The sequence below is a fragment of the Duganella sp. HH101 genome, assembly GCF_001758795.1.
GTDB lineage: Bacteria > Pseudomonadota > Gammaproteobacteria > Burkholderiales > Burkholderiaceae_D > Rugamonas > Rugamonas rivuli.
Genome location: NZ_LRON01000001.1, coordinates 343,980 through 574,665, shown reverse-complemented (window position 1 = coordinate 574,665; position 230,686 = coordinate 343,980). Strand labels below are relative to the sequence as shown.

The window sequence follows — 230,686 nt, the reverse complement described above, 5'->3', positions numbered from 1 at the left end:
GGGCCGATGTCTTCGTAGGCACGCGGATGCACCGTCAGTACCAGCGGCTGCCAGCCGTGCTGAGGCAGATAGCGCGTGAACGCCAGCGTGCGGTGGATGCCGCTGCCGCCGCACATCGGCGGATAGTGATAGGCGATCATCAGCACGCGTTTTACCATGATGCGATCCAGGCGAGGCAGGCAGCGGAAACGTCGGCACGCCAGTGCTTGCTGGAGAAGGTGTGGTTGGCGTGTGGAACGTGGCTCAGTTGCACGCGCGGGCCGTCGAGCAGCTTGCGCCAGTGCGGATGGTGGTCCGGCAGCGCCGAAAATTCCCTGGCGCCCAGGTCCGCGCCGCTGAGCACGATGAGAATGCGGCCCGGGAACTCGGACAGGGCGCGGTGCAGACGCTGCGGCAAGGACGGTGCGGACTTTGCGCCTTCGCCAGTGCTGGGCCGTTGTGTCGCCGCGGCCGCCAGTTCGATAACCGAATGCACCGTGCGGCCGATGTGTAGCGTGCCGCCGGCTAGCTTGCGCCAGAAACCGCGCTCCAGCAGGCGCTGCACGTAGTAGTGGCGCAGCGTCGCACGGGCGTGCCCCTGTTCGGTGCGCACCCAGGGATTGAGCATGACGAGGCCGGCGACGCGGGGATCGCGCGCCGCATGGCAGGCAGCGGCGGTGGCGCCGTCGCACAATCCCCACAGCACCAGCTCTTTCATGGCCGGCAGCAGCTTGAAAAATTCGGCGATGGCGGCGTCGAGATCGTCGTCCACGCGTTCGAAGTCGCGCGGGTCGCCTTCGCTGTCGCCCATGCCGCGATAGTCGAAACGCATCACGGGGATCCCGCACGCGGCCAGCTCCTGCGCCATCAGGACGAAATGGCGGTGGCTGCCGACGCGGTACTGCGGCCCGCCCGTGACGACCAGCACGCCGCGTGGTTTGGGCACGGCTGGAAAATCCACGACGCCGACCAGCCAGCAATCGCCGCAAGCGAAATACACGGCCCGACGTTGCCCGTTCATGCCGCTTGCACCGGCATAGCGGCCAGCGTGGCCTGGATCAGGCCGGGGACTTCGGCGATCTCCGGTGTGGACCAGAAGGGCAGGCCTGGCAGCGGGTAGGCGTCGACCTCGGCGCCGGCGCGTTCCCAGCGCTCCAGCAGCAGGGCCGAGGCCGGCTGCAAGGCGGCGTCTTGTTCCGGCGCCGACAGTTCCAGCCATTGCACGGCGCAGGGCGGCGCGCTGGATGCTTCGGCCTGCTGGATGGCGTCGGCCAGTTCGGCCGCCAGCATGTAGCCGGCCACTTCGCTCATCTTCGCCGGCAGCGATGGCGCCGGCTGGGACGTGCCCAGCATCCGGGCCGCGCTGTTCAGGCGCATGAATTGGTGCAGATGGGCGCGTCCGCTGACGACCGCTTGCCACATCACCAGTCCTGCCGGCGCCGGCCGCGCTTGTGCCGCGAACTGCAAGGCCAGCAGGGCGCCCAGGCGCAGGCCCCACAGGTAGGCGGGGGCCGGGCAATGCTGCGTCAGCCATCGCCAGCCCAGCGCGAGATCCGCCAGCCACAGATGCCAGCGGGCATCCGAGAAGTCGCCGCTGCTGTCGCCGCAGCCGTACAGGTCCAGTTGCAGCACGCCGTAGCCGGCACGGGCGTAGGCGCGCGCCTGCAGCGCCGCCATGCGCCGGCTTTTGTTGAGCTCTTCTGCGAACGGATGCACATACAGCACCGAACCGCGCAGCGGTACGTCCGGGTGCGGCGGGTGGTACAGGCAAAAGCGTTCGCCCACATCTGCCGGCAGAAAGAAGGGTTCCGCGTGGGGCCGCTGAAGACGAATGTTCACGTCAGTTTTCCTTCGACGAAAGAGGTCAGGGTGCGGACGGTGGCGAAGTGGACGGCGCTGATTTCGTCATCCTCGACGGTGAAGCCAAATTGTTCCTCCAGCGCCATGATCAGGTTGACGACCGCCATCGAATCAAGCTCGGGCATGCTGCCCAGCAAGAGGGTTTCCTGTTCCAGAGGCCTGGCGCCCAGGCCCAGTGTGGCGCGCAGAATCCGGCAAACTTGATCGAGGACGGGCATGTGGACTCCTAGGGGGCGATGTCTGGCAGCGAACTGGTATCGAACGTCAATTGCGGGCAATCGGATGGATGGCGCGAGAGATGGAAATAGGGCGCCAGCGTCGCCCACATCCATTGCCAGCGGCCGCAGCGCAGGAACAGCGCGCCGCCCAGGCGGACCATGCCGATGCGCGCGTGCGCCCGCATTGACGCGGGGTTGAAGGCGGAAATCCGGCTGCAGGTCCAGCGCACGCCGCGCTGCCGCAGCTGGCGCCGGGCGCTCTCCCACAGGCGCGGGAAGACCCAGCCCACGCGCTCCTCCGGCCGCACCCAGACATCGAAATCCCACGCCGCGCGCGACGACGCCAGCCGGTAGCGCACGCGCACTTCGTCTTCCAGATAGGTATCGGAAACCAGCCACAGAAACCCGGCCAGCCGGCCTTTGCGCCAGGCCGCCAGGCTGCTCGCACCCTGGGCGTAGCGCTGGCTCACCACATGGTCCGGACGGGGATAGTCGGGCGGCCTGGCGTCCGCAGCGGTTTGCGCGCGGATGTCGATATCCAGCCCGCGCGCGCCGCACAACGGGACGTCGCCGACGTACTGGGCCACAAAATGGTAGCGATGCAGCGCCCAGGAGCCGGCGCTGGCCGCCGCCAGCAACTGGCCGAGCCAATACAGGATGGCGTTGAGCCAGCCCAGTTGCGCATAGGTGTGACGCAGGCCGGTAGTCATGGAGGCGAGTCCGAATGTGGGCGGAATCCGCATTAGACTCCGCCGTCGACGCGGCGAGTTTGAGCCAGCACAAGCGAACGCCATGCTTGAGCGATATCAAGAACCGAGGGGCGATTTATCTCAATCATAGAGGGCAGTCCTTCTATGGGGTGTCGCCATGACGCAGTTAGTTCACCAATTAATTTTCCAGTCGGCGCAACGCGAGCCCAGGCGGCAGGCGCTGTCGTACCAGGGCGTCGGACTGAACTATGTCGCGCTGGCGCAGATGGTGCAGGTGGCCGCGGCTGCCTGGGTGCACAACGGACTGGGCCGCGGCGAGCGGTTGGCTGTCTTCATGGAAAAGCGTGAAGAGGCGGTGGTCGCCATGTTTGGCGCGGCTGCGGCCGGCTCGGTGTTCGTGCCGGTCAATCCGGTGCTGAAGCCGGACCAGGTCGCGCACATCCTGTCCGATTGCGATGTGCGGATACTGGTGACGACGCGCGAGCGCTACAATCTGCTGGCGGCAGCGTTGGCGACGTGTCCGGCACTGCGCAAGGTGATCGTCATCGGGCCGATGGAATCCCTGGCGCCGCCGGACGGGGTGCAGTTGCTGGCATGGCGCGATTGCATGCGCGATGCGCCACAGCCGGCGCCGCATGCGTGCATCGATACCGACGTCGCGGCGATACTGTACACCTCGGGCAGCACGGGCAGGCCGAAGGGCGTGGTGCTGTCGCACCGCAATCTGGTGGCCGGGGCGCTGAGCGTTTCTTCTTATCTGGGCAATACGCCGGAAGACCGCATCCTGTGCGTGTTGCCGCTGAGCTTTGACTACGGCTTGAGCCAGCTGACCACGGCCTTTGCCGTCGGCGCCTGCGCGGTGCTGCTGAACCACCTGCTGCAACGCGACATCCTCGACGCCGTCCAGCATGAGCGCATCACCGGGCTGGCCGCCGTGCCGCCGCTGTGGATGCAGCTGGCGGAGCTGGACTGGCGCCACGCGCAGCGGCTGCGCTACATCACCAATTCCGGCGGCGCCATGCAGCGGCATACGCTGGCGGCGCTGCGCAAAAGCTTGCCGTACACGCAGATCTACCTGATGTACGGTTTGACCGAGGCTTTCCGTTCCACGTTTCTGGCGCCGGAGCAGCTGGACCGGCGTCCCGATTCCATCGGCAAGGCGATTCCCAACGCCGAAATCCTGGTGCTGCGTGGCGACGGCTCGAACTGCGCGCCCAACGAGCCGGGCGAACTCGTGCATCGCGGCGCCATGGTGGCGATGGGCTACTGGAACGATGCGCAGCGCACCGCCGAGCGCTTCCGTCCGCTGCCTGACCGGCTGGGCGGCCTGCCGGTGCCCGAACTGGCGGTCTGGTCTGGCGACACCGTGCGCTGCGACGATGAAGGATATCTGTACTTTATTGGCCGCAGCGATGACATGATCAAGACCTCCGGCTACCGCGTCAGTCCGACCGAGGTGGAGGAAGTGGTGTACGCGACCGGTCTGGTTGCAGAGGCCGCCGCGCTGGGCGTACCGCACGCGACACTGGGACAGTCCATCGCGCTGATCGCGGCCGCCATGCCGCAAGGCGCCGTCGACAGCGCGGCGTTGTTGGCGGCCTGCCGTCAGGCCCTGCCGGCCTACATGGTGCCTGCGACGGTCGAGATCCGCCAGACACCGTTGCCGCGCAATCCAAACGGCAAGATCGACCGCAAGCTGCTGGCCGATCAACTGGCCGCCTCACGGTGCGAGCCGTGATGGCGCCGCTGGATGCGCCGCAGCACGTTGCGTTGTACCAGTTCCCGGTGCTGGAGGATGTGCTGCAGTTGGGCGGCATCCGGCTGACGCGGCTGGCGGAGCGCGTCGGCCGCACGCCGTTCTATGCCTATGAGCGCAGCCATATCGCCACCCGCGTCGCCACGCTGCGGCAGGCGCTGCCGGAAGGCGTGCATCTGCACTACGCCGTCAAGGCCAACCCCATGCCGGCGCTGGTGCAGATGATGGCCGGGCTGGTGGATGGCTTTGACGTGGCGTCCGGCGGCGAGATGAAGGTGGCGCTGGATGCGGGCATGCCGGCCGATCGCATCAGTCTTGCCGGACCGGGCAAGCGCGATGCGGAGTTGCGTTGTGCGGTGGCGGCGGGCGTGTTGCTGCATCTGGAGTCCGAGCCCGAAATGGAACGCGCCGCCCGCATGGGCGGCGAACTGGGCATGACGCCGCGCGTGGCGGTGCGCGTGAATCCGGATTTCGAACTGAAGCTGGCGGGCATGAAGATGGGCGGCGGCCCGCGCCAATTCGGCGTCGATGCGGCGCGGGTGCCGGCGATGCTGCGGCGGCTGGCGTCGCTGGGCCTGGATTTCCATGGCTTCCATCTGTTTTGCGGTGCGCAGAATCTTTCCGCCGAGGCGATCTGCGAGGCGCAGCGGCTGAGCGTACAACTAGCCTTGCGTCTGGCAGAGCATGCCCCCGCGCCCCTGCGCATGTTGAATATCGGCGGCGGCTTTGGCGTGCCGTACTTCCCAGGCGAGCGCCCACTCGACCTGCCTGCCGTCGCCGATGGCGTGCAGCAGTGCCAGCACCTGCTGCGGCAGGCCTCGCCGCAGGCCACCCTGATCCTCGAACTGGGCCGCTATCTGGTGGCCGAGGGCGGCATCTATGTCTGCCGCGTGCTGGAGCGCAAGCGTTCGCATGGACAGACCTTCCTGATCACCGATGGCGGCCTGCATCAGCATCTGGCCGCCTCAGGCAATTTCGGCCAGGTGATCCGCAAGAACTTTCCCGTCGTCATAGGCAATCGCGTCCATGGCGGGCCGCGTGAGACGGTGTCGGTGGTCGGCCCGCTGTGCACGCCGCTGGATCTGCTGGCCGATCGCATGGAGCTGGCGCGCGCCGAGGTCGGCGACCTGGTGGTGGTGCTGCAGTCCGGCGCCTATGGGTTGACGGCGAGCCCGACTGCGTTTCTTGGCCATCCCGCGCCCTTGGAGGTGTTGGTATGAGTGGTTTGTGCGGTTATCTGGGTACTGCGGAGGGCGCGGCGGTCCAGCACCTGCTGGCCGGCATGGCGGCGCCGCTGGTGCGGTTTGACGATAGCCCGATTCGCATTGCCGCCGCGCAGCGGGGCGGCATCGCCGTGGCGGCCGCGGCGGGCAGCGCCAGCGTGCACGGCAGTGGCGGCGTGCTGGTGGCGGTGTGGGGACGTCCTCTGTTGAATGGTTGCGCCGAGAATCTTGCCGAGCGTTTTGCCGCGCTGTGGCAGGTCCACGGCGCCAAGGCTTGCGCGGCCTTGTCCGGCCCGTTCGCGGTGTGCGCGATGGCGGAGCCGGGCGGCCAGCTGCTGCTGGCCATCGACCGCAGCGGCGTGCACACCATGCACTATCAACAGCTGACGCAGGGCGTGCTGTTCGGCTCATCGGCTGCCGCGTTGCAGGCCCACCCGATGGCAGTGAAGACGCTGGACCCGCAGTCCATCTACAACTATCTGTATTTCCACACGGTGCCGGCGCCGCGCACCGTGTTTCGCGGCCAGCGCCGTCTGCAGCCTGGCGAGTATGTGCAGTACCGGCACGGCCATCTGGAGACTGGCCAGTATTGGAAGATGGAGTACCAGGAAGAAAGCAATATGCCCTTTGGCGAACTCAAACGGCAATTCCTGAGCACGCTGGAGGGCTCGGTGCGGCGTGCGTCCGGCGGCGCCAGGACCGGCGCTTTCCTGAGCGGCGGGACGGACAGTTCCACGCTCGCGGGCATGTTGGCCCGCGTCAGCGGCACGGCGCCGCGTACCTACTCGATAGGTTTCGATGTCGCGGGCTATGACGAAATGCGCTACGCCCGCATTGCCGCCCGACATTTCGGCGCCGATCATCACGAACTGTACGTGACGGCCGGCGACGTCGCCAACGCGATACCCCGCATCGCGGCCGCGTCGGACCAGCCTTTCGGCAACTCGTCCGCCGTACCCGCCTATTATTGCGCCAACATGGCGCGCGCCGACGGTGTGACGCGCTTGCTGGGTGGCGATGGCGGCGACGAATTGTTCGGCGGCAACGAGCGCTATGCGCACCAGGCCGTGCTGTCGCGCTACGAACAGTTGCCGTCGGCATTGCGCCAGGTGGCGCTGGAGCCTTTGCTGTTCGGCCTGGCGGGCCAGCTGGACTTGACGATGTTGCGCAAGGCGCGCAGCTATATCGAGCAGGCGCTGATGCCCATGCCTGCGCGGCTGGAAACCTACAATCTGCTGCTGCGTTATGGGCCGGCGGAGGTGCTGCATGCCGACTTCCTGGCCGGCGTGGACGAGAGCGGCCCGATCGGCCAGCTGAACGACTGCTATTGGCAGGGCAAGGGGCTGAGCCAGATCAATCGCATGCAGACGCTGGATTTGCGCTACACGCTTGCCGACAACGATCTGCGCAAGGTCAGCCTTGCGTGCGAGCTGGGCGGCGTGGAGGTGGCGTTTCCCTTCCTGAGCGACGAGATGCTGGCGTTCTCGGGGCGGTTGTCGCCGAAGGACAAGTTGAACGGCACCCGGCTGCGCTATTTCTTCAAGCGGGCGCTGCGCGGTTATCTGCCGGCGGCGATACTGCGCAAGAAGAAGCATGGCTTCGGCTTGCCTTTCGGCTACTGGCTGCAGCGTGACGCGGGCTTGCAAGGGCTGGTGCTCGATAGTTTGAGCGATCTGAAGAAGCGGCAGATCATCCGCGCCGACTTCATCGACCGCCTGATGCGCACGCTGATCGCCGAGCATCCGGCCTATCACGGCACGATGGTGTGGGTGCTGATGATGTTGGAACAGTGGCTGGCCAGGTCAGACGCGCCGGTTCGCAAGTAGGCGCAGCAGGAAGCGCGGACGGTCCCGCTCCCACGGCGTGTAGCGCGGCAGTTGCAGCGGATCGCTGGCGGCGTCCGCGGCGCCGGACACGGTGCTGAATGCGGCGGTGAAACCGCTCGCCTTGACCATGGCGACATGGCGCTGGTCGTAATCCAGGCCAGGCTTGCCGTTTGGATAGGCGAACAGCGCGACCGGCGTCTGCGTGATGGCTTCCAGTGCGGTCTTGCCCCGGACGATGTCGGCCAAGGCGTCGGCATCCGGCAGCTTCGCCAGGATCGGATGCGATGCCGTATGCGCGCCGATTTCCATGCCGGCCGCCTGCAATTGCCGCAGCTGATGCGTGCGCATCATCAATTCTTCGGCCGGCGCCGGCGCCATGCCTTGCGCCAGCTGATGGCGTTGGCGCTGCGGCAGGTATTTCAACGCATCGAGCAGGCGGTCTACGGCCAGCTGCTTCTGGCGCAGCGTCTGCACCGGCAGCGCGGCGCAGCCTGGCGCCGCTGTCTCCAGCACTGCTTGTTGCGCATGGCGCACGCCGGCGATCACAGCGTCGTTCCACATGCGGCCGCCGTTCAGGTAGTCGCTGGCGATGAAGAAGGCGGCGGACAATCCGTGGCGTTGCAGCACCGGCAGCGCCCATTCGGCGTTGTCGGCGTAGCCGTCGTCGAAGGTGATGCAGGCGGCCCACGCCGGCAGCGTTCCCTGGCGCAAGCGGCTGACGGCCTCGCTGACCGGCAATACACGGAAGCAGCGCTTCAGCAAGGCCATGTGACGGTCGAACAGGCGGGCGTCCGGCAGTTCGGGCAGCAGCGGATCGGGTTGCGCGAGCACCCGGTGATAGACCAGGATAGACAGGCGCTGGTTCATGGCTGCCCGATGGCGGGGCGCCCGCCGCCGACGTGGCCCAGCGTGGCCGCAGTCGTTGCGGTTTGCCGGCCTGCGATCAGCAGGCGGGTGGAGACGATGACGCCCATCAGGTAATACGGGACGTCGAAATACAGCAAGCTCAGGAAAGCGCCACCGACGGCGAAGCCGACGAAACTGGCTTGTATCATCGTCGCCAGTTGCTGTGCCCATTCCAGTTCCGGCTGGTTCCGGCTGTGCCGTACGATCCAGGCCGCCGAACGCCAGGTCATGCCCAGCAGCAGCAGATACAGCCCCAGCCCGATGAATCCATGTTCGCCCAAAGCCTGGAAGTAGATGCTATGGGCGGCGTGGATGTCGGTGGGATTGGGCGCGTACAGGAAGAAGGCGCCCGGTTCGGCGATCTCGAAGCCGCCGCCGAAGAAGCGGTCCCTGGCCAGGTTCCAGGCCATGTACCAGGCGTTGATGCGGCCCATCGCGGATTCGTCTTCCTGGTAGGCGCCGATGCTGTCCATGCGTTCGCTCCAGCGCTCCGGCATGAACAGGAAGGCCAGCGGCGCCAGCAGGACGATCAGCGCGCCGCCGGCCAGCTTGTGGCGGCTCTTCAGCCACATGAAGACGATCATGGCGGCGATCGCCAGCAGGCCGCCGCGCGAGTAGGAGCCGATGGCCGCCAGCGCGCTCAGCAGCATCGTCGCGCTCAGGCCGTGCCGCAGCCAGCGCTGGTCGCTGCGCTGCTGCAGGTAGTGCATCAACGGGATGGTCATGATCAGGGCCAGCGCGATGGCGTTGTTGTCGCCGATAAAAGTACCTTCCGGCCCCCAGACGCGGTCGACGCCGCCGCTGCGTATCGTGAAGATGCCGCCTTTGACGCCGTAGTAGCCGATCGACATGGTCAGCACCCACATCAGGCGCTGGATATCCTCGCGGCTGCGTATCACCGTCATCGTTACCAGACTCATCAGCATGATCTTCATGACCTTGCTCCATTGCGTGTAGGCCGTTTCGGGATACAGGGCGAACAGGGTGGTGACGTTCATCCACAACGCCAGCGTGATCATCGTGAACGTGATGCCGGACATCGGCAGCGCCTTGGGCAGGCGCGAGATGGCGACGCTGAACAGCGTGGCGACGGCGACGATGAAGGCGAAGGGGAAGGTGGTGGCGAAGCCCCAGCCTTGGGTGTGCGGATTCATCACGCTGATCCACACCCACATCAGCACGCCGTTGACGGGATTGCGCAGGATCAGTGGCAGGCTGCCGAAGACGATGAGGGTGATCAGAATGTCGCGCATGGCCGGGAAACTCGTTGATGCGGCTCAACGATGCCATTGAGCCTGTCACTACACTGGATTGTCACGTGCTGCAATCATAGGATAGGGAGGATGCGCCCTTGTTGACCGTTCTCATGGCGACTTGTAATGGCGAGCAGACCTTGTCCAGGGTGCTGGAGGGATATTGCCGTTTGCAGGCGCCGCGCCAGGCCTGGCAGTTGCTGGTCGTCGAGAACGGCAGCAGCGACGGCACGGGCGCACTGGTCGCCAGCTATCAGGACCGGCTGCCGCTGCATCTGCTGCGCAGCCCGCATCCGGGCAAGAACGCGGCCCTGAACCTGGCGGTGGAATGGGCCTTGCGCCATGACGGCGGCGAGGGCCTCTATATTTTCAGCGACGACGATGCGACGCCCGCGCCGGATTGGCTGGTGCAGTGGGAAGACTGCGCCGACGCCCATCCCGGCTATGCCGTCTTCGGCGGCGCCATCGCGCCCGATTGGGCGGAGGCGCCGCCCGAGTGGCTGCCCCGGCTGGTGCCGACCGGCTTGACGTTCGGCCTGACCGCCCCCGACCTGCCGGACGGCCCGGTCTTTCCCGGGCTGGTGTGGGGAGCGAACATGGCGATGCGGCGGGCGGTGTTCGCGGCCGGCTATCGCTACGACACGGCGATAGGCCCCAACGGCGGCGCCTATGCCATGGGCGGCGAGACCGAACTGACCCGCAGGCTTGCGCTGGCCGGCTATCCGGCGTGGTTTTGTCCCAAGGCGCGGGTGGGGCACTACATCCGCAGGCATCAGCTGACCGCCGCCTACGTGCTCGACAAGGCGTGGCGCTTCGGACGGGGCAAGTATCGGCAAGACCGTCCCGGCACTTTCCCCGAATGGTGCGGCGTGCCGCGCTGGATGCTGATGCGCTACGCGCTGGAGTGCCTGGGCTATCTGCGGGCCCGGCTGACGGGAGCCGGCGACCGGCTGTTTCGGCGGCGCTGGGAGCTGGCCTATCTGCGCGGCTATTTTGCCGAGGCCCGGCTTGGGCGGCGCGCCACGGGGCGGCAGGTGCTGATCACCAGCTACTCGGGCGAACTGGGCGGGATGGAGATGCGCATGGCGCAGGAGGTCCGCTATCTGCGCCAGGCCGGCGCCGATGGCAGCCTGGCGCTGCGCCGCTTCGCCGGCATCGACGCCTGGTCGAGGCAGCTGGCGCGCGAACAGATCACGGTGGCGGAGTTCGATCCGCCCCGGTTCTTCGAGCAATGGGCCTGGCGGCGCTGGAATCTGCTGCGGGCGCGGCTGTGGGCTGCGCGGCGGCTGCGGGCTTTCCGCGCGGACCTGGTGCATGTGGCCTGGTGCTGGACCAACTATGGCGCTTCCGTGTTGTGGCTGGCGCGCTACTGCCGCCTGCCCGCGGTCGTCAGCGTGCACAACGCCTTCCCGGCGGCGGAGATCAGCGCCTGGCATCGCCCGTTGCTGCGGCAAGCCTTTGATGGCGTGCGCGGCGTGTACGCGGTATCGCAGTCGGCGCTGGACCACTTCATGGCGATTTATCGGCCGTATTTGCAGGCCTCCACGCGCGTGGCCGTGATACCGAATTGTGTCGATACCGACCGCTTCAAACCAGGCGAAGCCTTGCGCCGCGCCGCCCGGTCGGCGCTGGGCTTGCCGGAAGATGCGCTGGTGATCGGCGCCGCGGCCCGCCTTTCCGAGCAGAAGCGGCCGATGCTGCTGCTGGAGCTGTTCATATTGCTGCGCCAGCGCTACCCGCGCCTGCATCTGCTGATGGCCGGCAGCGGGCCGCTGGAGGCGGAGCTGAAGGAAACAGTTCGCCTGGCCGGATTGGCGCCGTACGTCGTCTTCACCGGCTTTGTCGCGGCGATAGAAACAGTGTTGCCGGCGCTGGACCTGCACATCCTGATGAGCCGGAACGAGGGCTTCGGCATCGCCACCATCGAAGCGATGGCCTGCGGCGTGCCCGTGGTGGCGACCGATGTGCCGGGCAGCGCGGACATCCTGCGCGACAGCCAGGGCGGCGTATTGGTGCCGGCGCACGATCTGGATGCGGCCTCGGCCATCGTCGCGGGCTTGCTCGACGACCCCGGGCGGCGGCGAAGCATGGGGCGGCTGGCGCGGGACGAGGCGGTCTCCCGCTACAGCTGCACGGTCGTGGGCAAGCAGGTGCTTGCCTTCTATGATCAGCTGATCTGAGGCGCGGCGATGCAGACGCGCTGGTCCTTCCTGATCTCGTTCGCCGAGAAATACACCTTGCTGGTGCTGAACACGGTTGGGACGATGATACTGGCGCGGCTGCTTACGCCGGCCGAGATCGGCGTCTACGCCATCGGCGCCGTGCTGGCCGGCCTGGCGCAGGCGGTGCGGGATTTCGGCGTGGGGCCTTACGTGATTCAGGAAAAACAGCTGACCGAGGAAAAGCTGCGGGCGGCGCTGGGCACCAGCTTGTGCGTCGCATGGTCGCTGGCGGTGGTGGTGCTGCTCAGCAGCGGCCTGGCCGCGCGCTTCTACCGCGATCCGCGCTTGAACATGGTGCTGCAACTGTTGTCCATCAATTTTCTGCTGATCCCTTTCAGCTCGCTGGCCTTGCCGTATCTGCGGCGGCAGATGCGGTTTTCGGCGATCTTTGGGATCAACATCACCAGCAGCTTGACGCAGTTGCTCGTTTCCGTTGGCTGCGCGTGGCTCGGGTATGGCTATTTGAGCCTGGTGTGGGGCGCCGTCGCCGGCACCGTCGGCGCGCTGATGGCGAGCATCTGCTGCTGGCCGCGCGGCTTGCCCTGGCTGCCGGCGCGGCGCGGGATGAAGGCGATATTGTCGTTTGGCTCCATCTCCACCGCAGGCAGCGTTATCGACGAGCTCGGCATCGCAGCGCCGGACCTGATCATCGGCAAGATGATGGGTGTGGCCGAGGTCGGTATTTTCGGCAAGGCGCAGGGGGTGGTGAATGTGTTCAACCAACTGGTGACGAGCGCCATCTCGCCGGTGATCTTTCCACTGTTTTCGGCGCAGGCGCGCGCGGACGGCGACTTGCGGCCGGTCTACCTGACCACGGCCAGCTACATGACGGTGCTGGCCTGGCCGTTCTTCGGTTTTGTGGCGATCATGGCGCCGGACGTGGTGCGGGTGCTGTACGGCGACCAGTGGGACGCATGCGTCCCATTGATACGCGTCATATGCCTGTCGAGTGCCTTGTATAGCATGTTCAGCATGGCGCGATATCTGTTCGTGGCGATGGGGGCTGTGCGTACACAGACCAAACTTGAAGCGTTGTCGGTGCCGGTGCGCGTGGTTGCCGTGCTGCTGGCGGCGCCATTCGGCCTGGAGTGGGTGGCCTGGGCCGTGGTGGCCGGCGCGGTGTTCAGAAGCTGCTGGACGTTTCTGTATCTGCGGCGGCTGGCGGGTTTGCAGCTGTGGGCTTTGCTTGCCGCGGTCAGGTGCAGCGCGCTGGTTGCGTCCGTCAGCCTGTGCGGGCCGTTGATGCTGGTCGCCTGGTATCCGATGCAAGCGGCGTACGCGGTGAACCAACTGATGATCGCGGCGCTGTCCGCCTTGCTGCCGTGGCTGGCGGCGGTACTGTGCTTCCGGCACGAACTGGCCGCCGAATGCACGCTGGCGGGACGCAAGGCGTGGGCAATGCTCGGCAAATAAGGGATCGTATATGCGCATAGGCGTCCTGTCATATCCCATGTTGTTCCAGCGCGAGGGCGGCCTGCAGGTGCAGGTGCGCTCGACGCTCGATGCCTTGCAGGCGCAGTCCGCGCCGGGGCTGGAGGTGGAATTGGTCGATCCCAATCGCCAGCGCCTGGATCAGTTCGATCTGATCCACGTGTTCTCTGCAATCAACGGCAATCACCGGCTGGTGGAGCTGGCTGCCGACCTCGGCGTGCCGGTCGTGCTGTCGGCCCTGCTGTCTCCGGGCTGGACGAGGATGGACGGCATGCGCGCCAGGCTGGCGGACCGCCTGACCGGTCGCCTGACGGGGTGGACCGTGCAGACCAGCTACGCGCAGACCAAGCGCGCCTTGCAGCTGGCGCAGTTGGTGATCGCGCTGGGGCCGGCGGAGCGTGACGCCATCGTCAGCGCGTTTCATACGCCGCAGGCCAAGATACGCGTGCTTCCCAACGGCATCAGCTCTCATTTCTTCGGTGCGCGGCAGGAGGAGTTCCGGCGCTGCACGGGATTGACCGGGCCGTTTGTACTGATGGTGGGGGCGATCTCTCCCTACAAGAATCAGCTGGGGCTGGTGCACGCGCTGGCATCGACGGAATTGCCGGTGGTATTGATCGGCAGGGCGCAACGCCAGCACCAGAATTATCTGCAGCAGCTGCTGGCGGCGCCACGGGTGCGCTGGCTGGGCCAGCTGGAACATGACGATCCCTTGTTGGCCAGTGCCTACGCCAGCGCTTCGGTGCTGGCCTTGCCCAGTCACGGCGAAGTATTCCCGCTGTCGGTACTGGAGGCCTTGGCGGCGGGCACGCCGGTGGTGATGACGAACGAGAGCGCGCTCAACCTTCCCGATAGCAGCTTCGCCTTGCGTCAGTTGCCTTGGGATGATGCGTCGGGCCTGCGGCAAGCCGTGCTGGAACTGCTGGGCAATCCGCCGGACCGGGTGGCCGTGCGGGCGCTGGTCGAACGCTATAGCTGGCAGCGCGTGGCCGAACAAATGGTCGCCTGCTACACCGAGCTGTATCACAGAACGCGGCGGGAACAGGGGACGCGCCGTGCTGTTTAATTCTTCGGGATTCTTGTTCCTGTACCTGCCGCTCGTGCTGGCCGGGTACGCCTTGCTGGCGCGCGCGCGGCCGCGCTGGGCTGCCGGGTGGCTGGCGCTGGTGTCGCTGTTTTTCTACGGCTATTGGAATGTGCGCTATCTGCCGCTGCTGATGGCGTCGATACTCTTCAACTACTGGGTCGCTGGACGCATGCTGGCGGCCGTCGCGGCGCGGCGCAGACGCTGGCTGGTGTTCGCGCTGGCGGCCAATCTGGCTTTGCTGGGGTATTACAAGTACGCGAATTTCTTTATCGGCAGCATCAATGCGCTGGCGGGCGCGCATCTGCAGGGCTGGGAGGTACTGCTGCCGATCGGTATCTCGTTCTTCACTTTTACGCAGATCGCCTTCCTGGTCGATTGCTATCGTGGGCTGGCCGGGGAGTATCGCCTGGTGCACTACACCTTGTTCGTCAGCTATTTCCCGCACCTGATCGCGGGGCCGGTGCTGCATCACAGGGAGATGATGCCGCAGTTCGAACGGCCGCCCGGCTTGAACGCGGCCGATGTGGCGGTGGGCTTGTCGATCTTTGTCGTCGGCCTGGCCAAGAAGGTGTTGCTGGCCGATCCCTTGTCGACGCTGGCCGGCCCGGTGTTCGCCGTGGATGCGCACCCGCAGCTGGTGGAGGCCTGGATAGGCGCGCTGGCCTACGCCTTTCAGCTGTATTTCGACTTTTCCGGCTACTCGGATATGGCGATAGGCTTGTCGCGGCTGTTCGGCGTCAAGCTGCCGCTCAACTTCAACTCCCCGTATCAAGCCGCGAACATCGCCGAATTCTGGCGTCGCTGGCACATGACCTTGTCCCGCTTCCTGCGCGACTATCTGTACGTGCCGCTGGGCGGCAATCGCCATGGCCGCTATCGCAACCTGATGTTGACCATGCTGCTGGGCGGCTTGTGGCATGGGGCAGGCTGGTCGTTCGTGGTGTGGGGCGGCTTGCATGGCGTGTATCTGATGGTGTATCACGGCTGGGTCGCGCTGGCGGGGCAGGGGCCGCCGCGCTGGTGGGGGCGGATGCTGACCTTTTTCACGGTGCTGGCCGCATGGGTGGTGTTCCGCGCGCCGGACCTGTCGACCGCCGGCGATATCCTGCTCGCCATGGTGGGAGGCAATGGTGTGGCCTTGCCGCACGGACTGGAAGCGTACGCATCCTATTTCCCGGCTGGCTGCAGTTTCGGGGGGATACGCTGGATCGACTTCAGCGGCGTCGCGGTGCCGGCGTTGCTGCTGGCCATGGTCCTGGCCTTTGCCGCGCCGAACACGCAGCAGATTTTTCGCCACTACGCGCCGTGCATCGAGCAACTGCTGGCTACGCCAAACCGCTTGCTGTGGAGCTGGCGCCCGCACAGTTACTGGAGCCTGGCGTTTTCCATGCTGTTTCTCGCCTGCGTGTTCAGCATGAACCGGGTCAGCGAATTCCTCTATTTCCAATTTTGATCATGGATCCGCGCAGTTACGTTACCGTCTTTTGTGGCAGCAGTGCGCTGGTGATCGGCACGGTGACGATGTTGAATTATCTGGTCGATCCCTACCTGACCCATCAATGGCAGACGCCGCAAGTGCTGCGCTTGCAGCCGGGCCGGGAAAAATTGAGCGCCTGGGGCAAGACCTACGCGCTGGCCAAGTTCAAGCCCGCCGTGCTGTATGTCGGCAATTCCCGTACCGAGCTGGGCCTGCCTCCGCGCGCGATGGCCTTTGCCGGCCAGGATGTGTTCAATGGCGCGCTGTCGGGCGCGTCGCTGGGCGATGCGATGGCGATGGTGCGCCACGCGGCGCAGGTCGGGCAGCTGAAAACCGTGGTCTGGGGCATCGATGCGCCATCGTTTTCCATGGAGATCGGCAACACGGACTTCGACCGCGAACTGGTGGCCGACGGCCCGCTGTACCTGTGGCGGCGCGGGCTGCTCAACGCCAGGCGGGCGTTGAGCTTCGATATGACGGCCGATTCCATCCGTTTGCTGCGCGGCACCTTTGGCAGTGCCTGCCATTCGAGTCTGGCGTTGTATGGCCAGCGCGACGGTGTCTGCGTGCGCGACCGTATCGACAGCCTGGGGGGAACCGGCGCGGCCGTGGCGCCCAGAGTCCGCGAATTCATCCGTGGCGCGGGGCCGACCGCCGAGGCGACCGCGGCATTGGACCGCAGCGTGGCCGCCCTGTGCAAGGCCGGGACCGTCATTCGGCTGTACATCAACCCCACGCACGCGATGACGATCGACGGCTTGTACTGGGCCGGAAAATGGCCGGCGATGGAAGCCTGGCAGACCGGCCTGGCGGAGCTGGCGCAGCGGCATCGTTCGGCGGGCTGCGATGTGCGCGTCCATGATTTTTCCGGCTTCAACAGCGTGACCACGGAGGCCGTTCCCCAGGTCAGCAAGCAGTCCGATATGCTGTACTACTGGGAAACGTCCCACTACCGCAGCAATGTCGGCGCCATGATCCTGGCGCGGATGTTCGGAGGCGGCGAGGCGCAGGCCGATTTCGGCGTCGAACTGCGGAGCGACAACGTGGCCGCCCATCTGGCCAGGATGCGCGCCGCGCGCGAGCGCTATCACAGCGCGCATCCCGAGGAGACCCGTATCGCGCGCGCCTTGGCGGCGGAGCGCTAGCCGACCCGCAGCACGGCGCAGCCTTTTTCGCAGCCCGGGGACGATTGCGCCAGTTTCGGAAACTCCTCGCGCCAGCGGCGCAGGATGGCTTGCTCGTCCGGCCGCGCGGCGTCGTCGAGGTAGACGGCGGCGCCGGCGGCCAGGCGGGGAAACAGCAGCGGACCGGCCGGATAGCGCGCCTGCGCGCGGGTGGCCTGCGGCGGCCCGTCGATCACCAGCAGATCGAAGCTTGGCAGCGCGGGCAACTGCGCCAGGTCGTACCACGGCCAGGATAGGCCGTCGAGGTCGTAGGGCGTCAGCGGCGCGTCGATGACGGTGGCGAAATCCTGCAGGCCGTGGCGGCGCAGTTGGGCGCGGGTCTGCGCGGCGAAATGCACGTCGTGCTCCAGGCTGTAGACCTTGCCGCCGCCGTTCAACTGCATGCAGCGCGCCAGCACCAGGGTGGAAACGCCGCTGCTGCACTCCAGCACAGTCGCCTGCCGCAGGGTGCGCGCATGGCGGGCCACTTCCAGCAGAAAGTCGGGCGACGCGGCCCAGCCCCGCGTCGGCGGCAGGCTGTGGCGGAGATCGAGTTCGATGTACAGACCTTGCAGGGCCTCCAGCTGCCGGAACAGGCCGGCCTGGTCGTGGTGCGCCTGGTCGCGCACGTCGTACATCATGATGTGCATGCTGCGTAGCTTGTGCAGCGCATAGAGCGAGATCGCCAACAGCAAGCTCAGCGCGGTGTAGGAAAGGATGGGCATGGGACCTCCGGCTTCAATGGGGCGAAACTTTGCTGATGACGTAGCGGTGCTTGCCCGACGCTTCCGCCGGGATGGCCTTCACCTCGTCGATCAGTATCTCGACGGACGCCCCCAGCCTGGCACGGAACTGGCTGATGATGCTCAGCCGAAGGGCCGGCGGCAGTCCGCTCACGCTGACCAGCAGCACGCGGGTGGTGTCCAGGCTTTCCTGGATGATCTTGAAGGCGCGCACTTCGGGCAGGTCGCGCAGCACGTAGATCAGCGCCAGGCCATGCATGACGGTGCCGTCGCGCGCCACGACGAAATCGGTGACGCGGCCTTCGACGCGCTTCAGCAGCGGCAGGCCGCGCCCGCAGGGACAGGGGCGGGTGTCGAGCGCGCCGACGTCGCCGGTGGCGTAGCGGATGAAGGGGAAGTCGCGGCTGGCCAGGTGCGTCACGAGGATGGCGCCGCTGTCGCCCGGCGCGACCGGAGCGCCCTGGCCATCGACGATTTCGATGATGACGTCTTCGGCGGTGATGTGCATGCCGCCTTCCGGACATTCGTGGGCGAGGAAACCCGCGTCCCGCCCGCCGTAGCCATTGGCGACCGGGGCGGCGAAGGCTCGCTCCAGCAGCGCGCGTTGTTCGTCGTACAGGCGTTCGGCAGTAACGAACACTACCTTGACGCCCAAGCCGTCCAGCGCAATCCGGCGGCTGTGTGCGTGCCGGACCAGCAGGCACATGGCCGACGGGTAGCCGAACAGCATGGCGGGGCGCAGGCGTTGCAGCCGGCCCAGGTAGTCGTCCAGGCGGGCGGCCGACAGGTCGAAGGCCGGCAGCAGCAGGCTGCGCAGCAGACGGTCGCGGCGCATGCGCCAGCGGTCCTGCGCGTTCAGTTCGATGGGAGAGCCCCACATCAACGCTTCGCGGTCGCCGATGTCGACGCCCCACCAGCGCGTGGCCCGCCACTTGGCGGCGACGTCGTGGCTGACGCGGTCCTTGCCCTGGAAGAAAATCAGCGGTTCGCCGCTGGAGCCGCCGGTGTTGAAACGTCGCAGCGGACCGGCGTTTTCGGCGACGAAGTCGTCGCGATGGCGGTTGATTTCAGCTTTGTTCAATATGGGCAGGCAGCGCAGGTCGCGCAGGTCGTGGACGCGGTTGGCGTCGAAGTCGAGGCGGGTGTAGAGCTGCCGGAAGTAAGGCACGTGCTCGGAGGCATGCAGCAATAGCGCGCGCAGGCGTTGCAGCTGCAACGCTTCCAGTTGCTGCGGCGACCACCATTGGCTGCGCTCCATGTTCCGCCGCAGGCCGACGCTGCGGTGCCGCTTGAGCATTTCGTGCACGGGGAACAGCAGGGTGGATACCAGCGCCGTGTAGCCGAAGGCGGGCGGGCGCTTCAACACGAGCCGGTATTGCGCCATCAGCAGCGGAGCGACCTGGGGCCAGGCGTAGCGCCGGGCCGCCTGTCTGCCCGCGCTGGCGAGCGACCACGCGCGGGACGGATGCTGGAGCACGGACAGCATGGCCTGCGCCATCGCCGCCGGGTCTTGCGGCGGAACGAGCACGGCGTTGATCTGGTCGCGCACCAGATGCGGAACGCCGCCGACGCCGGTGCTGACGACCGGCACGCCGCTGGCCCACGCTTCCAGGATGGAAATCGGCTGGTTGTCGGCCAGGCTGGGGTTGAGCGCCAGATCGCAGAGCCGGTATTGTCCGGCCATGGCGGCATTGTCCAGCTTGCCGGCGAAGTGCACCGCATCGCTGACGTCCAGTGTCTGCGCCAGTTGCTGCAGCCGCTGCAGCTCGGGACCTTCGCCGCAGATGGTCAAGTGGGCGTGCGGCAGGCTGCGACGGACGATGGCAAAGGCGCGCAAGGCCGTCGCATGGTCGTACAGCGGCTCCAGGTGGCGGGCGATCAGGATGGAAGCATGCGGCGCGGCGCAGTCCGACGGCCGGAACTGCGCCAGGTCGACGATGTTGGGGACGATGCGCGCGCTCACGCCATGGCGCGCGAAGACGTCGGCGAGGAAGGTGGACGGCACCACTACCTGGTGCGCGCGCCGCATGGTGAAGCGGACCAGTGCGGCCCGGCGGGCCAGGAAGGCTGCGGCCTCTCCACCGCGATAGTTGAGCAGTACGCCTTTGCCGCGCAGGCGGGCGATCCAGATGGCCGGCGCGGCGTGCAAGTGCCATGACCAGCCGGAGTTGGCCATCACGTGGACGACTTGCGCCCGGCCGGCTGCGCGCCACAAGCGCCACAAATACGGGGGAAGGCGCAGCGCGGCGCGCAGTCCGCGCAGGGATGCGGCCCAGGCCGGCCCCCACGGCGGGTTGACCTGCACCACATCGACCTGGGCGCCGGTGTCGCGCAACAGGCTGGCCAGCTGCGCGGTCTGGTTGGCCATGCCGCCGGCAGGGGGCGGCAGCGGTCCAACCAGCGCGATCCGCAGACCGGCGATACCGTCCGGCGTGGCGCCGGCGTCGCGCCCCGCTGGCGCGCTCATGGCGCCTGCGCGCACAGGCGCTGGTAGATGGGCGCGTAGCGCGCAACGCTGGCGGGCCAGTTGCGCTCGCGCTCGACGTAGGCGCGGGCTTGCCTGCGCAGCGCCGGCCAGGTTTCCGCATGGCGCAGCAATTGCAGCAATTGCAGCGTCAGCGACTGCGCGTCGCCGGCCTTGAACAGCAAGCCGGTCTTGCCGTGCTCGATCAGTTCGCGGTGGCCGCCGACGTCCGAGGCCAGCACCAGCCGCCCCTGGGCCATCGCTTCGAGCGGCTTGAGCGGCGTGACCAGCTCGGTCAGCCGCATCGGCAGGCGCGGGTAGACCAGGATGTCGGTGAGCTGGTAGTAGTCGGCGATGCGCTCGTGTGGGACACGGCCGGCGAACTTGACGGTGGCGCGCAGGTCCAGCCGGTCGACCAGCGCGCGCAGCTCGGCTTCCTGCGGCCCGCCGCCGACCAGCAGCAACTGCAGGCGCGGCGCGTCGTTCAGCAGCCGTGGCAGCGCGGCGATCAGCAGCGCCAGGCCTTCGTAGGCGTAGAAGGAGCCGATGAAACCCAGCACCGGTCCATCGCCCAGGCCCAGGCCAAACGCGGGCGCCAGCGGGTGCATGGCGGGCGGGGGCGGCAGTCGGCTGCTCTCGACCGCGTTCGGTATCACGGTCACTTTGGCGGCGGGGATGCCGCGGGCGACGATGTCGCTGCGCAAGCCTTCGCAGATGGTGGTGATGGCGTCGGCGCGGTGCAGCACGTAGTTTTCCAGCGCGCGCGTGAGCCGGTAGCGGACACCGCCGGCGCGGCTGGTGCCATGGTCGGCGGCGGCGTCCTCCCAGAAGGCGCGGATTTCGTAGACCACGGGGATGCCCAGCGCGCGCCCGGCGCGCAGCGCCGCCAGGGCGGTCAGCGCGGGCGAGTGCGCATGCAGGATGTGGGGGCGGATCCTGGGCGCGATCTGCAGCAGGCGCCGGTGCAGGCCGGCGACCACGCTCCATTGCCGCATGAGCGGCAGGCGCGACCACCAATTGCGCAGCGGCGGCGTGCGGTAGAAATGCCAGCCGTCGACTTCCTGCTCGCCCGGGCCGGCGCCTTGCTTGGCGCTGGTCAGGTGGGTGGTGTGCCAGCCCAGCGCGCGTTGCTGGCGCAGGATAGCCAGCGTGCGGAAAGTGTATCCGCTGTGCAGCGGCAGCGAATGGTCGAGGATGTGGAGCACGCGCATGGTCATGCCGCCTTTCGTGCGCAGTTGCGCGGCGCGGCGGCCGGCAGCTGCCGCAGGAACGATTCGAACATCAGCAGCGACCACAGAGGGGCGCTGTGGTCGGCGCGGCCGGACAGGTGCTGCGCGACCAGTCGCTGGACCTGGTCGGGATTGAACAGGCCGCAATCGGCCAGCACGGGACTGGCGAGGCTGCGCTCCAGGTGGCTGCGCAGCGGTCCGCGGAACCAGTCCGCCAGCGGCACGGAGAAGCCCATCTTGTTCCGGTACAGTAGTTCCTTCGGCAGATGCCGCTCCAGGCCGCGCTTGAACAGGTATTTGCCGGTGGCGCCGCGCAGCTTCAACTCCGGCGGCAGGCCGGACACCCATTCCACCAGCGTGTGGTCCAGCAGCGGTACGCGCACCTCCAGGCCGTGCGCCATGCTGGCGCGGTCGACCTTGGTGAGGATGTCGCCAGGCAGATAGGTTTTCAGGTCCAGATACTGCACCCGCGACAGCGCGTGCCCGGAGGGGCAGTTGCGCGCATGGCGGCGCAGCACTTCGGCCGCGTGGTAGTCGCCCAGCTCGCGCTTGAGGCGGTCGCTGAACAGGGCTTTGCGCGTGGCGTCGCTCATGATGCTGACGCTGTGGAAATAGGCCGATACCGCGTCGCGGGCCAGCGCCTCGAAGGTGGTCTTGGCGCGCAGTGGGCGTGGCGCCCAGTCGGCTTTCGGGTAGAGCCGGCCCAGCGTGCCGAACAGCGGTTTGCGCAGGCCGAGCGGCAGCATGGTGCGCCAGCGTTCCTCGTGCAGGTGCCAGCGGTAACGGCGATAGCCGGCGAGGTTTTCGTCGCCGCCGTCGCCGGACAGCGCGACCGTCACACGCCGGCGCGCCAGCTGGCAGACGCGGTAGGTCGGCAGGGCGGAACTGTCGGCGTAGGGTTCGTCGTACAGGCCCGCCAGCTGGTCGACCAGCTCGAAGTCGTGCTGCTCCACGGCCTGCGTGTGGTGGCGGGTGGCGTAGCGCTCGGACACCAGCTGCGCGTAGGCGGTCTCGTCGAAGCGGGGATCGCCGAAGGAAATCGAGCACGTGTTGACGGGCTGCCTGGATTGCTGCGCCATCATCGCCACCACGGCGCTGGAATCGACGCCGCCGGACAGGAAGGCGCCCAGCGGCACCTCGGCCACCAGACGGATGCGGACGGCCTCGCGCAAGCGTTCCAGCAATTCGTCGGCGGCCTGGGCTTCGCCGTACTGCGCCTGGGCCTGGGCGGCGAACGGGATATCCCAGTAGCGCCGTGGCTGGGCCAGCGGCTGGCCTTTGCGCAGCAGCAGCGTGTGGCCGGGCTCCAGCTTGCGCGCCTGGCGGAAGATGGTGCGCGGTTCGGGGATGTAGCCGTAGGCGAAATATTCTTCGACCGCCAGCGGGTCCAGCTCGCGCCGCAGGCCGTCGTGCGTCAGCAGGGCCTTGAGTTCGGAGGCGAACAGCAGTTGGCCATCGTCGAGCACGGCATAGTGCAGGGGCTTGACGCCGAGCCGGTCGCGCGCGAGGAACAGGCTTTGCTGCCGGCGGTCCCACAGCCCGAAGGCGAACATGCCGCGGAAGTGGTCGACGCAGCGTTCGCCCCATTGCTCCCAGGCGTGGACGATGACCTCGGTGTCGCACTGGGTGCGGAAGGCGTGGCCGTAGTGCTGCAGCTCGCGCATCAGCTCGCGGTAGTTGTAGATCTCGCCGTTGTAGACCACGGCCACGCTGTGGTCTTCGTTGAACAACGGCTGCTGGCCGCCGCTCAGGTCGATGATCGACAGGCGCCGGTGGCCGAGGGCGACGCCCGGTTCCAGGTGGACGCCGCCCTGGTCTGGGCCGCGGTGGAACTGGATGTCGGTCATGGCGCGCAGCAGGCCGGCGTCGATGTCGGTGTGGTGGTGGAGGTCGTAGATTCCGGCGATGGCGCACATGGCTATCCTTTCATCGATCGCGTTGCGGTGGGGCGGCGAGGGAATCGTAGACGGCCAGGTAGGCATCGGCCATCGCGATCAGGCTGTACTCGGCCAGCACGCGGCGGCGGCCGCGCTGGCCGTGGCTGGCGGCCAGCGCGGGCAGGCGGTAGTAGTCGTGGATGGCGTCGGCCAGCATGGCCGGCGATCGGGGCGGCACCAGCGTGCCGGTCCAGCCGCTGTGCACCAGGTCGGGATTGCCGCCGACGTCGGTGGCCACCACCGGCAAGCCGCTCGCCATCGCCTCCAGGATGGTGTTGGACGTGCCTTCGGCCAATGACGGCAGGACGAACACATCCATCGCCCGCATCAGTTGCGGCACGTCGTCGCGGGTGCCGGGCAACCAGGCCAGCTCTTCCATGCCGGCCTGGCGCAGCAGGTCCAGACAGGCCTGGCGGCAAGGGCCGTCGCCGGCGATGAGCAGGCGCAGGCGGTTGCGCGGCAATGCGTGCTCGGCGATCAAGAGGAGGAAGGCTTGCACCAGCGCCAGATGATCCTTGACCTCGGCCATGCGGCCGACGCTGCCGATGACGTAGGCGTCCTCGCACAGGAAGCCGGCGGGGCCGACGGCGGCGGTCGGGCCCAGCCTGGGATGGAACTGCAGGCTGTCGACACCGTTGCCGATGTGGGTGACGTGTTGCGGCCGCGCGCCGATGGTGCCGATCAGCCAGGCTTCCAGGTCTTTGCTGACGGCGATGAAATGCCCGATCAGCGGCCGCAGCAGTTTGCGCAGGCAGCGGTATTTGAGGCTCAGGCCGTGCAGGTCGTCGATGTCTCGGCCGTGCTCGCCGTGCACGCGCAGGCGCACGCCGGCGCAGGCCGCCAGCAGCTGGCCTTCGATGCCGGACAGGTTGCGGGTGTGGATCAGCAGCGGGCGCAGGCGTTTGAGCGTCTGGAACAGGCGCAGATAGTGGCCCCAGTCCTTGCCGTCGCGCTTGTTGATGCTGATGATTTCCACGCCAGGGCGCTCGATGCGCAGGTGGTAGTCGGTGTAGTCGCGCAGGCAGACGATGGCGTGCCGGTAGCGGCCCGGCGGCAGGTGGTTGATCAGGTTGATCAGGCCGTTTTCCAGGCCGCCCACGTCCAGGCGGTGGATCAGGTGCACGATCAGCGGCGCGGCGGCCATCTCAGTGTCGGGCAACATGGGCGAGTCCTTGATCGATGGCGGGCAGCATGTCCGACAGCAGGCGCTGCATGGGGATGGCGGCCTGGGCCGGTTGTTCGTCGTAGCGGGCGACCAGTGCGATCTCGGCGCCGTCGTCGTCCGCGCCCAGCAACTTGCTGCGGGCCAGCAGCAGCTTGACCAGCAGCGGGCTGGCGGTGTCGCGGCCGGCGGCGCGGTACCAGCGCCACACCAGCAATTTGACGTCGCCGGCCTGCACGATGGTTTGCCGGACGGTCACGCGGCGCCGGGCCAGGTCGATCTGGCGGGTGGAGTCGGCCAGTTCCTTCCAGTGCGGGCTTGCGGACGGCGGCGTTTTCCACACTGGCGTCAGTATTTCCCTGTCCTTGGACTGGTGGCGGTACCAGGTCAGTTGCAGCGCGACCTGGTGGACGCCGTCGCTGTAGTTGGCGCTCCAACGTTGCGGCTCGCCTGCATGGGGGATGAGCCAGTCGCCGGCCGACAGCTCGCCGGCCTGCCATGGCGCCGGCGGCGGCGCCAACGACAGCTGCGCTTGCTGCTGCGCCATCGGCGGCGCGCGCAGCGTGAAGTAGGCCAGCGGCGGCCAGACCGCGGCCACCGCCATGCCGGCCAGCGTCGCCCCGATCAGCGCTGCCGGACGGGCCACCTGAAGTTGGACTGGTGGATGCACGGCAGTCTGCGGCGGCGGCGTGACATCGTCCCGCCAGCGGGCGCCAACCCAGAACATCAGCGCCGAGACCAGGCCAAAGAACAGCCAGCCGTAAATCAAATGGTCGATGCCGACGGCCAGCGTCATGTTGCTGCAATGGCCGACCAGTACGATGAGGAAGGCGCGCAGGCCGTTGGCGACGATGGGCAATACCAGGGCCACCGCGACGAAGGCGGCTTGCCGGAGGCGGCTGCGGTAACTCAGGTGGGCGTACAGTGTGCCGAGCGCAACCGATGCGATCAGATAGCGCAGGCCGCTGCACGCTTCGACGACGGACCAGCTGCCGCTCGGCAGGGACAGGACGTTGTTGTCCTGGAAGACGGGTATGCCCACCAGCTGCAGCGCGCCTACCGTGAAGGCGGCGGTGAATTCGATCAAGGGCGGGATGAAGACTTCGCCGAAGGGCACGGCAAGCAGCAGGTAGGCCAGCGGAAAAGCGATGGCGCGCGCGTAGCGCCGGCCCTGCACCAGCACCACGGTCGCGACGACCATGAGGACCAGGCAGTATTGCTGCAACACCGGCACGTTGGCCACCGTGGCGAGGAACCAGAGCGCGCCCAGCATTGCGAGAGGCAGCAGCATGAGCGGCGAAGGATGGCGCGGGCAAGCGGCGAGCCCGGCGCGTTGGCGCCATACCAGCCAGACACAGACCGGCGACACCAGCAGGCCATGGGCGAAGGTTGGGGAATGCCACCACAGGTTGGCCATGGCGGCGGCCGTCGTCCAGTGGGTAGCGACCAGGCCGGTGAGCGCGAGCAGCAGGCAGGCGTGCGCCCGGTGCATATCGGGACGGGGCGGCGGGACGGGTACCGGCGCCGTGACGGGCGACAGCGCGGCGGTCATGGCGCCGGCTCCGCCTGGGATGGATGGGACTCGGTAACGCCCAGCACGACGCCCAGCCGTTGCAGGTTCTTCCCCCATTGGTAGTCGTTCAGCACCCGCTGGCGGGCGGCCGCGCCGAGCTCGTCGGGGTTGCGCAGCTGCCGGCCGACGTGGTGGATGAATTCGGCTGCGCCGGCGGCACAGATCAGGTCTCGTCCTGGCACGGCGGAAAGGCCTTCCAGCGCCTGCGGCGTAGCGATCACTGTTTTCCCCATCGCCATCGCTTCCAGCACTTTGTTCTGTATGCCGCGCGCGATCTGCAGCGGAGCCACCGCGAGCGCCGCATGATGCAGGTAGGGCCGGATATCGGCTACGGTGCCGCTGACGTGGATGCCCGGTTGGCGCGTCAAGGCTTGCACTGCCGGGCTGGGCCGGGAGCCGACGATGTGGAACTGCAGGTCGGGGAATTCTTGCCGCAGTGCCGGCATGACGTGTCCGGCCATCCAGACCACCGCTTCGACGTTCGGCGGGTAGTCCATGGCGCCGGTGAACACCAGCACGCGGGCGCTGTCGTAGGGATCGGCGAAGCCCGGTTGCGGGGAGAAATAGCTGCTGTCGACACCGTTGTTGAAGTAGCCGGTCTTGTGGGCCGATTCCGGCGCGCGCAGGCGGAACAAGGCGGCTTCGGCGCGGGAGACCAGCAGCACCTGGTCAAAGCTGCGGGCGGCGGCGCGTTCGAACTCCAGCAGGCGGCGGCCTTCGCGCCGGTACAGCGCGGACGACGGCCAGCGGCGATGGTCGGCGTAGTTCTGCCATTTTTCCGAGTCGACATCGACCAGATCCAGCACGCGGTGCAGCGGGCCATGTGGGGTGCGCGCGGGCAGGTATTGCGCCATGGGACCGGAGAAGGCCATGGCGATGTCGATGCGATGCCGGCTCAGCGTGCCTTTGACCCAGTCGCGCAGCTCGGGGTGGCGGTAGTAGGCGATGCTGAGCGCGTCGCCGCGCCACAAGGCCGGCAGGCTCGCGACGCGGGCAAGGCGCGGGTGCAGGCGGACGAAGCAGCTACTGGCGCAGTCGGTGGCCAGGTGGGCGGCGTGGGCCTGGTCGGCGGCGTCGTCGATGAAGCTGCCCAGGTGGACGCGGAAGTGGCGTTGCAGGTAGCGCAGGACGTGATAGGCGCGTATCTTGTCGCCCTTGTTGGGAGGGAATGGGATACGGTGGGTCAGATACAGCAAGTCGCGCATGACGCTACCCCAGCTGGCGCACGATGTGCGGCCCGAGTGCGTTCGCCACCGGCAGCGGCAACAGGCGCCAGGCCCGTATCAGCAGTTGCAGGCGCGGGTTCAGCGGCTGCACGTCGGCCAGTTTTTTGCCGCGATGCAGCTGATAGTCGTAGCGCAGCGGCTGCGGCGCGAAGCCCCAGTTCTTTTTGAACGCGAACGAGCCGGTGCCGTACTTGCTGCGGCCGAAGTCGAACAGCCGGCGGCCGCGCTCGACGGCGCGGCGCATCACTTCCCAGTACATGAAGTCGTTGCCGGCGAGCGCGCGGGCGGCGTCGCCGCCACCGCCGTAGTAGGGCAGGATTTCATCGCGAAAATGAAAGCTCATGACGGAGCAGATGGCTTTGCCGTTTTGCAGCACGCTGAGGATTTCGCAGTCGTCGCCAAAGGCTTGCTGCAGCGCGCGGAAGTAGCGGCGGCTGAACACCGGCGTCCCCAGCCTATGCACGCTGGCGGCGTAGTTATCGTAGAAACGGTCGGGCTCGGCGTCGATCACGCTGACCAGCCCGGCGGCCATGCCTTTGCGGACCATGGCGCGCTGTTTGCGCGGAATAGCGAGCAGGTTTTGTTCGTGGTCCGCGCTCAGCGGCTTGCGGAAGGTGGCGTACAAGTCCTTATGCAGCCAGTCCGCGTGGATGGACTGCTGGTGGCGGTATTCCAGGTGATCGACCCGCAGGCGGCGCGCAAGCTGCTGGGCGGCGTGGTCGAGCTCGGCTGCGGCGCCGTCGTCCAGCGCGGCGATGCCGCCGTAGACGCAGAAAGGCAGCGAGCACAAGGTGTTGCCGAACAGGCGGCTGTTGACCTGGGCCAGCGGCAGGACGGCCTGCATCCGGCCGGCCGACTCGGCGTACAGATACCAGGTGGGATGGCCGAAAACGTCCTCGATCACTTGCTGCCAGCCGGCGCGGTGGAAGAACGTGGCGCCGGGGCAGCGCTGAACGAAGTCGTCCCAGCGCGCGCGATCATGCGTTCCCAGCTGTGCGACGCTCCATTGCATCATGCGCTCCCCAGAAAGATGCGGTCGATCCGGTCCCACGAGAAATCGTGCAGCAGGCGGGCGATGCGGCCTTCCATCCTGTGCAGGTTCAGATAGTGCCGAAACCTGGTCTTGAGCGCGATGCCGCGCTGCCGGGGTTGACCGGGATCGAGTTCCCACGGATGAAAATAGAATATGCCAGCCTGGCCGTCGGCCGAATTGATGCGTCGCAAGGCCCAGCGCGAGGCGGCGTAGGGCAGCAGGCGGAAGTAGCCGCCGCCGCCGGCCGGCCAGTTGCGCCCCAGCATGCGCACGGTGCTGACCGGCAGTTCCAGCACGCCGTGCGCGCCGCGCGGCCGCCAGGCGAAGCGCGCGCCGTCGGGCATGCCGTAGTGGTCGTGGCGGATCGGATAGATGCTGGAACTGTAGCGGTAGCCCGCCGCCCGCAGGCTGTCCAAGGCCCACAGATTGTCGGCGCCGATGGAGAAACTGGGGGCGCGATAGCCGAGCACGGCTTGTCCGGTCAACTGTTCCAGCAGCTGTTTGCTGCGGCTGACGTCGTCCAGGAATTGCTCGGGCGTTTGCTCGCTGGCGCGCCGGTGGGCGTAGCCGTGGCTGGCGATTTCATGGCCGGCGTCGGCGATGCCGCGCACCAGGGCGGGATAGCGTTCGGCGATCCAGCCCAGCGTGAAGAAGGTGGCGTGGGTTTGCCGCTGGGCCAGCAGCGCGAGGATGCGTTCGACATTGGCTTCGACGCGGCAAGGCAGCGCGGCCCAGTCGGCAGGCCGGATATGGCCGGCGAAGGCGGATACCTGGAAGTAATCCTCGACGTCGATCGACAGGGCGTTGCGCATCAGCGATCATCCTGGTTGTCCAGCCACAGGCCGATGTGGTCCGCGATGCGTTCGGCGGCGCGGCCGTCCCATAGTTGCGGAATGCGGCCGGCCTTGCCGCCGTAGCGCAGGATGTCGCGGCTGAGCGCCAGGATGACGGACGGGTCGCGGCCGGCGATGGCGTTGCTGCCCTCGGTGACGGTGACGGGGCGCTCGGTGTTGTCGCGCAAGGTGAGGCAGGGCACGCCGAGGGCGGTGGTTTCCTCCTGCACGCCGCCGGAATCGGTCAGCACGACGCGGGCATGCTGCATCAGGCCCAGCATGTCGCGATAGGATTGCGGCGGCAGGCAGGCGACGCGCGGCGTGTCCAGCAGACCGCCGAGTTCATGGAGCTGCAGCATCGCGCGGGTGCGGGGATGCAAGGGGAACAGGACGGGCAGGTCGGCGCTGAGCTTGACGATGGTTTCGATCAGCGTGCGCAGGCGGCGCGGATCGTCGACATTGGACGGACGATGCAGCGTCAGCAGCGCATAGCTGCCGCCGTGGTCGACGAAGCCGGCCAGATGCGCCTGCCGCAGCACCTCCCGCAGCGGCGTGGCGTGGGGCAGTTCGTGCCGCAGCGTGTCGACCATCACGTTGCCGACGAAGTGGATGCGCGCCGGCGATATGCCCTCGCGCTGCAGATTGCTCGTGCCGCTGGCCTCGCTCGTAAACAGCAGCGTGGACAGCTGGTCGGTGAGCAGGCGGTTGATTTCTTCCGGCATCGCGCGATCGTAGCTGCGCAGGCCGGCCTCGACGTGGAAGACCGGTATCTGCTTCTTGGCGGCCGTCAGTGCGCAGGCCAGGGTCGAGTTGACATCGCCGACCACCAGCACGGCGGCCGGCGCGGCTTGCTCCAGCACCGGCTCGAAACGCTGCATGACCTGTGCGGTCTGCTGCGCGTGGCTGCCGGAGCCGACCTGCAGGCGGAAATCCGGCGCCCGCAGCGCCAGCGTGGTGAAGAATTCGCCATCCATGTTGTCGTCGTAGTGCTGGCCGGTGTGCACCAGCACGGTTTCCAGCTGCGGCAGGGTGCGCGCCAGTGCGCGCAGGATGGGCGCCATCTTCATCAGGTTGGGCCTGGCGGCGACGACGCAGACGATGCTTGGCATGGTGGACTCCTCTAGAACGCGACCATCAAGGCCGCGCCGATGCCGTTTTCGCGGTAGTTGCCGCCGGCATTGCTGGTGTGGCGGACATGCCGGAGATCGACGCTGGCGCTGACCTTGGGTTGCAGCTGATGGGTCAGGGTCAGCGTCAGTGCGGTGTTGCGGTCGCTGCGGCCGGTGGTCAGCGATTCCGCGCGGCTGTGGCTGGCGCCGACCGTGAGGTTGCTGCGGGGCGACATGCGCCAGTTCCAGCCGGCCTGGGCGGCGCTTTGGCGGGTGCGGTCTTCCAGCGCCAGTTCATCCGGGCCCAGCAAGGGGCTGTCGATGGCGCTGCTGGTTTGCGCCGTGCGCTGCGTGGTCGACAGGTTGAACGCCAGCGCGCTGCGCGGGCCGCTGTACACGGTCGCCAGCCGCCAGTCCTTTTGCAAATAATAGCGATGGCTGAAGAAGTTGACGTTGCCATCCGGCCCCAGCATCTGCGAGATCAGCAGGAAGACCTTGATGGTTTGCAAGCGCGTCTGCGGATCGGGAATGCGGGTGGCCCACAGCTGATACAGGAAATCGCTGAGGCCGGTGGGTGGAATGCTGAGAAATTCGCCGTGGGTGGTGGTGATGTTTTCGTTGTAGTTGAGCGTATAGGCCATGCTGCGCAGGCGGTATTCGGCGTCCAGGTTGTAGGTGTTGCCGAAGAAACGGCGGCCCACGCTGGCGGAAACCCGGGTGCGCGGCGACGGCGTCCAGTTGCCGCCCAGCGAGCCGTAGCGGCCCTGCGGTTGCTTGCCGGTGGAATGGTAGTCGTTTTTTTCATAGCCGCCGGTGACGAAGGTGGACAGGCGGCTGTTGACGGGATAGCTCAGTGTCAGCGCGGTGTCGCTCATGGTCACGGGCGGCAGCACGGCGTCGTCGATGTTTTTCCGGTCGGCGCGCAGATCCCAGTTCCAGCCCTGGCCGCCGTTGTCACCGGTCAGTTGCAGATTGAGGCCGTCGCTGCGCACGCCGAGCAGGCGGCCGCTGCTGACGCGCTGGTAGTCGTAGCGCAACTGGGCGGTCGCCAGTCCATGGAAGTAGTGGCGCAGGACCGGGCTGATGCTGGTGGTGCGCACGGTGCTGCTGTTGCCGGTGGTCTGGCTAGGGTCCAGCAATTGCGGGCCGAAGGCCGACATGTTTTGCTGGCTGATGCCGGCGCGGGCGTCGATCGACAGCCAGTCGCGCACGAGGTCGGCGTGGCCGCTGGCGTCGAGTTGCTGGGTGCTGCGGTCGGCCTGGCGGGTGTGGAGGATCTTCTGCACAGAATAGTCCATCCGCAGTGCGAGGCCGGGTCCGTTGGCGTCGACGGCAATGCCGGGCGACACTTCGGTGGTGAATTCGCCGCGGGCCTGGCCGGGCGGCGCCAGGTTCATATTGTCGGTATAGGACAGGCGCGTGCGCACCGACGGCACGAGGGTCCATTCGGCCGGTACGGCGCAGGCCGGCAGCGACAGCAACACCAGTATGCTCAAGCGATAGGGGGCGCCGTGCGGAGCCAGGTTAATCATAATAACCATAGTATTCGCCGCCCGGGAAGGCCTTGCTTTTGTTGTAGATCAGGCTGACGTGCGGGCACTGTTCGATGTGGCGCAGCGCTTCCTTGACGGCATGCTGGCTGGTGGTTTCGGACTCGACCACCATGACGATCTGCCCCATCTGCGCCGCCAGCACGCTGGCCTCCGTGGTCATCAGCAGGGGTGGCGAATCGAAGATGACGATGCGGTCGGCGTAGCGTTCGGCGATCTCGGTCAGCAGCCGGCTCATGCTGCGGCTGGCCAGCAGTTCCGTGGCGTGCTTGTTGGCGCGGCCGGCCGGCAGGATGCTCAGCGTGGCGACATTGGTGCGCAGGATGACGTCGGACAGTTCGGTTCGTTCGCGCAGCAGGATGTCCATCAGGCCGGGCTCGGCAGGCAGGCCCAGCACCTTGAGCACCGAAGGCCGTGCCACGTCGGCGTCGACCAGCAGCACGGTGATGTCCATTTCCATCGCGATGCTCATCGCCAGGTTGACGGCGCAGTAAGTCTTGCCTTCGCCGGGCAAGGCGCTGGTGACGACGATCAGGTTGCCGTGCCGCAGGGCCGCGACATCGTGGTCGCCGCGCGCGTTGCGCAGCAGCGGCCGCTTGATGATGCGGAAGTCCTCGGCCACGGCCGTGCGTCCGCCATCGTGCGTCACCATGCCCAGCTGGTGCAGGCGTTCGAGGTTGATCTCGATATGGCGCGGGGCGCCGCCCTGGTGCATCGCTTGCTCGCTTGATTGCTCCATACGCTACTCCTAGTATCGCAACGCGGCCACCGCCAGGACGGCGCCATAAGCCACAAACAGGCAGGACAGGGCGGTGCCGAAGGCATAGCGGCCGCGCCGGCGCTTGATTTTCTGATTCTCGGTCCAGTTCATCGACACCGTGCCCAGCACCGGCAGGCCGGTGCGCTCGCGCAATTCGCTGGGACTGAGGAAGGTGGGCCGCACCTGGCTGATCAGCAGGGCCGCGGCCACGCCCGTCAGCAGCGCGGCGCCGAGCACCAGACTGGACAGCAGAATCCGGTTGGGGCCGACCGGCGTCAGCGGAATGGTGGGGGGATCGATGATCTTGAAGGTCATCATGTCGGTGGCGGAGCTCAGTTCGCCGGACAGCTTGGCGGCCTCGCGCCGGCCGATCAGTTTTTCGTAGTTGTCCTTGTTGATCAGGTAGTCGCGGTTCAGCTGGGCCAGCTCGGACTCGACTTCCGGCACGGCGTTGGCCTGCGCCAGCAGGCGCTGATGGCGGGCCGCGTACTCCTGCACGCGGGCGCTGATGGCCGCGACCTTGGCGTCGGCCTCGGTCTGCGCCACCTTGAGCTGTTGCAACATGGGGCTGTAGTTCTTGCCCAGATCGCCGGCGGGCTTGAGTTTGCTTTCCTCGACCTTGCGCGCTTCCAGCTGGGCCACGAGCCGCTTGGCGGCGACGATGTCCGGATGCAGCTCGGTGTACTGCATGCGCAGGGTGTCGAGGTTTTTGTTCAGCGCGGAGATACGGCTGTCCAGCTCGGGGTTGTCGATGCTGGCCGGATTCAGGTCGGCGCCCAGCACCGGTTCGTCGCCGCTGACCTGGCTGCGGATGGCGTTGCGCGCCTGTTCGGCCTCAACCAGCTCCAGCTTGGCGGTATTGAGCGCGTCGGACGACTGCATCAGCTGATTGCTGTAGTCCACGCCCTGGCGGGGCAGCAGGCCGTTGTTCTTGAGCTTGAACTCCTTGACCGAGTTTTCCGCTGCGATCAGCTTGTCTTCGTAGGCCTTGATCTGGTCGTCGATGAATTGCACGGCTTTCTTGGTTTCACCGTTCTTGCCCTTGAAACTGCCTTCGACAAATATGGTCAGCAGCGATTGCACGACGTCGCGCACCAGTTTGGGATTGCGGTTGTTGTAGGTGATGGTGTAGATGTCGTAAGTGCCGGTGCCGCCGATCTTAATCTTGCTCATCAACTCGTCCAGTTGCTGCTCGTGATCGCGCGGGGTCTTGGCGTTCAAATCCAGGTCCACCATGCGCATCACGCGTTCGACGTTGGGACGGCTCAGCAGGGTGCGGCTCATGATGGAGACTTGCTGCTCGACGTTGGGCACGCTGGTCATGCCGGACAGCAGCGGCTTCAGGATGCTCTGGGTATCGACAAACACCCGCGCCGAGGTCTGGTAATCGTCGGGCAGCGTGGCGACCTTGGCCCAGCCGGCGACGGCAACCAGCCACATGACGGCGATCGCGTGCCATCGATATTTCCATATCCCCTGCATGCTGATTAACAACTGGCTAATCATCTGCTCCATGGCACGGTTTCTCCGCTGGTCTGGGGGTAAGTGAAGCTAAATTATATGGCTCGAACAATGCGGATTTTTCTTAACTGGGCAGTAGTTGAGACAGATCAAGCAGAGGCGGGCGGCTTTTCTGAATCATGGAAGCCAGACTATTCAAGCGGGAGACGACATGCATCCTATTCTGCGTATGGCCTTGTCGGCCGGGCTGGTGCTGCTGGCCGGATGTGCGCACCGCGCCGTGCTGCTGCCTGAAGAAGCGGTGGCTCCGCAGGGCGACTATCTGATCGGCGCCGGCGACGTCATCAGCATCAATGTCTGGCGCAATCCCGAGGTCTCGGCCAGCGTGCCCGTCAGGCCGGACGGGAAGATCACCACGCCGCTGGTCGAGGACCTGCAGGCGGCCGGCAAGACGTCCACGCAGTTGGCGCGCGATGTCGAGAAGGCGCTGGAAAAATACATACAGCAACCGATGGCGACGGTCATCGTCACCAGCTTCGTCGGCCCGTACAACCAGCAGATCCGGGTCATCGGCCAGGCGGCCAAGCCGCAGGCGCTGCCTTACCGGCAAGGCATGTCGCTGATGGATGTGCTGATCGCGGTGGGCGGCATCACGGATTTCGCCTCGGGCAACAAGGCCAACATCATCCGCACCGTGAACGGCGCGCGGCAAAGCATACCGGTGCGGCTGCAGGACCTGTTGCGCGATGGCGATATTTCTGCCAATGTTGCGGTGCTGCCGGGCGACGTGCTGGTGATCCCGGAAGGCTGGTTCTGAAACGAACAAAAATATTTTGATTGTTGGGGAACTTTTCATCCAAAAGGCAGGTCTGAAGAGCATGAGCCCAGTTTGTCCGTTTTCGGCAGCTGGCCGACAGACCTGACAGGATGCCAACCGTGCAATATGACGACGCAATAGTTTCTTTTGAAGCCGGTCCAGGCCTGCGCGACCTCGTGGTCGGCGAAGGCGTAGCCAATCAGGAATTGGACCATACCTTAGACCAACAGATCTTCCATATCCGCATGGCCAACTCGCAGGGCCGCCGCGAAGCGGCTAGCTTGTTGCTCAAGAAGATGTACGGATGGCGAGGTTACTCGGTCGATCCCAACGCCATTCATGCGCCGAACAAGATCACGCTGTTCGCCGAGACTGGCGGCCAGACGGTGGGAACGATGTCCCTGTGCCTGGACAACGACGAAATCGGCCTGCCGGCCGATGAAAATTTCCGCGACAAGCTGGACGAACTGCGCGAGCAGCAGCGCCGCCTGTGCGAGCCTTCGAAGCTGGCGATCGACAAGGGCGTGTCCAAGCGCGTGTTCGCCGCGCTGATCCACATCTCCTACATCTATGCGCGCAACATCCACGGCTACACCGATTACGTGATCGAGGTGAATCCGCGCCATGTGATGTTCTACAAGCGCATGCTCGGTTTCCGCGACTTCGGCGGCGAGCGTCCGTGCACGCGGGTGGGCGCACCGGCCGTGCTGTTGCGTCTGGAGCTGGAGTATATGGGGGAGCAGATCCGCCAGTTTGGCGGGCTGATGGAGCAGCAGACCACCGAGCGTTCCTTTTATCCGTACTTCTTCCCGACCTGGGACGAGCCCGGTATCACAGGGCGCCTGATCGCGGGTAAGTCCTGAGCCTACTTCTCTGTGGCCGGCGCAAGGAAGCTGGCGGGGATGGCGTAGGCGATGCCGCTGGGCGCGCTGATGGCCGTCTCCTTGACGCCCTTGACGAACACCATATTGACCACGCCGATGACTTCACCCGTGTCGGGGTCGAACAGCGGGCTGCCGCTGTTGCCAGGATACGCGGTGCCATCGAGCTGGAACACGACATAGGACGATTTCTGCAATTGGTTCAGCACTTTAGCGTCGAGCTTGCTTGAGCTGGACGAGGGCGTGGCCACCGGAGTGATCGCGGATACCGTGCACCGGTGCGTGACTTGGCGCAGCCCGAGGACCATGCCAAGCGGAAAGCCCATGAAGGCCAGGGACTTCCCCTCCTGGACTGTGGCCGAGTTGCCCAGCTTGAGGGCGGGAAGCGGCGTGCCGCGCACGCGCAGGCGGGCGAGGTCATGTTCCTTGTCGATCATCGCGACGGTGGCAGCGCGGAACTGTGCGCTGTCGCCGTCGCGCACCAGCACGCCCATCGCGTCGCCCAGGTCCGTTCGCAGCAGTTCGTTGACGACGTGGGCGGCAGTGACGATGGTCAAGCCGTCTTCGATGACGAAGCCGGAGCCGATGAAGGACAAGGCGGGGCTGCGGGTTTTCTGGAAGCTGCCGATGCCAACGACGGATGGTTTGACCAGGCCGATGGTGCGGCTGAGTTCGTCTGCGGATGCCGGCAGAAGCAGGCTCAGCGCTAACAGCAGGGAAAAGGGGCGCGGTCTTGGCATGGGGAGCTCACGATGGAAGAGGTTGGATGAGCCGGCCGCAAGGCGGCGGCGCACAGCAGCAGCATGAAAAGCAAGGTGATGCGGGGCACGTCGAACAGGCTGTCGAACAGGCCGACTGTCTGCAGCGCCACCAGCGCGGCAAGGAAGGCGGTGGCTTCGGCCCGCTCGGCGGTGTCTTGCGCCCGCCGCACTAGCTCGGCGCCGGCGCTGCAGAGCAGGCCGGCATACGCCAGCAAGCCCGGCCAGCCCATTTCGACATACAGGTTCAAGCCGAGGTTCTTGACGTGCCAAGGAAGGTGGTGACGATCGCTGCTGAAAAACCAGTAGTCATTGACGTCTGAAAAACCGCCATTGCGCACCAGCTCTTGCTGATCGATTGATACGCGCAGACTGACGTTGTCGATATCCAGGGCGGCATGTTCGCCCTCCACGGATATCTCCAGTTGCACGGGCCGTTCCGATGAGCCGAGCAGGCCGGACGACAGTGGAAACTGCAGCCGCTGCCAATTGGGAGCGCGCAAAATTTGACGCAATGGAAGGGCAATGCATCCCTGCGGGTACAGTAGTTGCCGCTCGCATAAATTCACGTGCAGAAAGGCCGGTGGGCCGCTGTTGCGCGCATCCAGGGCCAGTACATAGGCGGTCTCCGGCTGCAAGGGAACGATGTGCAGCATGCGCAGCATCTCACCGTAACCGGCCTGGTAGTCGCCGGCGGTCAGGCGCAGATAGCGGTTGTCGTCCTGGACCAGATAGCGGTAGCCGGGCGGCACCTCGTGCTGCTGGTTGCGCCAGTAATAGAGCGATGGAAACTTGCCGAATCCCGCACCCAGCATGGCGGTATCCAGCGTGTCGTCCATCAAGGCCAAGGTTCGGCTCCAATGGCTCATTCGTGCGGACAGGTCGCTGCCCACGTTGGCAAAGCGTTCGGCGACGAAATAGCCATGGTAGGTCGGTATGGCGACGGCCAGCACGGCCGAGACGGCCATGAGCACCGTCACATTGCGGCGGTTGGGGCGCCAGGCGGGGCGCCGCGTCAAGAGGTTGAGCGTGATCGGCGACATGGCCATCAGTATCAGTCCGGCGCTCGGCGCCAGCGTTGCCGCGCCCGCGTGGTGGTAGGCGATCCATACCGTGCTGACCATGAGCCCGGCCAGCGCGGGCACGGCCAGCAGCGACAGCGTGCGGGAATATTGCAAGCTCAGCGCGAAAGCCAGACCTGAACACAGGAACATCAGATACGGTGCTTTCATGACCGCGACGGCAGGTTCGCCAACCGGCAGCAACCAGGCCAGCATCCCGGCCAAGCCCAGGCTGCATATCAGGCCGCTGATCAGTAGCGCAGGATGCCAGCTGCGGGCCGACAGCACCAGGGCTACCGACAACAAGCCCAGCGCCGCGGCGTAGCCCCGATAACCGCTGCTCGCAAACACCAGGCCGAGGCCGTACACGATCGCCATGGCGGCCACCGACGCGGCCGCCATGGTCCGCCAACGACGCCTCAGCAGGCCGGTTCGCGACCAGGCCGCCAGCGGAAAGCCTGCCAGGACGAGGAGGGCGAGGGCATAGGCGAGGTAGAGTCCGCGTGAGAACGTGGCGAGGCCGGCATAGAGGGACAGGGGCAGCAGCGTCATCGCCACCGTCTGGCGGACGGCGGAACGCGCTCCGAACAGCCAGGCTGCCAGCAGCGGAACGCTCATCGCAAGATAGCCATCCAGCGCCGCGCCGCCGGTGTGCATGGCCGAGAACGGCGCGGTGATGCGGTAGTCGCTGGCGAAATTGAGCAGGCCAGGGAACTGCCAACGTTCGCGTATGGCGGCCGCGAGTACGCCCGACAGTCCGAGCAGCATGCCGGGCAAGAAGAATTTTCGCAAGCCATCGAGCGCCGGCCCCGCCGCCTGTTTCAACGGCGGCAAGAGCACGAAGCCCCAAAACCAGGCCTTGCCTACCCGTAACGCGTTGTAGGGACTGAGATAGTTGTTGAAGGAATTGGCATCGATGGCTGGCAATGGCTGCAGGCCGCGCCACAAGCCGATGCAGCAGGCGATGCCCAATCCCCACAAGCTCAGATGGAACAGCGGCGGAAACCGCGGCTGCAGGGCCGAGCGGTCGAGACGCCAGTAGCAGAAGCCCGCCGTCAGGCAGAGCAGCACGTCGATTTCCTCGACGAAGAACCAGCCGGTATGCGGCGCCAGGTCCAGCACGGGTAGCAAAGCCGGCAAGGCCAGCAACCACAGCGCAGGCCGCCGCCACAGCAGCGCGCCATAGCCCAGCACGATCGCCGGCAGCCAGCTGCCATGCAGGGGATAGACGCTCAGCACCGCAATCGCAGCGCCGAAAAACAGCAGCGACAGCAGGCGGCAGCACCACGGGGGCAAGCGCATGGACGCCCTTAGCGCGGGCGAGCCGCGCGTTGTTCGCCGGACTTCGCCAGCGCAGCGCTCAGATGGTCGCGGATGTCGTTGTTGGCGGGGGCGATGGCGGCGGCGGACTTCAGCAAGGGCAGCGCGCGATCCAGCCGGCCTTGTTCCGCCAGCAGCCAGCCCAGCGTGTCCATCACCGATGCGTCCGCCGGCGCCAACTGATAGGCTTGTTCGGCCAAGGCCAGCGCACGCGGATCTTTTTTCTGCTGATACAACCACGCCAGATTGTTGAGCGCCATCGCATGGCGCGGTGACTGCTTGAGGATCTGCTCCAGCTGGGTCTGACTGGCGGAGAAATCCTTCTCGGCCAACAGACTGCTGGAAAAATACAAGCGTGTCGTCTGGTCGTCCGGATGGGCGTCCAGCCACTGCAGCACGCGGCTGCGGGCCTCGCGCGACTGGCCCGCTTGCAGCATGGCGCTGTGCAGCGGGATCAACAGGGCGCCCGACGGCTGCATGTCGTATGCCTTGCGGTACAAGGCCAGCGCCGGTTGCAGATGCTTTTGCGCCATCTGCACATCGGCTTCCAGCTTGTAGGGCAGCGCGGCATTGCCGGCGGTCTTCTGGAAGCCGCGCACCGCCTGCATGGCTTTGCCGTAGGCGCGCTGATCGAGCAACAACGTGACCAGGCCCACTTGCGCGGGCGCATAGTTCGCCTGCAGCGACAACGCCTTGTTAAGCGCTTGCAGCGCGCCGTCGCTGTCGCCGACGGCGCTGCGCAGGACCGCGATGCGCACCTGCACCTGGGGCGAACTGGGCTGGACCACCGCCAGCTTGACCAGATGGTCCAGCGCCGCGTCGTTATTGCGGTTGCGCAGTTGCAGCTCAGCCATGAAGGACAGCGCATCCGCATTGGCCGGGTTGGTCGCCAGCAGTTTTTGCATCAGCACCAACGCCTTGGGCAATTCCTTGTTGCGCACATAGAACTGCGCCAGCATCAGGTTCAGATCCGGCACGTCCGGATGTTCCCGGACAGCACGCTCCAGCCAGCCGCCGGCTTGCGCAGCCTGACCCTGCGAGATCGCCAGGTTCGCCAGCGCCGTCATGATATCGGCATTCTTGCCGTCCTTGGCCAGCGCCGCCTCCAGGCGCAACCTGGCTGGCCCGGGCCGCTTGTCGAACAGGTCCATCTGCGTCAGGTTGTCCAGCGCCGGCAAATACACGGGGTCGAGCGCCAGCGCGCGCTCGAAGGCGGTCCGGGCGCCGGCGCGGTCGCGGTTCATCAGCAGCACGCCGCCTTTCAGGTTTTGCACCATGGGGTTGTCGCCATTCTGGCTTTCCAGTTGTTTGACGGCGGCGAGCGCCTTGGCGTAGTCCTTGTTGCGCAGGTGGGTCAGGGCGAGCAGCACGCCGGCGCGCGACGATTTTCCGTCCAGGCTGGTGGCCCGCTCCAGCTCGGTGACGGCGCGCGCGGTGTCGCCCATGCCGATGTGGCTGACGGCGATCGCCGCGTGCAGCATCGACGTCTGCGGCGCCAGCGCGCTGGCCTTCTCGAAATAGCTGGCGGACTGGGGATACCGCCTCAGCCGCATATAGATTTCGCCGGCCAGCGACATCATTTCCAGGTCCTGCTGGTTGCTGTCGAACAGCGGCTCGACGATGGCCAGCGCCTGTTCCGGATTACCGCTTGCCATCAGCACCGCCGCCAGCTGTTTGCTCGCATAGGCATGACCGGGCTGCGCGTCCAGGAATTTTCTCAGGTGCTGCTCGGCCTGCGGGTAGTTGGCGAGGCCGCGCAATACCGTTCCCATCAGCAGATTGCCGGGCAAGTGATCGGGGGCGGCGCGCAAGACCAGTTGCAGACGTTCCTGCGCGGCCGCCAGCTTGCCTTCCCTGAAGTCGAGCAGCGCCTGGGTATAGGCGGCCATCAGGCTGTTCGGTGAAATCTTGCGCGCAACGGCGAGTTCGGCCCTGGCTTCATTCAGCTTTCCGGTCTGAATGTACAGGCTGGCGATGTCGATATGGGGCTGCACAAGCTCGGGGCCCAGCTTGAGCATGTGCTGATATGCCGTCAGTGCCCCGGCGGTTTGCCCCAGCGTGCGCAGCAGGTCGCCTTGCAGGCGCAGCGCGTCGAGGTCGTCGGGCGTCCCCTGCAGGGCTTGGGTAATCAGGCGCAGCGCCGTCTCCCGGTCATGCGCCTCCAGCGCCAGCCTGGCCTGGCCCAGCAAAGCGCCCGGCTGGCCGGGATGCTCGGCCAGCACTTGCGCGAAGACTGCGCGCCCCTCGTCCACGCGGTCCAGGCCGACCAGGGCGTGGCCGCGCAGGACCTGCAGCTGCGGCCGCCGCGGATCGGCCTTGATGTCTTCCAGCACCCTGGCGTATTGCCCTTGCAGCAGCAAGCTCTTGCCCAGCAGCGGCAGCACGTCGGCGCCTGGCACGCCCAGGTCCAGTGCGCGGCGCAATTCCTTGTCCGCCGACAGAACGTCGCCGGCGCCCAGGTACAGTTGCCCCAGCATCACCCGCGCGGGGCCGCTGGAGGGGTTGCGTTGCAGGACATTCTTGAGCTGGATCACGGCGGCGCGCGTATCGCCCGCGGCCCAATATTGCCTGGCCTCCGACATCAGTTGCTCGTCGCTTTGCATGCGGCCGCAAGCGGCAAGCAGCAGCAATACCCACAAGACACGCAACATGAGACTCTCCCTGGCGAACGGTATGACTAGAGTAGGAAGTCTGATCGCGCCGCCCTTTGATCGGTCGCAAACGGACACGCCTTGCCCTGCAATCGGCAGCCGTTTGCGCCACCTCAACAGCACGGCGGACACGCTCCGTAGAATCGGCCGAGACGTGTGGCCAACGCTAGGATGCGAGGTGACTTATGGAAGTCGTAGCCGTGGTGGGACTGGGATATGTGGGCTTGTCGCTGGCGGTCGCTTTCGGCGCGCGTCGCCGCACCATCGGCGTGGACCTGTCGGCGCGCAAGGTGGCCAGCTACCGGCGCGGGATCGATCCGGGCGGCGAAGTCTCCGCCGCGCAGTTCGCCGCGGCGCGCTGGCTGGAGATGGGCGGCGACGCCGCTGCGCTGAGCGAAGCCGACTACATCGTGGTCGCCGTGCCGACGCCGGTCGACGCCGCGCACAATCCGGATTTCTCCGCGCTGATCGGCGCCAGCCAGTCGGTGGGCCGCTATATGAAGGCGGGGGCAGTCGTGATCTACGAGTCCACCGTCTACCCCGGCGCGACCGAGGAAATCTGCATCCCCGTGCTGGAGCAGTGCTCGGGCCTGCGATGGCAGCGCGATTTCCACGTCGGCTTCTCGCCCGAGCGCATCAACCCCGGCGACAGCGAACACACGCTGGCAACGGTGCGCAAGATCGTCGCGGGTGACGACCACGCCACGCTGCAACGCGTCGCCGCGCTGTATGAGGAAGTGGTGGGCGCGGGCGTGCATCGCGCCTCCAGCATCATGGTCGCGGAGGCGGCCAAGGTGATCGAGAACACCCAGCGCGACCTCAACATCGCGCTGATGAACGAGCTGGCGATCATCTTCGACCGGCTCGATATCGACACGTTGGAGGTGCTGCAGGCTGCCGGCACCAAGTGGAATTTCCTGCCGTTCCGGCCTGGGCTGGTGGGCGGGCATTGCATCGGCGTCGATCCCTACTACCTGACGCACAAGGCCGAGATGCTGGGCTACCATCCGCACGTGATCCTCGCCGGGCGCCGCATCAACGATGGCATGGCCAAGTTCGTGGCTGAAAAAACCGTCAAGGAAATGGTGCGTGCCGGGTTCAAGCTCAAGGGCTGCCACGTCAACGTGCTGGGGCTGACGTTCAAGGAGAACTGCCCGGACCTCCGCAACTCCAAGGTGGCCGACCTGATTGCCGAGCTGGAGTCCTACGGCTTGCAGGTACACGTCCACGACCCGGTGGCGGACCCGGACGAGGCCCACCACGAATACGGCGTGCAGTTGCAGTCCTGGGAGGCGCTACCTTGCGCCGAGGCCCTGATCAGCGCAGTCGCGCATCGAGAACTCAGCGAAAGGCCCTTGCACCAGATCCGCGCCAAGATAGTCCAGGACGGCTGCTTCATCGACCTCAAATCCCAGTTCGACGAACGGGCCCTGCGGGAGAGCGGGCTCAGCGTATGGAGGCTGTGATGGCCGACTATGAAAACGGCACGCCGGCCACCACCAGCTACCAGGACGCGCGCGAGCACCTGCAGCAGCGGCAGTACCGCTGGGTAGTGACCGGCGCGGCCGGTTTCATCGGCTCGAACCTGCTGCAGACGCTGCTGGAACTTGGCCAGCGCGTCGCCGGGGTGGACAATTTCCTGACCGGTTATCACCACAACCTGGACCAGGTCAGGGACGCGGTCGGCGCGGAAGCCTGGCGCCGTTTCGAACTGATCGAAGGCGACATCCGCGACATGGCGACCTGCACCCAGGCCTGCGACCATGCCGACTTCGTCCTGCACCAGGCCGCGCTGGGCTCGGTGACGCGCTCCCTGCGCGAGCCTTTGCTGTGCAACGACATCAATATCGGCGGCTGGCTCAACGTGCTGGAGGCCGCGCGGCTGGCCGGCGTGCGGCGCATCGTGTACGCCGCCTCCAGCGCCAGCTATGGCGACCACCCGGCCCTGCCCAAGCAGGAGGCCCATGTCGGCAAGGCCCTGTCGCCTTACGCCCTGACCAAATACGTGAACGAACTTTACGCGGATGTGTATGCGCGATGCTACGGCACCGAAACGATAGGCCTCAGATATTTCAACGTGTTCGGTCCGCGCCAGGATCCGTCCGGCGCCTACGCCGCGGTCATCCCCCAGTGGATCGCGGCGATGATAGGGCGGCGCCGGCTGGTCATCAACGGCGACGGCGAAAGCAGCCGGGATTTCTGCTACGTCGCCAACGCCGTGCAGGCCAACTTGCTGGCGGCGCTGACCGAGCGCAAGGACGCCGTCAACCAGGTCTACAACGTCGCGCTCAATTCCCGAACCAGCCTGAACGAGCTCTATCTGATGCTGCACGGTCTGCTGGTGGAGCGCTATCCCCACCTGCGCGACTTCCAGCCGGAGTACGGCGAGTTCCGCGCCGGCGATGTCCGGCATTCGCAGGCCGATATCGCCAAGGCCAGGGAGCTGCTGGGCTACATGCCGACCCACGACCTGCGGCGCGGGCTCAGGCAGGCTTTGCGCTGGTATGTCCACTATCTGGGTGGCTGACCGTCAGCACCCGCTGCGCGCCACGAAAATCCACGGTGTGCAGCGTCACCGGTTTGTGCCAGATGCGGGCCACGTAGTTGAGCACCTGTTCCGCCGCCGCCAGGTCCAGGCCGCGGCCGTCGCTCGCATGGTCGTGCCGTAGCACCAGGCTTTGATCGTCGTGCACGCGGTCGACGGCGATGCGCGGCGCCCCGTAGTTGTAGCGGGGGCGCAGGATGGCCTCGCGCACCGCCTGTATGTCGCGGCTGAGCACGCGTGTTTCGCCATCCTTGCGCACCTGATAGCTGAACAAATCCAGCCGTTCCGCCAACGGCGCGTCCAGGTAGTTGCGGATAAAGCCGAAATCGTCCTCTTCCGCGCAAATGCGGCGTGCCGCCTCGATGCCATGCCGCTCGACGATATGCTCCCACATGCAGGACCCCAGATGGTAGGGATTGATCGCCAGGGCCAGCTGATGTTCGCCCGCATACGGTCGCACGACGTCGGAATGCACCTTGAGCGCCTGCAGATAGAGGGCATGCGGCAGGAATTCGGCCTCGCGCAGCAGCCGTGCGTGCCAATAGCATGCCCAGCCTTCATTCATGATCTGGCAGGCATGGACCGGATAGAAATAGAACGATTCCTCACGCACCGCCAGCAGGATATCTCGTTCCCAGTCCCGCAGCTCCGGCGCGTGGCGGGCGATGAACCACAGCAGGTCGTACTCCGGATATGGCGGCTGGCGCGGCCGCTCCACCGGCGCCGCATCCGGCGGCTTTCCGCCGGGCAGGGCTTGGTAGCGTTGCTGGAAGAGGCCGGGCGGCGATGGTTTCGCCGGCGTGGCGGCGGGGTAGGGCGGGCGATACAGCTCCTGCTGGATGTCGATGTGCGGCTCCAGCGCCAGCGCCGCGTCCAGCACGGCTTCGACGGCGGGCCGGCCGTGGCGCGCCAATGCCTGCTCCAGCCGGTGGGCCCTGGCGGCGCTCTGTTCCAGGATGTGCCCGCCGGCCATCTTCATGAAACGCTCGAACAGGGCGTTGCGGCGGACAAAATCCGCGTGGCCGATGACATGGGCGGCCACCAGCGTATTCTCGGCCAGGCTGTTTTGATTCATCAGGTAGGCCCGGCAGGGATCGCCGGGGAACATCACCTCGAAGATGCGCGAGTGCCCCATGTTCTGATGCAGCAACTGATGGATGTAGCGCAGCCCGAACGACCAGTGATGCATGCGCACCGGCACGCCGTAGACCGCAATTTCCAGCATGAAGTTTTGCGGCACCAGCTCGAAATCCACCGGGTAGTATTCGAGCCCGAGTTCTGCGGCCAATTGCTCGATGCGTGCGGTGTAGTCCTCCAGCTTGCTCACGCGCGCTCCTCTGCGGCGGCCTGCCGCACCAGGAATTGCTTCAGCGCGGAGACCACGTCTTCAGCATCGGTCAGCACCACGCTGGACAGCGGCAAGCCCTGGCGCTCGCGCTCTTTCCAGAGGCGGCCCATCTCGGTCTCCAGCATGCGCGGCATGCCGGGCAGGGTTTCGACATAGCCGAGATAGTTCATGCGGCCGGCCAACTGCCCCAACGACTGGCTGGCCGCTATCCGGTCTTCCGAAAAATTGTCGCCGTCCGAGGCATAGAACAGGTAGCTGTTGTAGCTGGCCGCATCATACTGCTCGTCCAGCAGCGATTGCGCGAGGTGGAAGCCGGTGGAAGCCATGGTGCCGCCCATGCCGCTGACCTCGAAGAAATCGCGCTCGTTGAATTCCCAGGCGCGTGCCGCATGCGCAAGAAAGCGCAGCTCCACGTGACGGTAGCTGCGCCGCAAGCCTTGCAGCGCCAGAAAAAAGAAGGTCTTGGCCAGACGCCGTTCAGGCTGCGTCATGCTGGTCGACACGTCGAGCATGAAGAACACCACCGCGCTGCTGCTCGGACGCGGCCGCTCCACCAGTTGGCGGAAGCGCAGATCGTCATTGGTGAAGGGTGCCGGCGCGTTCTGCACGGCACGACGCTTGATCGCCTCCTTGACGGTGCGGCGCCGGTCCAGCCGCGAGCGGGCGCCGTGCTTGTCCCAGCCGCGCTGCACGACCTCGGGCTGCTCCAGCGTGGCCTGGCCGCGCGGCTGCAACAACGGCAACTGGAATTCCTCCCACAGCCAGTCCAGGATGTCATCGACGGCAAGCTCCATCATCAGCGTCACCTCGCCCGGTGCATTGCCCGCGCCGCTGCCATCGCCATGCACGTCGTCCGCCGGCAACAGCAGATCGCCAGGCTGTCCCGGTCCCTGGCCGGCGCCGGTATTGCTGTTTCCTTCGGCCAGACGGAAACGCGCGTGCTCAAGTAGCCGCAGCGGTACCTGCACGCTGCGCTGGCCCGCCTCGCTCATCAGGTCCGGCGAGGCGATGATGTCCGGCAGATGGTCGCGCACGGCGCCGCGGACCTTGTCGTTGTGCCGCAACCAGTCGCGCGCGCCGCGGGAGAACAATTCGTACCAGTCGCGTTGATGGGTCTGCATCGTCCGGCCTCATTCCTGCGCCAGCAGCGTGGTGACATAGTTCAGCGCCTCGCGCGCGCCATGGCTGTCGTAGCCGTACTCGTCGACCAAGCGGCCCTCCACGGCGGATATCTTGGCGCGCACATCGTCGTCGGGGCGCTTGCTGGAACTGACCAGCCGCAACACGTCGCGCCGCTGCTCGAACAGGTATTGCTGCAACGCGTCGCGCAGCTGCGCGTGGCTGCCCAGGCCGAAGGGCTGGCCGCGCTTGTAGGCGCTCATGGCCTTGCGCACCACCTCTTGCCGGAACGATTGCTTGCCCGAATCGGAGATCGAAATCTTTTCCTCGACCGCGCGCAGGAAGCGTTCGTCCGGACGCCGCTCCTCGCAGGTGATGGGGTCTTTCACCTGCCGGTTGTCCAGCATGGCTTCGACCTCGTCCAGGTACTTGCCCAGCAGTTCCTCCACCTCTTGTTCGAAGGAGACGAACAAGGCCTTGTGCACATCCTCCTTGACCCAGCGGTTGTAGAAATCCTTGCGCGTCAATACGAGGTAGTCCACCCATTTGCGCTTGCGCGCCGATTCGATGCGGGCGTCGCTCTCGATGCCGTCCTTCAGTGCCAGCAGCAGGTCCATCGTGGTCAGGCTGCTGCGGGACGACTGGATGATGGCATTCGACAGGGCATTGATCACGAAGCGCGGCGACACGCCGGAAAGACCTTCGTCCGGCGCCCGGTCCTTGCCGCGTATCCGCTGCGCCTCGGCCTGGTGCACGCCGTCCACATCCTCGCCCGCATGGATGCGCACCCGCTTGGACAGCTCGCCGTCGCGCTCCTCGCCCTCGTGCAGCCGGGTCAGCACGGCGAACACCGCCGCCGCGTGCAGCACATGCGGATCCAGATGCACGCTGCGGAAGGCGGGCGCGGCCGCCAGGATCAGCTTGCGATAGATGCGCGCCTCTTCGCGATAGTTCAGCGTGTAGGGCACTTGCACGATCACCATGCGGTCCAGCAAGCCCTCGTTCTCGCTCTCCTGCAGGAACTTGCGGAACTCGGCGAGGTTGGTGTGCGCAAGGATGGTCTCGTCGAGATAGATCAGCGGAAAGCGCGCCACCTTGACGTTTTTCTCCTGCGTCAGCGTCAGCAGCAGGTACAGGAACTCGCGCTTGACCTTGAGGATTTCGATCATTTCCAGCATGCCGCGGCTGGCGGCATACACGGCGCCGGACCAGGACCATGCGCGCGGATCGCCCTCGTCGCCGAACTCGGCCACCTTGGACAGGTCAACCGAGCCGACCAGGTCGGCGATGTCGGCGGTATTCGGGTCATGCGGCGCATAAGTGCCGACGCCGCTGCGCCCGGCTTCGGAAATGAATATGCGCTCGACCGGCATGCGCAGGAAGTCGCCGCTCAGTTCATGCTCAAGCCGGGTGCGGCAGTGCGGACACAATTCGCCCGCCACCTCCACGCCATAGCTTGCGCGGAAACCGGAGCGCATGGTGTGCGGCACCAGGTGCAGCGGCGATTCATGCACCGGACAGCCGGCGATGCCGAACAGGGCGCCGGCATCGGTGTAGCTGTATTCCTCGAGCCCGCGCTTGAGGCGTATCACCAGCGTGGACTTGCCGCCCGAAGGCGGCCCCAGCAACAGCAGCAGCCGCCGGCCGACCTCGGATCCGGCCGCGGCCGCCTTGAAGTAGTCGGCCACGCGCGCCAGCGCATCGTCGATGCCGAACAGCTCGTCCGCGAACAGCGTGCAGCGCAGCTTGCCGTCCTCGCCCTGCTGTCCGCTCCAGCACAACATGTCCCAGATGTATTGATGCGAGCTGCGCACGAACTGGCAGGGCGCCGCCGGCAGCACCTGTTCCATGAACTGCGCGAAGCTGCCGCTCCAATGTCCCGCCCGGTGCTGACGCGTGAAGGCGTGCAATTGCTCCCTGTATAGTTCGCGTTGATCCATCGCCCCATTCCCTCCCGTGTGGTCAGCACATTCAAGTATCTGCGCTGGGGCAGCGGGGGCGTATGATCCGCGTCAAACGGAACCGGGGATATTTATGGCTGAAAATCAGTCAACGCGGTCCCATGGCGGCGTGCCGGCGAATTCCTCGACCAGGAAATCGATCATCACCCGCACCTTGGCGCTCAGGTGGCGGCGGCTGGGGTAGACCGCCAGCACATCGATATCGGGCATGTGGAATTCGGGTAGCACCTGCACCAGGGCGCCGGCGCGCAAGTCGGCCCCGACCAGGAAGCTCGGTTGCCAGATCACGCCCATGCCGCCCAGGGCGGCGCTGCGCGCGGTGTCGCCATTGTTGGTGTGCATGGCGCACGCCACCCTGACCGCGTGCGGCTGGTTCTGGGCGTCGAGCATCTGCCACTCGTCGGCGGTGGCCGCGTAGCTGTAGCCGATGCAGCGGTGCTTCAGCAGATCGGACGGCTGCAGCGGCATGCCGTACTCGGCGATGTAGGAGGGCGCGGCGCACAGGATGTTGCGCGAGGTGGCAAGCTTGCGCGCCACGTTGGACGCCGACCCGGCGCGCGAGATGCGGATCGCCATGTCATAGCCTTCCTCGACAATATCGACCACGCGGTCGATCAGCGCCACATCCAGTTGCACGTCGGGATACTTCTTCATGAACTTGGCCCACAACGGCGCCAGGTGCAGCACGCCGAAACTGAGCGGCGCGTTGATGCGCAGCACACCCTGCGGCTGCATGGTGGCCGAGGAAACGATCGCTTCGGCCTCGGCCACATCGTCGAGGATGGACTTGGCGCGTTCGAACAGCGCCTCGCCGCTGGAGGTCAGCGACATCTTGCGCGAGCTGCGGTTCAGCAGCCGGGTTTGCAGATGGGCTTCCAGGTCGCTGATGTAGCGGGTGACGTTGGCGGGCGAGGTGTCGAGCGCATCGGCCGCGCGGGCGAAACCTTCGCGTCGCACCACTTCGACGAACACCTCCAGCGCACGCAACCTGTCCATACACGACTCCCATTCATGTTTTATAAAGTATAAATCAGCAAGAAAATAAAAAAGCCGCAGCACCCGGGTGGTGTTGCGGCTCTATGGCGGGGCAGACAAGTCGCTCAGCGCGGAATGTAATTCACGTTGGCGGCTTCTTTGATCACGCGGCTGGCGCTGATCGCGGTATTGCCGCTTTGCACAGCTGCGGTGTTACCGTGGTACATGCCGACCAAACCGACCGCGGCCTGGGCATCGCCGGCACTGGCGGCGCGTTCGAACAAGCGCATGGCTTCATTGCGTTTGGCGGGGTTGGACAGGTAACGCAGCGCCAGTTCGCGCTGGGCCACCGGGGAGCCCTGATCGGCCCATTCCTGCAGCCGGCGCTCGGCGGCTGCCTGGCCCTGCGGACCCAACTGCGTGGCCATGGCTTCAATCACGGTCGGCGAGGGCACCGCGTCTTCCTGCGCCTGGCAGGCGATCAACGCGCCCACCAGAACCAGTACCGACGATACCAGCACGCCAGACTTGTTGAATAATTCCATATTTTAGTTACCCTTGGTTAAAGCAGTACCACTGTCGGCGAGGAAAGCCTTCCTACAATTCTGTCCAAGGCTAAAACCCGAGGCCGTCTGCTGCGGCGCTTCAAGTCCGGCGGGCGCGTCTGCCGCGCTCCGTCGCATTGCACCATTATACTTGCACCGGGACAAATTATCAATTGCGCAAGATGCTCAAACGCAATAATTCCCTCTTTCTATTCTACAAAATTGCAGAAAAACACAGCGCACGCCAGGTATCGCCTTGCTAGTCTGCCGTCATTTGCTGATCCGGAGGGGATATTATCACGAAGCTTTTGCCGCTCCTGAACGCAAGCTGATATTCAGGGTAACAATTGTAACCATTCGTTAAGGGGCCGCGAAAAGCCGCGAGGCGACATCCTTGGTTGCAATGCAGCACAAGTAAAAATTCATATTTACTGAACAATATGCCCGAATTTAGTTGAGCGCAATCTCTGCGTCAGGATAAATCGTTGAGTGTGGCGCAGGAATCGACGGCGGCAGAGCAAACCCCGCAGTTACCGCCGGTGACAGTGGTATGGAGCCAGTCAGGCTAAGCCTGGGCCGTTTGTCCGCTTTGAGGCGGGTTGCGTTGCAGCCAGGCATCGGCTGACTGCAATACCAGCTGGTATTCGGATTCCAGTGCGGCAAACAGCGGGGGAATTTGATCCGGTTGGCGCTCGGCGATGGCCTGCTCCAGCTTGAGCGAGGCCGCCACCAGCCGCTTGGCGCCCAGCGTGCCGATCGAGCCGCGCAGGCTGTGCAGCGTCTTGCCGGCGTCGGTGTAGCGCTCTTCGCGCAGCGCGGCGGCGGCCTGCTGCACCGGCGCCATGCCGGGCGCGCAGGCGTCGCGCACGATCTTCGAGACGATGGTCAGCGCCTTGCCGTCATTACCCATGTACTTGAGCAAAGTATCGACCGAAAAGATGGTCTCCTCGGTTGCCGGCGGGGTGGCGTCAGACATGCATCGCTCCATGAAGGTGGGTTTTATTTATCATACTCTCTCCAGCCATGCGCTACGTGCTGGATTGTTGCAATTATGCAGTATTTCGGCCTGTTATTGCTGTCCATCATGGAATTGCTGCGCCAACGTCTGCAACGGCGTGTTGGACGGCGGCGGCAGCGCCACGCCGGCCGGCGGCGCCACGCGCACCGGTTTGCCGCCGCTGGCGGACGAGTGCAACACGTTGCCGGTGGCTTCAGGCGCGGCGTCCCAGACCGGCTTGTCCAGTCCTTCAAACACGCTCTTCAATTGATGGCCCCAGGTATTGCGTATCATCTGGAAGTACTGGTTGCGTTCGTCGATGGTGACGAAATGGGTCACGGCCAGCTGTTCGTTACCGTAGACCAGCAAATCCAGCGGCAGTCCTACCGACACATTGGAGCGCAAGGTGGAATCCATGGAGATCAGCGCGCACTTGGCGGCGTCGTCCAGGCTGGTGGCGGGCGTCACCACGCGGTCGATGATGGGCTTGCCGTATTTGGCCTCGCCGATCTGGAAATACGTGCTTTCGTCGTGCGATTCGATGAAGTTACCGGCCGAATAGATCTGGAACAGGCGACAGCGCTCGCCCTTGATCTGGCCGCCGAAAATGATGCTGACATTGAAGTCGATGCCGAACTCGGCCAGCGCCTTGGCTTCGCGCTCATGCACCTGGCGCACGGCGTCGCCCAGGATGCGGGCGGCTTCGTGCATGCTGGTGGCGCTCCAGATGCTGCGGCCGTCGGCGTTCTGCTGCTCGGCCACCAGCTGGCGTATCGATTGCGAGATCGACAGATTGCCGGCGGTCATCATCACCATCATGCGCTCGCCGGGTATCTCGAACACGCTCATCTTGCGGAAGGTGCCCACCTGGTCCACTCCGGCGTTGGTGCGCGAATCCGATAAAAACACCAGCCCGGCATCCAGGCGCATGCCCACACAATAGGTCATCGTTGCAAGTTATTGATTAGAAGAATAAATATTGTACACCCCTCATTGGGGCACGATCTGCACATCCACGCTCATCGACTCCATGCCGCCGCCGCGCCGCACGCCGCGCACCGGCGCCGCCGCATCGTAGTCGCGGCCGATGGCCAGGCGGCAATACGCATCCGTCATCAGGCGCGCGTGGGTCACGTCGATGCTGACCCAGCCGCTGTAGTCGCGGTCCTCGGCCCAGGCGTCGACCCAGGCGTGGCTGGCCGCGTGGTCGCTGGTTTCCGGGTCGATATAGCCGGACACATAGCGCGCCGGTATCCCGTGCGCATGGCAGCAGGCCAGGAACAGGTGGGCATGGTCCTGGCACACGCCCTGGCCCAGCGCCAGCGCGTCGCTGGCCGTGGTGGTGACGGCGGTCGCACCGCTTTGATACCGGACCGCACCAAAGATGTGCTCCGCCAGGCACATCAAGTCCCTGGTCTGCGCCTTGCCTTCCGGCAGGCAGGACGCGGCCAGCTCCAGGATGCCGGGCGTCTGCTCCGTCAGCCGCGTCGACACCGTGTAGATCAGCGGCGACAGGCTGTCGCCATTGGGTATGCGGCCCTGTTTCGGGCTGCTGGTCTCGACCACGCCGCCGGCCACGATGGCCAGCCCCTGGTGCGGCAGGTTCATCGTCATCATGTGCGACAGGTTGCCGTAGGCGTCAGTGTACCCATGCACATGGCCGGGCATGGCGATCTGCCAGGACAGCACGTGCTGCTGCGCCTCCACGCGCGGCGTCAGGTGCAGCTGCTGGATGGTGTAGGCCAGCGGCGTGCTGTAGGTGTAGCGGGTTTCATGGCGTATCGTCAGTTGCATAACATGGCCTCGTGTCGTCAAGCCGCCAGCGGCACCAGGAAATCGCGGCTGACGCGGTTGCCCAGTTGATAAATGTCCGACAAAAAGCCGGTCAGGGTGTCGTGCAGGCCAGCCGCGAGGATATCGTCGATCTTGCCGAACTGAAGCTCCGCGTGCAGCTTGCCGGCGCAGCGTTCGGTATCGGCCGACACATCGTTGCGCACCTCGCGCAGATTCTGCACCACCTCGTCCATGCAGGCCAGCAGCGAGCGCGGCATGTCGGCGCGCAGCATCAGCAGCTCGGCGATGCGCGCCGGGGTGATGACGTCGCGGTACACCTTGCGGTAGATCTCGAAGCCCGATACCGAACGCAGCAACGCGCCCCAGTAGTAAAAGTCGCGCTGGGTCATGGCCTCGCCGGTGTTGTCGGCGCCGCCGCCGTGGAACTTCACGTCCAGGATGCGGGCGGTGTTGTCGGCCCGCTCCAGGAAGGTGCCCAGCCGGATGAAATGCACGGCCTCGTCGCGCAACATGGTGCCGACCGTGACGCCGCGCGACAGGTGGGAACGGAACTTGACCCACTCGAAGAACTTGCTGGGATCGGTTTCCAGCAGATCGCTGTTCAAGCGCTTCTGCATGTCGAGCCAGGTCTGGTTCTGGATTTCCCACACTTCCGTGGTCAGCGTGCCGCGCACCGCGCGGGCATTCTCGCGCGCCTCGGTCAGGCAGGCCACGATGGAGGAGGGATTGTCCGGATCGCGCACCATGAAATCGATGACGGCGCGCGCTTCCAGCGTATCGTACTTGCGGTCGAAGGCGGACTGCAGCTCGGAGATGCCGAGCATGGCCCGCCAGCCCTGGAGGTTTTCCTCGTCGGACTGCGGCAGCATCGACGTTTGCACGTTGACGTCCAGCATGCGGGCGGTGTTTTCGGCGCGCTCGGTGTAGCGCGCCATCCAGAACAGATGATCGGCGGTGCGGCTTAACATGGGGTCTCCTTAGCGTTCCAAAATCCAGGTATCCTTGGTGCCGCCGCCTTGCGACGAGTTCACCACCAGCGAACCTTCCTGCAGCGCCACGCGGGTCAGGCCGCCCGGCACCATGGAAATGGTCTTGCCCGACAACACAAACGGGCGCAGGTCGATATGGCGCGGCGCGATGCCGTTCTCGACGTAGGTCGGGCAGGCCGACAAGGCCAGCGTCGGCTGGGCGATGTAGCCGTCCGGCCTGGCCAGCAGGCGCTGGCGGAAGTCCTCGATCTGCTGTTTGCTCGAGGCCGGCCCGACCAGCATGCCGTAGCCGCCCGCGCCGTGCACTTCCTTGACCACCAGCTCCGGCAGATGGGCCAGCGTGTAGGCCAGATCCTCTTTCTTGCGGCATTGGTAGGTCGGCACATTGTTCAGCACCGGCTCTTCCGACAGATAGAACTTGATCATGTCCGGCACAAACGGGTAGATGGACTTGTCGTCCGCCACGCCGGTGCCGATGGCGTTGGCCAGCGTCACGCGGCCGGCGCGATACACCGACAGCAGCCCCGGCACACCCAGCGAGGAATCCGAACGGAACGCCAGCGGATCGAGGAAATCGTCGTCCAGCCGGCGATAGATCACGTCCACCCGCCAGGGGCCGCGCGTGGTGCGCATGAACACGGTGTTGTCGCTGACAAACAAGTCCTTGCCCTCGACCAGTTCCACGCCCATCTGCTGCGCCAGGAAGGCGTGTTCGAAGTAGGCCGAGTTGTACATGCCCGGCGTCATCACCACCACCGTCGGGTCGTTGATGCCCATGGGCGCGACCGAACGCAGGTTGTCGAGCAGCAGATCGGGATAGTGGTCGACCGGGGCGATCTTGTTGCGCGCGAACAGCTCGGGGAACAGCCGCATCATCATCTTGCGGTCTTCCAGCATGTAGGAGACGCCGGACGGCACCCGCAGATTATCTTCCAGCACGTAGAACTCGCCCTGGCCGGCGCGCACGATGTCGACCCCGGCGATATGCGCATAGATGTCCGACACCACCTTGATGCCCTGCATCTCCGGCCGGTACTGCGCGTTGCGGTAGATCTGCTCGGCGGGGATGATGCCCGCCTTGATGATGTTCTGGTCGTGATAGATATCGTGGATGAACATGTTCAGCGCGCGGACGCGCTGCACCAGCCCGGTTTGCAGCTGCTTCCACTCGGCCGCCGGAATGATGCGCGGTATGGTGTCGAAGGGGATCAGGCGCTCGGTGCCCGCGTCGTCGCCATACACGGCGAAGGTGATGCCGACCCGGCGGAAGGTCAGGTCGGCCTCGGCGCGCTTGCGTTCGATGGTCTCGGCCGGCTGGCGCTGCAGCCAGCCGCAGAACTCGCGGTAGTGTTCGCGGACCTCGGCGCTGGCATGGTGGGCCAGGCCGTCGGCGGTCATTTCGTTGAAGAAGTTAGCCATGTCGGACATTCCCTGTTGAACACGTTTAACTTCTATCAAGAAACGTGCCAGACGAAATGCCCGGTTTTGGTGCGCCTATTTGGCCAGGTCGATCTGCCAGAAGCCGCTGCTGGTCTCGGTCTTGCGGGCTATCAGGGCCGGCGGCAGGCTGACGTTCAGCGCCGCCATCCGGGCAGGGTCGACCATCACTGTCGGCGTCTCCTGGCGCAGGATGGGCATCACGTCGGGCTTGGTGTGGCGCTGCAGGATCTTGGCGGCCTGGTTGCCGGCCAGCCGGCCGACCTGGGTGAAGTCCGCGCCCACGTACAGCGCCGCGCCGGGTACGCGCACCATCGCCAGCGTCACCACCGGCACCTTGTTCTCGATGCCGAACTCGCCCAGGTCGATGGCCGCCTCGTAGCGGTGCAGGCCGTAGTAGGTGTCCAGCGGCACGGCGAACATCTCGACGCCGCGGCCGGCGCCATACAGTTCCTTCAGCGATGGCGCGATATGGGCGGTCTTGTTCACCAGCCGGGAACTGACATCCAGGCCCAGCGGCTTGCCGTTGCGGGTCGCCGCCGCCACATTGGCCACGCCGTTCTCGTCGTCGGTGTGCACCATGCCGATGCGGCGCACATTGGGAAACACATCCTTGACCAGCTTCAGCGAGTCGGACATGTCGGTGTACAGGGTGGAGCCGGTCACGCCTTCGCCGGCGTCGACCAGCGACACGCAGCCCGCATCCTCGGGATTGGCTACTGCCGTGAACACCAGCGGGATATGCGCATCGGCCAGCATGCCGCGCGCGTACTTGGTGGCCGGCGTACCGATGGTCAGCACCAGGTCGGGCTTGGCGTTGACGATGCGGCCGGTCTCCTGGCGGATGCGCAGCAGCACGCCGAGCTTGCTCCAGAAGCCGCCTTTTTCGACGTCGAAATCGATCGCCACGCGGTGGATGCTGAGGTTTTTGCCGGCCACCAGGCCGCTTGTCTGCAGCGATTTGATGAAGCCGTTATAGGCTTCCTGATAGGGTTCGATATCCGTGACCTGCAGCACTTCGACCTTGAAGACACGGGTATCGTCCATGGTTTCCGGCGGCAGCGGTTCAAACGCGAGGGAGTTGCCGGCACAGAGGGCCAGCGCGAGCAGGGGGATGGCGAGGGATTTTTGCATGGTGGGTCTAATTGCTGTCAATGCAACAATTAGACCAGAGATGCCCGCCAGGCATGCTTGCTATCGCATGCCTTGACGAGCCAATGTGCGCGTTCTGTGGGCCAGTTGCTACAGGTTGCCGCTGCCGCTGCCGGGATTGGAGCTGCTGCCGCTGTAGCCCGGGTCGCTTTGCAGGCTGCCGCTGCTGCTGCCCATCACGCTGCCGCTGGCGGTGCGGGCGCCCGGCACGTTCTGCTGGGTGCCGTAGAAGTCGTGGATCTGGGTGCTGAATTCGGTGCTGGCCATGTCCGGCCAGTTATCCTTGTTGAAGCCAGGTGCGTTTTTCAGGTGGTCCTTCGAGACGTCCAGCAGGAAGCGCTTGTTGGCGGTGTCCAGCTGCAATGCCTGCCATGGCACGGCGAACAGCTTGTCGCCCATGCCCAGCCAGCCGCCGAAGGACAGCACCGCATAGGCAACCTGGCCGTGGCGCATGTCGAGCATGATTTCCTTGATGTCGCCCAGGTCTTCGTCCTGGTGGTTGTAGACGTCCTCGCCGATCAGCGTGTCGGCGCCCATCAGGCGGGGGCCGGGGCCGCTGTTGTCCGAGGTGTCGCTGTAAATGCCATACGTATCGCGGTCTAGGTAGCTCATGGTGGTCTCCAGATGGTGAGTAAGGTCCCGCATTCGGTAACGCGGTGACAGGACTCATCATGCTTGGAGCGCGACCGTACAGGTATAGGTGCGCGTGCGGTGTCGGTGTAGGACAGTGCTGAGTTCCTGGGGAACCAAACTCAGACGTTCACGGCTGCCGGCGACACCACCCGGTTGCGGCCTTCGCGCTTGGCCTGGTAGAGGGCGCTGTCGCTGCGCTCTATCCATGCGTCATGGCCGCTTTCCTCCGCGTCGAACAAGGCGATGCCCACGCTGACCGTGAAGTGGAAGGCCCCATGCTCGCTCGGCACGGGGATGGCCGCCACGCTGGTGCGCAACCGTTCGGCAAAGGTATGGGCGCCGTCGGCATCGGCCTGCGGCAGGATGATCAGGAACTCTTCGCCGCCATACCGGCAGGCGCTGTCGATCTCGCGCGACAGGGCGCGGATCTCCGACGCCAGGATACGGATCGCTTCGTCGCCGGTGGGATGGCCGTGGCGGTCATTGATCTGCTTGAAATGGTCGATGTCTATCATTACCAGCGCCGCCTGCAGGCCCAGCCGCTGGGCGCGCTGCCATTCGGCGGCGATGCGCTCGTCCGCCACGCGGCGGTTGTGCAGGCCGGTCAGGCTGTCGGTGCCGGCCAGCATGTACAGCCGCTGGTTGGCATGGCGCAGGTCGCTCAGCAGCTTGTTGGTCAGCGTCTGCCAGTGGATGAACATGTGGTAGCCGAAGACGGCGATGAACACGATGATCAGCGCAAACACCCAGTAGAAAGCCCAGGTGGTATCGCGCGCCACCTCCAGGGAGCGCGCCAGCGCCGCAGGAATGCCGGCCGCCTGTACCTGCAGCAGATTGTCGGCCAGTTTCAGCGTCACGAAACCGTAGATCAGCACGCCGATGGCGACGCAGCCCAGCAGCCGCAGCACCGAACCGCGCGGATCGGCGCCGGCATCGGCCAGCAATTGCGGCCGCGCCTGCTGCCACCGTTCCAGGCGCGGCCACAGCACGGCCATCGCCGGCGCGCAGAGGAACACGCTTTGCAGGAAGGCGCCCAGCCACCAGCCTTGCCAGATCGGCAGCAGGGCGGTCGAATCGATACGGTTGGTATAACACCAGACCAGCGCGCCGCTGGAGCTGAAGATGGAGGCGACGAACGACAGCTGCACGTAAAACAGCATCGCACCGATACTGGTCAGGTTGCGGCTGATGGCGATCGCGCGGTAGCCCAGGCCCATGACGGCGAAACCGAGCGGATTGGCGGCGCTGAACATCAGCGCCCACGGCCACGGCATGCCGCCGTACAGGGCCAGCGTCAACGTCGCAAGATAAGCGGGAATCGCGCCCCACCACCAGCCGCAGGTCAGCGTCCACAGCAGGCAGATCACCAGCGGCGGATAGACAGTAATGTAGAGCTCGGTCCCGCCCAGCTCCAGCGGCAGGCCGGACCATTTGTAGATCACGGAAGCCAGCCCCAGCCCAATACTGGCGGCCAGCGACGCCAGCCACAAGGCTGCGATGGTCAGTTGTTCGCGCCGATTACCGTGGCGGAACAGTCGCCGCACCGACACCGCGCGCGCCATCTGTGGAAGCTCAGTGGATGGCTGGGTATTTCTCATAGGTAAATCCTAGTTGCATACAGGATTGTACCGCGAGGCAATGTCCATTTGCTACGTTAGACGGGAGATAGCAGCTTTCTGTCGCAAAATGGAAGGAAAAGCGCGTTGTGGACAGTCATTGCGCTCGCAAACCTTACATCCGTTGCCGATCGGCGTGGCGACATCGGGATCGGCCAGGTCCAGGCCCTTGGCGTACACCATGCGGTGCGCCTGGCTGATATCGCAACCCAGGGCGATGGCGAAGGACTTGCCCGGCGTCATGAATCCGGCCGGGCCGCTGCTGACCTGGCGCGCGATCCACAGATGCGTGCTGCCGTCCGGCATGCGGGCGACCTGGCGCAGCACCCGTCCTGGCAGGCTGAACGCCTCATACACCACCCACAGCGGACAAGTGCCGCCCGCGCGGGAGAAGTGGAAGGCCGCCGCCGACTGCCGCTTGGAGATATTCCCGGCCCGGTCCACGCGCACGAAGAACACCGGCAAGCCGGCAAAGCCCGGCCGCTGCATCGTGCTGAGCCGATGGCAAATCGCCTCGAAACCCACGCCGAACTGTCCGGCCAGCAGCTCGATATCGTAGGCGCAGGCCTCGGCCGCCTGTAGAAAACGCCGGTAGGGCAGGCGCACCGCCCCGGCAAAATAGTTGGACAGGGCCAGCCGGGCGCCGTCGCGCGTGGCGTCGCTGGAAAACGACGCGACCTGCACCAGCGACTCGATCACGCCCGCAAGCTCAAGCAAGCCTAGTTGGGCCGCCATTTGAAACGCCCGCTGGCTGTCGCTGATCGTATCGGGCAGCCACAGCACTTTTTGGACGGCATCGTAGCGCCGCCGCGCCATCGGCGTGCCGGACGGGTGCGAGGACAGCACCGTCACGCCATGCCGCTCCGCCAGCCGCTGTTGCAAGGCGGCCGCGCCGGCGTCGACGATCAGCTCCGCAGCCTGGTCCAGCTCATCGATATAGTTTTGACGCTGGTTCAGATAATCGCGCACTTCCTCGTCGACCGAGGGCGGCGCCACGCTGATGCCGCGATTGCCGTCGTCAAACTGCGATTCCAGCGCCGCCGCCCGTTCGGCCGCCATGCGGTAGCGGCTTTGCAGCTGCACCACGGCGCGGGCCACGCCCGGCATGTTCTCCACCAGCGTCTTCAGTTCCGCTAGCGAGGTATCGGCGTCGGGCAGTTCGCTGAAGGCGTCGCGCAAGTCCGCCACCAGCCCGGCGCTGTCGTGCTCCGAGAAAATCTGCGGATCGACGCCCAGCACCGCGCCCACCCGCAACAGGATGGACACGGTCAACGGCCGCTGGTTGCGCTCGATCTGGTTCAGATAGCTCGGCGAGATGTCGAGCATCTTGGCCAACGCGGCCTGGGTCAGCTTGCGCTCCTCCCGCAGGCGCTGCAAGCGCACGCCCATGAATACCTTAGACATCTTCGCAACCTTCGCAATTTTGCGCCGTAAACTTCGCAATTCCTCGCATTTTTACGTCTTTACGCGCGTTTTTAATAAGCGAATAATGCAAATAATTAGCAAATAAAGCAAGCTTTCGATAAACCACGAGGAGACCGACGATGACCCAAGCTATTCCTACCGTACCCCTGCTGATCAATGGCGAATGGGTCGAATCCCGCACCACCGTCTGGCGCGACGTCGTCAACCCGGCCACCCAGGAAGTGCTGGCGCGCGTGCCTTTCGCCACCGCCGAGGAAGTCGCCCAAGCCGTCTCGGCCGGCCAGCGCGCCTTCAAAACCTGGCGCAAGACGCCGATCGGCGCGCGCGCCCGCATCTTCCTCAAATACCAGCAGCTGATCCGCGAAAACATGGCCGACCTGGCCGCCACGCTGACCGCCGAACAGGGCAAGACCCTGCTGGACGCCGAGGGCGACATCTTCCGCGGCCTGGAAGTGGTCGAACACGCCGCCAACATCGGCACCCTGCAAATGGGCGAGTTCGCGCAGAACGTGGCCGGCGGCGTCGACACCTACAGCGTGCTGCAACCGCTGGGCGTGTGCGCGGGCATCACCCCGTTCAACTTCCCGGCCATGATCCCGCTGTGGATGTTCCCGATGGCCATCGCATGCGGCAACACCTTCGTGCTGAAACCGTCGGAGCAGGATCCGCTGGTGACGGTCAAGCTGGTGAAGCTGGCGCTGGAAGCCGGCATCCCGGCCGGCGTGCTGAACGTGGTGCATGGCGGTGAAGACGTGGTCAACGCCCTGTGCGACCATCCCGACATCCGCGCCGTTTCCTTCGTCGGCTCCAGCCATGTGGGCAAGCACGTGTACCAGCGCGCCACGCTGGCCGGCAAGCGCGCCCAGTGCATGATGGGCGCCAAGAACCACGCCGTCGTGCTGCCGGACGCCAACAAGGAACAAACCCTGAACCAGCTGCTGGGCGCGGGCTTCGGCGCCGCCGGCCAGCGCTGCATGGCCGCCTCGGTCGCCGTGCTGGTGGGCGAGGCGCGCGCCTGGCTGCCCGAGCTGGTGGAAAAAGCCGCCGCGCTGTCGGTCGGCGCCGGCAAGGACAATCCGGACCTCGGCCCCGTCATCTCCTGCGCCGCCAAGGAACGCGTGCTGGCGCTGGTCGCCCAGGGCCTGGAGCAGGGCGCCACGCTGGCCCTGGACGGCCGCGACATCCGGGTGGACGGCTACCCGAAAGGCAACTTCATCGCGCCGACCATCCTGTCCGGCGTCAAGCCCGGCATGGCCGTGTACGACCAGGAGATCTTCGGCCCCGTGCTGATCGTGGTCGAGGCCGATACACTGGACGACGCCATCGCCCTGGTCAACGCCAACCCCAACGGCAACGGCACGGCGCTGTTCACGCAAAGCGGCGCCGCAGCCCGCAAGTTCCAGGAGGACATCGACGTCGGCCAGGTCGGCATCAACGTGCCGATTCCGGTGCCAGTGCCGCTGTTCAGCTTTACCGGCTCGCGCGGCTCCAAGCTGGGCGACCTGGGCCCGTACGGCAAGCAGGTCGTGCTGTTCTACACCCAGACCCAGACCATCACCCAGCGCTGGTTCGCGGACGCGGCGTCGGTCGGGCAAGTCAACACCACCATCAGCCTGAAGTAACGATCATGGACTTCGCGCTCAATGAAGAGCAGCGGGCATTCCAGCAGGCGGCGCGCGAGTTTGCCGAGGGCGAGCTCACCCCGAACGCCGCCCGCTGGGACGCCGACGGCTACTTCAGCCGCGACGCGCTCGCCAAGGCTGGCGAACTGGGCTTCTGCGGCCTGTACACGCCGCAGCACCTGGGCGGCCTGGGCTTGTCGCGGCTGGAGGCGGCCATCATCTTCGAGGAACTGGCGGCCGGCTGCACGTCGACCACCGCCTATCTGTCGATCCACAACATGGCGACGTGGATGGTGGCGCGCTGGGGCAGCCAGGCCCTGTGCGAGCAATGGGTGCCACAGCTGGCGAGCGGCCAGGCGCTGGCCAGCTACTGCCTGACCGAAGCCCAAGCCGGTTCGGACGCGGCCTCGCTGCGCACCCGCGCCGAACGCCAGGGCGAACGCTATGTGCTCAACGGCAGCAAGGCCTTCATCTCCGGCGCCGGCAGCACCGACCTGCTGGTGGTGATGGCGCGCACCGGCATCGATGGCGCCTCCGGCATCTCCGCCTTCGCGGTCCCGGCCGATACGCAGGGCATCAGCTTCGGCAAGAACGAAGAGAAGATGGGCTGGAAAAGCCAGCCCACCTGCGCCATCCACTTCGACAACGTCGTCGTTCCGGCCGCCAATTTGCTGGGCGACGAAGGCCAGGGCTTTGCGATCGCGATGAAGGGGCTCGATGGCGGCCGCATCAACATCGCCGCCTGCTCGGTCGGCACGGCGCAGGCGGCGCTGGCCCGGGCCTGCGGCTACATCAAGGAACGTATCCAGTTCGGCCGCGAGCTGGCGCAGTTCCAGGCCCTGCAGTTCAAACTGGCCGACATGGTGACGGAACTGGTGGCCGCGCGCCAGATGGTGCGGCTGGCCGCCTGGAAGCTGGACCATGAAAGCCCGGACGCCAGCGTCTACTGCGCCATGGCCAAGCGCTTCGCCACCGACGCCGGCTTCGCCGTCGCCAATGAAGCGCTGCAACTGCACGGCGGCTATGGCTACATCCGCGAGTATCCGCTGGAGCGCCATGTGCGCGACACGCGGGTGCATCAAATTCTTGAAGGTACCAACGAAATCATGCGCCTCATCATCAGCAGGGCCATCCTGCGCGAGGGCGCCACGGAGAATATCAATTGAATAAAACCTACGCAAACCTGCAAGTGGAACGGCGCCAGCACACGGCCGTGGTCACGCTCGACAATCCGCCGGCCCACACGTGGACGCTGGACAGCCTGGCGGCGCTGGCCGAACTGGTCGCCGACCTGAACAACGAACGCGACATCTACGCGCTGGTCATCACCGGCGGCGGCGCCAAGTTCTTCTCGGCCGGCGCCGACCTGAAACTGTTCGCCGACGGCGACAAGGCCGTGGCGCGCGCCATGGCGCAACGCTTCGGCGCCGCGTTCGAAGCGCTGTCCGGCTTCCGTGGCGTCAGCATTGCCGCCATCAACGGCTACGCCATGGGCGGCGGGTTGGAATGCGCGCTGGCCTGCGACATCCGCATCGCCGAAGAGCACGCGCAGATGGCGCTGCCGGAAGCGGCGGTCGGCCTGCTGCCTTGCGCCGGCGGCTCGCAACTGCTGTCGTGGCTGGTCGGCGAAGGCTGGGCCAAACGCATGATACTGTGCGGCGAGCGCATCGATGCGCAGCGCGCCCTGGCCATCGGCCTGGTGGAGGAAGTCGTCGCCAGCGGCGCCGCGCTGGACGCGGCGCTGGCCCTGGCCGAAAAATCCTGGCGCCAGAGCCCGAGCAGCGTCACGGCCTGCAAAGCGCTGATTCAAGGCGCGCGCAGCTTGCCGCCGCAGCACATGCTGCCGCAGGAGCGCGAGCGCTTTGTCGACCTGTTCGACACCCAGGACCAGAAAGAGGGCGTGCAAGCCTTCCTCGAAAAACGTGTCGCACGGTGGCGCAATGCGTGAATCGGCCAATCTCGACTACGCACCAGCCGTATTGCTGGAAACCCGTGGCGCCGTCGGCATCATCACGCTGAACTCGCCGGCCAACCTGCACGCGTTGACGCTGAACATCATCCGCATGGTCTACCAGGCCTTGCGGGACTGGTCCACGGACGACGCGATCGCCTGCGTGGTGCTGCAATCGAGCACCGACAAGGCCTTCTGCGCCGGCGGCGACGTGCGCACCTTGCGCAACGCCATCCTTGCCGAGCCCAGCGCCATGCCCAATCAGCTGGCGCAGTCCTTCTTCAGCGAAGAGTACCGGCTCGACTACCTGATCCACACCTACCCGAAACCATTGGTGGTGTGGGGCGGCGGCATCGTCATGGGCGGCGGACTGGGCTTGCTGGCGGGCGCCAGCCACCGCGTCGTCACTCCGACCACGCGCATCGCCATGCCGGAAATTACCATCGGCCTGTTCCCGGACGTGGGCGGCAGCTGGTTCCTGCCGCGCATGCCGGGCCGCAGCGGCCTGTTCCTCGGCCTGACCGGCGCCGCGTTGAACGCGCATGACGCGCTGTTCACCGGCCTCGGCGATTACTTCCTGCCGCAGGAACAACGCGAGGCCGTGATCGCGGCGCTGGTTGCCGCCGAGTGGCGGGGCGACGCGGCCGCCTCGGTGGACCGCGTGCTACGCTCGCTGAGCCTGGCGCCCGAATCGCTGCCGGTCTCGGAAGTGCGCCAGAACTGGGATACCATCGACACGCTGACCGCCGGCCGCGAACTCGGCGAGGTTGTGGCCGCCATCACCGCCTACCAGGGCGACGTGGCCTGGCTGCAGCGCGCTGCGGCATCGCTGGCGAAGGGCGCGCCGTCGTCGGTTGCGCTGGTGTGGGAGCTGCAGAAGCGCAGCCGCCACATGAGCCTGGCGGACGTGTTCAGGATGGAGCTGGTGGTCGCCCTGCAATGCTGCGCTCATCCGGACTTCCCCGAAGGCGTGCGCGCACTGCTGGTGGACAAGGACAACGCCCCGCAATGGTCGCCGCGCACGCTGGACGAAGCGCTCGCCGTCGTGGACGAATTTTTCCAGGCTCCCGGCCCGCAGCATCCGCTGGCCGACCTGAACTAAAACAAGGAGACACCATGCATATCGCTTTTATCGGACTGGGTAATATGGGCGCGCCGATGGCGCACAATCTGCTGCGCGCGGGGCGTACCGTGTCGGTCTTCGATCTGTCGGCGGCAGCCATGGAGAGCCTGCACAGCGCCGGCGCGCGCGCCGCATCGTCCGCGCTGGCTGCGGTGCGCGAGGCGGACGTGATCGTCACCATGCTGCCGGCGGATCGCCACGTCCGCGAACTGTACCTGGGCGAGCAGGGCATCCTGGCGCATGCCGCCGGCAATGCCCTGTTCATCGATTGCAGCACCATCGCCGCGGATGCCGCGCGCGAGGTTGCTGCCGCCGCAGCCGAGCGCGGCCTGGCGATGATCGATGCGCCGGTCTCGGGCGGCACGGCCGGTGCAGCCGCCGGCACGCTGACCTTCATCGTCGGCGGCGAGACGGCCGCGCTGGAGCGTGCCCGCCCGGTGCTGGAACAGATGGGCAAGAACATCTTCCACGCCGGCGGCCCCGGCGCCGGGCAAGTCGCCAAGATCTGCAACAACATGCTGCTGGGGATACTGATGGCGGGTACTGCGGAAGCGTTGAACCTGGGCGTCGCCCACGGCCTTGATCCGAAGGTGCTGTCTGAGATCATGGCCAAGAGCTCCGGCCGCAACTGGGCGTTGGAGCTGTACAACCCATGGCCTGGCGTGATGGACAACGTGCCGGCCTCGCGCGGCTATGCGGGCGGCTTCGGCAGCTCGCTGATGTTGAAGGACTTGGGTCTGGCACAGCAAGCCGCGCAATCGGCGCAGGCGGCCACGCCGCTGGGCAGCCTGGCGCGCCAGTTGTATCAACTGCACACGCAGCAGGGACACGGGCAGCAGGATTTCTCCAGCATCCTGCGCCTGTTCCAGCAGAAGTCCTGAGCGTCAGCGGCGCAGCGTCAACCCATCCAGCGCGATGGGCGCAGCGGTGCCGCGCAGCATCCCGGCCAGCAGGCTGGCGGTGCCGCAGGCGAAGGTAAAGCCCAGCGGCCCATGGCCGACGTTTAGCCACAGATTGTCGTAGCGGGTCGCGCCGATAATCGGTGCGCTGTTGGGCGTGGCCGGGCGCAGGCCTGCCCAGGCTTCGGCGCGGTCGTAATCGGCCGCGTTCGGCATGGCTTCCTTCGACAACCGCACCAGGCTTCGCACGCGACGCTGGTCGATGCTGTTGTCGGCGCCCACCATGTCCACCATCGCCGCCACCCGCAATTGCTTGCCGATGCGCGCATACAGCACCTTGCGTTCGAAGTCGGTCACGCTGATCGAGGGCGCCACATCATGCGCGCGGATGGGTGCGCTCAGGCTGTAGCCTTTGAGCGGATACAGCGGAAGATAGATGCCCGCCGTGGCCGCCAGGTCGCGGCTTTGTATGCCGGCCGCGAGCACGAACTGATCCGCCTGAAGCGGGCCGGACGAGGTGTCCAAGCCCGTCACCTTGCCGCCTTCGGTCCGTACCGCCGTCACATCGCGATGCAGGACGCCGGCGAAGTTGCGGTGCGTTTGCAAGCGCACCGCCAGCGCCACACAGAATGCATGGCAATCCGCCACCGCCTCGCCGGCATTGAAGATGCCGCCCGCCAGATCGCCTTGCAACGCCGACAGCGCCGGCTCGCGCAGGACTGTGCCTGCGGCCGTCAGCACCTCGGCATCGCTGGCGGCCAGCCTGGCAGCGCGATCGAGCAGGTGCGCGCTGCGGTACACCACCAGCTTGCCCGCATCGCGCCAGCCGAACTCGGACAACGGCAGCTGTAAGGACAGCTCGCGCATCGCATGCCGGCTGTGTTCGCCCAGTTGCAGCAGCGTGGCGGTGGTGCGGCGGTTGGCGCCCGTATTACAGTTGCGCAGAAACCGGGCCAACCAGCGCCACTGCCGCAGATCCGCCTCCGGCCGGAAACGCAGCGGCCCATCCGGCTGAAACAGCCAATGCAGCGCCTTCAGCGGCACGCCCACATCGGCCAGCGGCGCCACGTAGCGGTAGCTGAGCTGCCCGCCGTTGCGGAAGCTCGCCATGCTGCCGACTTCGGCCTCGCGTTCGACCAGCGTCACGCGATAGCCGGCTTCCGCCAGCCACCACGCCGAGGTCAGACCCACCACGCCGCCGCCGATGACGATAATCTCGCTCATGGTCTCACTGGCCGAGTATCGCGCGGCGATACAGCGCCGTCAGGATGCGTTCTTCGCTGCGCGTCATCGCCGAATAGCGGCCGGGATTCCGTTCCGGATCGGCACCGGTGCCGCCGATCAGCGACACCATGCCATTGCCGCGCTCCAGATCGACGACGAAGGTGGAGATCAACCCATAGGCCTCGCCCAGATGCCCGGCCGCGCTGAAGCCGCCGCCTTCGACCAGGCTGCCTTCGCCGAAACGCTGGCTGCCCAGGCCCCAGCTCTGATACAGGCCGCGATACGTATCGCCGTTGCCGCCGTCGTACTTCCACTGCTGGCTGAACATCAGCGCCACCGATTCCGCCTGCAGGATCTGCCGCCCCTGATGCTGGCCATGCTGAATCAGCATCAGCATGATCTTGCCCATGTCGGAGGCCGAGATGCGCAGGCCGCCCGTCGGGCTGAACAGCGTGCCGTTGCTGCCGATGACATAGTTGCCGATGTTTGCGGGCGCGACGGGAGGGCGCGCGCTGTAGTCGTCCACCTGTGCAATCCATGGCCCGTCGGGATTCCAGAGCTCGGTATCAACGGCGCGCTTGCGGTACAGCGTCGCCACATCGTCGATCTCGGCGGCGGAAAATTCGGCCGGGTTGTAGCCGCCGCGCAGGCCCATCGGCTCCAGCAGCAGCCGCTTCATCAGCCGGTCGAAACGCTCGCCGCTGACTTTTTCCATGATGGTGCCGATCACTCCCCAGTTCAGGTTGGTGTACGTGAAATACGCGCCCGGCCCGGCGTTGCTGGCCCACATGCCGGCCTCGCCGCCGGTCAGCTTGTCGCGAATGGCGACCTCGGCGCCCCAGAAATAGCCCGCTTCGTCACGCAGCGACGAGGTATGCGCGAGCAGCATGCGCAAGGTAATGACCTTGTCCGGGAAGTGCGGATTGCGCAGCGGATAGCCGAGATACTCACCCACATCCGTATCCAGCACCAGCCTGTGCTGCTCCACCAGCCGCATCACGCCGAAAGTGGTCATCATCTTCGAGATCGATGCGATGCGGTACAGCGTGTCCGCCCTGGCCGGCGCGGCATGTGCGCCGATGCGGCGCTGGCCGGCTTGATACTGATACTGCACCTTGCCGCCGCGCACAGCCAGCACCGACAGGCTGGCCAACGGCATCGCCGGATCGGTCGCGATGGCCGCCAGTTCCTGGTCCAGCGTCGCGGCCAGGCCGCCACCGCTGACGCCCGCCATCAGCAACATCCCCATCAAGGCCTGCATTTCACGTTTCATGTTGGCCCTCTTGTTTTCAATGGAAGCAAGAATACTGTGGGCAGCGGGTCGTCGCCAATGAAAACCGGCTCTTGCCGTATAACTTTTCGGAATGCCCTCCCGGCAAGCTTTCATGGCTGCGCGCCGGGCTTCAAGATTAAACTGGCCATATGCTCAACACCGAAACCCCCAGCCAGGAACATGCCGGCCTGGACCAGTATCCGGTTGCCGACCTGGTCGATACGCTGATCGCCGACCAGTTCAATGCCATCGCCGCGGTCCGGGCGGCGGCGCCGTCCATCACCGCAGCGGTGGACGCTGCCGCACCGCGCATCGCCGCCGGCGGCCGCCTGATCTACGTCGGCGCCGGCACGTCCGGCCGGCTTGGCGTGCTGGACGGCGTGGAGCTGCATCCGACCTTCTCCTGGCCGCATGAGCGGGCCTTATCCTTGCTGGCTGGCGGCAAGGGCGCCATGTTCCAGGCAGTGGAGGGCGCCGAAGATGACAGCAAACAAGGCTTCCTGGACCTGGCCGCCTTGCTGCCGCAAGCAACCGATGTAGTCCTGCTGTTGGCCGCCTCGGGCAGTACGCCCTATGTGCTGGGTGCGCTGGACGCGGCCCGCACCGCCGGTGCGCTGACCATCGGCATCGCCAACAACCCGGACGCGCCGGTCGCCACCCGGGCCGAAATCGGCATCACGCTGGACACCGGTCCTGAAGTTATCTCCGGCAGCACGCGCCTGAAGGCCGGCACCTCGCAGAAGATCGCGCTCAACACCATCTCCAGCGCCATCATGGTCCGGCTCAACAAGGTCTACGGCAATCTGATGGTCGACATGAAGGCCACCAACGCCAAGCTGGTGCGCCGGGCCGTGGCCTTGACCCGGCACGCCACCGGCGCCGACGAGGCCAGCGCCCATTTCGTGCTGGAGCAGTGCGACTTCCACGTCAAGGTGGCGATCGTGGTGCTGAAGCGCAAGGTGCCCGTCGCGCGGGCGCGCACCTTGCTCGCCCAAGCGGAAGGCAGCATTCGGGCGGCACTCCTGCTACAGTAGCGCATCGTCATAGCGAAAGAGGAAGATGCGGCTGCGTCACATAGAAGTTTTTCACGCGATCATGCAAGTCGGCACCATCAGCGGCGCAGCCCAGGTGCTGCACATCTCGCAACCGGCCGTCACCAAGGTGCTGCAGCACTGCGAACTGCAACTGGGCATGCCGCTGTTCGAACGTGTACGCGGCAAGCTGTACCCGAAGCCCGAGGCGCACCGCCTGTTCGCCGAAACCGAAAAACTCAACCGCGACCTGCAAGGCATACGCCGGCTGGCCGCCAGCCTCAAGGGCCGCACGGTGGAGACCATCCGCCTGGTCTCGACGCCGACCGTGGCCGCCAGCGTGCTGCCGCAAGCGATGAGCAACTGGCGCCGCGCCTTCGCCGATACCCGCTGCGAGCTCGCCACCCACCACACCAGCGAAATCGTCAACACGCTGCGTTTGGGCGAGGCCGACCTGGGCCTGTCGCTGCAAGACCCGCGCCATCCCGGCATCGTCGCCGAGCCCATCGCGCAGGGCGTGATGACGGTGATCGCGCCGCCCGGCCGCTGGTCCGCCTCTCAAGAAACCCAACCATTCTCCGCGCCACAGCTGGAAGGCGAACTGATAGGCTACGCCGACAACGACCCGCTCGGCGACCTGGTGCTGGCCGCCTGCGAAGCGCAAGGCATACAACCGCATTTCCACACCGTCGTGCAGACCTACCAGATCGCCCGTTCGCTGGTGGAAACTGGCGGCGGCATGGCGGTGGTCGATCCGTTCACGGCGGCGTCCGGACGCGGACGCCTGCAGAGCCGGCCGTGGGCGCCGGAAATTCCGATCCAGCTTTACCTCCTCACGCCGGCCCACGCGCCGCTGTCCCACGGCGCCAGCCAGCTGGCCCGCAGCATTGCCGACGCCGCCCGCGCCTTGCTCGGCTAGTCTTTATTCCAGGGAAATGTGGCACAAATGATACAAGTGCCATTCCTGAAACCCCGGGTCGCTGGCATGCTGCGGGTAAGACTGCCACTTCATTACCAAAAGTTATGGCCGCAAAAGCTATTTTCATTGGCTGGCGAATGAAGCAAGGCGCTAATCTGAACAGATAACTAGTCAGATTCACCACAGGGAGAGACCGTGAAGGTTAAAAAACTGGCGCATATGATTGCGCTGATGGGCGTGTTCGTCCCGGCTGCGGAGTCGGTATTCGCGCAGGAAGTCATGCAGCGCGTGGAAATTACCGGCAGTAGCATCAAGCGTCTGGCGAAAGAGGGCGCTTTGCCGGTCCAGGTGATCGGCTTCGACACCATCGAGAAATCCGGCATCACCAGTACCGAACAATTAATCCGCAGCCTGTCCGCCAACGGCACCGGCGCCGACAACATGACCTCGGGGAACAACGTCTTCGGCGCGGATGCCGACCGCGTCAGCGGCGGCGCATCGTATGCCTCGCTGCGCGGGCTGGGACCGAACAGCACACTGGTGCTGCTCAACGGCCGCCGCATCGCCACCTTCGGCGCCAGCGCCAAGGCGGTCGACCTGAACGCGATCCCGCTGGGCGCGATCCAGCGCGTGGAGATCCTCAAGGACGGCGCCTCGGCCATCTACGGCACCGACGCCATCGGCGGCGTCATCAACTTCATCCTGCGCACCGACTACCACGGCGTCGAAGCCTCGCTCAACGACAACTTCACCCAGCATGGCGGCGGTGCGGCGCGCCGGCTGTCGCTGCTGGCGGGCATAGGCTCTTTGGAGAGCGGGGGCTACAACGTCATGGGCAGCGTCACCTATGACAACAACGAAAAGCTCAGCTCGCGCGACCGTGCGTTCGCCAACGGCTTCCAGCCTGCACGCGGCCTGTCGCCGGACACCACCGGCACGCCGTACGCCACCCAATTGAGCGGCGCCGGAACGGCGCTGGGCGCCGGCTTCAAGGTGCCGGGCGACAACACCACCTATCTGCAGGCGAACGCCCTGAGCCTGCAGGGCAAGTGCGATTCCATTCCCGGCATGTCGCAGTACCAGACCGCGCTGTGGAAGGATGTCACCGCCGTCACGCGCAGCACCTATTCCTGCGCCTACGATTACGGCGCCGACTACATCATCAGCTTCCCCGTCGAACGCCTGAATGCGGTGTCGCGCGGCACGCTCAAGCTCAACGGCGACCACAAGCTGTTTGTCGAAGCGCTGTATGGGCACACCAAGGCCACCGCGCAATTGACCCCGGTGCAGATCCAGACTTCGCTGGCGGCCGGCAACGCCTATCCGGTGGGCGGCGCCTACTACCAGGACTTGTCGGCCCTCATTCCGAGCTTCGACAAGACCAAGCCCATCATTTACAAATGGCGGGCCAATCCCTGGGGCTACCGCACCCAGGAAAACGTCACCGACAATGCGCGCCTGCTGATGGGCGCCGAGGGCGTACTGTTCGGCAAATGGGACTACCGCACCGGACTGTCGCACGGCGAGAGCACGACCAAGACCGCGCTGCTCGACGGCTACGGCTACACCAGCAAGATCTACGCGGCGCTGGGCGGCGGCAAGATCAACCCGTGGCTGGCCGCCGGCCAGACACAGACGCCGGAAGCCATGGATCTGATCGAGTCGACCAAGTTCCGCGGCGCTTTCCAGCACGGTAAAACCAGCTTGACGCAACTGGATGGCAACCTGTCCGGCGAAGTCTGGCAACTGCCATCGGGCCCATTGTCGATGGCGGTGGGTTTCGATCTGCGCCGCGAAGGCTATGACTTCGGGCAGGACGTGGACGCAACGCAGATCCTGCTGTCGCCCGGGAATGCCGCGCTGAACAATGCCAGCCGCAACATCAAGGCGGTCTACACCGAATTCATCGTGCCCATCACCAAGGAGCTGGAGACCCAGCTGGCGGTGCGCCGCGATCACTACAGCGTGTTCGGTGCGACCACCAATCCCAAGATCTCGTTCCGCTACCAGCCGAACAACACGCTGCTGTTCCGTGGTTCGGCCAACAAGGGCTTCCTGGCGCCGAGCTTTACGCAACTGTATTCCGGCCGCTTGTCGCAAGAGCTGCCGAACGGCACCATCGACCCGATCTTCTGTCCGCAGCATCCCGGCGATCCGGCGTTCTGCGCGATTGCCCGCCTGCCGTACTTCAGCGGCGGCAATCCCGGCCTGAAGCCGGAAACCTCGAAGCAGGGCAGTCTGGGCATGGTGATTGAGCCGGTGCGCGGCTATTCGGCATCGATCGACTACTGGGCGATCAACTCGCAGAACCGCATCCTCAACCGCACACCGCAGATCGTGCTGGCCAACGCCGCGCTGCTGTCGCAGAACATCGTCCGCAACCCCGACAACACGATAGCGTATGTGGATGCAGGCTGGATCAACGCGGCCGGCACCAAGACGCGCGGCGCCGACCTCAGCTTGCGTGGCGAAGGCAAGATCGACAGCTACAAGTGGGCGGTCAACCTCGACGGCACCTACACGCAAAGCTTCAAGTTCGCGGAGATCGAAGGCCAGCCGTACAAGGAATACGTCGGCAACTTCTACACGCGCGACCTGTACCTGCGCTGGAAGCACAACGCCAGCATCAGCCTGTCGCGCGGCGACTGGAGCGGCATGCTGATCCAGAACTACAGCTCCGGCTACAAGGACCAGCTACCCAACGCCGGCAAGTCCGCACCGCCGCCAGGCTTCAATCCGGACGTGAAGGCCTACACCAAGTACGATCTGTCGGCCACGTACACCGGCTTCAAGAACGTCACGATCACGCTGGGCATCCAGAACCTGCTCGACACCGATCCGCCGTTCACTGCGCACAATGTGGACGAAGTGGTGGGTGCGGGCTGGGATCCGAGGGTGGCCGATCCACGCGGGCGTTCGCTGAATATCCTGCTCAAGTACAAGTTCCTCTAATGCCGGGAGCCTACAGCCGGCGGCAGTTCGGCAACGCGCTGGCCGCCGTGCTGGGGGCGGGCGCCTTGCCTGCCACCGCCGCCCCTGTGGGGAGAAAGAACATGCGATTGATTAAACCGGCGCGCTTGCGGGAAGGCGACCTGGTCGGCCTGATCGCGCCGGGCGGCCACACCAATGACGCGGCGCTGGCGCAGGCGGTCAGCAATATCGAATCGCTGGGTCTGCGCGTGCGGCTGGGCGAGAACATCAACTACGTCTACGGCAATTACGGCGGCACGGTCGAGCAGCGGATCGCGGACCTGCATGCGATGTTCCTCGATCCCGAGATCAAGGCGGTGTGGGCGGTGCGCGGGGGCTCCGGCTGCATCTCCTTGCTGGAGCATATCGATTACCGGCTGATACGCGCCCATCCGAAAGTGCTGATCGGCTATTCGGACATCACCTGCCTGCATCTGGCGCTGCTGAAGAAGGCGGGGCTGGTGACGTTCCACGGACCGGTAGGCTCGTCCACCTTTTCGGAATATTCGGTGGCGCAGATGCGCAGCGTGCTGATGACGCCGCAAGACAGCTACACCATCGCCATGTGCGCGGACAACCCGCCGCCGCGCACCGTGCATGGCGGTGTGGCGACCGGGCGGCTCATCGGCGGCAACCTGTCGCTGGTCAGCGCGCTGGCCGGAACGCCGTATGCGGCGGACTTCAAGGACTGCATCCTGTATCTGGAAGAAGTCAACGAAGAGCCATACCGCATCGACCGGATGATGACGCAGCTGCAGCTAAGCCAAGGCTACCGCAACGCCGCCGCCGTTGTGCTGGGAATCTTCGAAAACTGCGAAGGCGCCGACGGCGAGAGCGCGCTGTCGCTGGACGACACGGTCGACCAGCACCTGCTGCCGCTGACCCGTCCAGCGGTGGCGGGCTATTCCTTCGGCCATATCCGCAACCAGTTCACGATCCCCGTCGGCCTGCGCGCCAAGTTGGACACGCGACAGCAAACACTGACCTTGCTGGAATCCGCAATCATTTGAAGCCGCATCTATTGTCATTGAAGCCGGGTGACATTTAACGCATTTTCGCTCTATCTCTGCCTGTTATGCTGCGTGGTACTTTGTATCTTGGAACGGACCTACTGGTTAGTCCACACTGAAAAGCGATTGCACGGAAAAAAATCTGCTCATCAATAGTAACGCCATCCCCCGTCGGAGATCAAAATGTCCAAAACATATGTGGTTTGCATCGATGGCGCAGGCGCCCATACGATTTCCGTTTGGGCAACTTCGCAGGTACACTGAAGCCGAGAGAACCGGGGCATGAAGAAGAAACTTATCGCGGCGGTTTGGTCCGTCGACACGAAGCACATCCAGGACATCCCGCTCGCGACCCGCATGAACGAGTTGAGGGAAGCCGTCGGCAGGGCGGACGAAGCGGTCATGCGGATAGTGAGGGAAACCGGGGCGTCGCTCGGCGACACGCCGCTGGGCGTGTTCGTGGCGCCGGAATACATGTTCGCGCATCAGATCGGCCGCGGGGATCACAACACCGGTGACAGGCGGCATATCAGCGAAGCCGACAAAAGCGTCCTCCTGGGCGAGTTGACGGCACTCAGCACCGCCTATCCCAGGCTGCTGCTGATACCGGGTACGATCGCCTGGAGGAAGACGTTCAACAGGGTCGGGGCCAAGCAGACCAGCACCAAGACGGGCCTGCCCAAAGCCGTATCGCGCCAGGACAAGGCCGTCGCGGCGCTGCAAACATATGCGAACCAAATGCAGTTTGCGATGGACGGCCGGCTGGCCGGGCGGCGCAGATCCCTGGGCGGGACCGAATACAACGCGCCGACGACCGCGGAAAAAGTGGCCGAGGTCACGGCGGCCGCTGCCATCTACATGGCAAGGAATACCGCCTACGTTCTGTTGAACGGCGCTGTCATCCTGAAATATAACAAACGCGGCGATTATCACGAGGTCGTACAGGCCGACCATGCCACGATCCATATTCCCGGCTCCCAGATGGGGCGATTCGAGGTCCAGCCCGTGCAATCGGTGTCGCAGCCCGGCGCCCCGCAGCTGCGACCGATCACGTTCGGACTTGAAGTCTGCCTCGATCACGCATGCGGAACTGCAAGGCGGGATCTTGCGGCGCACGCCGGGGGGGAAGTGGACATCCATATCGTGAGTTCCGCGTTGGTGAGTATCGGCAATGAACGGCTGGTCTGCAAACCGGGCGGGTACCTGATTCATGCCTGCTCGCACCGGCCGTGGTCGAAGGTGATGCGCAAGAACGGCGGCGTCAAGGGATTCTTCAAAAGCTTTTCAACACCCGACGCCCAGGCCGCGACCGTTGGCCGGGGCACGTTGCTGACCTGGGAAATCGAGCTCGACCTGTAGTAGCCGGCGCGCCGGCGAAAAAAAGGCTGTGTTCGCGTTAGTTAAGCAATGGACGAAACATTACCTAATTTAGCTGATGCAGGTAAACGTCGTGCGCGACCGCATCTCATCGCACTGTCGGCGCTGCTCGGCCAGGACGATCTTACAAAAAACTCTGCCAAAACGCATTCGCAAGCAGCTGTGCAGGGCCATCGTGCGCCGGATTACTGCCCAAGAAAGGCTTGTACTCGTCTGCTACGTATGGGTAGGTATGGCCTGCCCCCCCACCAAGTACAACCTGGTAGTCCTTCGGCCCCCAACGCCATTGGCTCGGTGTGATATCCAAGGCCATGTCATGGATGGTGACATGCGGGAAATGCCCTAGTTCGTAAACAAGCCCTGGCCCCCCACCGCCCAGCGCCTTGAGGTTGAAGTTTGCGCCATTTAAATTAACGGTGGCGGGCCAACCGCGGTTCAGATATGCCATATGCCGGGCAGTTCGTAATACCCTGGCATGAGCCGCGCCTGCATAAGTGGCTGCCATATTCGCCCATGCTGCTGCTGTGGCGCCATGCTGGTTGGCGTTATATCCCTGTGCCAGCGCCGCCTCGTCGGCCGCATTCCATCCCGCAATATCAAGCATGGCCGTGGCTGTGGCCGTCGTGGCTCGCGCTGCAGTCAGGTTGGCCGCAAGTGCCGCCCACTGGGGAGCCGTACGGTGTCTCTGATTGGCAATGAATGCGGCCGCCAGCAAGGCACGCTCCGCCGCGGTCCATTGCGGTAAATTCAAAAAGTTCAAAGCGTTAGCCGATGTCCGATATATGCCATTCAGTGCCGCCGCGATGACCGCCCACTGTGCCGCGGTCATGCCGTATTGTTGCGCATTGAAGGCCTGCGCCAAGGCGAGTTTTTCCGCGTTGGGCCAGCCGGCGAGGGCGGCGAACGCCACGGCGTTATCGCGGGTGGCGCGACCGGCGGTAAGCGCTCCTGCCAACGTTCCCCATTCCGCCGCGCTCATCCCTTGTTGATTGGCTTCATACGCCGCACTCAGCAGCGCACGTTCCGCCGCCGACCACCCGGCAAGCGAGGCAAAACTCATGGCCGTCGCCGCAACCGCACGGACACCGGTAAGCGACGCCGCGATCGCCGCCCATTGCATTGCAGTCAGCCCCCGGGCGTTCGCACGAAATGCCGCAGCCAGCAGTGCTTTTTCGGCTGCGGCCCATAAAGGGATGGCAAGCAAGGTTGTGCATTTCGGCGATTGAACATGGTCAGGGGCCAGCGCCGTTGCAACAGCGGCCCACTCGATGGCGGACATGCCATACGTGTTGGCCTCAAAAGCGGCGGCCAGCATGCCCCGCTCTTGCCGCGTCCATGGCAGCGGCAGGCGGGCAAATGCTTCGGCGTTGGCGGCTGTTGCATTTACTCCCGTCAAGGGGGCGGCGACCAGTAGCCAATGATCGGAAGACAAGCCCGCCTGATCCGCTTCAAAGGAAGCTGCCATGGCTGCGCGCTGCGCTGCCGGGTAGTTCAGCATCGCTGCAAAGCGTTTTACATTGGTATCGCTGCCGCGTACACCTGTCAGCGCTGCGGCGATCGCCGCGTATTCCGCTGCGGTAAGGCCTTGCGCAGCCGTTTGAAATGCCAGGGCAACTGCGGCCCTCAATCCCGCCGTCCAGGGTGCAGCCGGCAGGCCGGCGAATTCAAGCGCTGTTGCCGCCGTACAGTTCGCCCCCTGCAAACGCGAGGCAATCGCTGCCCACTGCGTAGCGGTCATGTTGAGCTGGGCGCCATTAAAGCTTCGGGCAAGCAAGACAAGTTCGGCGGTGGCCCATTGTGGACAGCGAATAAACTGCGCGGCGATTTGATCCGTCGCCAGCAATGGGGCCTTCAGCTCTGCCGCGATAAGTCCCCACTCGCCCGGCAGGCGATTGGCGCCATTGCCGTTGCGGGCCGCAAGGAGCAGCTGCTGTATGTGGCCTGTCGTCCAATTGTCAATAATAGGTACGGCCAGATCGAAAGCCGCAGTCAAGGCTGCCAGGTTCTGGCTGGTTTGAACGAAGGCTGGCACCAAGGCACGGATTTTAAGCTGGTTCAGATGGGGGTGGGGCAATCGCTGCGCCTGTTGCAAAACATCGTTGACGGCGTAATTTTTGCCCTGAACGTGGAAAACCACGGCGTTATATGCGACAGAGCCTAATAATACCGAGAGCGGGTGCGGAGGGGGCTGGACCGGCGGTTGGGCGGCAACCACGGCAGGTTGGTTATTCATGCCTGCCCACCCGGCATACCTTGCGCTTCGACCCAGAAACAAATATTCATAAGCCCCTCCGTAACAATGAATATATTGCAAATTATATATCATAGTTATTTATCGAAACGCGGGGCATCATCGCTCAAGGAAAAATTCCAGCCCGCGTGACAGGGCAGGGAACAACGCCGAGCCATGGTTCTCGCGCGGCAGTTCGATGAAGCCGACGCGCGCCAATCCCAATGCCTGCTTCTGCGCTTCCAATTTCGCCGCGAGGTCACGTGCCTCTTCGACCATCTTCTTTTGCGCCAATGCGGCGTTACGCTCGTTGGGCCTGGCGGTCGGCGGGCCGGCAGACTGCTCCAACTCGCCGACGGTCAGCAGCACTTGCGGCTTGTGTTCGCGGCGGGCAGCCAGACCTGCTGCTTCGCTGAGCACAAAGCGCTCGCTGAACCAGATTGACGGACTGGCCGCGATGTAGGTCTGGAATGCGGCGGGCCGCGTGAACAGCGCATGCAAGGTGAACAGGCCGCCATACGAATGGCCGAACAGCGCCTGCCGCTGCGGATCGATAGACACGGCGGCTTGTATCAAAGGCTTCAGCTCCTGTTCAATGAAGTCGAGGAACAGCTCGGCGCCGCCTTCGCCCTTGGCTGCCTTGCCTGCTGCGGGTGGCGTGTAGTCGCGTGCGCGGGCCGCCATGTTGAAATCCTCGCCGCTGGCGTAGCCGATGCCGACCACCACCGGAGCGTGCAGCCCGGTCGCCTTGCTGCGCCGGGCCACCGTGCGCGCCATCAGGGCCGCGCTGGGGAAGGCGGCGTTGCCGTCCAGGACGTACATCACCGGATGGCCGCCAGCCGGCGCCGCCGTCTCCGGCACGCTGATGAAGATGCGGTAGCGCTGTCCGGTCCGTGTGGACGACAGATCCAGCTGCCGCGCCTGCGGCAAGCCGGCAGCCTGCCATGCCGGCTCCGGCGCGGAAGCCGGCTGCGCAGCCCAGCCAGGCACGAGGGCGCAAGCCAGCAACCCGGCCGCGCCACCGAGGAAGGCGCGGCGCATCAGAAGTCCACCGATGCCGACAATTTGTACACGCGGCCAGCGCCCTGCGTCACATAGCCGTCGTTGAACGAACCGGCCCAATAGCTCTTGTTGGCGACGTTCTCGACGTTGGCGCGCAGCAGCAGCGCATGGTCCAGCCAACGCACGCTGTGGCGTGCGCCCAGGTCGATGCGGGTCCAGCTGTCGATCCGCTGCGTGTTGGTGCTGTTGACGAACTGGCTGCCGGTGTAGACCAGGCGGGCATTCAGGCTCAGGCCGTTGGCGCCCGGCACGATCCAGTCTCCGCCCAGATTGGCTTTCCATTTCGGCGTGCCATAGATGGTCTTGCCGGTCAGTGCCGCAGTGGAGGCGCGCGTCATCTTGCCGTCCGTGTAGGCAGCGCCACCCAGGATGCGTACCGGGCCGATCTGGCCGAAGGTATTCCACTCCGCGCCGCGATTACGTTGCTTGCCGTCGGCATTGTAGCTGTTGCTGGCCGTGTCCTTGACCATGCTGGGGCGGTCGATCTGGAACACACTGACGGTGTTGCCGTACTCGCCCTGGTCCCACTTCACGCCAGCCTCGACCTGCTTGCTCTTGTACGGCGCGAACACGGTGCCGAAGTTGCTGGCGGTGGTGTCGGTAACGGTGCCACCCTGGCTCAAGCCTTCGATATAGTTGGCGTACAGCGAGATCGCCGGCGACCACGGCTTGACGACCATGCCCACCGCCGGCGTCAGCGCGCGCTTGTCGTAGTAAGTTGGAGTGGCGCCGAGCGTGCGGGTCTTGACCTGCTGTTGGCGCGCGCCGATGGTCAGCAGCACCTTGTCGTCGGCGAATGCCAAGGTATCGGCCAGCGCGAAGCTGCGCAGCGCGGTATCGCCGGTCTTCGGCGCCGGACCGGGATCGGCACCCAGCGCCGGCGTGGCGGGATTGTAGATATTGGACTTGTAGTCGGCGCTGGTGCGCGGCGTGGCGCGGCCGGTATCGAATTCCAGCGATGTCACGCTGGCCACCGCCTGGTGGCGCACTGGGCCGGTGACGAAGCGCCCACGCAGGCCTACTTCGCCGGAAGTCGTATCGACCGAGCCGCGCTGGTGGAAGGTGTTGCCGACATAATCGCCGGCGGCGTTGCGTATGGCCGCGCGCGTGCCGTTGATGTAGCCGGAATAGCGATAGCGCAGCTGGCCCAGCGCGGCATAAGCGGTGAGGTTGTCGTTGAAGTCGTAGCTGGCGCGTGCGGCGACGGCGTCGTTCTCCAGCTTGCCGTAGATGCCGCGCAGCAGATTGGTGCCGGTCTTCGGCGGTGCGATCACGCCGGTGGCCGGAAACGCAGCCATCCAGGAGCTGCCGTTGTCGATATTCTCGCGGTTGGTGTAGGCATCGAGCGCCAGGTTCAGCTGCGAGCCGCGATAGTCCAGCGCGATGGCGGCCAGGCTGCGTTTCTTCTTCTGGTCGTCCACGCCGACCTTGCCGTCGCGGTAGCCGCCGTTGAAGCGCACGCCGTAGCGGCCGCCTTCGCCGAAACGCCGGCCTGCATCCAGGTGCACGCCGTATTGCGCATCGGACGTGTAGTCGGTGGTCAGGCGCAGCAGCGGCTTGTCGGCGGCGCGTTTCGGTATCAGGTTGATGACGCCGCCCACGCCACCCTGCGGCGACATGCCGCCCAGCAGCGCGCCCGGTCCTTTCAGCACTTCGACCCGTTCGATGAATTCGGTCGGCGCATGGCCGTATGGCGACAGGCCGTACAGGCCGTTGAAAGCCAGGTCTTCGCCATTGATCTCAAACCCGCGAATGCTGAAGTTCTCGTAGATATGGCCTTCGGACGTGGTGAAACGCACCGATGGATCGTTCAGCAGCACAGCGGCCACCGTCGAGGCTTGCTGGTCTTCGATCAAGCCCGCGGTGTAGGCGGTCAGGTTGAAGGGCGCGTCCATGGTGCTGGTGCTCCCCAGGACGCCAAGCTGCGCGCCGCGCGCGACCTGGCCGCCGGCGTACACGCGCGGCAATTCATCGGCCAGCAGCGAGGAGTGAACCGTTACGGGCGCCAGCGCCTGGTCGTTGCGCTGGGGCGTCGCCGACGGCACGGCAGGCCTGGCTTGCAATACATAGCCCGCGCTGGTCTTGCCGATCACGTAGGGACTGTCGCGCAGCAGGGCGTTGAAACCGTCGCCCACGCTGTAGCTGCCTTTGAGGCCGGGGCTGGTCAACCCCTGCACCTTGCCGGCATCGAGCGCCATGGACACGCCTGCCTGCTGGGCGTAGCGGCTCAGGGCGTCTGCCAGGGGACCGGCGGGTATATTGTATTGCGCGTTGGCGTTCTGCGCGATGGCGGCGTTGCTGGCAGCGATGGCGAGCGCGCCGCTGAAGGCGAGTCGCAGGGCCAGCGTCAGCGGAGCCATTGCGGCGCGGAGCGGAGCTTGTTGGTGCTTGAACATGAGTTTCGGTTTCCTGTTGGTCTGAATGAACTTGCTTACACAGACCTTGACGTGCGAAAAACGCCAAGCGGAACCAGTTTTCTAAAAAATATTTTCAGGAGGCGGGCGCGTCCACCATCACCACGTACGGCGTGACGGTGCGGATGCGCAGCGCCGGGAAGCTGCTCAGCAGCAGATGCAGCGCACGGTCGGTGTCGTCCAGCGGCAGCACGGCGCTGACACGCATCGCGGCGATCTGCCGGCCGTCGTACTGGATGATGCCGCGGCGGTGGCGTGCCAGCTCGTCCAGCACTTCGGACAGCGGCCGATTCTGCACCACCAGCTGATGATGACGCCAGGCAGCTGCCACGCTGACGGGATCGACGGTCTGGACCAGGCCGACGCCGTGCGCGGTGACACGCACCTTCTCGCCGGCCGTCACCACGGTGGCTGGGGACAGCAGGTCTTTGCCGCGCACCTCGGTTTTCGATTCCAGCATCGCCAGGTCGGTGACGCCGCCGCCGCGTTCCACCACGAAGCGTGTGCCGAGTGCGCGGATGCTGCCTTCGGCGGTCTGCACCAGGAACGGCCGACCGGGATCGCGCGCCACATCGACCAGCACTTCGCCGCGCAACAAGCGCACCACGCGCTGGCCCTTGCTGAACCGCAGATCGACCGCGCTGCCGCTGTTAAGCGTGATGCGGCTGCCGTCCTCCAGGGTGCGGGTTTTCCACTCGCCGGTTCCGGTGCGGACCTCCGCCATCAACACGGCAAGCTCCAGCGACGGCACGCCGATTGCAGCGAGCCCCGCCAGCAAGGCGACGGCCAATGCCACACCGGTCGCTGCGGCCGTCTTCCTGCCGGCCCTGCGGCGCGTATCCGAAGCGGCCAGCGCGGCGCGGGCAGGGCGGCCGTTGAATGCGTCGATCTGGCCGAGCATCGCTTCCATGCGCAGCGCGGCGGCTGCATGGCGGGGATCGGCCTGTTTCCATGCGTCGAAGCCGGAGCGGGCTTTGGCACAGGCGGCGGGATCGTCGCCGGTCAGGGAGATGATCCAGTCGGCGGCCTGCGCGGCTATGCGGCCTTGTTCGGTAGTCAGAGGCACGGTTCTCCCACCGCCTCGTCGCAGCCGAGCAGCGCCTGCACCAGGTACTTGTGAACCATGCGGGTCGAAACGCCCAGCCGTTCGGCAATGACGGCGTGGGGCTCCCCATCCAGGTAGTGCATCAGGAACGCCTCACGTGCGCGCGGCGACAGTTGCTCCAGCGCGCAGGCGATGCGTTCCAGCGATTGCACCGCCTGCAGGATTTCCTCGGGCGACGGAAAGCAGGGCAGTTGCCCGGCCAGCGCTTCCAGCTCCAGCATGTAGGCCTGTTCGATGGCGCGACGGCGGCTGCGGTCGACCAGCAGGCGCTTGGCGGTGGTGGTCAGGAAGGCGCGCGGCTCGGCCAGCTGCGGCAAATTGTCGCTGGCGGAGATCAGCCGCAGGAAGGTATCCTGCGCCACATCCGCCGCATGATGGGCGCACCCCAGGCGCTTGCGCAGCCAGCCCAGCAGCCATGCATGGTGCTCGCCGTAAAGCGAAGCCATGTCTTGCCGGATCGGGTACTGAGCAATCGTCATGCAGAGTCAAATGTGAATAAGAATTATTCTCATTTTAAACCAATTCTTTGCGCCGATGCAATCGGCGGAACAAAGACCATCGACGGTTGAGCGTATATACTGCGTGCTTTTTCAGGTTCAAGGAAAGCCATGTCCACCCCCACCGAGTTGCGTGCCTACGCCTTGCATTGCCTGCTGGAGAGCGATCCCGGCGCCAAAGTCGCGGCGGTCGCGGCCATGGCGGCGGCGTCGCATGCGGGGCAGTGCGGACTGGACCCCGCCATCGCGATGCAGGCACACGGCGCCATCCCCGGCCGCCCGGACAAGCCGGATCTGGTGCCGCCACTATCGGTGGGGCGCCGCTCGATGGCCACGGTGGAAGGCCGCGCCATGCTGATCCACGCGCTGGCCCATATCGAATTCAACGCCGTCAACCTGGCGCTCGATGCGCTGTGGCGCTTCCCCGACCTGCCGATGGAGTACTACATCGACTGGCTGCGCGTGTCGGCCGAGGAGGCCACGCACTTCGCGATGCTGGCCGCCCACCTGCAAACGCTGGGCTACCGCTACGGCGACTTCCCGGCCCACGACAGCCTGTGGGAAATGGTCGGCAAGACCACGGAAGACGTGCTGGCCCGCATGGCGCTGGTGCCGCGCACGCTGGAGGCGCGCGGCCTGGATGCGATTCCGCCGCTGCGCGCCAAGCTGGCCCAGGCCGGCGACCGCGAGGCGGCGGCCATCCTGGACATCATCCTGCGCGACGAGGTCGGTCATGTGGAGATCGGCAACCGCTGGTACAACTACCTGTGCCAGCAACGCAACCTGGAACCGCGCGCCACCTACGCCGAGCTGGCTTTGCGCTACAAGGCCCCGACGCCGCGCGGCCCCTTCAACATCGAAGCGCGCCTGAAAGCCGGTTTCAGCGAGGCGGAAGTGCGCGCCTTGCACGGCGAAACGACCAATTAACCGCCGCCATCGGTGCTTTGTAGCCCTTGTGTGAACAAACGAACACTCTTGCACCGTAAAACGTTTACCATGAAGATCGCCGATACCAGCCAGAGGATGCGATCTCATGAACGACTTCAGCGACATCAACCACGCCAGGCGCGATCTGCTCATCGCAGGCGCCTTGTCCGCCACGGCCGCAGCAGTGCCGCCGCTGGCCGCCGCCCAGCAAGCCATGCCACCCAATCCGGACCCGATCACGGCCCGCTACGCCATCCAGATCAACGGCAAGACCGAGCACCTGAGCCTGGACACCCGCACCACGCTGCTGGACGCCCTGCGCGAGCATCTGCACCTCACCGGCACCAAGAAGGGCTGCGACCACGGCCAGTGCGGCGCCTGCACCGTCATCGTCGACGGCCGCCGCATCAATTCCTGCCTGACGCTGGCGGTGATGCATGAAGGCGCCAAAGTCACCACCATCGAGGGTCTGGGCAACCAGGACAAATTGCATCCCATGCAGGCGGCCTTCATCAAGCATGACGGCTACCAGTGCGGCTACTGCACGCCCGGACAGATCTGCTCCGCCATCTCCGCGCTTGACGAAATCAAGCAGGGCATACCCAGCCACGCCAGCGCCGACCTGAACGCCAAGCCGCTGCTCAGCGCGGACGAGCTGCGCGAGCGCATGAGCGGCAATATCTGCCGCTGCGGCGCCTATTCCAACATCATCGACGCCATCACCGAAGTCGCCGGGAGGACAGCATGAAGGTCTTCAGCTATCAACGCGCGCAATCGCCTGCTGAGGCGGCCGCAGCCGCGCTGCGCGTGCCCGGCGCCAAGTTCATCGCCGGCGGCACCAATCTGCTCGATCTGATGAAGCTGGAAATCGAAACACCGGCCCACCTCATCGACGTCAACGGCCTCGGGCTGGACAAGATCGAAGCCACAACGCAAGGCGGCCTGCGGATCGGCGCGCTGGTGCGCAACACCGACCTGGCCGCCGACCTGCGCGTGCGGCGCGATTTCGCCGTGCTGTCGCGGGCCTTGCTGGCCGGGGCCTCGGCCCAGTTGCGCAACAAGGCCACCACGGCGGGCAACCTGCTGCAGCGCACCCGCTGTCCGTACTTCTACGACACCAACCAGGCGTGCAACAAGCGGGTGGCGGGCAGCGGTTGCGCGGCCATCGGCGGCTACAGCCGCAACCACGCGGTGCTGGGCGTCAGCGATGCCTGCATCGCCACCCATCCCAGCGACATGGCGGTGGCCATGCACCTGCTGGACGCCACCGTGGAGACGGTGCGCCCGGATGGCTCGTCCAGGACGATACCGATAGCCGACTTCCACAAACTGCCCGGCAATACGCCGCATATCGAGCACGCGCTGCAAGCCGGCGAGCTGATTACCGCCGTCACGCTGCCCAAGCCCGCAGGTGGAACGCACATCTACCGCAAGGTGCGCGACCGCGCCTCGTATGCGTTCGCGCTGATCTCGGTGGCAGCCATCGTGCAGCCGGACGGCAGCGGCAAGGTCGCGCTGGGCGGGGTCGCCCACAAGCCGTGGCGCATGCCGGCGGCCGACGCCAGCATGCCGAAAGGCGGCAAGGCCGTGGCCGAACAGCTGCTGGCCGGCGCCAAGACCACGGCCGACAATGCGTTCAAGCTCACCCTGGTCCAGCGCACGCTCAACGCGGTGCTGGCGGAAGCCAAGAAAGGCTGAAACCATGAAATTCACCACACCCGCCACCACCAATCCCATCGACCAGCTGAAGATCATCGGCAAGCCGGTCAACCGCATCGACGGCCCGCTCAAGACCACCGGCGCAGCAATCTACGCGTACGAACAGCACGCCGCCGCGCCAAATGCGGCCTATGGCTACATCGTCGGCGCCGGCATCGCCAAGGGCCGCATCGCCTCGATTTCGCTGGACAAGGCCGCGCGCGCGCCCGGTGTGATCGCCATCGTCACGGCCGACAGCGCCGGCAAGCTGGGCAAGGGAAAATTTAACACCGCCAAGCTGCTGGCGGGGCCGGACATCCAGCACTACCACCAGGCCGTGGCGCTGGTGGTGGCCGAGACCTTCGAGCAAGCCCGCGCCGCAGCCCAACTGGTGCAGATCAAGTACACGCCGCAAAAGGGCGCCTACGACCTGGCGGCGGCCAAGGACCAGGCGGTCCAGCCCGAAGGCAAGGGCAACAAGGACAGCATCACCGGCGATTTCGACGGCGCCTACGCCGGCGCACCGGTGCGGCTCGATGCCAGCTACACCACGCCCGATCAGTCGCACGCGATGATGGAGCCGCACGCCACCATCGCGGCCTGGGACGCAAGCGGAAAGCTCACCGTCTGGACCGCGAACCAGATGATCGACTGGGGCAAAGGCGACCTGGCCAAAACGCTGGGCATCCCGAAGGAAAACGTGCGCCTGGTCTCGCCCTACATCGGCGGCGGCTTCGGCGGCAAGCTGTTCGTGCGGGCGGAGGCTTTGCTGGCGGCGTTGGGCGCGAGAGCGGCCAAGCGGCCGGTGAAGGTGGCGCTGCAACGGCCGCTGATGTTCAACAACACCACGCACCGGCCGGCGACCATGCAGCGCATCCGCCTCGGCGCCAGCCGCGAAGGCAAGCTCGTCGCCATCGGCCACGAGAGCTGGTCCGGCGACCTGCCGGGCGGCGGCCCCGAGACCGCCGTCCAGCAAACCCGGCTGCTGTACGCGGCCCCGCACCGCATGACGAAGATGCGGCTGGCCGTGCTCGATCTGCCCGAAGGCAACGCCATGCGCGCGCCGGGCGAGGCGCCGGGCCTGATGGCTTTGGAAATCGCCATGGATGAAATGGCCGAAAAACTCAAAATGGACCCCGTCACATTCCGCATCATCAACGACACCAGCTCCGATCCCGAGAAGAAGGAGCGCAAGTTCTCGCAGCGGCGGCTGGTCGAATGCCTGCGCACGGGCGCCGACAAATTCGGCTGGAGCCAGCGCAGCGCCCAGCCCGGCAAGCTGCGCGACGGCCGCTGGCTGATCGGCATGGGCGTGGCCGCCGCCTTCCGCAACAATCTGCTGATGAAGTCGGCCGCGCGCGTGCGGCTGGACCGCAACGGCGTCGTCACGGTGGAAACCGACATGACCGACATCGGCACCGGCAGCTACACCATCATCGCCCAGACCGCCGCCGAGATGATGGGCGTGCCGCTGGCCAAGGTGGTGGTGAAGCTGGGCGATTCCTCGTTCCCGGTGTCGGCAGGCTCGGGCGGGCAATGGGGCGCCAACAGTTCCACGGCCGGCGTGTACGCCGCCTGCGTCAAGCTGCGCGAAGCGACGGCGCAGAAGCTGGGCCTCGATCCCGCCGATGCCGCTTTCGCCGACGGCCGCGTCAGCGCGGGCGGGCGCTCGCTGCCGCTGGCCCAGGCCGCCGCCGATGGCGAGCTGGTCGCCGAAGACCAGATGGAATACGGCGACCTGGACAAGAAGTTCCAGCAATCGACCTTCGGCGCGCACTTTGTCGAGGTGGCCGTCGACGCCGCCACCGGCGAGACGCGCATCCGGCGCATGCTGGCGGTGTGCGCGGCCGGCCGCATCCTCAATCCCAAGTCGGCGCGCAGCCAGGTGATAGGCGCCATGACTATGGGTGCGGGCGCGGCGTTGATGGAAGACCTGGTGGTGGACCAGCGCGGCGGCTTCTTCGTCAACCACGACCTGGCCGGTTACGAGGTGCCGGTGCATGCCGACATCCCGCACCAGGAGGTGATCTTCCTCGACGAGACCGATCCCATCTCCTCGCCGATGAAGGCCAAGGGCGTCGGCGAGCTGGGTATTTGCGGCGTCGGCGCGGCGATCGCCAATGCCGTCTACAACGCCACCGGCGTGCGCGTGCGCGACTACCCGATCACGCTGGACAAGCTGATCGAAAAGCTGCCGGAGTCCGTCTAGAACGTCTTGCCCAGCCGTAGGCCGATGGTGCGCGGCCGGTTGACCGCGATGCGGCGCGTGCTGGGCAGATCGGCCGAGATCGCGACCGGCAGGCCGGTCTGGCCGATCTTGTCGAGCAGGTTGTCGACAAAAAAGGTGGCGCTCCAGCTCGGACTCTTGCCGGAAGGTTGCCAGCCCAGCTTGAAGTTCAGCTGCGAGAAACCGGCGCGGCGATAGAAGGGACTGCTGCGCTCATACAGGGAATTGGCGCCGCCGGTGTAGGTCGCATCCAGCCTGGCGAAGGCCGCATGGCGCTCGCCCATGTTCCAGCTGTACTCGGCCGCCGCGCTGCCGCTCCAGCGCGGCACATCCAGCAGTGCATCGCCTTGCTTGGCGCCTGTTCCGGGCACGTCATTGTTGAGCGTGGCGTTGACGTAGCCCGCCGTGGCGCGCAGCGCCAGCTGCGGCGTGGCCTGGAACGACGCCTCCAGTTCGCCGCCCTTGCTGCGCGCCGAGCCGAAATTGGCCGTGATATTGAAGCCGCATTGCAGCACGATCTGCTGCTGCACCTTGCTCCAGTCTATCGAGTAAACCGAGCCGTTGATGGTGAGCCGCCGGTTCAGCCACTGCGTCTTGGCGCCGACTTCGTAGTTCCACAAACTGTCGGGCGAGAAGGTGAGCAGGGCGCTGGCGCTCAGGCCCAGCCTGGCGACCTCGCTGGCGCACAGCGCGGCGGGCGCCGGGTTGTTGGGACCGCCGGGACGATAGCCCTTGGATGCGGTCGCATACAGCATCGCGTCCGGCGTCGCCTGCCAGGACAGGTTCAGTTTGGGATTGTAGCCATGATCGCGCGAACTGCCGGTGATGGCGGATGGTCCGCCGTTGAACAAGCCGTCGCCTTGCTGCGCGAAGCCCTGGCTGACGCGGAAGGCGCGCACGCCGAGCCGCGCCGTCCATGCCGGCGCCAGTTGATAGCCGCCTTCGGCGAACAGCGCGGTCTCGCGCACCGTCGCCTGCCGCCCGCCTTGGAAGAAGCTGCCGTAGCCGGTGCCGAACTTGCTGTTGTAACCATCCGGCACCGGTATCGCCGAGGCCAGCGGCGCATCGACGTGGTGGTAGTAGGCGCCGGCGATCATTTGCAGCGGCCCGCTGAAGTCGGACACCATGCGTACTTCCTGCGTGAACTCGCGGTTGATGTAATCGCCATGCATGCCGCCAGGATAGAGCGAGGTTTGCGGCGTCGGCGAGAAGAAGTAGTACAGCACCTTGGACGCATCCTCGTCGACCGACACGCGCCGGTTGTAGTAGGAGGTGGAAGACACCAGTTCGTAGCGTGCGAAGTTCTTGCGTATCGTCAGGTTGGACAGCGTGGAGTTCTGCACGCTGGGCTCGGGCACCAGCCGCGTCTGGATCAAATCATCCAGGCCGCCGGGCGGCATATCGATCTGGAACGGCGCACCCAGCACCATGTGCTGGTAGTACAGCGACGCATTCGCCACCAGGCCCGCCCCCAGGTTCAGGCGCAGCGCGAGCCGTGCACCCTTGGTCCGCTCGGTGTTGACGTTGGCCTGGCGCGCGCCGCCCGGTGCAATGGCCAGGATGTCGTCGAGCGCAACCGGGTAGCGGTCGATATACCCATCCTGGTTGCGGTAGTAGACGCCGATGCGCACCGCCGCCGCGCCGTCGCCCAGCGGCACGTTGACGCTGGCATTGCCTTCCTCGTTCCATCCGCCGCCCTGGGTATGGGACAGCACGGCGCTGGCCTTGCCGCCCAGGCGGTTCAGGTCCGGCTGGGTGCTGACATACTTGACGGTGCCGCCCATGGAGCTGGAACCGTACAGCGTACCCTGCGGGCCGCGCAGCACCTCGACGCGGGCGATATCGAAGATGGCCGGATCGATCAAGCCGCGCAGCGACAGCAGCGCCGCGTTGCTCGATGCTGCGATGGGCGTATCGTCCAGATAGTAGCCGACCGTGCCGGCAGTGCCCGCCACCGACGAAATACCGCGAATGATGAGGATGTTCTGGCCGGGCCCGGACGACACCACCGTCAGTCCGGGCGTCTGCCGCGCGATGTCCGACACGTGCTCGACGCCCATGTGTTCGAGATCCCGCTGGTCCAGCGCGGTCACGCTGAGCGGTACGCTTTGCAAGGCCTCCGATCGTTTCTGCGCCGTCACCAGCACCTGTTCGATGGGGCCGTTCTGGACCTGCGCCTGCGCCTGCGCCGGCGCCGCGGCCAGCGCAACGCAAGCCAGCGCCACTGTTGACGGTATGGTTCGTGTCGAAGGTGGACGCATCGTGCTTCTCCTTGGATCGGACGAAAAACAGCTAGGGTGAAGTGCGCTTCTGCGGCGTCGCCGCCAACATGGCCTTGCGGGTTTCGGTTTGAAGGCGCAGCAACTGGCCGCTGTCCTGCAGTTGCCGGTAGCCTTGCTCGAAACGATCGAGCAGCTCGCGCGCGTTCGGCAAGTCACGCCGCAACACCACATACGTGGGCACCGCCGAAATCGGCTTGGATTGATAGCTCAGGCGCGCCTGTTCGGCCTCCGTCAGCGAGGTCTGCATCAGCATCTTGCCGGCTTCTTCCTCCATCGGGAACAGGTCGATCCGGCCCAGCAACAGCTTGCGCATATTGTTCAAATCGCCCGCAGCCTCCTGCACCTTCAGCTTGCGTTGCGCATGCAGCGCCGAGAACTCTTCCGAGTAGTGGTCGCCGAGGGTGGTGCCGATCTGGTAGTTGCCCAGGTCGGCCAGCGAGTTCCAGTTCATCTGCATGTCGCGGCGCTGGAAAAACACCATGCGGAAGGTGTAGATCGAGGTGTCCGAATACAACAACTTGCGGTCGCGCTCCGGCGTGTGCGCCCAGCCGAAGCCGCCGTCGTATAAGCCCATCATCACCCCGGTGATGGCGCGGTTGCTGGATACGCGCTCGAACTTGACGGTGACGTTGCTGGCCTTGAACGCTTCCACCACCACACGCGTCAGCAGGCCGCCGTAGGGCAGGTCCATTCCAATGAAAGGCGGGTAGTCGTGAATGGTGAGCGTGACGGAGAGCGGGGCGTCGGCGCGGGTAGCCGGTGCGGCCATCGCCATCGGTAAGCCCGCGATCAGCAGCGTCAGCAGATACGCGCGGCGCCGCGGAAGGACCGGAGAACCGTAGCCAATTGCACGACACGGGAGGCGCATATGCATAAGTCGATACGGAAAATAATCTTTCCTTCATCTTACGACCAACCGGCAGCCGCGCGCATATTTTTTGTGCAGCATGTCCCTGCTCATGGCAGTGTTACTACGAATCGCCCTTGCAAATCGAAATGATAGTCATTATCATTCGTCGCGATTGGCTTATTGTCAATCTTGACCACTTCAAAACAGAAAGCTTCACCCGATGCCACAGCAGTTGAACCAGCAAGGCCCGACACCTTTAGCCCGCGCCGTCGCCAGCGCCGTCCTGCTGATGAGCGGGTATCACATGAATTCCGGCGCGAGCGAGGTGGAAACCGCTGCTCCTGCCGAGGCCACCATGGCCACGGTCGTCGTGCAAGGCCAGGCCGATGCCGTCGCGAAGCGCAGCAGCGTAGGCAGCAAAGGCGATACGTCCATCGTCGAGTTGCCGCAATCGATCTCTGTGCTGAACCGCGAACGGCTGGATGCGCAAAAGGCGCCCGGCATTCCGCAAGCGCTGCGCTACACGGCGGGCATGCAGACCGAGAGCTTTGGCGTCGATCCGCGTTTCGACCAGTACATGATACGCGGCTTCGAAACCGGCGCGAACGGCGTATTCCGCGACGGCCTGAATCTGCCCACGCGCGGCTTCACCGCCTTTACGATGGAGCCGTACGGCCTGGAAAGCCTGGAGGTGCTGCGCGGCCCAAGCTCGGTCATGTACGGGCAAGCCGAGGTGGGCGGCATGGTCAACGCCGTCAGCAAACGCCCGACTGCGGCCCGGCTGGGCGAAGTCGAAGTCACTTACGGCAGCTACGACCGCAAGCAGGTGGCCGCCGATGTCGGCGGACCGCTGGACGAGCAGGGCGTATGGCTGTACCGCCTGACGATGCTGGCGCGCGAAGCCAAAAGCGCCATCGACTACACCAAGGACAATCGCCAGTACTTCGCACCGTCGTTGACGTGGCATCCCGATGCGGATACCACGCTGACGCTGCTCGCCTATCTGCAAAACGACAACGTGCCGCCCAACTTCTATCTGCCTGCGGTGGGCACGCAGAAGCCAGGCCCGCATGGCCGGATTCCCGCCAACCGCTACGTCGGCGAGCCACGCCTGGACCACTTCAAGACGGAACAGCGCAGCGTGGGCTATGTGTTTGAAAAACGCTTTTCGCCGGCGTGGAAGGTCCGCCAGAACCTGCGCTACGCGACGGAGAAGGTCGATTACCACAGCCTGTACATGACCGCGCTGCACGACGACCAGCGCACTATAGACCGCGCCAATTTCTCGGCACAACAAAAGGCGCGCGTGTTCGCGGCCGACCAGAACGTCGAGTGGAACAGCCATTTCGGCGCCATCGACAACACCTTCGTGGCCGGCATCGACTACAGCCGCGCCGTGCAGGAAGGCCAGAACTACCTCGGCGAAGCACCGGCGCTGGACGTGATCGCGCCGGTCTACGGCCAAGCGGTGGGCGCCGCCGACAAGTACGAAGACAAGCGCAGCACGCTGACGCAAACCGGCGTCTATGCGCAAAACCAGATGAAGTTCGACGGCCAGTACCTGCTGACGGCAGGCCTGCGCCGCGACCGCAGCAACATCGATAACGACGACTACTTCAACGCTGCGAAAAACAGCCAGAAGGACAATGCCACCACCGGCCGCCTGGGCCTGACCTGGCTTGGCCCGAGCGGCGTGTCGCCCTACCTGAGCTATGCGACGTCGTTCCGACCGGTGATGGGCCAGACCTTCGACGGCCGCAACTTCGTGCCGGAGCAGGGCAAGCAGGTGGAACTGGGCGTCAAATGGGCGCCGCTGGATCGTCCGGCCCTGCTGACCGCGGCGGTGTTCGATCTGCGCAAGAGCAACGTGCTGACCGCCGACCCGGATCACCTGGGCGTCGGCGCCCAGATTCAGCGCGGCGAAGTGCGCGTGCGCGGCCTGGAGCTGGAGGCGGAAGCCAAGCTGGATAAACAATGGAAAGTCAACGCTTCCTTCACCGGGCTGGATGCGAAGATCATCCGCAACAACGACGGTAACGAAGGCAATCGCCCGTCGCTGGTTCCGCGCGTGAACCTGGCCGGCTGGGTGGAACGCAGCTTCACCGAAGGCTGGCGTGCCGGCATGGGTGTGCGCCGCATCGGCGCGAGCTTCGGCGACGACGCCAACACCTTCGAAAATCCCGGCGTGACGCTGGCCGATGCGGCATTAGGCTATCGCTACGGCCACTGGGACTTCGCGCTCAACGTCAACAACCTGACCGACAAGGTCTACCTGGGTAACTGCTCGACCGACGGCACCTGCAACTTCGCCGCCCGTCGTCAGGCCCAGGTCACAGCGCGCTACGTCTGGTGATGCGGCGCCTGGCTACATTGCTGCATCGCTGGGCAGGCTTGCTGATTGCAGGCTTCCTGTTCATCAGCGGCGTCACCGGTGCGGTGATCTCCTGGGATCACGAACTCGATGAGCTGCTTAACCCGCACCTGACCAAGGCGCCGGGCACCGGCCCGGCGCTGCCCGCGCTGCAACTGGCGAAGGCAGTGGAGACCCGGCATCCACACATGCAGGTGCTGTCCGTGCCGATGGCGGCCGAAGCGGGGCATGCGCTCGATTTCTACGTGGAGCCCCGCGTGAACCCGGCCACCGGCGAACTGTATCCGGCGCCGTATAACCAGGTGTTCGTCGATCCTGTCACCGGCGCGGAGCTGGGCACACGGAAGTGGGGCGCGGCCTGGCCGATCACGCGCGAGACGTTCGTGTCCTTCCTCTACCAGCTGCACTACACGCTGCATATCCCGCGGATGTGGGGCATCGAACAATGGGGGCTGTGGCTGATGGGCGGCATCGCGATGATCTGGACGGTGGACAGTTTCGTCGGCTTCTATCTGACGCTGCCGGTACGCCGGCGTGCGGCGAGGTTGGCGGCGGTAGCGCCGGCGGGCCCCAAGCCCAAGAGCTGGTGGCAACGCTGGCGGCCCGCATGGTTGATACGCTTCGGCGCGGGCAGCACCAAGTTCAATTTCGATCTGCATCGCGCACTCAGTTTGTGGACATGGCTGCTACTGTTCATTATCGCCTTCACCGCGTTCTCGCTGAACCTTTACCGCGAGGTGTTCTTCCCCGTGATGTCGCTGGTGTCGAACGTCACGCCGTCGCCGTTCGATGTGCGCAGCCCCAACGCGCCCAACCAGCCCTTGGCCGCCGGACTGACATTCGAACAGGTGCTGGCCGAGGCCGCGCCGGAAGCCGCGAGGCGCGGTTGGCGTGAACCGGCCGGGAATATGTTTTATTCGCGCGAGTACGGCATCTACACGGTGGCGTTCTTCCAGCCGCAGGACGAGCAGGGCGCCGGCGGCGCGGGCCACCGGCAGCTGTACTACGACGGCCGCAGCGGCGCGCTGCTGGGCGACCGCCAGCCTTGGAAAGGCACGGCGGCCGACATCTTCGTGCAGGCGCAGTTCCCGCTGCACTCCGGCCGCATCCTCGGCATACCGGGACGAGTGCTGATTTCGCTGATGGGCGTTATCGTGGCGACGCTGTCGGTGACGGGTGTGCTGGTTTGGTGGCGCAAACGCAGCGCGCGGATCGTCGCTGCGGCCAGGTCAGGGATGGGCGCCGGTGCGAAAATAGCGTCCCGGTGAGTCGCCGAAATGGCGCCGGAACATGACGATGAAGTTGCTGGTCGTGGCGTAGCCCAGCGCGTCGGACACCGCGTTCACCGACTCGCCCTGGGCTAGACGCTCCAGGGCAATGGACAGCAGCAGTTGCTGCCGCCATTGGCCGAAGCTGCATCCGGTCTCGCTGCGGAACAGGCGACTCATGCTGCGCGCGGACAGGCCCGCCCACGCCGCCCACTCCTGCAGATTGCGTTCATCCGCAGGCGCGGCGGCGAGGGCGGTCGTGATGCGCAGCAGGCGGCGGTCTTTCGGCATCGGCAGGTGCAGCGCGGCTTGCGGCTGCTGTTGCAATTCGTCCAGCAGCACCGCCATGATGCGTTCCTGCGGCGGGGTCAGTGCTTTCTGTCCGGCCCAGCCGACCGCCTGGCGCACCAATGCCCGCATGATCTCGGTGACGCCGATGACGGTGGGGTGCGACGGCAGCTCCACGCTGGCGGCGGGCGTCAGCAGCAGGCTCCATCCGCTCATCGCGCCGGTGATGCTGACCTGGTGCGGTTCGCCCGGCGGTATCCAGCCGGCGCGATGCGGCGGCAGCAGCCACGATCCGCTGGCGGTCCGCACCCGCACCAAGCCGCTCTCCACGCAAAATACCTGGCCGCGATGGTGGCGATGCCAGCCGTACTCCCGCGTGCCGAGCTGGAATTCCTTATCCTCGCTAGTGTCGCCCCACAGCGCAATCAGGGCCGGTCCATCGCGCCGTTCGCTCAAATTCCTCGGCATGGCTCAAATTCATTATTTATAGACCAAACAACGTTATCACTGCAGGGCTCGATTGTCCAATACTGGTGGCTGTCAAAACAGGAAAGGACATATCCATCATGCAGAACAATACGTTTCATGTCGCGATCATCGGCGGTGGGCTCGGCGGCTTGTGCCTGGCGCAAGGACTCAAGCGGCAAGGAATTGCCTTCGATGTGTTCGAGCGCGACTCGGCCTTGGACAGCCGCACGCAAGGCTTCCGCATCCGTATCAATGCGGACGGCCAGGCGGCGCTGCGGCATTGCCTTCCGCCGCAGCTGTTCGAACTGTTCGAAGCCACCTGCGCCGACGATCTGCCGAACGTCCACGCGCTGGATACGCAGCTGAACAGCGCCAGGCAGTGGCTTCCGGCGTGGAATGACGACGAGACCGCCGAGCTCAAGGTGCACCGCCAGACCCTGCGCGAGGTGCTGATGTGCGGTATCGCCGATCGGGTGCACTTCAACAAGGCGCTGCGCGAAGTGCGGCAGCTGGAAGACGACGTCGTGGCTTTCGATTTTACGGATGGCAGCAGCCACCGGAGCAATCTGCTGGTCGGCGCCGACGGCGGCGGCTCGCGCGTGGCGGCGCAATGCTTTCCGGAGGCGCAGGGCCGCGATACCGGCGCGGTATGCATCTACGGCAAAGTGCCGCTGGACGCCGCCGGCAAGCACCAGATCGCACCGGTGCTGTACGACGGGACCACGGTGATTTTCGCTGCCGGACTGGCGGTGGTGATCGATGCGATGCGGTTCTCGCAGGCCGCCGGTTTGTCGGAGCACGGCCTCACGCCCGCAAACGACTATCTGTACTGGGCCATGATCGGCATGCGCGAGCGCCTCGGCCTGGCCCCCGGTGCGAACCTGCCCGCCACCGACGCGCACATCCGCGAGTGCATGGCCGATGTCAGCGCCGATTGGGCGCCTGGGCTGCGCGCCTTGTTTGACGCGACGCCCACCGGCATGAGCGCGATGCTGCCGGTGCGCCAGGCTCCGCCGCCGCAGGCCTGGCTGCAGGACAGGGTAACGCTGCTGGGCGACGCCGCGCATGTGATGAGCCCAGCCAGCGGCCTCGGTTGCAATACCGCGCTGCTCGATGCGGACCTGTTGGTTCGCCAGCTATCCATGGCGGCCACCGGTGCGCAGACGCTGGACCAGTCCATCGCGCGCTACGAGCAGGGCATGCGCGTCCATGCTGGAGCAGCGCTGCGTTCGTCGGAACGCAGCGGTGTGCAGCTCTACGGCGGCACATCCGACGCGCAGTGACTGCGCAAGGGCGCTGCTACAAGACCGTTTCGATACCGTGGAAGTTCTCGTAAAAATCGGTAGCGAAACGCTGGCCCGGCGCCGGATCGAAATGGCTCTCCAGCCAGGCGCCGATGCGGGCGGCCTGCTGCACCGCACGGGATGGATGGTGGATCGTCCCTTGCCAGGTTTGAGGAAGCTCGTAGCTGACGGTGCCGGTGGGGCCGGTGATGAACAGGGTGTGGTCAGTCGGCGCGATGCAGGCCACCGTGCGCCGCAGCGTGGTCGAGGTATTTCCCCTTAAACCCAGAACATCAATAGATTATGTCTTTATCGCACGATACCGTGTCCTAAAGACAACATCGTGACAATTCGAGAGCATTCCCGTGATTTTGCTGTTAGAGAATGGCGATGCAAAACTATCTACTATGTTTATTAATTTAAAACATAGCCATAAAATAACATTCAAAACTTTAGGGAAACATCATGCGACGCTTTCTCGTTTTGCTCTTTGCATTCCTGGCTGGTTGCGCCAGCACACCAAGTGTTACCTACCACAAAATTACCAGCACGACGCAACCTGATACGCTAAAGAAAGTTTCCGATTCTTACTATCTCAATGCGTCTGTTGTCGTCATCACACCAGTAGAAAGTAAAGATCCCAAAAAAGACCCCTCCGTGACTTACACAATTGCGTCCGTGCCGCAGGAATATCCGGAATATAAAGTAGGAATTGAAGCAACCAATACCTGGCTTAGCACTACAAACATCAACATCACCAAGCCGGACAATACGGAACGTGTTGGGACTATCGGCACAGAGACCAAGGAAAATGCCCGAGAAATGGTTAAAGCTGTAGGAGGCATAGTGGCTAAGGTCGCCACGCTTGCTGCGCTCACAAATCCAAGCGATGGTTCTGGACCATCCTGTAGCAAGGAGCTTACTGAGGCGGTTACGATCGATTTGAGCGCTGCGCTGAAAAATATTGGCCAGGGTGACGTCAGCAAGCAGCTTTGGAGCGATCCGGTTACATTCATGTTCAAAAAAGAGGATGACAAGAGCGCTTGCGTCGAAATTCAATTCGCACCAATCCCGCTGGATGCTAGAGCATCAGGTACACATCCTTTCGACGAAAAAACCAGCGCGTACTACTATTCAGCGTGCAGAAATGTAATAGTTAAAGTTAAATACCCCAAGGGAAAAATATACCCAGAGGGAAAAGTTTTTAGCAAGAGTTTAAAAATTGCTGATCCAAACTTTATCCAATCGGTCCACTTTCCCTATAAAGGCGGAATAACTATGCACTCGGAATGCGGCGTTTCGGTCAAGACGGACGGAACGCCAGATCCACTGTATGGCGTTGGTGTACTAGCGGAGGTCTTGGATCAAATCCAAGCCGTGAAGAAAAGCGAGAAATGAACTAATCCGGAAGCGCCTCCCGGCAATATCATGGAGGCGCCATCGGCGGCAACTGCGGCATCACGGTGGAAAGCCAGCAGAGAACCTGCAGGCCTTTCACCTCCAGGGTGTTCTGGTTCAGCGTCGAATCGCGGATATCGAAGTAGCCCAGCGCGGTTGCCTGGCCCAGGTTCTGCCGGTCTTCGTTCGACCAGTTGGCGGTGATCTTGAGATCGCGGATCACGATGAACGATGTCGGCAGCAAGGGGAACATGCCCGGATTGTCGGTGGCGGAACCGTTCGAATATTCGCCCAGCTTGGTGCCGTACATATACCAGTTCTTCATCTTCAGCAGGGCCAGCTTGAACCAGCTCCGATCGATGTTGACGCGGCAGTACTTGAACGAGATGCTGAAGTTATCGCTGGTGCCGGCCGGCTTCGTGGGCAATTCCTCGTTGATCAGGTTCGTTAGATGATAGCGGTTGGCCAAATCGATCTTGCCTAGGTTGAGATCCTTCCTGGTCAGGTCCAGCGCCTGGACCTGGTTGACGAGCTTGTAGCGGCTGTAAGAGCTCTCCGGCACGATTTTATGGCCGAACAGGGTCTGCGCCTTGACGTTCGCAAGATTGGCGGCAAACACCGGAGTATTGATCAGCATGGGGCTGGCATGCAAGCCGCCCGCGAGGTGGGCCACGGCCGGCGTTGCCTTGAGCGCGGCGGCTGCTTGCAGGTTCAGCGGCTTGCGTATCACGGTCAACGGCACCGCCGGCTTGACCAGCGGGATCTGCTGCACCTTCGCCACCATCAGCTTCACACCCGATTTGATTGAATCCGCCTTGACGGTGTCGTTGGGACGCAGCTTCCACACGCCCCGGTTCACCAGCGACGGGCCGCCGGCCCTGACGAAGCGCGAATCCGGCGCGGCAGGCTTGACAGCGCCCGACTGCATATTGAAGGTCGGCCAGAACTGTGCCGCGGCTTCGTCATACCAGTTGGAGGGCGTGGCGACGCAGGGGTAGTAGAACGCGTTGGGATCGCCCACGCTCCCCATCCGGGCCTGCAGGAATTCGTACTGCGAATCGCCGAACAGCTTGAACATCGGATTGGTGCCGACGTCGGCAGGACCGGCTCCGCTCGGGATGGCGCCGGTGACGAGTATCTCGTACAGATCGTCCACCTCCAGGCCGGAGTTCTGGAAGTAGGCCTTGGTGAGCGTCGGCGCGATGTTGGCCAGATGCGAGAACGTCTCCCTGGCCACTTGCGGATCGTAGGGACCGTTCGGCGCATTGGCCGGCTTGAAGTCTTGCGGAGACAGGGAAAAACCCGGCCACGCCATCTGCATGGCGATGGACGGATTGGCGTCCGTGATGTTGAGCAGTTTGGACAGTTCGTCGTACACCGCTCCGATGAAGTCGCCGGTATTGGACATGGGGCCTCCCTTGCTCAAAGCATTGTGCATGGATGGCGGCTCCGCAGGGGAGCCGCCGTTGCTGGCTTCAGTTTGCGCGCGCGATCAGGCCGGTGGCGAGTACGGCACCACCTGGCTGATAAAGCCGATGATCTGCACGCCCGGCACCGTGATCGTTCCGGCCGCCATGGCCGACGTGAACTTCTGGTTGGTGCTCGAGTGCGCGTAGCTGCCGGAGATGGAGAACGGCCCGATGCCGAAGCCGCCGCCGCCGCTGGTCTTGGACGTCATCAGGTCCCAATCCGCCTTGGCCCAGTTGGCTGAAATCTTCAACTTGCGCACCACCACGAAGGAGGTGGGAATCAGCGGCATCAGCTCGCCGTCCTGGTGGGCCTTGGTGCCGTTGGACAGCACGCCTTTCTTGTACAGGTTGCCGAGATCCCAGCCCTTGGTGGACAGCAGGCTCGCTTCGAACCACGGACGCCGTATCGTCACCAGCGTGTACTCGAAGCTGATGCGCAGGCCGTTGGTTTCGGAGCTGGCATGCTGGTGCGAATCCGCATGGCCGGCCGAGCCGCCTATGCTGAACAAGCCCAGGCTGAAGCCGGCGGAGCCGCCATAGGACGTGAAGTCGGACGAGGAGCTGTTCGCCACGCTGCTGGAGGCCGAGTCGAAGGTGGTCCAGCCGCTGGATTTGCTGGAACTGCTGTACCAGTCCGACGGCAGCAGCGAAACACGATAGACCTTGGGCGACAGGCCGGTGCCGGTATCGTTCAGCACCACGCCATAGCCTTCGAACAGATCCTGCGCATGCTTCCATGCCAGCTGCAGCGCGTTCTGCACGGAGGTCGTCTTGATCGCCAGGTTCTGCTCGACCTTGCTGGCATCCTCGGCACGCCAGCGATCGTAGGATGTTTTCACCGGAATCTGCAGCGTGGACGCGACCATCGGCCAGGTGTTCTTGCCGGTCGCGGTCTTCTGCGCTTCCAGGAAGGCGCCGATGTAGGCGATGCGGGCGTTGTTGTAGGCCGCCTGGTTGTCCAGGTAGTCGCGATAGACCTGCGATTCGATTTTCTTCTGGGTCACATCGCCGGTATCCGGATCGGTCACGGAGACCATGCGGAACAGATAGTTCTCGGCATCCTGCAGTTGCTTTTCAATGGCGGGGTTGGGCGGTTGGGCAGGGATGTGCACGCCATCGAGCATCTGCTTGTACATGCCGCTGATCTTGCGGGTGCTGTCGGTGTAGATGGTGGACATCTTCGGCGCGACATCGACCAGCTCGGTGGTGTTGATGGCGGCATCCTGGCTGCCGCCGCTGTTGCCGGGGGTCCAGGGATTGCGGAAGTCGGCGGAGTTGATCGCCAGACCGGGTTTCATCATCGATAGCACGGTGCTCGATGCCTGGAGCACAGGCTTGCCGCCGGGCTCGGCCTGCGTGACGGAATTGAAGATGTTGTCGAAGATTCCCTGGATAAGTTTTGAGACTTCTGCCTGTGTCATGTTAACGCTCCTTTAGATGCAACAACAAGACTAGCCGCGTCTGCGCACATTCGCGATGCCCGATGGCGGCGAAGCTGCGGCTTGGGTTCATTTCTAAGTAGACCAGTTGGGATAAGGGTAAGTTCCAACTGAGACGGCGCAGACGATATACGAAATGACGAGGTGGTGTGAATAATATAGTCAGCAAAAACTGCCAGACATACACACTTTGTCACGGCGAAGGATGATCATTCATGTCCATGCGTGGGGAACGCAGGGGGCGCCGTAGTGCGTGAGATAATGTCATCTTGAAATCCTATGTTCGACCACGCGTATGCCGATGAATTCTTCCAGGCCTTAAATATGACTCATGTTTCGAAATCCACGTTAAGCGACGACGTACAGTTGTTGCGCCGCTTTCAAATGCTGGTGGAAAAGGTCGCCGACTACGCGATCTATATGCTTAATGTCGACGGCACCGTTGCAACCTGGAACACCGGCGCCCGGCGGTTCAAGGGGTATGCGGAAGATGAAATCATCGGCCAGCACTTTTCCCGGTTTTACACCGCTGAAGACCGGGCAGTAGGCCTTCCTGCCCGCGCCTTGCAGACGGCACGGGACACGGGCCGCTTCGAGGATGAAGGATGGCGCGTGCGGCAGGACGGCAGCCGTTTTTGGGCCTCCGTGGTGATTGACGCCCTGCGCGATGACGACGGCGAACTGCTGGGGTTCGCCAAGATCACACGGGATATCGACGAGAAGCGCGCCACGCAATCGGCCCTGGAGGCGAGCGAAAACCAATTCCGTATCCTGGTGCAGGGCGTGATTGATTATGCGATCTATATGCTGGCTCCGGATGGCAGCATCAGCAGCTGGAATGCCGGCGCCGAACGCATCAAGGGATACACTGCCGAGGAAGTAGTGGGTACGCATTTCAGCCGCTTCTACACCGATGAGGATCGTGCCGCAGGCGAACCGCAGCGCGCACTGGGTACCGCAACCCAGCAGGGGCGTTTCGAGGCCGAAGGCTGGCGCGTGCGCAAGGACGGCACGCGCTTCCGTGCACACGTCATTATCGACGCTATCCGCGACGCCCCGGGCCACCTGCTCGGCTTTGCCAAGGTGACGCGCGACATTACGCAGCGCATGGATCTGGAAAGCACCCAGGAAGCGCTGCAGCATTCGCGACGGCTGGAGTCCATCGGCAAACTGACCGGCGGTGTGGCACACGACTTCAACAATATTTTGCAAGTCATCGGCGGCAATCTGCAGTTGCTCGGCGCACACGTCAGTGGACAGCCGCAGTCCCAGCGCCACCTTGAGGCAGCGCTGCAAGCCGTTCAGCGCGGTGCGAAACTGTCGACGCAACTGCTGGCATTTGCGCGCCGCCAGCCCCTGCAGCCGATCGTGCTCAATGTGGAAAGGGTCCTGGCCGCCAGTGAAGAGTTGATGCAACGCACGCTGGGCGAAACTATCGAGATCGAAACCAAGATCGAGCGCGGTTTATGGCATGCGGTACTGGATCCGCACCAGCTGGAGAATGTGTTGTTGAACCTGGCGATCAACGCCCGCGACGCCATGCCCAACGGAGGCAAGCTGACTATCGAAGCCGGCAACGTGGAGCTGGACGACGCCTACGTCGACCGCATCCCGGACTTGCCGCCAGGGCAGTACGTGGTGATTGGCATTAGCGACACCGGCGGCGGCATGCCGAAGGAAGTACTGGAGCGCGCCATCGAACCGTTTTTCACCACAAAATCGGAAGGCAGGGGAACCGGACTGGGCCTGAGTATGGCTTTCGGTTTCGTCAAACAAAGCGGCGGCCATTTCCGCATGTACAGCGAACCAGGGAACGGCACCACCATCCGGATGTATTTCCCTCGCTCGCATGAGACGGAAACCGACATGCAAACGACGGTGAATGCGGAGATCAGCGGCGGCAATGAGACCATCCTGGTGGTCGAGGATGATTTGGCAGTGCAGGGCGTTGTTGTCGAAACGCTGCGCAGCTTTGGCTATAAAGTACTCAAAGCCGACAATCCAGACCAGGCCCTGTCCGTGTTGAACGCAGGTGTGCACTGCGACCTGCTTTTTACCGACGTCGTGATGCCGGGCACCATCAAGAGTACCGAATTGGCGCGTCAGGCAAAATCCTTGTTGCCAAATCTGGAAGTGCTGTTCACTTCCGGATACACGCAGAACGCGATTATTCATGGAGGGCGTCTGGATGCCGGCGTACATTTGCTGTCCAAGCCCTATCGCCGGGAAGACCTCGCGCGCAAGTTGCGCCAGATGTTGGGGCAGCCTAATGCACGCAAGCATACGCCCATGCCGGGAAAGCGCATCCTGCTGATCGAGGATGACCCGGATGCACTGCAAGTTACCACGGATTTGCTGGAGTTGATGGACTGGGAAGTGTGTGCGGTCAAGAGTGCGGAAGCCGCGCTGCCGTTATTTTCCTCCCGGTCTTTCGATATTCTCCTGACCGATATAAATCTACCTGGGGGAATGGACGGCTTGGCGCTGGCATATCAGCTTCGGCGCCAGTACCCGACGCTCAAGCTGGTATTTGCGTCGGGGGATGGCAGGGTTGGTGGCGAGGTGCGCAAGCTGGGCGGCACATTCCTGATCAAGCCATTTACTGCGGACGCACTGCGTGCGGCACTGCAGCCGTCAGCCAGTGGCACGCCCAAGGAACAGTAATAGTACGCAGACATCTCATTTAAACGGGTGCGCCAACTAAGGCAGCGCTCCAACATAATGTCGATGACTTTCGTTGAGGCATTAAGCTTATGCGTACGACAGAAACCCTGTTCTTGCTGAAAATTAAGGGGACAACATTACGTTGACATCGAAAAATGAGTCGTTCTGAATTCGACGTAATTTTGTGTACATGAAGAATCGCCTCTTTCGTTCGACGTCAATGTTATGACACCGGGAATAGCGACAAAAAAGTCTCCGCACGGCTTGGTAATTCCTCGCTTTTGGAAGAGTTGGTGCTAGATTGAGAAATCAGGCTGTTTACGTGTAACCGATCCCGCCACGCATATCGTGGCCGGGACCGTTTTTTTATTACGGAGCGATCGCTATGGGATAGCGAAGACGAGCAGCAGGTAGCTGTTGGCGCAGTTGCCAGCTGTGGCAAACACCGAAGTTGTCCATTTGATTTTCGTCCCGAATGAGGCGATAGTCAAGATGTTTTATTGCCTATCAATTTTATCCCGCAGCGTCCCTCTCATATCGAAGGAGGGATTTATGCCATCACCGTCCAAAGCCGCAGGGTTGGTCATAGCCGGGCGCACCCCATCGCCGGAATCTGTGCGGGAACTGGCCGGATCAAAGGCCGATATCTACTATTTCCAGTCTCCCAAAAACCATTGCCGATTTGTCTTCTGCAACCAACTGGTTTTTTACCTGGCCATTCTTTTGGAAGCTGAACTCAATGTCACGTCATATTTATCGACTGACCCTGATGATTTAGCTCCTGGATCGAAGTCATGTCTATCCGCAATTCGCTACGACGGCGAGCCGTTGACTTACTTCGCATGCTATGAGCATGACGCCAGTGATCCGCCTGGATTTACTGGAGACTTTATGGTCGCTAGTCTGGCCCGTCGATCGACGCGGTACGGATGGCGCTTGGGAACACGGGGTCGAAGACCACGATTCACAAGTAGTTGAAGGAGCTCGAAGAGGAAGAGGGTGGTTGCCGCGTTGTGTGTTGACTACGCCGTGGACCAGGAAATCGTTCCCCTATCGCTCATCGAGGCATTCGCTGGAAAGATTTTGTCATTGAGTTAGCATCCCTCGCATTTGACAGCGTCATAATTCAATTATGATCAAGAGTCCGGACTTTGGAATAATAATAATCGTTATTACGATGGAACTATTGGACGATACCTTCAATCCGACCCTGTCGGGTTGAAAGGGGGCTTAAATACGTACGCCTATGTAGAAGGGAACCCATTGTCATGGATAGACCCAACGGGTGAATTCGGGATTCCTGGTGCGATTGCAGGTGGTATCATAGGCGGAATAAGCGGTGCTTTCGGCGCCAATGCTACTGGCGGAAACGTGGTCAGAGGTGCGTTGTTGGGGGCAGTTGCAGGAGCGTTTGTCGGTGGATCTGGTGCTTGGTTGACTGGCTCTGTTCTCGGCAACGTTGCAGTACGGGTGGCGACAGGCCTTGGAACAAATTTAATTGGGCAAGGCCAGAACATCGGTGATCCTTGCTATACGGGAATTAATATTGGCTCTGCCGCTGGTGCAGGAATTGGCGGAGCGCTTGGTGGACTGCTGTCGCCAGGTGCGGCGGGTACCAGGTTTGCTGGAGGACTTGTTAGTCAGGTCAGCCAACGGGCGGCGGCTGGCATTCCCGGCTCCACAGTGTCCGGTGCGTCCAGCATAATAGGGACAGGAGCAGGAAAAACATCTCCTAAATGTGGTTGCAAATAATTGTAAAGAATTGGATTTAAGGAGGATTGTGTGAGTGACAAGATGAGGTGGAAAATTTATTTTATCTTTGGTTTGGGGGCGTGGTGGATATCTATATATTCACTAAGCTTGACGTTAAAAATCATCTCGCTGTATTCGGATTTAGTAAGCGTCATAGCTTACTCCTTGACTTCGCTATTGTTTTTAATTGTCGGATTCGTTAATATGTACACGGCATATGCGTTCAGGTATGGCCGAATAGATCAGGTAACAGGAACTCGCAGCTCCGCAAATTTAATCAAGGCTGGCGAGCTTGTGGTTAAGAATGGACGTTTGTTTTTAATAAACAAATGGAATTCCGGGGACTCGACTATTTTGGAAAGCGAAAAAATCGTTTTGTTTATATGTAATCGCAAGCCTTGGATTTGTTCTGCTAATGCATTTCAGCCGTGATATTTAAATTCAATTTGTCACCGTCCAATTTTTCGAAATTGGACGGTTTTTTTATTGTCAATAGTATTTGCTTCAAATCCGCCAATAGTCATCCCGTTCGTATTGGGTTTTCGCGACCGAAAACAAGTGGCAAGTAATTGTTTTACGGAGGATGCGCTGTTCGTTTGCTGGCCGGATTGTCCCTCTCAGTTTGACACGCCCTCGAGGTCCTCGCGAACGCCGCGACACTGTCGTAAGCCCCCTCGAACCACAATTCTTTTCGGTCCTCGTGGATCTGTTTCAGCGTGCGCCGCTGCTTGCGTGATTTCGCCGCCTCGGTCTTGAGGAGGGCGGAAAGCAGGAACGTGTATTTGTCGATGGCGCGGGTCGAGCACCGCTCAGCGTAGGCTGGCTCTGTGGTTTAGGACCGCAGGTAGCGTCGGACGGTGTTTCTGGAGATGCCCACACGCCTGGCTATCTCGCTGGGACCAGCGAGAACGAGTGGTGACATCGGTTTGATAAAGCAAAGCAGCTTGATCGCGGACCTACGCGCCAAGCAGCTGGTCGTGCTCGTCCCAGTTCACCTTTTGCATTGCTGGTTTCGTTGGGCGCGTATTCTGTGCGATCGCGTCCTTCAGCCATGGATATCCGATATCAGGTCGCTCATTGCCGACCTCTGCGAATCGCAACTGCCGGCTCTGCGCTGAAGGGATACTGCGCCCAGCTGCTGGAAAGATCGTCCCTAGCCGCCGAAAAATTAGTGGGCAATTATCTGCAATCGCTTAAGACCACGGAGTCTTGATTCTGACTGGCTAAGGATGGCGATTCGATGGCCGACACATATGCCAAATTTGCGGACTTCACGCATACGAGAAGTGAAAACGACTCAAAAGCTCCATCTATTCAGGTTTAGGTGAGAGCAGTAAGAGCGCTGCTGTTACTGCCAGATGGGAGAGCTAGACCGGAGAGTGATTTTACATAATATAAATTATGCGAAGTTATGGCATTGAGACTGCACTATGCAAACAGCAGGCCTTAGTGCTCTAACCTAAATATTTAGCCATAGCGAACCTATTAATTAGGCCATGTTGTGTTTCCGCGGGTTTTGATCTGTTGGCCTACCATTTCCGTAATCCAATCGACGAATTCATGTCGGCCGTAGAATTACGTGAATGCAGGTCTAATCATCAGATTTCTCGCCGTAATTCACGAGATCGTTGGGCTCGCTTGAAATCTCCACGGCAGAACGCCACCGCAGCCCGATGTTTAGGTGAAATCGTAATCCGCACGTTGGCTTAACTCTTCCTTCAAAACTAGCGACTTTTGCCGAGCCGTACCCGACTTTGAGCTCGTCCTTCAAGTATGTAAACGTTAAGCACTAACCACCATGTCGACGTCGGCCTCGTCTATAGCTCTTAAACACTAAATAACAGAATTCGCCCCACACCGCAGATCTGTAGCACCCATCAGCGCTGCGGGATCATCCCCGCCTAGTCAACAATTGTCCTAATAGTCAGGATGACTTGGTTGATGCCCGCCGCCTCTACAAAATGTTCCGTATTGTCTTTTGGTTCACCCAACATGTTTTTCACCCTCCGCCCAACCAGCCGAAGTCCCCGTAAAAGCTCACCTTTTTATTGATAGGTTGACTGCGTGGCCCGCTAGCGCCTTGTCGCGGCACCCTGGAACGGCGGTCAACGCCGCCCCGTAGAATGCCTGCGCGCTGTCGCGGGTCATCGTGACCATTTTGGCCGGTTCGCCGCTTCCGACAATAAGGAGTTTGCTCTTACAGTCCGACGACAAATTGACGTCGTCCCGACAGGACTTCAGCGCGCGCAGCGCCCTGCAGCCCTCCCACGTCCCCGCCCAGAGATCTATATTTTCGATTAGTAGTACCAAAGTGCTCCCGCCGAACATCGAAGAGCGCACGACTTCCGTTAGCGTGCAAGGCGCCTGGTCCTCATCGCCCGCAGTGGTTTGCGCCCGGATTTGGTCGCTGATATTCCTCAATACGTCAGCGCCACAACGGTCGCCGGTGTCAAAATGTACGACGCTGACCCCGGTGGATCGTAGGCACTTTGCCAAGCAGTTAAACAGCAAAGCGCCCGAGGACTTTGTCGGTGGCACCGCGACGAAGACGCCAGACGTGTAATGGTCGCTTAGCGGAAAATCGCCCAGCAATTCGCCACATAGCGCAATGGAAAATTGTCGCAGTTGGGCGGCGAGCGCGTGTCTAAACGAAGAAAGCCCGACATATCCGCTGATGATGTGGCAAGGGCCGTCCGGCGGGCTGGTCGAGCACTTGGACCGCGATGGCGCGCTATACCAACGCATCGAGCCGTCCGCCCCACCGCCCACGGCTTTGTTCAACCACCAATTCAATCCGGTTCGGGGCGAACTGGCCTGCGAGCGCGTCGGCGATCGCCACCCGAACGGCGTCCTCGCATTTTGCCCGATCCGACTTCTGGTCCCATGTATCCCCGAATTGAAGCAGATAGCGGGATTCAGCAGCCTTCACATGTGATCGCATCCAGATCGACACATGGGCGACATGGCCCAGAACCTCGACTTCGACGAGGCGTCTGTCGGCGGGCCCTATGGAAAAATTAAAGCGCACTTTCTCTCCTTATCTCGGCAAGCTCCTCGATTATGCCGTAGTTCGTGCTGATCGAACTGGGCAGGATAAACATGCCAATGTTCAGCGTTGAGCTTTGACAATGGCCGCGATCAACTGAGTAAGCATCGCACTGATATGCCCTGGCGCTTTAGACTTTTGCATTTTCAGCATAAGAACGAGGATTTCTAGTTGGGCCTCGTCCAGCTTCACATGGTCGGTTGTCCTGGCGACGATTGAGCCAAGTTCGGTGCCGACTTCTAGATAGTAGGCCCGCTCTTTGAGGAACGCATCGTCCGGTTCGTCGCTTGCTGTCGAGTTGTTCGTGATCACTATGCTCTCCTCCGAGAAGACCAATGATTTTGGCACGGGATTTTGCGCCGGCCGGTGACAAACCGACCTTCATTTGCGTTATATCTGATCAGCGAACGCCCTCCCGCGTGAGGCCGTTTGCGAGTCACAACGTTCGATGACTTCAGGGTGAACGCTATCTCGGCGGTGCTGTGGGCAGATTCACAGGACACCGCAATTGTCTGTGTTTGTGCGCAGGCACACTGATCTGCATCAGATTTCTGCTGAGGTGCGCCATCCGATCAGCGTTATCATCTAGAGTATTTCGGGGGCAAGAGATGTGGTTCGAACTGTATGAGGATAGCTGTCCTGTTACCGAGGAACGTTGGCGTTGGCGGCTTTGCGATAGCGACGGGGGGATCATCGCACTATCTGGCCCGGGATGCGCCAGTGAAGAAAAATGCGGCAAGCGGTCCAGATGATCGCATCGGATTCGCATCAAACGCCAATGCAGACAAGGAGTCGGTTGAGTCGGCTGCTAATGAAGGTGGCGCTCGGTGGTAAGTACCGTTGAGCTCCCGGATTTTTGCCGAGACACGACGTCCGCTAAGGCAGTCTACGTCCCTGTCCAGGAAATTTCGCCTATGCACCACCAACGCGCGTGCTGGCAGCGGAAGTTATCATCCTCCCAGCGCAATTGCAGCACTTGAGAGAGCGGTGCTCGGACGACTATGTCGACGGCCAGCAGGCCTTAGGCCTGTGCCGCCGAATTGGGAACTGCTCTGCGTGCCGGATGAGAGCTATGTTCCGCCCGTCTTGAAGGATTGCAAATAGCTACGCACGATGTTGTGTGCTGCCAGCGGGGATCTGTCGAGCAACTGAGCGCAATGTCCCTCGAGCTCAGAGGCCGACAACTGTGATTCACACAGGTTGCCGATCAGCGCTCGCGCATCCGATACCAGCACTTGCAGTTTGTCGAGGGTCAGGGCGCACGATAGCGTCGCTGCGGCCGCCTCCGTCGCATTTGCGTTTGGAACGATGCTCACGCGGACCGGCGCATGATCCGCATAGTGCTGCGTGAACCACTGTTCGGCCACCAGAAGCTGCCCGTGCTCCAGTTTGTTGAGCGGATTGTCTTCGCGCTTGCGGCTCTTGGCCTCAATGATCAGCCCTTGTTTGTTGGGCAGTAGCCACAGGACGTCCGGTCCAACGCCGGCGTCGTCGTGGCGCGAGGCGGCAAAGCCGAGCATTCGGCCGAGGTTCGCGAGCGCCTGCTCGAATTGGTTCGCCGACGCATCGGGGTGCAAGTTTGCCACCAGGCTGTCAAATTCGGCGAGATAACCCTTGCGGAAGCGGTATGCCAGGATGGACACCACGATCGCCTTCGCTTGTGCGCCTGGTGGAGGTAGTAAGCGGTGCGTCCCCATTTTCTTCGGCCGCTTGAGATTCGGATTATGGCCATACGCGTTGCGCTGCAAGTCCTCAGTACGGTCCTCGTTGCCCCAGTCATCAGCAATGCGCGCCGCCAGTTGCAATACCCAGCCTTTTTCCTGACTATCGATACTGCTCAAAGTAGACGCTTTTTCGAGGCGTGCGATGGCTTTTTCGTGATTGCCCGACGCCCAAAGGTCGACAGCTTTGCGTTCTACGGCGGCCAGTTCCAGGTGGTCCTGATCGATCTCGGTGTCTTCGACCAGTTCGTCAAGCAGTTCTGCGTGGTAGCTCTGCCAGATCGGGTCGCGGTCAATGCATCGCATGGCGGTGGCGAAGAACTCATCGCGCGCCTTGACGGCCTTGCTGATCTCCGTGCCTATCGTCAGTTGTGCCTGGGTTGCGCTGGTGAGGAAGTTGAAGTTTGCCTCCTTGCCCACCCATGAGGCAAGAGCGGTACCGACGATCAGGACGACACAATGGTCGCCGGCGCCCCTGGCGCCGCGACCGATACCCTGCTCTATCCGCTGTGCCAGCATGCGGTTGAAGCTAGCCCCTCCATAGACCGCTGCCGCCCGATATTTCTCGTATTCTGATGTGCCCGTCGGCAGTCCGCTCAGGACCAGCATGCGGCAGGAATCGCCCGGCAGGTCAATGCCGTCATATCGGTTGGCAAGAACATAGGGCCCGTAAGAGGTTCCCTCCTGCAAGCGCTTCACGATCTGCTGCACGTCAGCGGAGTTTTCGGCCACGACGCCAATACCCTTCCATTCTTCGGCAATCTTGCCCGACGGGGTCAGGAACACCACACCTTTTTTCGATCCGGATAACTTTGTCGCCAGCTCTTCGACGGCGGTGCGGGTGTTCATGGAAAACGGCATGATGTCGGGACATAGGATCAGACGTTCACTGATGCCGGCTAGGGAGCGCGATCGCAACGGCTTTCGGACAAGATCGTAGTCGGCCGCGAAAGTGCGCAACAAATCGCTGTCGTCGGCGATGGTCGCCGACATATAGATGTGCCGCGGGCAATGCGCGAAGGTGGGAAATGCGTTCGGGAACGGCAAAATAGGCGTGATGCTGAAATTTGCGGAGCTGATGAAAGCGTGGCACATCAACAGCCGGTCTCGCACCAATGGCCACTGGTAGTTGAATGGGCTCAGATCGCGGCGCAGCAGTTGCTCGACTGCTTGAATCCGCTCGCGCCAAGCGGTATAAGGCACTTCGACCACCGCCGTCTCTCCTCCGGAAACAATGTCTTCGAATGTGCCGGCTTTGCCGACGTCACGAAAAGCCTGGCGGAACAGATCGCATAGTTCGCGGTAGCGCTCTTTATCGCCGTAGGAAGAGACGTCCAAGGTGAATGAGTCGCGCACCAGGGGGAACGAAGAATGGGCATCGTCGAGGACTATAGCGCCGACCATGACAGGGTTGGCGCTCCCTTCCAGGCCAAATTTACTGCGCCCGTGGAACAGCGCTTTGTATGTGCCGACCATGATCGCCTTCGCGTTCGAAAAATCGTCGTTGAGCGGCCCCGCGCCTGTCTCGTAGCGAACTGCTGGGATCCCAAACTGCGCTGCGCGTTCTAGCGTCTGCTCCACAAGCTGCGTCGTGGGTGCAAGATAAAGCACCGGTTGCTTCAGTTCGTTCAGGGTGGACTGCGCCATTAACAATCCGACCAGTGTCTTACCGCCGCCGGTGTGAAGTTTCACAACCGTATCCTTGGCATTGCGGTTCTCGAACCATTGCTTTAACACCTCCGCCTGGCTGGAGTAAAGGTCGTTGAAGCCGGCTGGCTTGGGCAGCCGGCGAAGAATTTCGTGTGGATCGATCGGCAGGGGTTTGGCGCGCGTGGCACGCAAGGTATTGAGGTCAACCATAGTGTCAAAGAAGAATAATTGTGAGTAAGGTAGCCACAATATCTCATGCCTAGTAGCAATATTCTATCCATTTATCACTTGGGGAGCATTTTTTCCCGCATTCGTAAGAGGGGACGAGGGCCCTGCAGACGGCTCAGGCCGAACGGGCGGTACAAGCCGCTCGGGTCTGGCGGGACGCGCCCTATGCCCGAGCAGGCGCCCAAAGCCGGCCCGGCGACACAACAATCGACCTCCTTCTCGTTTGGAATTTAGTGCTTTGTGTTGTCCCCTCGGCGGCCAGCTGGCTAGACTACTTCCAGCTTGGATTGCGACGCGTACTTCGCCAATAAACAGCCCCTGAAGTTGGCGTCCAACTTCAGAGGGGCAGTTCACAAAGGCAGCTTTTGCTATCCGCAGAGGGATTAGACGCGAGGACGACGGCGAGCGACCAGGCCCATGATGCCCAATCCGGCGAGCAGCATGGCGTAGGTTTCAGGTTCTGGCACTGGCAGGGCCGACACCGCGCCCTGGTAGGTGGTACGGTCGGCATTGGTCAACCCCGTCACATGGACCGAATAGGTGCCGGCCCCCAGGATGCCTCCCCAGCTCAGAGTTTGCGACGTAGCGGTCCCAACGCCTGGGACAAAACTATTGCCCAGCAACTCCGCGCTGAAGTTCGAAATTGCACCGCTGGTAACGGCGAACGTCTGACTAGCCAGGAACGATGTAGTCGAGCTCTTCAGCAGAGCGAAAGTCCAGGTGTCATCGATCGTCGTCCCGGACGCAATACGGACCGAAGAGTCACCCCAGGAATCGAAGCCCAAGGGCGACAAAGTGCCCAGGTCATACGTAGCCGCAGAGGCGGCAAAGGAACTGGCGACGAGAGTGGCGGCGGCGACGAGCTTCAGTTTCATGGTGAACTCCATAGGATGAGGGGTTGAATAAGAAAATAATGACTCAATTGCATCTAAATAATAACAATAACAACTTTTTTAATTGTTAAATCGCAATTGTGCGCTGTTAAATCGGAGTCCCTGCAACCGAAAAGCCACGACTCGGCTCAACAGCATTTACGCTCTCTGCTGCGCCCTTGCAGTGGTCAGCAATTTAGGAAGGGCGGCAACATGCGCGTCTCGGCAGCCCAGGGGCGGCGCAACAGGCGCGTCGCCAAGGCGCGCCCTCGTCGAGCCCGTGTTCGCCGCGCTGGCGCAGATGGGCGGCACGGCGCTGCGCTCGGCCAGCCTGGCACGCGCCACGCTGCATTTGATCCGGAAGGTGGCGGCCTACAACCCGGGACGACGAGTCGGTCTGACGCCGGCGGTCCGTCCGGACAGCGCGTGTTGAGCCGGCAGCGACGAAACGGGGTGCGAGACGGACGCACCCCGAACACTTCGGCGTGCCTGGGCCATGGACGGTGCACCGCGGATCAGGACATCGCCGGCCATTCGGGGTGGCGGGAAGTCGCAGGCTCATACAGGTATTGAGTGTCCAATTCTATTGTTCGCGTACAACGGTTTCCATCAAAATCGGCCGAAAAACCGAGGCGTGGAACAATCCGACCTTCTGAGAAAGTTCTTACCTTAATGCGTGCTAAGGTAAGTTATGCAATTTGACGATACTAAATAACCCTGTTAATGTACCCGTATCTCTAACGCAAATTTTCATCATGGGCCGTCCTCCTTTCTCCCTGTCCGATTCGCAGGCGCGCATGTTGACCCAGCTCGTGGCCGAACTCGAGCTCGCCTGTCCGCTCGGCGGCAACTCCCACCGTCCCTTCGTGCGCGGGTTCGTTCTCGCCGTGCACGAGGCCACCGGCCAGTTGTTCAGCCCCACGATCTACCGGCGCCTGCTCGCGGCCTTCGCGCCGGCCCGCCGGCCCTCGACCGTAACGCTTGCCGACGAAAAGGTCCGTTTGGCCGCAGAACTCGCCCGCCAGCCGACATCGGCGCCGGCGCCCAGCAGCTCGGACGCGCCAAGCGTGGCGGTGCCCGATTTATACGCGCTGCAGGCTGGCATCGCCGAGGCCGTCGAGCAAGGCCTCCACCGGGCACGCCAGACGCTACGCGGCGACAGCGCCGAGTCGCGCTTCCTACTCAACCGCTTGCAGGAGTCGGAGCAACAGCTGGCGCAGCTGCGCGGCACCGCCGCATCCCTAGCAGCGGAGCTCGAGGTGGCCAGAAAGAGCGCCCGGCAGCATGCCGAGGAGGCGGCGCGGGCGAGCGCCGCCCTCGCCCGCCAATCTGACAGCATCGCCGCGCTCACCGCCGAGGTGACCGAGCTGCGCAAGTTCGCCCTGATGTCGATCGACGAGGCGCGCGGCGAAGGCCGGGCGTGGAAGGAACGGGCGATCGCCCTAGAGGCGCGGCGCCAAGCCGACGCCCGGCTGATGGAATCGTTCCGCCGGCTCGCGTATCAAAAAGGGGCCGAGATCCCCGATGAACTGACCAAGGAGCACCCGCGTTGAACGATTTGATCGAGACCCCGCTGTCACTCCCCTCCCCGATGCCGGCCGCCGCGCACGGCCTAGGCCCCGTCGCCGACGACTGGGAGGCCGCCGAGGTCTGGCTGCGGGCGATCGCCAGCCGCGGCCGGCGCAATTCGCCCGAGACGGTGGCCACCTACCGCTACCACATCGCCAAGCTGCGCTGGTTCTGCGAGCATGTCCACGGCGTGCCGCCGTCGCGCTGGAGCGTCCAGGACGTCGAGGCCTTCTACGAGTTTTTGACCGAGGTGCCCGATTGGGCGCTGTGCCCGCGTGACGAAATGAGCGGCGCATATGCCGGCGTCGACGACGAGGGATACTCTCCGTTTCGCAAGCAGCCCTCGGCCAGCAGCCGGTCCGACATCCAGCGCTGCATCCACGCGATGTTCCGGGTCTGGCGCGAGATGGGCTATATCGCCATCAACCCGATGGGACTGCACGGCGCCGGCACGACCCGCAAGATCAACGCCCATCGCGCGGTGACGTCCGACCTATACGACATGGTGCTCGATGCGATGGAGGTCACCGAAAAGATCACGTTCGCCAGCCGCCAGGCCTACACGCGCGACCGGTTCATTTTTATCGCGCTGCGCGAGCTCGGCCTGCGCGCGAGTGAACTGATCAAGGCCACCATGGGCGCGTTCCACAGCCTCACCGATCCGAAAGACGGCAAGACGTATTGGGTCATGGCCGTGCGCGAGGAAACGGCAAAGGGGCGCAAGGAAAGAACGCTGCCCGTCTCGAAGGCGGTGATGGCTGCGCTGGGCGCGTACCGGGAGGCGTTCGGGATGGATGCCCTGCCCGCTCCGTTGGAAACGGGGGCGCTAATCCTGTCGCCACGCACCGACCGCGGCGCCATCACGATCGGCGGCAAGCCGGTCCGCGACGTGGAGTCGCGCCGGTTCTTCCAGGCCTGGCTACCGGTGACGACCCGCCACGGCCTCTATTACATCGTCAAAGGCCGGTTGACCCGTGCCGCCGACGCCCTGGAACAAACGGGCGACGCCGCCGGCTGCGCGCAGCTGCGGCAAGCCTCGCCGCACTGGCTGCGCCACACCTTCGCGAAGTCGGCGCTGTTGACCGGCCAGGATGTCCGGCACGTCGCGGCCCTGCTCGGGCACCGGGATCTGGCCACGACCATGGTCTACACCGAGCAGGATGCATTGGACCTGATCCGTGCCACCAATGTGGCCAGCCCGGGTTTGCTTGCCGAACAGGTGACGGTGTCACCGACGTAGGCGTTCGGCACGCCACCACGGCACCCACTCATACGTCTTTGCCCATCGTTTGAAGCAGTGGTTGGCGCTGGGTAATTTCGTTTATGGCGCGCTCCCGCTTGCTGCCACCGTCATAGGACGTAGGATTGAAGCTCCACATCTGCTTTTGCGGACCTGAACAGCATCAAGGATGCTATAAATAGTGGATAAGTCTATCGTTTCTTCACCAAACCATGGGATAACCAAGCTTTACGTAAGAGCGTACAGGAGACATTTTCGTATCAGCGTCACCTACGTAGAGTGCGAAGCGAAGCATGTGTCGAGTACCTCAAGTAAAGGTATTGTCAACTTGTTGAACCGAGATAACGAGTTGTAGAATTCCAGACGAAATTGCCGCTGGTCGAGTAACAGGGTGTTGTTCGTTTGCGCGCCGATTTGACCCAGTATGATTGACCCGCCGTTTCGCGGACCGGCCTACAAGTGGATGGACTACGCGCCAGGTCGCACGGATCATCCGGCGATGCAAATCTGTGCCTTAGGCCTGAAGTTAAGCTCAAGGACGTGTAAGAAATTCTGTGTGTGCGGGGCCGGGTTTTAGTTAATCGCGTTGGTGAAGCGTTCGCCAAACATGATGGCAAACTGATTGGCAGCCAGCTTCCACGTCCGCTGCGGCATCTTCCAATCTTTTTCGATATTGCGCAAGGCCAGGAACAGCAGCTTGGTCGCCGCCTCGTCGCTGGGGAAGTGGCCGCGATTCTTGACGATCTTCCTGAGGCGCATATGCAGGCTCTCTATGGCGTTCGTGGTGTAGATGATGGTACGAACTTCAGGCGGATAGGCAAAGAATGGAATCACCTGCTGCCACTGGCGCCGCCACATGGCCGCAACGGTCGGGAATTTCTTCCCCCACGGCCCTGCCTCAAATTCGTCCAGCGCCGCTGCGGCCAGGTCGGCATTGGCGGCTTGGTAGACCGGCTTCAGAGCCGCCGCCAGTTCTTTGCGGTCCTTCCACGACGCCAACGTGGTCGAGTTGCGGATCAGGTGCACGATGCAGGTCTGGATCTGCGCCTGAGGATAGACGGCCTCAATGGCCTCAGGGAAGCCGCGCAGGCCGTCAACGACGGCGATCAGAATATCCTCCAGCCCACGGTTCTTGAGCTCGTTAAACACCTTCAACCAGAACTTGGCGCCCTCGGTCTGCTCGATCCACAGCCCCAGCACTTCCTTGCGGCCGTCAGCGCGTATGCCCAACGCCAGGTAGACGGCCTTGTTCTTGAGGGTGCCCTCGTCGCGGATCTTCAGACGCAAGGCGTCAAAGTAGACAATCGGGTACATCGCTTCCAGCGGACGCTGCTGCCACTGGGTGACTTCCTCGATCACCTCATCCGTGATGGTCGAGATCAGCATCGGCGACACTTCGGTACCGTACAGCTCCAGCAGGTGCCCCTGGATCTCGCGCACGCTCATGCCCCGCGCGTACATGCTGATCACATGGTCGTCAAAACCCGGCATGCGCCGCTGGCCTTTGGCCACCAGCTGCGGCTCAAAGCTGGACAGACGGTCACGTGGAATGTCGAGATGCAGTTCGCCGCCTGGCGCCAGCACCTTCTTGGGACTTGTGCCGTTTCGGTGATTTTTACTGGTCGTATCCTCGTTGGCCAAGTGATGCGTCAATTCGGCCGCCAGCATGCGCTCGGCCAGCATCTTCTTGAGCTGGCCGGCCAAGCCAGACTCACCGAGGATAGACTCGGCGTTCTTGTCCTGAACTTGGGCCAGCAGTTGGTCGATCAGCTCAACTGGGAATGGATACGGCTCTTTCTTTTTGCGAGGTTTCTTGGTGGTCATCGTGTCGGTCATGGAACATCCCTTTCGGTATTATTTCATGACCCCGTTTCACACAGAAATTCTTACAGGCTCAAGCTCAAGGGCGCAACACTATCTTGCGGCAGCCATCTTCTTTTTTATCGAACATTTTGTAGCCCTCCGCCGCGTGCTCCAGCGTCATGCGATGCGAGATGATCACCTCAGGGTTCAGCTTGCCTTCCTCGACAAACTTCAACAGTTCGGGCATGAAGCGTTGCACATGAGTTTGCCCGGCCTTGAAGCCGATGCCTTTTTCAAACGCGTCGCCAAACAGGAAGCCGTGGATAAAGCCGGCGTACACCCCCGGCACGCTGACGGTGCCGCCGCGCCGCACCGCTGCGATGCACTGGCGCAGAGCCTGACCGCTGCTTCCCTCAAGTTTCATTGCCGTCAACGCAGTTTCCAGCGCGCTGCCTTTTGCTTCGAACCCGACGGCGTCGACCACTGCGTCGACGCCTCGGTAATTGGTGTTTTCAATGATGAACTCGGCAGCGTCAACGTCATCGAAATTGATCGGAATTACGCCATAAGTGGCCCGCGCGAACTCCAGGCGGTAATTGTGATGGTCGACCATGAAGATTTTTTCCGCCCCCAGCATGCGCGCGCTAGCGGCCGCCATCTGTCCCACCGGCCCGGCGCCGAAGATGGCCAGACTCGAACCCGGTCCCACGCCCGCGTTTAGCACAGCTTGGTAGCCGGTCGGCAGGATATCGCTGAGGAACAGGACTTTTTCATCTTCCAATGTATCCGGAATCTTGATTGGCCCGACATTGGCCTTTGGAACGCGTACATATTCTGCCTGGCCGCCCGGCACGCCGCCATACATGTGGCTGAAGCCGAACAGCGCCGCGCCGGAGCGCAGCGATTTTTTGTTCATGATCGTGCCTCGATCGGGATTGGTGGTCTCGCAGGCAGAGTAGAGATCCATGTCGCAGAAAAAGCAACTGCCGCAGGCGATCACGAACGGCACCACTACCCGGTCGCCTTTTTTCAGGTGGGTGACGCCGGGACCAGTCTCAACCACCACGCCCATGAACTCATGGCCCATGATGTCGCCTTCCTTCATGCCGGGCACTTTGCCCCGGTACAAGTGCAGGTCGGAACCGCAGATGGCAGTCGCGGTGATCTTGAGGATGATATCGTCCGGCTGCTGGACCACTGGATCGGGGACGGTATCGACTTTGACATCGTGGGCGGAATGATAGACGAGTGCGCGCATGAAAGCTCCGGAAGGACATGAAAAAAGCCGCCCGGCCAGTGGCCGGACGGACGGGATAAAAGCGGGTCGAGATCAGCTCGCACCGGCGCCGCCAATGTGCGACACCGGCACCAGCTTATTTCGAACGCGAACCGGAACCACCTTGGGAGCCGCCATCGTTGTTCTGTTTTTGATCGCCGCTCTGATTGGAAGCATGGCTCCCGCTTTGCTTGCCGCCCTGCCCTGAGGCATGGCTGCCGCCCTGGCCACCCGAACGGGAGCCGGTGTCGGAGTCGCTCTGCCGGTTGCCGTCGTTCTTGTGGCTCATCGCCCCGGCCTCGCGCGCCTCTTCCGAGGTGAACTCATGTGCATTGCCCGAAGCGTGCGCTGCGCGGCCGCCTTCAGCGGCGATCTCGCGCTGACGCTCCGGGTCCATGGATCCGAAGCCGCGACCACCTTGATTATCGTCCTTACCGCCCGACTGATTGTTCCCGCCGCTATGCGATTGCTGATGCCCCGTCGAACGAGACTGGCTGCTTTGTGCAGAATGCGCGTCGGCTGCGCGGCCACCACTGTCGCCGCTCTGTTTGGACGCAGTCGATTGCGTTGCGTGGGATTTGCTGGTATCGCTCGATTTATTACCGCCTTGATTCGATGCAGTCATGGTGATCTCCTAGGTTTTCAGGGGTTGGTCCGCCGCGCAGTTTGCAGCAGCTCGGCGGTGAAACTATCTTATGGCTGACGGACGCCGCCGTCGTGGGCATCTTGCTGATAGCTGCGTAGGAGTACTACTCGTTAAGTTGCAACTTTTTTCCCAGCTCAAATTAACATTCCATGCGACCCCATCTGACGCGTTCCTATTCGCTCCGGCACGCGCGTTAAACTTCGGCACCTGGCCATGTAGCCGCTGCTATCCGCGCGGCGCAAGCCGACATTGGTGGATCTGGACCGCTGGTACGAGATGTCGGCCCACAAGCCTGCCCGGCTTGCGCCAGCGCCAGCCAGCCGCCCTGCCCGGCCTAGTTCCCCTTTTGTAGCGTGAACGTGAAGGTCGGCCGGGATTCGTGTTTTTGCAAAGCTTCACATAAACCGTAATCCCGGCCGACCCTCTTCAAGAAACACTGTCCGGCGCTACCTGCGCGCGGAAATCACCGAGCCGGCCTACGCCGTGGCGGCGCTCACGCAGCGCCATAGATAAATATGCGTTCCAACTCTCAGCCATGCTCAAGATCGAGGCATCTCGTTCCAGGAAGCAGCGACACACCTTAAAGCAGATCCACGAGGATCAAAGGGAACCGAGTTTTGAGGGGTCTTACGGCAGGGTTGCGACCTTCGCGAGGGTATGGCGGGAGGGGCAAACTGAGCGGGGCAATCCGCCAAGCAAGCGAACAGCTGGCCAGCTCGCTGGGCACAGAAGTGGCTTGGACGTACATGCAAACCTATCATGTACGGGTGGAGGCGATCCGTCGGGAGCTGGCGTATCCTCAGGCACGCCGGCGACGTCCCGACAACCGCATCCGCTAGGCAAACAATAAACAAGGTGCGCTGGCGACATTCGCGACCAAACAGTAGTTTTTCCCTGTCGTGAAAAATTGTAAAGTGGCACATCAATTTTTCAGCGAGGAAGATCATGCCCGTCGCCGCCCGCTATAGTCCCTACGCGTTGCTAGACCTGATCGCAGCCCGTCTGCCCGCACGCAACGATGCCCATCTGTGTCGCTTGCTCGACGTGCAGGCACCGGTGATCAGCAAGGTTCGCCATCATAAAATGCCGATCAGCAGCGGCCTATTGCTGCGCATGCACGAAATAACCAACCTTAGCGTGCGCAACCTGCGCGACCTGATGGGCGACCGCCGCAGCAAGTTGCGGATGTCGGCGGCGCGCGGGCGCAGCGCGGCGGATGCGCACACGGCTTGATCGCGCTGGAGATCGAACAATAATCATTCTTGCTACCACGTCTCACCCTAGGCTTGGTGTTATGCCACGCCGCTATATCGGCCGGCCCTAGCGACTTGGTATCACATTGCGCTACCAGCGCGGTGAGCGAATAGGAAAGCCGCGTCCTCTTCAGTAATACGCCATCTGGCTGCACATTGATGCTGAGTTTCTCACCAACCGCGACCTTAAGTACATTCAGCAATTCAATCGGCAAAGTACCGCAGCAGTGTTGCCCCTTTTTTGAATTGCCAATTCCATAAAGCCTCCAAATGTTTATGCATTGTAGATTCACGAAAAATGCCATGGCAAGCAGACTCTTATACAATGGATCGCTGTAACCGAGCCGTCATTTAAGCTCTCAGCCTCCTAAGCAGAGTCATTGGTCGCTTTCCCGCTATCGCTGTTAAGCAGCCCGCGTATGTTTGTCACCGCAAGACAGAACTGCAGTGCGATCAAGGCCAGCGCCCCGTCCTGCCATCCCCAGCCGATCCATAACGCATTACTGAGCAAGAAACTCCAGAAGCCCGCCCTTCGCCGGCCCCTGCGTGACGACGACACCAGCACCCCGGCGGCGACCGTCACCGCCATGCCGGGCATTGCAGCGCGTCGACCCAGTCAATCGTGAGCGGCTTTCGTGGTGGCGGCCTTGCGCGCGTGCGGTCGCTTGCTTACATTGGAATCCGGGGGCATCAACGCACGGCGCAGATACTGCGCCGTGCGGCTGACGGCGTTGCCGGCCACTTCCTCCGGCGGACCGCAAGCCACGATCATGCCGCCCTCCTCGCCCGCACCAGGTCCGACATCGATCACCCAGTCACTGGCGGCCAGCACCTGGACGTTATGCTCGACCACGATCACAGTATTACCCGAAGCGACCAGCCCATGCAACTGCTGCAGCAGCAGGTCGATGTCGGCCGGGTGCAGGGCGGTGGTCGGCTCGTCCAGCACATACAAGGTGCCCCCGTTGCTGGCGCGCTGCAGCTCGGTCGCCAGCTTGATGCGCTGCGCCTCGCCGCCGGACAGTTCGGTCGCCGGCTGGCCCAGCCGCAGATAGCCCAGCCCGACCGCGCGCAGCACATCGAGCGCATGCCGCAGCGGCGGCACGTCGTCGAAAAACTCCCACGCGGCGTCCACCGTCATCGCCAGCACTTCGGCGATATTGTGGTCGTGGTAGCGCACCGCCAGCGTCTGCGGATTGTAGCGGGCGCCGTCGCATTCCGGACAAGGCGCGTACACGCTCGGCAGGAACAGCAGCTCCACCATGACGAAGCCCTCGCCCGAGCAATGCGCACAGCGGCCCTTGGCCACGTTGAACGAAAACCGGCCAGCGTCGTAATGGCGCGAACGGGCCGCGCTAGTGGCGGCAAACAGTTTGCGCACGTGATCAAACAGTCCCGTATAAGTGGCCAGATTGGAGCGCGGCGTGCGGCCGATCGGCTTCTGGTCGACCTGCACCAGACGGCGGATCGCGTCCATGCCGGCCGTCACCTGTCCTTGCAGTGCGACGCCACCGTCGCTTTCCAGCTGCGCTTCACCGGCATCATCGGCCGTCTCGTCATCGACGTGCTGCCCGAGCCGGGCCTGCAACAGCCGCACCAGCGCCTGGCTGACCAGGCTCGATTTGCCCGAACCGGAAACGCCGCTGACGCTGGTCAGCACGCCCAGCGGAAAGTCGGCGTCCAGGCCTGTCAGGTTGTTGCGCACGACGCCGCGCAGGCGCAACCAGCCCTGTGGCTCGCGCAGGCTGCGCGTGGAGGCCGGCGTCGTCGCGAACAGGTATTGCGCGGTGCGCGACTCCTTCACGGCCGCCAGCCCGGCCGGTTCGCCGCTGTAAAGCACCTGACCACCGTGCTGGCCGGCGCGCGGCCCCACGTCGACGATCCAGTCGGCGCGGCGGATAACCTCCAGCGCGTGCTCGACGACGAACAGCGAATTGCCGGCCGCCTTCAAGCGGTCGAGCGCCCGCAGCAAGGCTTCGGTATCGGCCGGATGCAGGCCGGCAGACGGTTCATCCATCACATACACCACGCCGAACAGGCTCGAACGCACCTGCGTGGCCAGGCGCAATCGCTGCAGTTCGCCGGGGGACAGCGTCGGCGTGCCACGCTCCAGGCTGAGGTAGCCCAGCCCGAGGTCCAGCAGCACCTCCAGCCGCGCCAGCAGGTCGGCGGCGATGCGTTGCGTGACGATGGCTTTTTCCGGATGGCGCCGGGACTCCTTGCGGCCGCCCGCTCCGCCGTCCGCGAAAGGCTGCAGCAACTGCGCCAGCCGTTGCAACGGCAAGCGCCCGATTGCGGTGATATCGTGACCGGCGAAGGTGACCGATAGCGCTTCCGCCCGTAGGCGCTTGCCCTCGCACAGCGGGCAGTCCATGCTCACCAGGTATTGCGCCACGCGCTTCTTCATGATCGCGCTTTCGGTACCGGCAAAGGTCTGCAGCACGTATTTACGGGCGCCGGTGAAGGTGCCCTGGTAGCTCGGCGTCTCCTTGCGCTTGTGTGCGCGGCGCGCTTCGGCCGGTGTCAGGCCGGCGTAGACAGGCACGGTCGGTTGCTCGTCGGTGAACAAGATCCAGTCGCGCGTTTTTTTGGGCAGCTCGCGCCACGGTTTGTCGACGTCATGGCCCAGCGTGACCAGGATATCCCGCAGGTTCTGGCCGTGCCAGGCGGTCGGCCAGGCCGCCACCGCGCGTTCGCGTATCGTCAGGCTGTCGTCCGGGACCATCGAACGCTCGGTGGCTTCATACACTCGTCCCAGGCCATGGCATTGCGGGCAGGCGCCCTGCGGCGTGTTGGGCGAAAACGATTCCGCATACAGCAGCTCCTGGCCGACAGGATAGTCGCCCGCGCGCGAGTACAACATGCGCAGAGAATTGGACAAGGTACTGACGCTGCCCACTGACGACCGCGTGGTCGGCGTGCCGCGCTGCTGTTGCAGCGCCACCGCCGGCGGCAAGCCGTCGATCGCATCGACCTCGGGCACCGGCATCTGGTGGAACAACCGTCGGGCATAGGGCGACACTGACTCAAGATAGCGCCGCTGGGCCTCGGCATACAGCGTGCCAAACGCCAGCGACGACTTGCCCGAACCGGACACGCCGGTGAACACCACCAGCGCGTTGCGCGGGATGTCGACGTCGACGTTCCGCAGATTGTGTTCGCGCGCGCCGCGCACGCGCACGTAACCGTCGAGTGTGTGCACGGAGGGAGTGGAACGGGGCATGGAATTGTCCTTGATAAGCAGAGCGTTCAGCATGAGCCGATAACCTCCTTCTAGTATGTACGGCAACGCACCAGTGCCGCCAGTTGCGTTATGCGTGTGCCCTCTAACAGACGAACAGCTGCCGGAGACGCAAGATCGGCCATTCTGCCCATCCCGTTCAACCGGAAGTTTTTATGCCAGATCCGCACATGAAATTCGAAGCGCCGCCACGTTCGGCACAGTTGCGCCATGCGCTGGCGCAGCTGGACCCGCGTCACAGCCCCGGAGCACAGCTGGTGGAACTGATCGAAGCGGGTCTGGACCGTCTGCCGTCGCCCGGCGGCGGCGCGACGCTACAGCGCTGGCAAGCGCTCGCGCTGGTCGCCGGTCATGATCTCAGCCTGCTCAAACTCTACGAGGGCCACACCGACGCACTTGCCATACTGAGCGAATTGAGTGGCCCGTCCATAACGACCGCCTCATGGGGCGTCTGGTGCGCGGAGCCGCCGGGCGCGGTCGTCACGCTGATGGAATCGGGGTCGGGCAGCTTCCGTCTTTACGGCCGCAAGCAGTGGTGTTCCGGCGCGGCCAGTCTCAGTCACGCGCTGGTCAGCTGCCGTGACGCCGGCGGCCAGCCCTGGCTCGTGGCGGTTGCGCTGCGCCAGCCAGGTGTGGCCGTCACGGAAGACGGCTGGCACGCGGTCGGCATGGCGGCCAGCGGCAGCGTGGATGTGGTGTTCGACGGAGCAGAGGCCTGGCCCGTGGGCGAGGCAGGCTCCTACCTGCGACGGCCCGGCTTTTGGCACGGCGGCGCTGGCATCGCCGCATGTTGGTTCGGCGCCGCGCAGTCGCTGGCCGATTATCTCCACGCCGCAGTGCGGGACCAGTCTCACGCCGATGCCCACCGCCTCGCCCATCTCGGCGAGGTGGACATCGCGCTGAGCGCCGCTGCCGCCTTGTTGCGCGCAACCGCCGCAGCCATTGACGCCGATCCCGGCGCGGACGCGTCGCTCCTCGTCCTGCGCGCGCGGCTGGCGGTCGAATCGGCGGCCAGCTCGGTGCTGCGGCACGCCACGCGCGCACTGGGCGCCGGACCATTGTGCCGTGATCCCGCTTTCGCCCGAATGGCAGCCGACCTTCCGGTATTCCTGCGCCAGAGCCACGCCGAACGCGATCTGGCTACGCTGGGCGAACTCGTATCGGGACAGAAGGAGGCGCCATGGGCGCTATGACTGCCCTCGGCGCCAACGGCGCATCACCACCCATCGATGCCGGCAACCGCCGCATCGAAGGCGCGGGCACGCCGGACGCGGCGTGGCAAGCGTGGGGCGGACTGGCGGATCTGCCTTCGGTCAGCGTGGCGACGCTGGCGCCGCCCGGCCGCCGCGCGATCATCATCGCCCCGCACCCGGACGACGAGGTGCTCGCTTGCGGCGGGCTGCTGCAACTGCTGCACGCGCAAGGCACGCACACCGTGCTGGTTGCCGTCACCGACGGCGACGCCAGCCACCCTGGCTCCACGCTGCTGCCCCCAGCCCAGTTGGCCCGCACCCGCGCGCAAGAGACACAGGCCGCACTGCGGATGCTGGGCGTAGGCGAAGGTCCCCTGGCACCGCAGGTACTGCGCGCCCACCTGCCCGACGGCCAGGTCGGCGTCCACCTGGAACAGTTGCAGGCGCTGCTGCTGCAGCTACTGCGGCCGGATGACGTGGTGTTCGTCACCTGGCGCCAGGACGGCCACCCGGACCACGAGGCCTGCGGACTGGCGGCAACGCTGGCTATCCGCGTCTGCCGCGCGACCCTGGTCGAAATGCCGGTATGGAGCTGGCACTGGGCGGCTCCCGGAGACCACCGCCTGCCGTGGCGACGCGCGCGCCGGCTCGACCTGGAAGCGGACATGGCGCAGCGCAAGCGGCAGGCGGTGGACTGCTTCCAGTCCCAGTTGCACGGAGACCTCTCCAACGGCCAGGCCGCCGTTCTGGCGCCGCACGTACTGGCCCGTCTTCTTCACCCTTACGAGATCTACTTCACATGACCACCTCTTCCGCGGCGGGCGCCGACTATTTTCAAACACTGTACCAGCAGGATACCGATCCCTGGAAGGTGCGCCAGCGCTGGTACGAACAGCGCAAACGCAGCCTGCTGCTGGCCAACCTGCCGCAACAACGCTACCGCCGCGCGTTCGAACCCGCGTGCGGCAACGGCGAACTGACAGCCGAACTGGCGCATCGGGCGGAGCACGTGACCGCCAGCGACATGTCGGCGGAAGCGGTAAGGCTGGCCCGCCAGCGCATGCAGCGCGAAGACATCAGCGACGCCTCGCGCGTGACCTTGCTGTGCCAACGGATGCCGCAGGACTGGCCGGGGGAGGCGCGCTTCGACCTGATCGTCATCAGCGAAATGCTGTACTACCTGAACGCGGAGGAAGTGCTGCAGCTGCGCGAACGCTGTACCGGCGCATTGGCGGCGGGCGGCACGCTGCTGCTGTGCCATTGGCGTCCCGACTTCGCCGACCGCCTGCTCGGCACCGACGAGGCCCACGCGATCTTCGAGCAGGCGCCGGCGCTGCACAAGATCGTCCGCCATGTGGAAGATGACTTCCTGCTCGAAGTGTGGTCCGGCAACGCGGCGTCTGTGGCGCAGCGGGAAGGACTGCAGCGATGATCGGCATCGTCATCCCCGCCCACAATGAGCAGCTCTATCTGGACGATTGCCTGCACGCCGCGCGCATTGCCGCATCGTCCACCGCGCTGCAAGGCGAAGCCGTGCGCATCGCGGTGGTGCTGGACAGCTGCACCGACGGTTCGCAGGCCGTGGTCGAACGTCACATCGCTTTATGCGCAGGCACGACCTGCGCGATCGCTTATGTCAGCGTCTCAGCTCGCAACGTCGGCGTCGCGCGCGCGGCGGGTGTCGCGAACGTGCTGGGTGCGGGAGCGCGCTGGCTGGCCTTCACCGACGCCGACACCAGGGTATCGCCCGACTGGCTGGCCGCGCAGTTGCGCCTCGACGTCGACGTGGTATGCGGCACGGTCGGCGTCGACGACTGGACGCCGCACCGCGACAACGCCGAGGCGCTGCGTCTGCACTTCCGGCGCAGCTACACCGACGCCGACGGCCATCGTCACATCCATGGCGCCAACATGGGCGTATCGGCCGAAGCCTATCGCCGCGCCGGCGGTTTCGAACCGCTCGCCTGCAGCGAGGACGTGGCGCTGGTCGAAGCGCTGCAGCAAAGCGGCGCGCGCTTCGCCTGGAGCGCCGCGCCGCGCGTGACCACCAGCGCGCGTTGCGACGCCAAGGCGCGCGGCGGCTTCGGCGACACGCTGCTGCGCTATGCGGCCAGCGCGCGCGCCGCCATGACCGAATCCCACCCCGCCGTTCCCTGATCACTCATCCACGGACTATCATGACCAATCCAAACCAGACCATCCCCATCACGCTGCAGGTGAACGGCCATCCGCGCGCCGTGCAGATCGAACCCTGGGTCACTTTGCTGGACCTGCTGCGCGAACAACTGCGCCTGACCGGCGCCAAGAAAGGCTGCGACCACGGCCAATGCGGCGCCTGTACGGTGCTGGTGGACGGCAAGCGCATCAACAGCTGCCTGAAGCTAGCCGTCACGCTGGACGGCGCTGCCGTCACCACCATCGAAGGCCTGGGCACGAAAGATGCGCTCGACCCGCTGCAGCAAGCCTTCATCGACCGCGACGCTTTCCAGTGCGGTTACTGTACGCCGGGCCAGATCTGCTCCGCCAAGGCCTTGCTGGCCGAAGGGAACGCCAAAACGCGCGAGGAAGTGCGTGAATGGATGAGCGGGAACTTGTGCCGCTGCGGCGCCTACAGCAACATCGCCGACGCCGTCATGGACGTGCTGCAGGCGCAGGGAGCGCAGCGATGAAGCGCTTCGACTTCGCCCAGGCCGGCAGCACCGGCGACGCCGTGCGGATGGCTTCCGCTTCTTCCCGGTTCCTGGCGGGCGGCACCAACCTGATCGACCTGCTCAAGTCCGACGTCGAGCAACCCGATACCGTGATCGACATCAACCGCCTGCAGATGTCGGCCATCGAGAGCACCGAAGACGGCGGCCTGCGCCTGGGCGCCCTGGCCACCAATGCCGACACCGCGCGCGACCCGTTGGTGACGGCCCGCTATCCGCTGCTGGCGTCGGCGATCCTGGCCGGCGCCAGTCCGCAACTGCGCAACGCCGCCACCAACGGCGGCAACCTGAATCAGCGCACCCGCTGCTACTACTTCTACGACACGGCCGCGCCATGCAACAAGCGCGATCCGGGCAGCGGCTGCGGCGCCATCGGAGGCTTGACGCGCATCCACGCCATTCTCGGCGCCAGCAGCCTATGCATCGCCACCCATCCATCCGACATGTGCGTGGCGCTGGCCGCACTGGACGCCGTGGTGCGCGTCACCGGTCCGGCCGGCGAACGCAGCATCGCCTTCGCCGATTACCATCGGCTGCCGGGCGATGAGCCGTGGCGCGACAACACGCTGGCGCGCGACGAACTGGTGACGGCTATCGAACTGCCGCCCGGCGAATGGGGAACGCACTACAGCTACCTCAAGCTGCGCGACCGCTTGTCTTACGCGTTCGCGCTGGTCTCCGTGGCGGTGCAACTGCGACTGGAAGCGGACGGCCGCATCGCCGAGGCCCGCGTGGCGTTGGGTGGTGTCGCCCACAAACCGTGGCGCGTGCCGGCGGCGGAAGCTCTGCTGGCCGGCGCCGCGCCGTCCGATTCGTTGTTCCGCCAGGTGGCCGAACGCATCACCGAAGGCGCCGCCGGCCAGGGCGCCAACGATTTCAAGATCGAACTGGCGCGCCGCGCCATAGTGCGCGCGCTGCGCCAGGCCGTCGCCGGCCGGCCGCAATCGCAAACAGATAAACGCATCGCCTGAGGAGCATCATGAGCGCCATTCCCAAAATAGGCCAACCGGTCAGCCGTGTCGACGGTATTGAAAAAGTCACCGGCGCCGCGCGTTACGCCGCCGAACACTTCCCTCCTGATATGTTGTATGGCTGGATAGTCTCCAGCGCCATCGCCAAGGGCCGCGTGCTGCGCATCGACGACGACGCCGCCCGCGCGGTGCCCGGCGTGGTTGAGGTCATCACCCACCTGAACCGCCCTCACCTGCCGATGCTCGATCACGCCTACAACGATCAGGTGGCGCCGCCCGGTTCGCCCTTCCGCGCGCTGCGGGACGAGCATATCGCTTTCAGCGCCCAACCGCTGGCCGTGGTGGTGGCAGAAACGCTGGAAGCGGCGCGCGATGCCGCCAGCCTGGTCGTCATCGAATACGACAAGGCCCCGCACAACACCGACATCGCCGTCGCCCTGCCGGAAAAATTCAAGCCGATACGCAAGCGCCTCGGCTTCCAGGCGCCCAAATCGCGCGGCGACGCCGACAGCGCGCTAGCCGCCGCCCCGGTACGGCACCACGCCAGCTATGCGTTGTCCACCCATCACCACAACCCGATGGAGATGCATGCCGCCACCGTGCACTGGAACGGCGACGGCAGCATCACCGTGTTCGACAAGACGCAGGGCGCGCAAAACACACAGTCCTACCTGGCGTCGGTGTTCGGCTTCTCCAAGGACCAGGTCCGGGTGCGCAACGAATATGTCGGCGGCGCGTTCGGCTCCGGACTGAGGCCGCAGTATCACGTCTATCTGGCGACCTTGGCGGCCAAGATGCTGCAACGCTCGGTGCGCGTGGCGATGACGCGCCAGCAGATGTTCAGCCACGTGCATCGACCGCAGGCCGAGCAGCATATCTCGCTGGGCAGCGACACCTCCGGCAAGCTGCTGGCCATCGTCAACGACGCCACCACCGTCACCTCGCGCTTCGAGCATTACATGGAAGTGGTGTGCAACTGGGGCATGATGAACTACGCCTGCGACAACGCCAAGGCCGAGTACACGCTGGCCGAAGTCGATACCTACACGCCGGGCGACATGCGCGCCCCCGGCGCCGCCACCGGCATGACGCTGTTCGAGATCGCGATGGACGAACTGGCCTACGCGGCGGGCGTCTGCCCGTTGGCTCTGCGCGGCATAAACTACTCGGACAAGGACGCCATGTCCGACAAGCCGTTTACCTCCAAGGCGCTGCGCGAAGCCTACGCGCAGGCGGCCGAACGCTTCGGCTGGGCGCGGCGCACGCCGGCGCCACGCTCGATGCGCGACGGCCAGGAGCTGGTCGGCTGGGGCGTCGCCACCGGCATGTGGGATGCGATGTTCATGAAGACCTCGGCCAAGGCGCGCCTGACCATTGAAGGCGAGCTGGAAGTGTCCTGCGCCACCGCCGATATCGGCACCGGTACCTACACCGTCATGGCGCAGGTGGCCGGCGAAACGCTGGGCATAACTCTGGACCGCATCAAGGTCAAGCTGGGCGACAGCGATCTGCCGGCCGCGCCGGTGGAAGGCGGGTCTTGGGGCGCGGCGTCCACCGGCGCCGCCGTGCAGCTGGCCTGCCAGAGCCTCGCCGAAGAACTTTACAAGGCAGCGCAGAAAATGGAAGGCAGCCCTCTGGCGGGAACGAAGCGCGAGGATGTGGTGTTCGCCGACGGCGATTTGATCCTCGCCACCGAGCCGCACCGGCGCGTGCCGCTGATGGCGGCAATGCAGGCCACCGGCAAGCAGCTGCTGGAGGCCGAGGAAACCGCCAAGCCGGGCATAGGCGGCATGATCAGCGCCATGCAGAAGGCACGCAATACCCACAGCGCCATCTTCGCGGAGGTGAAGGTGGACGAGGAGCTGGGCGTGGTGCGCGTAACGCGCATCGTCATCGCCGTGGCGGCGGGCCGCATCATCAATCCCAAGACCGCGCGCAGCCAGATCCTCGGCGGCGTGGTGATGGGCATCGGCATGGCGCTGCATGAAGAGACGCTGACCGACCACCGGCTGGGGCGCTTCATGAACCACAGCTTCGCCGAATACCACATTCCCGTCAACGCCGACATCGACGATATCGAAGTCATTTTCGTCGACGAGCCGGATGCCGAGGTGACGCCATTGGGCGTCAAGGGCCTGGGCGAGATCGGCATCGTCGGCACGGCGGCGGCGGTGGCCAACGCGATCTTCCACGCCACCGGCACGCGGGTGCGTTCGCTGCCGGTCACCATCGACAAACTGCTGGCCGCGCCGCAAGGCAGCATGGCAACGACCACCCGCTCGCCTACGCTGCTATGAGGGCGGCTCCTACAGCAAAGATTGGCAGTTCAACTACTATGAATTACGGCAGCGCTTGCTGCCAAAACCGCGACTTAAACTTCTGGATATCATCATGAGCAAACCTACCCAAGGCGGCAAAAACGGCGGTAACAGCAAGGTGGAAGAAGCCAAAGGCGCGAAAAACGCCGGCAACAAGTCCACCGGTTCCGGCAACAGCCAATCTGCATCGTCGGGCAACAAGAGCACTTCCGCCAAGCCTGCATCCGGCTCGAAATCCAAGTAATCCCGCTGCGAGGAGGCTCGGCCTCCTCGCTGTAACATTGACGAGGCAATCGAAATGAAAACCACCGCTACCCAAGCTGCAAACCCAGGCAAGCAACCGGCCGCCGAGCCAGTCGACGCGATCAAGCTGCTGACCGCCGACCACCGCAAGGTGAAAGCACTGTTTGAAGAATATGAAAACCTCAGCGACCGCTCGACGGCAACCAAGAAAAAACTGGCCACCCAGATCTGCCTTGAGCTGACCAAGCACGCTACCGCCGAAGAAGAAATCTTCTATACCGCTGTGCGGGCGGCTGCCGGCGACAGCGAAGATTTGGTTGATGAAGCGACCGTCGAACACGCGTGCGCCAAAGAACTGATCGCGCAGATCCTGAACATGAATCCAGGCGACGACCTGTATGACGCCAAGGTCAAGGTGCTGTCCGAGCAGATCGACCACCACGTCAAGGAAGAAGAAACCGAGATGTTCCCCAAGGCCCGCAAGGCCAAGCTGGATCTGGTGGCCCTCGGCGAAGCGATCGACGCCCGCAAGGAAGAAATCGGCCTGCCGGTGAGCCACTAAGCGACTCAGCCAGCATGCCGTAGCTGCGCCCCCCGGTTTCAGCCGGCCGGCGCCGCTGTTACGTGGTGCGAAGATTCGATGCCCGCCGCTTCGGCCACCAGCCGGGCGCCGGCGGGATCGTAGCCTTGCAGAGCCTCTACCAGGTTATCGAGCGTCGACGGGCATGAATACACCAGCACATCCCCGGCTTCGCACAGGCCCAACGTGTGATCGAGCGCCTTTCGCACATCATCGATCTGACGCCATTGCACTCCACCCCTGCTGCCATGGGCGATGCCGCCGGTGATCAACACGCCAGCGGCTCCAGGTTCGCGTCCCCGGCGCGCCGATTCGTAGACTGTCAGCTGGTCGAAATGCGGCGCGCACGCCTCGCCCACCGCGCGCAGATCGATGTCGCGCCGGTCTCCCGGCGCCGTAATGACTCCCAGCGTGCGACCGCGCGTCATCGAGCGCGCGGTTTTGCCGAGCGCCGAGTAGGCGGCCGGATTGTGGGCGTAGTCGACGATCAAGGTCAAGCCGCTGTCAGGCAGGCTGAAAATGTTCGAGCGCAGCGGATTGGTTTGACTATCGGAGACAAAGCTGCGCAACGCCGAGGCGATGTGCGCAGGCCCGAAGCCGGATGCCATCAACGCAGCAGCAGCAGCCAGTCCGTTGGCGATGTTATAGCGCGCGTGTCCGCCCAGCGCCGCCGGCATGGCGCTAGCCTGCAACAGCGCGTGGCGACGCGCGCCATCGGCCAGCACCAGTTCACCATCCTGCAGGTAAGCCGCGCGTCCGCCGTGCTCCAGATGGCGCAGCAATACCGGATGATCGGGATCGAGCGAGAAATATAACTGCTCAACGCCGCCGGGCCTTCCCATCGCCATGGCGGCGCAATGTGGGTCTTCGGCATTCAGCACCACGGCTCGCGAAGCGGATTTCGCCACCAGTCCTTTCACGCGCGCCAGGTCGCGTACCGTCTCGATGCCGTCGAGGCCCAGGTGATCGGCCGTAACATTGAGCACAATGGCGACGTCGCAGCGGTCGAACGCCAGGCCGCGCTTGAGGATACCGCCGCGCGCGGTCTCCAGCACCGCGAAATCCACCTCCGGCGACGTCAGCACGCGGCGGGCCGACCAGTAGCCGGAGCAATCGCCCTTGAATGTGCGTTCGCCGTTGATGTAGACGCCTTCGGTGGTGGTCAGGCCGCAGCGCAAGCCGGCCTGCTGCACACCGTGGGCCAGCATCAGCGCGGTGGTGGTCTTGCCGTTGGTGCCGGTGACGGCGATCACCGGTATGCGGCCGTTGCCCTCGGGGTAAGCGTTATCGGTGGCGCAGAGCCCAGTACCGGTATCCTGTACGCGCTTCTGCAGCGCGCCCCATCCAAGCTGGAATTCGCTATCCTCGTCGCTCAGTCTCAACACCGGTATGCCGATCTGCCGCGCGGTGTCCAGCAGCTGCTCCATCGCCGGGCTCACCGCGTGGCGTGCGGCGGCGACACGCAGGTTGTCCAGCCGTGCGGGAAGGTCGAACGTACCCTCCTTCGCCAGCGTGGCGATCATCTCCACCGCCAGCGTCAGGGCTTCCGCCGCGAGTGACTCGGATTCATAGCCGGACACCAGCCGGAACTGCCCGGGCTTGCCGCGCACCGGACGTACCTCGTCGAAGCCGGCCGGTGCGCCGGCCAGCCGCTGCAACTCGCGCTGCACGAGCGCCAGCACATACACCAGGCCCACCGGCTGGCCGCCGCCCAGGCGCCGCAGCACTGCACCGGCCAGCGCATCGGTGGCGTAGGCTTCCAGGCCCGGAAGCATCTGGGCCAGCTGCGCGTGCACATGGCGCAATATGGAGGCCGGCAACGCACGCGGCATCCCGGGGTCCAGCACGGTCATCATGCACGGCACGCTGGCGTATAGATTGGGGCCGCGCAGAAAGCGCTGCTCGATGATATTCATGGTTGGTCTCCGCTTATTTTATGGATGTCTCAAGCCGCCGCGCCTGCGGTGGCAGTGGGCATGGCGCGGTTGCTCCGGCTGCCGCTTTCTTCTTTGGTGAGCGCGATCACGCCGATGGCGACCGCCGGGTCGAACAGATCCAACGCGCGCGCCAGCGCCGCCTCCATCGGCATGCCGGATGCCAGCCAGCCGTACACGGTGTGAGCCAGCAGGTGACGCACGATTTGTTCGCCGATGCCGGTGACGGCCACCGCGCCCTGCGGCCCGGCATAGAAACCGGCGCCCACGATGGGCGTATCGCCGACACGTCCCATCAGCGAAGGCGTGGCGCCGCCGGTGGAGCCGGCCACCGCGAAGTGGCCCTCTCCATCGAGCACCACGGCGCCGACGGTGTCGCACGGCGCATCCGGCCGGACCGGCGGTGGCGCGGCGAAGTTCCAGTGATCGATGAAATCGGCGTTGACGCTGCCGTGACGCAGCGTTTCGCCGGCCCGCAGTTGCTCCAGCATCTCTCGGTGGCGGGCCAGCGCCTGCGGCGTGGTCACGTCATGATCGGCGGCGCCGATGTCGCGCGCGAAGCGCTGGGCGCCGCTGCCGCACAGCAGCCAGTGCGGCGTGCGGGCGACGGCGGCGGCCACCAGCACCGGGTTGCGCACCCGCTGCAGACAAGCCACGGCGCCCAGCGTGCCGCGTGTATCCATCACCGCCGCGTCCATTTCGATGGTGCGGCCGTCCATGCGCAAGGCCGAGCCGGTGCCGGCGTTAAAACGCGGATCGTTCTCCAGCACGACGACGGCGGAGATGGCAGCGGCCAGCGCATCGCCGCCGCCCTCCAGCACCGCCATTCCCGCCTGAGCGGCGCTGACGCAGCCATCGCGGTCCTGCAGTCTTGCGCCGGCGCCGCCGTGGACCAGGACGGCGGCATGGTTGTGGGTAGATGTATTCATGGTCAATCGATCAGCCTGCAGAACATGCGGGTCGCCATCAGGCCAAGGGCGCTGTGGTGGCGGGAAGGCGTCATGTGCGATTGCAGCAGCGCCATCGCGGCTTGCTTGCTGCCCAGGCCAGCCACGCGCTGTTCAAGTTGTCGTAGTTCGCCACCGAAACCGGCGTCGTTCGCGCTGTCGTCGGCGTGCAGGTGATGGCGGATCACACCGCGCACGCCCCCCGCTTGCGGACGCGGACTATGATGCAGGCCCAGTGTGTCCAACGCGCGTTGACGCGCACGGTGACTCAACACGCGCGGTGCGCTATTCGCGTCGGTGACGTCCGGCGTGGCGGCGATCCAGTCGCTGAGCACCTGCTGTTCGTAGACGCTGAACACGCCGAACATTTCGGCCCGCTCGCTCTGGATCAGTTTCCAGAAGCGGCTGTTTTCGGCCGGTTCGCCGTGCTTGATCCAGCCGGCCGCCTCCAGCGCGGCCAGCATCGCGGGAATTTGCCGTGGGTCGGACAGCCAGTCGTTGATGCTCCGGCCGGCGACTCGGCAATAATCCGAGTGCATGTTCTGACCCACCACGCTCTTGGCGGCCAGGATGCGCACCAGTTCTTCCTGCAGGTCGAAATCGGCGATCACGGAACAGGTATTCGCACCCAGGTCGTTCAGGCGGTAACCGTCCCGCACACGGCGCAGGAAGGCCGCGTCATCGCCGCAGCGCGGCAGCAGCTGCTGCAGGCCCTGCACCGCCTTGTACGCATGGCCGGTGCCGCCGTTGTCGACCGTGATGTGCAGCGTGAAGTAGTATGGATCGATGCCCAACTCATTGAGCTCGTAGGCGGTAATCAGCAGGTGCAGCGGCAGTTGTTCGTAACCGAGGTTGTAGCCGATGATCTCCGGCAGGAAGCGCTCGGCGTCGTAGCCCAGCGCCAGCTGGATCGCGCCCTGGGTGAAATGATCGTCCGGCAGATCGTGCCACTGGTCGCAACCGTGCGTGGCCAGCAATTTCTTGTACAGCACCACGTGGTTCTTTTCCGGTACGCCGTCGCCCAGTTCTTCCAGGTAGGTCTGGATCAGCGGACGGAAATCCGGATCATCCCAGCGGGCCAGCAGGCCAAACAGCCAGGCGCCGTCCACCAGTTTGGTGGGCGCGACGTTGCGGACGAAGTAGAGCGCGTGAGCTTTGGTGCTGAAATAACGGCGCGGTTCCCCGGAGCGGCGTGCCTGCAGGTAGGCGCGATATTCGGCGCCAACCGATTCGGAACGTTCGGTGATCCAATCGGCCATCTGTCCGACATCAGCCGGAAGGTCGTCCGGCAGGCGGCAGGCCTGCTCCAGCTGCTGCGCCAGAAACGCGCGCGCGGCCGTTCCACTGGCGGTATCGCCCGCAGCGCGGTCTAGCAGTTGGTAGATATGTTGCGCCGTCACGGCGGATGCCTGATCGGGAGCCGTGATGGCCGGCAGGGAGTGGGCCAGGTTCGACATGGTGAATTCCTAAATAAAGTAAAGCGGCGCCGTGAAAGCTATGCTGATGATCCATTATCTGCCCGGCTCGAACATTGAACCATCAGCACGCCGCCTGTGTGGACGTAAGAGACCGCTTACGCTGGCACCGCCGTTTCGCTGGCGATGCGTTCCGCGACGGCCGGCAAGTCCGTCCGGATCGCGTCGATCAATTCGTTCAACGACGAACCGCATCCCAGCACCAGCGCGTCGCCGGGTTTGCACATGCCAAGTCCGAAGCGGATCGCGCGGTGCACGTCCAGCTTGCAGTGCAGGCGCCCATGATGGGACGTGGTGTTACGCGCGCCGCAGGTCAGCAAGCGCGCCGTTTCGCCGGGCTCGCGGCCACGCGTCTCCGATTCGTAGATCACCAGGTCGTCGAATCCGGCCGCGCAGATCTCGCCGACCTTCATCAAGTCCTCGTCGCGGCGGTCGCCCGGCACCGACACCACGCCGACGATATGGCCCGACGACAGGCCGCGCGCCATCTCGGCCAGCGCCGTGTAGGCGGCGCCGTTGTGGGCGAAATCGACGATGACCTTGACGCCGTTGACGTCGAAGATATTGGCGCGCAGCGGATTGCTGCGGCCGTCCGACACAAAGCTGGACAGGCCACGCACCACGGCCTCGGGGCCGAAACCTGACGCCGTCAGCGCGGCGGCGGCGGCCAGCGCGTTGGCGATGTTGTGGCGGGCCGCGCCATCCAGCGTCGCGGGGATGGCGCGCGCGTCCAGCAGCACCTGGTGGCGGGCGCCGTCGGCGAGTATCGCCACGTTGTCCTGCAGGTAGACGGCCCGGCCGCCCTGCTCCATATGGCGCAGCAGCTCGGGGTTCTCGGCATCCATCGAGAAGTACAGCAGCTCGACGCCGGTGCGCAGCTGCGCCGCCATGGCGACGCATCGTGGATCTTCGGCGTTGAGCACCACCGCGCGCGAGGCGGCGTTGGCCACCACCTGCTTGACGCGCGCCAGGTCATGCAGGTTGTCGACGCCCTCCATTCCCAGGTGATCCTCGGTTACGTTGAGCACCACGCTGACGTCGCAGCGGTCGAACGCCAGGCCGCGCTTGAGGATGCCGCCGCGCGCCGTCTCCAACACGGCGAAGTCGACTTCCGGTGCGCTCAGCAGCATGCGCGCCGAGTGATAGCCGGTGCAGTCGCCCTCGTCGGCCAGCACGCCGTCGATGTAGACGCCTTCGGTGGTGGTCATGCCGGTATGCAGGCCGGTCAATCCCACAGCGTGGGCGATCAGGCGCGTGGTGGTGGTCTTGCCGTTGGTGCCGGTGACGGCGATGATGGGAATGCGGCCGTCGCCGTCGCCGAACATCGATTCGACGATGGCGTCGCCGGCGTCGCGCGGAATGCCACGGCTTGGGTACTGGTGCATGCGGATGCCCGGCGCGGCGTTCACCTCGATGATGCCGCCGCCCTGTGCGGCCAACGGCTGCGAGATGTCGTCGCAGATGATGTCGATGCCGGCGATGTCCAGTCCGACCGTCTTGGCGGCGCGGATGCAGATGCGCGCGGTGGCGGCGGGCAGCAGGTCGGTCACGTCTTCGGCGGTGCCGCCGGTGGACAGGTTGGCGTTACCGCGCAATTCCACTTCCTCGCCGGCCGGCGGCACGGAATCGACCGTATATCCCTGCTTGGTCAGCGCAATCTGCGCGTGGTCGTCCAGCGCGATTTTGGTCAGAATGTTGGTGTGGCCGTCGCCGCGCGCGGGATTGCGGTTTTCCGCCGCCACCAGTTGCGCGATGGTGCTGGTGCCGTCGCCGGTCACCATCGGCGGACGGCGGCACGACGCGGCCGCGATCGCGCCGCCGGTCACCAGCACACGATAGTCCCGGCCTTTCAGGAAGCGTTCGACGATCACATGGCGGCTGTAGTGGCGCGCATGCTCGAAGGCGGCGGCGATTTCCTCGTCCGTCACGCAGACCGTGGTGACGCCCTTGCCCTGGTTGGCATCCAGCGGTTTGATGGTGACCGCACATTTCAACCGGCGCGCGACGCGGCACGCCTCTTCCAGCGTGGTCACGGTATCGCCGCTCGGCACCGGCAGGCCGGCCTGCTCCAGCAGCGCCTTGGTGAGGTGCTTGTCGCTGGCCAGGTCGACGGCGATATGGCTGGTGGCGCCGGTCATGGTCGCCTGCAGGCGTTTCTGCTTGCTGCCCCAGCCCAGCTGGAACAGGTTGGCGTCTTCCGTAATGCGCAGCGCGGGAATGCCGCGCCGCTGCGCCGCCGTCACCACGGCGCCGGTGCTGGTGCCGATGGCGCAGCGCCGCGCCAGGCTGCGCAGCTGTTCCAGCCGTTCCTCGTAATCGCATTCGCGGCCGGCGGCCAGCGCGTCCACCAGCTCCAACGCCAGGTTGACGGCGGCGTCCACCACGCGCTCGGATTGATAAGCGCATACCACGTTGTAGTGGCCCGGCCGCGAGCGCACCTCGCCGACATGGCTGAAGGCGACGTGGTGGCCGACCAGATGCTGCAGCTCCATCGTCACGTGCTTGACGATGTCGCCGAAATGGGCGCCCTGCAGCAGCCGTTCGACAAAGCCACCGGGGCGTCCGCTGGCGCGCTGCTGCTTTTGCAGCGTCGGCATCAGCGCCAGCAATCGCTCCGCAAAACCAGGAACGTCGAGCGAGGAGACATCCGCCAGCTGCCGCAGGTCGATCGCCGCCAGCAGGCAAGGATGGGCGCTGTACAGGTTGGCGCCGCGCAGGTAGCGTTGTTTAGTGATTTTCATGGTAATCAATCCGTTTCGTAACAAGGTGTAGAAAGTCCAGTAATGCGGCCGGTATCGCGTGTTCGGCGCCGGCGGCGGGAAGGTCGTAGGCCGAGCCGCCGGGCAGCAGGTGCAGGCGCACGTCGACCAGCTGCGGACAGCCGCCGCCGGGCACGTCGGCCATGTTCGAATGCATGGACCGGCCGTCGACGATGGTGACGGCGCCCTGCCCGACCACCTCGATGCCCCGTCCGCGTGAGATGACCAGCGCGGTATCCTCGTCGATGCCTATGCCTTGCAGGTAGGGGTTTTGTGCGACCACCGTCAGCAGGCGCGCCAACCGGTGCCGTTCCGAGAAGTGCTGGTCGATCACCACGCCTTGCACCAGTCCCAGCCCCGCGCCCATGTTGACGGCGCCCTTTTCCGGCTGCAGTCCGGCGTGGCCGGTGGCCAGCATGTGGCCCGACATCGCCGATGCGCCCGCGCTAGTGCCGCCGATGCAGGCGCCGCGTTGCTGGTAGGCCTGGTGCAGCGCGCGGTCCAGCGCCGTGCCGCCGATATTGGCCAGCAGCCGCTTCTGGTCGCCGCCGGTCATGAAGATGCCGTCCGCGTCGGACAGTTCGCGCAGCACATTGTCCGCGTTGGCGTCCTCGCGGGTATGCACCTCCAGGTGCACGCGCCGTGTGACGCCCAGATCGGCGAAAGCCGCGTCGTAGATCTTCCACATTTCGTCGGCGACGCTGCTGGCCGCTGATATCACGACGATTTTCTGTTCACTGCCGCCCGCCAGGTCGACAAAGCGCTTCAATACCGTTTTATCCTGGGTACGGTCTTCGTGACCGCCGATGATCACCAGGTGTCCATTGTCCTTGTCGCGTTCCATCAATGCCCTTAATTCCTGTTCCATTTGCCCCGATGGCAAGTGTGAATTGCATTATGCGAATTTCCGACACGTTGTTGCATCGGTTGCAATGCTGTGTTTGTGTAAGAAAACGCTTACGTCGAAGGGTGAGGCGGCGCACAGTCAAGCTCGGCGGGGCATGCGGAAATGGATGCATGCTAAAAACTAATATTCCTATTTCCTCGCCGCCGGACTTGCCGGCTCCCGATCAGCGCCGCCCGATACTGCTGCGGAGGCGCGACGCCAAGATGGCGCGCTCCCCGCATGCCTACGTGCGGGGCAACACAGCCCAGTACTATGACTGGCTGCACTCCCTGCCGGGACAGCGCCTGCCGCGCGGACCGGCCATCTGGATCTGCGGCGACTGCCACGTCGGCAACCTCGGCCCGGTGGCCGATTCGACCGGCAAAGTGCGGCTGCAGCTGCGCGACTTCGACCAGACCACGCTGGGCAATCCGACCCACGACCTGATACGGCTCGGGCTGTCGCTGGCCACCGCCGCGCGCGGTTCCTCGTTGCCGGGCGTGGTCACCGCCCACATGCTGCAGCACATGCTGCTGGGCTATCAGCGTGCCTTCTTTCCGGGCCACGACGGCCTGGTGGCCAAGCCGCGCGACGTCAAGCTGGCGCTGCGCGGGGCGCAAGGCCGGTCGTGGAAGGTGCTGGCGCGCGAGCGCGCGATCGACCTGGAGGCCACGATACCGCTGGGGCGCAATTTCTGGCCGCTGAGCGAAACGGAACGGCAAGCCATCGATGAACTGTTTGCCGGACCATGCCTGCGTCAGCTCGGCATCGGCAGCGACACCGAGGCCGTGGTGCTGGACGCGGCGTACTGGGTCAAGGGCTGCAGCTCGCTGGGGCTGCTGCGCTACGCGGTGCTGGTGGAATTCGGCGGCAGGCGCTGCCTGATGGACATCAAGGAGGCGGTGGCGGCGGCTTCTCCGCGTTATCCACGCGCCAGCATGCCGCGCGATAACGCCAAGCGCGTGCTGCAAGGCGCCAGCCACCTGTCGCCGGCGCTGGGAGAGCGGATGGCCGCGTGCCGCTTCATGGACCGCGGCGTGTTCGTGCGCGAGCTGATGCCGCAGGACCTGAAGCTGGAAATCGAACAGCTGAGCATGGCGCAAGCGGTGCGGACCGCCAGCTACCTGGCGTATGTGGTCGGCCAGGCGCACGCGGCGCAGCTCGACGCCAGCACCCGCGCCAACTGGTTGCAGGAACTAATGGCCAATCCCGGCAAGTACAACGGCACTCCGGAATGGCTGTGGAAAAGCGTGGTGCAGCTGGTGGCCAGCCACGAGGCGGGCTATCTGGAGCATTGCCGCAACTACGCGATGGCGGAAAAGTAATTCTAAAAAAAGAAACTTATCGTGGCTGCCGGAATGTGATATGTCTATCTTTACGACAAACAAATCCCTATTGTCGCAGTTGACCCAGTACCCAGAACCCGTGCTACGTATCGATGAGCTGGAGTCCCCTGACTTCAGACGTTTTTTACATGACGGAGCATGTCGATGGATGGCCAAAATCTAGCATACTCGCGGTCCATGCGCGTCGTCGTGGTCGACGACGATCCCGACACCCGGATGGTGTTGGTTCATGTGCTCAAGGCGCTGAACTAGGAGGTGGCCTCCTTTGGCAACGCGGAGTCGGTGTGGATGTACAACCGTCTCGACGAAGTCGATCTTTTTTTGCTGGATATCGGCCTGCCCGGGCTGGACGGCATCGCGCTGGGCCGGTCGATCCGGGTCGCGCCCAGTGGCCGGCGGGCGGTGGTGGTGGCGATCTCCGGCGGTTCTCTGCACGGAGAAACTGAAGCGCTGAACGCCGGTTTCGGCGACTATATCCTTAAGCCGCTGGACCTGGATCAGATCAAGAAATTGCTGGTGCTGGCCTCCGCGCGCAAGCAGCAGGCGGCGGTCTGATATGTGTTGACCTGTCAATCGCTATCGAGAATTTTGTCATACAGTGTGTTGGTAGCAGAACGGAGCGCGTTCCGACGGTTGATCAGTCTGATATACGCGGATTGGGTACCGCATGACAACCGATTCGTCGGGGAGCTGCCTCGCTCTAGTGTCGAGGGTCATGTCATTGCTGCATGCCTCATAGTCCGCCCGAGGATTCTCCCACCGTTGTCCATTCTGCTACCGACACACTGTATGTTCATTGCGTCCCCCTTCAAGCGCGGGCGCGGGCCGGCGCGTTGATCTGTTGGCCGATCGCCCAGATAAAGCCGACCAGTTCGCGTGCCACGGCCGTGCACACTTGCACCTTCAGCTTCCCGCGTTCGCTCAATTGGCGGTACCGGCCGCATAGACGCTTCTGCGCGCTCCATGCGATCTCCTGCGCCGCTTCGGGCGCAAGGCGCGCCCGTTGCTGCAGATGTCCCGTCTTCCTCGCTTGGAAGCGATAGGTCCATGCCGCTTCAACCAGAACGCGCCGGACGTGGCCATTGCCGGTTTTGGTGATGGCGCCGCGCACCTTGCGCGCCCCGCCGGAATGTTCGCTCGGCACCAGGCCCAAATAGGCCATCAGTTGCGGCGCGCCGGAGAAGCGCTTCAAATCGCCCAGTTCCGCCACGATGGTCGTCGCGGTCAGCAGCTTCACACCACGCAGCGCCATCAACGCCTCGATCACCGGCCAGAATACCGACGCGGCCGCTGCCTCGTCGATCTGGGCGTCGAGTGCGGCGACCCGCCGACCCAGCACCGCGACCGTGTCGACATATTCCTGGAAGACGATTTGCTGTGTGGGATGCGCGAACTTGAGCGATTCCAGCCAGCGGTGGTACAGCTGGGTCCAGGTGTCCTTGCCCGGATAGCGTCTGTCGTGCCGTAGCAGGAAGGCCGCCAGGCGCTGCTTGGCCTGCGTCTGCAAGTGCTTGAGGTCTTCGCGCGCCCGCGTGGCGTCGCGCAAGGCCTCCTGCGCGTCGTCGGGCACCCATACGGGCGTGAGCTCCCCGGCCCGGTGCAGCCGGGCCTGCGCGACGCTGTCGCGCCGGTCGGTCTTGACGCGGTCGCCTGCCTTCCTCGGGATCAGCGAGGGGGCAATCACTTGGCAATCCCAGCCCATATCGGTTAGCTGCCGATGCAAGCCGTAACCGCAGGGGCCGGCCTCGTAACAAAACGACAGGCTCGCCTCGCCCTTGCGCAATTGCTTGACCAGCTTCATTAATGCGTCGGCGTTGTTGGCGATTTCCCCGACATAGCGCACCTCGTCGCCCGACGAGTCCGCGACCGCCACGGCAATCGTCTCCTTGTGCACGTCAAGCCCCACCTATTTGCTAAACTTGTCCATGACCTGCCCTCCTCAATTGTGGCTCTGAGCCAGTGAGTATCCGAACCTCCAGCTTAATCCACGTCGCTTGAGGTCCGGCAGGTCAACACATGATGTCTAGCCCGGCGCGCGTTTCGGGTTCGCGATCGTCGCCGACTTCGCCAGGTCGGCCTGCGTGCATTGAGGGCGCGGCAGCACCTTCAAATTGACCAGCATTTCATCCGCATCCCCCGGCCGCGCCAAGTAATTGTCCGCGCCGCCTTCGAAGCTGCGGATCCTGTCGTCTCTTCCGCTCAGCGCGGCCGAGGTTTCCAGCACTAGCACCGGACGGTTCGATCCACGCCACAGGGACTCCTTTTCCCCAATCGCTGGTATCGGTTCGATCCCGCACAGAGAGTACCGGCCTGTCGCCTCCACACTGAATAACGTTAGCTTGTTAAAACGCGAAATCACTTTTACCTCACCCGGAGACTCAAATGAAACCTGCCCGTATCCTGACCATGATCACCCTCGGCCTCGCGGCGATGCACGGCGCTTCCGCGCAGACGCTGGCGAAGGCCGACGGCGACCGCCTCACAGCCATCGCCCAAGCCAATATCGCCGAAGTGGACGCTGGAAAAATGGCGCTTGAAAAAAGCTCCAATACCGCGGTCAAGCAATTTGCCCAGATGATGATCTACGATCACGGCAAGGGTCTGGACGAGACAAAAAAAGTCGCGGCGGCTAAGAACCTGACGCTGCCCACCGAGACGGATGCGGCCCATAAGAAAATGGTGGCGGATCTCAAGAAATTGTCGGGTGCGGATTTCGACAAGCAGTATGTCGCCAAGGCCGGCGTGGCGGATCACAACAAGGTCCATGCGGCGCTGAAGGATGATATCGCCAAGACTAAGGACGCCGACGTAAAAGAACTCGTCACCAAGCTCGAACCCGTGGTCGCCCACCACGGAGAAATGGCCAGCAAGCTGGACGCCGAGCTGAAATAAGCGCCGCGACGGCGGGAAACGCCTTAACATTTCATGAGCTCGTCACATTATAAATACTATAATTATGTGGCTCGATACCCGAGATAATTAACAATTTACAATAAAGGATGACTCATGAAAAAAGCAATTTCCGCCGGTTTGATTTAGGTACTCGCCTTGGCCGCCAGCCGCCCACGCGTCGACCAACGCCGCCTCCGGCCTTCCCTCACTCAGCTATTCCCTGAGCAGCACCTGGAGCGGCCACACGGCTGAAACGCTGTTCAACGGAGGCAACTGGAACGCTGGCGACTTCGGTACCCAGTGGGTGCAGGTGGACCTGCTGTCCAGCAAGGACATCGCGAGCGTCAGCTACATCCTGGACATGTTCCCGAATGGCCACGTGAATCAGCAGATTTACGTGTCGGACAGCGCCATCGGCGCCAATTGGAGCAGCCTGACCGCCGTATCGTCCTTCGACGGCGCCGGCGCGGTGGGCATGCCTATCGTCCAGAATTTCGCCGCGCACGGCCGCTACCTGGAGATCGTCGCCAACGGTGGCCCAAGCTGGACCGCGTTGTCCAGCGCGGCCGTGACTGCGGTGCCGGAACCAGGCAGCTACGCCATGTTGCTGGCCGGTTTGGGGCTGGTCGGCTTCGTGGCGCGTCGCCGCAAGAGAGCTTAAAACCTGCCAGGCTTCATCCGGCCTCTTGTTGCCCAGTTTCGCCACGGATTTGCGCCCCTTGACCGGGGCTATTTTTCAGCTCCATCAACTCGCTGCATTTGTATGCTCTAAAGCGGACGTTGACAATATATTACGGTGCGATCATTACGCCAAGGCGGCCTTGTTCATAAAGAGGGTAAGCCGGGATACGGCCAGAAATAGCACATAAGCCTAAAAGTAATTTGGAATAACACTCTTATGCTTCGGTGGAATGACGAAATGTTCAGTCTTCGGGCCTGAGTTTCTTTTGCGACTCCATCAGCTTGACGCGCCCCGCAAGATCGCCGCTTGCGTCTCCTGCGGTGTGATTGGGTACCACCATGCCTACTGCCAACAGGAAATTATTAGGAAAGACTCCCTGCTCTATGCGAGGTGTCTTCTCGTTACCGTCGGCCCCGCCGCTAAGCTCTGTCGATGGCTGCTGCGGATGTACCCTGGATTCACGAGACTTCGCAGCGGCGCCCCCTATTTTGACAGTATGGTACGCCCTCACTCGGCCTTGGGCGGCTTTTTAATTGGTACTCGGCGACCGGGGGAGCGTTTGCCATCGGCATTTGCATTCTGCAACAAGGAACGTAGCACTGCGCTCTGCTCGGCATCTTTTACCCTCAGTTGCTCCAGCGACCCACTGAGCTGAGCCTGCAAACGTTCGATTTGTGAAAGAAGCGCCGCCTCGTGCCGCGCCGCGACAATGCTCGACGCCTGAAAGGTCCTTTCCGCCGCGCTGAGCGCTTCCTTCACCTTGTCGACATCGATCTGCTGTCGTGTGGATCGCATTGTCGCTGCAGCCAGTTCGGCCTCCAGCCGATCACGCGTCGCGTTCCACGTGGCCAGGCGCTCCATGTGGGCCTTCTCGCTCTTGGCGATCTGGGACTGAGCCAGCTTGGCCGCCTCCCGCGAGCGGTCCACTTCCAGGCTCCAACGCTGCTCATTGGCCTCAGCCCGCTCCTCCATTTTAGTCCGTACGGCCTCGTGGTTCGCGCGTTCTTTTTCCAACTGCATACGCAAGGTCTCTTTGTCTTTTACGAGCGAGAGAGAATGCCCCTGAAGCTCGGTCATTTCGCATGTGGATTGCGCCAATTGCTGTCCCAGCGAGACAACGCGGTCGCTGGCTGTCTGTAGTTGCGCCGTCGTGGCACGCATGGCCGCCTCCATTCCTTCCCGGCGTGCCGACTGCCGATCTTCCTCTTGGGCAAGCTCCAGACGCGTCCCTTCAAGCTGCGCCTGGGCTTCGCCAAGTCGAGCCCGCTCCGCAGCCAGGTCCGAATCCACCTGGGCCCGCGCAGCCGCAAGCGCAACTTGCCAAAAATGGGCCGCGGCCTGATGGATGGGGTCGGGAATGGCCGTCGGCGCCGCGAACGCTTGCGGATCCTTGATCCGCGCACCCAGGCCGCGAAACCAGGTGTCGAGGTGGGGACTGACGGTGTTGGGGGAGCCGCGTCCGAGCTGCTGACGGACCCGCTCGATGGTCGGCCGGTCGCCGGCCAGCAACAATGCGTCGGCCGCCTGCCAGACATCGGTTTCGGTGATTCCGCGTGCCATATGCATCCCTTCCTTGCTTTTTTTCGACGGTGGTCGATAATTACCCACGATAATGAAACCTTATCGGGAATAGTTCTATTTAACTGTTATATATCGTACAGCGTACATAATGAAACAGCCTTTCTCAAGCCCAGTAGCGATCGCTGATATCCGCTCGGAGTTGCTTACCCCCGTCAATGTCGCGCCCTTGGACCCCGGCGTGGTCGGCACCTTCACCGAGCGCGCCGTCCGCCAACTCTTGCGCGAAGGCGACGCAGAGAACACATTGCGCAGTTACCGCAGTGCCTTGCGCTATTGGGCCGCCTGGTTCGCGCTGCGCTACCATGCCGCCCTTGAACTGCCGGTGCCGTCCGCAGTGGTTCTGCAGTTCATCGTGGACCACGTCCAGCGCTCCACGGCGGAAGGCCTGACAACCGATCTGCCCGCCGTGATCGACCGGGCCCTTGTGGAGCGCGGCTTTAAGGCCCAACTGGGGGCGCCCGCGCTCAGCACCGTGCTGCACCGGATCAGCGTGCTCTCGAAAGTGCATCAACTGCAGGGCCTGCCCAACCCGGCCCAGGAGCCGGTGGTGCGCGAATTGCTGGCCAAGACGCGCCGGGCCTACGCCAAACGTGGCGCCGTGGTCCAGAAGAAGCCGGCGCTGACCAAGGAACCGCTGGAAGCGTTGCTGGCCACCTGCGACGGGTCGTTGCGGGGGCTGCGTGACCGCGCGCTGCTGCTGTTCGCCTGGGCCAGCGGCGGCCGGCGGCGCTCGGAAGTCACGGCCGCGACGACCACCAACCTGGTGCGCCAGCTGGGCGGCGATTACGTCTATCTCATGGGGCATTCGAAGACCAGCCAGGACGGGGGTGGTCACGCCGCCAGCGCCAACCCAGTGGGCGGCCGCGCGGCGCAGGCGCTCGACGCCTGGCTCGCCGCCAGCAAGATCGTCGAGGGCGCCGCCTTCCGGAGAATTCGACGCGGTGACGTGCTAGGAGAAGCCTTGTCGCCAGCGGCCGTGCGCGACATCATTAAAACGCGTTGCGCGAGCGCGGGGCTGGCGCAGGACTTTTCAGCGCACTCCATCCGCAGCGGCTTCGTAACCGAGGCCGGCCGGCACAATGTGCCGCTGGCCGACGCGATGGCCATGACGGGGCATGCCAGCACCTCCGCGATCCTGGGATACTTTCGGCAAGGTCAGCTCAGCACTTCGCTCGCCGCGCGACTTCTGGATGGCCCGTCCACGACAGAGCCGCCGGTGAACAAATGAGCGATCCGTCGAGACCGCCTTTGTTGGTTCTGAGCGACCCCACGCCGACGCTCATTGTGGACTATGACGGCACGCCGAACTGGGGTCGCGCGCAGCTCGGTGAAAGAGGCGAGGTGTCGCTTGACTCCGGCAATATCCTTCTCGAATTCTCCTCACTGTTGGCCAACTTGTTGGTATCGCACCCGCAGGTGGGCATTCTCCTGACGACTCGTTCATGGCTGAGCGTGCAGAATTGACGATATCAGAGAGGTGACCGGAAAGCAGGCTGCGATCCCCACTTGCGTCCCCGCGCCGGCGTGACTTACGGGCATGCTCACGGTTACCCTTTCGGCGCAACCCCGGACACCGTCGCCAGGCAGTTCAGCGCTCGCTTCCATGTGGCCTGAAGTTCGTTCTCGTCATCCCCGAACAAGCGCGGCACCGCGGCACTATCACCTTTGACGGCGTTTTCCAGCGCAAGGTCGATGCGGTGAAGCGTTTGGCGCCAAGGCTACCGATCGATCCATGCACACCGTGCAGCACCCGCGCCGCCGCATCAGGCTGCTGGGTTTTCCAAAGCTAGGCGTGCGGCAGCTCCTGGCAGCTGGGCTGCCACGGAGGTGAGCAGCCGCACCGGCGACCGTGCTGAGCGGGATTGTTGGCAATGGGGCGAACAAGAAAAACGGAAGATCGACCGCTAAGGCAAGTTGCCATCCTTGAATTTTCCTAGGAGTCTGCGCGGCAGAAAAAATTGACGCTGGCGTGAAAATTTTCGACCTCTCAGATCGCGCCAGGTTCAACGATCTCGACATTGGGAGGGGGTAAAGCACCCCCGAAAATGTCGAAAATTCGTGCCAAATTGTTCTGCCGCGCAGCCTCCTAGCCGCCTGATTCTTAATAATTGTTCCTGTGTCGGCCTTTACCTGGTCAAACTGATTTTTCCCCAACGAACGATGACCAGAATCTCAGCACGTTGAGGGACGCCAGTCTGCAGTCTTGCGCAAGGCCCTCGTCGCCAGTTGAAATCGACTACTTTCCAACGTATCATTTATTGCGTTATCATATTGTCCAGATTTCAACAACCGTTAGTGTCTTCATTTCCACTCCCTTTGATGTCAGCGGGGCGAGCCCAGTACGAATCCGTCTGCTGGGGCCGCAATAGTTTAATAAAACGAGGACCGATTTCATGCCTAACGATAGCAACCACAGAACAGGCGTCTCCACTGGCAATATTCCGAAAACCCTGCTCGTATTGGACGACGCGACAAGCCTGCGTGAAGATTTGGCATTGATGCGCGCAATTAGCGATACGTCTAGCGATGTCATCTTTGCCAAGGACCGTTACGGCCGGATGCGTTTTGCTAACCCTGCCGCATTGGCCCTGATCGGCAAGCCGCTCGATGAGGTGTTAGGACGCACGGACGTAGAATTCCTGGAGGACAAAGAAGCGGCGCTACGTGTGATCGAAAACGATCGCCGCATCATGGACAGCGGGGTAGCAGAAGAACTGGAGGAGATCGTGCCTCTGCCCGACGGGAGTAGGCGTATCTGGCTTTCTCAGAAATGCCCCTATCGCAATGAACGCGGAGAGACTGTCGGCCTGCTGGGTATTTCGCGTGATATTACAGAGCGCAAGTCGCAGGAAGAAAGTGTAAGCATTGCGCATGCGGCACTGCAGCGTGTTCTCGACAGCATTACCGATGGCTTGGCAGTCCTGGATAGCAATTGGAATTACACTTATTTCAGCGACACCGGTGCCAAAATGCTTGGCTTAAATTGTGAAGACCTGATCGGAAAAAGTGTGTGGGAGCTATTTCCACATGCCGACGATCTGCTGTTCGGCAAACAATATCGTCAGGCTGTGGCCACCGGTATTGCTACACATTTTGAGGAATTCTATCCCGCGCCACTTAATGTTTGGCTAGAGTGTCACTGTTACCCCTCATCCGATGGATTGTCCGTTTATTTCAGAGATGTTACTTCCAGACGGCTCGCGCAAGAAGCAGCCGATGAAGTTGAGCGGCGCATAAATGCCGTGCTTGAAGCAACTCCTGTCGGCTTGGCCTACGCCGACGCAAATGGGGAACTGGTGTTAATGAATACGGAGTGCCGGCGTATCTGGGGGGATCCTCCTGCCTCGAAAACGGTAGACGAGTATGTGCAATGGAAGGGCTGGTGGGCAGATGGCTCGGAGCGTCATGGATTACAGGTGCATGCGCATGAATGGCCTATGGCGCGCGCCCTGGCAGGCGAGCACGTGGTTGACGCCCTCATCGAAGTTGAGCCATTTAATGCTCCGGGGACGATCCGCACGCTCCTGCTGCGCTCCGTTCCTAACCTGGATCGCGAAGGATGCATCAGGGGCGCAGTGACAGCCCAAATGGACATCACTGATGCCGTCAAAGCAAAGGCAGCTGTTGAAGAAAGTAGTCGTCAGTTGCGCCAGCTGGCCAACACCATCCCGCAATTGGCCTGGATGGCTGACGAAACGGGATTTATCCATTGGTACAACGAACGCTGGTATGAATATACGGGTACCAACGCAAGGGAAATGGAGGGCTGGGGCTGGCAAAGCGTACATCATCCGGACACGCTGCCGCTTGTCGAAAAAAACTGGAAGCACTCTCTGGAAACTGGCACGCCATTCGAGATGACCTTTCCGATGAAAGACAAGAGTGGCCACTTTCGTCAGTTTTACACACTTGTTGAGCCCATGCGCGATGCAAACGGTAAGGTCGTGCAGTGGTTTGGCACAAATACAGATGTGTCGGCGCTAGATAGCATCCAAGCTGAACTGCGAAAGACGCAGCACTGGCTGCAGGAGGGTCTGGAAGCGGGAAAGATGGTTGCGTGGGAATGGGATCTCGATGCGGATGTAGTGAGGTACTCTGAAAACATTACCGCAGTTATGGGCTATTCCGACAGCAACTCGTCCAAGGGTTTCAAAAACGTAAATATTGAAGATCGGACGTCATTCAACGCTGCAATCGAAACCGCAATTGCCAATCGATCCTCGTTCGACGTACTAACTCGGCGGACCAGGCCCGATAATGGAGAGTTGATCTGGGTCCAGACGAAGGGACATGTGCTTACTGACGACTACGGCAAGCCCAACTACCTTCGTGGAATTTTAGTCGACGTTACTGAGCAAATAGAACGTCAGGCCAAGCTTGAAGAGCAGGCTAAACGGAAGGACGAGTTTCTTGCCATGCTAGCGCATGAGTTGCGCAACCCGATGGCGCCAATTGCCACGGCCGCGCAGTTGTTGCGCATGCCCGACGTTGACGCCAAGCGGGTTAAGATGTGTGCCACCGTGATTGCGCGCCAGGTGAGTCACATGACGAGCCTGATAGACGATTTGTTGGACGTCTCGCGGGTCACTCGAGGCCTGATCGACCTCGAAAGAGAAAGCGTCGATATCAAGGAAATCGTCCAAGGGTCGATTGAGCAAGCGCGCACATTGATCGACGCGCGGGGACATGGCTTAGTGTGTCGTATGGAAGCAGGGCCAACCTATGTGACCGGAGACCGAGTTCGCTTAACCCAGGTATTGGTCAATCTGTTGAACAATGCCGCTAAGTACACTGCGCATGGCGGTGAGATTATTCTGGACGTGGCCGTAGACCAGCAGCATGTGCAGGTGACTGTAAGTGATAACGGGATCGGCATCGACGCCGCGCTCCTGCCTCACGTGTTTGAACTCTTTACGCAGGCTGCGCGTACATCAGACCGCGCCCAAGGTGGCTTGGGATTGGGCCTTGCCCTCGTGGAAAACCTAGTGAAAATGCACGGCGGGAAAGTCGCGGCCCACAGCGCAGGCATTGACCAAGGAAGTCAGTTTGTCGTGACGTTACCCAGGACTAACGACATATGCCAGATATCCTCGCATGACGGCAACGTCGCTTCAGTTTCCCAGTCACGGCGCTTAAAGATCCTAATCGTAGACGATAACGAGGATGCAGCAGACACCCTCGGGGCCATTCTGGAATGTGAGGGGCATGCCGTCACCATAGCCAACACCCCCTCTCTCGCAATTAGCCTGGCGCAAGCAGAGCCGTTCGATGCTATTGTTCTCGATATCGGGCTGCCTGACATGGACGGCTACGTCCTGGCGCGACATTTGCGTGCGATGCCGCAAACAGAATCGATACTATTGGTTGCGCTGACAGGCTACGGACAAGCTAACGACAAAATCCAGGCCAAGGACGCAGGCTTTGATTGCCATCTAGTCAAGCCGGTCAATATTGCAGACCTCAACGCTGCTCTTGAGGGCAATAGGGAAAACCAAAAAATCGGACTGTAAGGTTTGTTACTCCGTGTATGTGCAAGGGCCGAACTCACGATTTAATAAGTAATAGTGATCTCATGAGCCAACACAGCCTCTGCGTTATTTGTCGTCTACCACATGCCAGCAAGCAGTTTTTCGAGCACTTCGATTCTGTGTCGCCGGGGTGTCGTGATGGCGTAGAAACGCTCTTGCAATGCCGTGGAATGACCTACGACGACAAGTATTCCGTCCCGCAGTTCGTCTTGCACGACGACCTCAGGCAGCACGGCCAGCCAGCCACTGTCGCGTGCAATCAAGCGAAGCATAGCCATGTCGTCCACTTCTGCCCGCAATCTGGGATTCACGCCGGCTGTGGCACAAAGAGCATCGAATTGGGCGCGTAACACATGGCGTGGGCCGGGCAATGCAATGTCCACGCCATCCAGATCTTCCGGAATGCGCAGGCCCTTCGATGCCCATTTGCTAGCGGGACCCACCAACGAAATCGATTGACTGCCCAAGAACTGGCAGTGCAAAGAACGATTAGGATCGGCGGGCACCGTCTCATTAGCCAGTACTACGTCCAGCTGATGCTGAGCGAGCCTGACCAGCAGGCCCTCCAACAATCCGGATTCCAGTGTCAACACCACCGCTGGATCGGTGAGCGCAGGCCGAATCCAGTTTTCCTGATAATTGCGTGACATCGTCGCCACGCTGCCCACACGTAGGCGGGTAATCCCGGCCGAGCGGCCTTGCAAGCGTCCCAGCATCTCCTGGCCAAGACCGAAGATGTCGTCGGCATAGGCGAGCACGAGCTGGCCCGTGTCACTGAGGATTAGGCGACGGCCTTCGCGGATAAACAATTCTTCACCAATGCGCGCTTCCAACTGACGAATCTGAGCTGAAACCGCTGATTGCGAGGTGTGTAACTCCTCGGCTGCGCGAGTCAGGTGTCCGAGTTTAGCGACTTGGCGGAAATAAAAGAGGTGATGGAAATTTAACTGGTTTAACTTCATCGTTCTGTTCTATGTATCAATTTATTCTCAATAATCTATTTTACAGAACTTTCTGTTCCAGCGATCATCTTGCAACGAATTCAAATGAGGTTTTACGATGACACTGTCCCTCGGTCTTTCTCTAGCTTGCGCCTTGGCGCCCGCCGCTTTGATGGCGGTGTTGGCCGGACTAACGCGAATGAAGTGGGACTCGGCGCCGAGGCTGTGGCGCCTATTCCAGGTGATTTCCTTTGCAGCACTAGCCTTTACGGTACTGTCTGTTTTGGCGGGACCGAATGACACGTATTGTCCTGAATTAGTAACACAAACGTCTTTTGGTTTACTCGTGGCTTTGCTAGTTCAGCTGCTAGGTACGGTCATTGGCGTGTTTTCTGCCCGTTATCTGGAGGGCGAAGCAAATCAGCGACGTTATATCGGTGCGTTAGCCGCTGTACTGGCCAGTGTCAATCTGTTTTTACTGGCTGATCATTGGCTGTTGCTCATCGCCGCTTGGGCTGCGGTTGGTGTCGGGTTGGAGCAGCTGCTGTGCTTTTACCCGGAACGCCCTTTTGCCCTACTCGCAGCGCACAAAAAGCGCATTGCTGATCGATTCGCGGACGTGATCCTGCTGGGTGCCGCCGCGCTGGCGTGGAGTGAGGTCGGCAGCGGCTCGTTAACAGCGCTGTGGACGCACATTTCCCAGCAAGGGCTTTCCTCGCCCCTTCAAGCAAGTTCCGTTTTGCTCGTGTTGGCGGTCACGCTTCGCTCGGCTCTTTTGCCGGTGCATGGTTGGTTGATCCAGGTAATGGAAGCACCGACGCCGGTGTCCGCGCTGCTGCATGCAGGGGTCGTCAATCTGGGCGGCTTTGTGCTGATTCGATTCGCGCCACTGCTCGAACAGGCCGGCGCTGCACGTGTCTTGTTGCTGGTGCTTGGCTTGGCGACAGCTGTATTGGCTGGCATGGTCATGCTAACTCGCATTAGCATAAAGGTTCGGCTGGCTTGGTCAACCGTCGCGCAGATGGGCTTCATGCTGCTCGAATGCGCGCTTGGCCTTTACACCCTGGCCGCCCTGCATTTGATTGGCCACTCTCTTTACAAAGCGCACGCTTTCTTATCGGCATCCTCAGTCGTGCGCCAGACGCGGCTAAAAGCCCTGCGCGGGGATTACTCACCCACTAGCGCAAGCATGTTGTATGCGCCGATGCTGACGACATCGGCCGTGTTTCTGGTGCTGACGGCAGCTGGTGTAGGCGCCTGGCCTTGGTGGTGGAGCCTTGTGCTGGGTCTGGCCTGGGCACCGTTGCTGTGGCTGCCGGCGGTAAATGCTGACGGGGCTGTACGTGCGGCGCAACTGCTTTTCGGGACTTTGGCAGTCGTTGGTCTGACGATTGCCGCAATGTTCGCTCACATGCTGCCGCTCGGTCTTCGAGATGCTCCGGATGACTGGCTGGGCATGGTCGCGCTGATGGGTATGGCAGCTTTGTATCTCTTCCAAATTTTGCTGCAAAAGCAGCCACAGTCTCTGTCGCGCTGGCGTCGTTGGAGCTACGGTGGCTTTTATCTGGATGAGGCCTACACGCGCCTGGCTTTGTTCCTTTGGCCAACTCGCTGGGCGCCCGCGTCTTCTTCTTTCTACGCCCCCGAAGCCCTCGCAGCCCGGCTAACTGATGCACCTCGCTAAACTGATAACACGGAAAATTTCATAATGGACAAGATGACTACGGACCTGCCTCCAAATGCGCTAAATATGACCCTAGGCGACGGCGAACTGAAGGCAAGCCACGCCCAGATCGAGCGGGCTTGCACCCAAGCCTGTGAGGCGATTGCACCGTCGTGGCCGCTGGACCGCGCGATCGCCGTCAATCCCCATTGGTCTCGCATCGGCATGCCGGTGCGCCGGGTAGCTGCGCGAATGGCGGTGCTCGGCGGCATCCAGGTTTTCCCACCCCGAGACCAGCAACTGCGATCCTGGCGTGAGGGCCGTATCGCTCCCGTTGATCTGACTGAGGCGCTGCGCCAGTTGCCTGAGGCGCAGACGGCAGGTCTTACTCCTGGACAGTGTATCAATGCGTTGCAGACGGGCGCGTTGCAAGTGCAATTGCCGTTGCTAATCGATGTGCTCGACAGCGATACTAATCGCCATGCCAGGCTGGCTTGGAGGCAGGCCATCACGCATCAAGTGAGCCAGACCTGCGCTGCTTTCTTCGATGAGAATCAGGCAAACTGGCGCCCTGAACGTGGCAAGGGTTTGTATACGTTTTGGCGAGACACCTTGCAGCACGACCATGGCATTGGCTTGCTGATGGGTCTACCACGCCTCGGCCGAGCGACCAAGGGTTTGCCCGCTACGGCGTTGGACGCCGAGCGCTGGGTCATCGAACGGCTGGGGCTGCCGCCGACTGTGTGGGCAGATTATCTGGAGTCCGTGCTGCTGACCGTCAATGGTTGGGCTTCATGGTGTGCTTATCTCGGCTGGCAGGCCGGCCTAGCTGGCATCAAAGATTCGCATCTGCGCGAGTTGCTAGCTATTCGCTTGGCTTGGGGCGTACTGCTTTTGGAGTGCACGGACGATGAATTGAATCGGCAGGCGTTTGTCACGTTGCAGCAAGCTTGGTGCCGGGCCCCCGATATACTACACGCAGCTGAAAACGCCTTACTGGTTGATGAGGTGTGGCAGTTGGCGCTCGAGATCGGCTATCAGCGGTTGTTGGTCCAACAGCTGGCCTCAACGACCACCGTTGCCGTGGCGCCCGCGTGCATCGAAGTCCAAGCGGCATTTTGTATCGATGTGCGCAGCGAACCTTTGCGCCGCGCCCTGGAAACCGAATGGCCGGGTATTCAGACCCTGGGCTTTGCAGGTTTCTTTGGCTTGCCGGTGGCCTACACGCCTCTTGCTACTCAGGCACGCCGCCCTCAATTGCCCGGATTGCTCGCGCCGAACATGGAGGTGGGCGACTGCATCGTGAGCAGTGATGACGCAATACGCAAAGGCGATGCAGCGCAACAACGCGCCGCCAGCCGCGCGCGACAGACGCGTCTCGCAATGGCGGATCAGTGGCTATCAGCGAGCCGGTGGCCGGGCGCCTCTTTCTCCTTTGTGGAAGCGGCGGGACTGGGCTATATCGGAAAAATCGGAAATTGGCTGTTGCCGCGCAGGAAAGAACATGCCAAGGACGACATGTACGGCGTGCCTGCCCGTTACCGACCTATCTGTCGGCCACAGCTACTTGGATTGGATCTGGAAGCCAAAATCGCGCTGGCAGCGCGGGTCCTGCATGCAATGGGATTGACGCAATATTTAGCACCGCTGGTGATCCTCGTCGGGCATGGCAGCCAGTCCACCAACAATGCCCACGCTGCGGCACTTGACTGTGGCGCCTGCTGCGGCCAGACCGGCGAAGTTAATGCGCGCAGCCTGGCGCAATTGCTCAACGATTCCAACGTCCGCCAAGGCATGCAATCGCAGGGCCTTACCATTTCGGACGCCACCGTGTTCGTGGCTGCACTGCACAACACCACCACTGATGAAGTAGAGGGATTGGATCTGGATCTGCTACCGCTATCTGCACGTGCGCCCTGGGAGCGGCTGCAATTGGTGTTTTCCCGCGCCTGCGACCAGGTACGCCGTGAGCGAGCCACCGGCCTTCGTTTGAACCAACATTCACCTCAAGATGCGCTGTTAGGACAGCTGCGCCGTCGCGCCAACGATGGTGCACAGACACGACCCGAATGGGGCCTTGCGGGCAACGCCGCCTTTCTGATTGCGCCTCGACGCCGAAGCCGGGGCGTGGTGCTAAGTGGACGAAGCTTTCTGCACGACTACGACGCCAGCCAAGATGCTGACGGCAGCGTGTTGGAGCTGCTGATGACCGCGCCCATGCTGGTGACGCATTGGATCAATTGGCAGTACCATGCCTCTACGTGCGATCCACTGCGGATGGGAAGCGGTAACAAGGTGCTGCACAACGTGGTAGGGGGCAGTATTGGTGTCTTTGAGGGCAATGGTGGCGATCTGCGTATCGGTTTGTCCCATCAGTCACTTCATGACGGCGAGCGCTGGATGCACGAGCCCCTGCGGTTGACCGTGATCATCGACGCGTCGCGAGCTGCCATTGAAACGGTTATCGACCAACATGCGGGAGTCAGGCAGCTGCTAAACAATGGCTGGCTCCACCTGTGGCGCTTTGAGTTAACAGGCTTGGAACGTTATGCGCACGCGGTATGGTCCCCCGTGCGCTTAGAAATGGATTAATTCTCATAGTAGTTCGGATATGCGGGCAGGAACGTGGGGCTGCTGACCCATCGCGAAGGATGCTGCTATTGGATCAGCGCTCGAGCCAGGGCTGAACTTTGCGGTTAAACTTGTGACAGCTTTAGTCGCTAGCGCGTTGTTCGAAAAGGACGAAGGCCTGGATCACAGTTGCTCGCAGTGCCTCGCAATCCCATGGCTTGTCAATAAATTGTTCGATGGTCCCGTTCACAATGGCAGCAGAGACAGCCGCGACGTCCGCGTGGCCGCTCAGCAGCAAGCGCCTGGTGTCTGGTTTTATTTTACGAATACAACTTGCCAGTTCAAGTCCTGTCATGCCTGGCATGTTGTAATCCGACAATACAACACCAACATCATTATGCGATACGATGTCGATCGCGGATGCTCCATTGGGCGCGGTGAGCACCCGAATACCGGAGGGTCGGAACAGGCGCGTCAGGTGAGTATGTTCACTCAACCTGATGGGTTTTAGCCCGATTTTGATCACGTAGTGTGCTGGGCGGCGGGGTGACCCCCGCAAGGAACTTGAACAAACGCTCCTATTGAGGGAGTCTTCGGTTTCCTACGACTTCAGACTGCCCGCAGTGTGCCATGCCATCCTTAGCGACATCAAGTTTTTCCAGCAGTTGGTCCTGATGGACCAGGATCTGGCCAACCAGACCCGCCTTCTTGGCTGCCCGTGTGGCGGCCCACTTCATCAAGCCCACTTCCCGCGCAAACCCCGAAGTTGCCCAAGCGCTGTCCGGGATGATTTCACCGTGCGCTTCAGCTTCTGTTGCGGTCGCTGCCGCAGGCGTATTACAGCGGCGTCAGTACGTTTCCTCGGCCGGCGCGTTCACTTGGCCCTGGCAGTTGTGCTGGTGTCGGACCGCGGTCCGACACCAGCGGCGGCACGGCGCCTGGCACACCAGTTGTCCGTGTCGCCGCGTACACTGGAGCGCTGGCAGCGGTGGTGGCGGGAGCGCTTCCCCTGTACCGATCTATGGCAGACGATGTGCGCGCGCTTCATGCCGCCGCTCGACATGGCCGCGCTGCCGACCGCGCTGCTGGCGCGCTTTGCCGGCGCGGGCAATGAACCGATCCGGCGGCTGCTGGTGTTCCTGACGCCGCTGACCGGCACGCTGCCGATCACATTACGAGAGGGCCATTGATCGCACGCAGAAGATGCCGATAGCCTCCCTTTGCCACCCCTTGTAGTCTTCCTGACCTGCATGGCGCCGCCGGTGCCAGCACTTCAAGGAGACCTGTTTGAGTTCGATCCCCGCTACTCCCCAGCGCGATCGCTGGGCGCACTTGCGCTTCTCGATCGTCGGCCCGCTGCTGGCGGCACCGCCAGAGCCAGGCCAGTTGTACAGCGCACTGCGTGAACTGGAGAACAAGACGTGGCGCCATCCGTTCGCGGGCACCGATGTCCGGTTTGCGGCGGCGACCATCGAACGCTGGTTCTACGCGGCGCGCCGCGCTGGCGATCCCGTGAACGAGCTGCGCGACCGGCGGCGCGGTGACCGTGGCACCTTCCACAGCGTGGCGCCCGAAGTCATTGCGGCGTTGCGCGCGCAGTACCAAGCACATCCCGGCTGGACCGTGCAGCTGCTCTTGGACAATCTGAAGGTCGTCCTGCGTGGCATGACGCTGCCGTCGTATCCCACGCTGCGCCGCTACCTGCGGGCGCACGCGATGGTGCGCCAGGCCCGCCCGGCGAGTGCCAGCGCCGGCGCCTTGGCCGCCCGCGACCGGCGCGAACAACTGGAGGTACGCAGCTACGAAGTCGAGCATGTCAACGCGTTGTGGCACCTGGACTTCCATCACGGTTCGCGCAAGGTGCTCACCGCCGGCGGCGCATGGGTCAAGCCCATGCTGCTGGGCGTCATCGACGACCGTTCGCGTCTGGTTTGCCATCTGCAATGGTACTTGGACGAAACGGCCGCCAGCCTGGTGCACGGCCTATGCCAGGCCTTCATGAAACGTGGTCTGCCGCGTGCCCTGATGACCGATAACGGTGCGGCCATGTTGGCCGACGAAACCACCAGCGGCTTGGCTTCGATGAGTGTGCTGCACCAGACCACGCTGCCTTACTCCCCCTACCAGAACGCCAAGCAGGAGTCATTCTGGGGACGTGTCGAGGGACGCCTGATGGCGATGCTGGAAGGGGAAGAGACGCTCACGCTCGATCTGCTCAACCTGGCCACCCAGGCATGGGTCGAACAGGAATACCACCGCAGCGAACACAGCGAGCTGCGCGCCACACCACTTAAGCGCTACCTTGACGGACCGAACGTGAGCCGCGCATGTCCATCGGCGGCGGCGCTGTGCGCGGCCTTCCGGGTCGAGGTGGTACGGCGCCAGCGGCGCGCCGACGGCACCTTCAGCCTGGAGGGAATCCGCTTTGAGATCCCGGGACGCTACCGCAACCTGGTCAACGTCCATGTGCGCTATGCACGCTGGGACCTCTCCCGCGTCGACCTGGTCGATCCGCAGCATGGCAGCGTGCTGTGCGCGGTGCAACCGCTGGACAAGGCGGCCAACGCCAATGGTGTGCGGCGCCGGCTGGCCCCGGCCGCCACGGCGTCCGGCCCGATTGAACCGGTCGGCATGGCGCCGCTGCTGCGCGAGCAACTGGCCGACTACGCCGCCACCGGCCTGCCGCCGGCCTACCTGCCGGTCAACGATGAGGACACCCAATGACGCACCAGCTGCTGGCCCTGTACGGGCTCAAATTCAACCCCTTTACGCCCGACCTGCCCACCGATGCGCTCTACGTGCCGCCCAGGATCGAGGACTTCTGCTGGCGCATCGAACAGGTGCAGGTGCGCGAAGGCGGCTTCGCCATGATCCATGGCGATCCGGGCAGCGGCAAGAGCATTGCGCTGCGGGTGCTGGCCGAGCGCTTGACGCGACTGCCCGACATCACGGTGGGCGTCATCAATCACCCGCAGAGCAATATGGCCGACTTCTATCGGGAGCTGGGCGACGTGTTCGGCGTGCCGCTCAAGCCGCACAACCGTTGGGGTGGGTTCAAGGCGCTGCGCGAACAATGGCATGCGCATCTCGAATCGACGCGCCGCCGTCCCGTGCTCTTGATCGACGAGGCCCAGGAAATGGCGCCGCCGGTGCTGTCCGAACTGCGCCTGATGGCCAGCGCCCGCTTCGACTCGCAGTCGCTGCTGTGCGTGGTGCTGGCCGGTGACGCACGGTTACCAGAAAAGCTGCGGCGCGAAGACCTGGTGCCGCTTGGATCGCGTATCCGCGCACGGCTGGCGACCGAGTATGCAAGCCGGGACGAACTGCTGGCCTGCTTGAACCATCTGCTGGCCGGCGCCGGCAATGCCAGCTTGATGACGCCGGGGCTGCGTCAGACGCTATGCGACCATGCCGCCGGCAATTACCGGATCCTGATGACGCTCGCTGGCGAGATGCTGACCGTGGCGGCACGGCGGGACTTGGGCGTGCTCGATGAAAAGCTGTACCTGGACGTGTTAGCGCAACCGGACACCAAGCCGCAGCGCCGGACCGCAGCGAGGTGATGGCATGAAAAAGCTACCGCCACTGGTCATCGAACTGCCGCGCATGTCGGATAAATGCGTCGTCGAGATGCACCGCTGCCTTGGGATCTTGCTCGCCGCTTTAGAGACCAACTATGAAATGCAGTTGCGCCGCTACTACACCCGACACCCCCAGCACGAACGGCCTGAACGGTTCGGCGGCGAGCCATTCTGAATTTCCTCCACGGCAGCGCAACTACCCCAACGTTGCGCTGCCAGAACGGGCTAAACTGGCCCGACTATGGGCCATCGACCTACGTGAACATTGAACCATCAACTCGCGTGATCACACTCAGGGTGCAAACGAACTTGAATTTGATGGGGCTGACCTGCATTCCATCGGCGTGAGCCAGGAATAATTACAACTGAAAATTTTCCGATAATCATCGAACGGCATTGTTCATCGAGTAAGTTTGATCGAGTCAGGTCCTAGAAGCAAAGCGCCGCGTGTCTGGCCGACAGCCGTTGACGCGAGCGCCTGCCCAGAAAACCTAAGTTATTTGAACTCGACTGTGCCAAGCCTCCGCGAGTGGTGAATGTTTATTGCCTTTCAAGTAGTATCTTACTCATGAAATTTAAACAATTTACAGTCGCCAACTGCTTTTCATCCTTCATGCTGCCGCATGTCCTTTTCGTTAACGAGTTCGAGACGCGAAGGAAGGCCACCATGAGCTGCTGTCTTGCTTGGAACATCAGCCTATTTCCCGAGACCGAGCAGGAAGACCACATCGACCGAATTTGGAAAATGGTCGAGGCCGACAACGAGGAAGCACCGCCGCTCGGATTGGAACAGGGATTCAAGCAAAACCTGCGCATGCTGGTCGTACAGAAACAGGAGCTATTTCCGTGGACGCATACTAATATCCCGAAGGCAGACTTGATCGACGCGGGCGTCCACGATGTGTTGAGGGTTGTCACTGGCACCAGCACGGCGTCGGAAATTAATATCCTTGCGTGGCCGAATCCGACCGGACTGCCTCTCATCATTGAGCACTTGCGAGGCATCCAGAGCGATACGGCCGCCCAGGTCGACCTGCTGCAGCAAGCCAGCCGCATGCCCGGAGCATTTACCGACATCGAGGCCACTCAGATGACGATCGCGTATTGCGTGCAGAGGGCCGATCTTGTCGGCTACCGATGCATCCTAACGGTGTGGCGCGACACCCAGCCGGCAGCCAGCGTCAAGCGTGTCATTGGTCACTGGCTGGGCGTGCTGGCAGAAATCGAGGACGATACCAAGACGGTGTTGAACATCTTGATCAGTCGTAGATAATGCTTGTTCGTGGCGATGGAAGGCAGGTCGGCGAGGATAAATGGCGGTTCATTTGCAGCTAATGCTGGTTTGAAGGGGCCGTCAATTGCAGTTATTTATTCTTGGACGAGAATCGGCTGAAATGCTGGTGGAGCCCGTTGCAAATGCAGGTGATTCCACCTATCTCAAGGTGGCGTACTTGCTCCGCGACCTTGAAGTGTCGAAGTTGGCCAGTCCGGTAATCCCCGCCCGATAGCACTCTCCCAGGACTCGAGCTTACTAGATAGCCGATCGGATATCAGTACGTCTAGTTGATCAATCAACGGTTTGAGATGAGCCCATCGCTCACGTTCTTCATTCATCTCACTGACCGACAAAGTTTCGATCTTTTCATTCCGTTGACTGCTGACCTCACGGACCGAGCGCCAGAATTCACTTGCTGAGAATAATTCCTTAATTGTTGTAATTGGCAGGCGATATGTCGTCGTAAGGTAGTCCATGATGGTCAAGCCAAAGCCTTGGCGGCGGTAGGGAACATGAATGGTAATATCGAACAAGTAGAGTCTATCGAAGAGCGGCGATATCGCATAAATTACCCGCCCCACTTCCCTACGGTCAGAGGAATACACTGTCGCCTTAATGTCGGGATTCGGTGATGTGAATGATTTGTGGTGGTTCGCGGACGCCTCAATTTCAATGGGTGGAAGCGGCTTCATGCGGTTGCATCCAGGTTTAACTGGCGTCAGGCTCGATCCGTTATCCGTAACAGGCCTTGTCGGCGTCTGTGCCCCAACAGATCTAAAAAACGGCCACAATTTCCACATGCAATATTCCTCTCTTTTTGCGGGTACCTCTCCGATGGAGGTTTTGAGCGCAGAACAGATCTCGCGCTGCAGCGTGCAATTTTAGCGTCTACGGCCTCTGCCAGGGGCGAGCAGCGAAAACCAAAAATCGAGCACCACGCGAATTCAGGCCGACTTGACCGTCGATCGAAGCTAACTGCCACGCTCTCTTCGAACCACCCCACCTCGATGTAGCCCTGTACCGTGCCGTCGTGACCCGTGCGCCTTACCATGTGATGCCGCAGAAGTCGGCGCCGAACCGATATGCGCTAGTGGACATGCCCCGCCGCAGCGTCACATCTTCAATATGTGATTGAAGAAACCGGCGTACGGCGCACTGTGCGCCAGAACAAGGACAAGTGCCAGTTCAGCGTATAGGAGCGAAGCTGGATCACACCCGCACGGCCTGTTGGGGTCAGACCCAGTACGGGGTCTGACCTCTAAGTTGGGACACAGCTGTCGAGGCAAAAGCGTGCGGGGTTGTTGTTGCAACCAGCCCGGCTGGTTTTCAACCCTGAACAAGGGCGACAATCGGCTTGCTGCCCTTTTGCAACTTAGACCAATGGTGGATCAGTCTCGCGAACAAACGCACGGTGTCCGCTGAGCGCGGCAACGAATTTGTCGAACGCACCGGCCGTATCGGCTGCCGCTGCCAGAACCAGACCCGGATCATCACTGCCATCCGGCAGCGTGGACGGCAGGTTCGCCAGTTTCAGCAAATCCGCACCACCGCCCCACGCAAAGATGGGCTTGCAGTGACGATACTGATCCCGCAAAAATTCTTGGGTCTGGCCTATGACCGCGAGACGGCCCTGCTCCACACCATCTGGAACAATCACCGCATCATACAACACAGATGGACCAGCCTCTAGCGAAATCTCCACGTCGATGCGGCTGCCATCAGCCCCCTTGCGCGCCCCCAGTTGCACACCAACCAGTCGCGGCACGGCACCTGCTGCGCGCAATGCCGCATAGATACCTTGCACACCAGCGGCATCAACACCGTCCCCCACAAGAATGGCTACGCGACGCGTAGCGATACCGGTGGTACCAGGACGAGCCAGCAAGGACAACGCTGGCGACAAGGGATACGCAGGCTGCGGCAACGTCGAGGCCAGCGGCGTGGCGTCCGGCATGTCCATGCCCAGTCCATCGGCAACACCCGCAGCCAGCATCGGATCGACATTGGCAAGATTGGCAATCACGCGCGCACGCACTGCCGGCGTCTGTACGCGACTGAGTTCAAAGCGGAAAGCGTTGGCGATGTGAGCCTGCTCCACTGGCGTCTGACTTTCAAAGAACATGCGCGCCTGGGCATAGTGCTCGGCAAACTTTTCCGGCTTGCCGCGAACCTTGTCTTCGCTGATGCGCTCGGGAAATGACTTGAAGCCCATCTGGCCGGCCTGGAACGGACAGCCGCCGCCCAGGGAATTGGGCTCGTAGTTGACGCGGCCACGATTGATGGCCTGGCGGTGCATGCCGTCGCGCTGGTTGTTGTGCACCTGATTGACCGGCGCATTAATTGGAATCTCATGGAAGTTTGGACCACCAAGGCGCGATATCTGCGTATCGACATACGAGTGGATACGGCCTTGCAGCAAGGGATCATTGGTGAAATCTATGCCAGGCACAATGTGGGCGGTACAGAATGCAACCTGCTCGGTCTCGGCGAAGAAATTGTCAGGATTGCGATTCAAGGTAATGCGGCCAATGGCGCGCACTGGAATGATTTCTTCAGGGATCAGCTTGGTCGGGTCCAGCACGTCAAAGTCAAACTGGTCAGCCTGCTCTTCACTGAACACCTGCACGCCCAGCTCCCACTGTGGATACGCACCCGCCTCGATTGCTTCCCACAAATCACGACGGTGGAAATCGGGATCGGCGCCCATGATCTTGGCTGCCTCATCCCACACTAGCGAGTGCGTACCTGCCACAGGATTCCAATGGAATTTGCAGAACACCGATTCGCAGGCAGCATTCACCAGTCGGAAGGTGTGTACGCCAAAACCCTGCATGGTGCGGTAGCTGCGCGGGATGGCGCGGTCGGACATTTGCCACATCAACATGTGAGTCGATTCAGGCATCAGCGAGACAAAATCCCAGAACGTATCATGCGCGCTGGACGCTTGCGGAATCGCGTGGTGCGGTTCCGGTTTAACCGAATGCACCAGGTCAGGAAACTTCATCGCATCCTGGATGAAAAACACGGGAATGTTGTTACCTACCAAGTCCCAAATGCCTTCATCGGTATAGAACTTAACGGCAAAACCGCGCACGTCGCGTGCAGTATCTGCCGAGCCGCGTTCGCCGGCCACGGTGGAGAAGCGCACAAACACCGGCGTGATTTTTCCGGCCTGCTGGAATAGCGCAGCGCGTGTGAGCTCAGACAAATCGTCGTAAGCTTCAAAAAAGCCATGGGCGCCCGAGCCGCGCGCGTGCACCACGCGCTCAGGAATGCGCTCGTGGTCGAAGTGTGTGATTTTTTCACGCAGGATGAAATCTTCCAGCACAGTCGGGCCGCGTAGGCCGATTTTCAAGGAGTCCTGATTATTTGCAACAGCGACGCCCTGGTTGGTGGTCAGCGTCTGATTGCCGCTGTCCACGCGCACGCGGTCCAGCGGCGAGTTCAGGCGGTTAACGCCTGCAGCAGGCGTGTCGCCGAGTTTATCGGAAGCATTTTGCTCAGCCGCCGTGCTGGCGGTTGCAACCGGGCTGGCAGGTGCGGCCCTGGTGCCTTGATGCGGCTGACGTGCGGCCTCGCCATATTCAAGTGGTTTGTCGGCATTAAACGGCATTTGCTCAGCCAGAGCCTGATTGCCGGCCATCTTGCGCAACAACGTATCCTCCAGCTCCCCCGGGCCGCCAAGCTTTGCAGGTGGTGGTGCGTTGGAAGGTCCGGACACCGTGCTCAATATCGATCCTGCGCCGGCAACATCGCTGCCGGGCTTCATGCTTTTTGCCATATCTATCCTCATTGGAACGTTACGATGGAAATCTTGCGCGCTCTAAAAATAACTCTAGGTTATGTTTATTTATTGTGCGCTCCACTGTAGGGGAGCGAATGTGAGGGAACACACTTATCGGCCGAAGCAGGGCTGTACGGTGGAGAACGGCGAACATATAGGATAGGGGCCAGCCCTAGTCTAGCCGACCCTAGCACCTTAGCCTGTCGGCGCGTGCGTTCAACAAGGATTTGATGGCGGCGGTGATCCGTCATTTTCTTACTGGCGGCACTCTTCACGAGCGCGCCAGCAACATCCATTTAGGGAAATTGTGTAAACACCATCGCCAGCACGGCCGCTGTCATTACAGCCGTGCACAGCCAGCCCATCACTTTTAGGCGCCTGGAAATCACAAGCCGGCCCATGACGTCCGAGCGGGCCGCCATCAACATCATCACGGCCATGATGGGGATTGCAATGATCCCATTGATCACCGCACTCCAGTACAGGGCCCTGATCGGGTCGATAGGCGCGAAACCCATGCCGACTCCGGCTATGGTGGCGACTACGATGATGGCATAGAAACGGGGAGCTACCTTCGGCGTGTGCTCCAGGCTGTTTTTCCAGCGGAATGCGCCGGCGATGGCATAGGCTGCTGAGCCGGCCAGCACGGGCACTGCCAGTAAACCGGTACCAATGATGCCGAGAGCGAACAAAGTAAACGCGAAATTTCCGGCGATAGGACGCAGGGCGGTCGCCGCCTGTGCCGAGGTTTCGATGCTGGTGACGCCGTGAAGGTGTAGGGTAACGGCGGTGGTTAGCATGATGAAAAACGCGACCATGTTTGAGAAACCCATGCCAATGTAGGTATCGCGGTCGATGCGGGCGTAGCCGGCGCGCGCTTGTCTCGGCGCATTTTTGAGGGGGAAGGCGCGATCGTCGGCCCGTAAATCTTCCACTTCCTGTGAGGCTTGCCAGAAAAACAGGTAAGGGCTGATGGTGGTGCCGAACACGGCGACAAGGGTCGTGATGTACTCTTTTTTCCACGGCAGTGAGGGCGAGACCATGCCCTCGCTCAGCACCCGTCGCCAGGGAATATCGACGACAAACACGGTGGCGACGTAGGCCAGCAGGGCGAGGGTCAGCCATTTGAGCACCTTGACATAGCGGCTGTAGGGCACAAAGACCTGCAGCAGCACGCTGACCAGGCCAAACAGCACGGCATACCACTGCGCCTTGCCGCCCGCAACCAAGGTCATGGCGTCGCCCATAGCGGCGACGTCAGCGGCGATATTAATGGTATTAGCCAGCAAAAGGAAACCGACCAGCGGAAACAGCAGGGCCGCCGGGTAGTGGCGGCGGATGTTGGTGGCCAGGCCGTGACCCGTAACGCGGCCGATCCTGGCGCTGACATTCTGGATCGCCACCATCAGCGGATAGGTCAGCACTAGGGTCCATAGCATACCAAAACCGAACTGCGCGCCCGCTTGCGAGTAGGTGGCGATGCCGCTGGGATCGTCGTCGGCGGCGCCGGCGATCAGGCCAGGGCCCAGTTCGTCGATCCAGGAATTTGGCGCGGCAGCGTCTGATTTTACCGCAGCGGTGGTCGCGGCGTCGACCACGGTGGAATCGGGTGTTTGCATGGTTGTCAGTAAATGTTGAGTCTTACCAATAAACTACGCGACTGTTCGGGCAGCTACTGTGCGCGTTCTAACCAAGCCAGAGTATTGTGGGGGAGAAGCCTGGGCCGTCGGGCTAACAATGGGAAATGCGTGGTTTAAGTTTGGTGCGCATCCAAAGATCAGGAGTGCCAGCATCGCCAATTTGGTGGCCTTGGCCAATGTATTGCAACGTCTCCCGACGTGCCCCGCCAACCAGATCGATTCCTTGTTGCCATTCCCGAACTCTACCCAGTCTCAAGACCGCTGAATAGATGGACGCGCTGGCCGCATACACGCTTTCGTACCACGTCAGTGCCGCAGCCGCAGTTGGCATACCATGCCACGCGCGCGCTCGACGCCGCAGGTAAGATTGTGCGGTCCTCATCGCAGTCCAGCAAGAGGGTTAGTCAACCACAGGGAGGCTGGGATGACTGAACTTCTTCGCGGTCGAATGCGCGATCGCTAATGCAACCGCTGCCTCTAATTCCTCGATCCGAAATGGTTTGGTCATGTACCCGAAAAAGCCAGCCTTGATACCCATTTCGATTTGCTTCGGATAGGCGCCTGAGGACAAGGCCAGCACCGGTATGTGGGCCGTTTCAGGATCACCGAGAAGGACTTCGAGTACCGCAAGTCCGCCCATTACCGGCATGTTGATGTCCATGAGGATGACGTCGGGCCGGTGCTCGCGCGCGAGCTGTATTCCCGCTGTGCCATTGGTGGCCGCCAGAAATGTCAGTCTAGGATGGCGGGTAAGTATTCTCTCAACCAACTGCATATTGTCGGCGTTGTCCTCGACGTACAGGACCGTGCGCGGCTTGTCATAGACCAAGACAGTGGAAACTAGAGGGTATCTGTCGTCGTTGAGATGGAAAGCCATGATCCGTTCCGCTGAAGGTGATCTGGCAATCGATCGATTTCCATGTGTTCATTTTATCATGATCGATCACAGCCACCGAAATCGGAAATTGGGGCATTTGTCCGTACGGCATCCCACAGAGCCGGCGCTCACTGGGAGCCGCTATCCACGCGCCGCGGGCAACCGTCCGCTTACTTCTTGCATCGACCAGCTTGCTCGCCGTATGCCAGCCCACCGCCGACGTGGCGCCAACCGTCTATTTTATATGTCGCCGAAGGCCATGCGGGCGAAGTGCGCGCTGGTGCCTTCCCTTGCCGCAGGGATTGTCTTGGCAGTTCCTGCACGAATTCCACGCTCACCAGCGTGGCGCGCGTATTGAGCACCGGGTCGACGGAGGCAGCACCCATTCCCTCCCGGCGTGCCCCCTGCCCGTCTTCTTTTTGAGCAAGCTCCAGGCGCGCCCCGTCAAGCCGCGCTTGGGCTTCCCCAGTCGAGCCTGCTCCGCGGCCAGATCCGAATCCAGCTGGCCCCGCGCAGCCGCAAGTGCAACTTGCCAATGGTGGGCCGCAGCCAACTGGACGGGGTCGAGAACGGCCGCCGGCGCCGCGAGCGCCTGCGGGCCCTTGACCCGTGCGCAAGCCGCGAAACCATCTGTCGAGGTGGGGCTGACGATGTTTGAGGGAGCCGCGCCTAAGCGCGCCTCCGCACCACCCATGGCATCAAGGTCCCTTTTGGCTATCTACAGGATGGCTCCGCTCGCACCTACCGCATCCACTCATAGGTCTTTACCCATCGTTTGAAGCAGTGGCTCGCGCTGGATAATTCCGTCTATGGGGCATGCCCGCTTGGTCCCACCGTCACAGGACGTACGACAGCAGCTTCGTACTAATAGTCATGGCATCGTGCGCCGCCGCCTGGGAGTATGAAACATACTTGTACGTGAGTTCGTCGGTTTGGTTAGAGGCACCAGCGGTGGCGCTTGGCTAACCGTCGAACTCCCGCTCAGATCTTTCCAACGTGCCGATATGCGGCTGCGAGGGGCGAGTTTGCACTCGTGCCTGTTTGTTTAACGTTAAGCTTAAAAGGCCCTGGCGACGTCGCTCCCCCTGTCGTGTTGTGCGCACAATTCGATTCACTTGAGTTACCATTTAGTAATGGAAAACGCTACCAAAGAATCTCTTGGATTTGTCTATCGAGTCGAGGGCTATCGTCAGGCGGACGACCTCTATCGTGGATGGATTATTCTGATGCAGCGCAGTAGCGGGGAAGTAGTTTATGAGCCTCCGGTGATCATTGAAACGCCCGCTGCCTTCCGCACGGCGCATGCCGCCGAAATCGAGGCCGCGGTGTACATGCGTGAGTTGATAATGAGCGGCAGGATATATACAACCCTGCCGCCAGGGGAGCGCCGAAGTGTTCCTCGCTTCCAGCAGCGGCCTCAGGATTCAGTCGCGTGAGCGAAATTTATGCAGACCGCCCACGCTCGTGATGAAACTCCGCGGGTTTACCCCAAAAACCTATGCTGACCGAATCGAATTCGTTAAAGGATCAATTCCGCAATGTCGTCGAAGAGGCTCGCATGCTGCTTCCCGGGGTCCAGGCGCTGCTTGGCTTTCAGACCATAGCGGTGTTCAATCAGCGCTTTACAGAACTGGCGCCCCTGGAGCGCAACAGTCACATGGTTGCACTGACGCTGGTGGTAGTGTCCGTATCGTTGCTAATGACACCCGCTGCATACCACCGCATTGTCGAGCCCCACCATGTATCGGAGAAGACACTGGCGGTGACCACGCTGCTGATTTGCCTATCTTTGCTTCCCTTGGCTAGCGCCTTGTCCCTTGATTTCTTTGTGGTCCTATCTCTCGCCACGCACGAACGTGCATTGAGTCTGGGTGTAGGTGCCTCGGCGTTTTTCCTCCTGATAGCCCTCTGGTTTGCTTTCCCGCTGCGCGAGCGGCGCAAGCGCTTTGGGCACGATGCGGGGACCAACAATCCAACTGGGAGACAGACGTGAGCAAATCAATCAAATGGCTCAAGGAGCCACAAGAGAAGGACTATCCTGCCGCTGGTCGTTACTTGAAGCTGACGCTCGGGCCCAAGCTGGCCCGGCGCCTTGTCGCCCGACTCCATCGCGCGAAGATAAAAAAAATGGCTGCCAGAGATTTACTACGCGCCTCCCGAACACCTATGTCGGAAGTGCGCGCGTTCGACTGGAAGAGCCAGAATAAAGATATCAAAAAGGGTAAGCGGCTATCACCGATTTTGCTCGTGTGCGCAACTCGGGATGGGGAACTGCTTATCGCCGATGGCTTTCATCGATTGTGCGCGGCATTCGCGCACGATCAAGATGCGATCGTGCGGTTCAAGATCGCCTGACCAGGTCGGTTTTTTCGCATACGACATTCTGCACGCTGATCCACGAGCGCTTCCCCCTTGCGTCGGCCGCCAGATAAGTTCGGCACATAGTCGAGCTGTGCCAGCACGGCGCAGACTGCCAGAATCGTCTTGCCCCTTCGGAGCGCCAGAGCCGATTCGGTCACCGCTCCCCATTTGTTGATGGACTTGAATACGGGCCCGGCGGCGATGCCGGCCGCGTACAACCAGGCAAGCACCGCTTTGGCACTGCCGCCTGGCCCTGGCTATATGGAATAATCTCGACGATCCCTTTGTGCTGCTGATCTTTCTTCGATCGAGGTAACACGATCTCGATACCTTCAGACGTCCTCAACAGATGCGTCTCCTTTGATCGCCACTCATTCGCTGCGCCGGAAAGCACTGCCTTTCATAACTCGGCAGTGTCACCTCGCCTGCAGCAGGTGGGCGCTAGCGCGCCTTATCATGTCGCAGAAGTACTCGGCCGCAGGCGTCAGTGGCAGATCAGCCCGGCGCAAAATGCAGATGGGCGCTGCTGGCAAGGCTTCCTTCACGCGGATGATATCGAGCGCGTTGCGCGTGATTTCAAAATTTGCCCACTGCACCGGCAGCATCAGCAGCAGGTCTGAATACGCGATCGAGGTGATATAGGTCAGCGTGGAGTGGGCACGCATCACCAGCCTCGGCGGCGACAAACCGTGTTGCGCAAACAGTGGTCCCAGCTCTTCGTACGCCTTGTGCGTGACCGAGGTGGTGGCCCATTCGGCGTCCTTCAATTGTTTCAACGACGTCGCACCGCTGAGCGGGTGGCCGCGACGGCACATGACCACCCGCGTGTTATCGAACAGCTTTTCCACGATCAGGTCGGACCCGGCCGGCAGGTCGGGGGCGGGTCCGATGTAGCAATCGAGAGTGCCATTCTTCAGCATCGGCTCGGCGTTGGGAAACACGCCATCGCGTACGTCCATCACCACGTCCGGATACCGCAAGCGAAACTCTTTCAGCGCATACGGGAACAGGGCGATGTGCGGCACTGTGGACATGCACACTTGTAGCGAGCCGGCCGTGTCGCCCTGCAGTTGGGCGATCTCCTCGTGCGCGCGACGCACCTCGCTGTTGATGGTGCGAGCCCGCACCAGAAAGCGCTGGCCGGCGTCGGTGAGGACAACGCCGCGGGCGCCACGCTCAAACAACGTCACGCCCAGCTCATGTTCCAGCTCCTGCATGCTGCGCGTGAGCTGCGGCTGGCTGACGTCGAGGTGACGGGCGGCGGCGCGAACGCTGCCTTTGTCGGCGATGGCCAGTAAGTTGCGGATCTGATTAAGTTTCATAGTGATGCCATTGTAGTATCGCTGAGCGTATTTTGTCATCTTTCGTAATCGCTCGCCCGTCATTAGACTCGGTTCATAAGAGCTAGCAATGGAGACACACTATGCAACACGCAGTTGAACAATCGACCGAGGTGCTGATCGTCGGTGCCGGGCCGGCGGGCCTGGCGTTGGCGATCGAACTCGGCTCCCAAGCCATATCCTGCATCGTCATCGAACGCAATGAGCGCGTCGGTGCCGCTCCGCGCGCCAAGACCACCAACGTTCGCACCCGCGAGCACCTGCGCCGCTGGGGCATCGCGAACAAATTGGCGCAGGCTTCCCCGCTGGGCCTCGACTATCCCTCCGACGTGATGTTCGTCACCCGGCTCGCCGGCTATCCGCTGGCGCGTTTTGGCAACGCCTTCAACTGCGCGCCAGAGCGCAATGCGCTGTATTCCGAACATGCGCAATGGATCCCGCAGTACACGCTCGAAAAGGTGCTCAAGGAGCACGCCCAAAGCCTGCCGTCGGTGCAGTTCCGCTTCCTGACCGAGCTACGGTCCTTCGAACAGGACAAGCAAGGCGTGCGCGCGGCGGTGCGCACCGCCGGCAGCGACGCGGACGATATCATTACTAGCGACTACATCGTCGGCGCCGACGGTGCCCGCAGCACGGTACGCAGTGCCATCGGTGCAACAATGGAAGGCGCCTACGGTCTCTCGCGCAACTACAACATCGTGTTCCGCGCGCCAGGCCTGGCCGCCGCTCACCCGCACGGCAAAGCCATCATGTACTGGCAGATCAACACGGACACGCCCAGTCTCATCGGGCCGATGGATGTGGACGACACCTGGTTCTTCATGCCGACCGGGGTGCCTGTTGACTTCAAGGTGGGCGATACGGAAGCCGCATCGTTGATCCGCAAGGCCACCGGCATCGACCTGCCATATGAAATCAAGAGCACCGACGAATGGGTGGCTAGCCGCCTGATCGCCGACAAATACCAGCTCGGCCGCGCGATCCTGGTGGGCGATGCCTGCCATCTCCATCCGCCGTTCGGCGGCTACGGCATGAACATGGGTGTTGCCGACAGCGTGGACCTGGGCTGGAAACTGGCCGCGGTGTTGCGCGGCTGGGGCGGGCCGGACCTGATTGCCAGCTACGCGGCCGAACGCCGGCCCGTGCATCAGCGCGTGATGGATGAAGCGGTCGCCAATCACGCGGTGCTGGGCAAGGAACTGACGCAAGAAGGCAGCGAGGACGACGGCCCGGTCGGCGTCAAGCTGCGCGCACAGATCGGTGCCACCATCCGTGAGGCGAAGTCGCGCGAGTTCAACACGCTTGGCGTCGTGCTGGGCTGCCACTACCACGGCTCCCCCATCGTGGTGGCCGACGGCAGCACGCCCCCGCCTGCGGCGGTGCAAGAGGTAACGCCAACGGCGTGTCCTGGCTCGCTCGCGCCGCACGCCTGGCTGGCGGACGGCAGCTCCCTTTACGACGGCTTCGGTGCCGGTATCACGCTGCTGGCCAGCGGTGGCTGGACCGCCGCTGACAATCACCAGGCCTTGCGCGACGCCGCGGCCGTCGGCGTGCCGCTGACGGTATTGCAGCCGACGTGCGAAGCGCTGCCGGCGCTGTATCAGGCCCGCTTGGCCCTGATCCGTCCGGATCAACACGTTGCCTGGCGTGGCGACACCTGGCCGCATGACGGCAAGGCGTTGTTGCGCAAAATCTGCGGCTGGTAAGCCGTTCCTCCTTCTTCCATCAGAAAGTACATCATGAAATTGTTACGTGTAGGCGCGCTCGGCGCCGAAAAACCTGCGGCGCTGGATCCACAAGGCGCCATGCGCGACATTTCGGCGCTGGTGCCGGACCTGACGCCGGAATGGCTCTCGCCTGAACGCCTGCGCGCGCTGGCCGCTATCGACCTCACCAAGTTGCCGCTGGTGGACGCTGGCGTGCGCATCGGCGTGCCGGTGGCCGGCATACGCCAGTTCGTCGCTATCGGACTGAACTACCGCAAGCATGCCGAGGAGTCCGGCCTGCCGCTGCCGGCCGAACCGATCGTCTTCACCAAGGCCATCACTTCGCTCAGTGGCGCCAACGATGATATCGTGCTGCCCCCCGCATCGGAGCAAACCGACTGGGAGATCGAACTGGGCATCGTCATCGGCAGCACTGCGCGCCGGGTGAGCGAAGCCGACGCGTTGAAGTATGTGGCCGGCTACTGCGCCGCGAACGACGTCTCCGAACGTCATTGGCAGATCCACCGCAACGGCCAATGGGGCAAGGGCAAGAGCTTCGACACCTTCGGCCCGATCGGCCCATGGTTGGTCACCGCCGACGAGATTCCCGATCCGCAAACGCTGGACATGGAACTGCGCGTCAACGGCGTGACCAAACAGGCCAGCAATACCTCGGACATGATTTTCTCGGTGGCGCAGATCGTTTCCTACCTGAGCCAGTTCATGACGCTGCTACCGGGCGACGTAATCGTCACCGGTACCCCGGCTGGTGTCGGTCTGGGCATGAAGCCGCCGGAGTTCCTGCGCAAGGGCGACGTGGTCACGCTCAGCATCGCCCAGCTGGGCGCCCAGACCCAGCAAGTCGTGTGACGCCGATGAAAACCGATCTACAACGTGCGCGACAGGCTGGGCCGGCCGTCCATTCAGTGCACGAATTTGCCTTCAGCGTGCCGGACCTGGAAGCAGCCGCGCACTTCTATGCCAGTTTCGGCCTGGACGTGCGGCGCGAGGAAGGCGGCCTGGGGCTTTATACGGACGGCCATGTGCATCGGTGGGGCCGAGTACTCAAAGGCGGCCGCAAAAAGCTACTATGGCTTACGCTGGGTATCCACCAGCAGGATATGGAGGCCTTGTCCCAACGCTGCGCCGCGCACGGCGTGCGTACGATCGAGCATCCGCATCCGCATGCGCCCGACGGTGCTGGATCGAAGCGCCTGATGGCGTCGCGCTCTGCCTGCAGGTGGCCGCCAAGTGCTCACCCAGCGTCAAGTCGCCGCGCGATTTCGCCCCGGAGGGAGGCAACGCCGGGCGTGCGCCGTGCCGCAGCGCGATCCGCCAAGTGCGGCCCACACATCTGTCGCACCTGCTGCTGTTCACTCCGGATGTCAACGCGGCGGTCGATTTTTACTGTGACGTGCTGGGACTACGCCTGTCGGACCGCTCGGGCGACATCATCGCGTTCGTCCATAGCCCGCACGGCAGCGACCATCACCTGATTGCCTTCGCCAAATCGCCCGCGCCCGGCCTGCACCACACCAGCTGGAACGTCAACTCGCTCGATGCCGTTGGGCTTGGCGCGCAGCAGATGGCGCAAGCGGGCTATGTGGATGGCTGGGGGCTGGGCCGCCATGTCCTGGGCTCCAATTATTTCCGCTACGTGCGCGATCCCTGGGGCAGCTACGCAGAGTACTCGTTCGATATCGATTTCATCGCCGCCGGCGTCGACTGGCCTGCGGCGGACTACGCGCCGGAGGACTCGCTGTACGTGTGGGGACCGACCTTGCCGGCGGACTTTATTACCAATCATGAAGTTCCAATCATGTAACGCAGTGCCCTTAAAACGACAATTACGGAGACAAAAAAATGAACAACAAGTTCAACCTCACACTGCTTCTGGCCGCACTAGCGCCTGCGGCCGCGCTGGCCCAAAGCGGCAACATCACGTTCTACGGCAAGCTCGACGTGGCCCTCGACAGCGTGCGCTTCTCGTCGGCGCCAGGCAAGGCCGCGACGTCGGCACGCTACCTATCAAACGACATTTCTTATTGGGGCCTGCGCGGCAGCGAAGATCTGGGCGACGGCACGCGCGCCTACTTCAAGCTGGAGTCGGGCTTCAGCGCGGACACTGGCACGAGTTCCGGCGGCAATCAGCTGTTCGATCGCGAAGCGCTGGTCGGCTACGGTGGAAAGTGGGGCTCCCTGCAACTGGGCAGCCAGTATGCGCCGAGCCTGTTTGTGCAGGTGCGCAGCGATCCATTCGGCCGCAACCAGAACGGCAATGGCATCACGCTGACGCAACAGATCCCTGGCAATCTGCGCGGCTTCGTCGGCCAGTTGCCGTTGAATAACGCGGTACAGTACATTTCGCCGGCACTGGAGGGCGTCTCCGTTCGCGTGCTGTACAGCTTCAGCGAACGTGCCGCCGCGCCGAAAGACTTGGGCGAATTTACCGGCGGCAGCATTGACTATTTCAAGGGCGGTCCACTGTATGTGGGCGCCAGCTACGAGGTGCAGAAGTTGCCCGGCGCGTCGCCGTCCGAAGTGTGGTCCAATAAGACCGCCACGCTGGGGGCGACGTACGCATTCGCGCCGGTCAAACTCTTCGGCTATCTGATGCACAATACCCTGACCGGCAAGAGCCAAGTCAATGCGCAACTGATCGGCGCCACCATTCCCCTCGGGCTGGCGGACATCAAGGCCACTTATTCGCGCCGCAAGATCGACGATACGGCCGGCGGCAAGACCAATATTGTCGCTGTGGGATATTTTTACCACCTGTCCAAGCGCACGGACGTGTATACCTCCGTAGCGAGACTGGACAACGGCGCCGCCACGAACTTCGGTATCTGGCCTAGCGACAAGACCTACGCGCCCCCGGTGGTCGCTGGCGGATCCGGCCTGCCGGTCCTCGGCCAGGACATCACCAGTATCGAAGTCGGCTTCCGCCACTTCTTCTAAGGGGAATATGGATGGTTGCTCAAACGATGACACCCGGCGCGGCGACGAACGGCGCGAGGATTACAAGCCTGCAGATCCTGACGCTGGTGCTGTGCTTCCTGGTGGTGGCGACAGACGGCTTCGATGTCGCCGCCGCCGGCTATGTCGCGCCGCTGCTTAAACGGGAATGGGCGCTGACCGGGCCGCAGATCGGGCCTATCTTTGGCGCCGGCCTGTTCGGTCTAACCATCGGCAGCTTTGTGTTCGGGCCGCTGGCCGACCGCATTGGCCGCCGCCGCGTAATCGTGGTGTCGATGTTGCTGTTCGCACTGGGCAGCATCGCCTGCGGCTATGCGGACTCGGTCTCGACACTAGTGATACTACGCTTTCTGACCGGCTTGGGGCTCGGCGGCGCCATGCCGGCGGCGCTGACGCTGTCGTCGGAATTCGCCCCGGAGCGCAACCGCGCGTTGCTGGTCACGTTGATGTTCTGCGGCTTTACCCTGGGACTTGCTTTTGGCGGCGGCATCGCGGCACTGCTGATTCCACGCTTCGGCTGGCAGGGCGTGTTCTTCTTCGGCGGCATTGTGCCGCTGGTGCTAGCGCCAATGATCTGGTTCCTGTTGCCTGAGTCGCTGCGCTTCATGGCCGGCAAGCCGAAATATGAAGCCGAGGCGCGCGTCGTGATGCGCCGCCTGACGGGCCGGGACGGTGTGCGGCTTGAAGCGTTGTTGCCGGACGAACGAGGCGCTACCGCGAGCAAGGCCAGCATCGTCGCCACGCTCTTCAGCGACCACTACCGTGCCGGCACGCTGCTGCTCTGGCTGACCTTCTTCTGCACACTGTGGGTGTACTACCAGGTCAGTAGCTGGCTACCGACCGTCATCACCGACAGCGGCATCGCGGTGACCGAGGCGGCCACCATCGGCGCCATGATGCCGCTTGGTGGAACCATCGGTTCTTTGATCAATGCGCGGTTGATGGATCGCTTCAATCCGTTTTTCGTGCTGACCGCGTCGTATGTCGTGGCCGCGCTATCCATCGGGATGATCGGCGCAGCGATGGCGCACCCAGGCTGGTTGTATATGGCGGTTTTCTGCACCGGGCTGGGATTGTCTGGCGCCCAGACAGGGGCCAATGTGCTGGTGTCGGGCTTCTACACGACGGTGGCGCGCGCCACCGGTGTTAGCTGGGCGCTGGCGGTGGGACGGGTTGGCTCCATTATCGGTTCCGTCACCGGTGGCATGTTGCTGGCCGCGGTGGCCAGCAAGCAGACCGCGTTTATTTTGTTCGCCATTCCAGCTGTCATCGCGGGCTGCGCGATGCTGGTCACGGGACATCTTTACAAAGAAGGAAAATAGGTCATGCGTACTTTTATACACGCCATCGTGTTGTTGTTCTGCCTGGCTGCCGCTCCGCTGCGCGCCGCCGATCTCGGTACGTCCGAGGAGGCTGTGGCGATGGTGCACAAGGCGGTCGCGATGCTCAACGCCAGCGGCAAGGACAAAACCATCGCCGAGGCCAACAATCCCAAAGGGCCTTTTGTTGACCGCGATTTGTACGTGGTGATCCACGATCTCCAGGGCAAGGTACTGGCCAACCCGGTGTTGCCGCGCATGGTGGGCGTGAACCTGTCGAACGTGAAGGACGTCGATGGCAAGATGTTTATCCACGAGCGCCTGGAGATGCTCAAGACCGCAGGCAGCGGCTGGAACGATTTCAAATGGCCCAACTCCGTGACCAAAAATGTTGAAAAGCGATCCGCCTACTTCGAGCGTGTGGGCGAACTGGTGATTACGTGCGGTATCTTGAAACGTTAAAAGGAAACAACATGGAAGCGACACAATACACAGGCCCCGGCGGCATGCTGGTCGATGAGTTGGGCTCTGGCCGGCGCATCGTGTTCGTACACGGCGGTGGCGCCGGCGGATCGGCGGCGTGGCGCGCTCAGGCTCCGCTGGCGAACAATTGGCAACTGGTGATGCCCTGGCGGCCTGGCTACGGCGACAGCCCACGCAATCCGTCTGGCCGGGAAGACTTCGAATACGACGCCGCGCTCATCGCACAATTGATACAACCGGGCGATCACGTGGTCGCCCACTCGTACGGCGCCGCAGTGGCCATGCTCGCGGTGGCGCAGGTGGTGGTCAAGGTGGCTTCGTTCACCGTGATCGAGTCCGGCACCAGCGATATCGCCAAGGATGATGCGGCGGTGACCTCGCTGCACTACGCGACCCTGGGCCTTGCCGCCCATCCGCCGGCCGACAATCAGGAGTTCCTGCGTGCGCTGTTCCGCATCATCGAGCCAAGCCGCGCGCTGCCGCCAGTGCTGCCACCGCCTTTGCAGGCATTCGCACAGCATCTGCCGAGGTTTCGCTTTCCGGCCGAGGCGCGCGTGCCCGAGGAGGCACTGCGCAATGCCGGCATCCCGTTCCTGCATGTGTCCGGGGGCCATAATCCGGCATACGAAGGCATTACCGATCGGCTGGCACAACGGCTGGGCGGCGAACGGATCGTGATTCCGGGCGGCGGCCACTTGCCGCAGTCCACCGGCGAGCCGTTCAACGCGGCGCTGGAAGAGTTCGTGAACGGGCGGCCCGCATGAGGATCGTGTCGCAGTGCGCCTCGGCCCTGCTGGCCGCCGGCCTCCTGTCCTCCTGCGCCAGTAACGGTGTGGGCGGAGCAGTCACCGCTGTCAGCAGCGGTACTGTGATCCGCGATGTGACGGTCGTCGACACCCGCGACGGCGCGTTGCACCGTGGCCAGACGCTGATTCTGGATCGGGGCAAGATTGATCGCATCATCACCGGACCGGTGCGGGTGACGAGCACCGCCCGTCTGGTCGACGGCAGCGGCAAGTTCGTGGTTCCCGGCTATCTGGATATGCACACCCACGCAATATTGTCGGCAAACAACCCGGTGGCCCCATGGCCCGTGCTGGTCGCCTACGGCGTCACTGGCGTGCGCGAAATGGCCGGTTCGGCGCAACTGATCGAGGCTGCCCGCGCCATCAACGCCGCCAGCGCAGCAGGCCGGCTCGACGCACCCGAGATCTTAGCGATGCCCGGCGATATACTGGCCGCGCCGCTGACATCGGAGCAAGCGGTGCAGCGCGTACGCCAGCAAAAAGCGATGGGCGCCGATTTCATCAAAATCGCCGGCGGCAGTCATGACGGTACGCTGGCCGTCCTCGCGGAGGCGACGGCCCAGGGGTTGACGGTGTCTGGCCACATGCCGCTGGCACTGCCGGCTGGTGAAGCTGCCGACAATGGATGGCACGCGATCGAGCACCTTGGATCGGGCCTGGGCGTGGTGCTTGACTGTTCAACAGACGAGGCCGCTGTCCGCGCGGCTTTGCTACGTGGCGAAGGCGCGCGTCCGCCACCGCCGGCTTCCATGCCGCTGGCCATCACCAGCCCCATGTTGTTCCGCGCCGCGGACGCGCCGTTCTACCAGCGCGCGATGGAAGGTTACAGCGATGCCAAGTGCGAGGCTCTGGCGCGACGGTTCGTCCTGCGCCACACTTGGCAGGTTCCGACCCTGATACGCTTGCGCACTGCCGCCTACAGCACCGCGCCGCAATACCGGAACGATGAGGCGTTGCGCTACGTGGATGCGCAAACGCGCGCACTGTGGGAAAAGCTGGCGCTCCAGTATGAGGCGACCGTGCCGGAATCGGCGGCCGCTACCTTCCAGCACTATTACGCCGTGCAACAGCGGGTGGTGGGCATGATGGCGCGAGAAGGCGTGAAGATGCTGGCGGGGTCCGACCTAGGCGGGATCTGGGTGATCCCCGGCGTGGCGCTGCACCAGGAATTCCGCGAACTGTCCATGGCCGGCGTCTCTGCGTTGCAGATTTTGCAGATGACGACGCTCAACGGCGCCAAGTTCCTGCATCGTGAAACAAGCATGGGCACGGTGGAGGAAGGCAAGGTAGCGGATCTCGTATTGCTCGACGCCAATCCTCTGGAGGATGTGGGCAACCTGTCCCGCATAGCCGGTGTGGTGTTAAAAGGGCGATATTTTGACCAGGCAGCGCTGGCGCGGCTGAAAACATCCGCTTCGCCCGAACGGCCCTAATTCCTGTTGCCAGTCTCGATTGTCACTAGGCGCGACTACGAAGCAGGCGAGTCGAACGACCGGACCCGGGCCATGCTATCGATTTCTCGATGGAATCCGATTCGCCAGACCCCGTAGAAATTTCGCCACTGTGCGTGCGTCGGGAAGACGATGGTATTCTGGACCGCAAAGCACCCGTAACGCGGTGCCGCGATTGACGCCGCCACGCGTCATGTGGTTGATAGCGGGGCCCACGCCGTCGACCTTCGCCAGCACAACAGCTTCATCAATGACTTCTGCGGGACCGTCGATTCGGCGCTCGGCCTCGCCGAGTCTGATTTTGTCTCCAATTGTACTCATCGCAGGATCCTCCCCTAACGTCAAGTCTCCTCCCTGCCAACAAACCATACGGTTAGTTAGTGCACGAACGCGCACGATTTGAACAATGAACGTGGCAGCGCGCCCGGATTCGGCCTGGAAGCGAGCATCGCAAACGACTGAGCACTACAGGTCATTGACTTGGGTAACATCAAGCACCTGAGCGGCATGGCCTGCGACTGCGGGAGTATGCTTTGCAGGCGTCCCGGAAGTGGCTGAGAGCTCCGCATGGCATAGTTCATCAACAACGACGCGCGCCATGGATAACGTCAATTCACCTTCCGACGATTCGTAGACTGAATGCACGCGCCCATTCCGATCTTGGTATCGAATTCGCCATATTGACATTTTTGCCTCCACTGGTTGAGTCGCCAGTTTACCTCAACAATAAGACTAGCTCGCACACTGAGGTACGGTGCGCGGGCACCGCACCTTGCGTCAATTGGGCGCCGATCCTGAAGATGTCACCGCGCCATGTTAGTTTAGAGACGCTCCGGAGGGGCGCTAATTGGCGACTCCTCGGAAGCCGTTGAGAGCCACTTTGACGCCTGTTGCAACGTGGCGTGAAGTTCGTTCTCAACATCCTCGAACAGCAGTGGGACCTGGGGACTGTGGCCTTTGATGGCTTGCTCCAGCGCCAAGGTCGCCGCCGTGAACCGTTTGGCTCCTAGGCTGCCGATCGATCCTCGCAAACCGTGGAGCACACGCGCTGATGCCTCAGGCTGCTGAGTTTCCCAGAGTTGTGAGGCATGCCGCAGTTCCTCTGGGGACTTGACTGTCACGGCGGTGACAAGCCGCACCAGCGATGCGTGCTGGGCGGGATTGTTGACACTCATCGCCAGCAGCGCCGAAATATTGAACACGCCGGGTTGGTCGGGGTTGATGCCCGGCTCCGGCGCAGGCCTCGAAGGTCGGCCCATTTTCCAGTGCCGTGCGATGGTGGAAAGCATTTGCACCACGTCCACTGGCTTGGCGATAAAGTCGATCATGCCCGCCTCAACGCAGCTTTCGCGCTCACCGGCCATCACGCCGGCCGTCATGGCAATTACGGGCACCGGGTTTTTCAGCTCATCGCGTATGAGCCTGGTCGCCGCAAAACCATCGAGTACCGGCATTTGCACGTCCATCAGCACCAGATCGAATCTGGTTGGCGCCAGTCGCAGTCGTTCCACCGCCACCTGTCCATCGGGAGCGATTTCGATCTGAGCGCCGGCTTCTTCCAATATGCCTTTCGCCACCACTTGATTGAGTTCGTTATCCTCCACCAGCAGGATTCTGGCGCCATCGAGCCGGCAAACCTGTTCGACCTGGCGCTGAGCCTGCGGCGCCTGGCGGGGCCTCCCATCGTGGGTTAGCACCTCATGCAGTGTATCGAACAGACTCGAACTGGTGACTGGCTTGAGCAAAATAGCGTCCGCTCCTTCGTTGTCATTGTCCGCTTCAAGCGCACCACGTTTGAAGGCACTGACCATGATCACGATTGGAATCCGTTGACCGGGCATGTCCCTGCGAAGCGCGCGCATGGTTTGAATGCCGTCAAAACTTGGCATGTCCAAGTCGACAAGCACGGTGTCAAATGGGTCGTGCCCATTGACGGCTTCATATAGCCGCAGGCCTTCCTCTCCCGATGCAGCGGAAGAGGCATGCCACCCCCACAGCTGAACGCTCTTGCATAAGTAATCGCGACTGGTCGCATTGTCATCGATAACTAGCACGCGCAACGGTTTCACAAATCCCGCATCGACGCGTTCATCGGCCCCGGACGTGTCCAATTGAAGCGGAACCGCCACCCGGAAAACGCTGCCCACACCCGCTTCGCTTTCGGTCAATATGTCTCCGCCCATCATGCGCGCCAGACGTCGTGAGATCGCCAGGCCCAGGCCGGTGCCGCCGAAGCGCCGCGTCATGGACGAGTCCCCTTGCGAAAAGGCCGTAAAGATTTTCCCCAGATGCTCCGCGTTCATGCCGATGCCGGTGTCGCGGATGACAAACTGAATGTCTATTGTCGAACCTGTTTCCGAAAGTTTTTCAACCAGCAACGATACTTCGCCTGACGCCGTAAATTTGATGGCGTTGCCAACGATGTTGGTCAAGATTTGTTCGAGGCGGAGCTTGTCGCCGACCAGTGCCATCGGGACACCAGGCTCCACCCCGATGGCCAGCTCGATGTCCTTGTCGCCGGCGTTGACGGTCATGATCGTCGCGATCGCATTGAGCAGCTCACCCAGGACAAACCTGGCCGGAACAATCTCCATCTGCCCCGCCTCGATCTTGGAGAAGTCCAGCACATCGTTGATCAGGCTCAGCAAATAAATGCCGGACTTGCGGATCATTTCCAGATACTTGCGCTGGTCCGCCGCCAGCGGCGTCGTGCCCAGCAGGTGGGTGATGCCCAGCACCGCGTTCATCGGTGTTCGGATCTCGTGACTCATGTTGGCGACGAATTCGCTTTTCGCCCGATTGGCCTGGTCCGCCCGCCGTTCGCTCTCGGCCTGACGCAGCTCGGCATTCTTACGGACGCTGATATCCATCGCCAGGATATGGAACCCGGCCACGGCGCCTTCCTTCGTCAATTCGGGAATATAATCGAACATTAAATGTATCGGCTCACTGTCCCCAGGCAGTACCACAGGCATTTCAAAATGATCTTGCTGGCCCGACAGCGCGATATCGATGTGCTCCTTGAGCCCTGCGTAGGTGGCATCACTGACGATCTCGCGAATCGTTTTCCCGATGATCTCGGCCGGATTAAGCCCGCGCTTGGTTTTATACATCGCGTTCACAAAGCGATAGCGCTCTTCAGTGTCGACATAGGCCACAAAGGCAGGGATGTTATCCGTCACAGTGCGCAGGAACCTTTCGCTCTCGGCGATGCGCCTTTCCGCAGCCTTACGATTGCTGATGTCGCGAACAAAGGCATTGGACACATACCTGCTTCCGTCGAGATATCCTGTGACGGACAACTCCACCATCAACGTGCCCCCATCTTTACGCAGCGCTTCAACTTCAATCGTCTTATTGATGACGGGGCCGGTTCCTGTTGCCGCGAACCTGGCCAGGCCTGCCCGGTGCGCCGCGCGGGCCTGTTCAGGGATAATGAGTGTCGACAAGTCCTGGCCCATCGCTTCCGATTCCGTCCAGCCAAACAATTTGACAGCTTGCGCGTTCCAGTCCCGCACCAGGCCGCTCTCGTCGAGCGCAATAAAAGCGTCATTGGAGTTTTGCAGGATGATTCTGGTGCGGGTTTGCTCTCTGACCAGCCGCGATAGGATTGGCTGCACCTGGACACGGATCGCGATGGCTCCAAGAACGATCACCAGCACGACGGCACCCGCAAGCTCGGCGAACCGCTGCCGCATCGGGGCGTACACGGCTTCCTCATCAATCTTGACGACCATCCCGAGCATATAAGTGCCGATTGGAGCGTACGCGGCAAGCACCGGCACCCGCCGCAGATCGTACGCCCGCAGGGTACCGGTTTCATTGAGCAAGGCGTGATTGATCGGCAGGTTCGGCCGTCCGTTGCGGTCAAACATTGGAATCCGTTTGGAATCCGTGTAGAACCGACTGGGGGCGCATACCGCGACGTCCGCCTCCCTGCCGCAAATGAGCACGTCCGAGGATGAGCCACTTTTATGAATATCGGTCACCAACTTTTCGAAACCTGTTAAGCGTTCTTCGGTCAGAACCTTTCCCATCACCACGCCATCAACGATGACATCATTTTCGACAGCAAGCAAAAAACCGTCTTGCCAAAGGAGACGAGCGTGCTGGCCGTGCACCGCGAGCGCAATGGTGGCTGACGGATGCCTTGCGATCGGCCTCCCGCTCGACGCCAACAGCTCGCCGTCGACGCTCTCGAACCGGGCGTACCCCAGGCCGGCGGTCAGGAAGCTGTCGCCAACGGCGGCGAGAAATTTTCGTGCCTCTAGATCGGCTGGGTGGTCGTGAAGCTTGCGAAACGTGGTCACGACCGAGGGGCGCGTCACGATCGTTCTGGGGAACCATAGCCGGCCTTCCAGGGTGCTGGCGAGCGATGTCGCGTTGGTGGTCGCGGTCAGGCGGATGTTCTCCAGCACCGCCCGCTCCAATCCGCCACGCAAAATAGCGAAGCCGGCTGCCGCGGTGCAGGTAACGACCACCACCAGGATGGCCGCAACCCTGGCATTGATACTGCCGCTATGGGACCGGACCGATTCCTCGGCGATCTGCGTCGTGCTGTCCCGGTGGAACGCAAGCCAGGCGCCAACGGCCATCAAGCCGCCTGCAGTGGTCGGCAGCATGATGTTAATGCGGGAAATCTGGTAGAGCGGCGCCAAATCCAGGATATAGCCCCCCACCGCGGTAAAAGCGATCATCAAGACGGTCCACCCCATCCCGCGCCCCAGTTGCTGTATCGCGTAGCGCTCGCTTTTCAGCTGCGTGACCAGCAGGCCAAACCCGGCGATCAGGAAGCTCAAACAGGTGTTCGGCGCGGGGCGTCCAGGAAACGGCGACTCCGCTGTGGATGCGATCGGCACTTTGACAAAATCAATACCCAGATCAGTGTGGAAAAGGTATTGGCTACCACAGAGCGCGGCGAGACCGATCAACAGCCAGGCAAGCGCGGCGCCGGTTTTGAGCACGGTGCCGGAAGGATTTTCTTTGCCGGAAAGGTACATTGTCGTGCCGGCGAGCATGAACATGATGGGGTTGGTGAGGCCCATGCGCAAGAAAAATTCGATCAACGGCAAAACCGGGTCCGGCTGACAAACATAGGTGAGGATGCCTACGATGCCCATCGATAGCGCCACGAAGGTGCAGAGTCGAGTCGTCAATCGGTGTGTGTTCTGCATCGGTTTCTTCCACAAGAAATAGCGACGTTTCACATTGGGGGAACAGGCATCTCGGCAAGGATGCAACGATTCCTTCCCTGGTTCTTTGCCTGGTAGAGCGCTTGATCCGCCGCTTCGAGCAGCGTCCTGGCGGTGATGACACTGTCTGGAATGACTGACACGACACCCAGACTGACCGTCACAACGCCGTGCCGCGAGGAAGGATGTGAAAGTGCCAGCTGTGCAACCTTGGCGCAGAGCCGTTCACCATAATGTACTGCGGCGCCTGGGGAACAGTCCGGAATGATCACGATAAATTCCTCGCCACCGTACCGCGCCGCCATTTCGCCAGGCCGGCGCGTACAGGCGGAGAGTAGTTTGCCGATCTCTCGCAAACAGTCGTCTCCGCACTGGTGTCCCAGGGCGTCGTTGTAGTGCTTGAAGTGATCCACATCGATTAATGCGAGCGCGAGAAACTGTTTCTGACGGCGGTGCCGAGCCATCTCCACTTCCAGCGTCTGGTCGAAGTAGCGGCGGTTATAAAGCTGCGTGAGCCCGTCGACATTGGCCAGCTGTTCCATAGCGACGATATGCTTGCGCAGCGCAAGCTGCGTTTCAACGCGCGCGCGAACGATGGCCGGTCGTAACGGCTTAACGATAAAATCGGCCGCGCCGAGCTCCAGGGCTTGAACTTCGATCTCTTCGTCATCGCCGGCGGTGACGAACAGTACCGGAATACTGGACGTCACCGGGTCGGCCTTCAGTTGCCGGCATACCTCGAACCCATCCATGCCCTCCATGGAAACATCCAGTAGGATCAAGTCCGGCCGACTGACGCGCGCGCGCCCTAGTCCGCTCTCGCCACTGGTTGCTGAAATGATCTGGCCTTTATCGTTCAGCAAAAACGCGAGGAAATCCGCCATCGCAGGGTCATCATCGATCACCAGAATGACGGATGATTTATCTTGCATTGACATGTCCATTGCGAACGTTCCTATCGATTTTTTTTTGGATGGCGACCGCGATTCCCTGCGATACGCAATTCTTCCGGCAGGAATAGTTCGTGTATTACGAGCCACATGAGCGCGATGTCCGCCGATGGTTCGAGCCGGCTGGGCTTGGTCCCTTGGGTTTTCTTATCGTTTATGACGCTTTGCTTTACCGGGAGCATCCGTACGTTCCCCGGCGGACTGCGAATCTATGCCGGAGAGGTTCTTGATGTGCGTTGTTACCGCCTCTTCCACAAATTTGGAAAGATCTCCCTTGCGACCTCCGCCGCGGGCCGCAAGAAAGACGCGTAGCGCTTGGTCAGTTGCTGATGAGACCGCTATATTCCATCGTCGTTGCATGGTGGGTTCCTAGTGTGCGTATGTGTTTATACACCACATCTGAGCAGTGCGAATAAGATCGTTGTAGAGCGGCAACGATACGGTTTGATCAAGTATTTGCTAATTCAATAACTAGGTCGAGTGCCGTTGCGAATTCATTTTCCTTGAGCAGCGCCGCAGCCGATCGCTAGGCTCATCCGTCACCTGGCAGGATGGTCGGGGTACGGCGAAATTTCTCAAAAATCGATTCCAGTGCGTGATTGCTACAGGCAGGCTACGGATGGCAGGCTGATGTCATGAGCAGAGACCTGTCTGCCAGCGGGGTCAGCAGCAGTACCATATGCAAGCTTCTTTATTGCTTTTTGTCTATTTCAGTGTAAAGTGAGAAATGCGGTCAAATTGTGATAATTGGTGAGATTTATTGGGCTGCGACCCGGAGAAAAATATGAATAATAGTCGCCTAGCACCTACATTCCCGCCCGCCAGCAAACACCCTGCCGAGCATTCGCCCGCAAACCGCAGCGCGACGTCAGTTCAACGACGACTGGCCTTCTGGATCTGTCTGATCCTCTGTTTGACCACCGTTGTGCTGTTGCCCTACGCGCAAAACCAGTGGCTGAAGATGCCGGCCTTCCTGCCCGCATATCAAACCGCGGCAATCGGAATCTACCTGATTACCGCCTACCTGATGTATGGTCACTACGATGCCACGCGCTCAGTCGCGCTGTTGCATTTGAGTGCGGGATGCCTGTACACCGCTGGGATCTTGCTGGTGCAATTCCTTTCTTTCCCCGGGGCATTTGGTAGCGAGGGTTCGCTGATAGGCGGCAGCCAAACGACGATATGGCTGTGGTTCTTTTGGCACGCGGGACCGGCCATCGGTATTTTGTTCTTTGCCTGGGGTGAATATCGGCGGCCCGGGCACCGCACCGCACATCATCTGCGCGCCGTTTTGCAAACGGCCGTCGTGCTGGCCTTCACGTTTGCCGCGACGGTGATTTTGGTGACCACTTTCGGGGCGTCGTTGCCAGTGCTGGATGTGAAGGGCGACTTTAGCCGCATCACCAGTTCGGGCATTGCTCCCGCGCTGGAACTGCTGTTGATGGCATCGCTGGTCATACTCTGGCGGGCCAGCGGCTTTCGCAATGTGCTGCACGTCTGGTTGGGGATCACACTGGTGGCGCTGCTGTGCGATACAGCCATTACGATGATGGGGGCAACACGATTATCGCTGGGCTGGTATGTCGGCCGATTCAATGCCCTGATTTCAGCATCGGTGATGATGCTTGTCTATCTACGGGACATAAAACAGTCGTATGTCCACAGTGTGGAAGTAGCCAGTCAACTGACCAGTACGAATGCGCTGTTGTCGGTGCAGATCGATGAGGCGCGGCTGGACCCTTTGACCAAGCTACCGCAACGTGACCTGTTCATGCAAAACGCCGAATTGCTGCGCCAGTTTTGCGCGACAAATCAAACGGGGTTCGCCACCTTGTTCATCGATCTGGATGGATTCAAATCCATCAACGATCGCTTCGGCCACGAGCATGGCGACATCATTTTGGTACGGGTGGCTGAAGCACTGAAAACCGTCTTGCGCGATACCGATGTCGCCGGTCGCCTGGGCGGCGACGAATTCGTCGTCTGTCTGGCGGCGCCAGTACACTTATTGCAATCTGTCGCCAATAAATTGTCGGATCGTTTGGTCGACAAAATTGGCAAGTTGGGCGACGGTCTGGGCGCCAGTATCGGCATCAGCATGTGCGGAACGGATTTGGCCTGGGCGTTGCACGAGGCTGACGAGGCCATGTATGAGGCAAAGAAACACGGCAAGAATAATTTTAGACTATATCGCGTTAAACCCAAGCTGGTCAATTTGGCCTAACGGGCATGCTTAACGCAACAGAATGCCTTTCGCACGCGAAAGTGGCGTTCGATGCCTATTGCAATTATTTTGAATTATGGCTGGCGCATAATTATTAGCCAGCCATAATTTTGACGATGGCCGTCCTTGCTGGTATCTCATACATCACTTGCTGGAAATCCCAAGACACTCAGCCCTGACTACCATATCGTAAGGGTAAGGGGGGCACGCTTCGCAGCAGGCAACCGATGGGTCGCACTGGCCAGCTGCGTCATATCATCCATCTGCGTGACAACCAAGCTGACCTGCTCAATGCCCACGTCTACAGCGCCAGAGGCCAGCAAGCAATCCATCCTTTACTTAATGACACAAAGGCAAGTCCGCCAGCAGCGTTCCTGCGGCCGAGTAGCCGCTACCGACTACTAGCACCGCCGTCCGGCGTAGCATAAACGGCCGGTGCCCAGCCAGGAATAGCTGTGACTGAAGGTCAACTCAAACCAGATTTCGTTGCGAATGAATCTGCATCTTTCCGCGCCGACCTGCATTCCATAGGCTCGAACCGGCATTATCTGCAACTGAACAGGATGTTTAACACCGCGTTGGTATCAGCATTGGGGGCGGCCAGCGCGCCAAGCGGTAGCCGATGACGCAACAGATAGTCAGCTCAAGCGACGAATGACCATGCGAGGACCATACCCTTGAACACTTTGTAGATGCCACGAAATCGGGGGGGGCGGGAACTTGCCGCCGCCAGCGAACATCCCCTGCGGTTCACTGGACTTCCGCCAGTGCCCGCGCACATCGAGACGATCACTCCGCTGGTGACGAGAAACCATACTGTTTCTTCAGGTCATTGATCAGAGATTGGTTCTTTTTTATGAAGTTATTGAGCTCCTCAACTACCTGGGGACGGTTGATTGAGGATAAATACCAATGGCCCGATGCATGAGGTAAATCCGGGTCGTATACGATGGGTATTTCCTGGTTCGGCCGGATGCGCGTCCAATAATAATCCGCGATTTGCGCATTCATGTAGGCGCCATCGACACGGCCAGCAATCAGCTTGTCGTATAGTCCATCATAACCGCCCGATTCCTCGACCCGTATCGCTCCGGTCGACATCAATTGTTGATAGGGGTAAGGTGTAAATCCAAGCGGGATGCCCAGTACCTTTAGATGCGCGACACCTTTACCCATATCCTTGCGCTTGACCAGCACGCCGTCGGTGAATTCTAACAACGGCGCGTAGCGGACGCGAACATTGCGTTTCAATTCGGCAACCCAGTTCGGATTGTCAGGGAAGGCAAAGTCCAGCTTACCTTGCACGAACATCGCGTCGCGTCGTTTTAGTGGTAGGGCGCGATACTCGAACCGGTACCCCATTTGCTCGGCAAAGGCGTCCATGATCGCCCTGCCCAATCCGCGATATTCGCCATTGTGATATTCCGAATACGGCAAGAAGTTGGGGTAATCTTCAACTCCCACCGAAAACACGACAGGCGCGTTCTGGCCTCTGGCGGAGACACAAAGCACCATCAGACCTAGGGCCAAACAGTATTTCATATACCCTCCACTCTCGAAATGATGAGGATGCTTCTATTGTATTCCCACCAATGCGAATACTGGAGAGTTTCCGACGGCGGGAGCACTCGGAACAGACCTGAGCCCGTGGCATTCCCTCTCTTCACACGCGTGCGGCTTAACGGCGTGCGAGGATGGCGTCGGGCCGAGAAAACAATTGGTTGTGTCGCCGCCAGACCAGGACATGCGAGCATCATATCATCGGAGTATGAGCGTGCTTAACTAGGACATTCCGCCTTCGCCCACACGCGGGGCGCGGCGCTGGGCCACTGCAGGCGCCCGGAGCTGTCTAGCTTGACGCTTGAGATGGACTGCTTCGAGGGATGGGCGGCACAGCGCGCAATTATCCGCCTGTGGCCACGCTGTGATGGAAGATATGGTGTTCGCGGTGGTGTGCGCGGTTACTGCTGTGGGACCGATCCGTTTGAATCGCCCGGGCTCTCGGTCAATTGCGGCGATGCTTAGAAGATCCCAAAACGTGCGCCTTCGCAGCAAGATCATTTACAATGAACCGCACCAAATTCGCAACTTCCGAGCGGACCGTACCGCCTAACAAAACATGGACTCTCTCAGCCTGAGTTTTATTGAGCTTGAGTCGGCCATCTTGAGGCTCGACCCGAGTGCGTATGACTGTCGTCTCCAGATCGCAGCCCTTCGGCGAGCAATGGATGCAGCCTGTGACGAAGGCGCGATCACACTTGCCCAGTGGAGAGGTCTTCATGAACGGGTTGCGGACATCCAAAATCGTTGCGCGATGACGAAGGGAGCCACGCGGTAACCCGCGCCTGCCGCTTACACTATCGCCCCACAGGCCTGCCGCTTGCTAATCTCCTTCGCCTTATACATCGCCCGGTCAGCCTTTTTGAGCAACGTATCGATGTCGGTGGCGGTGGTCGGAAAACCGGCCACGCCGACGCTCACCGAAATCCGAGCCTCGATCTCGCCAAGCTGATACGGTGCCGCGATAGCGTCGATCAGCTTGTTCGCGAACACCTTGGCGTTGTCGATGCTGGAATGAAGCAAGGCAACCGCGAACTCATCACCGCCAAACCGCGCCGCGATATCGGACTCGCGAATGGTGCTCACGATCCTTTGAGAGACTGCGCGCAAGAGCAGGTCGCCAGTGGCGTGGCCATGTGTATCGTTGATTGTTTTAAAACCGTCGAGGTCGAGATACAATACGGCGAGCTCCCACTGATTGCGTCGACACAGCGTCAGTTGCCGGTTGATGAAAATATGGAACAGAGAGCGATTTGGCAAACCGGTCAGGATATCGTGATGTGCTTCGTATTGAACTTCACGCAAGGTCGTGGCAGCGTCGAGTAGCGCCTGCCCCATTTCTTTCGCCTCTTTGAAATACAGATAAGGAATTGCCACAGTATCGCCGGCCCCCAACGCGCGCGCAGGATGAATCAATGCCCGGATGGAGGCGGCGATGCGCCCGCCGATGTACCACGCGAGCATGAGACCAACGAACAATGCCGCGAGGCTGGCGACGATCAAAAGGCCTACCGTTTGGCGTAACCCCGCCGTGACCTCCTCCAGCGGGATGCCGACGACGACCGCCCACTTTGTCACCGGCGATCGACTGTAGACGGTCAGCACCGGAATGCCATCGAGCGTTTTACTTTCGAAGCCACCTTCACTCAGGGCCCCCATCCGTTGCCACAGGTCCGACACCACTCGCTGGCCCAGGAATTTCTCGATGTCGTGCGTCCGCGCCACCACACTACCGGCGCCGTCGATGACTGCCGCCCGCCATGTGTCGGGAATTCTCTGTTCGGACAGTAACCGTGAGAGCTGGGCCGGTGCGACGCTCGCGCTCAACGCAAATACCGTCACCCCGTCGCGCAAGACCGGCACGCCGATCGAAAAAATCGGTCCCTCGGCAACGCGGCCGGAAAACAGGTCCGACACATCGGGCCTGTTCGTCTCCAGGACGCGCTTCATTCGCACCGGAACGGATTCCGCCGCCAGTTGCTCTCCAAGTGGGCGGGATGTCGTCAGCACAAGCTGGCCTGCCGCGCTCAGCAGTGCGATATTCCTCGCCTGCATATTCGGTAGCGCCTCCAGAGCCTGCGCGCGGAAGCCGGCGAGATCGCCACTGGTAAGGAACGGGGACGTGCCCAACGCCTGTAACGCCGCTTGGGTACTCGAAAAGTCGTGATCGACCACCGACATCATTGCACGGGCGCGGCTAATCGCGTTACCCGTTAATTGCACGTACTGGTATCGGTAATAGTCGAGAATCAGCACCCCTGAGACGAATGCTATCGGCAACACGCACCCGATCACCAGCGACGCAATGCTGGCGCGGACGCTGGGCGTATGTCGCCTGTTGGAGAATGGAAACGAAAACATGACTTAACAAGTTGAACGCTTCGACACGTGCCCTGGGCATTGATCTTTGCGTGATCCGTAGGCTGTGACGCTAAGCTTGATGGGTTGATATTTCAGCTTAGCAATTATACCCCCGCCCAGCGCCAGAAACGGGGTAGTCGTGTCTTTAGCGCTGCGAAGTTGGCCCACCTTACCCGGGGAGAACCGGCGCGGCCTTGCTCCATACCGGGCGGCGATCCACTCCAAAAGATTGGCGCTTCCGGTAACGCGGCTGGATCGAGCCAATGGCCATCGTGGGCCGCAGGGCTCGCATGATGTGCGAGCGCCATGCAAGCTGGCGGTTGGCAGGTGGACAACTACCCGCCCACGGCACGTCGCCAGCCCGCGAAGGTGGCAGCAACCAGCAAGCAGTTTAGCGTAACGCTCGCATCGTTTTGACCCGGACTACTTCCGCCGCGGCGGTCGCCAGTTGCATGAGGATTCGCGCATCCAGCTGTTCAAAATGAATCCCTATGTCCCTATGGCTCATTACCCAGATAGTTCCGTACAGATTCCCCGACGCGTTGAACAGGGGGCACACCAAGGCCTCGTTGATCGTGATTCCTGCCACTCGCATCCATTCGAAATACCGATGGGGTTCGATGAACAGTTGTATTGCCCTGGTATCGAAGCTAACGCCGCACGGGCTATGGTGACGGGGGAATCGTCTGCGTTCGAAGTCGTGCAGCGTTCCGGCGACGGAAATCCAGATTAGCTCGTCGCTGTCATCCATGTCGAAGACGGTCATTCCCGCTGACTCGGCACCACACAGGCGCAGCGCATCCTTGGCCAGCGTACGACAAGCCAATGGGAAATTGAGCTCAGTGAGTGAATGCGCGGCGGCGCTCGCCTCGACGGCGCGCGAGCGATCGTCCCGTCGACCTCGGCGCGTCGCTAGTAGTTTCGTCGCGAGAACTTCGGATAGCGGCACAGCGGACCTCGGCAAATTGATCTTACGAACACTTTACACGCCGTACTCAAGCAGGGGCGATACGTTACATGGAGTCAAGTTCGTCGCGGCCGGCCAAACGACGGCGGACCAGCCTCCTATTCGCTTGTTTCGGCCATGCTGGCTACGCCGACGCGCGGTTTCGCGCGCTCCAGCCGTGGCAGCGCCCTCGTTTGTCCTGGACGTGCTCTGACCGCCGCGCGAGGTGCGGACGCCACCCCTGACCGGTGGGCAGTCCCGGTCCCGAGCTCGAATACACTCATCGAGTGCACCAGCGACTGCGCCTGTTCTTGCAAGCTGGCCGAGGCGGCCGCGGTCTGCTCGACCAACGCCGCGTTTTGTTGGGTCATGTCATCCATCTGGGTGACGGCTTGGTTGACCTGCTCTATGCCGACGCCCTGCTCGGTCGAGGCCTGCGCGATGTCGGACATGATATCGGTGATGCGCTTTACGCTGGTGACGATTTCTTCCATCGCCAGGCCGGCCTGGTCGGCCAGACGATTGCCCACTTCAACCTTTTCCACGCTCGTCCCGATCAAGCCCTTGATCTCCTTGGCCGCGCCGGCCGAGCGCTGCGCAAGGTTGCGCACCTCGCTGGCCACGACCGCGAAACCGCGCCCCTGCTCGCCGGCGCGCGCCGCCTCTACCGCCGCGTTCAAGGCGAGGATATTGGTCTGGAAAGCGATCCCGTCGATCACGCCAATAATGTCGACGATGCGACGCGAACTCTCGTTGATCTCCCCCATCGTCTGCACCACCTGCGCCACCACGGCCCCGCCCTTGGTGGCCACGCCCGAGGCGCTGAGCACCAGCTCATTGGCTTGGCGAGCGTTTTCCGCGTTTTGCCGCACCGTTGACGTGAGCTCTTCCATCGATGAAGCGGTCTCCTCCAGATTTGACGCCTGCGACTCCAACCGCGCCGACACGTCGGCATTGCCGCTGGCGATGTCGCGCGTGGCCGCGTTGATGTTTTCAATGCTCAGGCGGACATCGCCGACAATGCCGCGCAAGCTGTCGTTCATTTCCTTGAGTGCGCGCAGCATCTGTCCCACTTCATTGGGCACTCCGACATCGAAATCATTGACCAGGTTTCCTCGCGCCACGCTCTGCGCCACCTCGATCGCGTTTTGCAAGGGCACCGTGATTGAACGGGAGATCAACATAGCGATGTACCCGGCCGCACCCAACAAGCCAACCATTGAGAGGATCATCATCCAGCGCGTCTTGTGAAAGGACGCGATCTTCTCGGTCAAGATGGCGTCCAATTCCTTACTGGCGGCCGAGTTGAGAGCGAATTGCAGGTCGATGGCGGCCGTCGACTGAGCGACGTACTGTTCCGGTGAATAGCTGAGCTCCTCGGCCTTGACGATCTCGCTCGTGGCCAGCGTCGTGATCTTGGCTGCCGCCTGCGCCGCCTCCCGAACCGCCGGGCCCAGCTTGACCTCGAATTCAGGGTTCGCCGAGGCGGCCTTCTTGAACGCCCCCAGAGTTTGTTCGAGTCGGTCGTTGACGCGCGCGGCGATCGACGCCAGCTGTTGCCGGTCGCTTGGCTGCGCCGTTCTCTTCACAAGTAGTCCTGCTCCCTTGGCGCGGGTCTTGCCTAATTCTTCGCTCAGGTAGGGGAGCTGGTAAAACATCGCCTGGATCAGCTGGTAGGTGTCCTTGTCCGGATCCAGGCTCAAGCCATAGTAGTCGCCCAGCAAGTCATTGACCTTCAACAGCTTGGGCACCAGCGCCGTATGGTCGTCGTAACTTTGCAATACGGTGATGCGCTTGCCGCTGACATTCGTGCGCAAGGTCTCCCAGTCACGCTTCGCGTCGCTCCAGGCTTGGTCGATGTCGCGATCATGCAGGCGAAGGACAACCGCATCGATCTCGGCATAGGCCGCGTCGGCTTCCTTTTGCTTGGCCTCGCGCTGGCCCTCGGCCGCCGTCACGCCGCCTAGCGCCAGCGCCGCCAAGCCGCGGTGCTGCTGGGTGTACTGGACCATTTTTAAACCAGTATTCACCACCGGCAGCCCTTGCTGCTCGCCTTCGTAGGCGTCGAGCGCCTTGCCAGCTTCGTGCAAGTACAGATGGGTCGGGATGCTGCCGATGATCACAGCGATCATGCTCAGGATCAGGAACTTGTGCCAGAGGCGCAGCGGCGCGCGCGTCGAGTGGGTCTGCATACAATATCCTTCCGGGTTTGAGCAAAACAGCCTAAGTGAACTGTCCTAAAATTGATCATAGGCGCGGTTTCCGTTCCCGTGAAGCATTTTCTATCGAATTTCCACAACTTTGTGAATTCCATGTAACAACACCGAAACAGCCTCCTGCTGAGCGCATACCCACGCTGAACACTGCGTTCCTTACGCGACAACGGCGACGGTCGGGTGATGCAAACTAGTACGCAGCACGACTGGAGCGGCGAAATGCGACCGGACCGAACAATCAGGTGAGCGCCGCCGTTTGTCAGCCTCGTAGCGCAGCATACCGCTTGATAACAATATCGCTAACGATGCTTCGTTTCCTTGATGTCTTCACGCGGTCGTCGCGGCTCCGCTACGAGGGGATTGACGGTAAGCGCCAATTTCACCGCACATAGCACATTGGTGTGAAGGAGCGGATCATAGGCGTCCACTTATGGTGATGGACACCTATGCAAGAGACAGACTCAGAGTTTCACTTGGTAGTGACGGGCATACGGCGCGATGGCCGGCGGCGTTACGACGACGATTCGAAGCAGGCATTGGTCCAGGCTTGCCTACGGCCGGGCGTATCGCTGGTCTGTATGGCACTCAAGCAGGGCGCGAACGCCCAACCTGCTGCGGACTGATTTCTCTGCTGCGATCGCGCAAACGTCTGCGCCATCGCCATCTCAGGCGCGATCGCCGCGCCGGGCTACAATGACCGCCTAATGGTAATCGAGGCGGCGCCGTCGAGGACGGCGTCGTCCTCTCCGCAGTGCTGCTAGGCGCACGGCATATTACCGAATATGCCAACGGCCACGGTAGATTTGGCGTATTTCCCCTATTATCCCGCACTGACCGGACTACACACCTGCCAAGGTGCTGGCGTACGTGCGGCGCTGCGCCACCGTGCCGGGAAAAGTTGTAAGCCAGAGATGGCGGTCGTCACCGCCTCCCCTTCATACCAGAGCTCGTCAGAGCCGGGGATGTCATCCTGCGACCATTCGCTCCCCTTTCGACTCCACACCATACTGCGCAAAAAAATCAAGGCGTTGGCCTTCGGTGATGACCTGAAGTGGTTCCAAGTGTCTTCCATCTTGTTGCGACGAGCAACTTGGTACCACGCTGCAAACAACGCAACATAGGCAGCATAGTGTGCGATGCGCGGCGCGTGCCGGCCGTTCGCGCAAATGTAGGGCTTGTTTTGCCCACCGGGTAGTGCAAAATGGAAGGGGCGCAACATTCGGGTGTCTTCGAACCCGATGACACCTTCACACTGTAGCCGCATCAATCCCATAGCCATGAGTTCCGGCGGCGCGTCCCGCGAACCCGAAACATCGAAATGTTCTAACTTATCGATCAGTGCCAACTCGCCTATATCGAGCTTCACTGAAATACGCTTCAACAATACCCGAAGCGTATAAGTGTACATGGAAGTGTCGACATCGTATGGGGCGCTTTTGCGGTCAGCGCTGCTATTTTTTGCGAGTCCGCCAGCGGCGCGAGAGCGCCAGGAAATATGTGATGTCGGCGGCCGGTCGGTCGCGTCGGTCTCGACGTCAGGCCAACAGTGGCCAGGCCTGTCGTTGAGCGAACGCAGCAACGGTTCCGGATGACACCAAATATGCTGATGCGGATGTTTGCCACCGCCCTGCAGCGCATCGATTGCCCGGCGCCGATCGGCATTGTCAGCAAGCCAGGAGGCGATCGGCGAGAAGCGCGCTTCCAACATAGCGACACGTTCGCGCATCAACAGGTGCCCACGAAAATCAGGCTCAGCACCGGCGCAGGCTCTAGAGCAAGCATTACACTCGTAGGGTCGTAAAAACAGACACTCGTTCAATTTGATTTTTGGTGTCTGCGCGCCACAGGACTGACATGCGGTCTCAAGCGGCACGTCGTGGATTGGACAGGTTTTTAAGTGCCAGTACTGAAAAAGACTCGTGTGGTAGAGTTCCTGCAGGCATATGGGACAAAACCTAAACTGTGGACTGTACCAATTGCTGTTGATAGTTTTCTGGTCCGCCTCCAGCACGCTCAATATGACTTCGCCAAATGTCTGATATGCGAAACTTTGCATCTCAATCTTGCGTTCTCTGCCGGTGGCCGTAAAGCACTTCAGCATCAGGTTGGAGTCGAGCGCATTTCGCCAAGCGAAGCGTTGCACGACGTTCACCAGCGATTCATATGGTACAGGAACGAGATCAAGGGCTGACCATCTAGGGGCTTTACGATCCACGGTCACTGTCCTTTCACTCGATCAGAAGAGGAGCGGCGGTCCGCAAGGTCGGATGCTTGTTTGACCAGCGCTTCAGCGATTGATACTTTCCAAGCGTCAGCTGGCACGACAAAATCCTCGGAGTCGATCGACGCCATGTTTAGTAAGAATATGCGGATCGCGACAAAGAGCTGCCTGGTTGGGAATGAAGCACGGCTACGGCCTTTATAGCGTAATAACTTTTTCAGCGCGCGATCGCAGTTCTCAACCTGCTGCACGAGGCGAAAACCTGCTTTGAATGCCTTGGGAATGAAATAGGCTGTCCATGGAGCGCCCAACTCTGTCGGGTATTGCTCAGTATCGATGGCGGTGAATATGGCTTTGAGATCGCTTGCCGAATTGCATTCGCGCATTTCCAGCCTTCGAAGCCCAAAGCGCGCCAGCAGGTCAAGCCGCCGGCTATAGGCGAGTTCATCGAGCACCATGTCCAGCTCCGGAGACTGCCCCATCAAGATCGTGATCAACTGGATCGATTCTTCAGCCAAGTCATTCCCAACGTCTTTCAAAAACAGGAAGTCGTCGAGCTTCATCGCATTGGCCTCGTCGATCATCAGCACGATGATATTCCTACCCTCAACGCGAGCGTCATCAACAAGGATATGCAGCAGGCGTTGGCGCAGGTCAAACGTTTCTCCACGCTGCTCCTTGTGGCCAACCGTAGCAAGGAAATGCTTAAAGAACGCCCTGATCGATGTGTACTGTTGATTGTGGGCGTTGTGGATCAGCACAAGTATGCCCGGAAATTCGGCGGCGATAAACGCGTGCAACATCGAGAGCGCCATGGACTTGCCTGCGCCGCTGGGGGCTAAAATTGCTACGCTCATTTCCCGCAGGATGATTCGGCGCTTCACGTTCAGATACAACTCCTTGATCGACGGTGTCACCAAGGCTGTATTTTGTTTAAACAGCGGGTGCATCATGATCGCTTCAATGGTGGGTGCGACGCAGTCTTCGTTACATATGTCTTTCATATCAACCTTTTACGACGAGAGAGATATCGGGAAGCGAAGTCAGGCCGAGGGGATCTGGCTTGTGCGCTAAGGGGGCCTGCGCGGATCGCGCTGGTTCGACAGGCGCTTTGGGGGGATTCGACGAGACGGCATGCTTTTGTTCCTGGCGTCGCATATCTGCAACCTCCAGCGCAGCGCGCGAGCTTGCGTTGCGTTCCCTCTTATTCATTTTTGCGAACTGCGCCTCTTTCTCCTCTCGGTGCTGTTTCATGGGATCTACCGCCTCGCGATGATAGGAGGCTGACAAGCCAGCGTTGGTGACGTGCTGACGCGTCCGCCAGGATGCAGAGCTGTTCGCCCACGCCCCGTATAACCTCATCTGCCCCAACTGCTCACCGGTCTCCTTGACCACCGCAAAGACGCGGCGAGCCAGCTGTTTGTCGACATATACGATCAGCTTTTTTCCAAGAAGGCTGAACGAGCTTGCCAGCTGTTCATTGGTGTGCTTATGCCGTGCCAAATTGAAATACGGCCGCACGCCTTTGTTCCGGTTTCCTACTACCGTCACTTCTACCATGTGCATCATTAGCGGACAGAATTTCTGCACTGTCGCAGGGAGCGGCTGAGGAAATAAACCGCTGGCGGGAGCGTTCAAGGCGAACTGAAGCCGCTCGATAGGTGAACTATGTTGGCGCCCTTCTGATTCCTTAAGGTTGTGTTCGCGAATGCAGCGTTTGAATAGCCGAATTAACTCGTCAAGCTCGATGCGAAAAACACTCGCAGCGGCACTAGGATCGTCGCGCTTGGTATCGGAGGGTCCGGTTCCGAAGGTTGAAGGTAACCGCTGGAGGCCTCTGCGCGTGAGTTCGCCAAAGATGCGCTCGATCAACGGCCTTCGCCACCACGCATACGCGGGTCCAAAGTTAATAGCGCAGCCTACTGTGCTCATGATGTTGTTGCACACCATGTTTGCCGCATTAGCCCAAGCATTGTCGACCCTCAGCACTGCAAAGCATTGGTGTTTCAGTTCCGGAAGTAGCTGGCTCACCACAACATTGTTCCCTTCAGCTAAATGGACGCCAGAGTCAGTTTCCGGTGGCGGTAAAATAGCGTGTTGGATAATTTCGAGCGCATCATCGCCACTTGGGTTCAGTGCCAGCACAACGCAAAAGCCTAGAACCGATCCCGACTTCTCTTCTGCGATCAGACCAAAGTGCCAGCGGGCCAGGGGAACTTCAAAGTCCTTGCCATCGTCATTTTTAATGACAAAGATCGAAGCAGCGTCGACTTTATGGTAGTCCATCTGGACGAAACTAAACGGACGCAAAACCGGAATAAGCGGGGTGTGGCCGTTGCCGACCGAATATCGGCGAGCGGCCTCTTTGCCCGATCGGGCGGCGAGGGTCGGCTTCGCATTTTCATTGCGAAAGTTATCAAGGTAGTTCGCGAGCGACTTGTAGCCGCAATTTTTAGTATTGAACGGCCACTGCAACTTAGTAAAACCCATTGTGAGCAGTTGTGTTTTGAATTCGTCATGGATTTCGCGAACGCTCATGCGAGCTTCAGGCAGAGCGTCATTTTTACGCTTACCGACATACAAATCCTTGACTAGAAGCTCTATGTCAGGAAACTGCTTGAACAGCGCGCCTAACGCGCCCGAGCAACCGCCCGATCCCTCACCCTGAGAATGGCTGACGGGCGTTGAACGGGAGTACTTCTGCACCCGCCATCCCGGCAGAAGTGCCCAGAAGCCCTGTATTTGACCGCTCGAACCCGGAGCGAGGCATCGGTAGATGAGCCGTTTAACTTCGCTACGCCCTTTGCCCGTGGCGATCAGAATGTCTTCAAAAGCGAGTCCCTTGGCATAACCCTCAACCGCTTGCCGCCGCGCGGTGAATATGTGGCGCTCGGCTTCCTCAAAATGATGAATATCAGGGCCAGGCCACTGTGTGAGATCTTGGTACGCTGGAGGAATGATAGAACGAATACTGCCGCGCTTCATATGTATGCCCTCCTCAAGACTGACTGCGGTCCGAAGAGCTCGCTTTCCAGATCGACATTCAACGCGCCGCGCTGAAGCGCCTGGGCGACGAGCGCTAGCATGTGTGCCGGGTCCACGCCCGGCAATGCGACCAGTTCTCCATACCGCAATGCATCCTGAGACTGAAATGCTTCTTTCAATGCCATCGCCTCCGTGGCCGTAGATATTGAACGGCAGCGCGTAATCGCCGCGCAAAGGTTGAGCCAATTGTCGAAAACAATTTCCTTACCGCGAAGGTCCTTTTCGGTTTTGATGTAGAGGGCGGCCCCACAGGCCTTAGCGTGTTCCTGCAGCACGCCGTGTTGGTCGGCCATGGCGCTCGCAGTGGCCCCACGGCTCTTGTCGCTCCACTTCACCAGCCACCATTCCACGCGCTTGTCTTGGTAGTACACACGCATTGTTGGCCGAACTAGGTCTTCAGCACTTTCCGCATTGAAGTCCGTGACGGCGTAGCCCGTCACGCTGAGGTCGCCCTCAAGGAGCACCACATGCATAAACACCGGGTCCGTCGTCAGCAATAGACGTTTGTCGTTTTTAGGCGAGTCAAAAAACCAAATGTTTGAGAGCGGATTCTTGCGGTTTCTTACAAAGGAGAAACTCTTTATCTGACGATGAAAGTCCGCCGGATCAGGGGTGAATAGAGGATTATTCATGGCTTTAATCGCTTTTAAAATTGGTATAACTCCAATTAAAAAGGCGCGCAAAGTCCTTGACTGCCCCTGCCGATGCAGGCACAATCTGCGCGCGATCTGAGTTTTAAAAGAGGGGTCCCGTTGTTCCACCAACGGGGCCCTTTTGTTTTTGTTAGGACATGGCAAAACCTCCTGCAGGATTCACAAGGATTGTATTTTAGTCAGTATTTCTGTATAAACTCAACGATTTTATTGCAATGGTTGTTGAGAGCCTAAAAGTGATACATGTCGCGCATACCTTTGGCTGAAGGGAATCCGCAAGCATTAGCTGACTTGCGTGAAATTGAAGTTGCTGAAAAACACCTTTCCACGCCCCGTAAGTCGTTGTATAAAAAGCGTTTTTGTGAAATATTTGTTCAGTACTAGACTAGACATTAATGAATAGTCAAAATTACCTTATGCACGCCATCGTTAGAAACTTCTAAATTAATAGTTTCTTGAGGAGGCTGGGTTAAGCGATTAGGTATTTTGAAATTTCTTCGCCTTTCGATCGCTGCGTCCAGCGTTAACGGTTAAACCTTTCTACCCTGTCTCTTAATGTTCTGATCTACAACACTTATCATGTAATTTATCTTGCTTAAATCGCCATGCGATTGATTATTTTATCGGTCCATGGTTGAATGAACGCCGTTTAAAGCGACATCCAGTGCTGTACACACTAGGAATTCTGATCAAGGGGGGGGACGTGGACGACTCAAACCTATCCGGTTGTTTGAATGGAGCAGGAGCGGAGCTTTCTCGGGGGCTTCCCCATCACGACTGTGCCCATGCCGATTGGGCGGCGATTGCCACATGGATGTCCGAGGTTGCGGCAAGTAGTCCTCGGCGCAGTAACCTGACCACTGAAGCATATGGATATCACCTAGCCAAGCTGCGATGGTATTGCGAAAACGTGACGGGCAATGTGCCGTCAAAATGGACCGCAGCCGACGTCAAGGCGTTCGAAAACTTTCTTGCCGACCTCCAGCCGACGGTGCTGTCCGGGAGGTCTGGACATGACGGATTGCTTGAGCAAACTCCCTTCAAAAAACGGCTAAGCGCTACATCGCAGTCTGAGATCATGCGCTTCACCAAGTCCATGTTTAAGGCACTTCACGATACTGGCTATATCCAGGCTAATCCAGCCCGCGATATCGACGTGCGTCCCAATCACTGGGGGGGCCTCAGGCGCAAAGTAAGCCGCGACCAATTCGACATTGTGGTTGGCGCCATTGATGATCGCCCGTGTAAAACCGTCAAAGATATGCAGTTGAAGCAGCGCGACCGTTTCATTTTCATTTGTTTGCGCGAAACCGGGCTTTCCGGCTCGGAGATGGTCGAAGCGAACATGGATGCATTTCAGACCGTGACCAACCCGGACAATGGAAACACATACTGGGTGCTGTCGGTCGCGAAGGACATTTCAAGGACAGGTGTCGCCCGCGCCATTCCGGTCAGCAGGCTTCTCTTCGACGCATTTGTCGCCTATCGCGCGGCGTTCGGACTCGAGGGGGCCCCGCACAAAGATTCAATACAGCATGGCTTGGTATTGTCCGTTCGGACAACGTCTAACATGCAGGGCCGTTCGCCAGCTGACAACGAATCGGAAGTCGGGGCCACGCCGCGCACTTGGCGTTCCGTCAGAAGCAGGCAGGGGCTGCACGAGATTTTGAAAGGGCGCGTCAAGGAAGCAGTTCAAGTTCTGCGCGAGAATGGGGATACCGAAGACGCCGCCCACCTTGCGAATCTGTCGGCTCACTGGCTGCGCAACACTTTTGTGTTAGCGCAGATCGAACAGAAAAGGAACGTCTTTACTTTCGCGTCGACACTTGGCTACGCGAGCATCAGCAGTATCATGCGCTATACCGATCCGATAACGCCAGACCCCAACGTGCTATACGAACGCGATTTACGCAATGCTAGAAGCCTAGATCTCGACGAATTCCCCCCTCTGTTGATCACATCTGACCACGTAGGTATAGAACCATACGACTAGCCTATAGAAGCACATTATCTACCGTCTCCGAGGCCATGCTGAGGATCCAATCCCCACCATTGCCCACGACTGCGTATCTCCATAGCTTTTTTGGCAGTCGGGCCGTTGAACGCACCGCAGACCGATGCCGATGGCGTGACAGTCGGCGAGGCTCAATCCCGGTCTATGCCCATCGATCACTGCTTCACGGCATTCGCCGTAGCCGTATATTGTCGTAACAGACACTTCCACCGCGTTGGCCTACTATTTAGATCGCCGGCGCGAAGTAGGCGTCTTGGCTTATCCTTTAGGTGAGAAATCAAAAAAACCTTTCCCCGCCGCAGTCCCGGGCCAAACCTAAATTGGTAGCTGATCCGGCTTAAAAAGGCACGCTTCTCTATGAGAGCGGCTATTATTTTTGGTCATACTCTAAGGTTAGAGCACTTCGTTATCCGTCTTGTGTAGATACGCCGCCGTCGTCGCGATGCTGGCGTGGCCTGCGGTCTCCTGCAGCGTCTTCAACTGCACGCCGTTGTTGGCGTGATTGGTCAACATGCTGTGGCGCAGCCAGTGCGTCGACGCCTGCCGCAGCGTGGCGGCCATGTCGGCGTCTCCCAACGCAGCTGCCGCGCTTGCCGCGTCCTGGAACACCGCCTTCAACGCATCCGACGCAGCCTCGTCGGAAATGCGCGCAGGCTCGCGGCTGCGGCTGGACAAGACCAGCGGCATGTCGTCGGCGCGCACGGTCTGCGGCAGCAGACCATACGCCTGGCGATATTCTCGATAAGCGTCGAGCAGATCGGCCGGCACTGGCAGGCGCCGCGGCTTGCCGCCTTTGCCCATCACATCCAGCCACCAGCGGCCGTTGCCTTCCGTGTAAAGCGCGCCCATGTTGGCGCTGACGATTTCATTCAACCGCGCGCCCGTATGCGCGTAGGCCAGCAGCAGGAAACGGTCGCGTGCGCGGCGCCGCAAGGCGGCGGGCGTGGCCGCCGCGCGCGCGCCCACCGTTTCCAGCGCCAGCGAGATCGCCTGTTGCGTCAAATAGCGCGTCACCCGCGTGGTGTGCGGCAGCCGGACGTTCTTGACCAGCGCGCCCGGATCGCGCCGCAGATAACCGGTCTGCTCGGCGAACGCCAGCAGGCCCTTGACGGCGATCATCGCCTGGCGCCGGCTGGCGTCGGACAAGCGGCCGCTGAACGGCCGGTAGCGCGGATCGCTGCGCGGCCACTTGGTGTTGGAAATCCAGTCGTCCGGCGGATTCTTCAGAAAATCCTTGTAGGCGTTCAGGTCAGCCACATTGAGCATGCGCAGCGTCTTGCCCGCTTCCTCGCGGCACCAGGTCAGGAAACGGAACAACTCCTTTTGCGTATTGGTGATCGACTTCGGACCAAGCTCGCCATGACCGATGAATTCCCGCGCGATTTCGCTGTCCGTCTGCGCATCGGTGATGGCGTCGTCGGCGATATCGCGCAGGCTCGCCAGATAACCCTTGCGGCGCTCGCCTTCGCCCAAGGTCGCTGCGGTAGCCGGTTCCAGGTCGATCAATTCAAATTTTTTCATACAATTTCAAGCTATACGATTGCCAAATACTGGTTATCCGAACAGTTTATTATACAGTATTCCATACAGTAATTTAACTCGACAATATGAGGAGTAATCTCGACTTAAAGTATCGCCAAATCCCCTCCCAGGTCATTAAATTCCAGTGCAACTTCATTAACAGTAGCAACTTGATTAAGACCACTTCCATTTTCATCACAAAGGTGGTCTACATCATTTTTTCCATCGTTAAAGCCACGATCTCCCTGCTTTCGCTGGATTGGTATTGTTAAATATTCACCTAAAATAAAACCACTTGACTACCAATTTGATGGCAAGCATGCTGCTCTTCCTTGCCGATCACGATCATCTGGGAACATACAATGTCGACACACTGCGATTCCGTCACCGGCGCCAGCCACCCCGCCCCATCGCCGGCGGACGAAGACGACGGCGCCCTGTCGATCGCCATTGTCGGCATGGCTGGCCGCTTCCCGGATGCCGAACACCTGCAGCAGTTCTGGGACAGGCTGCGCGATGGCGTCGACTGCATCCGCCGCTTCAGCACCGCCGAGCTGGCCGCCGCAGGCGTCCCCGCCGCACTGCTGGACGATACGCACTACGTGAAGGCAGCCGGCCTGTTGGCCGATACCGATCTGTTCGACGCGCCCTTCTTCGGCATGAGTCCGCGCGAGGCCGAGAGCACCGATCCCCAGCACCGGCTATTCCTGGAAACCGCCTGGCAGGCGCTGGAACATGCCGGCTACGGCGCCGGCGGCCGGTCGATCGGCCTGTACGCGGGCAGCTCGCGCAGCGCCTACTTCCAGGAGCATCTCGCGCCGAACGCCGCTCTGGCACGCAGCATCGGCTCGCTGCAACTGGCGATGAGCAACGAGAAGGACTTCCTGTGCGGCCGCGTCGCCCACCAACTTGATCTGCGCGGCCCGGCCGTGGTCGTGCAAACCGCCTGTTCGACTTCGCTGGTGGCGGTGCACATGGCCTGCCAGAGCATCCTGAACGGCGAATGCGATATGGCGCTGGCCGGCGGCGTCTCCATCACGCTGCTTGGCGAGCAGGGCTATCTGCACACCGAGGGCGGCATCGCCTCGCCGGACGGCCATTGCCGTGCCTTCGATGCGCAGGCGGCTGGCACGGTGGCCGGCAACGGCGTCGGCGTGGTCGTGCTCAAGGGCCTGGCCGCCGCGCTGGCCGATGGCGACACGATCCACGCGGTGATCCGCGGTTCCGCGATCAACAACGACGGCGCCGACAAGTCCGGCTTCACCGCGCCCAGCATCGCCGGCCAGGCCGCCGTGATCCGCGAAGCGCTGGCGGTGGCTGGCCTCGACGCCGGCGCCATTTCCTACGTCGAGGCGCACGGCACCGCCACCGCGCTGGGCGATCCGATCGAGATCGCCGCGCTGAGCCAAGCCTATGGAACGGACGGAGAGCGGCGCCAGTACTGCGCCATCGGCTCGGTCAAGACCAACATCGGCCACCTGGACGCGGCGGCAGGCATCGCCGGCCTGCTCAAGACGGTGCTGGCGCTCGGCCATCGCCAGCTGCCGCCCAGCCTCCACTACAGCGCGCCCAATCCGCATATCGACTTCGCCGCCAGCCCTTTCCACGTCAACCACCAACTGCGCGACTGGACGTCCGGCGATGATGCGCCGCTGCGCGCCGGCGTCAGCGCCTTCGGCGTCGGCGGCACCAACGCCCACCTGATCGTCGAACAGGCTCCCGCCGGCGCGCCTTCCGCTTCGCGTCCCGCGCGCGCACGCCAGTTGCTGCTGCTGAGCGCCAAGACCGCGCCCGCGCTCGACACCGCCGCCGCCAACCTGGCGCGCTTCCTGGGCGAGCATCCAGCCGTCGACCTGGCCGATGCGGCCTTCACCAGCCAAGTGGGACGGCGTCACTTCGCACAACGGCGCGTGCTGATCTGCGCGCGAGACCATGCCGATCCGGGCGCCATGCTGACCTTCCCCGCCGCCCGCCCAGGCGCGGAACTGGTGTTCATGTTCCCCGGCCAGGGCTCCCAGCATGTGCGCATGGCGCGCCAGCTGTACGACGACGAAGCTGCCTTCCGCTCCGTGATCGATCAATGCGCCGGGCTGCTGCTACCGCACCTGGGCATCGACCTGCGCGGCGTACTGCTGCCGGCGGAGGGACAGGAAGCGGCCGCCGCCGCGCTGTTGGACCAGACGCAGATCACCCAACCGGCGCTGTTCGTCGTCGAGTACGCGCTGGCGCGCCTGTTGATGAGTTGGGGCGTAGCCCCGGCGGCGCTGCTGGGCCACAGCATAGGCGAGTACGTCGCAGCCTGCCTGGCCGGCGTGTTCACGCTGGACGACGCGCTGGCGTTGGTGGCCCGGCGCGGCGCGCTGGTCGCGCGCCTGCCCGGCGGCGCGATGCTGGCCGTGCAGGCATCCGAAGCCCAGCTGATTCCGCTGCTTGGCGACGACGTCTGGCTGGCGGCCGTCAACGGCCCGGCAGCTTGCAGCGTGGCCGGTAGCGCCCCCGCGCTGCAGCGCTTCGCCGAACGACTGCTCTCACTGCAATTGGCGCATCAGACGCTGCCAACCTCGCACGCCTTCCATTCCGGCCTGATGCAGCCGGCGTTGGCCGATTTCGCTCGTGCCTTCGACGGCGTGACGCTGCGGGCGCCGCGCCTGCCGTTCCTGTCGAACGTCAGTGGCGGCTGGATCACGGCCGCTCAAGCCACCGACCCGGCCTACTGGGTCGCCCACCTGCGCCAGACGGTGCGCTTTTCGGATTGCCTGGCGACGCTGCTCGCCAGCCGCACGGCGACCTTGCTGGAAGTGGGCCCCGGCCGCGCCCTGTGCGCGCTGGCCAGGCAGCAGTCCGCCCAGGCCATCGTCGCCATCGCCACCCAGCCGCACGCCAAATCGGCGGCCACGCAGGTCGACGCCTTGCTCGACGCGCTGGGCAGGATATGGGGGCACGGCCACGATGTCGACTGGGCCGCTTTCCACGACGGCTATGCGCGCCGCCGGATTCCGCTGCCGACTTATCCCTTTGAACGCAAACGCTATTGGGTCGATGCGCCCTTCCGCTCCGGCGCGAACGCGGCGGACGCCGATTCCAGCCTGCGCGCCCCAGTGGCCGACTGGTTCTACGCGCCTTCGTGGCAAAGCCTGCCCACCCGGGCGGCCCAGGCGCAGAAGCAGAAGCACAGCATCGGCCGGCACCTCATATTCGTCGATCGTCACGGCCTCGCCGCCGACCTAGCCAGCGCCATCACGGCGCCGCTGGTAGTGCAGGCCGGCGACCGCTTCAGCGCCCTGCCGGATCGCTGGACCATCGATCCGGCCGATCCAGCACACTATGCGCAACTGTTTGCCACGCTGGCCGGGCTAGGACAGACGATCGACACCATCACAGATTGCAGAGCCCTGGGCCGGCCGGCCAACACCCATGCGCCCTTCCAGCAGCTGCTGGCGCTTGCGCAAGCCTGCGGCGGCCTGACGCAGCAGCCGGCGTTGACGCTCAACGTCGTCACCAACGGCGTGTATGCGGTGCTTGGCGAAGAAGCGCTGACGCCAGCCAAGGCCGCGGTGCTCGGTCCTTGCCGGTTGATGCAGACAGAATTCCCACACATCGCCTGCCGCCACATCGACATCGAGCGCGCCGACGCTGGCGGACTGCCTCCGTCTACGCTTGCCATACTGCTTGCCGAACTGGCTGCCCCGGTAAGCGACACCACCATCGCGCTGCGGGGCCGCCAGCGCTGGGCGCAGGTCCATCAGACGCTGCCCATGCCGACTCCCGCGCCGGACGCCCTGCGCAGCCAGGGCCACTACCTGATCACCGGCGGACTGGGTGGCATCGGCCTGGCCTTCGCCCGCTACCTGGCCCAGCATGCCCACCGCCCGGCGATCACGCTGGTGGGCCGCTCGCCCTTCCCCGCCCGCGAGCATTGGGAACACGCAGGCCCGGAACACGCGGCACTATGCCGCCAGCTGCGCGAGCTAGAGGCGCGGGGAGCGACGGTGCGTTATATCGCCGCCGACATCGCCCATCCGGAAGGTATCGCCGCCGTGGTCGACGGGCTTGCCGACACTGGTCCGGTGCACGGCATCCTGCACGCGGCAGGGGTGGCTGGCGGCGGCATGATGCAACACCGGCAGGCCCATGCCGCCGACCAGGTTCTCACTCCAAAGCTGGACGGCACCGCCCTGCTGGCCGCCGCCTTCGATCCCGCCGGTCTCGATTTCATGCTGCTGTGCTCCTCGCTGAGCGCCATCGCGCCGGCGCTGGGCCAGGCCGACTACTGCGCCGCCAATGCCTGCCTGGATGCTTTCGCCTGGCAGCAGCATTTGCAAGGCGCGCGGGTCATCGCCGTCAACTGGAGCGCCTGGCGCGACGTCGGGATGGCCGCCGCGCTACCGCTCTCGCTGCGCGGGCATGCCGACGCCGACCTGGCGATTTCGCCAGAGGAGGCGCAGCAGGTATTTGGCGCGCTGTTGGCCAGCCACGTCCCGCAAGTACTGGTCTCGCCGATGCCGATCGCGACGGTGATCCGCGAGACCGCCCGCCTGAACGCGCACCTGGCCCATCCACCGGCGACGGCGGACGCCACCCCGGGCCATGCGCGCCCCGAACTGGCTGTCGCCTTCCAGGCGCCGAGCTCCGAGGCGGAGCAAGGGCTGGCCCGGATCTGGCAGGATCTGCTGGGCATCGCCCGCATTGGCGTGCACGACGACTTTTTTGAACTGGGCGGCCATTCGCTGCTGGCTACGCAGATGCTGTCCCGGCTGCGGGCAACGCTGCATGTCGACCTGCCGGTCGCCACGCTGTTCGAAGCGCCAACCATCGCCGCGCTGGCGCAGCGCGCGGCCGGCGCCAGCACCAGCGCCGGCACGGACGACGGCATCGCGGCGGTATTGCGCGACGCACCGCTGGCGCTGTCGTTCGCCCAACAGCGCCTGTGGTTCCTCGACCAGCTCTCCCCCGGCAGCGCATTGCACAACATGCCTAGCGCGCTGCGCCTGCGCGGCCGGCTTGATGTCACGGCCCTGCGTGCGAGCTTGAACGCCGTGGTCGCCCGCCATGAGGTGCTGCGCACTAGCTTCACCGACCATGCCGGCGCGCCCGTGCAAACCATCGCGGCGCAGCTCTCGCTGGCGCTGCCCGTGACCGACCTGACGGCGTTGCCGCCGGCCGAACGCGACGCACGCGTGCAATGGCTGGTGCAGGACGAGGCACAAACCCCGTTCTCGCTGGCGCAAGGCCCGTTGATCCGCGCCCGATTGCTGCAACTGGGAGCCGACGACCATGTGCTGCTGCTCACACTGCACCACATCATCTCCGACGGCTGGTCGATGGCGATCCTGATGCGCGAATGCGCGGCCCTGTACGCAGCCGAACTGGCGGAAACGCCCGCGGAGCTGCCACCGCTGCCCATCCAGTATGCCGATTTCAGCCACTGGCAGCGACGCTGGCTGGCCGGCGGCGTGCTGCAAACGCAGCTCGCCTACTGGCGCGAGCAACTGGAGGACTGCCCAACGCTGCTCAACCTGCCGACCGACCGTCCCCGCCCTGCCCAGCAGACGCACCACGGCGCGACCGTGTCGTGGACGCTGCCGCAGGCACTCACCGCACATCTGCACGCGGTGGGAAAATCCTCCCAGGCTACGCTGTTCATGACGCTGGCGGCCGCGTACAACGTGCTGCTGGCGCGCTATTGCGGACAGCAGGACATCTGCATCGGCACGCCGATCGCCAGCCGTAACCGGGCCGAAATCGAACCGCTGATCGGATTCTTCGTCAACACGCTGGTCCTGCGCACCAGGGTCGACGCCACGCAAAGCTTCCAGCAGTTGCTGGCCCAGGTCAGCGCCACGGCGTTGGCGGCCTATGCCCACCAGGACCTGCCCTTCGACCAGCTTGTCGACGCGCTCAAGCCGCAGCGCGACACCAGTCATACGCCGTTGTTCCAGGCCATGCTGGTGCTGCAAAATACGCCTATGCATGCGCTTGCGCTGCCCGGCCTGCAGATCGAACCGATGGCCATCGGTGCGGTGCATGCGCAGTTCGATCTGACGCTCAGCGTGCTCGAACAGGACGGCGCGCTGACCGGTACTTTCGAATACAACAGCGCGCTATTCGAGCCCGCCACCATCGAGCGCATCGCCCGCCATTTCAGCCGCTTGCTGGCATCGGTGGCGCAGCGACCAGACTGCCGCATCGACGAGCTGGCGATGCTCGACGAGGCCGAGACCACCAGGATGCTGCACACCTGGAACGCCACCGCCAGCATCTATCCGGCGCACCAGGCGGTGCATCAACTGGTAGAGGAACGTGCGCTGCAAAGCCCCGGCCTGACAGCGCTGGAATTCGAAGGCGCGCAACTGAGCTACTGCCAATTGAACGCACAGGCCAACCGGCTGGCCCACCGTCTGCGCGAACAGGGGGTGGGTCCGGACGTGCTGGTCGGCCTGTGCGCGGAACGCGGTAATGCGATGATCGTCGCCATCCTGGCCATCCTGAAGGCGGGTGGCGCCTACCTGCCGCTCGACCCGGCGTATCCGGCCGACCGCCTGGTCTACATGGTGGCCGACGCCCGTCCAGCCGTGCTGCTCACCACCACGGCGCTGGCCGGCATCCTGCCGCCGTTCGACGCGCCGCTGCTGCATCTCGACCAGCTGTCCGGCGAACTGGCCGGCTACCCGGACCGCAACCCCGCCTGGCATGGCGATCCCGCCAACCTCGCCTACGTGATCTACACCTCCGGTTCCAGCGGCCAGCCCAAGGGCGTGATGCTGGCGCATGGCGGCCTGCGCAACCTGGTGCACGCCCAGGCCCACGCGTTCGGCATCGCGCCCGGCAGCCGCGTGCTGCAATTCGCCTCGTTCAATTTCGACGCATCGACCTGGGAGATCTTCATGGCACTGTCCTGCGGCGCCACGCTGTGCATGGCCGGCCGCGAAGAGCTGATGCCAGGGACGGCGCTGGAGCAGACCTTGCAGCAGCTGCGCATCGAGGTGGCGACGCTGCCGCCTGTCGCGCTGCAATTGCTGGATCCGCAGCGCCTGCCGCTGCTGCGCACCATCATCAGCGCTGGCGAGGCCTGCTCCGGCGCACTGGCCGCACAGTGGACGCCGGGACGGCGCTTCTTCAACGGCTACGGTCCGACCGAAACGACGGTATGCGCATCGCTGCACCTGTGCGACGACCAGGCCACGCTGGCCCCGCCTATCGGCAAGCCCTTGTTCAATACCCGCCTGTACATCCTCGACGAGGCGCTCGCTCCCGTACCGGTCGGCGTCGCCGGACAATTGTATATCGGCGGCGACGGGCTGGCACGCGGCTATCTGAACCGTCCCGACCTGAGCGCAGGCAGCTTCATCCCCGATCCTTTCGGCGCACGGCCCGGCGGAAGGCTGTACCGCAGCGGCGATCTGGCACGCTTCCGGGACGACGGCAATATCGACTATCTCGGCCGGGCCGACCAGCAAGTGAAAATACGCGGCTTCCGCATCGAGCCGGGTGAAATCGAAACAGCGCTGCTGGCCCAGGCGGGAGTGCGCGAGGCGCTGGTGCTGGCCCGGGCCGGCAACGGCGGCCATCAGCTGCTGGCCTACATCACCGGCGAGGCAGGCGATGTAGGCGATGCACTGTCGCTGCGCGCAGCCCTGGCGCGCACCCTGCCCGAGCACATGCTGCCCACCCAGTTGATCATGCTCGACGCCTTCCCACTGACGCCGAACGGAAAGATCGACCGCGCGGCCCTGCCCTTGCCGCAAGCTGCGGAACAGCGCCAGGCCTTCCGCGCGCCGGCCACGGCCACCGAGCACGCGCTGGCCGCGATCTGGGCCGCCGTGCTGCAACTGGAGCGGATCGGCTGCGACGACAATTTCTTCGTGCTCGGCGGCCACTCGCTGCTGGCCACGCAGATGATGGCGCGCGCCCGGGAAGCGCTGGGCGTGACGCTGCCGCTGCGCTGCGTCTTTGAGGCGCCGACCGTAGGCGCACTCGCCCAGCGCTACGACGAGATGCGCGCCATGCGCACGCTGCTCGCACCAATGGCCGACGACGCCAACGCCGATGCCGGCGCCGCGCTCGACGTCGACGATATCGAATACTGAAAGGCGCTACATGAACAACGTAAACGGAACCCTGGACATTCCATCCTTCCTGCTGGAGATGGGCAATCAGGGAGTGCGCTTCTCGGTTGCCAACGGCAAGCTGCGCAGCCATAGCGCCAAAGGGACTCTCAGTGCCGCCGCCCAGGCCACGATACGCGAATATAAAGACGCCATCCTGGCCTTCCTGGATGCGGCATTCGGCGGCGAAGCGCAGGCGACGCCGATACCGCGCGCCCGGCGCGACCAGCCGCTGCCGCTGTCGTTCGCGCAGCAGCGCCTGTGGTTCCTGGACCGGTTTACGCCAAACGCCGCAACCTATAACATCGCCGGCGCTTTCAACCTGAGCGGAACACTCGACCTGGCCGCGCTGCGCCAGACCTTCGACGAGATCGTGCGCCGCCACGAGGCCTTGCGCACCAGTTTCCCGCTGGTCGACGGCGCGCCCGTCCAGCACATCGCCGAACAGCTTGCGCTGGACATCGCCGTGACCGACCTGGCGCACCTGCCGTCCGCCGAACGCACCGAGCGCGCCCGCTTGCTCGCGCAACGCGAGGCGGAAACGCCATTCGACCTGGCCAGCGGCCCGCTGATCCGGGTTGGCCTGATCCGGCTCGACGCCGCCGAACACCTGCTGCTATTCACCTTGCACCACATTGTCTCGGACGGCTGGTCGATGGGTGTCCTGCTCAAGGAAATGGCGGCGCTCTACCAGGCATACTCCGCGCGGCGCCCATCGCCGCTGCCCGAATTGCCGATCCAGTACGCCGACTACGCGCTGTGGCAGCGCCAGTGGCTGGACGGTGCGCTGCAGGAGCGCCAGCTCGCCTATTGGGAGGCTCAACTGGCCGGTGCTTCGCGCCTGCTGCAACTGCCGACCGACCGGCCCCGTCCCGCTGTGCAAGGCAATGCCGGCGCCAGCATCGATTTCACCATCGGCGCCGCCACCAGCGCCGCGCTGCAGGCGCTGGCCAAGGCAGAACAGGCGACACTGTTCATGACCCTGGCGGCCGCATTCAACATCCTGCTTGGCCGCTACACCGGACAGCGCGATATCTGCATCGGCACGCCGATCGCCAACCGCAACCGCGCCGACATCGAAGCGCTGATCGGCTTTTTCATCAATACGCTGGTGCTGCGCACCGACCTTGAAGGCAATCCGGGCTTTCGCGCGCTGCTGGCGCGGGTGCGCGCCGCTACGCTTGGCGCGTACGAACATCAGGACGTCCCGTTCGAGCAACTGGTCGAGCGGCTCAAGGTGGAGCGCAGCACCAGCCATTCACCGCTGTTCCAGGTCATGCTGGTGCTGCAAAATGCGCCGATGGGCGAGTGGGAACTTGCCGGTCTGACGATGCGGGCCATGCATGCGCAAGGCGCCGGCGCCAAGTTCGACTTGCGCCTGTCGATCACCGAACAGCCCACCGGACTGTCATGCGCAATCGAGTACCGCACCGACCTGTTCGACCGCTCGACGATGCGGCGCATGGCAAGGCATTTCACACGGCTGCTCGACGCCATCGCCGCCAATCCGGACGCCGCCATCGACTCGCTGGCCATGCTGGACGACGCCGAGCGCCGGCGCATGCTGGTCGACTGGAACGCCACCGCCACGCCACGAAGCAGCGGCAGCACCGTGCACCAGCGTTTCGAAGCCCAGGCGGCGCGTACGCCGGGGCTGCCGGCCCTGGTGTTCGGCGAGCGGCAACTGAGCTTCGCCGAATTGAATAGCCGCGCCAACCGGCTGGCCAACTACCTGCGCGACAACGGCGTCGGCCCGGATGTGCGGGTGGCCCTGTGCGCGGAACGCGGCATCGACCAGATCATCGGCCTGCTGGCCATCCTCAAGGCGGGCGGCGCCTACCTGCCGCTGGACCCGGCGTATCCTGCCGAACGGCTGGCGCATATGCTGGCCGATGCCCGTCCTCCGATCGTGCTGACCGAATCCCATCTGCTTAACATCCTGCCGGCGCATGCGGCGAGCATATTCCTGCTCGACCAAGACGAGGCGCTGCTGGCCAATCACGCCGACGCCAATCCCGTCAACCTGAGCACGCCCGACAACCTCGCCTATGTGATCTACACGTCCGGCTCCACCGGAAAACCCAAAGGCATCGGCATCGCGCATCGTTCCGCGCTCAACCTGGCGGCCGCGCTGGTGCGCCAGATCTATGCCGACATGGCCGACCTGTCCGGGATGCGCGTGGCGGTCAACGCCTCGCTCTCGTTCGACGCCTCGGTCAAGCAATGGTTGCTGATGCTGTATGGCGCAACCATCCACCCGGTACCCGGCGACGTGCGCAGCGATGTCGCCCGGCTATCCCGCTTTCTCGACGAGGCGCGTATCGACAGCTTCGACTGCACGCCGTCGCAACTGGCAGTGCTGCTGCCTTCCTGCGCCGCGCTGCCCAGCCACGTGCTGATAGGCGGCGAGGCGATAGGCGCGCAGTTGTGGGCCGAGCTACAGGCGCGCGGCAACAGCCGCTTCTTCAATGTCTATGGTCCGACCGAGGCCACTGTCGACACCACGATCTGCGACATCCGGGCAGCCGGCCCGCTGCCCGTGCTGGGGCGTCCGCTCGACAATGTGCAGGTCTATCTGCTGGATGAACAGCTGGAGCCGGTGCCCGTGGGCGCTGCGGGAGAGCTGCATATCGCCGGCGACGGCCTGGCGCGCGGCTACCTGAATCGTCCCGGCCAGACCGCGGAGAAATTCATCCCCGATCCGCACGCGACCACGCCCGGCGCGCGCATGTACAAGAGCGGCGACCTGGCGCGCCATCTGCCGGACGGCACCATCGCCTACCTGGGCCGCAACGATTTCCAGGTCAAGCTGCGCGGCTTCCGCATGGAGCTTGGCGAGATCGAAGCGCAGCTGTGCGCTTGCACCGGCGTGCGCGCGGCGGCCGCGCTGGTGCGCGAAGATGCGCCGGGCGACCAGCGTCTGGTGGCCTACGTCGTCCCTCAGGAAGGCATGACGCTGGACGTGGCCGAGCTGCGCGCCGCGCTGGCCCGCGAACTGGCCCACTACATGGTGCCGGGCGCCTTCGTGATGCTGGCGGCGCTGCCGCTGAGCGCCAACGGAAAAGCCGACCGGGCCGCGTTGCCTGCTCCGGACGCCGACGCCTATCCGAAACGGCTCTACGCGGAGCCGCAGGGCGGCACCGAGCGGGCGATGGCCGAGATCTGGGCCGCGCTGCTGAACTGCCCGCAGGTGGGCCGCGACGACAATTTCTTCGAGCTGGGCGGCCACTCCTTGCTGGCGATCGGCCTGGTCGAGAGCATGCGCCTGGCCGGCATGGCGACCGATGTGCGCAGCCTGTTCGGCGCGCCGACCGTCGCCGGCCTGGCGGCCCTGATCGACGGCGGCACGGGCGGCGACGTGGCGGTGCCGCCCAACCGGATTCCGGCCGGCTGCACCGCGCTGACGCCCGACATGCTAAGCCTGGTGCAGCTGAATCCCGAGCAGATCGTGCGTATCGTCCAGACGGTCGCCGGCGGCGCCGCCAACATCGCCGACATCTATCCGCTTGCGCCGCTGCAGGAAGGCATCCTGTTCCACCACTTGATGAACGCAAACGGCGACGCCTACCTGCGCCCAATGCTGATCGGATTCGACAGCCGCGCGCGGCTGGACGCCTTCCTCGGCGCGCTTCAGCAAGTCATCGACCGGCACGACATCCTGCGCACCGGGGTGCTCTGGGAAGGCTTGCCGGAGCCGGTACAGGTGGTGTTGCGCCATGCTCCGCTCGTGATTGACGAACTGGCGTTTGACACAGAGGCCGGCGACGTCGGCGAACAACTCCAGCTGCGCAACGATCCACATCGCTTCCGCATCGACGTCAGCGCGGCGCCATTGCTGCGCGGTTTCATCGCGGAGGACGCGCCCAACGCGCGCTGGCTGCTGCAACTGTGGTCGCACCACCTGGTGAGCGACCATACGACACTGGCCTTGATGGTCGGCGAGATCCAGGTGCTGATGGATGACCGCCTGGCGCCACTGCCCGTGCCTTTGCCGTTCCGCGACTTCGTCGCCGTAGCCAGGTTGGGCGTGCCGCAGGCACAGCACGAAGCCTTCTTCAGCGACATGCTGGGCGATGTCGACGAAATGACCGCGCCATTCGGCCTGACCGACGTATTGGGCGACGGCGCCCGCATCGCCGAGGCGCGACGTCAGCTCGACCCGGAACTGGCACTGCGCATACGCCAGCAGGCCCGCCGGCTCGGCGCCAGCGCCGCCAGCATCATGCACCTGGCTTGGGCGCAAGTGCTGGCCAAGGCGTCGGGACGCGACGACGTGGTGTTCGGCACCGTCATGTTCGGCCGCATGCAGGGTGGCAGCGGCATCGCCGGCGTGTTCGGCATGTTCATCAACACCCTGCCGTTGCGCATCCGCGTTGGCCGGCAAGGCGCGCAGGCCGGCGTGCGCGCCACCCATGCGCTGCTGACCCGGTTGATACGCCATGAAAACGCCTCGCTGGCCCTGGCCCAGCGCTGCAGCGGCGTGGCGGCGCCGTCGCCGCTGTTTTCGTCGGTATTCAACTACCGTCACAGCGGCGCGCCGGCCGCCGGCGCGGGCGCCGAACAAGATCCATCGCGCTGGGCGCATGGCGTCCAGGTGCTCGATGCGGTCGAGCGCACCAGCTATCCTTTTGACTTCTCCGTCGATGACCTGGGCACGGGGTTTGGGCTGGTTGCCCAGGTAGCGGAGGAAGTCGGCGCAGAGCGGGTCTGCGACTACATGCAAACGGCGCTGGAAAACCTGGTCGCCGCCCTGGAGCAGGCCCCCGATACCGCCTTGTCCACCATCGAGGTCTTGCCACCGCGGGAGCGCCAGTACGCGCTGTCGAGATGGAACGACACATCCGCCGACTATCCCGGCTGGACCACGGTGCACCAATTGTTCGAAGAACAGGTGGCGCGCACGCCGGACGCCATCGCGCTGGTATTCAAGGAGGCGTCACTCAGCTTTGCGCAGCTGAACGCGCGCGCCAACCAGTTCGCGCACCACCTGCGCGAACTGGGCGTGGTGGCCGATGCGCGGGTCGCGCTGTGTGCCGACCGCTCGCTCGACATGGTCGTCGGCATGATCGCCGTACTCAAAGCGGGTGGGGCCTACGTTCCGCTCGATCCGGCCTGGCCGGCAGACCGCATCGCCTACGTGCTGGCCGACGCGGCGCCCGTCGCGCTGCTCTGCCAGCGCCACCTGGCCGACGCGCTGCCGCCCTTCGCCGGCCCGCTGGTCGATCTCGACACGCCGCCTGGCCAGTGCGGCGATCACAATCCGGTCCATGCCACACGGGGCGCCAACCTGGCCTACGTGATCTACACCTCCGGCTCGACCGGCCAGCCCAAGGGCGTGCTGACCGTGCACAAGGGAGTGGTCAACCTGGCTGCATCGCACCTCCATCACATCTACCGGCCGCTGCGCGCCGGTGCCTTGCGCGCCAGCTTCAACGCGTCCTATGTATTCGACGCCTCCGTGTCGGAGCTGATCCTGCTCCTGGATGGCCACACCCTGTTTATCGTCCCCGACGAAGTGCGCCTTTCCCCTGCCGCGCTGCTGGCGTTTATCACCACCCATCGCCTCGACGCCTTCGATTCCAGCCCGGCCCAACTCAAGCTGCTGCTCGACCACGACGCCAACGCTCAACTGCCCGGCATTGTGCTGTTCGGCGGCGACGCCATCGACGCCGCCCTGTGGACGCGCCTCCAGAGCGCCGGCAAGACGCGCTTCTTCAACGCCTACGGCCCGACCGAAACCACCATCGACGTGGCCATCTGCCCGCTGCGCGACGGGCCGGCGCAACCGTCGATCGGCACACCGGAAGCAAACACCCGCATCTACCTGCTCGACGCCGACCTCAATCCGGTGCCGCCTGGTGCACCCGGCGAGATCCACATCGCCGGCCATGGCCTGGCGCGCGGCTACCTGAACCGCCCAGGCCTGACCGCCGAGCGCTTCATCCCCGATCCGTTCAACGCCGAACCCGGCGCCCGCATGTACCGCAGCGGCGACCTGGGACGCCACGACGCCGACGGCAAGCTGATTTGCCTGGGCCGCGTGGACGAACAGCTCAAACTGCGCGGCTACCGCATCGAACCCGGCGAGATTGAAGCCGCGCTGCGCGGCCACCCCGGCGTACGCGACGCCGCTGTCAGCGCCGTGCGCCAGAACGGCAATACGCTGCTGGCCGCCTGCGTCGTGCGCGCCACCAGTTTCTGGCCACCGTATCTCAAAGCCGGCGCGGAGTTCGGAATCGAGACGCCCACGGCCTTGCCGCCGGAGCTGTCGGCGGCAAGGCTGGTGACACTGGATGGAGAGCGTGTGGCACTGCTGGCCTTGTCCAGGGAGCTGCGGATTGCCGATGCCGCCGGGATCCTCCACACGGTCGCGCCGCTGTCCGCCCAACCTTACTTCAGGGCCGATTTCGACGCCCTGCACAGCGGATCCTGGCCGCGCTATTTCGACGGATCGCCGGTTCTCAAGCAGCACTGGAACCGCCTGTACGACAGTTTCCCGCAAGCGCAGATCACCATCAAGGAAGGCATGGCCGACCTGACCGGGGTAGGCAATGCAGCGCTCATCGCATGGGACGGCACGCCGGCCAACCTGCCGCAAGGCTGGGATGGCGCCATCGTGCGGGCGCTCGACGAACAGGCGCGCCACGTGTCGCCCAACACGCTGGTGATCCTGGCCGGCATCATCGATCCGCGCCACCGCAGCCGCAAACTGGCTGGCTTGATCATCGACGCCTTCAAGGCGGTCGCCGTCACCCTGGGGCTCGAACACCTGATCGTCGCCCTGCGCCCGATCGCCAAGACCGCGCACCAGGACACGCCGATCGACGAGTACTGCGGCCTGGCGCGCGAGGATGGCGCGCTGCTCGACGGCTGGCTGCGCCTGCACTGCGATGCCGGCGGCACGGTGATCGGCGCGGAACCGCGCTCGCAGCTGGTCGAAGGCACGCTGGCGCAATGGGAGCAATGGAGCGGCACGCGCTTCAGCCATTCCGGCGACCACTACCTGCCCGACACCTTGGCGCCGATCAGCGTCGACATCGACAACGACCGCGCCGTCTACCACGACCCGTGCATCTGGGTCTCGCACCCACTGCCGGCCGACGCCGTCGCCGGCGCGATTCCCGACATCGCCGCCGCCGAGCGCCTGTATCGATCGGCGGCCGGCGCGGACGGCGCCCCGCAGCGCTGCCTGCTGGTCGACGCCAGCGCGCTGCCGGTGCACGCCGACAAGGAAGCAGACAAGGAGGCCGTGAGGGGCCTGTTGACGGCATTGGCCCGCCATGCGCGGCCACTGCCCGGCGCACAGGAACTCAAGTCCTTCCTCTCCAAATCGCTGCCCGACTACATGGTGCCCGCCGCCATCGTCTTCACCGATGCGATAGCGCTGACCGCCGGCCTGAAGGTCGACAAGCAGGCATTCGCGAAATTGGTCGCCGCCGGCGAAGCCGTTGACGACTACCAGGCACCCACCACCGCCAGCGAAATCGCACTGTGCGCGATCTGGCAAGACCTGCTTGGCGTGCGGCGCGTCGGCGTCAACGACAACTTCTTCACGCTCGGCGGCCACTCCCTGCTGGCAGTGCAGCTGCTTTCACGGCTACGCCAGGCGCAGCATGCAGACATTGCGCTTGCCGACCTGTTCGCCCATCCGGTCCTGGCCGATTTCGCGCGGCTGCTGCAAACCGCCGGCGACGCCGCACCGGCGCCCATTCCACCAGCCGACCGCCTTGCGCCGCTGGCCGCATCGTTCGCGCAGCAACGACTATGGTTCCTCGCCCAACTCGATGGCGGCAGCGCCGCCTACCACATGGCGTCCGGCCTGCAGCTTGACGGCGCGCTGGACCTGGCGGCGCTCACGCGGGCCCTTGACCGCATCGTCGAACGCCACGAATCGCTGCGCACCACCTTCGCCCAGCAGGGCGGCAACGTGATCCAGCTGGTCGGCCAGCCCGAAGCCATGCGGCTGGCGCGGCATGACGTGCGCGACGCGGCCGATCCGCAACAGGCCTTGCAAGCGCTGTGCGAGCTGGAGGCCGGCCTGCCCTTCGACCTGGCGCAAGGCCCGCTGGTGCGGGCACGCCTGATACGCGTCGGCGAGCAGCGCCACGTGCTGCTGCTCACGATGCATCACATCGTCTCCGACGGCTGGTCGCTCGGGGTGCTGGTGCGTGAACTGAGCACCTTGTACGCCGCGTTCCAGCGGGGCGAGGATGGCGTGCTGGCGCCGCTGCCGCTCCAGTACGCCGATTTCGCCGCTTGGCAGCGCGCCGGACTGGCCGGCGCGGGCCGGGAGGAGCACGCCGCCTACTGGCGCGACAACCTCGCCGGCGCACCCGCCCTGCTGGAACTGCCGAGCGACCGGGTGCGCCCGCTGCGGCAAAGCCATGTCGGCGGCAAGCACGATATCGCGCTCGACGCCGCGCTGACGGACGCACTGAAGGCGCTTAGCGCGCGCCATGGCGTAACGCTGTACATGACGCTGCTGGCCGGCTGGGCGGTCCTAATGGCGCGCCTGTCCGGCCAGGACGACGTGGTAATCGGCAGCCCCACGGCAGGCCGGCAGCGGTTGGAACTGGAAACCTTGATCGGCATGTTCGTCAACACGCTGCCCTTGCGTATCGACCTGTCGGCCGAACCCAACGTGGCGCAACTGCTCGCGCAAACCCGCGCACAGGTGCTGTCCGCGCAACGGCACCAGGATCTGCCGTTCGAACAGATCGTCGACATCCTTCAGCCGCCACGCAGCATGGCGCACTCACCGCTGTTCCAGGTCATGTTCACCTGGCAGAACACGCCGGAAGGAGAGCTTGCGCTACCCGGCCTGAGTGTCTCCGCGCTGCCCGGCGGCGCCGACGGCGCGGCCAAGTTCGATCTGTCGCTGTCGCTGCGCGAGGCCGACGGCGGCATCAGCGGCGCCATCGGCTACGCCGCAGCCCTGTTCGATGAATCCACCGTTGCGCGCCATGCGGGCCATTGGCGCACGCTGCTGGCGGCCATGGCCGCCGGTGACAGCACCCCGGTGCACCGCCTGCCGCTGCTCGATGCGGCCGAACGCGCGCAGCAGCTGCGTCGCTCAAACCCGGCTCCTATCGACTATCCCGTCGAGCTATGCCTGCACGAGCTGTTCGAGCAGCAGGTGGAGCGCACGCCCGCCGCCCTGGCTGTGGCGCACGGCCAGCACCGCCTCAGCTACGGTGAGCTCAACGCGCGCGCCAACCAGCTGGCGCACCACCTGCGCGGACTAGGCGTGGTGCCGGACAGCCGTATCGCCATCTGCGCCGAGCGCGGCGTCGGCATGGTGGTTGGCATACTGGCGGCCCTCAAGGCCGGCGCGGGCTATGTGCCTATGGATCCGGCCTATCCCGCCGACCGGCTGGCGTACATGCTTGAGGACAGCGCGCCACTGGCCGTACTGACCCTGGGCGCGGCGCGCTCCACGCTGAGCAAGGCGCTGACCACGGCGCTGCCGCTGATCGATCTCGATGCCGACCAAGCCCTCTGGGCCGGGCAACCCGCCGCCAACCCGCAGCGCGCTGCCGGTGGCCTGCTGCCGCATCACCTGGCCTACCTGATCTACACATCGGGATCTACCGGCATGCCGAAAGGCGTGATGGTCGAGCATCGCAACGCGGTCAACTTTGTCTGCTGGGCGCGCGACGCCTTCACCGCAGACCAACTGGCCGACACGCTGTTCGCCACATCGCTCAACTTCGACCTGTCCGTGTACGAGTGCTTCGTCCCGCTCAGCACGGGCGCAGCCACCCACGTCGTCGGCAACGCGCTGGCGCTGATCGAAGGCCAGGCAGGGACGCCGCCTGCGGCCGACGTTGGCCTGATCAACACCGTGCCGTCCGCGCTGGACGCGCTGCTCAACGCGGGCGCCGTTCCCGCCAGCGCCCGCGTGGTCAACCTGGCCGGCGAAGCGCTCAGCGGCGCTTTGGTCGAGCGCATCTTCGCCAACAGCCAGGTCGAACTGGTGTGCAACCTGTACGGACCGACCGAAACCACCGTCTATTCAAGCTGGGTGGCGATGCCACGTGCGGGAGGCTACGCCAAACACATAGGCAAGCCGATCGCCAACACCACGATCTACCTGCTAGACCGGCATCTGGAGCCCGTGCCATTCGGCTGTGTCGGCGAAATCTACATCGGCGGTGCGGGTGTAACGCGCGGCTACCACGGCCGCCCGGAGCTGACGGCCGAACGCTTCATCGCCGATCCGTTTGCCGGCGCGGCCGATGCGCGCCTGTATCGCACGGGCGACCTGGGACGCCACGACGCCGACGGCAATCTCGAATACCTGGGCCGCAATGACTTCCAGGTAAAGGTGCGCGGCTTCCGCATCGAACTGGGCGAGATCGAGGCGCAGCTGACCGCCTGCGCCGGGGTGCGCGCCGCGGTGGTGCTGGCGCGTACCGACACCCCCGGCGAAGCACGACTGGTGGCCTACCTGATCGGCGAAGACAGCGGGAGCGACGCCGAAGCGCTGCGCCAGAGCGCCCGCGCCTTCCTGCAGGAGCGGCTGCCCGTCTACATGGTGCCGGCGGTCTTCGTGGTGCTGGATGCGCTGCCGCTGACGCCAAACGGAAAGCTCGACCGCAAACGCCTGCCGGTTCCCGATCTGTCGGCCCAGGCCGACGACCGCTACCAGGCGCCAGCGACCGACATGGAGCGTAAGCTGTGCGCGATCTGGCAGGAGGTGCTGGACGTGCGCCGCATCGGCGTGACCGACAACTTCTTCGACATGGGCGGCCATTCGATGTCGTCGATCACGCTGGTGGACCGGATGCGCCGCGCCAGGCTGGGCATGCGTTTCACCGTCCAGCAGCTGTTTACCGCACCGACCATCGCCGAACTGCTGCAACTGCCGGGCGAACCGGAAACCGCCGACGACCATGCCATCGTCACAGGACGCTTCCCCGTGCTGCCGAATAACCACTGGTTCTTCAAACGGCTCGACCTGAATTTCTGGAACGCGTCGATGATCGCCGAAGTGGCCGGCCGCTATTCGCCGGCCGTCATGCAGGAGGCGGTAGCGCAGCTGCTGCGCCACCACGACGGCCTGCGCAGCCGTTGGGTGCGGGAAGACGGCGTCTGGTATCAGCTGATACCGGATGCCGGGGACATGGCGCCCTGGTGGAACAGCGTCGACCTGAGCGCACTGCCGGACGAGCAGGTAGCCGACGCAATCGAAGCGCACAGCAGCGCGCTGCAACGCAGCCTGGATATCGAAAAAGTGCTGTTCCGGGTGCTGTATTTCGACCTTGGCGAGCAACGCAATGCGCGCGTCGTGTTCATCGTCCACCACCTGGTGATCGATGGCTATTCGCAATCGCTGTTCATGCAGGATATGGATGCCGCCTGCGCGCGCATCGCGGACGGCCTGGCGCCCGACTTCCCCGGCAAGACCAGTTCCATCAAGGATGTCGCCCTCTACCTGAACGACTACGCCCAACACCCCGACGTGCTGGCGCAGCTGGACTACTGGCGCGGGCTGCCGTGGCAGCGTTGCCTTCCGCTGCCGCCAGAACCGCAACCGGAACGCCTGCTCCACGATCCCGGCGCGGCCAGTCCCTACATGGTCTCCGACATGCTGAGCGAGGACGAGACGACGCAGCTTTACCAGCTGCCGCGACAGGCGCCCGGCGTACGGCTCGACGACATACTGATCACCGCTATCGTGCTGGCCTATCGGGCCTGGTCCGGCTCGCCCGCGCTGGTGCTCAACCTGACCAATCACGGCCGGGTGTTCGACGCCAACCGCGCGCTGGACCTGTCGCGCACCATCGGCTGGGTGGGCAACTACACCAACTGCCTGTTCGATATCGGCGAGATCGGCACCAACGGCGGCAGCGCCCTCGCAGCGCTGCGCGCGGTGCAGGAACAGCACGAACGGCTGCGTGGCAGGGAGACCAGTTTCAGCCTGCTGCGCCACATGCACGACGATCCGGCCGTCCGCAGGGAGATGGAAGGATTCGGCAGGCACCAGCTCGAATTCAACTTTATCCCGCCCGAGAAGAGCATCTACGACCAGGACATGTCGGACATCGCGCGCGCCGAAATGCAAACCCGCGGCCTGCTGCCATGCGCCGAGGAAGCGGGCCCCAACGACGGCCCGATGTACGCCAGCTTCCAGCCCTTCTGCAAGGCGTTTACCATGCGCGGCCAGTTGGTCCTGTACTGGATCTTCAGCCAAAGCCAGCACACCGAAGACACCTTCCGTGGCTTCATGAACCTGCACATGGCCATGCTGCGCACGCTGATCGACGAACTGGCCGTCGGCACTCCATCCACCACCTTGAACGAAACGAGCAAGCAATGACCCAATCGACCTCCCTGCGCGCCCTGCTGGCGAAGGACCGCAATTTCCGTTGGCTGCTGGGCGGCGCCATCGTCTCGGCAATGGGCGACCAGTTTTCGCTGATCGCGCTGCCCTGGCTGGTGCTGCAGGTGTCCGGCGACACGCTGGCGCTGGGCGTGGTGCTGGCCACCATGAGCATCCCGCGCGCACTGTTCGTGCTGCTGGGCGGCGCGCTGGTGGACCGCCACTCGGCCCGCCGCGTGCTGTTGATCGCCCAGGGCGCCAACATGCTGCTGTTATTCGGTTTGGCCGGCCTGGTGCTGAGCGGGATGCTGCAGCTGTGGATGATCTATGTCTTCGCACTTGGCATCGGCGTGTCGACCGCATTCAGCATCCCGTCCGGCTCGGCCATCGTGCCGCAAGTGGTGGCGGCGGCCGACCTGCCCGTGGCGAACCGCGCCATGATGGGCGTGATGCAGCTGTCGCTGTTCGTCGGCCCCTCGCTGGCCGGCGTGTTGATCGCGCTGTTCAGCGATGGCGCATCGGGCAGCGCCGGCCAGACGCGCGGCATCGGGCTGGCCTTCCTGTTCGACGGCGCCAGCTTCGCGCTGTCCGTGCTGGCGCTGACCCGGCTGGCGATGGAGGCGCGCAGCGGCGGCCGCCCGCCCCAGCGCGCCAGCATGATCCAGACCATCGCCGAGGGCGTGCGCTACGTGGTCCGTGACGGCAAACTGGCTACCAGCTTCGTGTACGGCTCGGCGATCGCATTCTGCGCGAGCGGGCCGATACAGGTGGCGATGCCGGTGCTGGCAGGCCAACTGACGCAGGGCGCGAGCGCCTTCGGCATCCTGGTGGGCGCGTTCGGCGCCGGCAGCATCCTTGGCACCATCGTTTCCGGCGCGCGTCCCGATTTCCGCGCGGGTAACGTCGGCCGCACCATGCTGCTGATCGACTTCATCATCGGCGCGCTGTTCATGGGCTTCGGCCAGATCAACGCGCTCTGGCAGGGAGCTGCTATCCTGCTGGGCTGCGGCACCTTGTTCGGCTATTTGCAAAGCATCGTCTACAACTGGACCCAGCAAAGGGTACAACCGCAGATGCTGGGGCGCGTCATGAGCGTGATCATGTTCATGATGATGGTGATTACGCCGCTGTCCACCGCCGTATCGGGGGCGCTGCTGCGCAGCGTCGCGCCGGGTACCTTGTTTGCGGCCAGCGGTGCGCTGGTGATCGTTATCGTGCTGATCGCCATGCTCGCGACCTCGATGCCCACGCTGTCGGATTTGAGCGCCGAACCACCCGCCGGCGAGCCGCAAGCATGAGGGAGATAGCCATCCCCGTCCTGATCGTCGGCGCAGGACCGGCCGGCCTGGCCGCGGCAGCCCTGCTGGCGCACTACGATGTTGCGGCGCTGGCGGTGAGCCGCCACCCCGGCACCGCCAACTCGCCACGCGCCCACATCACCAACCAGCGCACCATGGAGGTGCTGCGCGACCTGGGCCTGGAAGCGCAGGTCAAGACGCTGGCGATGCCGAAGGAGCAGATGCGCCACAACGTCTGGGCGACCAGCTTCGCCGGCCCGGAGCTGGCGCGGATGGACAGCTGGGGCGCCGGCCCCGAGCGCGCGCCGGACTACGCGGCCGCCAGCCCCTGCGAGATGTGCAACATCCCGCAGCACCTGCTGGAACCTGTGCTGCTGGCCGGTGCGCGTGCAAAAGGCGCGCAGGTGCTATTCAACACCGAACTGATTGAGATCACCCAGCACAACGATCAGGTCGTCGCCCAAATGCGAGACCGCGTCACCGGGGAGGACTTCGTCGTCCGCGCCCAGTATGCAATCGGCGCAGACGGCGGCAACAGCCTTGTGGCCGCAAACATGGGCATCGCGATGGAGGGCGAAATGGCGCTGGGGCCGGCGTTGAGCTGCTGGCTGGAGGCCGACCTGACGGCCTACTGCGCTTCGCGTCCCGGTGCGCTGTACTGGATGTCCCAACCGGATCCCGTACTGGGCCTGCAAAGCGCGACATTCGTCTGCGTCCGTCCATGGACCGAATGGGTGATGGTGTTCACGTACGATCCAGGGCAGCCCGAGGCCAGCCTGGAAGAGCCGGCACTGCTGGCCCGCGCACGCGCGATCATCGGCGTACCGGAGCTGCCGATCCGTCTCAAGGCGGTCAGCAAATGGACCATCAAGCGCGCCGTCGCCACCAGCATGCAGGCCGGCCGGGTGTTCCTGGCGGGCGACGCCGCGCACCGCCATCCTCCCACCAACGGGCTGGGAACCAATACCTCGGTGCAGGACAGCTACAACCTGGCCTGGAAGCTGGCGATGGTCTTGCGCGGCAAGGCCGGCCCCGGCCTGCTGGCCAGCTACAACGACGAACGCCTGCCCGTAGCGCGCGCCGTCGTCGAACGCGCGATGCAGTCGGTGTACGACATGCAGCCGCTTGGCGAGGCGCTGGGCCTTGCGCCCTGGCAGACGCCGGAGCAGATGGCCGCCGCGCTTGAACCTTTGCTCGCCACCACGCCAGACAGCGAAGCCAGACGCGCCGCTTTGGCGCAGGCCGTGCAATTGCAGCAGTACCAGTTCAATTGTCACGGCGTCGAACTGGGGCAGCGTTATGCCTCCGCCGCCGTGCGCCCCGACGTCGACGCAGGCGCCACGCTGGAAAATCCCGGCCGCGACGCTCAGCTCTACTACCATGCCAGCAGCCAGCCTGGCGCGTCCCTGCCCCACGCCTGGCTGTCGCGCGGCGGCCAGCGCTGCTCGACGCTCGACCTGGCCGGGCAAGGCCGTTTTGTGTTGCTGACCGGCGCCTCCGGCCAGCCGTGGCGGGACGCGGTCGAAGCGGTACGCGACGCGCTAGGCGTCGACATCGCCGTCCATGCCATCGCCGCGGCGGATGGCGAAATCATCGACGTCGATGGCGCTTGGGCCGCCCAGCGCGGTGTGGCGGAATACGGCTGCGTGCTGCTGCGGCCGGACCGCCATGTCGCATGGCGCAGCCGGACACTGCCCGCCGACGCACCTGCCGCGCTGCTGGCGGTGCTCAACGCTATCCTGTGGCCTGAGCCACAGGACTGTTAAGCGGCCCGCGCGCCTTGACGGGCGCGCGCCGCCGTATTCCGCTGACGCCTTTGTTCACCGCGCGCCTGGCCGTCCATCTCGGCCACGCCTGTTTGCGGCGCCGCGCCGAGGAACTGGGCCAGTTTGGCCACACTGGTGTAGCGGAACAGGTCCACCACGGCCAGCCGGTCGCCGAATTGGGCCTTCACCCGGCCATGCAGGCGCACCACCAGCAAGGAATTGCCCCCCAGCTCAAAGAAGCTGTCGTGGATGCCCACGCGGTCCAGTCCCAGCACATCGGCCCAGATGGCCGCCAGCGCGTGCTCGATTGGCGTACCGGCGGCGACAAAGCCGGCGTCGCTGCGCAGCAGCGCGGGAGCCGGCAAGGCCTTACGGTCCACCTTGCCGTTCGGCGTGCGCGGCAACTTGTCCAGCGCCACCAGATGGGCCGGCAGCATATATTCGGGCAGCGTGCGCGCTAGCGCGGCGCGTATCTCGCCGACGTCCAGTGCATCATCCTGCGCCACCAGGTAGGCGACCAGACGGCGGTCTCCGTCACCATCGGCGCGCGCCAGCACCACGCAATCGCGCACCTGCGCCATGGCGAGCAGCGCGGCCTCGATTTCGCCCGGCTCGATGCGGAAGCCGCGCAGCTTGAGCTGCTCGTCCAGCCGTCCGAGATAATCGATATTGCCGTCGGCGAGATAGCGCGCCAGGTCGCCGGTACGGTACATGCGCTCGCCGTGCGCGCCGAATGGATCGGGAACGAACTTTTCGGCGCTCAATGCGGCCTGCCGCAAATAGCCGCGCGTCAGTCCGGCGCCGCCGATATACAGTTCGCCGGCCACGCCCAGCGGCACGGGATTGAGGAAGGCGTCGAGGATGTAGATGCGCGTGCCGGCGATAGGACGGCCGATCGGCACGCTGGCCGACTGCGCGATTGCCTGCGCGTCCGACTGATAGACCGAAGCCCACACGGTAGCCTCGGTCGGGCCGTATTCGTTGAACAGCTTGAGCGCCGGGAAGCGCCGGTGGCTTTCGCGCAGCAGTTCGGGCGGACAGGCTTCGCCGGCCAGGATGGCCTTCTCCAGCGTCCAGCTGTCCGCGCCGTCGGCGCGTGCCAGCTCGGCCCACAGCGAAGGAACGCATAGCAGCATGGTGACGCGCGCGGTGCGGATCAAGCGCACCAGCAGCGCCGGATCGCGCACGCTGTCGTCGTCCGGCAGCACCAGCGTCGCGCCGGAGGCCAGCACGCCGAAGATCGCCGCCACAGAACTGTCGAAGGACAGTGACGAAATAAGCAGGTAGCGTCCCAGCGCGCCGTAGTAGTCGAGCCGCGCGAGGGTCGAGTCGATCAGGCTGCGGTGCGCGACCTGTACGCCCTTGGGCCGGCCGCTCGATCCCGAGGTGTAGATGATGTAGGCCAGGTTGCCGGCGCCTGCGGGGCGGTGGGCAAGGCCGGTGTGGACCGACTGCGGCCAGCTGGCTTCGTCGTCGATGCAGCAATGGGGCATCGCGCCGTGGAGCGAGACCGGCAATCTGTCCAGTAGCGCGCTCTGGGTCAGCAGCAAAGCCGGTTGCGCGTCGGCCAGCATGTAGGCCAGGCGTTCCGCCGGATAGTTGGGGTCCAGCGGCACATAG

At 63.1% G+C, this 230,686-nt stretch carries 160 protein-coding genes and 3 pseudogenes (2 of these 163 only partly in view); 76 read left to right on the top strand and 87 right to left on the bottom strand.

Features of this window, described 5'->3' with window-relative positions; all coding sequences use genetic code 11:
* The 5 genes in view from DUGA2_RS02135 to DUGA2_RS02115 are tightly spaced (at most 8 nt apart) and all read right to left on the bottom strand, a layout consistent with a single transcriptional unit that may run on beyond the window.
* A protein-coding gene (locus DUGA2_RS02135; RefSeq protein WP_070266953.1) for a glycosyltransferase crosses the window boundary here: on the bottom strand, nucleotides 1-158 show its 5' end (the start). Its footprint begins 1,093 nt before the window's first position; only the first 158 of its 1,251 coding nucleotides appear in the window; the start codon lies at nucleotides 156-158; the stop codon falls past the left edge of the window.
* Nucleotides 152-1,000 carry a hydrolase 1, exosortase A system-associated gene (locus DUGA2_RS02130; protein WP_070266952.1) on the bottom strand — a complete coding sequence of 283 codons (849 nt, stop codon included), beginning with the start codon at nucleotides 998-1,000 and terminating at the stop codon, nucleotides 152-154. Before DUGA2_RS02130 ends, DUGA2_RS02135 begins: the two co-directional genes overlap by 7 nt.
* Nucleotides 997-1,818 carry a hydrolase 2, exosortase A system-associated gene (locus DUGA2_RS02125; protein WP_070266951.1) on the bottom strand — a complete coding sequence of 274 codons (822 nt, stop codon included), beginning with the start codon at nucleotides 1,816-1,818 and terminating at the stop codon, nucleotides 997-999. Before DUGA2_RS02125 ends, DUGA2_RS02130 begins: the two co-directional genes overlap by 4 nt.
* Nucleotides 1,815-2,057, bottom strand: coding sequence for an acyl carrier protein (locus DUGA2_RS02120; RefSeq protein ID WP_070266950.1), 243 nt, complete (start codon nucleotides 2,055-2,057; stop codon nucleotides 1,815-1,817). The genes DUGA2_RS02125 and DUGA2_RS02120 overlap by 4 nt, the downstream gene beginning before the upstream one ends.
* Before the next feature lie 8 nt (nucleotides 2,058-2,065).
* Nucleotides 2,066-2,767: a hypothetical protein gene (locus tag DUGA2_RS02115; protein WP_070266949.1), complete on the bottom strand. Its 702-nt coding sequence runs from the start codon at nucleotides 2,765-2,767 to the stop codon at nucleotides 2,066-2,068.
* Nucleotides 2,768-2,924: 157 nt separating this feature from the next.
* On the opposite strand from DUGA2_RS02115, the gene DUGA2_RS02110 reads away from it, so the two are divergent.
* From DUGA2_RS02110 to DUGA2_RS02100, 3 genes are read left to right on the top strand one after another with little or no spacing between them, the layout of a single operon-like run.
* Nucleotides 2,925-4,505 (top strand): acyl-CoA ligase (AMP-forming), exosortase A system-associated, encoded by a 1,581-nt coding sequence (locus DUGA2_RS02110; protein WP_070266948.1) that lies wholly within the window; start codon nucleotides 2,925-2,927, stop codon nucleotides 4,503-4,505.
* Complete coding sequence (locus DUGA2_RS02105) at nucleotides 4,505-5,743, top strand: pyridoxal-dependent decarboxylase, exosortase A system-associated (RefSeq protein ID WP_070266947.1); 1,239 nt, start codon at nucleotides 4,505-4,507, stop codon at nucleotides 5,741-5,743. The genes DUGA2_RS02110 and DUGA2_RS02105 overlap by 1 nt, the downstream gene beginning before the upstream one ends.
* On the top strand, nucleotides 5,740-7,572 hold the full coding sequence (locus tag DUGA2_RS02100; RefSeq protein ID WP_070266946.1) for an asparagine synthetase B: 1,833 nt from the start codon (nucleotides 5,740-5,742) through the stop codon (nucleotides 7,570-7,572). The genes DUGA2_RS02105 and DUGA2_RS02100 overlap by 4 nt, the downstream gene beginning before the upstream one ends.
* Here DUGA2_RS02100 and DUGA2_RS02095 read toward each other — a convergent pair.
* Both DUGA2_RS02095 and DUGA2_RS02090 read right to left on the bottom strand, forming a co-directional pair.
* Nucleotides 7,549-8,439: a polysaccharide deacetylase family protein gene (locus DUGA2_RS02095; RefSeq protein WP_070266945.1), complete on the bottom strand. Its 891-nt coding sequence runs from the start codon at nucleotides 8,437-8,439 to the stop codon at nucleotides 7,549-7,551. The two genes, DUGA2_RS02100 and DUGA2_RS02095, sit on opposite strands and share 24 nt — an antisense overlap.
* Entirely contained in the window at nucleotides 8,436-9,731 is a 1,296-nt protein-coding gene (locus DUGA2_RS02090) for a putative O-glycosylation ligase, exosortase A system-associated (protein WP_070266944.1), read from the bottom strand. The genes DUGA2_RS02095 and DUGA2_RS02090 overlap by 4 nt, the downstream gene beginning before the upstream one ends.
* Nucleotides 9,732-9,829: 98 nt before the next feature.
* Here DUGA2_RS02090 and DUGA2_RS02085 point away from each other — a divergent pair, with 98 nt between their 5' ends.
* The 5 genes from DUGA2_RS02085 to DUGA2_RS02065 are packed head-to-tail and all read left to right on the top strand — an operon-like array spanning nucleotide 9,830 to nucleotide 17,093.
* Nucleotides 9,830-11,911, top strand: a complete 2,082-nt coding sequence (locus DUGA2_RS02085; protein WP_229214565.1) for a glycosyltransferase — start codon at nucleotides 9,830-9,832, stop codon at nucleotides 11,909-11,911.
* 9 nt (nucleotides 11,912-11,920) lie between these two features.
* Nucleotides 11,921-13,366, top strand: a complete 1,446-nt coding sequence (locus DUGA2_RS02080) for a lipopolysaccharide biosynthesis protein (protein ID WP_070266942.1) — start codon at nucleotides 11,921-11,923, stop codon at nucleotides 13,364-13,366.
* 10 nt (nucleotides 13,367-13,376) lie between these two features.
* Nucleotides 13,377-14,450, top strand: coding sequence for a glycosyltransferase (locus tag DUGA2_RS02075; RefSeq protein WP_070266941.1), 1,074 nt, complete (start codon nucleotides 13,377-13,379; stop codon nucleotides 14,448-14,450).
* The gene (locus DUGA2_RS02070) at nucleotides 14,440-15,924 is read left to right on the top strand and encodes an MBOAT family protein (RefSeq protein WP_070266940.1); all 1,485 of its coding nucleotides are present in this window, start codon (nucleotides 14,440-14,442) and stop codon (nucleotides 15,922-15,924) included. Before DUGA2_RS02075 ends, DUGA2_RS02070 begins: the two co-directional genes overlap by 11 nt.
* A 2-nt stretch (nucleotides 15,925-15,926) precedes the next feature.
* The gene (locus tag DUGA2_RS02065) at nucleotides 15,927-17,093 is read left to right on the top strand and encodes a hypothetical protein (protein ID WP_070266939.1); all 1,167 of its coding nucleotides are present in this window, start codon (nucleotides 15,927-15,929) and stop codon (nucleotides 17,091-17,093) included.
* Here DUGA2_RS02065 and DUGA2_RS02060 read toward each other — a convergent pair.
* The 13 genes from DUGA2_RS02060 to DUGA2_RS02000 are packed head-to-tail and all read right to left on the bottom strand — an operon-like array spanning nucleotide 17,090 to nucleotide 34,245.
* A complete protein-coding gene (locus tag DUGA2_RS02060; RefSeq protein WP_070266938.1) occupies nucleotides 17,090-17,836 on the bottom strand; it encodes a class I SAM-dependent methyltransferase in 747 nt (248 codons plus the stop codon). The genes DUGA2_RS02065 and DUGA2_RS02060 overlap by 4 nt on opposite strands.
* 13 nt (nucleotides 17,837-17,849) lie before the next feature.
* Complete coding sequence (locus DUGA2_RS32400; RefSeq protein WP_071658838.1) at nucleotides 17,850-20,321, bottom strand: glycosyltransferase; 2,472 nt, start codon at nucleotides 20,319-20,321, stop codon at nucleotides 17,850-17,852.
* The gene (locus DUGA2_RS02050) at nucleotides 20,318-21,529 is read right to left on the bottom strand and encodes a TIGR04063 family PEP-CTERM/XrtA system glycosyltransferase (protein WP_070267098.1); all 1,212 of its coding nucleotides are present in this window, start codon (nucleotides 21,527-21,529) and stop codon (nucleotides 20,318-20,320) included. Before DUGA2_RS02050 ends, DUGA2_RS32400 begins: the two co-directional genes overlap by 4 nt.
* 2 nt (nucleotides 21,530-21,531) lie before the next feature.
* Nucleotides 21,532-23,463: an XrtA/PEP-CTERM system amidotransferase gene (locus tag DUGA2_RS02045; RefSeq protein WP_070266937.1), complete on the bottom strand. Its 1,932-nt coding sequence runs from the start codon at nucleotides 23,461-23,463 to the stop codon at nucleotides 21,532-21,534.
* Between the two features lie 10 nt (nucleotides 23,464-23,473).
* Nucleotides 23,474-24,646, bottom strand: a complete 1,173-nt coding sequence (locus DUGA2_RS02040) for a TIGR03088 family PEP-CTERM/XrtA system glycosyltransferase (protein ID WP_070266936.1) — start codon at nucleotides 24,644-24,646, stop codon at nucleotides 23,474-23,476.
* Complete coding sequence (xrtA, locus tag DUGA2_RS02035; protein ID WP_168167747.1) at nucleotides 24,630-26,198, bottom strand: exosortase A; 1,569 nt, start codon at nucleotides 26,196-26,198, stop codon at nucleotides 24,630-24,632. The genes DUGA2_RS02040 and xrtA overlap by 17 nt, the downstream gene beginning before the upstream one ends.
* Nucleotides 26,195-27,424 (bottom strand): TIGR03087 family PEP-CTERM/XrtA system glycosyltransferase, encoded by a 1,230-nt coding sequence (locus DUGA2_RS02030; protein ID WP_070266935.1) that lies wholly within the window; start codon nucleotides 27,422-27,424, stop codon nucleotides 26,195-26,197. The genes xrtA and DUGA2_RS02030 overlap by 4 nt, the downstream gene beginning before the upstream one ends.
* A gap of 4 nt (nucleotides 27,425-27,428) precedes the next feature.
* Nucleotides 27,429-28,460, bottom strand: coding sequence for a FemAB family XrtA/PEP-CTERM system-associated protein (locus DUGA2_RS02025; protein WP_307169309.1), 1,032 nt, complete (start codon nucleotides 28,458-28,460; stop codon nucleotides 27,429-27,431).
* Nucleotides 28,457-29,290 (bottom strand): XrtA system polysaccharide deacetylase, encoded by an 834-nt coding sequence (locus DUGA2_RS02020; RefSeq protein WP_070266933.1) that lies wholly within the window; start codon nucleotides 29,288-29,290, stop codon nucleotides 28,457-28,459. The genes DUGA2_RS02025 and DUGA2_RS02020 overlap by 4 nt, the downstream gene beginning before the upstream one ends.
* Entirely contained in the window at nucleotides 29,290-30,420 is a 1,131-nt protein-coding gene (gene wecB / locus DUGA2_RS02015) for a non-hydrolyzing UDP-N-acetylglucosamine 2-epimerase (RefSeq protein ID WP_070266932.1), read from the bottom strand. Before wecB ends, DUGA2_RS02020 begins: the two co-directional genes overlap by 1 nt.
* Nucleotides 30,421-30,431: 11 nt before the next feature.
* Nucleotides 30,432-31,961: a TIGR03016 family PEP-CTERM system-associated outer membrane protein gene (locus DUGA2_RS02010; protein ID WP_083296175.1), complete on the bottom strand. Its 1,530-nt coding sequence runs from the start codon at nucleotides 31,959-31,961 to the stop codon at nucleotides 30,432-30,434.
* Entirely contained in the window at nucleotides 31,945-32,709 is a 765-nt protein-coding gene (locus DUGA2_RS02005; protein WP_070266930.1) for an XrtA-associated tyrosine autokinase, read from the bottom strand. Before DUGA2_RS02005 ends, DUGA2_RS02010 begins: the two co-directional genes overlap by 17 nt.
* A gap of 9 nt (nucleotides 32,710-32,718) precedes the next feature.
* Nucleotides 32,719-34,245 carry an XrtA system polysaccharide chain length determinant gene (locus DUGA2_RS02000; RefSeq protein WP_070266929.1) on the bottom strand — a complete coding sequence of 509 codons (1,527 nt, stop codon included), beginning with the start codon at nucleotides 34,243-34,245 and terminating at the stop codon, nucleotides 32,719-32,721.
* A 157-nt stretch (nucleotides 34,246-34,402) separates the two neighbouring features.
* Here DUGA2_RS02000 and DUGA2_RS01995 point away from each other — a divergent pair, with 157 nt between their 5' ends.
* A complete protein-coding gene (locus DUGA2_RS01995; protein ID WP_070266928.1) occupies nucleotides 34,403-35,008 on the top strand; it encodes an XrtA/PEP-CTERM system exopolysaccharide export protein in 606 nt (201 codons plus the stop codon).
* Nucleotides 35,009-35,118: 110 nt separating this feature from the next.
* Complete coding sequence (locus tag DUGA2_RS01990) at nucleotides 35,119-35,871, top strand: long-chain N-acyl amino acid synthase (RefSeq protein WP_070266927.1); 753 nt, start codon at nucleotides 35,119-35,121, stop codon at nucleotides 35,869-35,871.
* Between the two features lie 2 nt (nucleotides 35,872-35,873).
* Here the strand turns inward: DUGA2_RS01990 and DUGA2_RS01985 are convergent, their stop codons facing one another.
* Genes DUGA2_RS01985 through prsT form a run of 3 tightly spaced genes read right to left on the bottom strand, consistent with a single transcriptional unit; the run spans nucleotide 35,874 to nucleotide 41,679 of the window.
* Complete coding sequence (locus tag DUGA2_RS01985; protein ID WP_070266926.1) at nucleotides 35,874-36,629, bottom strand: serine protease; 756 nt, start codon at nucleotides 36,627-36,629, stop codon at nucleotides 35,874-35,876.
* Complete coding sequence (locus DUGA2_RS01980; RefSeq protein WP_070266925.1) at nucleotides 36,596-39,010, bottom strand: hypothetical protein; 2,415 nt, start codon at nucleotides 39,008-39,010, stop codon at nucleotides 36,596-36,598. The genes DUGA2_RS01985 and DUGA2_RS01980 overlap by 34 nt, the downstream gene beginning before the upstream one ends.
* Before the next feature lie 8 nt (nucleotides 39,011-39,018).
* Complete coding sequence (gene prsT, locus DUGA2_RS01975) at nucleotides 39,019-41,679, bottom strand: XrtA/PEP-CTERM system TPR-repeat protein PrsT (RefSeq protein WP_071658837.1); 2,661 nt, start codon at nucleotides 41,677-41,679, stop codon at nucleotides 39,019-39,021.
* A 185-nt stretch (nucleotides 41,680-41,864) separates the two neighbouring features.
* On the opposite strand from prsT, the gene DUGA2_RS01970 reads away from it, so the two are divergent.
* Together DUGA2_RS01970 and DUGA2_RS01965 are read left to right on the top strand one after the other, a co-directional pair.
* Nucleotides 41,865-43,145 (top strand): nucleotide sugar dehydrogenase, encoded by a 1,281-nt coding sequence (locus DUGA2_RS01970; protein ID WP_070266923.1) that lies wholly within the window; start codon nucleotides 41,865-41,867, stop codon nucleotides 43,143-43,145.
* Nucleotides 43,145-44,206 (top strand): SDR family oxidoreductase, encoded by a 1,062-nt coding sequence (locus DUGA2_RS01965; RefSeq protein WP_070266922.1) that lies wholly within the window; start codon nucleotides 43,145-43,147, stop codon nucleotides 44,204-44,206. The genes DUGA2_RS01970 and DUGA2_RS01965 overlap by 1 nt, the downstream gene beginning before the upstream one ends.
* On the opposite strand, the gene DUGA2_RS01960 is transcribed toward DUGA2_RS01965, so the two are convergent.
* From DUGA2_RS01960 to DUGA2_RS01895, 14 genes are all read right to left on the bottom strand, one after another.
* On the bottom strand, nucleotides 44,163-45,551 hold the full coding sequence (locus tag DUGA2_RS01960) for a SpoVR family protein (protein WP_070266921.1): 1,389 nt from the start codon (nucleotides 45,549-45,551) through the stop codon (nucleotides 44,163-44,165). The genes DUGA2_RS01965 and DUGA2_RS01960 overlap by 44 nt on opposite strands.
* Nucleotides 45,548-46,693 (bottom strand): DUF444 family protein, encoded by a 1,146-nt coding sequence (locus DUGA2_RS01955; protein ID WP_070266920.1) that lies wholly within the window; start codon nucleotides 46,691-46,693, stop codon nucleotides 45,548-45,550. Before DUGA2_RS01955 ends, DUGA2_RS01960 begins: the two co-directional genes overlap by 4 nt.
* Before the next feature lie 9 nt (nucleotides 46,694-46,702).
* Nucleotides 46,703-48,631, bottom strand: coding sequence for a serine protein kinase (locus tag DUGA2_RS01950; protein ID WP_070266919.1), 1,929 nt, complete (start codon nucleotides 48,629-48,631; stop codon nucleotides 46,703-46,705).
* A gap of 105 nt (nucleotides 48,632-48,736) precedes the next feature.
* Nucleotides 48,737-49,648: a LysR family transcriptional regulator gene (locus DUGA2_RS01945; protein ID WP_070266918.1), complete on the bottom strand. Its 912-nt coding sequence runs from the start codon at nucleotides 49,646-49,648 to the stop codon at nucleotides 48,737-48,739.
* A gap of 104 nt (nucleotides 49,649-49,752) precedes the next feature.
* Nucleotides 49,753-50,172 (bottom strand): hypothetical protein, encoded by a 420-nt coding sequence (locus tag DUGA2_RS01940; protein WP_070266917.1) that lies wholly within the window; start codon nucleotides 50,170-50,172, stop codon nucleotides 49,753-49,755.
* A 565-nt stretch (nucleotides 50,173-50,737) separates the two neighbouring features.
* Nucleotides 50,738-51,148, bottom strand: coding sequence for an Hpt domain-containing protein (locus DUGA2_RS01935; protein WP_070266916.1), 411 nt, complete (start codon nucleotides 51,146-51,148; stop codon nucleotides 50,738-50,740).
* Between the two features lie 93 nt (nucleotides 51,149-51,241).
* Complete coding sequence (locus tag DUGA2_RS01930; protein ID WP_070266915.1) at nucleotides 51,242-52,117, bottom strand: peptidase; 876 nt, start codon at nucleotides 52,115-52,117, stop codon at nucleotides 51,242-51,244.
* A 42-nt stretch (nucleotides 52,118-52,159) separates the two neighbouring features.
* Entirely contained in the window at nucleotides 52,160-52,963 is an 804-nt protein-coding gene (locus DUGA2_RS01925) for a transglutaminase family protein (RefSeq protein WP_070266914.1), read from the bottom strand.
* Between the two features lie 17 nt (nucleotides 52,964-52,980).
* Nucleotides 52,981-53,931, bottom strand: a complete 951-nt coding sequence (locus DUGA2_RS01920; protein ID WP_070266913.1) for an alpha-E domain-containing protein — start codon at nucleotides 53,929-53,931, stop codon at nucleotides 52,981-52,983.
* Nucleotides 53,932-53,940: 9 nt separating this feature from the next.
* Nucleotides 53,941-55,371, bottom strand: a complete 1,431-nt coding sequence (locus DUGA2_RS01915) for a circularly permuted type 2 ATP-grasp protein (protein ID WP_070267095.1) — start codon at nucleotides 55,369-55,371, stop codon at nucleotides 53,941-53,943.
* A gap of 75 nt (nucleotides 55,372-55,446) precedes the next feature.
* On the bottom strand, nucleotides 55,447-56,523 hold the full coding sequence (locus DUGA2_RS01910; protein ID WP_070266912.1) for an ABC transporter substrate-binding protein: 1,077 nt from the start codon (nucleotides 56,521-56,523) through the stop codon (nucleotides 55,447-55,449).
* 108 nt (nucleotides 56,524-56,631) lie between these two features.
* Nucleotides 56,632-57,153, bottom strand: a complete 522-nt coding sequence (locus DUGA2_RS01905; protein ID WP_070266911.1) for a PRC-barrel domain-containing protein — start codon at nucleotides 57,151-57,153, stop codon at nucleotides 56,632-56,634.
* A 140-nt stretch (nucleotides 57,154-57,293) separates the two neighbouring features.
* Nucleotides 57,294-58,772: a GGDEF domain-containing protein gene (locus tag DUGA2_RS01900; RefSeq protein ID WP_070266910.1), complete on the bottom strand. Its 1,479-nt coding sequence runs from the start codon at nucleotides 58,770-58,772 to the stop codon at nucleotides 57,294-57,296.
* Nucleotides 58,773-58,823: 51 nt separating this feature from the next.
* Nucleotides 58,824-60,194, bottom strand: a complete 1,371-nt coding sequence (locus DUGA2_RS01895) for a short-chain fatty acyl-CoA regulator family protein (RefSeq protein ID WP_070266909.1) — start codon at nucleotides 60,192-60,194, stop codon at nucleotides 58,824-58,826.
* 140 nt (nucleotides 60,195-60,334) lie between these two features.
* On the opposite strand from DUGA2_RS01895, the gene DUGA2_RS01890 reads away from it, so the two are divergent.
* Genes DUGA2_RS01890 through mmsB form a run of 5 tightly spaced genes read left to right on the top strand, consistent with a single transcriptional unit; the run spans nucleotide 60,335 to nucleotide 65,792 of the window.
* Complete coding sequence (locus DUGA2_RS01890) at nucleotides 60,335-61,837, top strand: CoA-acylating methylmalonate-semialdehyde dehydrogenase (RefSeq protein WP_070266908.1); 1,503 nt, start codon at nucleotides 60,335-60,337, stop codon at nucleotides 61,835-61,837.
* A gap of 5 nt (nucleotides 61,838-61,842) precedes the next feature.
* Nucleotides 61,843-63,003: an acyl-CoA dehydrogenase family protein gene (locus DUGA2_RS01885; protein WP_070266907.1), complete on the top strand. Its 1,161-nt coding sequence runs from the start codon at nucleotides 61,843-61,845 to the stop codon at nucleotides 63,001-63,003.
* Nucleotides 63,000-63,785: an enoyl-CoA hydratase gene (locus DUGA2_RS01880; protein ID WP_070266906.1), complete on the top strand. Its 786-nt coding sequence runs from the start codon at nucleotides 63,000-63,002 to the stop codon at nucleotides 63,783-63,785. Before DUGA2_RS01885 ends, DUGA2_RS01880 begins: the two co-directional genes overlap by 4 nt.
* Nucleotides 63,778-64,890 carry an enoyl-CoA hydratase/isomerase family protein gene (locus DUGA2_RS01875; RefSeq protein WP_070266905.1) on the top strand — a complete coding sequence of 371 codons (1,113 nt, stop codon included), beginning with the start codon at nucleotides 63,778-63,780 and terminating at the stop codon, nucleotides 64,888-64,890. Before DUGA2_RS01880 ends, DUGA2_RS01875 begins: the two co-directional genes overlap by 8 nt.
* A gap of 14 nt (nucleotides 64,891-64,904) precedes the next feature.
* Nucleotides 64,905-65,792, top strand: a complete 888-nt coding sequence (gene mmsB / locus DUGA2_RS01870) for a 3-hydroxyisobutyrate dehydrogenase (protein ID WP_070266904.1) — start codon at nucleotides 64,905-64,907, stop codon at nucleotides 65,790-65,792.
* A 3-nt stretch (nucleotides 65,793-65,795) separates the two neighbouring features.
* On the opposite strand, the gene DUGA2_RS01865 is transcribed toward mmsB, so the two are convergent.
* Entirely contained in the window at nucleotides 65,796-67,034 is a 1,239-nt protein-coding gene (locus DUGA2_RS01865; RefSeq protein WP_070266903.1) for a D-amino acid dehydrogenase, read from the bottom strand.
* Nucleotides 67,035-67,038: 4 nt separating this feature from the next.
* A complete protein-coding gene (locus DUGA2_RS01860; protein ID WP_083296174.1) occupies nucleotides 67,039-68,307 on the bottom strand; it encodes a serine hydrolase in 1,269 nt (422 codons plus the stop codon).
* 149 nt (nucleotides 68,308-68,456) lie between these two features.
* Between DUGA2_RS01860 and DUGA2_RS01855 the strand changes: the two genes are divergently transcribed.
* From DUGA2_RS01855 to DUGA2_RS01835, 5 genes are all read left to right on the top strand, one after another.
* On the top strand, nucleotides 68,457-69,341 hold the full coding sequence (locus DUGA2_RS01855) for an N-acetylmuramic acid 6-phosphate etherase (protein ID WP_070266902.1): 885 nt from the start codon (nucleotides 68,457-68,459) through the stop codon (nucleotides 69,339-69,341).
* A 25-nt stretch (nucleotides 69,342-69,366) separates the two neighbouring features.
* Complete coding sequence (locus tag DUGA2_RS01850) at nucleotides 69,367-70,257, top strand: LysR family transcriptional regulator (RefSeq protein WP_070266901.1); 891 nt, start codon at nucleotides 69,367-69,369, stop codon at nucleotides 70,255-70,257.
* 195 nt (nucleotides 70,258-70,452) lie between these two features.
* Nucleotides 70,453-73,209: a TonB-dependent receptor gene (locus tag DUGA2_RS01845; RefSeq protein ID WP_229214563.1), complete on the top strand. Its 2,757-nt coding sequence runs from the start codon at nucleotides 70,453-70,455 to the stop codon at nucleotides 73,207-73,209.
* Nucleotides 73,209-74,237, top strand: a complete 1,029-nt coding sequence (locus DUGA2_RS01840; protein WP_070266900.1) for an LD-carboxypeptidase — start codon at nucleotides 73,209-73,211, stop codon at nucleotides 74,235-74,237. Before DUGA2_RS01845 ends, DUGA2_RS01840 begins: the two co-directional genes overlap by 1 nt.
* A gap of 282 nt (nucleotides 74,238-74,519) precedes the next feature.
* Entirely contained in the window at nucleotides 74,520-75,596 is a 1,077-nt protein-coding gene (locus tag DUGA2_RS01835) for a hypothetical protein (protein WP_070266899.1), read from the top strand.
* 142 nt (nucleotides 75,597-75,738) lie between these two features.
* Here the strand turns inward: DUGA2_RS01835 and DUGA2_RS01830 are convergent, their stop codons facing one another.
* From DUGA2_RS01830 to DUGA2_RS01810, 5 genes are all read right to left on the bottom strand, one after another.
* Nucleotides 75,739-77,847: a hypothetical protein gene (locus tag DUGA2_RS01830; RefSeq protein WP_141753167.1), complete on the bottom strand. Its 2,109-nt coding sequence runs from the start codon at nucleotides 77,845-77,847 to the stop codon at nucleotides 75,739-75,741.
* A gap of 117 nt (nucleotides 77,848-77,964) precedes the next feature.
* Entirely contained in the window at nucleotides 77,965-78,885 is a 921-nt protein-coding gene (locus DUGA2_RS01825) for an alpha/beta hydrolase (RefSeq protein WP_070266897.1), read from the bottom strand.
* A complete protein-coding gene (locus tag DUGA2_RS01820; protein WP_070266896.1) occupies nucleotides 78,885-81,302 on the bottom strand; it encodes a TonB-dependent receptor in 2,418 nt (805 codons plus the stop codon). The genes DUGA2_RS01825 and DUGA2_RS01820 overlap by 1 nt, the downstream gene beginning before the upstream one ends.
* Nucleotides 81,303-81,396: 94 nt before the next feature.
* Complete coding sequence (locus DUGA2_RS01815) at nucleotides 81,397-82,386, bottom strand: FecR domain-containing protein (protein ID WP_070266895.1); 990 nt, start codon at nucleotides 82,384-82,386, stop codon at nucleotides 81,397-81,399.
* Nucleotides 82,377-82,904 (bottom strand): sigma-70 family RNA polymerase sigma factor, encoded by a 528-nt coding sequence (locus DUGA2_RS01810; RefSeq protein WP_070266894.1) that lies wholly within the window; start codon nucleotides 82,902-82,904, stop codon nucleotides 82,377-82,379. Before DUGA2_RS01810 ends, DUGA2_RS01815 begins: the two co-directional genes overlap by 10 nt.
* A gap of 129 nt (nucleotides 82,905-83,033) precedes the next feature.
* Here DUGA2_RS01810 and DUGA2_RS01805 point away from each other — a divergent pair, with 129 nt between their 5' ends.
* The 4 genes from DUGA2_RS01805 (at nucleotide 83,034) to paoC (ending at nucleotide 87,756) form a co-directional block, all read left to right on the top strand.
* Nucleotides 83,034-83,849, top strand: a complete 816-nt coding sequence (locus DUGA2_RS01805; RefSeq protein WP_070266893.1) for a ferritin-like domain-containing protein — start codon at nucleotides 83,034-83,036, stop codon at nucleotides 83,847-83,849.
* A 106-nt stretch (nucleotides 83,850-83,955) separates the two neighbouring features.
* Complete coding sequence (paoA, locus tag DUGA2_RS01800) at nucleotides 83,956-84,597, top strand: aldehyde dehydrogenase iron-sulfur subunit PaoA (protein WP_070266892.1); 642 nt, start codon at nucleotides 83,956-83,958, stop codon at nucleotides 84,595-84,597.
* A complete protein-coding gene (locus DUGA2_RS01795; protein WP_070266891.1) occupies nucleotides 84,594-85,547 on the top strand; it encodes a xanthine dehydrogenase family protein subunit M in 954 nt (317 codons plus the stop codon). The genes paoA and DUGA2_RS01795 overlap by 4 nt, the downstream gene beginning before the upstream one ends.
* 4 nt (nucleotides 85,548-85,551) lie before the next feature.
* Nucleotides 85,552-87,756, top strand: a complete 2,205-nt coding sequence (gene paoC, locus DUGA2_RS01790) for an aldehyde oxidoreductase molybdenum-binding subunit PaoC (protein ID WP_070266890.1) — start codon at nucleotides 85,552-85,554, stop codon at nucleotides 87,754-87,756.
* Here the strand turns inward: paoC and DUGA2_RS01785 are convergent.
* Together DUGA2_RS01785 and DUGA2_RS01780 are read right to left on the bottom strand one after the other, a co-directional pair.
* Nucleotides 87,753-90,035 (bottom strand): TonB-dependent receptor, encoded by a 2,283-nt coding sequence (locus DUGA2_RS01785; protein WP_070266889.1) that lies wholly within the window; start codon nucleotides 90,033-90,035, stop codon nucleotides 87,753-87,755. The genes paoC and DUGA2_RS01785 overlap by 4 nt on opposite strands.
* 31 nt (nucleotides 90,036-90,066) lie before the next feature.
* Entirely contained in the window at nucleotides 90,067-90,831 is a 765-nt protein-coding gene (locus DUGA2_RS01780; RefSeq protein ID WP_229214562.1) for an ABC transporter substrate-binding protein, read from the bottom strand.
* Between the two features lie 295 nt (nucleotides 90,832-91,126).
* Between DUGA2_RS01780 and DUGA2_RS01775 the strand changes: the two genes are divergently transcribed.
* Together DUGA2_RS01775 and DUGA2_RS01770 are read left to right on the top strand one after the other, a co-directional pair.
* Nucleotides 91,127-93,259, top strand: coding sequence for a TonB-dependent siderophore receptor (locus tag DUGA2_RS01775; protein WP_070266887.1), 2,133 nt, complete (start codon nucleotides 91,127-91,129; stop codon nucleotides 93,257-93,259).
* Complete coding sequence (locus tag DUGA2_RS01770; RefSeq protein ID WP_141753175.1) at nucleotides 93,259-94,545, top strand: PepSY domain-containing protein; 1,287 nt, start codon at nucleotides 93,259-93,261, stop codon at nucleotides 94,543-94,545. The genes DUGA2_RS01775 and DUGA2_RS01770 overlap by 1 nt, the downstream gene beginning before the upstream one ends.
* Here the strand turns inward: DUGA2_RS01770 and DUGA2_RS01765 are convergent.
* Complete coding sequence (locus tag DUGA2_RS01765; RefSeq protein WP_070266885.1) at nucleotides 94,507-95,301, bottom strand: helix-turn-helix domain-containing protein; 795 nt, start codon at nucleotides 95,299-95,301, stop codon at nucleotides 94,507-94,509. The genes DUGA2_RS01770 and DUGA2_RS01765 overlap by 39 nt on opposite strands.
* A gap of 98 nt (nucleotides 95,302-95,399) precedes the next feature.
* Here DUGA2_RS01765 and DUGA2_RS01760 point away from each other — a divergent pair, with 98 nt between their 5' ends.
* Nucleotides 95,400-96,584: an NAD(P)/FAD-dependent oxidoreductase gene (locus DUGA2_RS01760; RefSeq protein ID WP_070266884.1), complete on the top strand. Its 1,185-nt coding sequence runs from the start codon at nucleotides 95,400-95,402 to the stop codon at nucleotides 96,582-96,584.
* A 16-nt stretch (nucleotides 96,585-96,600) separates the two neighbouring features.
* Here DUGA2_RS01760 and DUGA2_RS01755 read toward each other — a convergent pair whose 3' ends face one another.
* On the bottom strand, nucleotides 96,601-96,831 hold the full coding sequence (locus tag DUGA2_RS01755) for a hypothetical protein (RefSeq protein WP_070266883.1): 231 nt from the start codon (nucleotides 96,829-96,831) through the stop codon (nucleotides 96,601-96,603).
* A gap of 218 nt (nucleotides 96,832-97,049) precedes the next feature.
* Between DUGA2_RS01755 and DUGA2_RS33310 the strand changes: the two genes are divergently transcribed.
* Nucleotides 97,050-97,982 carry a hypothetical protein gene (locus DUGA2_RS33310; protein ID WP_141753166.1) on the top strand — a complete coding sequence of 311 codons (933 nt, stop codon included), beginning with the start codon at nucleotides 97,050-97,052 and terminating at the stop codon, nucleotides 97,980-97,982.
* Between the two features lie 28 nt (nucleotides 97,983-98,010).
* On the opposite strand, the gene DUGA2_RS01750 is transcribed toward DUGA2_RS33310, so the two are convergent.
* Both DUGA2_RS01750 and DUGA2_RS01745 read right to left on the bottom strand, forming a co-directional pair.
* Nucleotides 98,011-99,390: a hypothetical protein gene (locus DUGA2_RS01750; protein ID WP_070266882.1), complete on the bottom strand. Its 1,380-nt coding sequence runs from the start codon at nucleotides 99,388-99,390 to the stop codon at nucleotides 98,011-98,013.
* 84 nt (nucleotides 99,391-99,474) lie between these two features.
* A complete protein-coding gene (locus DUGA2_RS01745; RefSeq protein WP_070266881.1) occupies nucleotides 99,475-100,872 on the bottom strand; it encodes a hypothetical protein in 1,398 nt (465 codons plus the stop codon).
* A 297-nt stretch (nucleotides 100,873-101,169) separates the two neighbouring features.
* On the opposite strand from DUGA2_RS01745, the gene DUGA2_RS01740 reads away from it, so the two are divergent.
* The 3 genes and pseudogenes from DUGA2_RS01740 to DUGA2_RS34750 all read left to right on the top strand — a co-directional run bounded on the left by DUGA2_RS01740 (nucleotide 101,170) and on the right by DUGA2_RS34750 (nucleotide 105,306).
* Nucleotides 101,170-103,554 (top strand): PAS domain S-box protein, encoded by a 2,385-nt coding sequence (locus DUGA2_RS01740; RefSeq protein WP_229214561.1) that lies wholly within the window; start codon nucleotides 101,170-101,172, stop codon nucleotides 103,552-103,554.
* 908 nt (nucleotides 103,555-104,462) lie between these two features.
* Nucleotides 104,463-104,525, top strand: a pseudogene (locus tag DUGA2_RS34950) (DNA-binding protein); the annotation flags it as partial.
* Between the two features lie 214 nt (nucleotides 104,526-104,739).
* A complete protein-coding gene (locus DUGA2_RS34750) occupies nucleotides 104,740-105,306 on the top strand; it encodes an RHS repeat-associated core domain-containing protein (protein ID WP_373994820.1) in 567 nt (188 codons plus the stop codon).
* Nucleotides 105,307-106,138: 832 nt separating this feature from the next.
* On the opposite strand, the gene DUGA2_RS34160 is transcribed toward DUGA2_RS34750, so the two are convergent.
* The 5 genes from DUGA2_RS34160 to DUGA2_RS01715 form a co-directional block, all read right to left on the bottom strand.
* On the bottom strand, nucleotides 106,139-106,228 hold the full coding sequence (locus DUGA2_RS34160) for a helix-turn-helix domain-containing protein (protein WP_229214573.1): 90 nt from the start codon (nucleotides 106,226-106,228) through the stop codon (nucleotides 106,139-106,141).
* A gap of 1,809 nt (nucleotides 106,229-108,037) precedes the next feature.
* Nucleotides 108,038-108,334, bottom strand: coding sequence for a hypothetical protein (locus tag DUGA2_RS01730; RefSeq protein ID WP_070266879.1), 297 nt, complete (start codon nucleotides 108,332-108,334; stop codon nucleotides 108,038-108,040).
* An 81-nt stretch (nucleotides 108,335-108,415) separates the two neighbouring features.
* A complete protein-coding gene (locus DUGA2_RS01725; protein ID WP_141753165.1) occupies nucleotides 108,416-108,664 on the bottom strand; it encodes a hypothetical protein in 249 nt (82 codons plus the stop codon).
* Between the two features lie 758 nt (nucleotides 108,665-109,422).
* On the bottom strand, nucleotides 109,423-111,933 hold the full coding sequence (locus DUGA2_RS01720) for a DEAD/DEAH box helicase family protein (RefSeq protein ID WP_070267091.1): 2,511 nt from the start codon (nucleotides 111,931-111,933) through the stop codon (nucleotides 109,423-109,425).
* A gap of 401 nt (nucleotides 111,934-112,334) precedes the next feature.
* Complete coding sequence (locus DUGA2_RS01715; RefSeq protein WP_168167400.1) at nucleotides 112,335-112,826, bottom strand: FxDxF family PEP-CTERM protein; 492 nt, start codon at nucleotides 112,824-112,826, stop codon at nucleotides 112,335-112,337.
* 794 nt (nucleotides 112,827-113,620) lie between these two features.
* On the opposite strand from DUGA2_RS01715, the gene DUGA2_RS01710 reads away from it, so the two are divergent.
* Both DUGA2_RS01710 and DUGA2_RS01705 read left to right on the top strand, forming a co-directional pair.
* Nucleotides 113,621-114,376 (top strand): hypothetical protein, encoded by a 756-nt coding sequence (locus DUGA2_RS01710; protein ID WP_070266876.1) that lies wholly within the window; start codon nucleotides 113,621-113,623, stop codon nucleotides 114,374-114,376.
* On the top strand, nucleotides 114,373-115,632 hold the full coding sequence (locus DUGA2_RS01705) for a tyrosine-type recombinase/integrase (protein WP_070266875.1): 1,260 nt from the start codon (nucleotides 114,373-114,375) through the stop codon (nucleotides 115,630-115,632). Before DUGA2_RS01710 ends, DUGA2_RS01705 begins: the two co-directional genes overlap by 4 nt.
* A 573-nt stretch (nucleotides 115,633-116,205) precedes the next feature.
* On the opposite strand, the gene DUGA2_RS01700 is transcribed toward DUGA2_RS01705, so the two are convergent.
* The 3 genes from DUGA2_RS01700 to DUGA2_RS34945 form a co-directional block, all read right to left on the bottom strand.
* Nucleotides 116,206-117,456 (bottom strand): IS256 family transposase, encoded by a 1,251-nt coding sequence (locus DUGA2_RS01700; protein ID WP_168167406.1) that lies wholly within the window; start codon nucleotides 117,454-117,456, stop codon nucleotides 116,206-116,208.
* Between the two features lie 76 nt (nucleotides 117,457-117,532).
* A complete protein-coding gene (locus DUGA2_RS01695; RefSeq protein ID WP_070266873.1) occupies nucleotides 117,533-118,693 on the bottom strand; it encodes a zinc-dependent alcohol dehydrogenase in 1,161 nt (386 codons plus the stop codon).
* Nucleotides 118,694-118,808: 115 nt separating this feature from the next.
* The gene (locus DUGA2_RS34945) at nucleotides 118,809-119,336 is read right to left on the bottom strand and encodes a KGG domain-containing protein (RefSeq protein WP_071658835.1); all 528 of its coding nucleotides are present in this window, start codon (nucleotides 119,334-119,336) and stop codon (nucleotides 118,809-118,811) included.
* Between the two features lie 966 nt (nucleotides 119,337-120,302).
* On the opposite strand from DUGA2_RS34945, the gene DUGA2_RS01685 reads away from it, so the two are divergent.
* The gene (locus tag DUGA2_RS01685) at nucleotides 120,303-120,590 is read left to right on the top strand and encodes a hypothetical protein (RefSeq protein WP_070266872.1); all 288 of its coding nucleotides are present in this window, start codon (nucleotides 120,303-120,305) and stop codon (nucleotides 120,588-120,590) included.
* Between the two features lie 636 nt (nucleotides 120,591-121,226).
* Here DUGA2_RS01685 and DUGA2_RS01675 read toward each other — a convergent pair.
* Nucleotides 121,227-123,833 (bottom strand): excinuclease ABC subunit UvrA, encoded by a 2,607-nt coding sequence (locus DUGA2_RS01675; protein ID WP_229212148.1) that lies wholly within the window; start codon nucleotides 123,831-123,833, stop codon nucleotides 121,227-121,229.
* A 188-nt stretch (nucleotides 123,834-124,021) separates the two neighbouring features.
* On the opposite strand from DUGA2_RS01675, the gene DUGA2_RS01670 reads away from it, so the two are divergent.
* From DUGA2_RS01670 to DUGA2_RS01635, 9 genes are all read left to right on the top strand, one after another.
* On the top strand, nucleotides 124,022-125,044 hold the full coding sequence (locus DUGA2_RS01670; protein WP_229212149.1) for an acyl-CoA dehydrogenase family protein: 1,023 nt from the start codon (nucleotides 124,022-124,024) through the stop codon (nucleotides 125,042-125,044).
* Nucleotides 125,032-125,847, top strand: a complete 816-nt coding sequence (locus DUGA2_RS01665) for a PIG-L deacetylase family protein (RefSeq protein ID WP_083296173.1) — start codon at nucleotides 125,032-125,034, stop codon at nucleotides 125,845-125,847. The genes DUGA2_RS01670 and DUGA2_RS01665 overlap by 13 nt, the downstream gene beginning before the upstream one ends.
* Nucleotides 125,844-126,476 carry a bifunctional 2-polyprenyl-6-hydroxyphenol methylase/3-demethylubiquinol 3-O-methyltransferase UbiG gene (locus DUGA2_RS01660; RefSeq protein ID WP_070266866.1) on the top strand — a complete coding sequence of 211 codons (633 nt, stop codon included), beginning with the start codon at nucleotides 125,844-125,846 and terminating at the stop codon, nucleotides 126,474-126,476. Before DUGA2_RS01665 ends, DUGA2_RS01660 begins: the two co-directional genes overlap by 4 nt.
* Nucleotides 126,473-127,201 (top strand): glycosyltransferase family 2 protein, encoded by a 729-nt coding sequence (locus DUGA2_RS01655; RefSeq protein WP_070266864.1) that lies wholly within the window; start codon nucleotides 126,473-126,475, stop codon nucleotides 127,199-127,201. Before DUGA2_RS01660 ends, DUGA2_RS01655 begins: the two co-directional genes overlap by 4 nt.
* A 20-nt stretch (nucleotides 127,202-127,221) precedes the next feature.
* Nucleotides 127,222-127,713, top strand: coding sequence for a (2Fe-2S)-binding protein (locus DUGA2_RS01650; RefSeq protein WP_070266863.1), 492 nt, complete (start codon nucleotides 127,222-127,224; stop codon nucleotides 127,711-127,713).
* Nucleotides 127,710-128,723, top strand: a complete 1,014-nt coding sequence (locus DUGA2_RS01645) for a xanthine dehydrogenase family protein subunit M (protein WP_070266861.1) — start codon at nucleotides 127,710-127,712, stop codon at nucleotides 128,721-128,723. Before DUGA2_RS01650 ends, DUGA2_RS01645 begins: the two co-directional genes overlap by 4 nt.
* Nucleotides 128,724-128,731: 8 nt before the next feature.
* Nucleotides 128,732-131,020, top strand: coding sequence for a xanthine dehydrogenase family protein molybdopterin-binding subunit (locus DUGA2_RS01640; RefSeq protein WP_070266859.1), 2,289 nt, complete (start codon nucleotides 128,732-128,734; stop codon nucleotides 131,018-131,020).
* A gap of 94 nt (nucleotides 131,021-131,114) precedes the next feature.
* Nucleotides 131,115-131,285, top strand: coding sequence for a hypothetical protein (locus DUGA2_RS33965; RefSeq protein ID WP_168167401.1), 171 nt, complete (start codon nucleotides 131,115-131,117; stop codon nucleotides 131,283-131,285).
* Nucleotides 131,286-131,339: 54 nt separating this feature from the next.
* Entirely contained in the window at nucleotides 131,340-131,846 is a 507-nt protein-coding gene (locus DUGA2_RS01635) for a hemerythrin domain-containing protein (RefSeq protein WP_070266857.1), read from the top strand.
* 38 nt (nucleotides 131,847-131,884) lie between these two features.
* On the opposite strand, the gene DUGA2_RS01630 is transcribed toward DUGA2_RS01635, so the two are convergent.
* The 5 genes from DUGA2_RS01630 to DUGA2_RS01610 all read right to left on the bottom strand — a co-directional run bounded on the left by DUGA2_RS01630 (nucleotide 131,885) and on the right by DUGA2_RS01610 (nucleotide 139,823).
* On the bottom strand, nucleotides 131,885-133,780 hold the full coding sequence (locus tag DUGA2_RS01630; RefSeq protein ID WP_070266855.1) for a Mur ligase family protein: 1,896 nt from the start codon (nucleotides 133,778-133,780) through the stop codon (nucleotides 131,885-131,887).
* Nucleotides 133,781-133,809: 29 nt separating this feature from the next.
* A complete protein-coding gene (locus DUGA2_RS01625) occupies nucleotides 133,810-134,727 on the bottom strand; it encodes an isoaspartyl peptidase/L-asparaginase (RefSeq protein ID WP_070266853.1) in 918 nt (305 codons plus the stop codon).
* Between the two features lie 2 nt (nucleotides 134,728-134,729).
* Entirely contained in the window at nucleotides 134,730-136,202 is a 1,473-nt protein-coding gene (locus tag DUGA2_RS01620) for an iron-containing redox enzyme family protein (RefSeq protein ID WP_070266851.1), read from the bottom strand.
* 116 nt (nucleotides 136,203-136,318) lie between these two features.
* Nucleotides 136,319-138,961: a cyanophycin synthetase gene (gene cphA / locus DUGA2_RS01615; RefSeq protein WP_070266849.1), complete on the bottom strand. Its 2,643-nt coding sequence runs from the start codon at nucleotides 138,959-138,961 to the stop codon at nucleotides 136,319-136,321.
* Complete coding sequence (locus tag DUGA2_RS01610) at nucleotides 138,948-139,823, bottom strand: cyanophycinase (protein ID WP_070266847.1); 876 nt, start codon at nucleotides 139,821-139,823, stop codon at nucleotides 138,948-138,950. Before DUGA2_RS01610 ends, cphA begins: the two co-directional genes overlap by 14 nt.
* Nucleotides 139,824-139,996: 173 nt before the next feature.
* On the opposite strand from DUGA2_RS01610, the gene DUGA2_RS01605 reads away from it, so the two are divergent.
* Entirely contained in the window at nucleotides 139,997-141,190 is a 1,194-nt protein-coding gene (locus DUGA2_RS01605) for a DUF2252 family protein (protein ID WP_070357292.1), read from the top strand.
* Nucleotides 141,191-141,466: 276 nt separating this feature from the next.
* Nucleotides 141,467-141,766: a response regulator gene (locus DUGA2_RS01600; protein WP_070266842.1), complete on the top strand. Its 300-nt coding sequence runs from the start codon at nucleotides 141,467-141,469 to the stop codon at nucleotides 141,764-141,766.
* 253 nt (nucleotides 141,767-142,019) lie between these two features.
* Here DUGA2_RS01600 and DUGA2_RS01595 read toward each other — a convergent pair whose 3' ends face one another.
* The gene (locus DUGA2_RS01595; protein ID WP_070266840.1) at nucleotides 142,020-143,117 is read right to left on the bottom strand and encodes an IS110 family transposase; all 1,098 of its coding nucleotides are present in this window, start codon (nucleotides 143,115-143,117) and stop codon (nucleotides 142,020-142,022) included.
* A 117-nt stretch (nucleotides 143,118-143,234) separates the two neighbouring features.
* Nucleotides 143,235-143,441 (bottom strand): hypothetical protein, encoded by a 207-nt coding sequence (locus tag DUGA2_RS01590; protein ID WP_141753163.1) that lies wholly within the window; start codon nucleotides 143,439-143,441, stop codon nucleotides 143,235-143,237.
* A 152-nt stretch (nucleotides 143,442-143,593) separates the two neighbouring features.
* On the opposite strand from DUGA2_RS01590, the gene DUGA2_RS01585 reads away from it, so the two are divergent.
* Together DUGA2_RS01585 and DUGA2_RS32390 are read left to right on the top strand one after the other, a co-directional pair.
* Nucleotides 143,594-144,103, top strand: a complete 510-nt coding sequence (locus DUGA2_RS01585) for a DUF4142 domain-containing protein (RefSeq protein WP_070266836.1) — start codon at nucleotides 143,594-143,596, stop codon at nucleotides 144,101-144,103.
* 568 nt (nucleotides 144,104-144,671) lie between these two features.
* A pseudogene (locus tag DUGA2_RS32390) lies at nucleotides 144,672-144,764 on the top strand (PEP-CTERM sorting domain-containing protein); the annotation flags it as partial.
* Between the two features lie 528 nt (nucleotides 144,765-145,292).
* Here the strand turns inward: DUGA2_RS32390 and DUGA2_RS01575 are convergent.
* On the bottom strand, nucleotides 145,293-146,345 hold the full coding sequence (locus DUGA2_RS01575) for a DNA-binding protein (protein WP_070267089.1): 1,053 nt from the start codon (nucleotides 146,343-146,345) through the stop codon (nucleotides 145,293-145,295).
* Nucleotides 146,346-146,454: 109 nt separating this feature from the next.
* Between DUGA2_RS01575 and DUGA2_RS01570 the strand changes: the two genes are divergently transcribed.
* The 3 genes from DUGA2_RS01570 (at nucleotide 146,455) to DUGA2_RS01560 (ending at nucleotide 151,876) form a co-directional block, all read left to right on the top strand.
* Entirely contained in the window at nucleotides 146,455-147,594 is a 1,140-nt protein-coding gene (locus tag DUGA2_RS01570; protein WP_083296171.1) for a site-specific integrase, read from the top strand.
* Nucleotides 147,591-147,830, top strand: coding sequence for a hypothetical protein (locus DUGA2_RS01565; protein WP_141753162.1), 240 nt, complete (start codon nucleotides 147,591-147,593; stop codon nucleotides 147,828-147,830). The genes DUGA2_RS01570 and DUGA2_RS01565 overlap by 4 nt, the downstream gene beginning before the upstream one ends.
* Before the next feature lie 929 nt (nucleotides 147,831-148,759).
* Nucleotides 148,760-151,876, top strand: a complete 3,117-nt coding sequence (locus tag DUGA2_RS01560) for a PAS domain-containing protein (protein ID WP_083296170.1) — start codon at nucleotides 148,760-148,762, stop codon at nucleotides 151,874-151,876.
* Nucleotides 151,877-151,971: 95 nt separating this feature from the next.
* Here DUGA2_RS01560 and DUGA2_RS01555 read toward each other — a convergent pair whose 3' ends face one another.
* On the bottom strand, nucleotides 151,972-152,856 hold the full coding sequence (locus DUGA2_RS01555) for a LysR family transcriptional regulator (RefSeq protein WP_070266825.1): 885 nt from the start codon (nucleotides 152,854-152,856) through the stop codon (nucleotides 151,972-151,974).
* A gap of 97 nt (nucleotides 152,857-152,953) precedes the next feature.
* Between DUGA2_RS01555 and DUGA2_RS01550 the strand changes: the two genes are divergently transcribed.
* A complete protein-coding gene (locus DUGA2_RS01550; RefSeq protein ID WP_070266823.1) occupies nucleotides 152,954-154,519 on the top strand; it encodes an NADH-quinone oxidoreductase subunit L in 1,566 nt (521 codons plus the stop codon).
* A gap of 66 nt (nucleotides 154,520-154,585) precedes the next feature.
* Nucleotides 154,586-157,090: a YbcC family protein gene (locus DUGA2_RS01545; RefSeq protein ID WP_229212174.1), complete on the top strand. Its 2,505-nt coding sequence runs from the start codon at nucleotides 154,586-154,588 to the stop codon at nucleotides 157,088-157,090.
* Nucleotides 157,091-157,211: 121 nt separating this feature from the next.
* Here the strand turns inward: DUGA2_RS01545 and DUGA2_RS32385 are convergent, their stop codons facing one another.
* Nucleotides 157,212-157,595, bottom strand: a complete 384-nt coding sequence (locus tag DUGA2_RS32385) for a response regulator (protein WP_071658834.1) — start codon at nucleotides 157,593-157,595, stop codon at nucleotides 157,212-157,214.
* Between the two features lie 352 nt (nucleotides 157,596-157,947).
* Between DUGA2_RS32385 and DUGA2_RS34155 the strand changes: the two genes are divergently transcribed.
* The 5 genes from DUGA2_RS34155 (at nucleotide 157,948) to DUGA2_RS01525 (ending at nucleotide 161,923) form a co-directional block, all read left to right on the top strand.
* Nucleotides 157,948-158,259, top strand: a complete 312-nt coding sequence (locus DUGA2_RS34155) for a hypothetical protein (RefSeq protein WP_210402524.1) — start codon at nucleotides 157,948-157,950, stop codon at nucleotides 158,257-158,259.
* A gap of 97 nt (nucleotides 158,260-158,356) precedes the next feature.
* Nucleotides 158,357-159,793, top strand: coding sequence for a DDE-type integrase/transposase/recombinase (locus DUGA2_RS01535; protein WP_070266821.1), 1,437 nt, complete (start codon nucleotides 158,357-158,359; stop codon nucleotides 159,791-159,793).
* Nucleotides 159,790-160,632 carry an ExeA family protein gene (locus DUGA2_RS01530; RefSeq protein ID WP_070266819.1) on the top strand — a complete coding sequence of 281 codons (843 nt, stop codon included), beginning with the start codon at nucleotides 159,790-159,792 and terminating at the stop codon, nucleotides 160,630-160,632. Before DUGA2_RS01535 ends, DUGA2_RS01530 begins: the two co-directional genes overlap by 4 nt.
* A gap of 4 nt (nucleotides 160,633-160,636) precedes the next feature.
* Nucleotides 160,637-160,825 carry a hypothetical protein gene (locus tag DUGA2_RS33295; RefSeq protein ID WP_141753161.1) on the top strand — a complete coding sequence of 63 codons (189 nt, stop codon included), beginning with the start codon at nucleotides 160,637-160,639 and terminating at the stop codon, nucleotides 160,823-160,825.
* Between the two features lie 393 nt (nucleotides 160,826-161,218).
* Nucleotides 161,219-161,923 carry a hypothetical protein gene (locus DUGA2_RS01525; protein WP_070266817.1) on the top strand — a complete coding sequence of 235 codons (705 nt, stop codon included), beginning with the start codon at nucleotides 161,219-161,221 and terminating at the stop codon, nucleotides 161,921-161,923.
* A gap of 164 nt (nucleotides 161,924-162,087) precedes the next feature.
* Here DUGA2_RS01525 and DUGA2_RS33290 read toward each other — a convergent pair whose 3' ends face one another.
* The 4 genes from DUGA2_RS33290 to DUGA2_RS01510 all read right to left on the bottom strand — a co-directional run bounded on the left by DUGA2_RS33290 (nucleotide 162,088) and on the right by DUGA2_RS01510 (nucleotide 168,227).
* Entirely contained in the window at nucleotides 162,088-162,726 is a 639-nt protein-coding gene (locus DUGA2_RS33290) for a hypothetical protein (RefSeq protein WP_141753160.1), read from the bottom strand.
* Between the two features lie 572 nt (nucleotides 162,727-163,298).
* The gene (locus DUGA2_RS01520) at nucleotides 163,299-165,707 is read right to left on the bottom strand and encodes a catalase (protein ID WP_070266815.1); all 2,409 of its coding nucleotides are present in this window, start codon (nucleotides 165,705-165,707) and stop codon (nucleotides 163,299-163,301) included.
* 299 nt (nucleotides 165,708-166,006) lie between these two features.
* Nucleotides 166,007-167,329: an NRAMP family divalent metal transporter gene (locus DUGA2_RS01515; RefSeq protein ID WP_083296167.1), complete on the bottom strand. Its 1,323-nt coding sequence runs from the start codon at nucleotides 167,327-167,329 to the stop codon at nucleotides 166,007-166,009.
* Nucleotides 167,330-167,750: 421 nt separating this feature from the next.
* Nucleotides 167,751-168,227 carry a response regulator gene (locus DUGA2_RS01510; protein WP_070266813.1) on the bottom strand — a complete coding sequence of 159 codons (477 nt, stop codon included), beginning with the start codon at nucleotides 168,225-168,227 and terminating at the stop codon, nucleotides 167,751-167,753.
* A gap of 1,133 nt (nucleotides 168,228-169,360) precedes the next feature.
* Here DUGA2_RS01510 and DUGA2_RS01500 point away from each other — a divergent pair.
* From DUGA2_RS01500 to DUGA2_RS01490, 3 genes are all read left to right on the top strand, one after another.
* Nucleotides 169,361-169,663, top strand: coding sequence for a hypothetical protein (locus DUGA2_RS01500; protein WP_070266809.1), 303 nt, complete (start codon nucleotides 169,361-169,363; stop codon nucleotides 169,661-169,663).
* 62 nt (nucleotides 169,664-169,725) lie between these two features.
* Nucleotides 169,726-170,220, top strand: coding sequence for a DUF6328 family protein (locus DUGA2_RS01495; protein WP_070266808.1), 495 nt, complete (start codon nucleotides 169,726-169,728; stop codon nucleotides 170,218-170,220).
* Complete coding sequence (locus DUGA2_RS01490) at nucleotides 170,217-170,582, top strand: hypothetical protein (protein ID WP_070266807.1); 366 nt, start codon at nucleotides 170,217-170,219, stop codon at nucleotides 170,580-170,582. Before DUGA2_RS01495 ends, DUGA2_RS01490 begins: the two co-directional genes overlap by 4 nt.
* 422 nt (nucleotides 170,583-171,004) lie before the next feature.
* Here DUGA2_RS01490 and DUGA2_RS01485 read toward each other — a convergent pair whose 3' ends face one another.
* Nucleotides 171,005-171,910 (bottom strand): LysR substrate-binding domain-containing protein, encoded by a 906-nt coding sequence (locus tag DUGA2_RS01485; protein ID WP_070266806.1) that lies wholly within the window; start codon nucleotides 171,908-171,910, stop codon nucleotides 171,005-171,007.
* Nucleotides 171,911-172,011: 101 nt separating this feature from the next.
* On the opposite strand from DUGA2_RS01485, the gene DUGA2_RS01480 reads away from it, so the two are divergent.
* The 8 genes and pseudogenes from DUGA2_RS01480 (at nucleotide 172,012) to DUGA2_RS01445 (ending at nucleotide 180,651) form a co-directional block, all read left to right on the top strand.
* Complete coding sequence (locus DUGA2_RS01480) at nucleotides 172,012-173,634, top strand: FAD-dependent monooxygenase (protein WP_070266805.1); 1,623 nt, start codon at nucleotides 172,012-172,014, stop codon at nucleotides 173,632-173,634.
* Nucleotides 173,635-173,667: 33 nt separating this feature from the next.
* Nucleotides 173,668-174,504, top strand: a complete 837-nt coding sequence (locus tag DUGA2_RS01475) for a fumarylacetoacetate hydrolase family protein (RefSeq protein WP_070266804.1) — start codon at nucleotides 173,668-173,670, stop codon at nucleotides 174,502-174,504.
* A gap of 5 nt (nucleotides 174,505-174,509) precedes the next feature.
* Nucleotides 174,510-175,459, top strand: a pseudogene (locus DUGA2_RS34940) (VOC family protein).
* A gap of 38 nt (nucleotides 175,460-175,497) precedes the next feature.
* Nucleotides 175,498-176,592 (top strand): porin, encoded by a 1,095-nt coding sequence (locus DUGA2_RS01465; protein ID WP_070266803.1) that lies wholly within the window; start codon nucleotides 175,498-175,500, stop codon nucleotides 176,590-176,592.
* Nucleotides 176,593-176,603: 11 nt separating this feature from the next.
* Complete coding sequence (locus DUGA2_RS01460; protein WP_083296166.1) at nucleotides 176,604-177,932, top strand: aromatic acid/H+ symport family MFS transporter; 1,329 nt, start codon at nucleotides 176,604-176,606, stop codon at nucleotides 177,930-177,932.
* A 3-nt stretch (nucleotides 177,933-177,935) separates the two neighbouring features.
* Nucleotides 177,936-178,391, top strand: coding sequence for a cache domain-containing protein (locus tag DUGA2_RS01455; RefSeq protein ID WP_070266798.1), 456 nt, complete (start codon nucleotides 177,936-177,938; stop codon nucleotides 178,389-178,391).
* 11 nt (nucleotides 178,392-178,402) lie between these two features.
* The gene (locus tag DUGA2_RS01450; RefSeq protein ID WP_070266796.1) at nucleotides 178,403-179,176 is read left to right on the top strand and encodes an alpha/beta fold hydrolase; all 774 of its coding nucleotides are present in this window, start codon (nucleotides 178,403-178,405) and stop codon (nucleotides 179,174-179,176) included.
* Nucleotides 179,173-180,651, top strand: a complete 1,479-nt coding sequence (locus tag DUGA2_RS01445; protein ID WP_070266794.1) for an amidohydrolase family protein — start codon at nucleotides 179,173-179,175, stop codon at nucleotides 180,649-180,651. Before DUGA2_RS01450 ends, DUGA2_RS01445 begins: the two co-directional genes overlap by 4 nt.
* An 839-nt stretch (nucleotides 180,652-181,490) precedes the next feature.
* On the opposite strand, the gene DUGA2_RS01440 is transcribed toward DUGA2_RS01445, so the two are convergent.
* From DUGA2_RS01440 to DUGA2_RS32375, 3 genes are all read right to left on the bottom strand, one after another.
* Entirely contained in the window at nucleotides 181,491-185,789 is a 4,299-nt protein-coding gene (locus DUGA2_RS01440) for a response regulator (protein ID WP_141753159.1), read from the bottom strand.
* 83 nt (nucleotides 185,790-185,872) lie between these two features.
* Nucleotides 185,873-186,793 (bottom strand): diguanylate cyclase domain-containing protein, encoded by a 921-nt coding sequence (locus DUGA2_RS01435; protein ID WP_168167402.1) that lies wholly within the window; start codon nucleotides 186,791-186,793, stop codon nucleotides 185,873-185,875.
* Nucleotides 186,794-186,958: 165 nt separating this feature from the next.
* Nucleotides 186,959-187,171, bottom strand: a complete 213-nt coding sequence (locus tag DUGA2_RS32375; RefSeq protein ID WP_083296164.1) for a ribbon-helix-helix domain-containing protein — start codon at nucleotides 187,169-187,171, stop codon at nucleotides 186,959-186,961.
* Nucleotides 187,172-187,595: 424 nt separating this feature from the next.
* Between DUGA2_RS32375 and DUGA2_RS01425 the strand changes: the two genes are divergently transcribed.
* Nucleotides 187,596-189,035, top strand: a complete 1,440-nt coding sequence (locus DUGA2_RS01425) for a sensor domain-containing diguanylate cyclase (RefSeq protein ID WP_083296163.1) — start codon at nucleotides 187,596-187,598, stop codon at nucleotides 189,033-189,035.
* Between the two features lie 789 nt (nucleotides 189,036-189,824).
* On the opposite strand, the gene DUGA2_RS01420 is transcribed toward DUGA2_RS01425, so the two are convergent.
* The 8 genes from DUGA2_RS01420 to DUGA2_RS01380 all read right to left on the bottom strand — a co-directional run bounded on the left by DUGA2_RS01420 (nucleotide 189,825) and on the right by DUGA2_RS01380 (nucleotide 202,145).
* The gene (locus tag DUGA2_RS01420) at nucleotides 189,825-190,577 is read right to left on the bottom strand and encodes an ABC transporter substrate-binding protein (protein ID WP_083296162.1); all 753 of its coding nucleotides are present in this window, start codon (nucleotides 190,575-190,577) and stop codon (nucleotides 189,825-189,827) included.
* Nucleotides 190,578-191,387: 810 nt separating this feature from the next.
* Nucleotides 191,388-192,956 carry a sensor domain-containing diguanylate cyclase gene (locus DUGA2_RS01410; protein WP_070266784.1) on the bottom strand — a complete coding sequence of 523 codons (1,569 nt, stop codon included), beginning with the start codon at nucleotides 192,954-192,956 and terminating at the stop codon, nucleotides 191,388-191,390.
* Between the two features lie 391 nt (nucleotides 192,957-193,347).
* Nucleotides 193,348-193,905 (bottom strand): hypothetical protein, encoded by a 558-nt coding sequence (locus tag DUGA2_RS01405; protein ID WP_141753158.1) that lies wholly within the window; start codon nucleotides 193,903-193,905, stop codon nucleotides 193,348-193,350.
* 116 nt (nucleotides 193,906-194,021) lie between these two features.
* Nucleotides 194,022-196,094 (bottom strand): methyl-accepting chemotaxis protein, encoded by a 2,073-nt coding sequence (locus DUGA2_RS01400; protein ID WP_083296161.1) that lies wholly within the window; start codon nucleotides 196,092-196,094, stop codon nucleotides 194,022-194,024.
* An 844-nt stretch (nucleotides 196,095-196,938) separates the two neighbouring features.
* Complete coding sequence (locus tag DUGA2_RS01395; protein WP_141753157.1) at nucleotides 196,939-198,333, bottom strand: hypothetical protein; 1,395 nt, start codon at nucleotides 198,331-198,333, stop codon at nucleotides 196,939-196,941.
* Between the two features lie 2 nt (nucleotides 198,334-198,335).
* A complete protein-coding gene (locus tag DUGA2_RS01390) occupies nucleotides 198,336-199,292 on the bottom strand; it encodes an ATP-binding protein (RefSeq protein ID WP_070357297.1) in 957 nt (318 codons plus the stop codon).
* A gap of 52 nt (nucleotides 199,293-199,344) precedes the next feature.
* A complete protein-coding gene (locus DUGA2_RS01385) occupies nucleotides 199,345-201,324 on the bottom strand; it encodes a hypothetical protein (RefSeq protein ID WP_070266779.1) in 1,980 nt (659 codons plus the stop codon).
* Complete coding sequence (locus DUGA2_RS01380) at nucleotides 201,321-202,145, bottom strand: hypothetical protein (protein ID WP_141753156.1); 825 nt, start codon at nucleotides 202,143-202,145, stop codon at nucleotides 201,321-201,323. The genes DUGA2_RS01385 and DUGA2_RS01380 overlap by 4 nt, the downstream gene beginning before the upstream one ends.
* Before the next feature lie 595 nt (nucleotides 202,146-202,740).
* On the opposite strand from DUGA2_RS01380, the gene DUGA2_RS01375 reads away from it, so the two are divergent.
* Entirely contained in the window at nucleotides 202,741-204,030 is a 1,290-nt protein-coding gene (locus tag DUGA2_RS01375) for a hypothetical protein (protein WP_141753155.1), read from the top strand.
* 414 nt (nucleotides 204,031-204,444) lie between these two features.
* Here DUGA2_RS01375 and DUGA2_RS01370 read toward each other — a convergent pair whose 3' ends face one another.
* A complete protein-coding gene (locus DUGA2_RS01370) occupies nucleotides 204,445-205,572 on the bottom strand; it encodes a tyrosine-type recombinase/integrase (protein WP_070266770.1) in 1,128 nt (375 codons plus the stop codon).
* A 362-nt stretch (nucleotides 205,573-205,934) separates the two neighbouring features.
* Here DUGA2_RS01370 and DUGA2_RS01360 point away from each other — a divergent pair, with 362 nt between their 5' ends.
* From DUGA2_RS01360 to DUGA2_RS01345, 4 genes are read left to right on the top strand one after another with little or no spacing between them, the layout of a single operon-like run.
* Complete coding sequence (locus DUGA2_RS01360; protein ID WP_070266768.1) at nucleotides 205,935-213,659, top strand: hybrid non-ribosomal peptide synthetase/type I polyketide synthase; 7,725 nt, start codon at nucleotides 205,935-205,937, stop codon at nucleotides 213,657-213,659.
* Nucleotides 213,660-213,669: 10 nt separating this feature from the next.
* On the top strand, nucleotides 213,670-225,999 hold the full coding sequence (locus DUGA2_RS01355) for a non-ribosomal peptide synthetase (RefSeq protein ID WP_070266767.1): 12,330 nt from the start codon (nucleotides 213,670-213,672) through the stop codon (nucleotides 225,997-225,999).
* On the top strand, nucleotides 225,996-227,300 hold the full coding sequence (locus DUGA2_RS01350; RefSeq protein ID WP_070266766.1) for an MFS transporter: 1,305 nt from the start codon (nucleotides 225,996-225,998) through the stop codon (nucleotides 227,298-227,300). Before DUGA2_RS01355 ends, DUGA2_RS01350 begins: the two co-directional genes overlap by 4 nt.
* Complete coding sequence (locus DUGA2_RS01345) at nucleotides 227,297-229,066, top strand: FAD-dependent monooxygenase (protein WP_070266765.1); 1,770 nt, start codon at nucleotides 227,297-227,299, stop codon at nucleotides 229,064-229,066. The genes DUGA2_RS01350 and DUGA2_RS01345 overlap by 4 nt, the downstream gene beginning before the upstream one ends.
* Here the strand turns inward: DUGA2_RS01345 and DUGA2_RS01340 are convergent.
* A protein-coding gene (locus DUGA2_RS01340) for a non-ribosomal peptide synthetase (protein WP_070266763.1) crosses the window boundary here: on the bottom strand, nucleotides 229,063-230,686 show its final stretch. Its footprint extends 4,832 nt past the window's final position; only the last 1,624 of its 6,456 coding nucleotides appear in the window; its start codon lies beyond the right edge, outside the window — the gene reads right to left on this strand; it ends in the stop codon at nucleotides 229,063-229,065. The genes DUGA2_RS01345 and DUGA2_RS01340 overlap by 4 nt on opposite strands.

Bases quoted from the DNA above. Each gene is read 5' to 3' on its own strand.
- DUGA2_RS01710 (WP_070266876.1), top strand. From the start codon at position 113,621: ATGTTGACCCAGCTCGTGGCCGAACTCGAGCTCGCCTGTCCGCTCGGC.
- DUGA2_RS01370 (WP_070266770.1), bottom strand. From the start codon at position 205,572: ATGAAAAAATTTGAATTGATCGACCTGGAACCGGCTACCGCAGCGACC.
- DUGA2_RS01740 (WP_229214561.1), top strand. From the start codon at position 101,170: ATGTTCGACCACGCGTATGCCGATGAATTCTTCCAGGCCTTAAATATG.
- DUGA2_RS01985 (WP_070266926.1), bottom strand. From the start codon at position 36,629: ATGCCAAGACCGCGCCCCTTTTCCCTGCTGTTAGCGCTGAGCCTGCTT.
- DUGA2_RS01950 (WP_070266919.1), bottom strand. From the start codon at position 48,631: ATGGATCAACGCGAACTATACAGGGAGCAATTGCACGCCTTCACGCGT.
- DUGA2_RS01475 (WP_070266804.1), top strand. From the start codon at position 173,668: ATGAAATTGTTACGTGTAGGCGCGCTCGGCGCCGAAAAACCTGCGGCG.
- cphA (WP_070266849.1), bottom strand. From the start codon at position 138,961: ATGAAAATCACTAAACAACGCTACCTGCGCGGCGCCAACCTGTACAGC.
- DUGA2_RS01750 (WP_070266882.1), bottom strand. From the start codon at position 99,390: ATGTCCAATACCGGCGACTTCATCGGAGCGGTGTACGACGAACTGTCC.
- DUGA2_RS01890 (WP_070266908.1), top strand. From the start codon at position 60,335: ATGACCCAAGCTATTCCTACCGTACCCCTGCTGATCAATGGCGAATGG.
- DUGA2_RS01455 (WP_070266798.1), top strand. From the start codon at position 177,936: ATGCGTACTTTTATACACGCCATCGTGTTGTTGTTCTGCCTGGCTGCC.
- DUGA2_RS01385 (WP_070266779.1), bottom strand. From the start codon at position 201,324: ATGAAGCGCGGCAGTATTCGTTCTATCATTCCTCCAGCGTACCAAGAT.
- DUGA2_RS01775 (WP_070266887.1), top strand. From the start codon at position 91,127: ATGCCACAGCAGTTGAACCAGCAAGGCCCGACACCTTTAGCCCGCGCC.
- DUGA2_RS01660 (WP_070266866.1), top strand. From the start codon at position 125,844: ATGACCACCTCTTCCGCGGCGGGCGCCGACTATTTTCAAACACTGTAC.
- DUGA2_RS01575 (WP_070267089.1), bottom strand. From the start codon at position 146,345: ATGGCACGCGGAATCACCGAAACCGATGTCTGGCAGGCGGCCGACGCA.
- DUGA2_RS33290 (WP_141753160.1), bottom strand. From the start codon at position 162,726: ATGTGGAAATTGTGGCCGTTTTTTAGATCTGTTGGGGCACAGACGCCG.
- DUGA2_RS01810 (WP_070266894.1), bottom strand. From the start codon at position 82,904: ATGACGATTGCTCAGTACCCGATCCGGCAAGACATGGCTTCGCTTTAC.
- DUGA2_RS01925 (WP_070266914.1), bottom strand. From the start codon at position 52,963: ATGCAACTGACGATACGCCATGAAACCCGCTACACCTACAGCACGCCG.
- DUGA2_RS01860 (WP_083296174.1), bottom strand. From the start codon at position 68,307: ATGAAACGTGAAATGCAGGCCTTGATGGGGATGTTGCTGATGGCGGGC.
- DUGA2_RS01670 (WP_229212149.1), top strand. From the start codon at position 124,022: ATGAAATTCGAAGCGCCGCCACGTTCGGCACAGTTGCGCCATGCGCTG.
- DUGA2_RS01560 (WP_083296170.1), top strand. From the start codon at position 148,760: ATGCCTAACGATAGCAACCACAGAACAGGCGTCTCCACTGGCAATATT.
- DUGA2_RS02020 (WP_070266933.1), bottom strand. From the start codon at position 29,290: ATGCGCAACGCCCTGTCGATCGACGTCGAGGATTACTTCCAGGTATCC.
- DUGA2_RS33295 (WP_141753161.1), top strand. From the start codon at position 160,637: ATGAAAAAGCTACCGCCACTGGTCATCGAACTGCCGCGCATGTCGGAT.
- DUGA2_RS01630 (WP_070266855.1), bottom strand. From the start codon at position 133,780: ATGAATATCATCGAGCAGCGCTTTCTGCGCGGCCCCAATCTATACGCC.
- DUGA2_RS02080 (WP_070266942.1), top strand. From the start codon at position 11,921: ATGCAGACGCGCTGGTCCTTCCTGATCTCGTTCGCCGAGAAATACACC.
- DUGA2_RS02065 (WP_070266939.1), top strand. From the start codon at position 15,927: ATGGATCCGCGCAGTTACGTTACCGTCTTTTGTGGCAGCAGTGCGCTG.
- DUGA2_RS02060 (WP_070266938.1), bottom strand. From the start codon at position 17,836: ATGCCCATCCTTTCCTACACCGCGCTGAGCTTGCTGTTGGCGATCTCG.
- DUGA2_RS01955 (WP_070266920.1), bottom strand. From the start codon at position 46,693: ATGCAGACCCATCAACGCGACTGGTACGAATTGTTCTCCCGCGGCGCG.
- DUGA2_RS32400 (WP_071658838.1), bottom strand. From the start codon at position 20,321: ATGAGCGCGCCAGCGGGGCGCGACGCCGGCGCCACGCCGGACGGTATC.
- DUGA2_RS01990 (WP_070266927.1), top strand. From the start codon at position 35,119: ATGCCAACCGTGCAATATGACGACGCAATAGTTTCTTTTGAAGCCGGT.
- DUGA2_RS01945 (WP_070266918.1), bottom strand. From the start codon at position 49,648: ATGGACAGGTTGCGTGCGCTGGAGGTGTTCGTCGAAGTGGTGCGACGC.
- DUGA2_RS01765 (WP_070266885.1), bottom strand. From the start codon at position 95,301: ATGCCGAGGAATTTGAGCGAACGGCGCGATGGACCGGCCCTGATTGCG.
- paoA (WP_070266892.1), top strand. From the start codon at position 83,956: ATGAACGACTTCAGCGACATCAACCACGCCAGGCGCGATCTGCTCATC.
- DUGA2_RS01565 (WP_141753162.1), top strand. From the start codon at position 147,591: ATGAGCGATCCGTCGAGACCGCCTTTGTTGGTTCTGAGCGACCCCACG.
- mmsB (WP_070266904.1), top strand. From the start codon at position 64,905: ATGCATATCGCTTTTATCGGACTGGGTAATATGGGCGCGCCGATGGCG.
- DUGA2_RS01835 (WP_070266899.1), top strand. From the start codon at position 74,520: ATGAAGAAGAAACTTATCGCGGCGGTTTGGTCCGTCGACACGAAGCAC.
- DUGA2_RS01795 (WP_070266891.1), top strand. From the start codon at position 84,594: ATGAAGGTCTTCAGCTATCAACGCGCGCAATCGCCTGCTGAGGCGGCC.
- DUGA2_RS02005 (WP_070266930.1), bottom strand. From the start codon at position 32,709: ATGGAGCAATCAAGCGAGCAAGCGATGCACCAGGGCGGCGCCCCGCGC.
- DUGA2_RS01685 (WP_070266872.1), top strand. From the start codon at position 120,303: ATGCCCGTCGCCGCCCGCTATAGTCCCTACGCGTTGCTAGACCTGATC.
- DUGA2_RS01820 (WP_070266896.1), bottom strand. From the start codon at position 81,302: ATGTTCAAGCACCAACAAGCTCCGCTCCGCGCCGCAATGGCTCCGCTG.
- DUGA2_RS01875 (WP_070266905.1), top strand. From the start codon at position 63,778: ATGCGTGAATCGGCCAATCTCGACTACGCACCAGCCGTATTGCTGGAA.
- DUGA2_RS02115 (WP_070266949.1), bottom strand. From the start codon at position 2,767: ATGACTACCGGCCTGCGTCACACCTATGCGCAACTGGGCTGGCTCAAC.
- DUGA2_RS01715 (WP_168167400.1), bottom strand. From the start codon at position 112,826: ATGAAACTGAAGCTCGTCGCCGCCGCCACTCTCGTCGCCAGTTCCTTT.
- DUGA2_RS01425 (WP_083296163.1), top strand. From the start codon at position 187,596: ATGAATAATAGTCGCCTAGCACCTACATTCCCGCCCGCCAGCAAACAC.
- DUGA2_RS01665 (WP_083296173.1), top strand. From the start codon at position 125,032: ATGGGCGCTATGACTGCCCTCGGCGCCAACGGCGCATCACCACCCATC.
- DUGA2_RS01935 (WP_070266916.1), bottom strand. From the start codon at position 51,148: ATGTCTGACGCCACCCCGCCGGCAACCGAGGAGACCATCTTTTCGGTC.
- DUGA2_RS01980 (WP_070266925.1), bottom strand. From the start codon at position 39,010: ATGCGCTTGCCCCCGTGGTGCTGCCGCCTGCTGTCGCTGCTGTTTTTC.
- DUGA2_RS01545 (WP_229212174.1), top strand. From the start codon at position 154,586: ATGACCCTAGGCGACGGCGAACTGAAGGCAAGCCACGCCCAGATCGAG.
- DUGA2_RS01780 (WP_229214562.1), bottom strand. From the start codon at position 90,831: ATGGCGATGGCCGCACCGGCTACCCGCGCCGACGCCCCGCTCTCCGTC.
- DUGA2_RS01785 (WP_070266889.1), bottom strand. From the start codon at position 90,035: ATGCGTCCACCTTCGACACGAACCATACCGTCAACAGTGGCGCTGGCT.
- DUGA2_RS01485 (WP_070266806.1), bottom strand. From the start codon at position 171,910: ATGAAACTTAATCAGATCCGCAACTTACTGGCCATCGCCGACAAAGGC.
- DUGA2_RS01420 (WP_083296162.1), bottom strand. From the start codon at position 190,577: ATGAAATACTGTTTGGCCCTAGGTCTGATGGTGCTTTGTGTCTCCGCC.
- DUGA2_RS01570 (WP_083296171.1), top strand. From the start codon at position 146,455: ATGAAACAGCCTTTCTCAAGCCCAGTAGCGATCGCTGATATCCGCTCG.
- DUGA2_RS01635 (WP_070266857.1), top strand. From the start codon at position 131,340: ATGAAAACCACCGCTACCCAAGCTGCAAACCCAGGCAAGCAACCGGCC.
- DUGA2_RS01500 (WP_070266809.1), top strand. From the start codon at position 169,361: ATGGAAAACGCTACCAAAGAATCTCTTGGATTTGTCTATCGAGTCGAG.
- DUGA2_RS33965 (WP_168167401.1), top strand. From the start codon at position 131,115: ATGAGCAAACCTACCCAAGGCGGCAAAAACGGCGGTAACAGCAAGGTG.
- DUGA2_RS01605 (WP_070357292.1), top strand. From the start codon at position 139,997: ATGCTAAAAACTAATATTCCTATTTCCTCGCCGCCGGACTTGCCGGCT.
- DUGA2_RS01915 (WP_070267095.1), bottom strand. From the start codon at position 55,371: ATGGCTAACTTCTTCAACGAAATGACCGCCGACGGCCTGGCCCACCAT.
- DUGA2_RS02010 (WP_083296175.1), bottom strand. From the start codon at position 31,961: ATGGTTATTATGATTAACCTGGCTCCGCACGGCGCCCCCTATCGCTTG.
- DUGA2_RS01355 (WP_070266767.1), top strand. From the start codon at position 213,670: ATGAACAACGTAAACGGAACCCTGGACATTCCATCCTTCCTGCTGGAG.
- DUGA2_RS02110 (WP_070266948.1), top strand. From the start codon at position 2,925: ATGACGCAGTTAGTTCACCAATTAATTTTCCAGTCGGCGCAACGCGAG.
- DUGA2_RS01905 (WP_070266911.1), bottom strand. From the start codon at position 57,153: ATGAGCTACCTAGACCGCGATACGTATGGCATTTACAGCGACACCTCG.
- DUGA2_RS01640 (WP_070266859.1), top strand. From the start codon at position 128,732: ATGAGCGCCATTCCCAAAATAGGCCAACCGGTCAGCCGTGTCGACGGT.
- DUGA2_RS34160 (WP_229214573.1), bottom strand. From the start codon at position 106,228: ATGTCACCACTCGTTCTCGCTGGTCCCAGCGAGATAGCCAGGCGTGTG.
- DUGA2_RS01930 (WP_070266915.1), bottom strand. From the start codon at position 52,117: ATGACCTATTGTGTGGGCATGCGCCTGGATGCCGGGCTGGTGTTTTTA.
- DUGA2_RS01825 (WP_070266897.1), bottom strand. From the start codon at position 78,885: ATGCGCCGCGCCTTCCTCGGTGGCGCGGCCGGGTTGCTGGCTTGCGCC.
- DUGA2_RS01805 (WP_070266893.1), top strand. From the start codon at position 83,034: ATGTCCACCCCCACCGAGTTGCGTGCCTACGCCTTGCATTGCCTGCTG.
- DUGA2_RS02050 (WP_070267098.1), bottom strand. From the start codon at position 21,529: ATGCGCGTGCTCCACATCCTCGACCATTCGCTGCCGCTGCACAGCGGA.
- DUGA2_RS01900 (WP_070266910.1), bottom strand. From the start codon at position 58,772: ATGAGAAATACCCAGCCATCCACTGAGCTTCCACAGATGGCGCGCGCG.
- DUGA2_RS01965 (WP_070266922.1), top strand. From the start codon at position 43,145: ATGGCCGACTATGAAAACGGCACGCCGGCCACCACCAGCTACCAGGAC.
- DUGA2_RS01610 (WP_070266847.1), bottom strand. From the start codon at position 139,823: ATGGAACGCGACAAGGACAATGGACACCTGGTGATCATCGGCGGTCAC.
- DUGA2_RS01435 (WP_168167402.1), bottom strand. From the start codon at position 186,793: ATGCAAGATAAATCATCCGTCATTCTGGTGATCGATGATGACCCTGCG.
- DUGA2_RS02040 (WP_070266936.1), bottom strand. From the start codon at position 24,646: ATGTTGCCCGACACTGAGATGGCCGCCGCGCCGCTGATCGTGCACCTG.
- DUGA2_RS01510 (WP_070266813.1), bottom strand. From the start codon at position 168,227: ATGGCTTTCCATCTCAACGACGACAGATACCCTCTAGTTTCCACTGTC.
- DUGA2_RS01480 (WP_070266805.1), top strand. From the start codon at position 172,012: ATGCAACACGCAGTTGAACAATCGACCGAGGTGCTGATCGTCGGTGCC.
- DUGA2_RS02000 (WP_070266929.1), bottom strand. From the start codon at position 34,245: ATGGAGCAGATGATTAGCCAGTTGTTAATCAGCATGCAGGGGATATGG.
- DUGA2_RS01410 (WP_070266784.1), bottom strand. From the start codon at position 192,956: ATGTTTTCGTTTCCATTCTCCAACAGGCGACATACGCCCAGCGTCCGC.
- DUGA2_RS01620 (WP_070266851.1), bottom strand. From the start codon at position 136,202: ATGTCGAACCTGGCCCACTCCCTGCCGGCCATCACGGCTCCCGATCAG.
- DUGA2_RS01440 (WP_141753159.1), bottom strand. From the start codon at position 185,789: ATGGGCATCGTAGGCATCCTCACCTATGTTTGTCAGCCGGACCCGGTT.
- DUGA2_RS01850 (WP_070266901.1), top strand. From the start codon at position 69,367: ATGCGGCTGCGTCACATAGAAGTTTTTCACGCGATCATGCAAGTCGGC.
- DUGA2_RS01460 (WP_083296166.1), top strand. From the start codon at position 176,604: ATGGTTGCTCAAACGATGACACCCGGCGCGGCGACGAACGGCGCGAGG.
- DUGA2_RS01700 (WP_168167406.1), bottom strand. From the start codon at position 117,456: ATGACCACCAAGAAACCTCGCAAAAAGAAAGAGCCGTATCCATTCCCA.
- DUGA2_RS01855 (WP_070266902.1), top strand. From the start codon at position 68,457: ATGCTCAACACCGAAACCCCCAGCCAGGAACATGCCGGCCTGGACCAG.
- DUGA2_RS02120 (WP_070266950.1), bottom strand. From the start codon at position 2,057: ATGCCCGTCCTCGATCAAGTTTGCCGGATTCTGCGCGCCACACTGGGC.
- DUGA2_RS01920 (WP_070266913.1), bottom strand. From the start codon at position 53,931: ATGTTAAGCCGCACCGCCGATCATCTGTTCTGGATGGCGCGCTACACC.
- DUGA2_RS01390 (WP_070357297.1), bottom strand. From the start codon at position 199,292: ATGATGCACCCGCTGTTTAAACAAAATACAGCCTTGGTGACACCGTCG.
- DUGA2_RS01885 (WP_070266907.1), top strand. From the start codon at position 61,843: ATGGACTTCGCGCTCAATGAAGAGCAGCGGGCATTCCAGCAGGCGGCG.
- DUGA2_RS01555 (WP_070266825.1), bottom strand. From the start codon at position 152,856: ATGAAGTTAAACCAGTTAAATTTCCATCACCTCTTTTATTTCCGCCAA.
- DUGA2_RS01350 (WP_070266766.1), top strand. From the start codon at position 225,996: ATGACCCAATCGACCTCCCTGCGCGCCCTGCTGGCGAAGGACCGCAAT.
- DUGA2_RS01530 (WP_070266819.1), top strand. From the start codon at position 159,790: ATGACGCACCAGCTGCTGGCCCTGTACGGGCTCAAATTCAACCCCTTT.
- wecB (WP_070266932.1), bottom strand. From the start codon at position 30,420: ATGCCAAGCATCGTCTGCGTCGTCGCCGCCAGGCCCAACCTGATGAAG.
- DUGA2_RS34945 (WP_071658835.1), bottom strand. From the start codon at position 119,336: ATGACTGCATCGAATCAAGGCGGTAATAAATCGAGCGATACCAGCAAA.
- DUGA2_RS01515 (WP_083296167.1), bottom strand. From the start codon at position 167,329: ATGCAAACACCCGATTCCACCGTGGTCGACGCCGCGACCACCGCTGCG.
- DUGA2_RS01840 (WP_070266900.1), top strand. From the start codon at position 73,209: ATGCCGGGAGCCTACAGCCGGCGGCAGTTCGGCAACGCGCTGGCCGCC.
- DUGA2_RS02095 (WP_070266945.1), bottom strand. From the start codon at position 8,439: ATGAACCAGCGCCTGTCTATCCTGGTCTATCACCGGGTGCTCGCGCAA.
- DUGA2_RS32375 (WP_083296164.1), bottom strand. From the start codon at position 187,171: ATGCAACGACGATGGAATATAGCGGTCTCATCAGCAACTGACCAAGCG.
- DUGA2_RS01650 (WP_070266863.1), top strand. From the start codon at position 127,222: ATGACCAATCCAAACCAGACCATCCCCATCACGCTGCAGGTGAACGGC.
- DUGA2_RS01625 (WP_070266853.1), bottom strand. From the start codon at position 134,727: ATGAATACATCTACCCACAACCATGCCGCCGTCCTGGTCCACGGCGGC.
- DUGA2_RS01450 (WP_070266796.1), top strand. From the start codon at position 178,403: ATGGAAGCGACACAATACACAGGCCCCGGCGGCATGCTGGTCGATGAG.
- DUGA2_RS02045 (WP_070266937.1), bottom strand. From the start codon at position 23,463: ATGTGCGCCATCGCCGGAATCTACGACCTCCACCACCACACCGACATC.
- DUGA2_RS33310 (WP_141753166.1), top strand. From the start codon at position 97,050: ATGCGACGCTTTCTCGTTTTGCTCTTTGCATTCCTGGCTGGTTGCGCC.
- DUGA2_RS01940 (WP_070266917.1), bottom strand. From the start codon at position 50,172: ATGGAATTATTCAACAAGTCTGGCGTGCTGGTATCGTCGGTACTGGTT.
- DUGA2_RS01400 (WP_083296161.1), bottom strand. From the start codon at position 196,094: ATGCAGACCCACTCGACGCGCGCGCCGCTGCGCCTCTGGCACAAGTTC.
- DUGA2_RS02030 (WP_070266935.1), bottom strand. From the start codon at position 27,424: ATGCGCGACTTGCTGTATCTGACCCACCGTATCCCATTCCCTCCCAAC.
- prsT (WP_071658837.1), bottom strand. From the start codon at position 41,679: ATGTTGCGTGTCTTGTGGGTATTGCTGCTGCTTGCCGCTTGCGGCCGC.
- DUGA2_RS01645 (WP_070266861.1), top strand. From the start codon at position 127,710: ATGAAGCGCTTCGACTTCGCCCAGGCCGGCAGCACCGGCGACGCCGTG.
- DUGA2_RS01445 (WP_070266794.1), top strand. From the start codon at position 179,173: ATGAGGATCGTGTCGCAGTGCGCCTCGGCCCTGCTGGCCGCCGGCCTC.
- DUGA2_RS01760 (WP_070266884.1), top strand. From the start codon at position 95,400: ATGCAGAACAATACGTTTCATGTCGCGATCATCGGCGGTGGGCTCGGC.
- DUGA2_RS01720 (WP_070267091.1), bottom strand. From the start codon at position 111,933: ATGGTTGACCTCAATACCTTGCGTGCCACGCGCGCCAAACCCCTGCCG.
- DUGA2_RS02130 (WP_070266952.1), bottom strand. From the start codon at position 1,000: ATGAACGGGCAACGTCGGGCCGTGTATTTCGCTTGCGGCGATTGCTGG.
- DUGA2_RS01655 (WP_070266864.1), top strand. From the start codon at position 126,473: ATGATCGGCATCGTCATCCCCGCCCACAATGAGCAGCTCTATCTGGAC.
- DUGA2_RS01495 (WP_070266808.1), top strand. From the start codon at position 169,726: ATGCTGACCGAATCGAATTCGTTAAAGGATCAATTCCGCAATGTCGTC.
- DUGA2_RS01910 (WP_070266912.1), bottom strand. From the start codon at position 56,523: ATGCAAAAATCCCTCGCCATCCCCCTGCTCGCGCTGGCCCTCTGTGCC.
- DUGA2_RS01360 (WP_070266768.1), top strand. From the start codon at position 205,935: ATGTCGACACACTGCGATTCCGTCACCGGCGCCAGCCACCCCGCCCCA.
- DUGA2_RS01675 (WP_229212148.1), bottom strand. From the start codon at position 123,833: ATGCCCCGTTCCACTCCCTCCGTGCACACACTCGACGGTTACGTGCGC.
- DUGA2_RS02090 (WP_070266944.1), bottom strand. From the start codon at position 9,731: ATGCGCGACATTCTGATCACCCTCATCGTCTTCGGCAGCCTGCCACTG.
- DUGA2_RS01995 (WP_070266928.1), top strand. From the start codon at position 34,403: ATGCATCCTATTCTGCGTATGGCCTTGTCGGCCGGGCTGGTGCTGCTG.
- DUGA2_RS01525 (WP_070266817.1), top strand. From the start codon at position 161,219: ATGAAATTTAAACAATTTACAGTCGCCAACTGCTTTTCATCCTTCATG.
- DUGA2_RS02025 (WP_307169309.1), bottom strand. From the start codon at position 28,460: ATGATGCAATGGAGCGTCGCACAGCTGGGAACGCATGATCGCGCGCGC.
- DUGA2_RS01550 (WP_070266823.1), top strand. From the start codon at position 152,954: ATGACACTGTCCCTCGGTCTTTCTCTAGCTTGCGCCTTGGCGCCCGCC.
- DUGA2_RS01695 (WP_070266873.1), bottom strand. From the start codon at position 118,693: ATGCGCGCACTCGTCTATCATTCCGCCCACGATGTCAAAGTCGATACC.
- DUGA2_RS02105 (WP_070266947.1), top strand. From the start codon at position 4,505: ATGGCGCCGCTGGATGCGCCGCAGCACGTTGCGTTGTACCAGTTCCCG.
- DUGA2_RS02100 (WP_070266946.1), top strand. From the start codon at position 5,740: ATGAGTGGTTTGTGCGGTTATCTGGGTACTGCGGAGGGCGCGGCGGTC.
- DUGA2_RS01745 (WP_070266881.1), bottom strand. From the start codon at position 100,872: ATGACACAGGCAGAAGTCTCAAAACTTATCCAGGGAATCTTCGACAAC.
- DUGA2_RS01585 (WP_070266836.1), top strand. From the start codon at position 143,594: ATGAAACCTGCCCGTATCCTGACCATGATCACCCTCGGCCTCGCGGCG.
- DUGA2_RS01770 (WP_141753175.1), top strand. From the start codon at position 93,259: ATGCGGCGCCTGGCTACATTGCTGCATCGCTGGGCAGGCTTGCTGATT.
- DUGA2_RS01830 (WP_141753167.1), bottom strand. From the start codon at position 77,847: ATGAATAACCAACCTGCCGTGGTTGCCGCCCAACCGCCGGTCCAGCCC.
- DUGA2_RS01345 (WP_070266765.1), top strand. From the start codon at position 227,297: ATGAGGGAGATAGCCATCCCCGTCCTGATCGTCGGCGCAGGACCGGCC.
- DUGA2_RS01465 (WP_070266803.1), top strand. From the start codon at position 175,498: ATGAACAACAAGTTCAACCTCACACTGCTTCTGGCCGCACTAGCGCCT.
- DUGA2_RS01895 (WP_070266909.1), bottom strand. From the start codon at position 60,194: ATGTCTAAGGTATTCATGGGCGTGCGCTTGCAGCGCCTGCGGGAGGAG.
- DUGA2_RS01970 (WP_070266923.1), top strand. From the start codon at position 41,865: ATGGAAGTCGTAGCCGTGGTGGGACTGGGATATGTGGGCTTGTCGCTG.
- xrtA (WP_168167747.1), bottom strand. From the start codon at position 26,198: ATGACCGCCGCGCTGTCGCCCGTCACGGCGCCGGTACCCGTCCCGCCG.
- DUGA2_RS01865 (WP_070266903.1), bottom strand. From the start codon at position 67,034: ATGAGCGAGATTATCGTCATCGGCGGCGGCGTGGTGGGTCTGACCTCG.
- paoC (WP_070266890.1), top strand. From the start codon at position 85,552: ATGAAATTCACCACACCCGCCACCACCAATCCCATCGACCAGCTGAAG.
- DUGA2_RS01520 (WP_070266815.1), bottom strand. From the start codon at position 165,707: ATGGCAAAAAGCATGAAGCCCGGCAGCGATGTTGCCGGCGCAGGATCG.
- DUGA2_RS02075 (WP_070266941.1), top strand. From the start codon at position 13,377: ATGCGCATAGGCGTCCTGTCATATCCCATGTTGTTCCAGCGCGAGGGC.